Below are 227400 nucleotides of genomic sequence, written 5' to 3'. Positions count from 1 at the left end.
ATCAACCCGGTCTAGCTCCCCGTTATGCCCAGGAATCCCTCGCCCCAACCGCTAAACTCAATCAATTTCACCTGATTGCCGCTCCTCCAGGCCAAGGGGGAACCGTCACTATTTTCCAAGACACCCGCATCTTCGCAGCCAAGCTCAAATCTGGACATACCCTGACTCAAGAACTAACTGCTAGTCGTTTAGGTTGGCTTGAGGTGGCCCAGGGAGAGGTTTTGGTGAATGATCAACCCTTGCAGGAGGGAGATGGCCTAGCGGTTACGGGGCCGGGCAGCTTAACCCTAGTTACCAGCACTGAAGCTGAATTGCTCTGGTTTGATCTCCCCCCTGCTTAGAACTCTGGTGTATAGCGTTACACAGGCAGCTTAGGACAAATAGAATGCTAAATCCGTTATGCTTCAGTACTTTCCGGCTTGCTCATCACCAGACCCTTATGGGTAACGCTATAACTTGGGCCGTAATTAAGGCAGTTCCGGGGCCTGGAAGGGATTTTCGCCAACACCCAGAGTTTTCTTACTGGACTTTAAGGCGTGCCACAGGCCCTTGATTTTGCCATAGGCTTCGAGGGGAGAAAGCTTGCCATTGGTTTGGAGTGCCGTAATGTAACTCACCTGGGTGGCAAAGTCTTGCAAGTTGGCATCAAACGCAAGGTTTTCCAGCTTGACTGTCCCATAGTAGCGACTACGGGGATAAAGAAAGGCTTGTTTATCCATCTTCCCTCCCTTTTAACTTGGTTTTAACCTTATCTTAATCTAATTATCTAATTCATGTTGAGGCAGCATTAACGGCAAAGTTGACGGATTTTCTCAGCTCTGACGCTAAGGTTAGCTATAGTCATTTCTGCAAAAACTGGGACACTCAAAAGTCCAGCTCGTAACAGTTTCAAGTATTTTTGTGTTTCATTCCTAAGCGAAATGACTATATAGAGGGATTTACCAAGGGCTACTAATCATTGTGAAGGCCGCCCAGTAACGAGGATGGCGAAAATTGACCGGACTAGAGCGGGCTAGGTTGCTAGGCAAGGTAATTTCTGCTTTGGAAAGAGTCAATGTATTTTGAGTCACTTCTACCTCTCCCCTGAGCAGATGCAATTGGGCTTGGCGTAAGGCTTCTCCTTTGGTTGAAACGCGCGACATCTGCCCATAAAATTCCCCCATGAGAGCGAGGGTTCCCAAATCATCCACATACCAGAGACTCGCGAGGGCCGACTTAACCCCGGCCTGCAAGGCTACCCCCGCAAACCCCAGTTCGGCTTGACGATCTCCCACCGCAGTCCGACAGGCACTCAACACGAGGAGATCCACCATTGGATTTCGCCAAGGCATCCGATCCATGTCCTGCAAATTGAGGGACTGATCCCAAAGTTGAATAAAGGATTCATTGGGGGTTCCAGGCCGAAACTCCGCATGAGTGGCTAAATGAACAATATCAAAGGGAGTCTTGCGTAATTGCTTTTTAAGATTTTCCAACGTAAAGTCTTGATTAAGAAACTCAGCGGAACGAGGGGTATCCACCTTCTGCACAATCGTATTCAGTTCTACTGGAACGGCTGGCAAAGGGCTAAGGCTTCTAAATTCCGAAGCTCCCATTGCTAAGATGCGGGGCCGGTGTAAGGGCTTTGAGGTGAGCTTAATTAAGTTAAAAGCGGGAATCCGACTGAGGGCATAGTTCTCAATCAGGAATTCTTGACCATCAAAGAGGGCAGCTAATGGCACCGTCCGTACCCCAGAACCCAGGCAAAAAAGGAGTGATTCAATGCCCTGGGGTTGGAGATATTCAGCTTCAAAGGGGGCAATTATCCACCGATAAAGTTGCTGGGCAGCCGGAAAATTCTTCTCCCTGATGATCGGGCTGGATACCTCCCGCTGAAATTTTTCCACCACCGGCAAAAGTAGTTCTTGGCGGGCTTCTGGCAAATCCTTGACCACTGGGGCTTGATTGGGGGTAATCAATACGAGGTGGAGATCATCGGCACGGGGAATAACCCAAAGAACGGCTGTTTTTTGCCCAGTCCTGCGGCTGATTTTGGCTAGGCTCGTGGCGATGGCGGCGGGGGCTTGGGTGATGGTGGCTAAATCACGCCCGAAGTAGGAGTCAAAGTCATTTTTGAGTCGCCTCTCCATGTTTAAGACGGCTTGACTCAACTCAGGGGAGACTTGGGGGCGCGCCATTGTGGCCAAGCTCATCAAATTCCCACTAACCACAATGATGAACGTGATTAGAGCAATCACCAGGCCTGTGCGAAATTTACTCATTGATCAATCTCTATCTACCCCAACACTCTCTAGTTTATGGTCGAATTCCTATGGAGGGATTCTGAAGGCTGCATCATGTCAAAAGATTACCCCTCTTGAATGGGATGGAGGATAGCTCAAAATCCTGTTCTTAGCAGCCCATCTAAGGAGTTGCATCGGTCAAAACAGTCCATGTAGTGCGGTCATTTTTCAGATCAGCGTGAATTTAAGACTTTCAAAACTCCCAGAGTGATTTGAACTCATGGCAACAGATCCCCTTTACCGTTCATCTCGAATGAATCAATCAGACTGCTGCCCTAATTTATGTAAGGCTGCGGCTAGTGGTTGAGGCAGGATGCGGAGAATTTTACCAGTCGGACGCTGAAGCGGAACAAGTTGGAGGCTGGCCTGGAAATAGATCAGACTTAAATCTGGGGATACCACCCATTGATCAAAGCAGAGGCGCACTTTTTCCTGGCGGACAAAGCGAGTTCTCACGCAGGCAGTTTGCCCAAATTGCAAGGCCTGGAGGTAACGAGCTTCTAAACGCACCACGGGTAGATCACAGCCTAAGTTGACTAAGTCAGCAAATTCAATTCCCCCTTGTCGTAAACAATCAATCCGGGCTTCTTCTAACCAGGCCAGATAGCTGCCATGCCAAGCCACCCCTGCATAATCGGTTTGATGGGGTTGGACGCGGACAGGGTAGTTGAGCCAAGGGGTAGAAGGTAACATCAGTTGATCATCTTCCTTGTTGGTTATTGAGGTGAGTGGTCTTGGCGGTCAAGAATAGTGATCTGGGAATTGACCCGGCCAGTCGATCCCTGGCTGAGACAACCATGACGTTTTGTAGATTAACCCGCAAGGCCTGGGCTTGGCCGCCTTAAGATCTAAGCTAACAGCAGGATTGAGAGCATTACTCCGAAGTTGACAGAGGTTCTGATTGCGGCGTTGTTTCGGTCGTTCCTGTTGTGGGATGCCATTAGTGATTGAGGCTGATGAGGTAAATCATGATTCGTAATATTTTGCTAGCGGACTCCGGCACTGGCCAGGCGGAATTGATGTTGAAGTCGCTCATGGAACTGCCGGCGGTACAGGGAGCCACCGTTTCGGTTCTTCATGTCATTCCCCCCAAAGTTGTTGCTGAAGAAGTAGAAGCCCAGCGCACCGAAGGGGTCAAACTATTAGCCCAGGCCGTGGAACGACTACACCTGAATCCCCAGCAAGTCCATAGCGTGAACACCATCCTGCGGGAGGGAGACCCTAAAGATACGGTTTGTCGCGTCGCAGAAGAACTCAACACGGACTTGATCATCATGGGGTCTCGAGGCCTCAAACGCTTGCAATCCATCTTGGCTAATTCAGTCAGTCAGTATGTCTTTCAACTCTCTACCCGCCCAATGCTCCTTGTCCGAGATGACATTTACGTCCAAAAAATTAATCGGATTATGGTGGCCCTCAACCCCTCTAGTTCTAGCCAGGCCTCGTTGAAGGTGGCCCTCAATTTAATTCAGGATGTCAAAGGTGGCAAGCTGATTCTGGCCCATGTTAACCCTGACCTCAAAGGCAGTGGCCCCCTGACGAGTACTGAAGCGGAACAGGATTCAGTCATTGCCCCGGCGGTTGCTGAAGCCAAAAAACGGGGAATTGCCTATCAATGCTTTGTTAGTTCTGGCCGGCCTGGGGAAGAAGTCTGCCGGATTGCCCAGGAAACCAATGCGGACTTACTTGTGCTGGGATCCCCCGATCGCCGCCCCTCCATTGCCCGGAGCTTGCCGGATCTGGATCGCTTATTGGGAACATCCGTGTCTGACTATGTGCGAGTTTATGCCGAATGTCCGGTGCTATTCAGTCGTCAACCGGAAGCATAGAAAGGAACTCAACTGGACTGAGCCAGATGGCCCTGCCTTGAGGAGGAAATAACCACCAACCTTGGGAAGATCTGTTCTTTAGCAGGAGTCGGCCCATATCAAGTTCTGCCGCCGTAATCCAAATCTTCCCAAGATCAAGCCTTACTTTTGTGGGGGTCTTGCGGGAGTGGGGCTGGTGGGTGGGGCTGGACTGGGGGTGGGGCTACTACTGCGCTGTAGTTGAACTGCGGCTTGAATGGCATCGGGGGTTTGCACCAATTGGATCTGTCCCACTGCCGGATCGGTACTGCTCAGGAGCGTGGCCACCAACATATCCAACATCACCACCCGAATATTGGTATTTTTGGCCAGGTCAGGATTGGACTTGCGGGCCGTGTCTAGCTCCGTTTGCAATTGAGTATTGTCAAAGTAAAAAGGGACAAAGCGCATGGTCTTGGCCTGGCCGTTTTCTTGGACTTTGGCTTCAATGGCAATCGGATTACCAGATTTAATGTCGGCTACATAGAATAGCGGTGTCCCCGTCCGAAAGGGCTGCCCATCTTTGGTGACGAGCTTGCCCTCTTTTTCTTGGATGTCACCAGACTGCTTGAGCATGGCAATGGCCTTTTCCAGTTGGACGCGAGAAGGGACAATATCCACGCCCAAGGTGGGATTTTTCTGAGCATCTAAGGCGGCCTTCAATGCCCCACTTAAAGAGGCTGGCGTAACTTTGGCACTGTTCCCAATCTGCGGCTGCTGTTGCTTCAGGCTAGTAATCGTTGCTTCTGCATCCTGCTTGCTAATGAAAAAAGTAAAGACTTGGACTTGTTTGGTTTTATCGGCGGGACTGGGGACAGAATAAGTGAGTGGCTCGCCCTTGGCATTGGTGATCATGAAAATCGGGACATTGCTCAGTTGCTGTAACACCTGTTCCTGGGGTAGGGCTTGCACAACCATCTGGCGCGTCATGGCCGGGGCAATCCATATCCCACCGATTAAACTAGCTAAGACCCCGAAGCGAGCCAACCTATTCATAAATTCTCCTAAAAATTCGCAAATTACTCAAAAACTAGGGACAGAGGGGAGCCACATGATCGTTGTTGATCGTTGTTGATTGTTGTTGTTTTATCGCCTTCACTCCGGTCACTATGCATATCCCGAAAAGAAAATTAGTCCGTAGGATACTTTGACTATGGTACTGGGACAGTGACGGTTTTGATCTACGCTGAGTTTCTTGTGCCCAAGGAAAAATTAGACTCGGCCAACGCTAGAGATAAAAGTAGAGGGAGCCGTGTCATCGTCCCAAGTCGTGGAGGGCGTTGATCTGGGAGGCACAGGCCTGGGTGATGGCCTCTAATTCGTGACGATCACTACTGGCAGGCGGGGAAATTAACTGACCCATCCGGACAGTGACTGGCACAGACCGGGGCATTGGGCCACGACTGAGGATTTTTTCAGTTCCCCAAAGGCAGACTGGTAACAAAGGCACTTGGGCCTGGGCTGCGATCAAGGCGGCACCGAGCTTGGGATCATCAATGCGGCCATTGGGAGTCCGGGTTCCGGTTAAAAAAATGCCAACGCTCCAACCCTGTTTGAGGGCCTGATGGGCTGCCCGGATTGCGCTGCGATCTCTCGCTCCCCGTTGGACTGGATAGGCTCCATAAAGACGGATCAGGGTTTTAAGAATGGGAATCTTGAACAACTCGGCTTTGGCCATAAAGGCAACAGGGCGGCGGACAGCGTTAGAGAGCAGCGGTGGATCAAAATAGCTGGCATGGTTACTGACGATGATTAAGGGGCCCCGTTGAGGGACAGTTTGAGCATCAACGATTCGGCCGTGCAGGTAGGTGTGGAAGAGCGGGGCAACCACAGACCACTTAAACAGGTGATAGAGCGCAAGACTGAGTTTGGGTTCCCGTTGTAGTTGGGCCAGGCTCATGGGATTGTTTTTTTAAGTTAAAGGGCAGCTAAATCATCCAGACCCATGATATTAACCAGGCCCAGATTGGGAGTACAGCGTTTTACCAGGCCCGTGAGAACATGACCGGGGCCAATTTCTATCACCTCTGTCACTCCCAATTCAGCCAAGTTCAGACAGGTTTCTCGCCAGCGGACTGATCCGGTCATTTGGGCCATGAGGCGGGCCTTGATGACATCTGCGTCTGTGGTGGCCTGGGGTTCAACATTGGCCAGGACTGGCACTTGAGCGGGTTGGAAGGGAATAGTCGCTAAAACATCGGCAAAGGCCTGGGCGGCATTGGCCATCAAGGGAGAATGAAACGCCCCACTGACCGGTAGGGGGACGGCCCGTTTGACTTTAATTTGACTCAGGAGGGCCTGGACTGCTTCGGCATCCCCAGAAATCACAACTTGGCCGGGATGATTATCATTGGCCAATACCACTTGATCCGCCGCCTCAATGACTGAGTCTAATTGCTCGCGGTCAAAGCCAATGAGGGCCACCATTGTGCCGTTCGCGGTTTGGCTCATCAGTTCAGCCCGTTGCCTGACTAATTTCAGCCCCGTGGCAAAATCAAAGACCCCCGCAGCATAGAGGGCCACATATTCCCCCAGGCTATGGCCAGCCAAATAGTCGGGTTTAAGTCCCTTGGCCTGGGCCAAATCTGCCAAGACCGTCTCCAGCACGTATAGACAGGGTTGGGTAAATTGGGTCTGGGACAATTCTTCCAAAGGGGCTTGACATTGAGTCGCCACCGACCAACCCAAAATGGCTTCCGCTTCCCCTAAACGTTGTTCACCGAGTTCTGTTTCCCACAGTTCCAGGCCCATGCCCACCTGTTGCGACCCTTGTCCCGGAAACACCCATGCTATCGCCACGCGCTCACCTTTACTGATATTGAGAATTAAATTTTGCTCTGATCTTCAGGTTGCCATTTCTGACCACTCAAAAAGGATAGTCTATCTCTGAACCATCCTCAATCACGACTCAGTTACCTAAATTACTGGGGATCCGGGTGAGGGAGCCATATAATAAAGCGAATGAGTCACCGTTCTGGCCTTTCTGTTTTTCTTTTGGCTTTTCATGACCCTGATTGGCTTACAGTATCCCATCTTCGGCCCCGAAATTTCCTGTCCCCATTGTCGGCAGTTGATTCCCGCTCTGACTCTGACTGATACCTATCTCTGTCCACGCCATGGCCCCTTTGAGGCTGATCCTAAATCTGGCGAGTTGGTGCATCTACAATCTGGACGACATTGGCGGCTGTGGCAGGATGAATGGTATCGCCAACATACCCACCCCGATGGGATCCGCTTTGAAATTCACGAGGCTCTGGATCGGCTGTATACCCAAGGCTATCGCGCCACCCGAGTTGTGATTGCCAAGCGCTACCAGGATTTGATCAGTAGCTATTTAGAGCGGGGCACCCAATGGCGCACTGGGGAAGGACAAAAATTACGCTTGTATGGCTTGCCTGTGGAGTTTAGTCCCGATGCCAAAACGGCTCCCTGTTGGGATGTCATTAATTTTAATTTGGAAAAAGAACCCGGCGCACCCACCCGTCCCCCCTACTTTCGGATGTTTGACTAACTCAGGCTGGGCCACCAAATGCCTAGACATGATTCTGGGGGCTGCTGATCGGTCTGAGGAATATTGTGGGTGAGATTCCCTAGATTCTGGTTGCTTAGAAGAACCCAGAGGCAATATCATCGGTTTCTGACTGAAGATGCATGAGTGTGGCGGTTAGGGTTTCCCCGTTGATCATCGGCCAATCTAGAGCCTGGGAGATAATTTGCAGGCGGTTAGCAATTTCCGTTACTTCCGCGAAGAGATGCTCCCGAGGCAGGGCGGCAAATAAATTCAACGCGCCTTGATTTTTGGCCCATTTCCGTTCAGCTTCGTGAATCTCAGTGCGCATCCCATTCAGTAGAATAATTCCCAAATCTGGATAGCTGGCATGGTAGCGGCGGCAGAAGTCATAGGGATTGGTTTTTGGCATCCCCAGATCTAGCATCAATAAATTGGCTGTAATGCCTAGGCCCTCCACTTGGCCGATCACTTTCTCTAGCTCAAAGTGGGAACTGCCCCAAATGGTCGAAATACCTTGGGAGTTGAGAATTTCCCGCCACATTTCCCCTTGTACCCGTGAGGCGTGGGTCATCAAAACAAACCGATTTCCCTGCACCGAGCCATCTAATATCGGGCCTGGATTAGGGTAAATAAATTGAATTTCCGTTTCACCAATGGTGATAATGTCACGATGTTTGAGGAGGTAAGGCTTACTAATTTTTTGACTATTAACAAATGTCCCATTTAAGCTTTCTAAATCGACTAGATTAAAGTTACCTCGTTCATCCGCTTTGACAACAGCATGATGGCGGGATGACCAGCGATCGGGAAGGACGATTGTACTATCCTTGTTTCGCCCAATCACCCATTCCTGTTGATGGCCAAGGGCAATGGAACGCTGCATATAGGGGGAATAAATAACTAAGCGCGGGACTGGGGCAACAAATACAGCATCTGTATGGGGAACAAAGCCGCGGGATGGTTGAGCTAAACCAATGGGCTTCTGTTGCTCTGGCACATGGGTGGTCTTGTTCGAGGGATTTAAGGGAGTTTCCATAGGCCAATGCAACTTAAACATGGGCAAGAGTCCTGCGGGAGAATTTTTAGCTTGGTTGAGGATTATTGGGGTTAATAACAATCCCCTACGGCTATTTCCACCCTAGGCTGTGAATATCGGCCACCACCACCGTAAAACTACGGAACTGAGGGAAATCTTGAATTACAACTCATAACTAAACAATTGTCCTTGATGAACTTTTGTTGCGGGTTGCGTTGTTCTAGAAGAGTTCGACCCGGTTTTTCGTAAACCTAGAGCAATTTTACTATGTTGTTCAATTTGCTGCATGACTTGCCGGGCCCGTTGAATGACCGAGGGGGGCAGTCCTGCTAGGCGGCCTGCTTCAATCCCATAGGAACGGTCGGCTCCACCCGGTTGGACTTGATGGAGGAAGATAATTTCATCGGGAAGTTCCTTGACAACAACTTGATAATTGACAACATTACTTAACAAACTCGCCAGTTCATTAAGCTCGTGATAATGAGTGGCAAAGATCGTTCTGGCTTGAATGGTCATCGCTAAATATTCTGCTACTGACCAGGCAATGGCTAACCCATCAAATGTTGCCGTTCCCCGGCCAATTTCATCGAGTAAGACTAAGGATTTTGGGGTGGCATGGTTGAGGATGTTAGCAGTTTCATTCATCTCGACCATAAAGGTGGATTGCCCCATTGCCAAGTCATCTACTGCCCCAACTCGGGTAAAGATGCGGTCACAGATGCCTAACTTACTGGTCTGGGCCGGGACAAAGCTGCCAATCTGGGCCAAGAGTTGAATCAATCCCACTTGGCGTAGGTAGCAACTTTTGCCACTGGCATTGGGGCCGGTCAAAATCATCAAATCGGCAATGCCGCCCAGGTGGGTATCATTGGGGACGAAAAAACCAACGGGCAAAGCCTGTTCAACGACTGGATGTCGCCCACCCGTAATGAAAAGCTCTCGATTCTCGACCAGTTCTGGGCAAGTATAATCTTGATAAATTGCCACATCTGCCAGGCCCCACAGGGCATCAATGCTGGCGACTGCGGTGGCAATTTGGCGAATTAAGCTGGCCTGGGCTGCAACCGCGTTTCGTAGTTCCAGGAAAATTTCATACTCCAGGTTATACAGATCCGTCTGTAACGTCATTAACCGGGCTTCCCGTTCCTTCAGTTCGGCGGTGATATAGCGTTCTTCATTGGTCAGGGTTTGCTTGCGGATATAGTCTGGGGGCGGGGCCTGGTTTCTACTGCGAGAAATACTAATGTGATAGCCAGCCGCCTTGTTAAAGCCAACTTTGAGACTATTAATCCCAGTTCGTTCTCGCTCATGACTCTCTAAGGTGACAAACCATTGGCGATCCTGCTCTAATTGCTGACGATGCTGATCCAGATCGGAATTGGCCCCAGGCCGGATCAGGCCCCCTTCCATTAAGGCAATGGGCGGTGATTCGACCAGGGTGGCATGGAGCTTATCCCCCAGTTGTTCCAGTTCCGGCGGTAGGGTTTTTAGGGCAGTCAGGTAACTGGATTGAGCGGTGGCGAGAATTGGGGCCAGCTTGAGAAGCGTATCAAAGGAATCACGCAGGGCAACTAGGTCTCGGGCGTTGGCAGTACCTGACCCTGCGCGACCAGCTAATCGCTCTAGATCATAGATGTGCTGCAAATGTCGGTGAATTTCTTGACGCAGATGGGTTTGGCTGATCAGTTCTTGAATTGTGGCCTGGCGGTCTTGAATTGCTGGGATATTTAATAAGGGCTGTAAGAGCCAACGCCGTAAGAGCCGGCCCCCCATGGCTGTACAGGTGCGGTCAATGGCCCACAACAGGGAACCTTGAAACGTGCCATCTCGAGACGTTTGGGTTAACTCTAAGTTGCGCCGAGTTTGTTGATCGAGGATCAAATAGTTTGCCAGTTGATACGTGCTCAGGGGTTGCAGGGGAATCGGTTGCCCACGATGGGTATCCGCTAAATAGCCTAAGAGTCCTCCGGCGGCCCGAGTGGCTAAGGTTAACCGTTCACAGCCCAGGCCCTCCAGAGAGCGCACCCCAAAGGTTTCCAGTAAGCGTTGCCGGGCTTCTGGATGATGAAACTCCGCCATCGGCCGTAGGGTATAGCAAAACTGAGTGGGTAAACCCTGGGGTAATAATTCTCCCCCTTCCCCCGGCCGCAAGAGGCGATTGAGATCAGGGGCTTCACTGGCCAAGAGAATTTCCGAGGGCTGAAGACGGGTCAGTTCCTGATGAAGGTTTTCCCGCTCTTGATCTTGAGTGGTGAGAAATTCCCCGGTGGAAACATCAGCATAGGCCAGGCCCCAGTGGTTGCCCGCCAAGATGACTGCGGCTAGAAAATTATTTTTCCGAGGCTGTAACAAGCCCTCATCAAGAACAGTGCCGGGGGTAAAAATCCGGGTCACTTCCCGTTTAACGAGTCCCTGGGCCTGGGCCGGGTCTTCCACTTGGTCACAGATGGCAATGGCATAGCCTTTTTCGACTAATTGGCGACAATAGCGTTCTAAGGCATGGTGGGGGACACCGGCCATGGCAATCCGACCAATATCTTTGCCCCCTTCTTTCCCGGTTAAAACCAGTTCTAACTCGCGGGCAATGGTACAGGCATCCTGAAAAAAGGTTTCGTAAAAGTCACCCACCCGATAGAGCAACAGAGCATGGGGATATTGATCCTTCATGTCCGCGTAGTGTTGCAACATCGGGGTCAAGGTTTGCCGATCGAGGGCATCATGGCTAATTTGCAGGCCGGGGTTACGCCCAAGTCTGAGGGGTTGATCGGCAGCAGGGGATGTCATTGGGACAAAATCAATTCCATGATCGGGACGTGAAGAGTTTTCCTATTTTAACCCCGACCCCCTAGTTGTAAATCTCCAAGGGCTTGAGCATGGTGTCCATCCCCCAATAGCAGTTCATTCAACATGGTTTATGGTGTAGGGGTTAGGGCCTACCCTTCTTCGTTATCCTATTGAAACCCGTAACGATCAACTCGTTAAATTTTTATGCGTGAACCTTTAAGTCGGCTCCTGAACAACCTCAATCAGGTCATGGTGGGGAAACAGGATGCCATTCGCTTGGTGATGGTCGCTATTCTTGCCCATGGTCATGTGCTTTTGGAAGATGTGCCTGGAGTGGGTAAAACGCTCTTAGCGAAGGCTCTGGCCCGTTCCATCGCCGGTCAATTTCATCGCATCCAATGCACGCCGGATCTGTTACCCACCGACCTAACCGGAACCAATATTTGGAATCCTCAGACCGCCAGTTTTGAGTTCCGCCCCGGCCCCGTCTTTACGAATATTTTGCTAGTGGATGAAGTCAACCGAGCCACCCCCCGCACCCAGTCCGCCTTACTGGAAGTTATGGAAGAGACCCAGGCCACGATTGACGGGGTGACCTATGACTTACCCCAACCCTTTTTCGTAATTGCGACCCAAAACCCGGTGGAGTATCAAGGGACATTTCCGCTTCCAGAGGCCCAGTTGGATCGTTTTGCCCTCGCCTTAAGTTTGGGATACCCCGCCGAAACAGAAGAACTCCAGATGCTACAACGTCTGCAAACCCCGCAATCCTTTACCAGCTTGGAACCCTGTTTATCCCTAGAAGATATTCAGATGTTGCGTCTTCAGGTTCAAGAAGTCCGAATTAAGGATCCCTTGCAGAAATACATTTTGGCCTTAGTCCGGGCGACGCGAGACACAGACCATATTACTTTGGGAGTGAGTCCGCGGGGAACCGTCATTCTCTATCGGGCCGCCCAGGCCTTGGCTTTTTTGGAGGGCCGTGACTATGCCATTCCCGATGATGTTAAATATCTTGCCCCCCATGTCCTCAGTCATCGGTTAATTACTGCTGGTGGACGAAATAACCAGGCCCTAGTTCATGAACTCTTAGAGACGGTGGCGATTCCCTAGGGACAGTGGCCAAGTCCGGCATGATCAGGGGGTTGGGACAGTCCATCTTTCTGCCTTGTCGGCCGCTTGGGGAGTTTAGATGGTCTCTCTAGAAGTGGAGAACTTGATTCATCCTCCCTGATGGTTGTCAAGCGGCTGGCGAGGGCGGTGTAGATTTCTGCTGGGATCGGGGCTTTGAGGACACGACCGAGATGATTTTTTTTCCGGGCCTGGTGGAGGCAACTGGCCTGGGGACATAAATAGGCGGAACGGCCCTGGCCCTGATCTAAAACCACGGTCTGGGACTGAGCCAACCGCACAACCCGCCAAAACTCTGACTTGTGGCCAAGACAACGACAACTGAGACAACGGCGAGTATGGGGTGGCATCGTGAGACGACTATTCCTCAGCGTCCTCTGGGAGCAGCAAATCGGTTTCGGCTTCACGGTTGACCTCGACAGCCGCGTCTAATTCCAGGTCTTCTTCTTGCTCCTCTGATTCCCAGGCCGACTCGGCTTTACGATCTTCACTCTCGTAATCATAGGTGGTCGCATCCCGGACTTCGATTTTCCAGCCCGTTAATCGGGTCGCTAAACGCACATTCTGTCCTTCCCGCCCAATGGCCAAACTAATCACATCGGGAGCCACTAGGACATGGGCAATTCGCTGGGTGGGGTTGATTAAGCGGACTTCCTCAACTTTCGCCGGGCTGAGGGAGTTGGCAATATAGGTACCAGGATCCGGAGACCAGCGGATCACATCAATTTTTTCACCCCGCAGTTCATTTACCACGGCCTGGATACGCGCCCCCCTAGCACCAATACACGCTCCAACTGGATCTACGTCTCGCTCGAGGGTATCAACAGCAATTTTTGTTCGGGGGCCAATTTTCGGATTTGGTGGATTTGCTTCCCGGGCAATGGCCACGATACGGACAATTTCATCCTCAATTTCGGGAACTTCATTGGCAAACAGATAGACCACTAGGCCAGCATCGGCTCGGGAAACTTCCATTTGTGGCCCCCGCTGCGGCCCATCCTTAACCCGCTTCAGATAGACCTTAAAAGTAGCATTGGCTCGATAGTTGTCATTGGGGAGTTGTTCCCGCTTGGGGAGTTCCGCCTCGACCTCGGGTTGGAGGGCATCACTGCGCACCGCCATGATTACAGATCGCCGTTCAAATCGTAAGGCTCGGGCCAATAAAACCGTCCCTTCTAAATCCTGAAACTCTTCTTGGACAAGGCGACGTTGTTGATCCCGCAATTTTTGAGAGAGGACTTGCTTGGTTTGAATCGCTGCCATCCGCCCAAATTCCTGTTGATCGGGGGTGACATCCAGAACCACGTTATCGCCCAGTTCCGCATCTTCCACCACTTCTAGAACATCGGTCAGGGCAATTTGGTGATCGGGATTATCAACTTTTTCGACAATGGTTTTGGTGGAAAGAACCCGAAAGCCTTCATCATCGGGGTCCAGTTCGACGAGGAAATTACTAAAGTACTCTTCATCAAAGTGGCTTTGGTCTAGACGCTGACTGCGGCGAAACCGTTCATAACCTTTGAGTAAGGCCTCTTCCAGGGCTTCTTGGACAGAGGCTTTGGGTAAGTTTCGCTCCCGACTAATTTGATTGAGCATTTCCCGCAGGCCAGGCAACCGATAGGTACTCATAACAACAACTCCATAACAACTTGAATTCAATCTCAGAGAGGCTAACTCGGCCCCTCTTGTAACTGCACCAGAGACACCTGATCCCGGGGGATCGTAATTTTGCGCCCTTTTTGATTCAGGTAAACCGCAGCCTCATCCCGCCCAATCAGGGTTCCCTCCCAGGCCTGCTGACCATGGTCTGGGGAATGGACTGTGACCTGAACCGCAAACCCCCGAAACGACTTGAAATCTCGGTCAGTGGTTAAATCATTAGACAGGCCGGGGCTAGAAATTTCCAGAACATAGGCGGTTGTCACGTGATCACTCGCATCCAAAACCTCTTCTAAGCAATGGCTCATTTGGGTGCAGTCTTCCAGGGTAATATCCCGGTTGGGGTGGCGAATATCCACGCGCAGGGTCGGGGGAGAGTGATGGGTATAAAAGTAAACGGCCACCGCTTCCAGGCCCAGTTGGCTCGCCACAGGTTTAGCCAGATCATGAACAATGGGAATTAACGGGTGAGACATAAACGCAGGGACATCAATCAAAACAAGGGGAGTCGAATGAGTCATCTTGACCGATGGCATGACACAGATGGTTCTGAACCAGCGGTAAGCTTGAAAGTCGGCATTGAAGAAGCACCTGTTGATCTGGTCATGTGCAGCCTTACACGGGTAATCCTATCGAGGCTGGCGGCTCAGATTCATGGCCATAAAAAAAGCGGGCTAGACCCACTCCTCCGACACCGAAAAAGCAATAAAGTCCAGTAAACTAGACTCTTCCTTCCCATCCTAGCTTAGAGAGAGGCACTCCTAGGGAGGGATGGGGTAATCCCAGGCCTGGGCCGCGATTTTTCCAGGGGAACTGGATCAGGACTCAGGTGCGATAGGTGCGGCGTAGTTCTGTGACTTGATCCGCAAGTTCCAACAGGCCGGGAGACATGGCTGGGCCGGTTAAGATAATGTCAATCTGGCGAGGGCGGTTGGCCAACAGATCAATCACCTCTGCTTCGGGAATCAGACCTAGATGTATCGCCAAGCTCAACTCGTCCAAGACCACCAAGCTGTACTGACTCTTGCAAATGGACTCCTTGGTAAACGCCCATAACTGGGCCAGGGCTGTTGTCTCACGTTCATTCAGATCATTTTGAGTCAAACACCGCTGAACATTGCAGCGAACCCAGTCTAGGTGCTGTCCCAAGGTCATCGGCCGCGCAACTCCCAAATTAATCCCACCTTTGAGAAACTGCACGACTAAAACTGGGGTTCCTTGGCCGGCAATGGTGAGAGCTTGGGCCATCACTGCCGTAAAGAAACTCCGATGTTTGGCCGTAAAGACCTGGATAAGACCCTCAACACAGTAAGGGGGCTGACTCTTGGCCTGAGGAGCGGCATCAGCATAGGGACGTAATTCAACGAGTTGGGAAACCATAGGAGACCAGCGCAGACAAGGGGGGCAATAAATCACTCTCAACCAGGCCTGAGGTCAAAAAACCAGACCCTCACCAGATGACCCTAGGGGCTAACCGGCCACAAATATAGTGTAGAACCTTTGAGTTTGTCCTTAGTCAACACTAGATATACAGAACCGTCAAGGGGGGCAGAATGAATTATTCTGGGTAAAGGCAACCCGGCCGATTTAGATAAGGCGTGATTCAAACCCTATGACTTGGCAACGACCCGATGGCCGCGACTGGCAGCAACTCCGGCCGGTCAGTTTTCAGCGTAATTTTACTCAATTCACCCCTGGTTCCGTTTTGGCCAGTTGTGGGCAAACCAGGGTTTTATGTACAGTTTCCGTCCGACCGGGGGTGCCTAAATTTTTAGAAGGATCTGGCCAGGGTTGGTTAACGGCAGAATATCGGATGCTACCCAGCGCAACGCCACAACGCCAAGAACGAGAATTGTATAAGTTGTCGGGCCGGACTCAAGAAATTCAACGCTTGATTGGGCGAAGTTTACGGGCTGCCTTAGATTTGGGGGGCCTGGGGGAGCGAACCATCTTAGTGGATGCCGATGTTTTACAGGCCGATGCGGGAACCAGAACCACGGCAATTACGGGCGGGTATGTGGCCTTAGTGGATGCCTTGTTGCTGCTGATCAATCAAGGAGAACTGTCCCAGTTGCCGATCAAGCATCAAGTGGCGGCCGTATCCGTGGGCCTGGTGGAAAATCAACCCTGTTTGGATCTCAATTATCCCGAAGACTTAGCCGCAATGGTGGATTTTAACGTGGTCATGACTGAACATCTCGAATTATTAGAAGTCCAAGGCACGGCCGAATCCGGTAGCTTTAGCCGTCATCAACTCAATCAGATGTTGGATTTAGCTGAAATTGGCATCAAGGAATTGCTGGACTTGCAAAACCAGGCCCTGGCCACCTAAAGCAAATTATCCGATGCTGCTCTAAAAAAGTTGCTCGCCCTCACCGCCAGGCCTGGAAAAGCCAACCTAGTCACCGGATCTTGCGCGGAAAGTTTTTGCTCCTGTCCATAACCAGCCGGGCCGGGTATCGAGAATTTAGCCTCGAGTTCGGTGATCCCTCCAGGCCCTCACATCAGCACTGACCAAGTGAGAGTGCTAAAATCAGTCCTGTTAAATGGCTCGTCTAACAAGTTTTTGCGCTCACAGATTCACGGGCCCACCAGAGGAATTACGACTCCATGAGTAAAATCGTCATTTTCCACGAAGAATCCCGCCGCTCACTCGAAAAAGGGATTAATGCCCTGGCCGATGCCGTGCGGATTACCCTCGGCCCCAAAGGCAGAAATGTTGTGATTGAAAAAAGCTATGGCGCGCCCCAAATCATTAATGACGGTGTCACCATTGCCAAAGAAATTGAACTTGAAGATCCCCTCGAAAACACGGGCGCGCAGTTAATGCGGGAAGTCGCCTCCAAAACCAATGATGTGGTTGGTGATGGCACAACAACCGCGACGGTTTTAGCCCAGGCCCTGATCCAAGAAGGCCTGAAAAATGTGGCTGCCGGAGCCAACCCTGTGGCCTTACGCCGAGGAATTGATAAAGCCATTGCCGCGGTGGTGACGGGGATTGAAGCCGTTGCTAAACCAGTGACTGGCGATATGATTGCCCAGGTGGCCAGTGTTTCCGCCGGTAATGACCCGGAAGTGGGAGCCATGATTGCCAAAGCCATGAATAAAGTCGGCAAAGATGGGGTGATCACCGTAGAGGAATCCAAATCCCTCAGCACCGAACTTGAAGTCGTGGAAGGGATGCAGTTTGACCGCGGCTACATTTCCCCCTACTTTGTCACCGATGCCGAGCGGATGATCGCTGAATTTAACGATGCCTTCTTGCTGATTGTGGACAAAAAAATCAGCAGCATCCAAGACTTAATTCCTGCCCTGGAAGGGGTAGCCCGTTCTGGCCGTCCGTTAGTGATTTTGGCGGAAGACATTGAAGGCGAGGCCCTAGCTACCTTGGTGGTCAACAAACTCCGGGGAGTCCTCAACACCATTGCTATCAAGGCTCCAGCCTTTGGGGATCGCCGCAAAGCCATGTTGCAGGATATTGCCGTTCTCACGGGCGGACAGGTCATCTCGGAAGAAATTGGTCTCACCTTAGATCAAGTAGAGGTCGGAATGCTCGGCCAGGCCAGTAAGGTGACGGTGACGAAAGACACGACGACGATCCTCAGCAGTGGCGGGACAGAAGCTGCCGTGAAGGAACGGGTCGCCCAAATCCGCAAACAACTGGAAGCGAGCGATTCTGAATACGACAAGGAAAAACTCCAGGAACGGATTGCCAAATTGGCCGGCGGTGTGGCGGTGATCAAAGTTGGGGCGGCCACGGAAACCGAACTCAAGGATCGCAAACTTCGGATTGAAGATGCCCTGAATGCCACCAAAGCCGCCGTTGCCGAGGGGATTGTGCCGGGGGGTGGGACAACTCTGTTGCATTTAACTGAGAAAATCACGGCTCTCTTGCCCACGCTGTCCGGGGAAGAACAGACCGGAGCCAAAATTGTCATCAAGGCCTTGGAAGCTCCCCTGGCCCAAATTGCCAATAATGCCGGTCAAGAAGGGGCTGTGGTTGTCGAAAATGTCCGGGCGGCTGACTTCAACATCGGGTTTAATGCGGCCACTGGCGCCTATGAAGACCTGATTGCCTCCGGGATTATTGACCCAGCCAAAGTCGTGCGTTCGGGCCTGCAAAATGCCGGTTCTGTCGCTGGACTGGTCTTAACCACTGAAGCCTTGGTTGTCGAAAAGCCTGAACCCAAATCTGCAATGCCGGCCGGTGGGCCTGGTGGTATGGGCGGGATGGGTGGCATGGGAGGAATGGGCGGGATGGGCATGATGTAGGTTGATCATGGACAGAGAACAGGGCTGGGTCTGGCAATCCACAGAGGTTGGAGACTATCTCACCTGTGACTTGTTGAGTAAATTTTCCCACGGATTTTTTACTCGCCAATTTGCAGAACAATCCTTAGTTGAGTTAACGGCTCATCTCCAGGCCCCGGCCCAGCCCTTCCGCGTCAAGCAAGTCCATGGCAATCTGATTCACACCACCGCTGCTATCCAAGAAAAGGGCATTACAAGCCTTAATTATGAAGCCCAACTGCCTGGAGATGCGTTAGTCTCTTCGCTGCAAAATCAAGCGGTTTGGGTTTGTAGTGCCGACTGTGTGCCGGTCTTAATTGGAGATATAAAAACCGGAAAAGTGGCTGCGATTCACGCGGGGTGGCGAGGCACTGCCTTGGGTATTACCCCCCTGACGGTGGAAAAACTACGAGCTGGAGGTAGTCAAATTCAAGATTTACGGATTGCCCTTGGCCCTGCGATTGCGGGGAGTAATTATCAGGTTGCCCTAGACGTTGCGGTTACAGTTGGTCAAACCCTAACTTTGCCCAGACCCAATTCGGATTCAACCCCTGAGGCGGTTTTAGAGCATCTGCAAAATTTAGAACATTCCCCTTTGAGCCCAGACCCCACCCCCGGTCGAGTCCGGCTGGATGTGCGGCGAGTTAATGCTTTACAACTTGAGCATCTTGGCATCGCCCCTGAGCAAATTGCAATCGCCCCTTGCTGCACATTCCAGGATCACCAACGATTCTTTTCCTATCGGCGAGAGCGAATCAAACAGGTACAGTGGTCGGGAATTGTTGCCAACTAACCTTGTCTTGAGATTGCCCTCTGATCCGGCCATCAGTCTTCAACTGGCTCCCCCGCCATCCCCCCAGTTGCCGTGACCAAGCGGACTTTTTTAGCTAAGCCCAAGCCCTTTAAGAGGCGAATCGTCTGCCAAGTTAGGTCGAATTCCCACCATTGCAACCCATGTCGGGCGGAGTGGGGGTAGGTGTGATGGTTATTGTGCCAGCCCTCGCCAAAGGCCAAAAGGGCCACCCACCAGCAGTTGGTCGAGTAGTCATCAGTTTCAAAGGTGCGATAACCAAATTGATGGGTGGCACTGTTGACAAACCAAGTGACATGGTACACCGCCACGAGACGGACAAAAATTCCCCAGATGACCCAAGACCATCCCCCAAGGGCATACAACACCAGGCCAAAGGCGACTTGGATCAAGATAAAGTGATCATCTAAGAAGCGATAAACCGGGTCTTGATTAATATCTTTCGTCAGGCGGTCAATTTCTACCTTGGCTGGGATTTCTGAGAGCATCCAACCCATGTGGCTCCACCAAAACCCGCGCCGAGAATTATGTTGATCCTGTTCATGATCCGAGTGGAGATGATGGTTCCGATGCAGACCCACCCATTCGATCACGCCCCCTTCACAGGCCAAGGCCCCACAAAAGGCAAAGAAATATTCTAAAAATTTGGGTAATTGAAAACTCCGATGGGTCAAGAGGCGATGCCAGCCTAAGGTAATTCCCAGGCCCCCAGTCAGCCAAAATAAAACTCCGCCAACGGCTAAGCCTGACCAACTAAAGGTGCCAGGAATTAAGGCGCACAAGGCCCCCAAATGCACCAACGCCATGAAAAAAATCGTTTTCCAGGCCGGTTTTAAGTTTTGTGGTGGTAATTCTTGGGCAGCGGTCATAGAGATTTATACCTATTTAACTTGTGTTCATTATGCCCGATTGTTTCCAGGCCGGGTGGGGGCTAACCGTTCCTTAACCGTACGCACTAACACTCTCAGCCATATGCTATAAATTCCGGGCGATGCTCGTAGTCTAGGTAACGGTAGCTTTCACAAGTTATGCCTAAGCTGGGTGAGGATATGTAAAACCAATGAACGGACATTTAGGGAAATTTTTTGTGCCACTGTCAGGTCAGATTAGGCCCAAACCCATCTACAAAAATCGGGCCGTCGCGATTCTCTTAGCCGTTGCCGGATTGTTACTGCCTGGCCTGCATAAATTTTATCTGCGTCAATATCTTTGGGGTTGTCTCTACTTACTGCTAGGGGTGCTGTTGCCGGCCTGGGGCGTTGCCAGGGTTGCCAGCATGATGGAAGGAGTCTGGTATTTACTCCAGGGACAAGCAGCGTTTGATGCCCATTTCAACCCCCAGTTTATGGCCCTGCCAGTCTGTCCAGCCCAAGATGCTTGAGTCGAGGAACTTATTGGGGCAATGTGCTTTGGAGTAACCGACTTGTCCACCGACTCAGCCACCCCCGGAACTGATGCTGCCGATACCAGCGTTGAAAGGCTTGCTCGTAAGCTTCCCCCTTGGGCTGATAGACGACCCAGGCCTGGAGACTGAGGCGCAGGCTTAAACCCAGCAATACATAGAGCGACCAAGGTGTGCCCCAACCCATGAGTGCATTTAAGCCCACACAAGCACTGCCAATCAGAAGGTAACGCCCGACCCGTTGCCCCAATTGCCGTTGCCTGAGTAAATCAAATTCTGCCTGCTTGGCCTGGATGGTTTGCTTAGCTTGCCATTCCTTTTCCGCAATGACTAAGTCACCCGGAGTTAGGCCCAGTTCCCCCGCAATTTCCACCAGATCACCCCAAGAAAATTCTCCCTGGTTTTGTTGACGAGAGAGGGCAATTTTCAAAATTCCTTGTAAATCGTCCGAGGAGTAGGCGGTCTGATTTTGGGGCATAGGGCAATCCCGTGGAATAATGCAACCAACATTGTTGTTTTACTGCTTCTATTATGCATTCTGCTGCTTCTGTGCTGATGCTGCCCTCTGTGCTCTGTTTTGGGGAGGTCTTAGAAGACTGTATTACGAAAGATAATCAACGGCATTGTTATTTAGGGGGTGCGCCGGCCAATGTCGCCGCTGGCCTGGTCAAGCTGGGAACTCCGGCGGGGTTTATTGGGGCAGTCGGGAAAGATGCGATTGGAGATCGGATTGTTGAACAATTACAGGGCCTGGGGGTTAATCTGACCGGTATTCAACGGGTAAACCAGGCCCCCACCCGTCAAGTTCTAGTTCAACACCAGGCCAATGGCGACCGCGAGTTTGTCGGGTTTGCTCCGGCAGATTCCCCTTTCTTTGCCGATGAACAGCTCCAGGCTAAGGCCTTACCCAAATCCCTCATCGAGTCGGCCCAATTTTTAGTCTTAGGAACCTTAGGATTTGCCACAGCCACTACCGGACAGGCCTTGGGCCGAGTTTTGGAATTGGCTCACCTCCAGCAAATCAAGGTGTTAATAGATGTCAACTGGCGGCCGATTTTCTGGAAAGACCCTGACTTAGCAAAATCCTTAATTCTGGAACTTTTACCCCAGGCCCAGGTGATTAAACTCGCAGCGGAAGAGGCCGCTTGGCTATTTCAGACCACAGAGCCAGCCAGAATTAAAGATCAGGTGCAAGGACACATTGGCCTGGTGGTGGTGACGGATGGGGAACGGGGCTGTCAATTTTCAACAGGGATAATTTCGGGAGAATTACCGGCTTTTAGGGTCAAGGTTACGGATACCACAGGGGCGGGGGATGGCTTTGTCGCCGGACTCCTCCATTGCCTCTGTCCAGTGAAGGAGCTGCAAAATGCCTTCACCAATGCAACATTCCTCACTCAATCCCTCCAATTTGCCAGTGCAGTCGGGGCGATGGTTACCCAAGGAGCCGGCGCAACTGCTCCCCAACCCACAGCCTCAGAGGTGCAGAGGTTTTTAGACCGTCTTTAAGGAATCAGCACATTTGATCAGGACTGCGCCATAACCCCTGGACCCAAAGATTGACGGAACTCCCTAAAATTAACTATGATTGAAAATTGTCAGATTATTTTAGACTGCTCGAACCAGGTTACAAGGGACGGTTATTGACCCCACCCCACCTCTACGGCAGCATATGGAGTTTTTGCGATGACCTATGCCATTATTGCCACCAGCGGCCAACAACTGCGAGTCGAACCCGGCCGATTTTTTGATGTGAATCAGATCCCTGCTGACCCAGAAACAACCTTAACCCTGGATCAAGTCCTCCTGGTACAAACTGGGACAGAGGTTCTCGTCGGCCAACCTTTGGTGACTGGAGCGGTGGTGACGGCTGAGGTTATGCAACATCTGCGGGGGCCGAAAATCGTGATTTACAAAATGCAGCCCAAGAAAAAGACCCGTAAAAAGCAAGGGCATCGTCAAGAGCTAACCCGGATTATGGTGACAGATATTTTGGTTGACGGTCGCTCGATTGTTGGGGAAACCTCAGCCGAAGTTGTCACCGCCTAATCTTGATCTCGGTTCGTCAACCATCCAGTGTTTTTACCGAGTTAATCTGTTAATCTGCTCACAAAATTAAGGGAGAATCAACCAATGGCACATAAGAAAGGCACCGGCAGTACCCGTAACGGTCGTGACTCAAACGCGCAACGCCTGGGGGTCAAACGCTTCGGTGGGGAAGTGGTCAAAGCGGGTAATATTCTCATTCGGCAACGGGGCACAAAAGTCCATCCTGGAACCAATGTGGGCCGGGGGAGTGATGATACTTTGTTTGCCACCATTGAGGGAGTAGTGACCTTTGAACGGTTTGGTAAAAGTCGCAAACGGATTAGTGTTTATCCTTTGGAAGCATAATTGATGATTTCGGCCCTAGGCCTGGATTTTGGCCGGAAACGGATTGGCTTAGCGGCCTGCGATCAATTGGGTCTAATTGCCTTTGGCCTGGAGACTTTGATTCATCGCTCCTTTACGGAAGATGCCCAGGCCATTGGTCGCATTTGCCAGCAACGCGAGGTTCAGCAGCTAGTCGTTGGTTTGCCTTTTCGGATGAACGGCGAAATTGGGACCCAGGCCCGTCATGTCCAACGCTGGGGAGAACGGTTGGCAGAAGTCCTAAATCTCCCTGTTGTTTTTGTGGATGAGCGGCTCACCTCTTACCAGGCCGAAGAAATGTTACGGCAACGGGGCTATCGGCGGCATTCCCATCGGCAGCGATCCACCTCCCAACTGACGGTTGATAGCCAAGCGGCGGCGATCATTCTCCAACAATGGCTTGATCAGCAACGTTCAGCGGTGACAGCCAAGTGTTATGCTTCGTAGCCATAAGGGATAACTAAACAATCATCATGGGTCGAAACAACACCGGGCAGAACAATAACTCAGAGTGGTCACCCACGGATCCTCAGCAAGAGCGTGAGCAAGTGACCCTGCTCGATGAGTTTGGGCGAGCACTCGATTGTTTTATTGAATTTAGTCTGAAATTTAGTGATCAAGAATATGCGCTGTTACAGCCGATTGATTTTCCGGTGGAAATCTTTGTGGTGCTGGCTGATAGCGATGATGAAGAAACCTTAATACCCCTGGAAGATGAGGACATTGACCCGGTTTTTGATATTGCTCGGGCTATCTTGGCAGAACAAAACTTGATGTTGAAACGAACGGCCCATTTCCTAACCGTGGAAGGGGAAGTGCCATTGGCAGATGAGGTGGAAATTGTCACCTTTGAAGAAGATGAAGGCAGCGAACAGGAGGAAGAATATCAGCCCCTGGGTTCCAAGTTCTTTCATCAGGATCGAGAATATGCCATCTATATGCCCCTCAGTCCAATGCTCTTGGTGGCCCGCCTCCGGCCTGGTCATAAACCAGAAGTTCTCTCCCCCCAGGATTTTCAACACATTCAACCCTTAATTGAAGAGCATCTCGAAAAGCACCTCGTTGACTGGGTGGGTGATGAGGAAGAGGATTGGTAAGCTACCCTGGTTTTGGGATCAGATTAACTATCGTTTTTAAGTATGACTTGATCATTCGATTGATCACATTCAGGATTTAGTGATGACCCCGTTGGATTTTGCGTCCCTACTCCAGCCCAATCTTGTTCTCGGGGAAAATGTCCTGTTGCTGACACCATCGTTGTTGTTAGAGCATGATCTCAAGGGTTTGATTCTGGATGTGGATGATACCCTCGTACCAACTTGGGAGGAGGATGTCCCACCAGAAGTCCTGGCCTGGTTAACGGACATTAAAGGGCAGGTGTCCCTCTGGTTGGTTAGTAACAATCTCAATCACAGTCGGATTCGCCGGATTGCCGAAACCTTGGGAGTCCCGTTTTTGATGGGAGCGGCCAAACCCTCTCGTCGTAAACTGCGCCAGGCTCTACACGCGATGAATTTACCCAATGCCCAAGTCGCGATGGTCGGAGATCGAGTCTTCACGGATGTTTTGGCCGGCAACCGCTTAGGAATGTTTACAATTTTAGTCCGTCCTATGGCCAACAAAGCCCACCCAGCCCGCGGCATTTTCCTAATCCGCTCCTTAGAAATTTTTATTTCTCGATTACTGGGGGCCGACATTAGCAACCAGGCCTAGGGACAAAGAGCGAAATTGGGCGGAGGAATCAGCCTAAAATAAATAAACATTCATCAATTAGATACATGGATATTCAAGAATTTTTTGGCCAGAGTTCCGGTCGCTGGTTTTCTCAACGGACTAGTCATCACCTGGCCTTCAAACAAACCGAGTCGGGCCAGTCTCAGTTAAGGATTGAGTTAGTTCCAGTTACGGATTCAGCGGTTATTGCTTTGTGTGAACAATATCAAGTTGATCCGGCCTTAGCCAGTTGTGGGGCACGGGTCAGTTGGGATGGCACCATGGCCTGGGATGAAGAAAAGCATGAAGGCTCTACGGTTTTAGTCACGGTTCCCGATGCCCCGGATTCCCAAACAGGTAAACTTTTACGGGAAGTCGGTTATGCGGAAAAAACACCCGTGGCTGGACGATATGTGATGGGGGATGATGGTTCCCTCACCCTGATTACGGAATATGAAACCATGTACTCCGAAGAACGGCTTTGGTTTGCCAGTCCCAATTTGCGCCTGCGCACCAGTATTCTGAAGCGATTTGGTGGCTTTAGTATGGCTACCTTCTGCTCAGAAATTCGTTTGGGTGTCACCAACCCCCCTGAGGAAGCTGCCACCGTTGCGGCCAGTCAATAACTCCCTTTGACCATTTTTCTGCTGGAAACCCTGATTCCTATGACCTCCTATCGCATTACTCTCTTGGCTGGTGATGGCATTGGCCCGGAAATTATGGCCGTTGCTGTTGCTGTTCTTGAAGCGGTGGCCCCAAAATTTGGTCTCTCTTGGAAATTTACCCCAGCCTTGATGGGCGGTGCGGCGATTGATGCGACTGGAGACCCCTTACCCCCGGAAACATTGGCAACTTGTCGGCAGAGTGATGCGGTGTTATTAGCTGCCATTGGGGGCTACAAATGGGACAATTTACCCCGGCATTTACGCCCAGAGACGGGTTTGTTGGGACTGCGGGCTGGCCTGGGGTTGTTTGCCAATTTACGGCCCGCCCAGATTTTGCCGCAACTGATTGAGGCGTCTTCCCTGAAGCCAGAAATTGTCGCCGGTGTAGATATTATGGTGGTGCGGGAACTGACGGGAGGAATTTACTTTGGTCAGCCCAAGGGGATTTTTAGCACGGAATCCGGGGAAAAACGGGGTGTAAACACGATGGCTTATACCGAGTCGGAAATTGATCGGATTGGGCGAGTGGCCTTTGAGACAGCCCGACAGCGGGGGAAAAGACTCTGTTCGGTAGATAAGGCTAATGTCTTAGAAGTCTCCCAACTCTGGCGGGATCGGATGAGTTTGTTAGCCCAAGACTATCCTGATGTGGAACTCAGTCATCTCTATGTGGATAATGCGGCGATGCAGTTGGTACGCGCTCCTAAGCAATTTGACACGATTGTGACTGGGAACCTATTTGGGGACATTTTATCGGATGCAGCGGCGATGTTAACAGGCAGTATTGGGATGCTCCCTTCAGCCAGTTTGGGATCTACCGGGCCTGGGGTGTTTGAACCCGTTCATGGCTCTGCTCCAGATATTGCCGGTCAAAATAAAGCAAATCCTTTGGCTATGGTACTGAGTGCTGCGATGATGCTCCGTTATGGTCTTCATCAACCCGGCCCGGCCCAGGCCATTGAACAGGCAGTCTTAACCGTTTTGGATCAGGGCAAACGGACAGGGGATTTGATGGGGCCGGGGATGACCCTTTTAGGCTGCCAAGAAATGGGCCAAGCCCTCCTGGATGTTCTTGGCTAAAGGATCCGCACTGTCAACGTTAATGACTCCAAATTCTCGGATTTCCGGGGTTTAAACTGGGGAATAGGTGCTCGGCAGTGTCCAGAATGAGCTAGAACTCTGCTTGGGCGTGCCAATGAACGGCTCTCTGCCTTGCCCTAATCCAGCCCTGAAAGGGTAATACCATGCGTATAAATTTCACATCCTGGAGGCCCCATTTTGAACCTCGATGAGTTAAATCAGTCCCCTAAAAATGTTCTCGGAACTCCCCTCCAAACTTGCAGTACCAATCCCATGACAGGCTTTTATCGCACGGGTTGCTGCGAGACAGGGCCAGATGATCGGGGTGTCCATGTGGTTTGCGCCCAAGTTACGCCCGCCTTTTTGAATTACACCAAAGACCAAGGGAATGATCTGACGACACCCGCGCCCCACTTCAATTTTCCAGGCCTGAAACCGGGAGATCGCTGGTGTTTATGTGCAAGCCGCTGGCATGAAGCACTAGTGATGGGAGTAGCCCCGCCCGTTATCCTGGAATCAACCCATATCGCGGCTCTAAACCATGTTGCCTTAGAAGACCTGAAACACCACGCCCTTAAACCCTGAGCCTAAGTTCTCTTCTCATTTGAGGGGTGGGCTAAGATTAATTCCTCATCTGGCTAATGGTGACTCCTTGGTAATAGTAGGTGAGAATTTGGTCATAGGTATAACCCTGATTGGCCATGCCCAAGGCTCCCCACTGACTCATCCCCAGGCCATGGCCACTCCCACGCCCCGAAATGAGAAAACTACTCGGTGGAATGCGGGAGTTAGTTTGGCTGGCAACGAGGGGGAGTTCCGGTTGAGTCGTAAAGAGGGTTGAACGGAGGCCCAAGGCTGAACGAATCTGCGGCCCTGTCATTGTCCTTGTGCCAGCATCCCCAATCACCTGAACTTGCATAATCCGACCTTGAGGGCTAACTTGAGTCGGTTGAAACGCCAAAATGTTACCAATACCGGGAATGCGTTGCCGCAGTTGGGTTGCTGTGAGTTGAATTGTCCATTGATACACGGGGGCTGTTTGGTCAAAGTCAGGCACGCCGCGGAGGTAGGGAACCGCTCCAGACCAGACCTGCTCCGAGTTTTCGGTATGCCCACCGGATGCCGAATGAAAGACCGCTTCGATGAGTTGCCCGTTGTAGGTGAGGACTTGGCCCTGGGTTGCTTGCACTGCGGTAATAGTACTTGCTGTTTCTGTCGCCACTCCTGGATAGGCCTGGAATAAGACAGAATCACCTAAGTCAAATAGACTTGTTCCCCGTCTAAGTTCCCGGCCGCGCCGATAAAGGGCATAGGTACGGGCGGCAACGGCCTGGGCTTTGAGAGATTCTAGGGGCCAGGTGGGATACATTTCCTTGCCCACGACACTGGGAAGATAGGCTTCTAAATCAATGTGATTCACAGCCGCCAGTCCCTTACCCGTGCCAATCAATTCCAACCGCCCCCGATACCACCGTTCTCCCACTTGGACTAAGCCGCCTTGGGTGGGTTCAATCCATAAACGCGACCCCGACATCCGCCCCAAACTAACGCCACTGCCCGATAAAACTGCCGTTCCCTGTAAGACTTGTAAATTGGCAATTTGCCGCCCATTACTATCAAGAATATTGGCTGGGGTTGAACTCGCGACCTTCACCTGTGAGAGATTTTGCTGCACCGCTACCCGTAATTCCAAGGCCAGGCCTGGGGTGATTAACAGCCACCAAGTGATGAGTCCCAGGAAACTAGGCGGGGCAATTTGACGCAATAAGAGACGGCTGAGGAGGAGCATAGCATCGTGACCAGGGGGTGGGGTAGAAGGGGGACTAAATAAGGATTCGCAATTGAGAAATCAGTTTATACCAGAACGGGATAAGGGGGCATTTGTTCCGAGGTTGTGCTGATGGGGCGCGGTCATGACTTTGAGAGCGTTGTTTGCAGCCACCATACCCCTCCTAGCCCCACCAGAATAGGGGTTAACCAGTCTCCATATTGGACATAGAGGGTTTGGGTTTGTCGCAGATAGATTTTGGCCAGATAGGTTTGCCACTCTCGATAATCAGATAACCAAAGGGTGTGTCCATGGGGGTCTGTTACGCCAGAAAGCCCGGTATTGGTGGCGCGGATCCCATAACGGTCGGTTTCAATGGCTCTGAGAATGTCCTGGGCCTGGTGTTGTCGCATCATCGTGGCATCGTAGGGATCATTATTCGCTACGGTCATAATCCACTGTCCACCCCGCTGGGCTTGAGCTCGAAACACACCGGAAAATGCTGAGTCAAAGCAAATGCCAACAATAGCTGGGCCAAAGGGGGTTTGAAACTGTTGATCTAACGTGCCTGGGCGTAATTGGGATGTGGCGGTGGAAAGGCGGGAGATAAACCCTTGTAAAAATTCAGGGATATATTCACCCAAGGGGACTAACTTGACTTTATTGAACTGACTAAAAGGAGTTGTTTTCCCCGTCAGGGTAATTAAACTTTGGGTCAGGGTATTGGTTTGATTGGGGACAGGCATAAAAACCCCCAACCACAGGGGAATTTGATGTTCAGCAATCCCATGATTTAGCTCATTTAATCTTGGATCAGGCCAGACTAGGGGAATGGCCGCTTCTGGAGTTAAAACCACATCCGCCCCTTGATTAACTAAGCTCTGATAGCTTTGACTGTATCGTTCTAGGGCCTGGTTAATGCCGCGAGGCGTGAGTTTAATTCGGGTGGGGATATTGCCCTGGATCAGCCCAATTTGCAGTGGGGCCTGGTTATGGGGGGATAAGGGTGTTTGGAGCCAGAGCCAGCCAATCCCTTGGGTGATTCCCCAAACTAAGATTGGGAGTAACCAGAGTTTGAGACGTTTGGGATAGGTTAAGGATTGCTTCCAGGCCTGGGCTATCATCCCATTCACCAGCAGTAACAACCCACAAATAGTATTAGGGCCTGATACTTGTCCCCAATGGAGAATTGCTAAATTTCCCGGACTCTGAGTTAAAGCATAGGATGTCCACCAGAGGGGCGAGCGTGTCCAAAGGCCCTCTAATAAGCACCAAAGTGTCACCCCCATCAGCAATTCCAACAGCCAAGATTTTTCCTGAGTGATCAGGGCTGCCATGATTCCTCCCCAGGCCCCGACCAGCACTACCCCCCAGACTGTAACAATGAACCAGGCTCCCAATGCCACGGCAAGGCTCTGCACCGGAGATAACCCCATCCACGTCAAGGGATGTAGCCCGGTAATCCAGGCCAGGCCCCAACCATAAAACCCCAATCCCCAACACGCAGCCCAAAAAAATCCCTGCCGAAATCTAGCCCCAATTCCTTTTTTGTCAGCGTTAACTGTTGCAACGATCCACACCGGAGCTAACCCAACCCAGGCCAGACCCCAAATTCCCCACGGTGGCAAGGATAATCCGGTCAGTAACCCAAGGAAAAATAAAGTAAGCCCTCGCCCTGTTCCTGACAACCTAACCCGCTTTAGAATACTCAAGTTCGCAACTCTTTGATAAGTTATCCATCCACTGACTAGTCGGTAATATAAAAATTATCTACTTTGTTAGTAATCATAGTGAAATTATGGGGATGTACTGGAATATCTTAAATTGGCTAGTAGAATAGGGTTGGTTTGCTGGCTGAAAAAATCTCTTTTCAATTATATTCTTGTCCAAGAAATCAAGGGTACTGATACAAAACAGTTCAGTTTCTAGCTCACGGTTGCATCATCGACATGAATCCTCAAATTTCTGCTCCTCTTTCTCTTTACGATCTTGATTTCCAGGCCTGGACTCAGAAGCAAGCAGAGTATTTACGCACTCATAACATTGAACAGCTAGATTTTGAGAACTTGGCCGAGGAGATTGCAGCATTGGGTAAACAGCAACAACAGGAACTCGAAAATCGCTTGGGAATTCTGTTGGGACATTTATTGAAATGGCAATATCAACCCCAATACCGTAGTAAAAGTTGGCAGGCTACAATTCGAGAACAGCGGCGGCAAATTAAGCGACTAATCAGCAAAAACCCAAGTCTAAAGTCCTATTGGTCAGAAGCGATAGCTGAAGGCTATTTAAATGGACTAGATTTAGTTGACCGTGAAACACCCTTAAAACTATCAGAACTCCCAGAAGTTTGTTCGTTTTCAGTTGATGAAATTTTTGATGCACCGATTGAATTTGAATGCGATTAAAAAATCTGAATAAAATTGATTTACTAATCTTTAGCAAACGTTAACTGACGATAAGCCTCAAATAATCCCAAGGCGGCACTGACTGATAAATTCAAACTCCGTACCTTGGCCTGGGGCATGGGAATAAAAGCAGATACATCACAAACCGCGGCAATTTCCGGGGGAATCCCACTACTTTCGCTGCCAAACAACAACCAGTCCGTTTCTTGATACCTCACCTCCCAATAATTTGTTTTACCCCGCGCCATAAAGCCCACATACCGACCACCCCGGGCCTGGGCCATTTCGTGAAATTCCTCCCAACAACGGTGACAATTGACATCCACATAGGGCCAATAATCAATTCCTGCCCGTTTCAAATCCCGATCCGTAATCCGAAAACCGAGGGGTTCAATTAAATGTAATTCGGTTCCCGTTGCCGCGCAGGATCTCGCAATATTGCCAGTATTGGGCGGAATTTCGGGATAAATCAAAACCACACGAGGCATAGGTGAGAGCAACTAAACCGGAATTAAATCAGGCAAGGTTTGACAAAGTTTATCCTCTAAATCTGATTCCTCGGCCTGGAGTTGCAAAATTGCCTCTTGGATAATACTCGTTACCGATTGACCTTGAGTATATTGCTTCAACCATTTTTGAGCCGTGTTACCCTCTCGGAGGATTTTCTTAACTGGATTAAGGAAGCAACTAAACCCCTGTTGTTTGGCGGTCGGATAAACCTGTTCGTATAGTTCACTAATCCAATCAGAAGCGGAAATTTTTCGTCCATCCTGCCAATGTTTTAACTCAGCGGTCATGCTATGGTGGGCCACGGCAATTTCATTCTCATCGGCCAAGGCTGCCAAATCCAGGCCAGAGCGAACTAAATTACTTTGAATCAGAGGATCAAGTTCAGGATTTTCGATGACTTGGAGTAAGCGAGCTTCCAACAGAGCCGTAATCGCTAACAAAGAAATCGGATCGGTCACTAGGTCACAAATGCGCAGTTCTAAGCGATTTAAATCATAGGGGCGGCGATCACCATTGGGCCGGACTGCACTCCAGAGATGGCGGACATTTTGCATCGTTCCCAGGCCAAGTTGTTCTTTTGTCCAAGCAATAAAATGCTGATGTGAGGTAAACAGGGGGACAACGGTCGGGGTTTTCGGAAAGACGGCCCAACGGGTGGAGTGGTAGCCCGTGACTTCACCATCTAAGAAGGGGGAGGCAGCACTTAAGGCTAAAAACAGAGGGGCTTCGACTCGAATTAAGCGGCAGGCCCGGATCAAGGTTTCTAAATCTGAGATACCAACATTGATGTGAATGCTAGCCGTAACAACTTTGGTGTGATAGGTCTGCTCAATATAGTCATGATAGGGATTTTGGGGATCTGAGCGATAAAATGTTTGGCTTTCCCCCAAAGACAGGGTGCTCCCTGGAATTAAGGTATAGTCCCCCAAGCCCCGTAAATATCGCCGGAGTCGCATCCTGGGCCGCAGCAGATCACAAAGGGCTTGATCATAGAGATAAACGGGTGGCGTTGTATATTCCACATTGCGGCTATCGGGTTCACGGACAAAGCCATCTAAGGCCTGGACAATTTGATCTGATAAACCAACAATCTTGCCATTGGGCCTGCCGGTATAAATTTCAACCTCAAATCCTTTCGATAACACAGCAATGCCTCTCGCCCCAGCGTTAATCTTGATTATGCCACTGAACCGGAATCAACCCAATTGTTTGCCGTTGGAATCGTGCTCATCATCAGTAAATCAGCTTTTTTCAGCCCCGCTGCCCCCAAGCCGTAACATCAGTTGGCAAAGTATCCTAAGATTGACCATAAGATTTAAGGTTGTTTTACACCAGGAAATTACCCTTAGGAGGAATTTATGGCACTCGTCCCCATGCGGCTGCTTTTGGATCATGCGGCTGAGAATGGATACGGCATCCCCGCATTTAACGTCAATAATATGGAACAAATCCAGGCCATTATGCAGGCTGCCAACGCCACTAATAGCCCAGTGATTTTACAAGCCTCTCGGGGGGCCCGGAAATATGCCGGTGAAAATTTCTTGCGTCACTTAATCTTAGCGGCCGTGGAAACCTATCCCCATATCCCCATTGTTATGCACCAAGATCACGGGAACGAACCGGCCACTTGTTATTCGGCTATTAAAAATGGCTTTACCAGTGTGATGATGGACGGTTCCTTAGAAGCCGATGCCAAAACCCCCGCCAGCTACGACTACAATGTCGCTGTCACCAGTGAAGTCGTGAAAGTGGCCCATGCCATTGGTGCTTCTGTAGAGGGTGAACTGGGCTGCCTAGGCTCCCTGGAAACGGGTAAAGGGGAAGCAGAAGACGGACACGGGTTTGAAGGTGAACTCGACCACTCCATGCTCTTGACCGATCCCGATGAAGCTGTTGATTTTGTTGAGCGCACCCAAGTGGATGCCTTGGCCGTTGCCATTGGAACCAGTCACGGAGCCTATAAATTTACCCGCAAACCGACTGGGGAAATCCTGGCCATTAGCCGGATTGAAGAAATTCACAGCCGCTTGCCCAACACCCACTTAGTCATGCATGGGTCTTCTTCTGTGCCGGAAGATTTGATTGCTTTGATCAACGAGTTTGGCGGGGCGATCCCGGAAACCTATGGCGTGCCCGTGGAAGAAATCCAAAAAGGGATCAAGAGTGGTGTGCGGAAAGTCAACATTGATACTGACAATCGTTTAGCGATCACCGCGGCTGTGCGGGAAGCCTTGGCGGCCAATCCGAAAGAGTTTGATCCTCGCCATTTCCTCAAGCCCTCCATCAAATACATGGAAAAAGTTTGTGCGGATCGCTATGACCAGTTTGGGACAGCCGGTAATGCCAGCAAAATCAAACAAGTCAGCTTGGAAGACTACGCTGCCAAATATGCCAAGGGTGAGTTAACCCAAGTAGCTCGGAAAGTGTTAGCCGTCTAAATTTTTGGCTGAATCAACTTAAAATGCTTGACCAGGTTGCCCTTGGAGGTGGCCTGGTTTTTTAGTGGCTACTTTAACTGTCCACAAAGGGAGTTTGCCAATACTGCCAGTTTTCTTTGTTGAAGGGGGAACGCCAATGTAAAATTAGCTCTCGTTCCTGCTGTTGACGTAGTTTCCGGTCAGCCGCCGCCCCAGGCCAAAAGCCAATCCCCACGGATACCTGCAGATTAACCGTCCGTAAAGCAGTGACATAGTTTTGCAAATAGCGTTTACAGCCATGTTCCCCTCGCCAACGGGATTGATCGTCCAAGGTCTCCCCAACATAGAGCAAGATTGGCCAGTGGTAATCAATGACAAAGTAAAGAGCGGGTTGTCCAGATGTGTTGGCTTGCCATCGCCAAAATTCCGTGTTTTGTTGCTTGAGGGTAAAGGGATTAAGGCTTTGAGTAAGTGGCTGATCGTCTGTGGAATTCTTGATCGGATCAGAGGAATTAGTCTCTGGCTGACGATGCTTGGCTGAGTTGAGATCGAATAGTGAAAGCTGTGCCACTGGAGATTGCCAATCTAGGGATTGTTGATAGTCGTAAATTTTTTGCTGCCAGGCCAAGAGTTGGGATGGGGAAAGGCCCAGGCCGGGTTGAACAGTGTAGGTTGCGGCAGCTTCTCGGAGTTGTTGGCGGGAAAAAAGCTGGGCTTGCTCTCCAACTGCGTATTTTGGGGGTTCGGAATCACGAGTCATTGGCTATAAATGATCACGGCAAAGCTAAGATTAATGCCCGATACTGGGCTGCAGCTGATTCAATCCTGCCATAATCCTGTCATTGCCCGATTCTTGATCTACGGTCGCCCGAACACGTTACCTGACTAATCTCCCATAACTATGAAATCCCCCCTGTTATCCCTCTGCATGATTGTTAAAGACGAAGCGCATCAGTTGGGCCGCTGTTTGGAGAGTGTGCAGCCCTATGCCGATGAATTAATTGTGGTGGATACTGGCTCAACGGATGACACTGTTAAAATTGCGGCGGAGTTTGGGGCCAAGGTTTTTGAGTTTGCCTGGGGTAATGATTTTTCAGCCGCCCGGAATCATTCTCTCGACCAGGCCTGTGGATCATGGATATTAGTCCTTGATGCGGATGAAGTTTTACGGGTCGAAACGCCTGATTTCAAAGCCCAACTCCAGGACCGCCCGGAAATTGAAGTCTATACTCTCACCCGTCAAGAATTCGCCACCCAAAGCCAGTTTTCCCCCTTTCGGATTACTCGCCTCTTTCGGAATCAGAGTTATTTGCGCTATGCCGAGCCGTTCCATGAGCAACTGGTCTCCCTCCGACCGGAAATTCCCCAGGTTGAGCATTTACCTGGCCTGGTGATTGATCATTATGGCTATGGGCCCGATGTGATGATGAGCAAAATTAAGTCGCGGAATATCCCGATCCTGGAAGCAATTCGGGCTTCCCGTGGCCTGAGTTTAACCTTGTTGTTTGCCCTCAGCGATCTCTATGAAGCTACGGATCAAGCTGCTGCTGCCCAGGCCTGCCAGGAAGAACTTTTTGAACGTATTTTGCCCCACCTCCTGGATAATGCCCCGATCACTAACTTTCCCGCGTTGCCAGAAGCCTTATATCGCCTCGGGTGCAAATTGTTAGAGCTAGAAGATTGGGAAACGGTGCGCTTGATTGGACAACGGGGCCTGGCCTGGTATCCGCACTACCCGCCCTTGAATTATTTAGCTGGCCTGTTCCTCAATTCCCTACAGTTTCCGCTAGGGGCTAGTGCCTATTTCCAAAATTGCCTGGATTTAGGTCAAACCCAAACCTACGACCAAAGCTTCCCCTTTAACCAAGCCTACATGGGACAGTTTGCGGCCAATATGTTAAGCCAATGTCATCCAGAGTTATCCCTACAATAGCTCCCTATTGCCCAAGGGAATTTGAGTCTGGAGAATGGATCGAGTAATTTTTGATTCACTATTTGAGGCTGTGGAGTCTGATTCTGTCAGGCAATGACTCCTAGACAACACTTCTGGCTTTGGGGCTGAAACTTGGGGTAATTCTGAATTGATGGCGTGATCTGGATAGGCAGATGGGAGTCAATCTTGGGAAAGCTGGTTTTCGAGTTTGCGGAGTCGCTTTATTAATTGGGGCAATTGCTTAAGTTCAGCGACCATGCGTAACCATAACTTATGATCCATCGCCGGATAACCACTGACCCGACTTCCGGCTGGGAGAGAATTATTAATGCCCGTTTTGGCCCCAGCCATTGTCCCATCCCCAATACTTAAGTGCCCCGCCGCCCCCACCTGTCCCGCCAGAACTACATGATTACCGACTTGGGTTGAACCCGCCAGGCCAACCTGTCCACATAAGAGGGAATGCTGACCCACTGTGCAGTTATGGGCAATCTGAACCAGATTATCTACCTTTGTGCCCTTGCCTAGGCGGGTTTCCCCAAGGGTTGCCCGATCAATGGTGGTGTTGGCTTGAATTTCCACTTGATCTTCAATCACCACCGTCCCGACTTGGGGGATTTTGTGATGTTGTCCATTGGGTAAGGTGACAAACCCATAGCCATCCGCCCCAATTACGACTCCATTCTGGATAATCACCTGATTGCCCAGTTTGACCTGCTCTCGAATCACCACATGACTATGGAGGAGCGTATCGTCACCTAGGCTCGCCCCCTGATAAATCACACAATGGGGATGGACTGTCACCCGATCACCGATCACCACATTGTCTCCAATGACAACATAGGCCCCAATGGCCACATCTTGACCAAAGCGAACATTTTGCCCAATCACAGCAGTGGGATGAATTTGGGTTGGCAGCGGTGTCGGTGGATAAAACAATTCAATGGCCTGGGCAAAGGCTAAATAGGGATGCTTGACCCGTAGGAGGGGGCAGGGGGCAGGGGCCTCAAAATCTTCATTAACAAGAATTGCTCCTGCTTGGCAATCCTGGAGCTTATGGGCATATTTGGGATTGGCGAGAAACGTGATATCGCTCTCCTGGGCCTGGTCAATTGGGGCAACTCCGAGAATTTCTAGATTTGTCATTGGGTCAAGCTGGGCCTGGAGTCGCGCGGCCAATTCGACAATTTCCATAGGATAAAACGTCCAATCAAGATTACAGGCTACATATAAGTGATATGTGCCAGGCTCATCTGCATCCTACCATTTGCCTTTTGGCGACCCACGCGTGTAACTCCTTTGTCATGGCCATCTGGAGAATGACAGCGGGTTGCCCAGAACCAATAACGGTTGCCAAAGACTGCATAAGTTTTTCTAAAGAAACGATTCATGGTCTTTCCCAACTCCTAACCCTGTGCCAATCTGAAGACTGCACCACTAAATTGGCATGGTTCGCTCTGCCTGAACCCATAATCTGGATAGGTAGTTTCGGTTTTTCTTGGGGAAAGCGTTGCTCTCTCGCAACTAAAGTAGTCATCGCTACATTATTAAAAGAACCTATACAATTCAAACAAAAATTTCAATAATCTGATTAACCTACCCTCAATTTTAACGCCAGGGGTTAACTCCAGATCTGCCGAAATCCCAGGCCTGGCAATGGCTCAGGAAATTCTAAAATAAAATACGACAGAATCTTTTTGAGAAATGCTTTTATTCATATAAAATAATTTGCCTTGGCTAAAAGTGTCACAGGCTTGATCTCCCCCTAGAGATTCGGTAAAGTCACCTAGAAGTTTAGATATGTTACGTCTAGCAGTAGGATAAGCTTGCTGCAATGGGCGTACTAACTAAACGTATTGCTCTCAATCGCTCTTTTTAAGGTTAAGTATCCCTGTCAGGGCTAACTATTAGAGACGAATCACTGTATGAGGAGGTTCCATTTGATGCTTTCCACTAACCGCCTAGGGGTGACTGCCTCAACCTGCAATCGGGTCGCCCAAGCTCTTAACTGGACTAGCAAAAAATGTACTATGGTGACAGGCCTGGCAGTAGGAGTTACAGCACTCACCCTAGGGGGAGTCTCTCCAACCCAAGCGGCTACTCTTGCCTTACCCGAAACCACAGCACTCACCCCAGTGCCTGGACAAGCCTTAGCCTTTGCACCTGTACTGACTGGTATGGGATCTCCAGCAACACTCTCCCTCAGGAAGACAACCCCTGCTTCCTCTCTGATGCCTCCAAGCCCCTTTTCCGTCTTTGCTGGGGAGAATTTTACTGGTTTTAGCCCCGTCACCTCAGATTTAGCCAAGATTAGTGGCAGAAATTCTGGAGCAGCACTAATTGGCTCAACCCTACAAGCTTTGCAACTTTCGTTAGCTGGATTACCCTCCGTAACTGGCCTGGATGTAGATCAGGAGGCAGCAAACACCGCATTTAAGGTTGTTGATCTCCGTGATCACGGTGGTGCTCCTTACCAAGACCTCACCCTAGACTTAACCTCGATTCCTAAGTTTGCTATCCCTGGCTATCAGGCTGTTGGTGGTAATGTCTATGAAGAGTTAATGAACGAGACAGAAGCCGCCTCGCAATCCGCCCCGGTGACAACTCTTAACAGTAACGCTGCCTCTACACAGCCCATTGCGTTGGCCCCCCAAAACAGAGCCACTAACCCGGCTGATGCGTCTCTCCCGGCCCTAGATCAAACGGTCTTGCCCCAGGCCGCAGTCACTCGTAGCACTGCTGTTAGTATTGGCCGCAATGATCAACGCATCCGTCTGGCTCGGACTGTCACCCTCCCCCGAACACTCCCTGGTATAACCCCTCCAGTAAGTCCTACAACTCCCACAACTACGACTACATCAACTTCTGTCAATCCAAATCGGGGCAGTGCTCGGACAACCTCTAGCCTCACTGAGGTGGCCCCCATTTCTCTCATTGCCCGTCAGTCCACAGCGCCAACCTTACCCAATATCGAATTACCCCCCCTCCAACCCTCTGATCGCTACTTACCCAATTCCATTACTTTGCGGTTCATTTGGCCAGCCCAAGGGGTCTTGACCTCAGGCTTTGGGCCACGTTGGGGCCGGATGCACCGGGGAATTGATATTGCCGCCCCTGTAGGAACGCCGGTCTTAGCTTCGGCTCCGGGTGTTATTACCTACGCCCGCTGGAATGATGGTGGCTATGGCAATCTAGTCGAAATTCGGCATAATGATGGCACGTTAACTCTTTACGGACATAATCAGCGGCTTCGGGTTCGGGAAGGCCAATATGTCCAGCAGGGTGAGCTAATTGCAGATATGGGCAGCACCGGTCGCAGCACTGGCCCTCACGTTCATTTTGAAATTCGTCCCATGGGGCGCGGGGCTATCAACCCGATGCTTTTCCTCACGAGGGGCTAATGGACTGCATTTCCGCTTGTTTGTGAACTTTAAAATCCTCCAGGCCGGCAATCTCAAGGTGATTGACTGGCTTTTTGTTTGCCCAAATACCTAATTCACTCCCTATCCGATCAGTTTGGTGTCTGGAGGCGACAAGGGGCAGAGACTATAGGGTTAATCCTGATAAAGTATTGGTCAAGGTCTCCTATGGAACTTGGGTGAGATGCTAGAAACTTGTCCCCGCTGCGCGACCCGGCTGGGTGTGCCATTAAAATCTGGCCGCCAAGTTTGCCCCCATTGTGGTTGGTCAACCATTGTGGTTATTGAACCGCCACCCGAATCTATTCCGAAACAACTTCTGAAGCCACCTGCGGCCGCTGGATTTGGGGCAGTGGCGAAGCAATTTTTCCGAGTTGCGGTGCGAATTTTTGCCTATTTTTTCAATAGTGTTAAACAATGGTTCTTGCGTAAGTTTCAAACAACTGGCCCTAAAACTGGGGAAATTTTCAAGGGACTCTCGGAAAAGCTCCACGAACTGGAGGAATCTATCCCAACGGGTAATGAACCCCCAGAGGAACCTTGGCTATACCCCAGAGAAGCATTTCAGGAACTGGGTGGTATTCCGGAAGACAGTACCTCACAAGTCCGCACTCTAGATGGGAAGTTTTTGATTAATTATCCTCAGTTTCGGGTCTTGCACGATAAGGATGCCTATAAAATGCTTGGACTTGACTACAGCCCCGAACGCCAGCAGAAGGGGTTAACCTATCTCCGCCGCTTATCCAGAGGCTCTAAGTCCACCAAAAGTTAGACCGGCCAAAATTAACTAAAGGCATAGGCGGTTTTTAGCCCCCACCAAATTAAAAGGCCAATAAACCCGAGGACGAGAACCGCAGAGATTGCCACCATCGGCCGGCTATCTGCCCCTTTGAATTTCATGATGCCCCGATCAAAATCAGCAGCCATACGTTAATGCCTTCCTTCACAGCACTTCGCTTAAATTCTAAGGCCTACAATTAGGTCTGTGGGGCTGATGTGGCCTGGGTTTACGATAATTTAACCTTTTTCTCATTTTCGGGCAAATTCTGAGCAACTGTACCCAGCCCAGGTAATGGCAGGAGAGACCTGCTTGCAGGTGGTGGCAAAAAGGGAGGTTGTGGTAGAAACTCCACCAGAAAAGCCGTGGCATTGTTGGTAAGAACATTCATAACAGGGGATAACCCGGTCATGACTCCTGCGGCCACTATAATTAGATTGGGTAGAGAAATTAAAGCGGTATTTTGATAGGTGCGAGCTAGGGCCTGGTGAGCAATTGTTATCGCCCAGTGTAGTTTTCTCACCGTCGGCTCAAGAACAACAATCTCTGGTTCTTGGGGATGGATGGTGTGACTCCCCCAGAAGATTCTTAACCAATTAGGTGAATAGTCGAAGGCTTGCCCAGGCCCGGTTATGACTCCAATTCCCCTAGTCTGATCTAACTCCATGAGCCAGTCCACATCTGCTAGGCCAGTGATGGTGAAGAGTTTTAAGCCAGTATCGGTCGCAAGGCATTCTAATTCCATCATTTCCAGAGGCGTTATGTCCAGGCCCCGTTGATCCACCACTAAAACCTGAAGATGGGCCAGGCATTCTAAACGTGCAGCACTGGGAACATAGACCCCGGCCTGGGCTGCGGCAATCAGGGCAGACAAAAAGACGGTGCGTAAGGAGAGTTGAATGCCACTGCCAAAATCCAGTTGTAAGGGGGCTAAAGCCGGGGCTAAATTGCCAGTTGCCGCTAATACACATCCCGATAAGGCTAAGGTCGGTAATACGGCTTGATGGGCAAATTGGGCCTGGGCCTGGGCTAGTTGGCTATCGTAAACGGGTTCGGCTTGGCGAAGTTCTGTGACCAGGCCAATGCGAGTTTGCCAGCCGACGCGAGTTGTGGCCACTTGGATTTGCCCACTCAAAAGTTGCGAACCGGCATAAACAAATTGCTCTGGCTTTACAGAAATGGTGGTGAGTGTTTGTCCCTGATGGACGAGGCCCAACATTCCCACCCCAGCCACAATTGGCCCATCCACGGGGATAATTTGTCCAGCTTCAATCCAAAGCCGATCTCCTGGCTGAAGTTCCACGGTCGTTAAGTTAAGACGCTCTCGATCACGCTCTACGGTGATACCTTGATCGGAATTTAATAAAAAACTGGGGTAGGGGCTAAATTCGCGCCGGCGATCTCGTAAGTCTGCTCGTCCAGAGACAAGCGAGGTTTTCAAGGCTGGCGCGATGAATTCTCCATTCAAGGTATGTAACCCCAGCCAGAGGGTATCTAATAAATCCACCGAAATAGACTGTTCTTCGATCCACCTCGCTTGAGTCCGTTGTAACCAAGGCCAGGCCCCGGCCAAAACCGCAATACCCACAACTAAGGGGGGAATCTCCCAAGGAGCCGCCAATAGGGCCAACGTCAAGCTCATCAAGGGAAATCCCAAACGTTCCCAATCGGATTCTGGAGGACGTTCAGCTTCAACTTCGGCTTCCCAATCCCGAATCGCTGTGGCACTAGGGGTGGGAAAGGGTTCCGTGGGGACTAGGGGATGGGCCGTATCCGCTTGGTCTAAGCATTTGGCCACAAGAGCTTCAGCATTGCCAGGGGCCAGGCCTGGGGTGTAGTAATGAACCACTAACGATGCGGCCAACCGATTTAACCTAGCTCCTAAGACTAGGGGTAAGGCCAACACCAGATTCTCTAAGGTTTGTCCATAGGCCCGATCGTGCCGTAATCGGTGGATATGGAGGCGGAGTCGGCCGGGGCTGTGGTGAAGAACCTGATAATCCATAGGGAGTCTGGCTGAGGGGCGCAAGCAAGGGAATCGTCATTAGTATGTCCGATACTATTTCAAATCGGCGGGCTGAAACCACGATGATGATCAAAAGCCAATCTGCACCGATCCACAGGCAAATACAGAGCAATAGAGAGAGATATAGAGTCGATATTTTGCTTAGGACTAATAGGATTACATAACATTTTGCTTGAAAATACGTTTTTTACGATTGATAAACAGCGATTATCTTCTTGCTAACAGCCCCTAAACTAAGAAATTGGGAAACTGGTTGCCTAGAACACCCAGATCAATGGGTAAAGTCTGATGATTTGTTAGCTTCCGTATTAGTTCGTGATAAAAGTTCATGAGGATTCAGTAACTTTAGTTGCGTCTTTCTACGGGCTGATCCATTTCCAAAAATCACCAGCTAGGGTAACAATATAAAGAAATTCTTAAGTGAGGGTTCCTATGCCTCCAACGCTACTCCGCCAATTTTGGAATTTTGTTGAGCAAACTCAAACGGGAATCCTGCTTGGCCTGGATGATTCAGCCCTCTGTCAGTGGTTGGTTGTCCAGTTCACCAGACAGCAGCCATTGGAACCAAGCCAAGTCGCCTGTTTACGGGACTATGCCGCCGCCCGCATTAATCTGATTCGGGATATGGCTCAGGATCGTTCCCAGAATTTTCTGATTGGCTTAGCGTAGGGCGACCTCTTTGAAGCTTGACTGCGGATTGGGGCCTGATCTGCGTAGGAGATACCCCAGGCCAGTGGTTGCGGGATATTAAGAGCCTTAGAATTAAAGCTATACCTGAATTGATGTTGGAATTTCCCCAGTGACTCTTGCTGTTGCCCCGACCTTAACCCCCACACCTGAAGCCCTTGATCTGTCGCACCGCCCCGATTCCCTCGGTCGTTTTGGGCAATTTGGCGGTAAATATGTCCCCGAAACCCTTATGCCAGCCCTGACAGAATTAGAGCAAGCCTACAGTCAATACAAAACCAACCCGGAATTTCAGGCAGAACTCTCCCAATTGTTACGAGACTACGTGGGGCGGGCAACGCCTTTATACTTTGCTGAACGTTTGACCGAGTACTATGCCCAAGCCGATGGCCATGGCCCAAAAATTTATTTGAAGCGGGAAGACCTCAATCATACCGGCGCGCACAAAATTAACAACGCCCTCGGGCAAGTTCTGCTCGCAAAACGGATGGGGAAAAAGCGGATTATTGCCGAAACAGGGGCCGGCCAACATGGGGTTGCCACTGCGACAGTTTGTGCCCGCTTTGGCCTGGAATGCATCATCTATATGGGGGTGCAGGATATGGAACGCCAGGCCTTGAATGTCTTTCGGATGCGTCTGCTAGGGGCAACCGTTGAACCCGTCAGTAGTGGGACTGGAACCCTCAAAGATGCCACCTCCCAGGCCATTCGGGATTGGGTTACCAATGTGGAAACGACTCACTATATTTTGGGATCCGTGGCGGGGCCCCATCCCTATCCGATGATTGTGCGAGATTTTCATGCGGTGATTGGCCAAGAAACCCGGCAACAGGGCTTAGAAAAATGGGGTGGGCTACCGGATATCCTCCTGGCCTGTGTGGGGGGTGGCTCCAATGCGATGGGATTGTTCCATGAATTTGTCCCCGAAACCCAAGTGCGGTTAATTGGCGTGGAAGCGGCTGGCTCAGGGATTAATACGGGACATCATGCCGCCACCCTCACTCAAGGGCAAGTTGGGGTTCTCCACGGAGCCATGAGCTACCTTCTCCAGGATGATGATGGCCAAGTCCTAGAGGCTCATTCCATTAGTGCTGGCCTGGATTATCCGGGAGTTGGCCCCGAACATAGCTATTTGAAAGATTTGGGTCGAGCAGAATATTACAGTGTCACCGATGATGAAGCCTTGGAGGCACTGCAACGATTATCCCAATTGGAAGGGATTATCCCCGCCCTCGAAACGGCCCACGCCCTAGCTTATTTAGAAGTCCTCTGCCCCCAACTGAGGAATCATGAGCGGATTGTCATTAACTGTTCCGGGCGGGGGGATAAGGATGTGCAAACCGTCGCTAAGTACTTAACTGAAAAAAGTGAGTAATGCCTTTACTGGCCTGTGGCATATTACGGAGAGTCCCGATTTTTCCGTTTCAGATCTTAATCTAGAGATACAGGCCTACATTCGGATTGATGCAGACGGGCATGGAGAATTTCAGTTTATTTATGTGTATGGCTGCATTATTCCCAGAACATCTAAGCAAACAAAAGGGCGCGCAAAATCAGAATTTAATTTTGACTGGGACGGACAGGATAAATGTGATCCAGTCTCTGGCCGGGGAACCTTAACCTTATTGGCTGCCAATACGCTCAAATGTGACCTCTCTTTTCATCATGGCGATGACTACGAATTAATTGCCAAGAAAGTTAGTTCCTAGCTCTTGGGTGACAAAACCGACCAGGCCCCCCGCTAAAATCAACCAGGCCGAGTTGACTTGCCACTTAAATAAAACCACCGCACTGACAACCGCGACCCCAATCGTGACTGGATCCACCACCGCCGCCTGGGTCAAAGTCACCGTCACCCCAGCCATGAGCCCCAAAGCCGCCGCATTAACCCCGTCTAAGGCCCCCGCCACCCAGGCCGAGCGTCTTAATTGATTGACCCAGGGATTGATCAACGCAACAAGCAGAAACGAAGGCAAGAAAATTCCCACCGTGCCGGCGACCGCCCCAGAATTGCCTGCCAAGAGATAGCCAATAAACGTTGCGGTTGTAAACAATGGCCCCGGAGTCACTTGCCCAATCGCCACTGCGTCCAATAATTGTTGGGAGGTGAGCCAATGGGTTTGATCGACAAATTCCCGCTGCAAGAACGCTAATAAGACATAGCCGCCCCCGTACAAGACCAGGCCAATTTTTAGGAAAATTAAAAAAATATTGACCCAACTGGCACTTAATTCTGGAGGTGTCGTAGTCATTTGGGCCAGAAAACCAGTCGGCAGTCCCACCAGGCCAGGCGTGATCTGGTTGCCTCGTTGCCAGGCCTTGATCAGCATGACCCCTAACCCCAACACTGCGAGGGTTAAAACTTCTGACCACCCAAGGAAATAAGCCCCTACCGCCGCCCCCGCCGCCACGAGAGTTACATTGTCCTTGATCGCTTTCCGACCCAGTTTCCAAAGGGCCTGGAGGACAATAGCAATGATCACCGGCTTAATGCCATAAAGAAGCCATTCCACTTGGGGCACTTGGGCCGTTTGGACATAGAGTGCTGCCAAGCCCCAGACAATCAGCATCGCTGGCAAAATAAAACAGCATCCAGCCACAATTAGGCCGCGCCAACCGGCCCGTTCTGCCCCGATATAAATGGCCAGTTCCGTGGAGTTGGGGCCGGGAATCAGGTTCGTAATCCCGATTAAGTCTAAAAGTTTTTCGCGGGTTAACCACTGCCGCCGTCCGACCACCTCCTCATCCATCATGGCTAAGTGCGCTGCTGGCCCCCCAAAGGCAAAGGTGCCCAGTTTTAAAAAGACTAGAGCCAATTCTTGTAGGCGTTGGCGTTGCGACCGTGGAGATAGCTCTTGATAGGGGCGGGGCTGAGGCGGAATTTCCTGGGAGGGTGACATATCAAACAACTAACTCTGGCACAAACTACAAGATTCTCAGGTAATAGTAACGATAGTCATTTCTGCCTTGAGACCCGTCCCTAACTCAGGGCCGATTGGAGGGACTAGACTGAACCTGAGGCTTAATCCTACCCAAAGAACGTTAATTGGAGATTATGGTTTTTCTCGAAGTGACGGGGAGATTGGACTAGGACTGACAGGTTCTGGGGGTGAGAGTTCGCCAAAGCGGCCAATGGTGAGGGGGGTTTTGGGAAAGTCTGATTGGGTGAGGTTGCGGATCAATTTGACTGTGGAAAAATTATTATCCAATTGAGGAATGCCACTGTCATCAAGTTTGACCGGAATCACCTTGCCGCCAACAAATTGACCTGTGGCATCCAACTCTGCATCTAAAATTAAGGACTTACCCAGATTACCAGCGGTGGCAAAGGATTTGTACCCCAAAAAGTTCCCCAAAGAATAGGCAATTAAACGACCGTTATAGAGTTCTAAAGCTCGCGGGACGTGGGGTCCATGACCAAGGATTAAATCGGCTCCAGCATCCACCATCGCGCGGGAAAACTGGACAATATTGCCACGATTTTCGCCATAAAAATATTCCACCTTGTTACGGGTACGGACAGCATCGGATCCTTCTGCGCCGGCATGGAAGGAAATCACCACCACATCGGCATTTTGGCTCGCTTTTTTAACCAGGGCCTGGCCCGCCTTGATATCCTGCACCCTATTTTGCCCGTCATAGGTCGCAAATCCAATCCAGGCTGTGGTAATTTCATTGGCAGTAATATAAACGATTTGATTTTTGTCCCCAACCGCCTTCATCCCGGCCCGTTCAATGCTTTGCATCGTGTCCCGGAAGCCCTTTTCATTAAAGTCATAGCTGTGGTTGTTGGCAATATTGAGAATGTTAAAGCCCACGGCCTGGAAGATTTTGGCATACTCGGGTGGGGAACGAAAGGCAAAAACCATCCCCTTACTGGTGTTTTTGAAGGGATAGGGGTGATTCGTTAGCGTACTTTCATAGTTACCAAAGAGAATATCGGCCCCCTGTAAATAGGGCTTAATTTTGGCCAGGAGACTGTTTGGGTCTTGGGGTTTGCGCCGGACTGGATAACTTGTCCCTGGAACCATATCGCCAACGGCTTTGATCCGGATTGTTTGCCGCTCTGGAACTGTCACAGGGGCTGGAGTTGGACTGTCTGGGGTGGCGGTTGGTGCAGATTGAGGGGAGGTGATTAGGGCGGGGGCATCACTGCTAGGCCCACTCTCAAAACGGCCCCAATTGGCTAAATCGCTCCAGGCTCCAGGCGAGACGTTTTGGACATACCAAACCCAGGCCAAAATGAGGGACGTTCCCAGGCCGAGCAACAGTAATCCGGGGTGAGTGCGCTTCAGGACGGGGATGGCTGGCTCCGGCACGATGGGTAAGGCGGTTGCAGGTAATTGAATGGCTGGAGATAGGCCAATCGTTGCAGGCGTGACTGTTTTCTCGAGTCCGTTAGCGACAATCCCCGCATCCACAGGAATTTTTAAAACCGGAGTCGCTGTTGACTGAACGGGAGGGGGGGCTGAGTTGGGTAAGGTGGTTTTGAGGTCTAGAGTTTGAGTCCATTCCGGCCATTCATCTCCCAGGAGACGGCCATGCAAGCGAACATTGAGAATCCCATCGGGGTCAAGTTTTTTTAAACCCTTGAGAATATATTGTAAGCAACTGTCTGGGGGCAATGATTTGGCGGCCTCTAGCATAATTTGCAGACAACTCCCTTGGCGACGGGCAAGGACATGGATGCCTTTGGGATGCAAGCTGCGGTTAATTAAGGTGGCAATGGCTGTGGGTTCTCCTTGACGGGCCGCCTGCCAAATTTGCTCAAGGGTCGCCTGCATAAATTGAATCCTTTCGGGGTCTGGGAGGCTTCAATGGGTTCTAAATCTCTCAAAGATATGTTAACGAGATCAAATTTTCTTGTCGCGCTAGAAGTGGACAGTGCTTAAATTGGAGCAAATCGGGCTGAAGACTCTAGAATTATCAAAGACGTTTGCCGTTCGGGGTAAATTATGACATCGCTATTGAACGTTCCCAATCAAGAGCGGATCGAGGAGACCAGCACAGATCAAGCTCTGCACAAGCGTCTGCAATTGGTCGAGAATGTTCTCGCGGTGGTCTTGGCGGCAGAATCTGGGCAAGAACTGGTAGAACTATTGCGACAGTTAGGGGCATTATCCTCCTCGGAGGGGCAAGTCATTCCGGGAGTCCAGACCGAATGTTTACAGGTGATTGAATCTTTAGAACTGAACCAGGCCATCCGCGCAGCGCGGGCCTTCAACATCTATTTTCAGTTGATTAATATTGTTGAGCAGCACTACGAGCAAGAGCAAAATCGCCAGCGCACCGTCATTGAAACCTCGCCAATGCGTGCCTTAACTGCTGATCACTTGTCGGGGGTGAGTGGGGAGTCCTTTCCGGTGCAAAGTGGTTCTGCGGATGTGCGGAGTGGCCCCAGTGAGCGATTAGAGCATAGTCTTTATGAAATTGCTCCCCAAACCCAGCCCCAAGGGAAGCTTTCCTGGTTATTTCCTCGCCTAAAAGCACTCAATGTCCCGCCCCAACATATTCAACGGCTGATTGATCAACTGGATATTAAACTGGTTTTCACCGCCCACCCCACCGAAATTGTCCGGCAAACGATTCGGGATAAACAACGGCGGGTTGCCCATATCCTCGAACAACTGGATCAACTGGATATGGTTGGGCAAATTGTCACCACCGATGCTGAAGAACTCACGGCCCAACTCACAGAAGAAATTCGGCTCTGGTGGCGCACCGATGAACTCCATCAATTCAAGCCCGAAGTCTTAGATGAGGTGGAATATAGCCTCCACTATTTCAAAGAGGTCTTGTTTGATGCGATTCCTCAACTCTATCGCCGCTTTCAAAAAGCCCTGCACCAGAGTTTTCCCCAACTGAAGCCCCCCCGCTATAACTTCTGTAAATTTGGGTCTTGGGTCGGCTCGGATCGAGATGGTAATCCTTCTGTTGTTCCCGAAGTCACCTGGCAAACCGCTTGTTATCAGCGCAACTTGGTTTTAGAGAAATATGTTTCCTCGGTGGAACGCCTGATTACCCTGTTGAGTTTGTCTTTACATTGGTGCGATGTTTTACCAGAACTGTTGGAATCTCTGGAGCAGGATCAACAACAACTCCCCGATATTTATCAACAACATTCAGTTCGCTTTCGCCAAGAACCCTATCGCCTGAAATTAGCCTATGTCCTGAAACGGCTGCAAAATACCCGCCAGCGGAACCAACAGATCCAGGCCAATTGTGCTCCCTCGGCCGCGGCTGATGCCTTGAACAATGGCCAATTTTATGGAACTGGGACTGATTTTTTAGCAGAGTTAAACCTGATTCAGCGGAATTTAGCGGCCACCGGCCTGGCCTGTCGAGAATTGGATGATCTGATCTGCCAGGTGGAAATCTTTGGGTTTAACCTAGCCATTTTAGATATTCGTCAAGAAAGTACGAGTCACTCCGATACAATTGCCGAAATCACCGAATATCTCCAGATTCTTCCCTGCCCCTACAGTGAGTTATCAGAAAGTGAGCGGACGCGTTGGTTAGCCGCAGAATTGGCCACTCGCCGCCCCTTAATTCCCTCCGAGTTGCCTTTTTCCGAGCGGACTAAGGAAATTATTGAAACCTTGCGGATGGTGAAGCGGCTCCAACAGGAATTTGGCCCGGAAATCTGCACGACTTATGTTATTTCCATGAGCCACGAGGCCAGTGATTTATTGGAAGTGTTGCTGTTAGCCAAAGAAGCAGGCCTCTACGATCCAGCCACTGGCAAAAGTACGCTCCATGTCGTGCCGTTGTTTGAAACTGTCGAAGACTTAAAGCGCGCCCCCCATGTCTTAACCCAACTGTTTGAACTCCCCTTTTACAAACCCTACCTGAACAGTAATGATTGCCCAGGCCTGCAGGAGGTGATGCTCGGCTACTCCGACAGTAATAAGGATTCAGGGTTTTTAAGTAGCAACTGGGAAATCTATAAAGCCCAACAATCCCTCCAAAAAACGGCCGAAAAATATGGCTTCCAACTGCGGATTTTCCATGGGCGGGGGGGATCAGTCGGTCGTGGGGGTGGCCCGGCCTATGCGGCAATTTTGGCTCAACCCGGACAAACCATCAACGGGCGGATCAAAATTACGGAACAGGGGGAAGTCCTCGCCTCGAAATATTCCCTCCCCGATCTCGCTCTCTATAATTTGGAAACCATTACCACGGCGGTGATCCAGGCCAGCCTTTTGCGCACCAGCATTGATGAGATTGAACCCTGGCATGAAATTATGGAGGAGTTGGCCACCCGTTCCCGACAGTGCTATCGGAATTTAATCTACGAACGACCAGAATTTATTGACTTTTTCCACCAAGTCACCCCGATTGAAGAAATTAGTCAACTCCAAATTAGCTCTCGGCCCACGCGGCGCGGCGGCAAGAAAAATCTGGCCAGTTTGCGGGCAATTCCTTGGGTCTTTAGTTGGACACAATCGCGCTTTTTACTCCCGGCCTGGTATGGAGTTGGCACAGCGATTAAAGAATTTATTGATGAAAAACCGGCCGAACATCTCTCGCTCCTGCGCTATTTCTATTACAAATGGCCCTTTTTTCGGATGGTGATTTCCAAGGCCGAAATGACTCTCGCCAAAGTGGATTTGGAGATTGCCCACCATTACGTTCAAGAATTGAGTCATGAGCAAGACCGAGAAAGCTTTGAAACCCTCTTTGCTCAAATTGCTGAGGAATATCGCCGCACTTCGGAACTGATTTTGACGATTACCGGGCATCAACGCCTCTTGGATGGAGATTTGCCCCTGCAACGGTCTGTCCATTTACGCAACAGTACGATTGTGCCGCTGGGGGTTCTCCAAGTCTCCTTACTGAAGCGATTACGCCAACACAACAGTACGAGTACCTCTGGGGCGATTCTCCGGTCACGCTATAGCCGCAGTGAATTGTTACGGGGGGCGTTGTTGACGATTAACGGGATTGCGGCCGGAATGCGAAATACGGGGTGATCAACAGCCAGGCCTGGGGGTTTTAGGTCAAAATTCCATGCCACCAATGACTGAAAAAATCCTGCAGACGTTCATGCCAAGCGGGTTGACTCCAAGCCCCAGCCTGTTCCTTTTGGGTTAATTGGCGGCCTAAGGGAGTGAGTCGAAAACTATCGGTCAAGCCCTGTCCGTCAACTTCTCGCCGGAGTAAGCCCACTTGGGTTAACCACATCAAAGAGTTTTCGATGACCAGTTCAGGTAAAGCTTGTGTGGTATAGCCATTTTTCACCCCTAAGGAGCCGGAAATATCTCCCAAGGCTACCCGCTGTTTTTGTAAGTCCAAGAACAACTGGGGCAAAAATGGGCTACAACGCACGGCCCGCATAGCTCTGGCAAGGGTTTCAGGGGAGTAATTCATGGCTCAGTCAAGGATTAATCAGAGGAATCTCAGCCCCCAGTTTGCCGGGGTTTATTTTTATCTATAGCACTATCACGCGGGGTTAGTTATCGAGATGGAGTTTATTTCGGACAGGCCATAGAAAACTTTATCGGTGTAAGGTGACAAGTTAGTTCCATAAATTGTTAACTTTTTTATAGCTTGCCCATCCCTGAGTTAGTCCAAATTTTTTTATAAACCCTGAGATAGTTAATCCCTATGACGATTTCCGCCGAACAAGTTGCTCGTATTGTTTCCAATCACCATGATGATCCGTTCCAAGTTTTAGGCTGTCATCGTTATGAAGAAAATGGGCGGCAGGCCTGGATTGTCCGGGCCTATTTACCCAATGCTGAGCAAGTCACGGTGTTGTGTCCAGAAGAACGAAAAGAATATCCGATGCAGCCTCAGCATCATCCCAACTTTTTTGAATGTGTGATTGAGACCCCAGAACTCACCAACTACCAACTCAAGGTTAAAGAAAACGGCCATGAGCGGGTCATTTACGATCCCTATGCCTTTCATTCCTCGTTGTTGACAGACTTTGACATTCACCTGTTTTGCGAGGGCAATCACCACCGGATTTATGAAAAACTTGGCGCACATCTGTTAACAGTAGATGGTGTGGCCGGGGTTTATTTTGCCGTGTGGGCCCCCAATGCCCGCAATGTTTCAATTTTGGGGGATTTCAACTCTTGGGATGGGCGGCAACATCAGATGGCCCGGCGCGATGGTGGCATTTGGGAGTTATTTATCCCAGGCCTAGAGGACGGTGAGCATTACAAGTACGAAATTAAAAATCAAGCCGGGCATATCTACGAAAAATCCGATCCCTACGGTTTTCAACAGGAACCGCGCCCCAAAACGGCCTCGATTGTCACCAACCTCAATAATTACCAGTGGTCAGACCAGGCCTGGTTGGAACAACGGCGCAATAGTGAACCCTTAACTCAACCCGTTTCGATCTATGAAGTCCACTTAGGCTCTTGGCTTCATGGCTCAATGGACACCCCAGCCCTGCTCCCCAATGGCGAACCTGAACCGGCAATTCCTGTCGCCGATCTCAAACCCTGGGCCCGCTTTTTGACCTATCGAGAACTGGCCGCCAAATTAATTCCCTACGTTAAAGACCTCGGCTATACCCACATTGAACTTTTGCCGATTGCCGAACATCCCTTTGATGGCTCTTGGGGCTATCAGGTCACGGGATATTTTGCTCCCACCTCCCGCTATGGCACCCCGGACGACTTTATGTACTTTGTCGATCAATGCCACCAGGCCGGGATTGGCGTGATTGTGGATTGGGTACCGGGGCATTTTCCGAAAGATGGGCATGGCCTGGCCTTTTTTGATGGCACACACCTCTACGAACATTCCGACCCCCGCAAAGGCGAACACAAGGAATGGGGCACTCTGGTCTTTAACTACGGCCGCCATGAAGTCCGCAATTTCCTCGTCGCCAATGCCCTGTTCTGGTTTGACAAATACCACATTGACGGGATTCGGGTGGATGCGGTAGCCTCTATGCTCTACCTAGACTATCAACGAGAAGGTGGAGAATGGGTGGCCAATGAATACGGCGGGCGAGAAAACCTAGAGGCGGCAAATTTCCTCCGGCAAGTGAATCACGTGCTCTTTAGTTATTTCCCTGGGGTGCTCTCAATCGCCGAAGAATCGACCTCTTGGCCGATGGTGTCTTGGCCGACCTATGCCGGGGGCCTGGGCTTTAACCTGAAGTGGAACATGGGTTGGATGCACGACACCTTGGATTACTTCAGCATGGATCCCTGGTTCCGCCAATTCCATCAAAACAACTTAACCTTCAGCATTTGGTATCATCACAGCGAAAACTTTATGCTGGCTCTCTCCCATGATGAAGTGGTACATGGCAAGAGTCATATTATCGGCAAAGTTCCCGGTGATCGCTGGCAGAAGTTCGCCAATGTCCGAGCCCTGTTTAGCTATATGTTTACTCATCCCGGCAAGAAAACCATGTTTATGGGGATGGAGTTTGGGCAATGGAATGAGTGGAATGTCTGGGGCGATCTCGAATGGCACTTACTCCAATACGAACCCCATCAACAGTTGAAGCAATGTATCACTGATCTGAACCGCCTCTACCGTCAGGAACCCGCCCTGTACAGTCAAGACTTTGGGGAAGCGGGGTTTGAATGGATTGACTGTAATGATAATCGCCATAGTGTTGTTGCTTTTGTGCGTTGGGCTAAGGATTATTCGGATTTTGTGGTTGTTATCTGTAACTTTACACCGCAACCCCATAGCCATTACCGCATTGGTGTCCCGGAACATGGGTTTTACAATGAAATCTTTAACAGTGATGCTCGCGAATATGGGGGCAGCAATATGGGTAATTTAGGGGGCAAATGGGCTGATGAATGGGTGTTCCACAATCGCCGTTATTCCCTCGATATTTGCTTACCCCCCTTGGCGGTTTTGGTGTTCAAGATTGATCGCGCTCATGAGTAATTAACGTTTTACTTCAGTGTGTTTTGCCTAACGCTGCTCTCTATCCAGGCCAGAATTTCTTGATTAACAAGTTCCGGTTGCTCATCTTGGGGACAATGACCGGCCTGGGGGAGCATTTTAAGGCTAATTTGGGGGTTGCAGGCGGCAAATTGGCTCGCAAATTGGGGCGGGATCATCCGGTCTTGTTCACCCCAAAGAATCAGGGTCGGGATGTCCAATTGGGCGAGGCTAGGTTTAACCTTGGGGCCAAAGTTAGGACTGGTCATGGACTTAATGATCTGGACAAAGGCTGCTGCGGCTCCCCGATCAAAGGCTGGATTTAAGAGGATTTCAACTAATTCTTGATCCACCGCTGATTTGTCTCCATAGGCAATTCCGGCCCAAGCTTGGATAATTCCCGGTCGCCGCACCCAATAAAAAATTGTTTTTAAGAGCCAAGGAGCCGCCACCAGGCCCTCGACCCAATTCACCACAGGCGCGCACCAGGCCGGGATCATCTCTTGCCGAACAGCCGGATCTGGAACACTGATTAATACCAGGCCCGCCGCAACCTCGGGATAGGTCAACGCCGTAGTCAGGGCAATTAAAGAGCCAATGGAATTTCCCACTAGAATGGCGGGTTTCTGAACAATAGTTTGCCAAAAATCGTGGACTTGGCGGGCCCAAAAATAGGCATCATAGGGGGCCTGGGGTTTTTCTGTTGCCCCAAAACCTACCAAATCCAAGGCATAAACCGGATGGAACTGCCCCAACACAAATAAGTTATGCCGCCAATGACCCAAGGAAGCCCCAAAGCCATGCAGCAAAATAATCGGGATGGGATGGGAGCGAGGGTTTTCCGGTTGCACATAGGTATAACGAGTTTGCCAGCCGCGCCAGGCCAAGTCCCGCTGTTCACCATATTGGCCGGGAAATTTAGGGGTCAAGGAAATTTTAGAAGTCGCCATTGTTCTACGGTAGCAATAGTTTTGGCCTGGGAGTTGAGGGCATCGGTTAAGGGGAGATTGGGACTGACCCAGGCGTAGCCAGAAGGGGGAGAGTTTAGTGGCCAAGGTAAGCGTTCTCCCAGATTTGGAGTATAGAAACTGAGTAATACCCACGTTTGATGTTCCGGCCCCGTCAGTGGTTCCTGGACAAGGAAGTGAATGGGTTCGGTTTGGAGAATGGACGCTATCCGGACTTGGGTGAGTTCCGTCTTCAGGCCTGGGGAATAATTGCCAATCAACCCTAAAAATCCCGCCGTAGTCAGGCCCAGCCAAGAGGTTAATAACCAAGTCCAAACCCAGGCCCGCCGCCAGTTTTTCACAGAAGTTATTCCCAAAACCAACCAGCCCGCCCCAACAATCACCCCCAGAGGAATATAGGCTCGCACCGGATCATCCGCCAGAATCAGCCCCGTTCTCAAACCAATGGCCACCCCCCACAATCCCAGGCCTAAAAGTGCCAAGCCCCCACTGATGCCCCGAATCCACAGCCAACGCCTTTGCCATTGCCGAGAGAGTTCACACAAACCAACCCCCGCCCACAAGGCCAGCCAGGGATAAAGCTGCAAACTGTAGTAGGAAATCCGAGTTGAAAAAAGAGTAAGCAAGCAAAATAAAATCAGCGGATAAAGACCCAGCAACAAGCCCATCGGCGTTTTGAGACCAAAGGGTTGGATCCGCCGTCCATGGAGCCACCACCAGAGCCAGCCCCCCACTGCAAAAAATACCCAGGGAAAACCATTAGCCGGAATATTCCAGAAATAGTAAAAAATATTTCCATCCCCGTGATAAGACTTTTCCCCCAACATCACCAACTTGCCAAACATCTCCTCTAATACCCGCCCCCCATAGACCTGTACCGATTGCAGCAACCAGCCCACAGGCAAAATGAATCCGAGGATCAGGCCCAGATACAGGCCTGGATTTCGGAAAAAATGCTTATGGTTCCAAAAAAAAGGGATCAGGGCAATGACTGGTAGAAAAATCATCACACTCTTGATCAAAAATCCCAGGCCCACACAAGCCCCGGCCACCAGGCCCCACCCCCAAAATAGCCATTGCTGGTCTCGATACCGATCCGCGCAAACCAAGGCCAAAACCAGCAGGACTTCCACAAACACCAAGGGCATATCCTGGGTTGCCATCCGTCCATGGGACAAAAACAAGGGGCAAAGCGGCAGAATTAACGCCCCCAGGCCGGCCACTGTTCTCGGCAACAGCAAGCATCCCAGGCGAAAGGTTAACAAGACTGTGCCAATTCCCAAAACTAGACTCGGTAACCGGGCCACCCCATCACTCACCCCAAAGAGTTTATAAGCCCCGGCAATCAGCCAATGCGCCCCCACCATCCGATCAAAAATCGGTACATCCCACCACCACTGGGTCAACCCATCTCCCTTGAGGATCATCCAGCGGGCCTGCATCGCGTACCAGCCTTCATCGTGGGCCATTAAACTTTGCTCACCGGAACTCGCCAGAAACAAAATTCCACTCCAAACCATCAAAAGCAAGTAAGGGAACAGGGGATGTTTGAACCAACCCGGCCTGGGGGAATCAGTCATATAAGATTACGCCAAAAATCTGAACAATTAAGACTATTAAACCTATTGTCTATCAATGATTTTTCAACTTGTGATTGTCTATTTCTATAGTGATAAGAAGTGATAAGACCAAATGACTAAAGACCCAACAAAAGGCCTCCACAGATTTTTCCCGTTAGTTTGGGAGAGTCACCCAATAAAAAAGTGAACAAGCTCTCAGATTCACGCTACCAGGAGGCAAGATTGGGTTGGCCTTGGGCAGCAGGACAGAACGCCACCTTTGAACATCCCCCCATCTTATGCCGTTAGTCTAAAACCATCATGGTCGAACTTCTGGCGATTTTGTCTGTATCAGCCGCAGGGGGACTCAGGCTAGCTTTACCGCTTTTGGTGATTGGCCTGGTTCAAGGGGAATCCCTATGGTCGAAAGTCCCAATTTTGGCGCGCTTTGACCCGGCCTGGGTGGTGGGAGTCTTAGCAGCCTGGTCAGGTCTGGAGTTGTTTATGCTTACCCATCCCTGGGGACAGCGATTTTTGATGCTTATCCAACTGATCTTTAGTCCAGCAGTCGGGGCAATTTTAGGGATGACCTTAGCTGGTTTAACCGATACCCCAGCCTGGCTCATTGGCGTGATTGGCGGTTTATTAGCCTTATTGTTGCAACTGGTTCAAGTCGGCTGGTTTTTTCGCTTGGGTAAGCTACCCCATTGGTTTATTATTGGACAAGATTTATTGTGTATTTTGCTGGTGCTCTTTGCCGTTCATGCCCCAAAACAAGGAGGACTGATTGCCCTACTCCTACTCTGGTTAGCAATTCGGAGTGCCAAAGACTGGCGACAACAGGCCTATAGGCGGCGGGTACAGAGATAAATTCCTAAAGGGCCGGGGTATAGACCTGCTCCTCAGCTTGATCTCGCCCTAAGAGAAATTCCCGAATAAAGCGAGTTAAGACCCGTTGCACCAGGCCTGTCGCGATCCGTTGTCCCAGTTGTTGGGTTTCCGGCTTAAAGAGAACTCGCGAGACAATGGGGAGGAGTTTTGCCGCATCAAAGCCAGGGGTATCCTGTAAAATTCCCGCAATCCGGCGAATATGCTCCAGGCCCTGTTGATCCGGGGTAACAGCGGGAACGGCGGTAATGGGGCTAGGGGTACGCCAAGGGTTAGGGAACTGATGCCAGGCCTGTTGTCCCCACTGATCCAAACTTTTCACCAGTTCATCGGCTAATTTATTGCGAATAAACTCCCCCCGCTCTGAAAATAAAAACTCAATGGCCTGGTTTAAAGCCATATCAAAATCATAATCCCGACTATCCCGCGCATTTCGCAGCAGATTTTCGAGACGATTCCAACGAAAACTTCCATCTTTGAACAGCAGATTTTTCAGGCTTGTCCGTAATTCTGGGGCCGGGTCTGTGAGCAGGCGTTTTGCAATGTAAGGATAGGCAGCATTCAGTACCTTGAAATTTGTATCCACCCCCATTGCAATGCCTTCCATCGTCAACAAAGAACGGACAATCAGGGCATAATAAGCCGGGACGCGGAACGGATATTCATACATCACCTCAGAGAGTTGATCAAAAATCCGTTGAATATTTAATTCCGCAACACTGGCTCCCAAGGCATTGTTAAAGACAATTCCCAAGGCCGGAATAATGGGGCGCAAATCCGTATCCGGGGTCAAAAAGCCCAAATGCACATAATCCTCAGCCAGGCTCTCAAACTCCCGATTGACAATATGGACGATGGCGTTGATTAACCCATAACGCTGGGCCGGTTCGATTTCACTCATCATCCCAAAGTCGAGATAGGCCAGTTTTCCATTGGGCATTGCTAACAAATTACCGGGGTGGGGATCCGCATGAAAGAAACCATGTTCCAATAATTGCCGCAACGAACACTGGACACCGACATTCACCAAATAGCGTGGGTCAATCCCTTGGGCCTGAATCAAGTTGGGCTGATTGAGTTTTGTCCCGTTCACCCATTCCATCGTCAGGACACGGCGATTGGTGTATTGCCAAAAAATCCGGGGGACAAAAATATCCGGTAGATAGCCATACAGGCGGGCAAACCGTTCCGCATTGCGGCCTTCTTGGGTATAGTCCATCTCCTCAAAGAGGCGGCCAGAAAATTCATCCAAAATTGCGACTAAGTCACTGCGAAGTTTACGAGTTTTTTGGATAAACTCCGCCAGGCCCCGGACAATGTAGATGTCTAAGGTAATCTGCTCTGCCAGGCCAGGGCGTTGGACTTTAACAGCCACCTCTTCCCCAGTTTTTAATCGCCCCCGATAGACCTGTCCCAAGGAAGCCGCCGCAATCGGGTTTGGACTCAGTTCCGCATACAGTTCCTCAGGCCTGGCCCCCAGTTCTTCCTCAATAAATTGGAAAGCAATGTCATTGGAAAAGGCTGGCAGTTGATCCTGTAGTTTGGTCAATTCTTCTAAATAAATGGCCGGAACTAGATCTGGCCGGGTAGAAAGAGCTTGCCCAACCTTGATATAGGCCGGCCCCAGTTTCGTCAGAGTCTCCCGAAGTTGAACAGCCCGCTGGCGTAAATTCTTTTTGGTTTGCCCAGTTACCCCATCCCACCAGCGATTCAAGAAAATACTAATCACCGGAACCAGGATTTGAATCCACCGCCAGAAAACCCGCAGGGGCTGTTGCCGATAGCGAGCATTAATTTCTTCGGGATTATAAACTTCAGCCAAGGGAGTATCGGGTAAACTCACAGCGTCCACCGCAATTTCAGTTGAATCAGCGGGAAAGTCACGAAAAGTTGAGCCGGAATGAGCAGGCGGTAAGGCAGTCTTCATCGCAATTCCCCGCTGAGGCAGTGATGTTAAGTATTGTAACTGAATTAACTAGGTTGGCTGCTGGGCTAGTCCTTAATAATCATCCCCTAAACAAATGCCCATTCCCCGCGCCGTTTTGATCAGAGTGCCATGCAAGTCCACATTCCGATAGGTCTTGATCGCCTCAGCAATGGGGACACTCACCACCTCACGGTTGATCCAGGCCACCATGTGATCGTATTTCTCCTCGGCAATTAAATTTACCGCTGCCACCCCAAACACAGTCCCCAAGAGCCGATCCGCGGGTGAAGGAATTCCCCCCCGTTGAATATGCCCCAAGACCGTCACCCGTGATTCTGCCCCCGTGCGGGCCGCAATTTGCTCAGCAATATATTTCCCAATCCCCCCGTAACGGTCTTCTCCCATCTGGCTAATTTGGGTCACTTGCTCCCCTAACTCAGTCCGAACCGCCTCGGAAACCATGACTAGACAAAACTTCTTACCCTGGGCCTGGCGTTGACGAATTTTCTCCGCGACATTATCCAAGTTGTAAGGAATTTCAGGAATCAAAATAATATCAGCCCCACCCGCAATTCCCGCCGACAACGCAATATGGCCGGCATCGCGCCCCATCACTTCCAAGACCATGACCCGACTGTGACTAGCGGCCGTAAAGTGCAACCGATCTAGGGCCTCAGTGGCAATATTGGTGGCCGTATCAAATCCAATGGAAAGCTCAGTCGCCCCAACATCGTTATCAATTGTTTTGGGAATGGCGACAAGATTTAGGTTTCCCTGGTTTGCAATCCGCCGCAAAATGGCCAAACTGCCATCCCCACCAATCCCCACCAACGCGTCTAACTTTAATTCGTGGTACCCAGCAATAATCTCGGCACTGCGATCCTGAAAGGTCCCACCAGCCATTGGAAACGCAAAGGGATTTCCCTTATTGGTCGTCCCCAGAATTGTTCCCCCTTGGAGGAGTAATTGATCAATCCCCTCAAGATTCAAATGGGTAGATTTGGGGGGGCGGTGCATCAGTCCGTGGGTGGCTTCCTGGATGCCGATGACTTCCCAGCCATAGGTTCCAATAGCATGATGAACAACTGCCCGAATGGCCGCATTTAAGCCAGCACAATCTCCACCACTGGTTAAAATTCCAATCCGTTTCTGAGCAGCCATGGGTAATGAGTCCTTAAAAATGGGATACCTGATTAAAAATTTAAAAGAGAAAACTTGGAAATCCTTTTTAGATTACCCTAAATTCCACAGTAATTTTGTTAAGCTAAATTAAAAATCTCAGCCTAATGATCTGTTATTAAGGATCATGAATATTCATGTTTCAATGATTGAGCTTAAGCCGAGTCATCTAGGATATTTGTGTGGAAATAATCTTAGATATTAAGGATTCCCATGGTTTTAACTGTTTCAATGAACTAACTAAGGCTTGGGAATTGGCGGGAAGTATATTGCTGAAGACACCAATGCTGTGCTGAGGGTGGGCTAATTTTAAGTGAAATTTAACAATGGCTTAGAAAGCACAGGAAACTTTTCTGAAGCAGCCATTAAAGATTTAACGATAGTAACGATAGAAGGACATTCACATGACTCATCAAAACTTTGCTCTCCTAAAAGCATCTGACATTAATACAATGGCTCCCTTGGAATTTCACCATCCCCTTAACCCCAATTCAGAAGTTTACCTCCGGTTTCTCGGACGATCTGTCGGTCTAAAACGTATTGGGGTCACCATTGCGCGTGTCCCGTCAGGTAAAGAGTCTTTTATTTATCATGCGCATCAGAATGAAGAAGAATGGGTTTATATCTTGTCGGGTCGCGGGATTGCCGAAATTGGAGATCAGGAATATGAAGTTGAATCAGGAGACTTTATGGGATTTGGGCTACCTCAAGAACCCCATCATCTTCGTAATCCATTCGATGCAGACCTTGTTTACCTGATAGGTGGAGAAGCAGGGCGCTTAGATATTGGCCTTTTTCCTCGGCTTGGTAAACGAGTGATTCGGGATAGTGAGTCAGCCTATATCGTTGATGAGTCAGCCTTAGAGCTTTTTTGGAGCCGTTCACAATCTCTGGAATAACCTTAAAAATATTTATGACTAGTGCTACATTTTCGGCGATTATTCCAAATACCCTAGAGCCAATTACATCCCTCGTTGAAATGTTCTCAGCAATTCAGGGGGAGGGGATGAATGTGGGGACGCGGCAGTTGTTTATCCGGTTTGCCAGCTGTGATTTACGCTGTACCTATTGCGATAGTGCCCATACATGGCATCCCCAGGCCCAGGGGCGAATTGAACAAACTCCAGGCCAGCGCGATTTTATCACGGTCAAGAATCCCGTCTCTTTAGGGCAAGTATTGGCCTGGGCTGAGCAATTAAATATCACGCATCTCCATGACAGCATTAGCTTGACTGGCGGGGAACCCCTCTTAGCCGTAGATTTCTTGCAGCAGCTTTTACCCAGTCTGAAAGTGCGCACCCAACTCCCCATCTATCTTGAATCAGGCGGACACCACCCCGAGGCCCTCGCGCAACTCCTCCCCCAGTTAGATAGTATCGGCATGGACATTAAGTTACCCAGTGTCGCCGGTGAATCCCATTGGCCAGCCCATCGCGCTTTTCTCCAGGCCTGTCATGCCGCAAACAAAGATGTATTTTGTAAAGTGATTATTTCTGCCCACACGACAACCCAAGACCTAAACCAGGCCAGGGCCTTAGTCGCCGAAATTAACCCCGATATTCCGCTCATCTTGCAACCCATTACCCCCATTGGGACTGGCCGTTTAACCCACCCACCCACCCCAACCCAAGTCCTGGCCTGGCAAGGCTTACTGAAACAACATTTATCTCAAGTTCGAGTCATTCCCCAAACTCATAAGTTTTTGCATCAGCTTTAATCTATCCGTGAATTTCCACATCGGCATAGGAACTATTAGGCCTAGGGATGTCCCAGCCTTCGAGCTTAAGTCCTTTTTTAGGCCTGCCTGTTTGAGAATACGATTCATTCTGTCAACTACCAGGCCATCACCGGGCTTACCCGCTATAGTCACTCGTCCAACCTTGATGGGGTGCTTAAACTAACAATTACTTGCTTTTTGATTTTGTGATTCCAAAATTAGAAATGAACTGTTTCCAATCTTATTTATTGGGTTGCCCAGATGAGACAGAATGAGAAAACAAGACTAGGATAGCTGTGGATAGTCCTGTTGAAATGATTAGGAACATTGCCGCTGTGAAGTTCGGGGTTGGAGATGGCGATATTCGGCCAAATACTGTTCCAAATTGGCAAAGGCTGGTATGTTCAACCGATAGTAAATCCAGCGTCCAGACTGACGGGTTAAAACCAGGCCAGCATTCTTGAGAGTCCGTAAATGGAATGATAGTTTAGACTGGCTGACTTGGAGGCGGGTACAAAGGTCACAAACACATAACTCTTCTTGCTGCAATAGGGTTAAAACATCCAAGCGAATTGGATCGGAAAGGGCATGAAACCCGAGTAAAACCGTTTGATCTGGAGAGGTAATTTGAGCAATCATCCTCAAATCCTAACAAATTCTCCAGGTTGGGGATGCAAACAGGTTCCCTGCATCAGTGATCTAAGGTTTCTACCTTGAAGGGCCGCTCTAGGAGTTGGCTCAGGGCTTGCTGGGGAGTCACCTCATCCCGCAATACGGTAGTTACGGCCTGGGTAATGGGGACATCTAGATCATGGGCCTGGGCATAGTCGCTTAAAACCAAAGCCGTGTTTACTCCTTCGGCTGTCCCGATCACCCGTTCTAAAGCATCTTTGAGGGCGGTTCCCTGAGCTAAATGCCAACCCACTTGATAATTGCGACTTAAGGGACTCGTACAGGTAGCCAATAAATCACCCAGGCCAGATAACCCATAAAAAGTCTGAACATCACCGCCCCAGTGGGTTCCCACCCGGACCATTTCCAACAGCCCCCGCGTAATTAAAGCCGAGCGCGCATTCACCCCCAGGCCCAGACCATCATTGACTCCACAGGCAATCGCCATGACATTTTTTAAAACCCCCCCCAACTCCACCCCCCGCCGATCTGGATTGGTATAAACCCGAAATGTCGGCATGGCAAATAAATTCTGGGCCTGGGCCGCAATCTCTAAATCTCCCCCAATCACCGCGGCGGCCGGTAAACCCTGATTGATTTCAGCGGCTAAGTTAGGGCCAGAGAGAACCACAATCGGGCACTGGGGTAAAAGATCCGCCCAAATTTGAGTTGCGGTGGCCGCTGTTTGAGGTTCCAGTCCCTTCGTCGCGCTAATCAAAACCAGGCCGGGGGGAGGATTTAAGGCTTGGACTTGTTGGGCAATCCCCCGCACCCCTTGAATGGGCAAGGTGGAGATAATAATTTGGGTTGGCTCAAGCTGGCCTGGGGTTAAGGGGCCTTGGTGACGCTGCCAGATGCGGACAGAAAACCCTTGCCGATCCAACAAACTTAAGATGGTCTTGCCCCAAGCCCCCAAGCCCAACAGCAGGATATTGTCTTGGACTGAATGAACCGGCCAATCCGCCGCTACCATAAATCCCTACATGAACAACCCTATGTCCAAGTTAAACCGATTAGGGTGCCGGAGTGATTGCCGGTTGGGTCTGGTTCTGGAGTTGTTGTTGGCGAAGTCGGAACTGGGCCGCTTCCGAGTTAAGGTTTTCCATTTGATCTTGGGCAACTTCGCTATAACTTCGGGCATCTAGGTTCCGAATCTGATTCAGCAAGCTGGGTAAGGAAAGGCTCCCACCCTGACCACCGCCATTGAGTAAGCCGCCAATATCATTGGATTTTTGTCCTTCTTGCCAGCCTTGGAGAGGGTTTTGAGTTGTTGTTTGCTGGGCTAGGGCGGCTGGGGCCAAAGAGAGAGTGGTGAGACTTAGGGCTAGAGAGAGTGTATGGCGAAAGTTCATCGGTTTTCCTCGCGCGCAATAATATTGAAATAAAACTAAACCGAAAATTACCTCTATCCTAGCTTGGTATCTGGCTCCGGATCTAATCTGGGGCAATTTTGATTCCGATCCATGACTAAATCTCTCACTTATGATCAGAAGATAATCGGGGCAACCGGACTAGAGTGAGGCCGATATGAATATTTTGGGGTGGTGGGATAATCTGCTACGGGGCCTGGAAATGGAATTACAGGTGGGTTTAGCCCATGGCCTGGCAGTTCTGAACACCACCATCGAGCAAACCCTATTACCCATGCTTAAAGTTCCTCAGCCAGCCGCGCCTTGGCAACGCCTTTATGTTTACCAGGCCGGTGTGGATACGCCCCAATGTGGACAAACTTGGCCCCTCGATGCGGGTGCTTGGCAACTGAGAGCCTATTGGCCCCAAAGTATTCCCCTCCTAGAACTGCCTGAGCATTATCTCTGGTTAGAAATTCCTTCCATGCGCCAAGGGGATCAATTGCTCCTCTGTCGGGCCTGGGCTAAAGCAGAGTACCAAGGTTTGCCGCCAAAATTGTCTCTTGGTCGTCACCAGGCCTGGGGTTGGACTTGGACACATGGGGTGACGCTACCGGCCGATGGGGAGTGGCATTTGCTGGAGGTTTGCGTGCATTTACCCACCCCGGAAACGGAGCCAGGTTTAATTAAACTCGCCCTAGAATTTATGGCCCCTGGCCAGGCCTGGTTACGGGATTTTGAACTGTTACAGGCCCCCGCTAAACTCCGTCCCCTCAGTGACCTATTTCCCAAGAGCGGGACAAATGCCTAGATTTTTAGTTTTCTCATTTTTTGAATAATGTGGTGATGCCTGATCAGGGTTAACTGGCGGTGGTCTGGGCCATTTTGGCAATCAAAGCTGTCCAAAGTAATTTCGTTACCGGGCCTGGACATTCTGGGAAAGGATAATCATCCACTTGGGCAATGGGCATCAATAGCCGCACTGAAGAACTTAGAAATGCCTCATCGGCGGTGACTAAATCTACCGGAAATAGCTCTCGCTCCTGATGGGGAATGTCTTTTTCGCAAAGAATATCTAATAAAAACTGCCGCGTAATCCCGTGCAGAATTCCCGATTCCTTGGTTGGTGTTTCCACCATTCCTTTGCGAACAATCCATAAATTACTCGTTGTCGCTTCCGTAATCGCGCCCTCTGGGTTAAGCAAAATGGCATCATCGGCCCCGTTGGCCTGGGCTTCTAGGAGGGCCAAAATATTATTCAGGTAATTACCCGTTTTTGCAGCTGGATCTAGGGCCTTAAGCGAAACCCGTTGGCGAGGCGGAACCGTCACCCTCAGACCCGTTGAAGACAATTGGGGTTCCGGGGCAATAGGTTGTAGGGCAATGAGTAATCTGGGTTTAGTTTCTGCTTGGGGCAGTAGGCCAATGCGAGGATCCGCGCCACGGGTGACGACAATCCGAATGTAGTATTCCCCAGGCCCCGCTGCTGCCAAAGTCCGATTAACTTCTTGAATAATATATTCATCCAACCAAGGTAAGCTGAGGTACAAATAAGCCGCCGACTGTTTTAAGCGGGCTAAATGTTCAACCAGGCCAAAAGGTTTCCCTTGAAACGTCCGGACAACCTCATACACACTATCCCCATACAAAAAACCTCGGTCTAAGACTGAAATAGTGGCATTAGTCGAAATTTCACCATCCAGATTGATCAACATACCCATGCAGTTTACGGCTTCTGCTCTAACTCACGTTTCATGCGCTCTAGTGTAGTATGCATTTGGTCAAACATTTGCTGGGGTGTAACGCCAAACTGGTTCAGTTGGGTTTTCAGTTGCTCGACCGTCATTTGGGCCGCAAAGTCTTCCGAGAGTTCAAACCGCTTCATGAAAATCCGAAAACGATCCATCATCTCTTCCATTTTTTCGATGTAGAGTTTTTTCCCTTCCCGATCAAACTTGCCGTAATCCCCACCCAACTGGACTAAACTTTGGTAGTCAACAAATAAGTCTTGGGCTTCCCGTTGGACAATTTCAGAATCAAAGAATCCCATAGGTTTGGTCTCATGACTAACGTATCTTGACTCATCGTACCCTTGATCCCGCCTGGGGCCTGGGGGCAAAACAGAGGGAAAACCGAATCTGAGGAGATGGCCTGGGTGACTTGGAATCTATTTCAGGCGGAGAGTGGAAAGAGGGCAGAGGTGGATAGTTTAATCAGTTTAGCAGCACAAAAATCTATGTCTCTGGGTAACTAATCTGATCTGAACTGTAGTTCTGCGGCTCCATATGAATCATGACCCGGGCTGGGGGAAAAACCTCTTGTAAACGGGCTTCAATAATTTCAGTAATTTCGTGAGCGTCCTCTAGGCTATTGGTCTCGACAATCAGGTGCATTTCAATAAACACTTGCCGCCCCACCAGGCCCCGCGAGGCAATATCATGACAGTTAACAACACCCGGTACGCCCATCACCACCTGATGAATCGCCTCTGGGGCAATGGCCATCTCATCCACAAGCCAAGGAATATTTCCCCGTAACACCCGCCAGCCGCTATAGAAAACTAGGCCGGCCACCGGAAACGCCAAGGCAATATCCAACCATTGCCAGTTAAAGGCCCAAATCCCCACCAAGCCCGTTAAAACCGCAATCGTCACCCAAATATCACTGAGGGTATGGTAAGCATCCGCAAGGAGAATCCGACTCCCTAAACGCAATCCTTCCCGCCGTTCATAGACCGTTACAAAAATGTTCACCCCCAACACAAGGAGGAGTAACCACAATTCGGCCGCAGAGAGCTTCACCTGACTCGATTGCTGGGTGATCCGTTCCACCGCACTTTGGAGAATCTCAAAACAGGCCATGCCCAGAAATGCGGCAATTCCCAACGCGCCCAAGGCTTCAAATTTTTGATGGCCATAGGGGTGATCTCGATCTGGATGGGGGTTAGCCAAACGCATGGTGAACAGACCCAAAACATTACTCGCCCCGTCCGTTAAGCTGTGGAGGGCATCGGCCTGGAGACTGAGGGAGTTGGTAACGATGCCAACCGCGGCTTTCAGCACCATGACAAAAATATTCAGCCACAACGTCAGCCAAAGGACGCGTTGTACCGGCTTGCGATTGTCAACAAGGTTCATGAAGGACTTACCAGCGTGGCCTGAGTAGGGTCAGTTTGATTTTATCTTGATTAGTTCTTGGCCTGGATTAGCCGCTACAACACCCCTGCTAGTTCTGGCGTTTTCTTGGGCCAGCGAGCGACAGCATTACCAATCACGGCTAAATCGGCCATCAACTGGTCAAATTGATCTGGCGTAAGGGATTGGGGGCCATCGGAAAGGGCTTTGGCGGGATTGGGATGGACTTCAATCATCAAGCTATCTGCATCAGCCGCCAGTGCCGCTTTGGCCATCGTGGGTACATAGGCCGCCCAACCCGTCCCATGACTCGGATCAATCATGATAGGTAAATGGGTCAGTTGACGTAGCACGGGGATACAACTTAAATCCAACGTATTGCGGGTATATTGCCGATCAAAGGTACGGATGCCCCGCTCACAAAGAATCACCTGGGAGTTGCCTGCTGCCAAAATATATTCTGCTGCCATTAACCAGTCTTCAATGGTTGCCGCCATCCCCCGTTTTAAGAGGACTGGTTTATCCTGCTGTCCGACTTGTTTAAGCAGGGAAAAATTTTGCATATTCCGCGCCCCCACCTGAATCACATCGGCCACCTGGACAATTTTCTCCAGATCCGCACCATCCATCACTTCTGTAATAATCCCCAGGCCTGTGGCGGCTCGCGCGGCGGCTAAGAGTTCTAAGGCACTTTCCCCATGACCTTGGAAGGCATAAGGCGAGGTTCTGGGTTTATAGGCCCCGCCCCGTAAAAATTTTGCCCCCGCTGCTTTGACCCGTTGGGCCGTGGCAATAATCATCGCTTCATTTTCAACTGAGCAAGGCCCCGCCACCACCACCACTGGATGATGTTCGCCGATATAAATCCGCCCATTGGGGGTTTCAACCACAACTTCACTGGCTTCTCCGTGGCGGTAGTCGCGACTGGCCCGCTTAAAGGGTTGCTCCACCCGTAACACCTGCTCAATCCAGGAATTACTTTCTTGAATTTGCAAGGGATCTAAATCAACCGTATCTCCCACCAGGCCAATGACCACCTTATGTTTACCGACAATCTTCTCCGGTGAAAACCCCCAGGCCACCATTGTTTCGCACACCTGCTCAATTTCTGGGTCGGGAGTCCCGCTTTTCATCACAATAATCATGGGTCAACCTCAAATTCTGGTTGCGATGGTCTGGTTACTTCAAATTGTGCCACCAATCAGGATCGAGCTTGGGTCGTTTGAGATTTAACCATTGCGTTTAGAATCGGATCGGGATGTCCTACCTTGGCTGGGACTGACTGCTACTTATTGCGATTGGGTTAGATGTGCTATGCCGGTCACTCGTCGTCGTTCTACACCTTGGTTACATCGTTGGTCACGGGTTTTAATTGGGATCATTGCTGGCCTGGGCATGATCGTGACTGGATATTTAACGATTCATGCGTTTGGTGATCAATCGGTTGCTTGCCCCACGGCTGACTGTGATCTGGTTCTGAGTAGTCCTTGGGCAAAAGTCTTTGGCTTACCCCTAGCCTTATTCGGCTTCATGGCCTACAGCGGGATGTTTAGCTTCTCTCTGGCTCCCTTTGCGCTCCGTCGTCCTGAGCAAAAAGACACCCGGCAAAAACTTGAAAACATTACCTGGTTCTTCCTCTTTCTTGGGGCCGTGGCCATGACGGTCTTTAGCGGCTACCTAATGTATGTGCTGGCAACCGCAATTAAAGCGGCCTGTTTGTATTGCATTGCCTCGGCAACCTTTAGCTTGGCCTTTTTGGGACTCACCTTGGCCGGGCGTGATTGGCCTGATCGGGGTCAGCTATTTTTCACTGGCTTAATTATGATTGTGATAACCCTGATTGGGACTTTAGGCGTTTATAACTTTCGGGCGGCAGATGTAGCCACAGGGCCGGGGATTCCGGTGGTTAATACCTCAGGCCCGGCAGAAATGAGTTTGGCTAAGCATTTAACCCAGGCCGGGGCGGTGATGTATGGAGCCTATTGGTGTTCCCATTGCCATGATCAAAAAGAATTGTTCGGCAAGACCGCCTTTAAGCAAATTACCTACGTGGAATGTGATCCGGGGGGGCAAAATCCCCAACCTGATCTCTGTCGGGCTAAGGATGTGAAAAGTTATCCGACCTGGGAAATTGCCCAAAAAAACTACAGCGGCACTCGCCCTCTCCCCGAACTGGCGAATTTATCCGGCTACCAAGGGGATATGAACTTTAAGAACTAACTGTGGGTGATTGCACTAGGGTCTAGTGTTGCCCTCGCCCTGGCCTGGTGTCATCCGCTAAAACCTGTTCTATACTAATGTCCAAGGTTTGACTGACCAGGATTATCCTCAATGTCAGAACTGAGTCAATACGCTTAACTCCAAAATTCTAGGACTACCCCAGCCATGAGTATTAACGTTGTCACCCTAGTTGGCCGAGTTGGTGGCGAGCCGGATGTCAAATATTTTGAGTCGGGTTCTGTCAAATGTCGCTTAACCCTGGCTGTGAACCGGATGCGAAAAGACGATCCACCGGATTGGTTTAACCTAGAAATCTGGGGGAAAACAGCGGAAGTTGCGGCTAACTATGTCCACAAAGGTAGCTTAATTGGCGTGACTGGCTCCCTAAAATTTGACCATTGGCAGGATCGGGCGACTGGTGCAAATCGCTCCTCTCCCACAATCAAAGTAGATAAGTTGGATCTGCTAGGGAGTAAACGGGATAACGAGGCTGCGGCTGGTTCTCCACCCTCGGATGAATGGTAGGTTTGAGCCTGAATTAGATTCTTTAAGTGTGAGCTAAGATTACTTCTTCAAGGGCAATCTGATCGGCACGGGGATCGACACGGCTAACCCGTAAATTGAGGGTTTCTCCAAGTCCCACGACCCGATGGAACCGCACGGCTAATTCAACGCCCAAGTCCTCTAGTAGCACCAGGGCAAGCAAATCATCTTCCCGCAGCCACCGCAACATCAAGGCTTGCCACACCTGATCTGAATGCCGCCGGAGAAATTCCAAACACCAGTAGCGCGTTGTTTGCCGCTCCACCAAAATTGTTTCCTGCACTGCCGCAACCACCCCCAATAACAGTTCCCCTAAGTCAGGGGCCGCAAACGGGACATTATCGCCTCTCAGGTGCGCCTTAATCTGCATATGGGCAATGAGATCAGAGTAGCGGCGAATTGGGGAAGTCACTTGGCAATAGGCATTTAAGCCGAGACTGGCATGACGATTCGGGGTTGGACTCATTTCACTCTTGGGCATGCAGCGGCGGATGGCACATTGGCGAACAGGGCCGGGGGGGAGTTGTTGTAATTCTTCTTCAGGAGGCAGTTCGGGCTGGGTTTGAGAGCGAAAGGGTAAGGGAATATTCTGAGCTTCACCAAAGCGAGCGGCGACTTCCCCAGTCAGGATCATCATTTCGGCGACCAATTGACGGGCCACAGAATCCGCTAAGGGGTGAATATCGACTTCATCATCAACGACTTTAATCTCGGGTTCTGGCATATTGATCTGAATCGCCCCTTGTTGTTGTCGCCAGGCCAGGCGTTTCTGCATCCAGGCCCCGATGCCTAACAACTCTGGCTCATTTTGGACAGCCAATTCCAGCATCATGTCCACATCCTCATAGGTGAGGCGATAGGTGGGTTTAATCAAGCTGGGACAAATTTGATAGTCCGCAATACTACCATCTGGCTGCAAAATGATGCCAAAACTCAAGGCGCAACAGGTTTTACCCGCCACTAAGCTCATTGGCCCAGTCGCAAGTTCGGGGGGAAACATGGGAATCATGCCTGTGGGTAAATACACGGTGGTAGCGCGGCGGCGGGCTTCCTGCTCCAGGCCATCGCCTAACAGTAACCAGCGACTCGGATCAGCAATATGAATCCACAGCCGCTCTTGGCCATTAGGGAGGGTTTCTAAACTAATGCCATCATCAATTTCTTGGGTGCTTTCGTCATCAATCGTATAAACCTTGAGATGGGTCAGATCTTGCCGAATGGGGGCATCCAGATCTGGGGGCGGATTACTAATACAGTGTCGGGCCATGTCCACCACCTCCGGCTTAAATGCTGTCGGAATCTGACTCCGATGGAGAGCTAAATTCTCATGGTGCTTCCATAGTGACAAATCTACCAAGAGTTGAAAAGCAGCTAGGGCCGTCGTTGGGCGTTTAAGTTGAGTTAAGAGTTCAGAAGCAGCATTAATTTGGCTCTGAGTGGCCAGGTCTCCCAAGGCGGCAAATCGTTCCAGAGGTTCAAATTTATTCCGCTCTGCTGGCTCCCAACTGATAGTTTCCTGGGCCAGGGCCTGGTTAAGTTTAGCTAAGAATTGGGCCTTGGTCTGTTGACGCTGTCGTTCTTTTTCCAGTTGATGTTTAATTTCGGCAACTTGGCTGGTGGGGCGGGCTTCGTAGAGTTCAGCCTTTTGTTTGAAATAGATCTTGTCTTCAGAAAGTAGATAATGGGCGGCGTAACATTGGAGTGGGGTTTGTCCAGAGAATAAGAGCAGGGCCAGACTTTCAGGACTAACGGCCCGATTTTCTTCTAAGAGAATTTCCCAGGCCACCTCAAGGCTCTCCGGATCCAGGAATGGTTCAACTGCTTTTTGGAATTGGGGAATTTCCTGGGTCTGGTAACGCTCACCCGTGACGGTATAGGTAATTTGCCGGGGATGAAGCGTGTGGGCCTGGTGATTGCTATCAATGACGATCCAGTGCTTTTTCCCTTCGGGTCGCTCAACCACTCCCAGCCGCCGCTGATTATTGACCCGAAATTCAACTAAAGTGCCCTTTTCCACGAGCGAATCCAACTTGGCTGATAGTCCTTTCCTAGCTTAAATGAACTTGTCCCAGGCCAACCCTAATCTTGAAAGGAGCTGTGAGCAGGGACAAAGACTAAATATAGATAGCTGGAAGATAGGCCAGAAACCATCTTGGTTGGCGGACTCTGTGAGCGATATTCGGATGTTACGGATTGAGGAACTTAACGATCCTGGCCCTACTGTTCAATCCCAATAGAGCCATTTGTCCTCAACCTGAGAGAAACCGAAAGACCATCCCCGTGATAGTTAACCTTCAGGGTTCAGGAATGGTAACAAGGCCATGACACGGGCCCGTTTAATCGCAATGGTGAGATGACGTTGTTGTTTAGCGGTTAAACCTGTGACGCGCCGGGGCAGAATTTTGCCACGTTCGGTAATAAACCGCCGCAGTAAATCCACATCTTTATAATCAATGGGTTCACCAGGTTGGAGGGGAGAAACACGCCGCCGAAAGAATGCCATAGGTCAAGTTTGGGTAATAAGGTCAGGTAAAGGTTAAAAAGCTGGAGTAAGTCGGACGAGGAAAAACAACTACTACTTAATTTCTTTATGAATCGTGTGTTTGTTGCAGTGGGGACAGAATTTTTTCAGCTCTAGCCGAGCGGTGGTGTTCCGACGATTTTTCATGGTGGTGTAACGGGATACGCCTGGCGACCGCTTATCGGTATTGGTGCGACATTCTGTGCATTCCAGGGTGATAATGAGCCTGGCTCCTTTTGCCTTTGCCATGGTGACTGCCTAGTGTTTCCCTAAAGTGATAATCAGTGGGCCGGTCTCTAATTATGCCATAAGTATCAGAGTTAAGGAAACCCTTAATTTATCAATTTATCGAGATGGGGATTCAACCCGTTGCCGACTGCGACTGGTCATAGGCATGGCCTGGGGATTCCCCGCTAAGGCCTTCAGGTTTTGACTCCGTACCAGTTCGGCAAACTCCAGAGTTGGACGACCTTCTAACGCAGCCGTTTCGGTTATGGCCTGGAGGAGATAATCAGCAGCCTCATCCTCGGCATAGCCGCGCCGCTGGGCCAAGCGAATCCCTTCTTTATCAGCAGCGATCTCCACGGCCAATCCCCGCGTATTCCGCCAGGCCTGGAGTCCACTAAATGCAGCTAACCCCCCGGAGACAACAATACCTACGGGATCCAGTTGGACAAATTCGACAACGGCTGCCACCCCCCCTGCCACCGCCAGGCCTTGATAGAGATCGAGCTTGATTAGTTGCCCTAAGTTAAACCAGGCCACCGCTCGCAACAGCAGCAAATCTCGGCAAGGGCGCGGTAACTGACTCCAGAGATTAAAGTTAATTTCAATCACCCGATCTGACCAAGGCAAGGCTGGATTGTAGTGAATCACTTGGGATTGGAGCTGGCGGGAGACAATTTTGCAATGCATCCGGCCCGAGGCAGGCATTAAATCCAAGAGGTGGCGAATTTCCGGTTCGGGATTCATGGAGTTGAGGTTATGCTGCATTACCCCCTCAGTGTGCCATACTTATTAGCCGCAACCTAGTCCATGGGGTGTCCCTCATCTGTGCCTTTCAATACCCCGGCACAGTTCGCTCCAGCAGCCGACCAGAATTAAAGACTAGAATTGCGAAAGTGCCTCTCCTCATCCCTTGGCCTGGTTAAGCCATTTCTATGCCCAAAGCTCGTCGTAATTTTTCCGGTGGTGATCGCCCTTCCCGTCCTGCCGCCCCCCGTTTACGGTCATCCCAACCCCGGCCGGGTCATTCAGAGTTTCGAGATCGGCAGCGGGATAATGGGGAATTTAACAACAGAGATCGGCCAAACCGAGCGGATGCTCAACGGGATTTCACGCGCCCCCGCCGGCCGGCCGATGGAGATGCCAGCTATGGTTCCAGACGACCTAGCCCCAGGCCTGGGGGTAACTTTAACCGAGATCGAGGAGATCGAGAGCGTAGTTCTGGTTATGAACCCAGGGAAAAACCTCGGTATCAGGATCGTCACTCTGATGGAGACACTCGGTATTCTAGCGAACGGTATCAAGACCGCCCCCGCCCTGAGCGCAGTTATGGCCGTTCCGAGTCTCAAGACCGTCCAAGTCATCGTCCAGACAATCGACATGAAAGAGGTGATCGGTATGAAGATCGCCCCCGTTACCGACAAGATGGCCCGCGTCCCGCCCACTTTCGGGATCATCCCCCCCGTTCTGCCCCAACCCCACCCCGCCTGAAGCAGGCTTATCCCTCCAGAGAGGATGAGTCTTTCCAGTTAAACGGGGCCTGGGGTCGTGAAAGTGCTGATCTTGAACCTAAGGTTATGGGCTCTGCTACGCCTTCGGGACTCGTACCGGCACTACCCCATGATCTGGCAGCAGATGAAACCCCTGGCAACCCAGCTTTTGGAACCGATGCTGAAACTGATCTTATTTATGGTCGTCATGCGGTGTTAACGGCCTTGGCCGGAGAACGGCGGTTTAACCGGATTTGGATTACAGCCCCACTCCGTCACGATCCCCGCTTTTTAACACTGTTGGAAAAAGCCAAAACTAATGGAGCGGTGATTGATGTTGTCTTGCCCCCTCGTTTGGACTACCTGACGGATCAGGGGCGACATCAAGGGGTCGCAGCACAGGTGGCGGCCTATAGCTATTTGGAATTGGCGGATTTGATTGCCCAGGCCCAGGCCAAGACCCATCAGCCCGTCTTAATTGCCGCCGAGGGTCTGAATGATCCCCAGAATTTAGGGGCGATTATTCGCAGTGCCGAGGCCTTTGGGGCCCAAGGGATGATCATCCCCCAGCGCCGGGCCGTTGGGATTACCCCAGCCGTGGCCAAAGTTGCTGCCGGAGCCTTAGATCATTTTGCTGTAGCTCGGGTTGTGAACATGAATCAAGCCCTAGAAACCCTGAAAGAGGCTGGTTTCTGGCTCTATGGCCTGGCGGTAAATGGGTCTCAGCCCCTTGTGGAAACAAAATTGACCGGCCCCGTAGTCTTAGTCATTGGTGCAGAGGAAAATGGTCTCAGTCTCCAGGCCCAAAAGCATTGTGATCAGTTGGTCTCAATCCCTTTATTGGGTGAGACAGAAAGCCTGAATGCCTCTGTGGCGGCTGGAGTTGCCCTCTATGAAGTGTTTCGCCAACGCCCGAAAACCCGCACGGTGATCGACCTGGGAATACCCCCCACGCCTTGATTTAGCCTGATACCGGAAAGAGATGTTACTTATTACAACAAAATGTTAAGGTATGTAACAATTCGCAATTTGGAACTTCGAGTCCACACATCTGCAGGGGGATCAGTTATACACAATGCAGAGACGTAACGAGTTGGTGGTGGTTTAGGAGGTTGTGCCGGTGAAGGATTATGAAACAGCGCAATCAGGATTCAGTCAGTGGTTGGCGGGACTCGTCAATGATCTGGGCCTGGCCTGGTGGATTGAGATTAAGACAGAATCCCCCCGCTGCACCTATTACTTTGGCCCATTTTTGAGTCCAGCAGAAGCAGAGTCCGAAAAAGTGGGTTACATTGAGGACTTGCAACAAGAAAATGCCATAGGGATTGTCTGTGAGGTCAAGCGCTGTAAGCCCAAGGAACTCACGATTTACGATGAGAGTCCATTCGTGGAGCGTTCTCTCAGTGGTCAACTCCGTTAAACCTGAAGTGGTGGGGTTTTAGAAGCTCAAAATTATCACCTCGCAGTTTTAAGGCAATCCAAGGCGAGCTTTTTCTAACTATGATTTTTAGGATATTTAATCAGTTAACGCCGTCTGTGTAGCCTTACCGAAGAAAACTACCTAAGCAAGAAATACTAACTCTAAAATTTAAGTCATTAAAATTCATCTGGGTTTAGCGCAGTGGCAGCTTTTGTAACGTTTTGCTGAAGTAGTGTTGAAGTTTATTGTCCCTAAACCTGCCCATCTCAAAGATTATGCTTAAAATGAGACTAGGTCTAAAGACTTCGAGGATGTTAGCCCCACAATAGCGGCAACTCTCCAAAATCATGGTTTTGAGGTCTATTAGACAATCCATCCTGTCATCAATACATTTAAATTTAAAGACTTAAATTTTTTGTACATATCCTAATTTCTATTTAATCCTATGCCCCACCCTGCCCCGGATGAGCAACTCGCCAAGTCTCTACTCAAGCAATTGACAACATCCTTTAATCAAGCTCGCGAAGCCTTGGCCGGGCATGACTTTCTGGGTTTAGCTGGATATGCTCGGACGTTACAAGTCTTGGCGAACACTGGGAACCAGACATTGATCGGTGTTCAAGCCCGGTTGTTAGAGCAGGCAGCAGAACGGGGGCAACTTCAGCAGGCCACGAAGAGCCTCGTTAAATTAAAAGACGCAATCATTGCTCTGCGCCAATCTGAGAGTGAACTATCTTCAGTTCCCCGCCATAAGCCAACCCTGCCACCTCGGCTCACAACCCCACCCCAATCTGTGACTCGCCCTTTTATGCCTCGGCCTGGGGATGAAAGTTTTACGAAGCGGCTCGGTAATTATTTAGTTGACGCGGAACTAGTCACGCCGGCCCAAATTGAAGTGGCATTAGCAGATCAACGAGCAACAGGTTCGCGCCTTGGGGATATTTTGGTGGCCCGCGGTTGGCTTAAGCCTGGCACTATTGAATTCATCATGGAAAAAGTTGTAGTGCCCGAGCGGACTTCTCGCCATCCCAAAGCAGGTTCTGACGGTACAGCCGTTAAATCAACAACTTCTCCCAATAACATGAACTTAGATCGAGCCACGTTCATTGATCAAAATCGCTCTACGTTCCTCGATATGGATGAGTTGGGTGGGCGCCGTTAACTGCAGGCCTGGTCAAAATCTAAAACTTAACTCTAGGAGACTCTGAAGATCGGGGTCTGACTCTAATCCGTGCCAATTACGCCAACGTTAGAACAGGAATCACGGCTCTGGCAGCAGGGACTCTCGCGGGTTGCTGGTGTTGATGAAGTAGGGCGAGGGTGTTGGGCCGGGCCGGTAGTGGCGGCGGCGGTGGTGCTCCCTCCAGGTCTGGCTCAGGCAGATCAAATTCCCCTTGTCCGGGATTCCAAAACCCTCAATGCCCGGCAGCGTCAAGCTCTTGCGCCCCAAATTATGAGCCAATGTCTGCGCTGGGGCCTGGGGCTGGCAACGGTGACAGAAATTGATTGGCTCAATATCCAACAAGCAACCTATTTAGCCATGCAGCGAGCATTAGAGCAGGTAACCCCCTGGGATTACGCCTTAGTAGATGGGACGTTATCGGCAAAAACTAATTTGGGTGGGGCCTGGCAAGCCATCGTTCGAGGAGATACCCAGTGTTACAGTATCGCCTGTGCCGCTATCCTGGCCAAAGTCTCTCGAGATCAGTGGTTATCCCATTTGGGGCATCGCTATCCAGAATATGGTTGGGAAAGGAACAAAGGCTATGGCACTCGCGAACATCAGCAGGCCCTCCAGCGGTTAGGAGTGACCCCTTGGCATCGGCAGAGTTTCGGGCCAATTCGAGCCATAGGATTTGGTAGAGGCAAGGGGGAACCTGATCGGTGCTGATTTTCGTCTGGAGGTTAAAGAGCAGCCAGTCCGCTAGTCTTGCCCTAGCCGACAAGCTGGCTAACTTTTGCATCCCAGGCCGGGTTCGAGCGCAGTTTAATCCTAGGGTATGTGCCAGTTTACGAAATAGCCCAGACTGGAGTAAGCTACCCAAGCTTGTCTTTGGGCATCGGCCTGGCCACGAGGATGGCACTGAGGCCCAAGAACATGACTGATTCATCCGGTTGGAGCAGCAGCATGGTACATCGGTGGCAATCTCAGCTTCCTAAAAGTTGGCTCCTAGGGATATTAGGAGTTCTCTTGCTAGGATTACCTGCCCAAGCCGGCCGATTACAATCTTGGCGGTTTAATTCCGGTACTAATCAACTGGAAATTCGCACTGATGCGCCTGTCCAACCCCAGGCCCAATTGGTTTTTGACCCCACGCGTCTGGTGATAGATTTGCCAGGGGTAGTTCTCGGCCGCCCTCAAATTAATCAATCAGGGGCTGGCGCGATTCGGCAGGTGCGAGTGGCCCAATTTGACCCCCAAACCACACGCATTGTCGTTGAATTAGCTCCCGGCTACACCCTAAATCCCAATGATGTCAAGTTTCGCGGTCTAACGGCCCAAAACTGGCTAGTGCAGATTCCGGAGCCGACCCTAATGTCAGCCACAAATCCTGCCCCTGGTTTACCCACACCCCCCAACCCTGCCCCGAACCAACCTGTAGCCACCCGAGAGCAACCTACGGAAATTACGGCGATTCAAAGCACAAGTACAGGATTTTTTGTTGCGACAAACGGGAAGCTTCCCACCGTTACAAAGATTGAGCGCAGTCGCGACCGCCGCCGGATTGATATTGACCTGACTAATATTCGCTTTGGTAATGGCTTTAATAACCGGGAAGTCCGGTTTGAGCGATTTGGAATTGGGCGGGTACGGGCACGCTTTGGCCAGCAGCAGCGTAATCCTCCCTCAGTCCGGCTGACGCTCCAAGTGGAACCTAATAGTCCCGATTGGCAAATTGGCTCCAGTGCTACCGGCGGGTTTTTAGTTGTTCCTAGTAACATTGCTACCAATCCACTCCCCGCACCTGCCCCAGAAAATCCCCCGCCCACGTCCGGTGGAAGCATTGCCATCAACGCCATTCCCCCTGCCAATGCCCAAACCATTCCCCGCCCTGCGCCCCCTGGTCGTCCTCTAACCACCATCCAACGAGTAGATTTAGGTGGGCAGGAACTCTTTATTCAGGGTGATCGGACGTTATTTTATACGGTTGGCTGGGAAGGTAGTGCCTATCGAATTCGCTTTCGGGATGCTCGTTTGGGGGATATTCGCCCACCTCGGACTGGTGAGGGTAGTCCTGCTAATTTACAAATTCGCCAAGATAATGAGAGCACAATTTCCGTATTACTGACCCCCTCTGCCGATGTCAAGGTTTTAGGAGTAACCCGAACCACCGGGGATTCCATTGTGATCCAACTGCAACGTCCAGGCCAGGCCCCGCCCACTGCCACATCCCCATCCCAAGTTAGCGTTCCTGCCCCGCGCCCTTTTGATCCAGATCAGCCCTTGCCCACGCCTCGAGGTGCAAATGTTGTGGTGATTGATCCAGGCCATGGGGGGATTGATCCAGGCGCGATTGGGATTGGGGGGATTCGGGAAAAAGATATTGTTTTGGACATTGGTTTGCAGGTAGCTGCCATTCTCCAGCAACAAGGGGTACAAGTGATTTTGACTCGTAAAAGTGACTTGCCTCCCAACGTTGAACTAGACTTACCTCCCCGTGTGGCCATGGCTGAGCGGGCCAGAGCGGCTGTTTTTGTCAGTATCCATGCCAATGCCATCAGCATGAGTCGCCCCGATGTCAATGGCCTGGAAACCTATTACGCTCCGGGTAGATCCAGTCGGTTGGCCGCTGCGATTCACAATAGTATTTTGTCGAGTGTTAATATTCGTGACCGCAGTGTTCGAGCCGCCCGTTTTTATGTGATTCGGAATACCTCCATGCCCGCTGCCTTGGTCGAAACTGGTTTTGTCACCGGGGCAGAGGATGCCGCTAATTTTAATAGCCCGGCCTGGCGATCCCAAATGGCCCAGGCCATTGCCCGCGGTATTTTGCAATTTTTGCGTTATGGCGGTTAAGGATGTTTTCTGTAGCACAATCTCACCACCACAGCCTCATAAAATAAAGAATATGGGTTGATCCCTGGAGGTGGCCAATGTTAGTCATGCTCACCCAAAGTCAAGTCCTAATGCCTCAGCAAGTTTGCCCATCCTGCCTCCTGGCCAATCGATCGGGACAGCCCCGCTGGGAAAAGGGACAACTCGGTTGTGGGGAATCGGTGGCCTGTGGTCTGGATAGTGGTTGTCCAAAATTTCGCTGCCAGATGGGATTTTACTTGGCCCAAATTAATAATCTCCCCGTTAGGCTAGAAACAGAATCCGAGGGGTTGGCCTGAGGATTTCAGGTTTTAATGTTGTCGTAATGGGGACAAGCTTGTGAGTTGGCGTGCAGTAGCAACGGTCTGGGATCGGATATTTGGGGCTTTAGCTTATTTACTTCCTCTTTTCTATGGGATGCAATTTGGTGGCTCGCTGATGCAAATGTTTCCAGTCTTGCAGTTATTATTGATTCCAATTTTACCCATTGCCCTTATTTATTCGATTCCCCTGGCTGGGATTATTGTTTTCATGGGACTGTATCTCTTGGTTGTCCGTAACAGCCGGATTAGTTACTTTATCCGTTACAACACCATGCAAGCGTTATTGATGGGAATTGTGATTTTCCTATTGCAATTGATCATGATGGTTTTGAATCTGCTCGGCTCCTTTGATTTTGTGACTAAGGTATTTTCAAACTTTGTGTTTATTGGGGTCTTGGCAGGGGTGATCTTTGCCATTGTGCAGTCCTTCCGGGGAATTTATGCCGAACTGCCAACGATTTCAGAAGCGACTAAAAGCCAGGTTTTTTAAGGCTGATGAGCTGGTTATTTTGGGAAATTCAAAGTTGAACAATCTGTTGTGTCTGTAAAACTCATAATCTCTAAGAGGGGATATTTTCTGATGCTAAGGCCTAATTAAACATTTTCGAGGAGAGTTGGTAATGACTGACCAATTAACAGTGTCTGATGCGGCTTTGATTTTACGCGGACTGGAGCGATTAACCACTGTCCTGGAGACCGTGCAAACCAATCAAGAGGCCATGCAGTCGGAAATCAAGGGCATGCGCCAAGATATTCAGGACTTAAAAATTGAAGTTAAGGTCAACCAGGCCAAGACCGATGAGCGATTTAATACCGTAGATCAGCAATTCAAGTCTGTAGATCAGCAATTTATCACCGTCCGTACTGAAATCAAAGCCGTCAATGACAAAGTAGATGATCTGAAAGCGGAAGTTCCAGATTTAGGCAAACAACAACAGGCCACAGACAATAAACTCCTGGGATTTGTGTTTACCGGATTTGCCACAGCCTTGGGATTATTAGCAAAAGTAATCTTCTTTGCGGATAAGGCCTAATTCATCACTCAGATAGATTTTCCAGTTCACTAACCTCACAAGAGATAACACCATGGCAAGGGATTTACGCGGATTTATTCAACTATTAGAAAAACGGGGACAACTGCGCCGAATTAAAGCCCTCGTTGATCCAGATTTGGAAATTGCCGAAATTGCCCAACGCTTACTTCAATGTGGTGGCCCAGGCCTGTTGTTTGAAAATGTTAAAGGCTCCCCCTATCCGGTGGCAGTGAATTTATTGGGAACCATTGAGCGGGCCTGTTGGGCGATGAATATGGAACAGCCCCAAGAGTTGGAAGCATTAGGTCAGAAGCTGGCCCTTTTACAGCAACCCAAACCCCCAAAGAAAATTAGCCAGGCCATAGATTTTGGCAAAGTCTTATTTGATGTCGTGAAAGCCAAACCGAATCGTGATTTATTTCCACCCTGTCAGCAAGTGGTGATTCAAGGCGAGGGCCTGGACTTAAACAAAATCCCAATGATTCGCCCCTATCCCGGTGATGCTGGCAAAATTATTACCCTTGGCCTGGTGATTACGAAAGATTGTGAAACAGGAACCCCCAACGTTGGTGTCTATCGGCTGCAATTACAATCCCCAACGACCATGACCGTGCATTGGCTATCGGTGCGGGGAGGAGCCAGACATTTACGCAAAGCCGCTGAGCAGGGGCAGAAATTAGAAGTCGCCATTGCCTTGGGTGTAGATCCTTTAATCATTTTGGCAGCGGCAACTCCGATTCCCGTGGATTTGTCTGAGTGGTTGTTTGCCGGGTTATATGGCGGCGGTGGAATTAATTTAGCCAAATGTAAAACCGTTGATCTAGAAGTTCCGGCGGATTCTGAGTTTGTTTTAGAAGGCACTATTACCCCTGGGGAAATGCAACCCGATGGCCCCTTTGGTGATCACATGGGCTATTACGGCGGCGTGGAAGATTCACCCCTAATTCGCTTTCATTGCCTGACTCACCGGAAAAATCCCATTTACCTAACCACCTTTAGCGGCCGCCCCCCGAAAGAAGAAGCGATGATGGCCATGGTTCTCAATCGGATTTATACGCCAATTTTGCGACAACAGGTTGCGGAAATTGTCGATTTCTTTTTACCGATGGAAGCCCTCAGTTATAAAGCGGCCATTATCTCCATTGATAAGGCCTACCCAGGCCAGGCCCGGCGGGCTGCTTTAGCCTTTTGGAGTGCCTTACCCCAGTTCACCTATACCAAGTTTGTGATTGTCGTGGACAAAAGTATCAATATCCGAGATCCGCGCCAGGTGGTCTGGGCCATTAGCTCGAAAGTCGATCCGGTGCGGGATGTGTTTATTTTGCCGGAAACCCCCTTTGATACCCTGGATTTTGCCAGTGAAAAGGTGGGCCTGGGGGGCCGGATGGGGATTGATGCCACGACTAAAATTCCGCCGGAAACCGATCATGCTTGGGGGGATGTGCTGGAGTCGGATCCCGATGTAGCTGCGATGGTGGGGCGGCGTTGGGCCGAGTATGGCCTGGGTGATATTGACTTGGGAATGGTGGATAGTAACTGCTTTGGTTATGAAATTCCCTAATTTTCAGGCGGGATAGACAGCAAGTCTGTGACTCTGTTGTTCACGGCGTTCCGATACCTCAAGCCAGTTTGTGATAAGACTACTGAAGTAATGTCTTTGCCGAGCCAGGAATCGTGGGAGATCAGTGCTGCCAGGCCAAGGTTTGCGAGTTATCAAAACTCAGAAAAGAACAAGCCAAGGTGTTGTGGATCGTTCTTCTGATTAATGCTGTGATGTTCGTGGTTGAACTTGGGGCTGGTATTCAAGCAAACTCCCTATCCTTGACGGGAGATTCTTTGGATATGCTGGGTGATGCTCTCGCCTATGGCAGTAGTTTGTATGTCATTAACAAGCCTGTGAGAGCGCAAGCCGGGGCGGCCTTCTTTAAGGGACTGATGATGTTTGGCTCGGCAATTGCGGCTTTTTCCCAGGCCAGTTATCAACTCTTTACAGGTTCCAGGCCGGCAGCGACCCTGATGGGGATGGTTGGAGTCATTGCGTTACTGGCAAATTTACTGTGTCTGTTTCTCTTAACTCGTCATCGCAACGATAACCTGAATATGTCCTCGGTCTGGTTATGCTCTCGTAACGATATTATTGCCAATACGTCTGTCCTGGGCGCAGCGGCACTTGTTTTCCTAATTCATTCCAGCCTGCCCGATTTAGCAGTTGGTTTATTGTTAACCGTTGTTTTTGCAAAGTCGGCGGGTCAAGTGCTTTCCCAATCCTGGCGGGCGATGCGGCCAGTCGGATAAGACATTGCAGCACCCAATATAAACTTTCAACTATCAGCATCATCGAGCCATAGACTTTGGCTGGTTTGATGACTTTGGCGGCGTTGGGCTTTGCGAGAGAGTTGGCTGAGGCGTTGGGTGTGTTTTGCAGCTAAATGGGGCGTAGTTGCCGCCGCGTCTTGATCCGCGGTTAACTCTTGATGGAAAACTTGATAGTGGGGATACCGCTCCCAGGCCCCGCGCACAACACAATCCGGCTCGGTGAGATGCTGACAGTTATGAAATTGACAGGCCTGGATTTGCAAGCGCGTCCGAATTTCCGGGAAACAGGCCGCTAAATCAGAAGGGGAGAACTCCAGATGGGGTTGATTAAATCCGGGGGTATCCGCTAACAGTCCACCAGTGGGTAAGGGAAACAATTCAATATGCCGAGTGGTATGTTTGCCTTTATGCCAATGTTCCGATACCGTCCCAATCCGAATCTCTTGTTCAGGAATTAACTGTTTAATCAAACTACTTTTGCCCACCCCAGACGGGCCGCAGATGACCGTGATTTTATGGTTGAGCAGTGATTGGACGGCCAGTAAGCCCAGGCCAGTCAAGATACTCAGCAAAATAACTTCTTGATAGCCCCATCGGTTTAAGCGCTGAATCCAGGCCTGGTGTATTGCCCCATCAACCAGATCTGCCTTACTCAAAACAACGGTAATCTCTAAACCACTGGCTTCCGCTGTGACTAAAAACCGACTCACTTGCCAAGGGTCTGGCTCCGGGTCGTGTAGGGCAAACACCAATAAAATCTGGTTGACATTGGCAATGGCCGGGCGGGTTAAGGCACAATCACGGGGCAACACTTGATCAATCATCCCGCGCTGAGACTGCCAATCCGGTTCGCTGATAACCACCTGGTCGCCCACTAGTACCTGTTGTCCTTGTTTTTTTAACTTGCCCCGTCGTAAGCACAATAACTGACCAGGCGGGGCTGTGGGGGCATTGAGTTGGACGCGGTAATAATTGGCCTGGGCTGCCATCACCGTCCCGATCAACTCCGACACCGGATTGATGACAGTGATCCCGGTCATGCCAAGTTATCGGGACGAGACACGGACAAGCAATAAAAATCATCCTGGGCCTGGAGATCATGAATCACATAGCCCCCCATCCGTAAGCTATCTGGGACTTGCTCAATCGGCTCCCCCGCATCTAACCAAACGTCCAACACCTGGTCAGGTGGGAGTTGCTGCAAGCGAAGTTTCGTGCGGACAAAATTCAACGGACAAGGCGTTCCCCGCAGATCTAAGGTTTCGATTGATTTGTTCATCCCCCAAATAACCCACCTAAAAAGTTCTCCAGGCCCCCTTTGCCGATCCGATCACCGCGAATCTTCGCTAGTTTTTCCAGCAGTTCCCGTTCTTCAGCGTTGGTTTTGGTCGGAATCTCGATCTCCACCGTAATGAGATGATCCCCCCGCGCCACGGGATTGCCTAAGCGGGGGACACCCTTATCTTCCAGAGTCAAGACTGTGTTGGGTTGTGTGCCAGGGGGAATCGTTAGTTCCTCTTCGCCATCCACCGTATTTATCGGAATCCGACAACCCAAAATGGCCTGGAGGTAGCTAATTTTTAAGATTGTCAGAATGTTATTGCCATCTCGCTGGAACTCCGGATCCGGCTGGACAAATAAATAAACATACAAATCTCCCGGCGGCCCATTCCGTTGCCCCGCGTCTCCTTCATTGGAAACCCGTAAGCGTGTTCCCGTATCGACCCCCGCCGGAATCGTAATCTTCAGCTTTTTATTAACTTGGGTTTGCCCCTGACCGCCACAGGTTTCGCAGCGTTCCTCAATCATCTGCCCCGTGCCATTACAAGTGGGACAAACAGACAACTGGGTAAAACTGCCAAAGGGAGTCCGGGTCGATCGCCGCACTTGCCCAACTCCATTACAGGTTGAACAGGTGACTGGACGTGTGCCTGGCTTGGCTCCAGTTCCATTACAGGTGCCACAGGTTTCGGAATGGGTCAGGCGAATTTCTTTCTCCCCACCGAAAACAGCTTCCCGGAACTCCAGTTTCAAGTCGTAGCGCAGATCTTCACCCCGAGTCGGGCCGGGGCGGCGGGCTGTGCGTTGACCACCCCCAACTCCCCCAAAACCACCGCCAAAAAAGGTTTCAAAAATATCGGCAAAGCCGCCCATATCGCCAAAGTCAGAAAACCCCGGCCCACCGGCGGCCCCACTCACGCCAGCTTCTCCAAACCGATCATAATTGGCCCGGGTTTGAGCATCGGATAAGACTTCATAAGCGCGATTAATTTCCTTGAACTGGTCTTCAGCCCCCGGCTCCTTATTTACATCAGGGTGGTATTTGCGGGCTAATCGGCGATAGGCTCGTTTCAGTTCATCTTGATCCGCACTGCGAGAAACACCCAATACCTCGTAATAGTCACGGGCCATAAAACCTTAATCCTAATTTAATCAACCGCTTCATAGTCTGTTACGACCGTGCCTTCATTATCACTGATCACCGTGGCATCATCGCTAAGGACTTGGGTCGATTGGTCATGGCCGAGGGGAAAAGACCCAGAGGATGTTGTGCTAGTACTCTGCTGATAGACCATGGAGCCAATATTGAGCAAGGCCTGTTGGAGGGCCTCTAGTTGCCGCTTCATTTGCTCTGGGGTTACGTCGGGATTAACTATCGCGGCCTGGACACCGGCAATCACGCGCTCAATATTTTTCTTAACCTCAGGAGTAAAGAGGGCCGCATTATTTTGGAGGGTGGACTCATAACTATAAAGCAGACTGTCGGCTTGATTCCGGAGTTCTGCTACCTCTTTTTTTCGTTGGTCAGACTGGGCGTAAATTTGGGCTTCTTGGCGCATCCGTTCAATTTCCATGCTGCTCAAGCCACCCCGATTGGTAATCGTAATCGCTTGTTGTCGCCCAGTCCCCCGATCCACTGCGGAGACGCTGACAATGCCATTGGCATCAATATCGAAGGTGACATCAATTTGAGGGACACCGCGGGGGGCTGGCGGAATCCCAGAAAGCTCAAAGCGGGCTAGTTCTTTATTGTCAGCCACTAAGGGCCGCTCCCCCTGATAGACAGAAACCTCAACTACAGTTTGCCCATCAGCGGCGGTGGAAAAGCTCTGGGTTTTACTGGTGGGGAGGGTGGTGTTGCGATCAATAATTTTACTGAAGACACCCCCCAGGGTTTCAATGCCCAAGGACAGCGGGGTGACATCCAAAAGTAACAAGTCTTTAACGGTGGTTTCTTTACCTAAAATTCCCCCTTGAATAGCAGCACCGAGGGCAACTGCTTCATCCGGGTTAATGGCTCGGTCGGGAGATTTGCCTGCAAAGGTCTTAACTGCTTCTTGAATAGCAGGCATCCGGGTTGAGCCACCGACTAATAAAATCCGGTCAATTTCCTCCACACTTAGGCCACAATCGGCCAAAGCCTGGTTCATGGGTTCGACCGTGGCCTGGACAAGGTGAGCGACTAATTCTTCAAAGTAGAGCCATTTTATCTTGTGAAAGATCAATACCCTCACTGGCCTGGAAGTTTTCGAGGAGCCAATCTAAAATACATTCATCAAAATTATCTCCCCCCAAATGGTTATTCCCGGATGTAGATTTGACCTCAAAGACACCATCTCCTAATTGGAGAATGGAGACATCAAATGTGCCGCCCCCGAGGTCAAACACCAGAATCACCTGATCTTGATCTTGCTTGTCAATTCCATAGGCTAAGGCGGCGGCGGTAGGCTCGTTAATAATCCGCATCACATCCAGGCCAGCAATCGCACCTGCATCTTTCGTTGATTGACGTTGGGCATCGCTGAAGTAGGCTGGAACGGTAATCACGGCCTGGGTTACGGTTTCTCCCAGATAGGCTTCGGCATCCTGTTTTAACTTTTGCAGGATCATCCCCGATATTTCTTGGCAGGTATATTCTTTGTCGCGAATCTTGACATTAACGGTGTTATCCTTGCCCTGGACACAACCATAGGAAATTCGGGCCCGCTCATCAAGGGTTTCATCCCAACGCCGACCAATAAACCGCTTAATACTGAATACGGTATTTTCGGCATTCGTCACTGCTTGGCGTTTAGCTAACTGCCCGACAAGGCGCTCACTGGATTTACCAAAAGCCACAATACTCGGAGTCGTTCGTCCTCCCTCCGCATTGGGGATCACCATTGGATTTCCCCCCTCTAAGACAGCCACACAACTGTTGGTAGTACCCAAATCAATGCCGATGACTTTGCCCATGACTATAAATTGTGGTGTTAGGACGATTATGTGGTGAACTATTGGTGCTATGAAAAGCTGGCTTTTATCCTTTGTCGAAAGGACACTTAAACCCAATCGGGTTATTTTGAATTAACCATGCTCTTAATGGAGAATACCCCATTAATGAGGTCATCTTAACATTGGCACTCTCAAAAATTTATGAAGCCGTAGCCAGACCTAAGACTGTCCCAGGCCTGGGGAATCGCAAACAAAACGATTACAAAAAGCAATAATTTTGCCACTAATTAGAACTGGCTTCTGCGTTTTCCGGATCAACAGGAGGATGACTTTCCCCAGGGATGGACACCTTGACCATGGCATGGCGCAGAACCCGTTCTCCCAAAATATAACCCCGGACTAACTGCTCCAACACCGTCCCCTCTGGATATTCACTGGAAACTTCCCGCATGACCGCCTCATGGAGATTGGGATCAAAGGGTTTGCCCTCAGGGCGCATTGCGGCCACACCAACCCGTTTCAGGCAATCGACTAATTGTTTATAAACCCCTTGGTAGCTGCGGTGAATGGTCTCTTCGGCCTCGGTTTGTGGGGCAATATGGGCGCGGGCCCGCTCAAAGCTATCCACCACAGGTAACAATTCGGTGATGGTAGAACATTTGATCTGTTCCGTTAACTCGTCTTTTTCCCGCTGAGTCCGTTTGCGAAAATTATCAAAGTCTGCCGCGAGGCGTTTGTATTGAATATCCCGATCTTCTAATTGTTGCCGAAAAGAATCAGCCTCTGTGGACAGCCGGGTAATGGCCTCTTGGAGAGCAACGATGACTTCTGGAGTGGGATCGTCTGAGTTATCTGAAGATCTGCTTTCGACTGCATCAGCCGTAGCTTCTGGGGTGAGGGATTCTGAATCAGGATTCACCACTGGGGGGGTGTTGTCAGAGATGTCGAGATGATGGGGATTGACCATTTCAGGAGATTCGGGTTCAGGTTGGGCTGGGGTAACTTCTGCTGCCATAGTTAAACTTGAAGACCTTGAACTCATCAAGATTGGATGCTTTGGGTTCACTAATTGGGAGGATTGAAGCAAGCACTGCTTAATTTCCCTGAACTCACTTGACTTTTAGCTTAACCCACCGCCGCCCCAGGAATCCGAAAACCATTAAGAATCCAGCCGAGTATCCCATAGAACGGCACTTTCTCAGAGAGTTTTGTTTAATATAGAGGCAAGTTCGATCCCACTGCTCCCATTTCCCGGTTTTCCCTATGGTCAATACCCCTCCCCAACGACGTGCTTTAACCGTGCGGCGGCATGATACCCCGACCCAAAAAGCTTTGGTTGAGTCCGGTTATGCCAGTTCTGAACAAGTCAGGGAGGCGATGGCCGAAAGTCGGAAATCGGGACGATCCCTGGTACAGGTACTCCAAGATGTCACTGGGCGAGCGATGCCCCCAGATATTTTACGTCAATATAAAAAGCAGCAATTATTTGAACTAAAAGTCATTTACGGTATTGACTGTCTTGATCCGGACTTGAATCGCTTTCCCACAGATCAAATTGGGCAGCTAATTGGGACGGTGTTGGCTATCGATATTTGTCGCACCTACCAGGCCATCCCAATTTCTATGAACCGGGAAAGTGATCCCCCCTATCTGCTAGTGGCGATGGTGGATCCGGATAATTTGGAAGCGGTGGATAACTTAGGGAAGGCGTTACGGGGGCAGGGCCTGACGCTCCGGCGGATGGTCATCACTCTTGAAGACTATCAACACCTGATCACCCCATTTCTTGAAAAGCAACTCCAAGAGGAATCCGTTAAAACTGGCCCGGCGGCCTTGGGGGCTATTGATCTTGAGGAAGACTTGGATGCCATTGGGGGCCTGGATGATGCTGATGGGGAGCAGGAAGTTGACCTTGTTGATGCCCTCAAAGGTGCTGAAGATGCCCCAATTATTGCCTTGGTCAACAAAGTCTTAGCCAAAGCCTTACAGGATGGAGTTTCGGATATTCATATTGAACCCCAAGAAGAGTTTTTACGGATTCGCTTTCGCAAGGATGGGGTTCTTCAACAGGCCTTTGATCCCCTACCTAAGAAAATTATCCCAGCCGTAGTTTCTCGCTTTAAAATTCTGGCAGATTTAGATATTGCAGAACGGCGGGCCCCCCAAGATGGCCGGATCCGCAAGATATTCCAGGGGCGGCGGATTGATTTCCGGGTCAACACTCTACCCAGTCGTTGGGGCGAAAAGGTTGTCCTTCGGATTTTGGATAACTCCTCTACCCAACTGGGCCTGGATAAATTGATTTCCGATCCTGAGAGCTTAGCCATTGTCCGGGATATGACCAAGCGACCCTTCGGATTAATTCTGGTCACGGGGCCAACGGGTTCGGGAAAAACGACCACGCTCTATTCGGCCTTGGCCGAGTGTAACAGCCCCGGTGTCAACATCAGTACGGCGGAAGACCCGATTGAATATACCCTACCTGGCCTGACCCAGGTGCAGGTGATTCGGGAAAAAAATATGAACTTTTCCGAAATTCTCCGAGCCTTCTTGCGGCAAGACCCGGATGTGATCCTGGTGGGGGAAACTCGGGACAAAGAAACCGCTAAAACCGCCATTGAAGCTGCTTTGACTGGGCACTTAGTTTTAACCACGCTCCATACCAATGATGCAGCCAGTGCCGTTGCTCGACTCTCAGAAATGGAAGTGGAGCCCTTTATGGTTTCAGCCTCCTTAATTGGGGTGGTGGCCCAGCGGTTAATGCGGCGGGTCTGTTCCGAATGTCGGATTCCCTATCAACCCACTCGGGAAGAACTGGCTCGGTTTGGCTTATCCAGTTCCCAGAGCTTACAAGCTACCTTTTATAAAGCCAACCGTCTCACGGCAGAAGAGATTCAGGTAGCAAAGGCATCTGGTGCACCACTGTGTAGCAAATGTGGGGGGATTGGCTATAAAGGGCGGATCGGGGTCTATGAAATTCTCCGGGTGACAGAACGACTGCAATCTCTGATTACTGAAGCAGCCCCTACAGAGCAAATTAAGGAAGCTGCCGTTGAAGAGGGGATGAAAACCTTGCTGGCTTATAGTTTGCAACTGGTTCAAGAAGGTCATACCACCTTTGAAGAAGTGGAGCGGGTGACCTTTACTGATACCGGCCTGGAGTCGGAACTCAAGGCTAAACGCAAAAGTGCCCTGACATGTCGCGTCTGTAGCGCCGGACTACAGCAGGAGTGGTTAGACTGTCCCTTCTGTATGACTCCTCGTTTTGAGAGTTAAGTCATGGAGCATGGGTATAAAGTTAGCCTCGTCATGAGCTATTTGGTTAGATTGTAAGACATTTAGGAAAACTATATTCAGGGATAAAAGCTATGGAATTAATGATCGAAGACTTAATGGAGCAGGTGGTGGCCAGCGGTGGTTCTGATTTACACCTCTCGGCTGGGTTGCCCCCCTACATTCGGATTAGCGGCAAATTAACACCGACTGAGTATGAGCCGATGACTCCGGAACAATGCCAGCGGTTAATTTTCAGTATGCTCAACAATACGCAACGGAAGCATCTTGAGCAGAACTGGGAATTGGACTGCTCCTATGGGGTGCGGGGCCTGGCCCGGTTTCGGGTCAATGTCTATAAGGATCGAGGCACTTATGCGGCTTGCTTGCGGGCCCTCAGTTCTAAAATTCCCACCTTTGAGCAACTGGGCTTACCTAATATTGTTCGGGAAATGACTGAGCGACCGAGGGGGCTGATCTTGGTGACGGGCCCAACGGGATCGGGAAAAACCACAACCCTAGCGGCCATGATCGATCTGATCAACAAAACCCGAGCCGAACATATTTTGACTGTGGAAGACCCGATTGAATTTGTCTATGAACCAATTAAAAGCTTAATTCACCAACGCCAAGTGGGAGAGGATACTAAGAATTTTGCCAATGCCTTACGGGCGGCGTTACGGCAAGACCCCGATATTATTTTGGTAGGAGAGATGCGGGATTTGGAAACGATTCAGTTGGCGATTTCCGCTGCAGAAACGGGGCACTTAGTCTTTGGAACGTTACACACGAGTTCGGCTCCCCAAACCGTGGATCGGATGGTGGATGTTTTTCCCCCGGCCCAGCAAACTCAGATTCGGGTGCAGTTATCCAACTCCTTGGTGGCCGTCTTCAGCCAAACCTTGGTTCCTAAGAAAAATCCTAAACCAGGGGAGTTCGGCCGGGTCATGGCTCAGGAAATTATGATCACGACTCCAGCTATTTCTAACCTGATTCGGGAAGGGAAAACTTCTCAGATTTACTCCGCGATTCAAACCGGGGGCAAATTGGGGATGCAAACCCTGGAGAAAGTCTTGGCGGATTATTATAAATCGGGGATGATTAGCTACGAAGCGGCTATTTCCAAGTCGTCTCGGGCAGATGAGTTGCAGCGGTTAATTGGCAGTGGAGTTGCAGCGGCCGGCATGCATTAAGTCAAGGTTGAAACTGTAGTTACGGGTGTTTAAGTCGGGTTCATCACTGGGGTAAAAAGGGAATTTAGCCATGGCGACCTATGAATTACGGGTTAAAGATGCTCAGGGTAAGTTTAAGACCGTTAAGCAGACCGCCGATTCGATTCGTGATGCCCGGATTACCATCCAGAGTCAGGGCTTACAGGTTTTAGAGGTTAAGGAAGCTCAGAAACTGACCCTTAAATCTGACCTTGACCTGAGTTTTTTAAGCAAGATTACGGTGAAGGATAAGGCAATTTTCTCACGACAGTTCGCCTCTCTGGTGAATGCGGGGGTGGCACTGGTGCGGGGCCTGGGGGTGATGGCTGATCAATGTACGAATCCCAAGCTGAAAAAAGTCCTGATGGCGGTCAATAACGATATTCAACAGGGGGGGACTCTGGCTGACGCGATGCGGGCTCATCCGGAGGCCTTTGATAATCTCTACGTCGCGATGATCCAGGCCGGGGAAACTGGGGGGGTACTGGATGAGGTTTTGAACCGCATTTCTAAGCTCTTGGAAGACCAAGCCCGGCTTGATAACCAGATTAAATCAGCCTTAGCTTATCCAGTCGTGGTTGGGCTGTTGGCAGTGGGGATTTTCCTAGGGATGGTGATTTTTTTAATTCCGGTTTTTGATGGCATCTTTAAACAACTCGGTGGAGATCTGCCGCCCTTTACTCAGTTCATGGTGAACTTGAGTGAGTTTTTACGGACTCCCCAGTACATGGCCTTGCTGATTATTTCCATTGTTGGCCTGGTGATTGGCATTCGTGCTTATTATAAAACTCCCCCTGGACGGCTAATGTTTGACCAATTGTTATTGAAATTGCCCTTGTTTGGGGAGTTGGTGGAAAAAACTGCAGTAGCCCGGTTTTGTCGAACCTTTGGATCATTATCCCGCTCTGGAGTCCCTATTTTACGTTCCTTGGATATTGTGAGCCAGACTGCGGGAAATCAAGTGATTGCCAATGCCATTGACTCGGCCAAAGCAGAGGTACAAACGGGGGGAATGCTGAGTATTGCGATTCAACGAGCGCGGGTGTTTCCTGTCCTTGCCACCCAGATGATCAATGTTGGTGAAGAAACAGGGGAATTGGATAAGATGCTGATGAAGGTGGCTGACTTTTATGAGGATGAGGTGGAGCAGTCGGTCAAAGCCTTAACGAGTGTGATGGAGCCATTGATGATTGCGGTCTTGGGGGGCATGGTGGGTTCGATTCTGGTGGCGATGTATTTGCCGATGTTCAAGATCTTCGATCTGATTAAATAGGGGGAGGTTAGCTGACCCGGCTTGGTTTACCCATGACAGATTGAGTTCACTCGCCTATGATGTTGAGAAAATATCAACTCAAGCTGGCCGATCCGATTTAACCTGATTCTATTCACACTGCCTGCATTCCTCTGTCCATTGCGATATGTCTCAGTCCTCTACCCGTAAGCTGACTTATTATGATGTTCTGGGAATTCAGCCCTCAGCATCTCTGGTGCAAGTACGGCAGGCCTATCGGGAAAAAAGTAAGCTCTATCATCCAGATACGACCCAGTTGCCGTTATCCTTAGCGCGGGAGAAGTTTGAGGCTCTGAACCAAGCCTATGCCGTCTTAAACAGTCCAATCCTCCGGCAGCAATACGACCTGCGCCAAGAAAGTTTGGGGGGAAACGCTGAAACTACGGCCTCTGGGACTAAAGCTCAAGATAAAAAGGACTCATGGCGAGTTGGCTTGGGGGTGCAAGGGGTAGAGCGGCCCTTATCGGCTGGGGAAATCTTTGCCTTGTTTATCTTGGGCTTGGCGTTTTTGGGGTGCTTAGTTTTGGCGATTGTCGTTGGCATTAGTCGGGGAGAATTGATGCTCCAGGCCTGGAGTTAGTTGCTTGAACTGAGATAATCTTGCTAGGTTACAGAGAGCTTTGTCTTGGCTTTTGTCTGAGTAAATTCCTGATGAACCTACCTGCCCCGGATACACCCCTCTACAATCATCCTCTGCCCCTGATCGAGGCCTGGTTACGGGAGCATGGCTGTGTCCAACATCGGGAACAATTACACTGTTGGCAGCTTAAAACACCCCAATGGCAGGCCTGGATTAGCTTGGATATTGAGGAACTCACTGTTCTCTATGAAGCACCGGGACATCAGATGAAACGTGCTTTTAAGTATTCCCTCAGTCGCGAAGATGTCGAGTCGGCGGTTTTTGCTGGCCCCTGATCATTACTAGATCGGTTCACAGGTAAGCAAGTTTGGATAAGATATTCCAGGTTGTTGGTTTGTTGAAATCATGAATCAAAGTAGTTGTTTAGTTGGCCTGAGTGTAGTTGGTTTAGGATTGTTACCTCTTCCAAGTCTGGGGATGCCTGTCGCGGGGGGAAACCATCATGAAATGCATAGTCATGGCATCATCGAAGTCCGAGCGGGTCAGCTTGCACCAACAATTGCTTTGGAAGTCACTCCTGATCAAAAACGGGGTTATAACCTCAGGATTAAAACAACAAATTTCCAGTTTACGCCAGGGGCGATTAATACCCCCAGTAATGTGAATACAGGTCATGGCCATTTGTATATCAATGGCAAGATGGTCACCCGTGTCTATTGTCCAGACTTTTTTCTACCCCCGTTGGCTCCAGGCCGGAATGAGATTAAAGTTAGCCTGAATGGGAATAATCATGATCAGATTGTTTATCAGGGTAAACCTGTTGCGGCTACTGTTGTTGTTGAAGTGCCCGGAAAATAGCCATTCTGGAACAGTGATGATTTAGCTCGCCGGCTATCTTAGGTCTAATTGGATCGTGAGAATTTGAGGCCAATGTTCCCATGCACCTAGTTAAGGATATTGGCGAGTCTGGGCTACTGGCAATTGTCCAAACGTTCTGTCCAGGCCAGGTGGTGGGGGATGACGCAGCCTTAGTGTCAATCTCACCCGGCCAACAGGTGGTGGTGACAACGGATTTGTTGGTAGATGGGGTGCATTTTAGCTTAGGGCTGGCCCGGCCGGGGATTGTGACGATGACCCCTGAGGATGTGGGGTGGCGGGCGGCCGCGGCAAATTTATCCGACTTGGCAGCAATGGGGGCCAGGCCTTTGGGGATTACAGTCGGATTGAGTTTACGGCCGGATGTACCCTTGGTCTGGGTTGAGGAAATTTATCAGGGGTTAGCAGCTTGCTTGACAGAGTTTGGGGGGGGGGCAATTTTAGGCGGTGATGTTTGTCGGTCAGATGTGTTAAGCCTAGCCATTACGGCCTTGGGAGAAGTAGATCCGCAAGCGGCAATCTATCGGCATAGGGCCCGGGCGGGGGATGTGATTTTAGCAACGGGGATCCACGGGGCGGCGCGAGCGGGCCTGGAGCTATTGTTAAAACCAGCTTGGGGAGAGTTTTTGACCACCCATCAACGCCAAGCCCTGATTCAGACCCACCAACGGCCCCGACCCCGATTAGATGTGATTGAGATCATTCAACACTACTTACCAACAGCTAGGATTGCCGGGATGGATAGCAGTGATGGCTTGGCGGATGCTGTGATCCAAATTTGTCAGCAAAGTCAGACGGGAGCCATCCTTTGGGTAGAACAACTTCCCCTAGTTAAGGAGTTGCCAAGGGAATTAGGCCAGGCCTGGGGCCTATATGGTGGGGAAGATTTTGAGTTGGTCTTAACCCTAGCCCCGGAAGCCGCTAAAGTCTTAATGCCTCACCTTGGGGCCGATGCCGCAGTAATTGGGGAAATTACACTTGGGCCGGGGATCACCTTAATGACTGCTACTGAAACCATGACCCTTGATCCCGACCAACGCTGGCAGCATTTTTAGGCTTGATTGGGGAGAATCTTCTCCTAATCTCTAAGTTTCAAGCAATGTCTGGAAAGCTTGAGCAGGATCGGTGGCCTGGGTGATGGGCCGGCCAATCACGAGGTAGTTCGCTCCGGCCTGGAAAGCGGCTTGGGGAGTCATTGTCCGCTGTTGATCATCTTTCTTTTGTTGACTGGGTAAACGAATCCCCGGACAAACTAATAAAAATTCCTCTCCACAGGCCTGGCGAATCATGGTTGCTTCTTGAGGAGAACAAATAACCCCATTTAAGTCCGACTCCTGAGCTAAAAGGGCCATTTGTAAAATATAGTCAGGTAACTCGAGGGGGATTTTCAAATCAAAGGCTAGTTCACGACTAGAAAAACTGGTTAAAAGGGTCACTCCCAACAATTTTACAGGCGAAATTCCCAACTGTTGAGATGATTCTTTGAGAGCAGCTTGAGCCGCTTTTAAGCCAGTTCGTCCAGTCGTTGTATGAATAGTTAACAAGTCCACCCCATAGTTCGCGAGGATTCGACAGGCAGCCGCAACGGTATTGGGAATGTCATGAAGTTTGAGGTCTAGAAAAATGTGCTTTTGGCGAGCCTTCAGTTCTGGAATGACCTCGTGTCCAGCCCTAAGAAACAACTCTAAACCCACCTTCCAGAAGCTGGCCTGGGGAATTTGGTCAACTAATCTAAATGCAGCCTCGGTTGTTGGGACATCAAGGGCAATAATGATTCTTTCAGCAATTGTTTGAGGAATTATTTTTGACATGAATATAAGATATATCAAACAGAGATGATTTTTGACACTAGTAGAGCATACAAACGTCACACCATAAGGATACTCCTCTCATAATATGGATTCATTTTACGATAGCGCAATCGGAGTGACAGTGAATTCTCTTGTTTTGACTAAAATACTCCATAGAGAAACATAGAGAGCTTGTCCGCATCCAGTTGGATTTGCCCCATCGCTTATCCCTCAGCTAAGTCTTTTATCAATCGCAGGAAATAAATTGATGCTGGTGATCAACAAAATATATCCATGCGAGACGTGCATTAACTGCCCCTGGCGGAGAGGCGCTGGGCGTGGTTAACGAATAGAGATCATTAACTCCCTTGACATACCAAACACTCCAGCCCGAACTCCACTTAATTTTATAGGCAATAATTTCACGCTTGTAAACAATTCGATCAAGATTTCGATTGAGTCCCCCATTACCCCAATCTGTATTTGGATTTGGTGGCAGCGGGGCCGAATCGCTCCCTGATTGAGTACACATCTGTTGAGTTGCCGTATTGCCAATATCCGCACTTGCAAGCTGGGAAGATAGTAGGATAGCTCCCATGGTTAAAACAAAGCAGTTTAAAAGTTTCATAAATACCCCTTGTCTCGTATTTTTAATAGCGAATCACTCTTTAACAAGGGATGTTTGCAAGCTGATAACCTTTTTGATTAAGGCTATTCCGCAAGCATTGCAAGTATCTCTTATTCAGCTAGTATCTCCTACCTTAAGATGACATGAGAAATAGTAATGAATTTTGCATTATAACTTAATATATTAATGTGAACTATCCCTACAATAAGAGACTGGTTTGAATTTAAATTAGTGATTGAATTAGAGTTGATTTTGATTGAATTAGGGTTGATTTTGATTGACTCGCAGTAGCAACCACAACGCGGAAATAATTCCTGTCAATTGAGCAGCAATAATATTAATCTTTGACTGTACGACAAAAATATCAATGGGTTCAACTAATAGCCCTGTGGCATAAACTGCGGCTCCTTGGGGCAGGGAGAGAACTCTTAGCAGCAGCATCCCCACATTCCACTCCGCTGCGATGACGGTGAACACCATTCCCAAGACATTGACCCAGAGACCCAGCTTGAGATACTTGAGAACTTCTGCTTTAGGGGGACGTTTTTCCGGGTTATCCATTTGACGACCCAGTTGCGGATAGCGAAAGTTGCAATAAATGCCAATAGAGAGAAAAATTAAACCAATACAGGCTAAAATCAGGCCAAAATTGGAACGATTGGGAGCTTGAATTTGGCTGGCATTAAAATTGCGGCCAAAAAATACTGTCAAGATGATAATTAATGACAAAAAAGCAAAAACGACCTGAATCCAAAACCCAATCCAGCCAATTCGCTGTAGATCTTGACCCAAGCGATGGATCGGTTCTGTGACCTTGCCTTTGGGTTTCCTTTGGCCTGGCAGACGATTCATGCTAACAACTGCCTCAAAAAATCATTGTAAAACTCTTGCCCCGATCATAGCCGCACCCTATGGCTGAAGTAAAACATCAGGCAGTGTGGATTTCCTGGGCTTGGTTTTACCCCCTGTCAAAGGCCCTAGCATGAAAGGTAGAGTTTCCGAGGCTGGAGGCAGAAGTCATGCAGAGCTATCAGTTTTATGTGACAGATATGGTCTGTGAGGGTTGCGGTGATCTGATTCGCCAGGCCATCCAGGCCCTTGATGCCGATGCCGAAATTACCGCCGACTTGGAGACAAAAGTAGTCAGAGTCATCTCCCAGGCCCAGGAGGCTGCTATTCGGGCTGCAATTATCCAGGCCGGGTATGCCGTCCAATGATCACCCTCCAACTCACTGGGGTACGCTGCGGGGCCTGTGTCCAAACCATTACTAACGCGATCCAAGCCTTACCAGGGGTACGAGAATGTCACGTCAATTTTGCTACCACCCAAGCCAGCGTAGAACTTGACCCTACCCTAACAACGATTGCGGATTTAGAACAGGCCGTCCAAGCCGTCGGGTATGGCGCGACCTACATCGAAGACCCCCTCGCCCTGCTCATGGATTCAACTACCGAAAACCAGGCCTGGCGACAATCCCAACGTCAACTCCGGCAGCAAGTGTATTGGGGCAGTGGCTTAAGTATTTTGATCGTCTTGGGGGCATTACCCATGATGCTGGGCTGGGATCCAGGCATTCCCCAGTTCTTACAATCCGCGTGGGTACAGGCTCTTCTGGCGACACCGATCCAGTTTTGGGTGGGGGGGGCATTCTATCGCCAGGCCTGGATAGCCGCCCAACATCGAACCGCCACAATGGACACCTTAGTCAGCTTGGGAACCAGTGCGGCCTATGGCTACTCCTTGGTGTTAACTTTTTTCCCGGCCTGGGCCGCCCAATTGGGTCTAGACCACCATGTTTACTTTGAAGTGGCCGCCATTGTCATTACCTTGGTGCTTCTGGGGCGGTACTTAGAACAACGGGCTAAACGGCAAACGTCCCAGTCCATTCGACAACTCATTGGCTTACAACCGCAAACAGCCCGAGTCGTCCGTCCTGAGGGAGACCTTGAAATTGCGACTACGGCGATACAGGTGGGGGATGTGGTGTTGATCCGGCCGGGTGAAAAAATTCCCTTAGATGGAATTGTTCTAGGGGGGCAGTCCAATGTTGATGAAGCCCTGGTTACTGGGGAAAGCCAACCTGTTTTTAAGCAGCCAGGGGACGCGGTGATTGGGGCGACTCTCAATCAGTCGGGTAGCTTACAGGTACAAGTGACAAAAGTTGGCCGGGAGACGTTTTTAGCCCAGATGGTTCAACTGGTGCAGCAGGCCCAAAATAGTCGCGCCCCCATTCAACGCCGTGCCGATCAAGTCATGGCCTGGTTTGTCCCAGTCGTGATTGGCATTGCCCTTGTGACCTTCCTAGCCTGGTGGCTGCTGACGGGAAACCTGACCTTAGCCCTATTCACCCTCATCCAAGTCCTGATCATTGCTTGCCCCTGCGCCCTTGGCCTGGCCACTCCGACTTCGATCATGGTGGGGACAGGCAAAGGAGCCGAATATGGAATTTTAATTAAAGGGGCGGATAGCTTAGAACTGGCCGCCAAGATTCAAACCATTGTTCTTGATAAAACGGGAACGCTGACCCAGGGCAAACCAACCGTAACCCACTGGCTAACCCGACCGGACCTGACCACCCCAGAAACCCAAACCCTGATCGCTCAAACTGCGGCGGTGGAACGGCTATCTGAGCATCCCCTCGCCCAGGCCATTGTCAACTATGCCCAATCCCAAGCAGTTCCCATTCCCGATGCCGAGATGTTCCAGGCCTGGCCGGGTGAAGGAGTGCAAGGGAACGTCAATCAGAATTTTGTCCAGGTGGGCAGCTTGACTTGGTTAGAATCCCTGCACATTCCGGCATCGTTCTTACCCCCAGCGTTAGCCCAAGATCACAGTTGGATTGGGATTGCGATTAACGGTGAAATGCAGGGCCTGGTGGGAATTACCGATAGCCTGAAACCCTCATCCTCATCAGTTGTGCAAACCCTCCAACGGATGGGCTTAAAAGTAGTCATGTTGACAGGAGATCGTTGGGATACGGCCCAGGCCATTGCCGCAGAAGTGGGTATTAAGGAGGTGTTGGCCGAAGTCAAACCTGCTGCCAAAGCGGCCATGATCGAAAAACTCCAGGCCCAGGGACAGATTGTGGCCATGGTCGGGGATGGGATTAACGATGCACCCGCCTTAGCCCAGGCCAACGTAGGGATTGCCATTGGTACAGGGACTGATGTGGCCATTGCCGCCAGTGACATTACCCTAATTTCCGGGGATCTCCAAGCTATTGTCACCGCCATTCAATTATCCAGAGCTACTCTCCGGAATATCCACCAAAACCTCTTTTTTGCCCTCATCTATAACGGCATTGGCATTCCAGTTGCGGCGGGGCTGTTTTATCCGATCTGGGGGTGGCTCTTAAATCCCATTCTCGCGGGGGGAGCCATGGCCTTCAGTTCTATCTCGGTTGTAACGAATGCTCTGCGCTTACAAGGGTTCCAGCCCGACCAATATCCATCAAGATAAGAAAATTCTTTGACCTGAAAAGGCGGCACCCAGATTCGAACTGGGGGATAAAGGTTTTGCAGACCTCTGCCTTACCACTTGGCTATGCCGCCAGGCCGGAGTTCATGACCCAGATTCTTTAATATAACAGTTCTATAGCCCAGGCAAAGTAGTCACCGCAGCTAGGATAAACTATGCGATTGAGTCCCGCTTACAGATCAATCTGCACAGGGGGCTGCAACCTTGGGACACTTGAAACCTAATCCCGACCTCCTGATGCCATTGGCCTGGAATCTCAATCTGAATCTTTAGTGTTACGCAGATCGTTCTGAGAGAGTAGAAATCTTAAAAACACTGTCCATAAAGCATTACCTGACTTGTCCCAATAAGAGTCCTAAATGAGTAACACTATAGTTACAAAAGTATATACTCCGCTTCAAACTTAAAGAAAAGCTATAGATTTTCACGATTTTTCTGATCCCCAGGGAAACCCTCTCTACTATGGGGAGTGTATTTCGAGACGAGTCTCACTGCCTAACCGCCTATGCTGGAACGACTGACCCTAACTCCCTCGGGTTCTCCTAAACCCCCAAACCTAGATGCTGCCAAAACCATTGCCCAGGCCTGGCTCTATCGCCTTGTGGTGTTAATGACTGTCATGACCCTCTTTCTGATGGGGGTTGGTAGTGCCACACGGGTGATGGAAGCGGGTTTAGCTTGTCCCGATTGGCCCCTCTGCTATGGCGAGCTAATTCCGAAGCAGCAGATGAACTTGCAAGTCTTTTTGGAGTGGTTTCATCGCCTGATTGCCACCAGTATGGGGGTGTTTGCCATTGGACTCACTGGGTTGGCCTGGTACTGGCGGGCCCATGTTCCCAAGGGTTGGGCTGTCTTAGCGAGCTTTAGTTTACTCCTGGTGATTGTTCAAGGCATATTAGGCGGACTAACAGTGACAGAACTACTCCGCTTTGAAATTGTCACGGCCCATTTGGGAACCGGCCTGTTGTTCTTTTGCACCTTGGTTGTCCTCACGGCCTGGTTAACACCCTATCAAGGAGTCGGTACAGCGGGCTGGTTGAAAGGCTGGGGCCTGGGGGCGGCAGTCCTTGTTTATTGCCAAAGTATTTTAGGTGGGCTAGCGTCTTCCCAATGGGCTTTACACCAGTGTCTTTATGGTGATCGGCTTTGTGGGGTCATGAATAGTCATCTAGTGGGGGTTGTTCCAGCAAGTTTAGCCTCCTTGGTGGTGGGGATACTGGCCTGGCGACAAGCGGCCCTACATCCCCTGTTGCGTCAACTGGGGCAACTCATCTTTCTCTGTTTGCTGTTGCAGATTTTCTTGGGCAGTACGACTTATAACCTCAAATTGGCCATCCCGGCCCTAACCGTGGCCCATCAAATGGTTGGGGCTGCCTTATTAGGGACTTTAGTGGCCTTTACAACCTTTGTCGCCCGAGACTTCACCACGACTTCCCTGGAAAAATCGGCTCCTTTTTCCCCCTCATGACTCTGGTTCACTGATTTAGCTTTACGGATATTCCCTATGCAAGATACGACTTGGACAACACCAGGCCAGCGTCACCTATTTGCCATTTTGGGCGACTATTACCAACTGACGAAGCCCCGCTTAATTTTGCTATTTTTAATTACCACGGCCGCAGCGATGGAAGTGGCCAGTCAGGGGGCTGTTAATCCGCTGCTCCTGCTGGTGACCTTGGTGAGTGGGGCTTTGGCGGCGGCGGCGGCTAATACTATTAATTGCTTCTATGACCGGGACATTGACCAGATCATGGAACGAACCAGTTCTCGGCCCCTACCCGCCGGGCGGATCCAACCTTGGGAGTCCTTAGTATTTGCTGGGGCCTTAGCCGTGACCTCATTTGCCCTCCTCTCCATTTTTGCCAATCTCCTCAGTGCTGGTTTAGCGATGGCTGGGATAGTTGTCTATGTAGCTGTCTATACCCATTGGCTGAAGCGATCCTCTCCCCAAAATATTGTCATTGGGGGTGCGGCTGGGGCCATTCCGCCCTTAGTGGGTTGGGCCGCTGTGACTGGAGAACTGAGTTGGCCGGCCTGGGTCTTATTTGCCATCATCTTTGTCTGGACTCCGCCCCACTTTTGGCCCTTGGCGATGCTGATCCAAGAAGACTATGCCAAGGTGAATGTCCCCATGTTGCCCGTGGTGAATGGGGATGGGCCGACAGCTAAGCAAATTTTTATCTACACTCTCGTCCTTCTGCCAACAAGTCTATTGCTAGTCTATCCCTGTCATGTGGCGGGGTGGCTCTATGGTTTAGTGGCCGTTGGGTTAGGAGTGGGTTTCATCTACCGGGCCTGGGATTTAATGCAAGCTCCTGGGGATAAAGATCGGGCCCGCTCATTGTTTAAGTTTTCAATTCTCTACATGATGGTTCTGTGTGTGGGCCTGGTGGTGGATAGTTTACCCGTCACCCAAACTTTCATTGCCAATCTTACATCTCAGGTGAAAACCCTTGTGGCTCTCTGTTTATAGTTTCTGGGCTGTTTTTTCATTTTATGGGATCTCAACGGATTATCACTCCTACAATCATCACGAAGCAGTTCAAAATATCCTAGTGTTATGCGGACTTAAAATGTTCTTCATAAATTTCAGAAAGCATATCATGGAAGCCCCAACCAATCCCTCTTGTCTCAGTGACTAGTTCTTGACACCTCTCTTGAAATAGAGATTGTAGTTCGTGCCTAACAATAAACTTAGCTGCGTTGAGATACATACTCTCCATGCTGTTATAAAAAGGTTCTTCAATATCCCCGTAGGCGTTGGTGAATTTCACACCCATTTCGACATAATAGATCATCAAATCAGCTTGCAAAACGCTTGTGCCAGCCACCTTCTTAAATTCTAGAACCGCCTTGCGAGCGACGGAGAGTCTTGCTTTACCATACCCGCGCTCTGGGAAAAACTCATGTTTGATGATGGCTTTATAGTCGTTACTCAGTTCAACATCCCCCAGGGGAGAAAGCCGGGCCTGGTAATAGCTTTTAACAACCGAGAACTAATTGAACAACTCAACTACTTCGGCCATTAAATCGGCTTTGGATAAATCATTAAGGTGACGTTTTAAGGTAGAAACTTTAGTCGAGGTGTTGGTCATATCAATCGCTATTGCAGCTTGGCTTGAATCTCCGCAAATTGGGCTGGGGTCAAGATAGTTTTCAGTTCGGCGATTGCTCCTTCCATAACATTCTTAACTCGGACTTTTTGGCGAATGTTAAGATCAGCGGATTTTAGGGCATCACGGGTGGTTGCGCCTTGGGACAAGCTGGCCTGGAACTTTTGTAGTTGCGGTGGAGTTAGAATCCCCTCAATATTGCTGTGAATCTGTTTTTGGAGTTGAACAATGCCCTTGATTTGGGGCGGAGTCAGGCCAAGTTTGTTCGCATCCTCTGCACCAATTAAAGACAGATCGGGTGGGGGTGCAGATTGGGATAAAGCTAGAGAAGCCGAACCCATCCAGACAAAACCCGATAAAACCAAGGCCGAGAACAGCTTATTCATCAATCAATGACCCCTCAATATTCCAAACTAGATGACGATTCAAGTTTACCGTGATCCTCGGTTAGAACTTTTCTAGAATTTCACCCATATCGAGGGCATCCATCAACTGAGCTAAGGCTTCCATATCCTGACTATCATAATCTCGTTTCCAGAGTAATTGACTAATTTGGTTTGTTAGGGATGATGTCAACACTTTTGTGCTTTGCACTCGGTCAATCAATCGCTGAATCATCATGGAATTCTAGCCCCCCAAAATCTCTAATGAACAATACAGCTAAACCACAACCGACTCTGCCTCAACGCTCTCCTAATCCCTTAACAGTTCTCTAAGATGGCCTTTATATTCTATTAGATATAAGTCGAATGAATAAAATGTGTATCAAAGAATTAAGAAAAGTTGAAATTCCCAAGAGTGACCGGATATACTTGAAGTCGAATTTTGTATAGCTCACAACAAACTCGCATGGCATAAGGAGGTAAAGCAACTTGGCCAGAAGGCGTAAGCGGAAAAGTCGTCGTCGTCTTGAGGGACGGAGAATCTTGGAGTGTGTACCTCAATTTAGCATTGAAAGTGGTGAGGACAAACCTGTAACGGCGGCCCGCAAGTTTATTCAATCAAAGGAAATCCCTCCTCCTGCACTACTCCTTGTCAAACGCAACGAACACACCACGGATCGCTATTTTTGGGCGGAGAAAGGGTTGTTTGGGGCTCAGTATGTTGAAGAGAATCATTTTCTCTTTCCCAGTCTTCGAGAGCTAGCAGAAGAAAAGGTAGCAGCGGGCTAATTTCTACGGATTAATGTCTCTGTTCACTCCACTCTCCAGCACTCTTTAAGTTGATAACATTTTAATAAAATTGGTTGAGTCCGGTTGCGGAGTTTTTTGAGGTTTCAAGAAATTTCCTGGCCTGGCTCAATATTTTCCTGTGGAGATTTGTACCTACCCACAGATATTACCCCAGAGAAAATTATTATTCATACCTGATTATTCTGGGTGGCCTGTAGGCTAAAGGTATAGTCACGGTTGCGCGTTATGTTTTTCAGTGTTGTCATTCCGACCTACAATCGTCTGCCAATTTTAGAAAAGTGTTTGCGGGGCCTGGAAGCCCAGTCCTACGGGGCCAATCTGGGAATTGATGGCTATGAGGTGGTAGTGGTTGATGATGGCTCGACGGATAGCACCGTTCCGTGGCTCCAGGCCAACCCGACAGAATTCCCCCATGTCCGACTATTTCGGCAAGATCATCAAGGGCCAGCTGCAGCCCGCAATTTAGGGGTTCTCCAGGCCCAAGGGGACACGATTATTTTTATTGATAGTGATTTGGTTGTCACGGAAACGTTTCTCCAAGCCCATGCCATTGCCCTGGGTCAAGGACAAAAAGAACTGGGGCATGATCGCTGTTTTACCTACGGTCGGGTGATTAATACCTCTAATTTTGAGGAACCCACCGCCGAACCCTACAAAATTACCGACTTTTCGGCTGCCTTTTTTGCCACCGGAAATGTTGCCATTGCCCGTCATTGGTTAATCGAAGCCGGCCTCTTTGATCGCAGCTTTACCCTCTACGGTTGGGAGGATTTGGAACTGGGGGTACGCCTGAAAAACATGGGTCTGAAACTCATCAAAGCTCCCACTGCGGTTGGCTATCATTGGCATCCTCCCTTTAGCTTGCAACAAATTCCCCACCTGATTGACCAGGAAATTCAACGGGGGCGGATGGGAGTGATTTTTTATCAGAAGCATCCCACCTTTGATGTCCGCCTCATGATTCAAATGACCTGGCTCCATCGGATTTTATGGGGACTTTTATCCTTGGGCGGGCAACTCAATGAACGGACGTTAGCCCCAGTCTTGCAATGGTTAATTGACCGCGGTAAACCCCAGCTAGCCCTAGAGGTAGCCCGGATTTTCCTGAATTGGTATAACGTCCAAGGGGTTTATGGGGCCTATCGGGAATGGCAACTAGCTCAATCTTCCTCTACTTGAGCTTCATCATGGGGATGGGCGACGGAATTTGCCGAAACTACAGCCCCTTTATCCAGTTTTTCTCGCACTAGGTTCTCCACTTTCCGAGCAAACTCGGGATTATCTTCGAGGTATTTGATCGTATTGTCCCGGCCTTGGGCAATATTATCTCCCTCATAGCTGTACCAGGCCCCGCGCCTTGTGATGACATTGGTTTCTTCGGCCATATCAACAATGCAGCCGAGGCTGGAAATGCCCTTCCCAAAGATGACATCGAACTCAGCAACGCGGAAGGGGGGAGCGACCTTGTTTTTAGCCACTTTGACCTTGGCTCGAATTCCAAATTCTTCTGTGCCTTTTTTAAGGGTCTGGACTCGGCGAATATCTAAGCGTACCGAAGCATAGAACTTGAGGGCGTTACCCCCCGTCGTGGTTTCGGGATTCCCATAGGTGACGCCAATTTTCTGCCGGAGTTGGTTTAAGAAAATCACGGTGCAGCCAGTTTTACCGATATTCCCCGTAATTTTTCGCAGGGCCTGGCTCATCAATCGGGCCTGGAGGCCAACGTGGGTATCCCCCATTTCGCCTTCAATTTCTGCCCGTGGAACTAGGGCTGCCACCGAGTCCACCACCACCACATCCACAGCCGTTGAGCGCACCAGTTGATCGACAATTTCCAGGCCCGCTTCCCCCGTATCGGGTTGGGCCACCAGGAGGTTTTCAATATCTACTCCCAGAGCCGCAGCATAGGTTGGATCCAAGGCGTGTTCTGCATCTACAAAGGCGGCCACTCCCCCGGCTTTTTGAATTTCGGCCACGGCGTGCAGGGCGAGGGTTGTTTTCCCGGAACTTTCTGGCCCATAGATTTCGATGACACGCCCGCGGGGAATCCCACCGCCCAAGGCCAAATCTAAGGTTAAAGCCCCGGTGGGAGTGGTTTCCACCCTCATGCGAGTGGCATCTCCCAGCCGCATAATGCTGCCTTTACCAAAACTTTTTTCGATTTGGTTGACAACTAAGTTGAGGGCTTTTTGCTTCTCAGGACTGCTTGCCACATCTGCCATAGGGGCCTCGTTCAATTGCTAGATTGCTGGTCAATTCACCTATCTTAAGGTATAGCATCAGGCTAACTGACTCCCTGAATTGGGTGGGCGATGCCCTCTGACGGACTCAGGAATTAGCCTCAGAAGTCAAGCTGGCCTGCTATTCTACGGTGATCCCAAATCGGGACTTGCTTGGGTGGTCATTGCCCCCTATACTAGAAAGACTTACCCGGTATTGGGATTTTTCACACAACCCAGGCCTGGTTTTAAGCAATTCCCAGGGTTATTATCGCCCTCGGCATCGCTCAACTTTTGCTTAGTAGGATACCCACAGTAAGGAACGTTACATGGCTCGATATCGTGGCCCCCGCCTGAGAATTGTCCGCCGCCTTGGTGAATTAGCTGGACTGACCCGTAAATCTCCGAAACGGTCTTATCCCCCCGGACAGCACGGTCAGGCCCGCAAGAAAAAATCAGAATATGCAACTCGGCTTGAAGAAAAACAAAAGCTGCGGTTTAACTATGGCGTGTCGGAGCGGCAACTGGTTCGCTATGTCCGTAAAGCTCGGCGGGTCAGTGGTTCAACCGGAACAGCCCTACTCCAACTGTTGGAAATGCGTTTGGATAATACGGTTTTTCGGATGGGCATGGCCCCGACAATTCCAGCCGCTCGCCAACTCGTCAACCATGGCCATATCACTGTGAATGGGCGGGCCGTTTCAATTCCTAGCTATCAAGTCCGTCCGGGTGAAATCATTGGGGTGCGCCAACGGGATAACTCACGGCAACTCGTGGAGGCTAACTTACAAAGCCCAGGCCTGGCTAATCTCCCGACCCATTTAGAGTTTGATAAAAATACCTTCACGGGCAAAGTCAATGGCGTTGTCGAGCGGGAATGGGTGGCCTTGCAAGTCAATGAACTGCTGGTGGTAGAATACTACTCCCGTAAGGTTTAATCCCTGCTCAACTCCGGTGGTCATCATGGCAGAAGCCTATTTGCTGGATAAACTCCGGTCAGTCGAACAAACCTTTGAGGAACTCACCAAGCGAATGGCCGACCCAGATGTGGCTGTGAACCCTGATGAGTTTCAAAAGGTGGCAAGGCATCGGGCGGCTCTAGAGGAAACTGTTGATACTTACGGGGCCTGGAAAAAAGCCACCCAAGAACTCAGCGAAGCCAAGCAACTGCTGCGGGAGTCTGCATCCGATGTAGAGTTGCGGCAACTCGTGGAGGAGGAAGTCACGGAACTGAGCCAAACGGTCGAGAGCCTGGAAAGCCAACTCAAAGTCCTCCTCTTGCCCCGGGATCCCAATGATGACAAAAACATCATGTTAGAAATTCGGGCTGGAGCCGGTGGGGATGAAGCTGGAATTTGGGTCGGGGATTTGGTTCGACTCTATTCCAAATACGCCAAAACCCAGGCCTGGCAGGTGAGCTTAGTCAGTGAATCCTTGGCGGAAATGGGGGGCTTCAAAGAGGCCATCTTGGAAATCAAAGGGGAACGGGTCTATAGCAAGTTGAAATATGAGGCGGGGGTGCATCGGGTGCAGCGGGTGCCAGCGACTGAAGCTGGGGGGCGGGTTCATACCTCCACTGCGACTGTTGCGATTATGCCGGAAGTGGATGAAGTGGAAGTTCAAATTGACCCGAAAGATATTGAAATGAGTACGGCTCGCTCCGGTGGGGCAGGGGGGCAAAACGTTAACAAGGTTGAAACAGCCGTTGATTTATTCCACAAACCTACGGGGATTCGGATTTTTTGTACGGAAGAACGCTCGCAACTGAAAAACAAAGAACGGGCCATGCAAATTCTCCGGGCCAAGTTGTACGACATCAAACTCCGGGAACAGCAGGGGGCCATCACAGATCTACGCCGGTCACAGGTGGGCACAGGGGATCGGTCTGAGAAAATTCGCACCTATAACTATAAGGACGATCGTGTCACAGATCACCGTTTGGGCGAAAACTTCAGTTTAGGGTCTGCCTTGGAAGGTGAGATTGACTCAATCATCCAGGCCTGTATCAGCAAAGATCAACAAGCCCAACTCGCCCAACTGGCTGCCGAACAAAACTAAATCTGAGTAAACTTATCCTGTGATCGATGGGGCTATGTTGCTTCCCAGCGAGTTATGCAGAAATAAAGCCCCTCTACTGGATAACCTACAATGTTTGAGGGAAAGCAGCCTTAGCTTAAAGAAAAGATGGGTATGACAAGTGAATCTTTTGAAGAAATGCTTACAGGAGGGCATCCAAACTCTCTTGGTAGAACAATTGAGGTGGTTAATATAGTATTGACTGATTCCACAAGACTTTTGGATTTATACAATTGTTATTTCAGTGCTGATGAAGTTGTTCGACTTCGCACATCTAATGCCATTAAGAGAATATCTTTAGAAAATCCTGAATGGCTTATTCCGTATATTGATAAACTTATTTCTGAAATATCAAATATTAAGCAACCCTCAGCGCAGTGGACTTTGGCAAATTTATTTCAGACTCTTTCGGTCTTTATGTCAGAGACGCAGAAAAACAATGCGAAGAAGATTCTTCAAAAAAATCTTGAAACTTACACAGATTGGATCGTCTTAAATAATACGATGGATACCCTAAGTAAATGGGCAAAAAAGGACTCGATATTGAAAGAGTGGTTATTGCCACATTTAGAGAGATTGGCTCACGATCCTAGGAAATCTGTTGCGGGGCGAGCCAAGAAAATCAAGACAGAGTTGAGGTGAGCCTAAATCAGGGACTTTTAATCAAATCTTATGACAATCTGCATAACGGTGTATTGGCTTTGTTCTACAATGCTTGGCAGTCTAGGAGTCATTGTTTGAGGGAGTGCCCGTATGGATGCAAATTGAAAATTGGATATTGAATTCCTGTCAAATTCATTAGTGTTTTTATACTCTACCTATTTGCATTTGCATTGTCTTCAAATGACGTTTCAAAGGAGATTCGGGATCAATATCTCCTCCGAATACTGACCCGCAGGGCAAACAGGCCAACAAAAAACGTTACCAGGCCCAGGCCCATGAACCAGGCCCCAGGTAAGGCCAGAACATTAAACCCACGTAGAAGGTAAAGGACTAGGCTCAATCCGGCCAGTCCCCAAAAAAGGCGTGCGGCTCCTGATAATGGCATCGGCGTGGGCTGAGATTTCTAAACTAAGGGCTGGCGGGGGTTTCCAGTTGTCCGCGCAGATTCGCTAAGGTTTGGGTCAAGGCAATCAACTCGGCCTGGAGTTGTTGGGTGGTGCTAGAGGCCGGTTTGGCGGTTGTCGGGACAGAACGATTATCGAGGATTGTGTCCACAAATTTGCGGGCCTGCTGCTCCGTCACCTGACCTTTTTCGGCCAAAGTTTTAGCAACAGCATGAATCTTATCGCTGGAGGGATTGGTAATCAGTTGTTGGACTTGGGCCAGGGTGGCATCCCGTTTTTGGCTATCTTGGACAGATTCCACCACGGAAGAGACTGCCCCAATGGCTGCATAATAGCTTTTTTGGACAAGTTCCACTGGATTTGGATTGCTCATGGGATAATTCCTGAACTGGCTAAAATAATTTAAGGGTGCTGAGGGGTTGGGACTCAGTTGGGGTCTCTAATCGCACTATACCGATAAATTGCTTAATTTTGCTTCACTCTATACACTCCCTTGGATGTGATCTTGTGTCTCAAGCCTTAACCAATGCTGCTTTATCCTCCCCAGCGACCGATCTATGGGTGAGTTGGGATGATTATCATCGGTTGATTGAGGCGTTGGCCGTCAAAATTTATCAATCGGGATGGGAGTTTAATCAGATTCTCTGCTTGGCTAAAGGGGGCTTACGGGTTGGGGATTTGCTGAGTCGCTTATTTAATCAACCGATGGCGATTTTGGCTGTATCTTCCTATGGGGGAGAGGGAAATCGGGTGCGCGGATCCGTTACCTTTAGTCGTGACTTAACAATGACTACGCCAAATCTGGGGAGCCGGGTTTTAATTGTGGATGACTTGGTGGATTCGGGGATCACGATGCAAAAAAGCTTGGCCTGGCTAGACCGGAGTTATGGCTTTTATGTGGAAGAAGTCAAAACGGCGGTACTGTGGCAAAAGGCTTGCTCTGTCTTTACCCCCAATTATGTTGTCCAATATCTACCTCATAATCCCTGGATTCACCAACCCTTTGAACGCTATGAAGTCTTGACTGCCCAGGAACTCGCCGCTGAACTAGGCTTGACTCCGGTCTCAAATCAATAACCTATGAGCTTACCGACCAGTTGGCATCGCCGCCATATTCTTTCTCTGTCTGACTTTGGCCTGGAGGAACTCAATACCGTCCTTAAGACTGCCCAGAGTTTCCAAGAAGTCCTCAGCCGTCGCACTAAAAAAGTCCCGACACTCCAGGCCAGGGTGGTTGCCAATCTTTTTTTTGAAGCCTCGACCCGCACCCGCAACAGTTTTGAGCTGGCCGCCAAACGCCTCTCCGCCGATATTCTCAACTTTGCCCCTGGGACTTCCGCGCTGAGTAAAGGGGAAACCATTCTCGATACGGCCAAAACCTTCTGGGCGATGGGAACTGAATTTATGGTCATCCGCCATCAACAATCGGGGGTTCCGGCAACTATTGCGGCTGAGATGGATCGTCTAGGCGGTCAAGTAGGTGTGCTGAATGCGGGAGACGGTTGCCATGAACATCCTTCCCAGGCCCTGTTGGATTTATTCACACTCTCGACCCTCCTCAACCCAGAAAACCCCCAGGCCGGGAGTCTCGCAGGAAAAAAAGTTGCCATTGTCGGGGATGTGCTCCATTCACGGGTAGCGCGCTCCAATCTCTATAGCCTCAAAACCGCCGGAGCTGAAATCCATCTAGCCGGGCCACCCACGCTCCTCCCGAAAAGCTTTGCCAACTATGGAGCCAAAATTCACTGGCAGTTGGAACCCGCCCTCGAAAATGCTGATTTTGTCATGACCCTGCGCCTCCAAAAAGAGCGGATGGAGCAGCAACTCATCCCGAGTTTGCGCGAATACCACCAGACCTATGGCATCACCCACCAACGTCTGAAACTCTGCCACCCGGATGTGAAAGTGCTGCACCCAGGCCCTGTGAATCGTGGTGTTGAAATTAGCTCAGCGTTGATGGATGACCCCGGATTTAGCCTGATTCAAAACCAAGTTACCAGTGGCGTGGCCGTGCGGATGGCCTTGTTATACCTGATGGGCAGTCATGGGCAATAGCTGAATCGCTGTTAATAGAGCTTGCGTCGCAGCCACTGACCATTCACCCTCCACCCGCCGCCCCGAAATCAGCATCAGCCTCAAACTGTAGGCCTGGGGATTACCCGACACTTCTAACCACACCCGCTCGGTTTCCGCTTCACAGGCCAGGGCTTCTTCCGGCATTAGATGGGCTTGCATCTCAGTCATTTGGCTAGCCAGTTGTTGCAAAAGGGTCGAGAAATCCTGCATTTCTGCAGCCGTTAATTCCACCGCCCAGTTATCCGTTCCTAAAAGCCCCTGAAATTCTTGCTCAGACTGATCCCACCCCAATCGCCAACCCTGCCCCTGATGAATTTGTTTGGTCATAGTGGTTCAGAACAACAGAGTGTCTTAAAACGCTGGGCATTAGAGACCTTGAAAGAAATCTGCAATCGGAATTGTTAAGCCCGAAATCACCGCTTCACCGCTGAGAACATCAGCAGACTTCAATAAATACTCAGGTTCTTGGGCACTGTGATAGACCAGATTGAGGTAGGGCCATGAATTCGGCATCTGTCCAATTTTTCTTTTGTATTTTGACTTTAGATGTGGCAGTCACTGCTGATTCTCCCCATAATATCTGGTTAAGGTAAAAGGAAACGAGCATCTCCGGTGGGCCTGGGGCGGGGTTGGGGGGGTGGGGCTAATAAATCAGCTTCTCCAGGCCTGGGGGCGGGCCCTAATTGGGGGGTAGGGGGTGCCACAGCGGGGATCGGCGAGGCAGTTTGAGCCGGCGGGCTGAGAACTATTTCCCGATCCCCATACAAGGTGGCCAGGATTTTCAAGAGGGATTGGCGTTGGGCATAGGTCAGGGTTTGAATGGCCGCAATATCCTGGGCCATCGGGTTCGTGCTTAAAAAGTTTCGGCCGGGGTAGGCGGCTGGCTCTAAATAATCGTTCAAGCCTAAGTAATCAGCAAAGGTTAACTGCCAATCGAAGCGATAAAAGGGAGAGCGTCCCTTAACACTAGTGTGGTACTGGATAAACCGTTCAACTAAGGTGCTATCTGTGGCAACGGCCCCGCTATCCTGCCGGAGATAGGTATTTTCCAGGGGCAAGTCCGGGAGAGCTTGATAGATTTGGCTCGCCGCTTGTTTGGGGCCAAGATAGGTTTGGGCCTGGCTGCTAGGAATCAACTCTTGGCTGTGGAAACCCATCAGGGCAACTGCCACCAAGACAACGGTTAACCAAAACCACCTGGGCCCCATACACCATGCTCCTTAATCAGCAAGAATCTCCGGCTGGGTCAGTTCATCCGACATCTCCAGAATGGCGCGAGTAATGGGTTTAATGGTGACTTCATCAAATTCTTCATTATCCAAGGCTCGGCGCTGTTTAGCTCGCTGGGCAACTTGGACGGTAATTCGATAGCGGTTGGAGGACGCTGCGACCAATTGTTCGGCCCGGCGCATAACCTCTGTATTGTTTTCCGTGAGACGCTTTTGCATGGAGATTCTAGACTCAAGGGGTATCCCTCCACCTTAGTTGATCAACTTGGGCCTTGCCAAGACAGCGTCCTGAGGGTGACTGATTTAGGGCTAGATGGGTAATTTAGAACGCATTTCTGTAGCAACGTTTCTAGGATTTGAGGCGATGATTCGCGATCTGCCAGGATATAAATTTGCGCACCGAGAAGCGTCTCAGGGACATTTATATCCCAAGCCAACGCCCAGGAGAGTCTAGAATGTAGCGAATGTAACAGATGCCGACCCTAGTCCTCTCCATACTGGCCTAGATTAGAGGGCCAAAGACAAGCTATCCCCGGCCTGGTTGTTGCCTCTCTACCCTGCTGCCCCTGCCACAGACTTAGCCAAATCCAATTTGCTTTCCAGGGCTTTTTATTATTTTCCCGTATTTATATGGACTAACTCATGAAACGGCGTTCACTTTTAGTTTCCATTGGCCTGTTTTGCCTCAGTCTTTTGTTAATTGTCAGTTGTACAACTGGCCCCCAAACCTCACCAGATGCCACGTCCTCCAGTCCCAAAGTGAGCTTAGGTTTTAGTGCCTGGCCGGGCTGGTTCCCCTGGCAAATCACGGCTGACAAGGGAATTTTTGTAGATAACAACGTTAAGGTGGATCTCAAATGGTTTGATGGGTATTTGGAATCCATTAATGCTCTCAATGCCAAGCAATTGGATGCCAACAGCCAAACCTTGGGAGATACAGTCAGTTCCTTAGCAGGTGGAGCGGATTTAGTCATTGTTTTGGTGAACGATCACTCAACCGGAAATGACAAAATCATTGTTCGGGAGGGAATTAATTCGATTCAAGATCTCAAGGGCAAGAAAGTGGCTGCTGAAGAAGGCACTGTCGATCATTTTCTCCTCCTCCAAGGCCTGAAGAAAGCGGGCATGACACCAGACGATATTGAATTTGTGCCATTGGAGACAGGACAGGCTGCTACGGCATTTGTCGGTGGACAGGTGGATGCAGTGGGGGTGTTCCCGCCCTTTACAACCCAGGCCCTCAAACGCTCCGGCAGTAAGACCCTCTTTACCTCCAAGGACTTTCCTGGCTCAATTTCTGATCATTTAGTTGTAACTCGGGACATGGTGGAGCAACGCCCAGAACAAGTTCAAGCCTTAGTGGATTCTTGGTTTGCCACCCTGGATTTTATGGCTAAAAACCCTGATGTTTCGACTGAGATCATGGCGAAGCGAGCAGGGGTGACTATTCCTGAATATAAAGAGTATGCGGATGGGACAAAAATCTTCACCCTGGCAGAGAATATTGCCGCCTTCCAACCTGGAGACACCATGAATAATCTTCCCTTTGCGGCTGAGCAGTTTAGTGACTTTCTGATGAGTGTGGGACTGATTCAGGAGAAGCCAGACTTAAGCAAACTCTTTGATGATCAGTTTGTGAAAGCGGCGGCTGCCAAAGCCCAACCATCCTGAGGACTAGGGAGCCAGAGTCTTAAGTTAATTACCCTTCGCTGAGAGTTTCATGACCGCCTCCAGTCCCCACCCGATTCAAAGGTATCTCAGACAGCAATCTCTCCGTCCTACAGTCTTTTGGCGGCTTGCGGAAGATATTCCCCGGCCCCTGAGCACAACCCTGGTGATTATTTCTGTCTTGCTGCCCTTACTTTTCTGGTGGGTGGCGACAGCGGCTTTCCCGATAGATCCCAAGTTCTTGCCCTCACCGGGTCGCGTCCTGCAGGCCTTTGGGCATCTCTGGTCAACGGGTGAACTGCAAAAAGATACCCTCGCTAGTTTGGGCCGGGTTGGCCTGGGGTTTTTCTTGGCGGTGATCTTCTCTGTACCGATTGGCATCCTCATGGGCAGTTTTGCCAGTGTGCGCTCATCCCTGGAGCCGCTGTTTGGCCTGATTCGCTATATGCCTGCCCCGGCGTTTATTCCCCTATTAATTTTGTATTTGGGAATTGGGGAGGAACCCAAAATTGCCCTGATTTTTATTGGCTCTTTTTTCTTTAATACCTTAATGGCGATGGATACCGTCAAGTTTGTCCCCAAAGATCTGATTGAAGCCACCTATATGTTGGGGGGAAATCGGCGCGAAGTTTTAACCCAGGTGATTGTCCCCCATGTGTTACCGGGTGTCATTGATGCTTGCCGGATTAACTTGGCAGCGGCCTGGCAGTTGGTCATTGTTTCGGAACTGATTGCCGCTACGGAAGGTTTAGGACGGCGGATTAGTGTGGCGGGGCGATTTCTGAAAACCGATGAGATTTTTGTGGGTTTGATTGTGATTGGGATTATTGGCTTAAGTTTTGATTTGTTTTTTCAGTATCTATTACGCCTGAGTTGTCGCTGGGCTAGCCAACGCCGTTAAGTTTCTTCACTGCAAGGATAACCCTATGTTTTTAGAAGTTGATCGCCTCAATAAAGAATTTGCCACCCGTTTAGGCCCCTTGGTTGTCCTCAAAGATATTAATTTAGGAGTAGCACAAGGGGAATTTGTCTGCGCAGTCGGAGCATCGGGGTCTGGAAAATCTACCCTCTTACGGCAAATCGCTGGCCTGGATCAGCCCACTAGTGGGGAAGTTCGGATTGGCGGAAAAATCGTCACTGGGCCGGGGCCAGATCGGGGAATGGTGTTTCAGCATTACACGCTCTATCCCTGGATGAATGTCCAACAAAATACAGAGTTTGGCCTGAAGTTACAGGGCGTTCCAAAACAGATTCGCCGCGAACAGGCCAGTTACTATCTCAATGTGGTCGGTTTGACCCAATTTGCCAAATCTCTGCCCAAGGAACTGTCTGGTGGGATGAAACAACGGGTCGCGATTGCCCGAGCCCTGGCCGCAGAGCCACAAATGTTGCTGATGGATGAACCGTTTGGGGCCCTGGATGTACATACCAAAGAATCAATGCATGAGTTTATGTTAGACCTCTGGCAACGGACAGGCATCACTATTTTCATGATCACCCATGATGTGGAGGAGGCTGTTTTTCTCTCCAATCGCATCTTTGCCTTGGGCGCACGACCGGGGACTGTACGTAAAATTATGAATATTAATCTACCTAACCGCGGTCATACCATTAAACGGAACTCGATTTTCCATGACTACCGGGATGAGTTGATGGATTTATTACGACAACATGGTCAAGAAGCCTTAGCCGTTGCTTAACCAAACTATAGCGTTACTCATTTAAGGCTCTTATTAGGGCAAGTCAGGCCATGCTTTATGGGCAGTCTTTCTAAGATTTCTATTCTCTCAGAACAGTCTGCGTAACGCTATCCTTCCAGATTGTTCTAAAACTGCTCTTGGGGCATTGTCATTGAAAAAGAGCTAGGGGGATTCCCGACTTTGGGTTGCCGATCTTGAAAGCCACCACATAACCACAAAAATGGCATTAAAATTATCACGAGAAGAATAACAGAGGTACTAACTGTCAGGGCTAGGGATAATGACTTATCGGCAAACATAGCAATTACAACCCTATATTTTTCTCAGTTCCTAATGCTCCTATTCTCAGATGAGCGACTCAAGGAGGCACTGTAATAAGTCACCAGAATGTTGTGATTTACCCCACAGTCGGCTAATGTTTACCAGGCCCCTAGGGGTATTCCCATCAGTTTTGGGTTAGGGACGAGAGACCGCCGAATGGTGACGCTCATACCACCGCCAGGGAATATCTTGTCCTTGGGTCAGGCCAATCCGGGTTGTTTGCACCAGATCCCCCTGCCAGTTCCGTGACCGAGGTTCTAGCCAGAGACCTGTTTGAGGAGCTAGCCACTGTCCCGAAAGATGTCGCTCAATCTCGAAGACCCGGCAGAGTTTTCCAGGCCCGGCGGCCCACCGTTCTGGTTGCTGGGAAGGAGAGACTTGAGGAGAATCGGCTAACTGTTGGATTGTTTCTGGAGCCAAGCTAACCGCCCGGATTAAGACAGCACTGGGCAGGCCTTCAGCTTCCGTCACCAAATTCAGACAATGATAGATGCCATAGATGAGATACACATAAACCAGGCCTGGGGGGCCAAACATGGGTTGATTACGGGGAGTTTGTTTGCGATAGCCATGACAGGCTGGGTCTCCAGGCCCGTAGGCTTCGGTTTCCACAATCATGCCCCGCCAAATTTGCCCCATCACTGTGCGCCGAACTAACCAGCAGCCAACTAAATCGGGAGCCACTTCTTGAGCCGGACGGGCTAACCAGCAAGAAGGGACTGGCTGAGAAGTTTGAAGATTAGTGTCAATATCCTGAGAGCAAGACTGAGCCATTGGCACGAATTAAAAGCAAAGTGTTATGGTTTCTTTGGGTTGTTCCAACGCTTGGGAGCATCCCTTGATTGTAGGTGAAGCCCCAGGAGTGATTGCTGTGGAAGCTGTAATTAATGTCAAAACTGTTTTGCTAGCGATAACGCCGATTTTTATTGTCATGTGCTTATTTTTTGGGACACGCAATGGGTTTTATGACACCGACAAATATCACGGCAATGGCTCAGCCCACTAAACTCCCTGAACTCTGACATTACTGTAGTGGTTGTCCTTGACTGTTTAGCCCATGGAATTGGCAGTGGCCCGGAAGGGGTTTGCCTGCGCCTGCGATTGGGCCCCTATCGGATTTTGCTGGACTGTGGTCTGAAGTCTTTAGAACGATTGCCCCCCCCGCCGATTTAGTCCTCTGTAGTCATGCCCACGCCGATCATGCCCAGGGGTTACTACAACTCCATCAACTGTTTCCCCAATTGCCCATCTATGCCAGTGAAGTCACGACCGATCTGCTCCCCTTGAATTGGCTGGAGGCGGATGCGGTTCCCAGCTTTTGTCGGGCCTTACCTTGGCGATCCCCTGTGGAATTTGGGGAGGGCTTAACGGCAGAGTTATTTCCAGCCGGACATTTACCAGGAGCGGCGGCATTTTTGCTCACCTACACCCCTGATGATCCAGCCCAGGCCCCCTGTAGTGTGTTTTATAGTGGTGACTTTTTTCTTTCCCATGCCCGTTTTGTGAATGGGTTACCCCTTGAGGCTGTCCGGGGGTTGGCTCCAGATGTGTTGATTCTGGAAGGAAGTTTAGGCACAGCGCGCTATCCCCATCGCCGTCAACAGGAAAACCAATTAGCGGAAATGATTTACCAGGCCCTCAAGGGTGGCCAAAACGTCATCTTGCCCTTACCGCCGTTGGGAATGGCCCAGGAATTGTTGCTCTTGCTGCGGAGCCATTATTTATTTACAGGTAAAGCAATTAATATTTGGGTGGATCGGGAAATTGCCCAGGCCTGTGATGCTTATTTGGCGATTTTGCCCCATCTGCCCACCTCGGTTCAGAACTTTGCCCAACATCAATCCTTATTTTGGGATGAACGGATTCGCCCCCATGTCCATCATCTCGATACTGCCCCGATTGGAGTGCTCAACACGCTGCCCAGTATTGTTTTAGGAGATTGGCAAGGGGATTTTACAGAGTTAATTGCAACTCCCGGCCGACCTTGGTTGATGCTTCTGCCCCCAGCAACACCCGTGGATCCGGATCCGATTGGAGCCGCCCAGGCCCAATATGCCCCCCTGATTGCGCGCAACCAACTGGAATTAGCCGAATTTAGCCTCAGTTTTCATGCCGACGGCCCCGCGACAACCCAGTTAATCCACAATCTCCGCCCCCAGCACGTTGTCTTGATCCATGGTCGCCCGGAAGAATTAGCTGATTTAGCCGGCCTGGAAGAGTTAAGTAATCGCTACCACATCCATACACCCCAAATTGGCAGTCAGACGGATTTTCCCCTCGGAGAACTCCCCCTCCAGGCCAGCCAAGCCCTGACCAATCCAATCTATGAAGGAGAGGTGACGGAATGGGGGGACCGGGTGGTGATGAGTTTGCCCTGGGAATTAACTACTGATAAGCGTTGGCAAGGGTTTGCCGATACTGGCCTGGTCAGTGCCACTTGGCAAGGGGATAGTCTAGTGTTGCGGGGGTTAAGCCAGCGGGAATTATTGCGTCCTCTCCCCAATTCCGTCAGCCAAGCGCAAGAAGCTTGTAATAACTGTGAAGCCTATCGGCAACAACGGTGTTGGAATACTAGTTCGCCCCTGTATTCATTTAAGGTGGCTCCAGAAGGCTATTGCCCAGAATTTATCAGACGTGAACCTTAAGTCGGGCGCGATTGTAACCAGGTTTGCCAAACGATGCCAAATTCTCTTTCCCAGGCCGGTAAGGTGATCCCAAAGGTTTGTTGGAGTTTTTGACAGTTAAGCCGCGAAAAAGCTGGACGTTGGGCCGCAGTTGGATAGTCACGGGTAGAAATGGGAATTAATTCCGCCAGGGGATGAGAGCTAGATTCTGCCAGGTGAGCCACGATGTTTTCAGCAAAGCCATACCAACTGGTGAATCCTTGGGCAGTGAGATGATAAAGTCCGGTTAAAGTTTGCCAATCAGGAGTAGCCAAAAGTTGCGCTAAGATTTGGTACGTTATTCTGGCAATCAAAGGGGCAGAGGTTGGCGACCCGATTTGATCATTGACGACTGAGATCTGTGGCCGAGTTTGGGCTAATTTGGCCATGGTTAAGAGAAAGTTTTTACCTCTGACATCATAAACCCAACTGGTTCGTAAAATTAAATGATTTTGGGCCTTGGCCTGGATGGCTTGTTCCCCGATCAGTTTGGATTGACCATAGGCATTGATTGGAGTTGTTGAATCCGTTTCTAAATAGGGAGTTGAGCTTGTTCCATCAAAGACATAATCTGTGGAATAGTGAATCAATAATCCGCCAATTTTTTCAACCGCCACAGCTAAAACACCTGGGACTGTTCCATTAATTTCCAGTGCTAATTCTGGTTCCGATTCGGCTCGATCTACAGCGGTATAAGCAGCAGCATTGATGACAATATGGGGTTGATGGGTACGGATTACAGTTTGAATTGCTGAAGAATCAGTTAAATCTAAGGTCAGTTGTGTTCCCTGTCGGGCAATGGGAATTATTTCTAAGGGAAATGTGTCGATGCGCTTGAGTGCTAATCCCTGTTGCTGTAGCTGCCAACCAACTTGACCATTGGCTCCAAGAATCATCACCCTTAGGGAAGAGGCTGCTGATAGGTTAAGCATTAGGGATAGTAGGGAATTTGGTTAAAGAACTTCCCGGCCTGGTCTTTCTCAGAAAGGATCAGTTGGGCTGGATCAGTAATCGGCCAATGGATATTTAAGGTTGGATCACTCCAGAGCAGGGTATGTTCATCATCCTTGTGATAATAGTCTGTGGTTTTGTAAAGAACTTCTGCCACATCGGATAGTACTAAAAAGCCGTGGGCAAAGCCAGGCGGGATCCAAAGTTGATAAAAGTTTGTCGCACTCAAAGAAACTCCCAGCCACTGCTTAAAAGTCGAGGAAGATTGGCGTAAGTCAACCACAACATCATAAATTTCACCCCTGATCACTCGAATCAACTTACCTTGGGGATAATGAAGTTGGTAATGTAAGCCCCTCAAGACTCCCCGCTGTGACTTTGAGTGATTATCCTGGACAAAATTGACCCCAGACTGAGTGGCAGATTTAAAGTTCTTCAGGTTAAAACTTTCCAAGAAAAAGCCCCGTTCATCCCCAAAAACTTGCGGCTCAATTAACAGCACATCAGAAATCTGCGTCGGTGTTACCTTCATCGTCCCAGGCCCCGCGGCAATGAACCTTGTGATTCTTCCCACAACTGCATTAAATAGGCTCCATAGCTACTTTTAACTAACTTGGTGGCCAGGCCATAGAGTTCCTCTGCGCTGATGTATCCCTGGACATAGGCAATTTCTTCGGGACAGGCAATTTTAACCCCCTGGCGGGTTTCTAAGGTGCGAATAAACGTGCTGGCCTGTTGTAAGGAGTCATGGGTCCCCGTATCCAACCAGGCAAAGCCCCGCCCAAGTCGTTCAACGTTGAGTTGCCCTTTTTCTAAATACAGCCGATTCAAATCCGTAATTTCTAATTCTCCCCGGGCTGAAGGGTTTAACTGGGCGGCTAGTGTTGATACTTGAGAATCATAAAAATAGATCCCAGGGACAGCATAGGCTGATTTGGGTTGCATCGGTTTTTCTTCAATGCCAATGACCCGGCCCTGGGGATCAAATTCAATCACCCCATACTGTTCCGGTTGGGCAACCTTATAGCCAAAAATCAAAGCCCCAGTCTCTAACTCTGTGGCCTGCTGGAGGACTTCCGCTAAGCCTTGCCCATAAAAGAGGTTATCCCCCAAAATTAAGCAGACGGGTTGACTGGCAATGAACGATTCCGCAATCAGAAAGGCCTGGGCTAATCCTTGCGGTTTTGGTTGGACAGCATAGCTAAACTGTAAGCCCCATTGTTGTCCTGAGCCTAAGAGAGCTTCAAACAGATGGAGGTGTTCTGGGGTGGAAATAATCAAGATGTCTCGAATGCCCGCTAACATTAACACCGAGAGGGGATAGTAAATCATCGGCTTGTCATAAATGGGCATCAACTGTTTACTAATCACCTGGGTGAGGGGATAAAGTCTTGTGCCAGAGCCGCCTGCTAAGATAATTCCTCTCATGGTCTAATTCCGTAATGTTGGGCCAGCCAGTTTTGATGGGCGGGAGTGTTGACAGCATTGACCCAGGCCTGGTGCTGTAGATACCATTGCACTGTTTTTCTTAAACCCGAATTAAAGGTTTCCTGGGGCTGCCAACCTAACTCCTGCTTAATCTTTTCACAGTTAATCGCATATCGTCGATCGTGGCCGGGTCGGTCTTTGACAAAGGTAACTAGGGATTGATAATCAAATCCAGATTTTGGCACTAATTCATTGAGTAAATTACAAATCACTTTGACAACTTCGATATTGGTTTTCTCACTATTACCGCCAATATTATAGGTTTCGCCAATTTTGCCTTGTTCTAAAACGGTATAAATTGCCCGACAATGATCTGCAACATAAAGCCAATCACGAATATTTAAGCCATCGCCATAAATCGGTAAGGGTTGCTGGTTCAAGGCCTGGCTAATAATCAAGGGGATCAGCTTTTCGGGAAATTGATAGGGGCCATAGTTATTGGAGCAGTTGGTGGTGATCGTGGGTAGCCCATAGGTATGAAAATAAGCCCGCACTAGATGATCGGCACTAGCTTTGGAGGCGGCATAGGGACTGTTAGGGGCGTAGGGTGTCGTTTCTAAAAATGCTGGATCATCCGCGCCTAAACTCCCGTAAACCTCATCCGTAGAAATGTGAATAAAGCGAAATGCTGATTTCTGGGGTTCATTTAGACCTTGCCAATAGAACCGAGTTTCCTCTAAAAGATTGGCTGTACCGACGACATTGGTTTGAATAAAATCATTGGGATTGGCAATGGAGCGATCCACATGACTTTCAGCGGCAAAATTGATGATCGCATCGGGTTGATAGTCATTGAGTAATTGCTTGATTAGGATACGATCCCCAATATCTCCACGAACAAATTGATAATTGGGTAATTGACTCAGGGCCTGGAGCGTCTGGGGATGACTAGCATAGGTGAGTTTATCAAGATTAATGATTTTGGTGTTGGAGCCGGACTGAGCTAGAACGATAAAATTACTGCCAATGAACCCCCCGCCACCGGTCACTAATAATTTTTCCATCTGATGATCATTAATATCCTACTGCCCCAATCTAACTCATCTAGCCTCAGATAATCGGATAAAATCAATCAAGTTTACGGTCTGAATAGCCATTATCCAGTTCTTTCAGGTAAACCCTCAGGGGGACTCACAAAGGCTGGAACATCCTCATAAATATCTGCAATTGCACAGGTAAAATTAAGGCTAGGAAGTATCAGCTGATCCGAGGCTCCCAGGGGGGTGAGCAGCCATTGATTGATCCCTTGTCGCTGGTAAACATCTAGGTGCATTTCGGTTTGGCTAACGAGCAGGTAATATTCAAGGGAGGGAATGGTTTGATAGGCCTGGAATTTACGCCCCCGATCAAACGTTTCTGTGGTTGGTGAGAGAACTTCCAGCACCAGGCGCGGATGGTTAAGAATATCATCTGTGGTTCGGCTATCTCGCGGATCGCAGCTAACAACTAAGTCGGGATAAAAATAAGCCCCTGCTGCTGGAACATTCACCTTTAAGTCATTACTGTAGGGTAAACAAGGCTGTCCGCGCAGTTGCTGACGAAAAAGAGTGACTAAATTAACGGTAATTAACACATGAATACGGCTTGCTCCTGCCATTGCATAAATTTCGCCTTGACAATATTCATGCTTAGTCTCACTGGCGGCTTCAAAAGCGAGATATTCTTCTGGACTATATGGAGAAGGCAGAGGATTGGCAATCATGACTTGGCCTGGAGTCTGTTCTGCTTCAATCTTGACATTTCTTAGACAGAAAGGATGGGATTTCAAGAATATTCAAGTTCCAAAAGTTAATATGACTACGCGCTACGCTTTGCTACTCAGCCAAATAGCTGATCATTCTAGAGACGTAATGAGTCAAGATAATTAAGTAAAAATTATCTGGCCTGAAATGAGCAATGCAAAATACAATTATCTTACTCACCGCCTCTGACTGCATTAATTACTAAAATTCTTAACACAGGTCTTAGGATGCACTGCCGATGACTGGCCAACCCCACTTAAGCATTTGTATTCCGGCCTACAATCGTCCCGACTGGCTCCGGCGTAATCTTGACTCTATCATCTCGAAAAATCAGGACTATTCCAATCAACTAGAAATCATTATTACTGATGATTCTACGACCTTGGCCTGTCAAGACATTGTTGATTCAGTCTTAGATTGCTGGCCAGGCCGGTGGCGATATATTAAAAATCCAGTCCGATTCGGCATGGTTAAAAATTGGAATTATAGTCTTGAATTAGCCACAGGTGATTATGTTTTAATTCTTCATGATGATGATTATTTACTAGATTATGGGTTACTAAAAATTCTCAAAACTATTCAAACTCACCCCGAATATGCCCTGATTTTGTTTGGTGTTCATCTGGTTACGGATCAAGAAAAACTAATTCGAGTCCAAGCCCCGCGTCGTTACCACTACTTATGCCCTCAACAGGCCATATATCAACTCCTGAATCAATCCTCATTTGTGCGGTTCCCCGGCCTGGTCATTAAACGAGAACTTTTTCAGGACTACGGCTACTTTTCCCAGGAATTTGGTGCAGCAACGGATATTGAAATGTGGTTACGGCTGATGAGTCAGACCGGGGTGTATTGTGTCCCTAAAACAACGGCAGCCTATCGAATCCATACCCAGGCCCTGACGATGGGAATGTTTAATCTGCAAACCCTGAGCCAACTCCGCAACATTTTTAAGCTGGCCCAAACTACAAACTTATTAACAGCGTCAGAATTGCACCAGGCCGAAGCTAATTTTCTCCATCAATTTATTTTGGCCGGAACCGTGCGTTTTCTTAGACAGAATCAATGGCCCACAGCCCAAGCCGTGTTTAACCTCTTTGAGTCGGATGCGATGGCCGGGGTTGGCAATTCACCCAAATGGCGGGGATTGCGCTGGGGGCTAAGGGGGGTTTGGCACATGGGGCAACTTTGGGGGTTACTCAGGAGAACCTATAATTAGCTCAACTTAAACCAATCTGGAAATGACATAACATGGTGCGGCGTTTGGGATTTTTGGCCCTTTGGCTAGGATTTGTGATTTATGCCTTTGGTTTTGCCCCACCGGATCAACCGGATACCTTGGCCCTAATTCAACGCTTAGTCGGTGGCCCCTGGGCTGGCATTAACCCCCTGATCATTGCCCTGTTCAACATCATGGGAGTTTGGCCGTTTATTTATCTCTGTGTGCTGCTGGTGGATGGGCGCGGGCAAAAAATTCCGGCTTGGCCCTTTGTCGGCGGCAGTTTTGCGCTGGGAGCCTTTGCCTTGTTGCCGTATTTTGTCCTGAGAAACCCTAACCCAGCCTTTAGAGGGGAAATGGACAAAGGCCTAAAACTAACCGAGTCGCGGGGCCTGGCAGTGAGTTTATTAGTTGGGGGTCTGGCTCTGTTTGGCTATGGTCTAACCCAGGGAAATTGGCCGGATTTTGTTCACCAATGGCACACCAGTCGCTTTATCCATGTGATGAGTCTCGACTTTTGCCTATTAACATTACTGTTTCCAGCGGTTTTGGGGGATGATCTCCAGCGGCGGGGCTTAGGGTGGGGCAGTCTGGCCTGGGTGGCTCTGATTCCCTTTTTCGGCCCCTTAATTTATCTCTGTTGCCGCCCTCCCCTCCAACGCACCGGTAAAGTGTATCCAGAAATACAAAATCCTCCCCTAAAATCCGTTTAAGTATGATGCCAAGGTTGTTTTTCGGGTCTGTGAGTCATGAAACCCGACAATCTCTGGCCTGCCTATTCAAAATGTTGGTAGAATATTATATGTCCCTACCTCAGACCTTGTCCGTTTCAGCCTCCCGACCATCTCTAAGAATTGCCAATTTCTCTCGCAGTTGGGGCCATGGGTCAGGCTCGTTAGTTAGGAGTCTATGTTAGCAACCAAAGATCAGCCCCTAGCAGCAGTGTTTCGGCAAATGAGCAGTGGTGTGTTTCCAGCCACAACTGAAACTTACGAACGGGGTAAAACAATCTTTTTTCCAGGAGATCCGGCAGAGCGAGTCTATTTCTTGCTCAAGGGAGCCGTCAAACTCTCACGGGTTTATGAAGCGGGGGAAGAAATCACGGTTGCCTTGCTCCGAGAAAATAGTGTCTTTGGTGTGCTGTCTTTGATTACGGGTAATCGTTCCGACCGGTTTTATCATGCGGTGGCTTTTACCCCCCTAGAGTTGCTCTCTGTCCCAATTGAACAAGTTGAAAAAGCAATGCGGGAAGACCCAGACCTGCCGATGGTGATGATTCAAGGCTTGTCGTCGCGGATTCTCCAAACAGAGATGATGATTGAAACCTTAGCTCATCGGGATATGGGGTCACGTTTGGTCAGTTTTCTGCTGATCCTCTGCCGCGACTTTGGCGTTCCGACCACAACCGGGGTGATGGTTGATCTGAAGTTATCCCACCAGGCCATTGCTGAGGCGATTGGTTCAACGCGGGTGACGGTGACTCGTTTATTGGGGGAACTCCGGGATCAGGGCATGATCTCCATTCAGAAGAAAAAAATCACGGTTCATAATCCCCTCACCCTCAGCCAGCAATTCACATAACTTTGCGACATTCCGTCAGCTTGAGAAAAGCAAGTATCAAAATCTACTGATATGGCGTGACGCAGACCGTTTTGAGAGAGTAGAAATCTTAAAAAGGCCGCCCATACAGCATTTTCTAATGTGTCCCAATCAGAGCCCTAACTGAGTCAGGCGACAGTTCTGGATAAATCTCAAAAGCAAGATAAAGATTTTAAGGAAGTGGGCCTTTTTATTAATTTTTTGCGCTTGTAACAAAGACTACACTTATTTATTGTTTGCCTGTGATTTGATTGGCATCAGACGCAGGGCTAGTCACCCATTGATGAACTAAAGACGCTTGGAGATCTTCGGCTCCAGGCCCTGTGTATTTTTGATTTGCCTCAAGTTGTTCCTATGCAGGATGTGTCGGGGGATTAAGATGAGCTTGACTTCAACCCAAATTTATTATCTGCGGCGGTGGCTCCAACAACAGACTAATTCGTTACTGATCGAAGAAATTAATCTCCTGATTACTCACGACCTGCTGCTCTTAAATCGGATCAAAGCCCTGCTTCCCTCTCAACAGCAACAACTGGCTACCTTAGTTAATATTCATCAAGACCTCCAGAAAAATCGCCAGGCAATCACCTCTTTGCAGAATTTAGAATCACAAATCCTTGGCCTGCTGCAAATCCAGAAGAAGTCGGCCATCAAAGAACTGCTCCCAACTCAAGCAGATTTAGAAACGTGGCTCGGGACTTTCAACGAAGCAACGCTTGTGGCTCAACGCTACCTTGGCAAAGTCATTGTTCGGAATTATTGGCGTGGTGCAAAACCTATCTCGGCCTGGTTGGCGGATTTTGAAGTTGGGGATTCAGGGTATATTACCTACAAACCAAGTTTTGCTCCAGGCCAGCATAGTCATTTACACCCTGATCAAGAAAGTTACCTGAAGCAGTGGCTAGCCAACTTTATCAACCAATGTCATCGGGTTTTACCAAAATTTCCCCAAATGCTCATGGACGCAATGGCCACCGATTAACCCTGCCCCTCCAGATTCAGTGCCGGCAACTTCGAGGGGTACAATTGGGGTTGGCTTGGTTCTTTGTTCATTGGCCGGGAATCCCCTATGCTCGATTTGACTGGAAAATTTGCCTTAGTGACTGGGATTGCAAACAATCGTTCTATCGCCTGGGCCATTGCCCAACAACTCCACCAGGCCGGGGCTGAACTGGCCATTACGTTTTTACCCGATGAGCGGGGCCGCAGTGAACAAAAAGTCCGAGAACTGGTTGAACCCTTGCATCCCAGTTTGATTCTGCCCCTAGATGTCCAACAACCGGAGTTAGTGTCTGATCTTTTTCAAACTGTTCAAACCAAATGGGGTCGCCTTGATACCCTGATTCATTGTCTTGCCTTTGCCAATAAGGATGATTTGGGGGGCGATTTTAGTGCTGTCTCCCAGGATGGTTTTAACCTTGCCCTAGATGTGAGTGCTTATTCCCTGATTAGTCTGGCCCAAGCTGCAAAGCCCCTCATGACCCATGGTGGCTCCATCACAACCTTGACCTATTTGGGGGGGGTTCGGGTCATTCCCAATTACAATATCATGGGCATTGCCAAAGCCGCTTTAGAAATGAACGTCCGTTACTTAGCCGCCGAGTTTGGCCCCCAGCAAGTTAGGGTTAATGCCATTTCCGCCGGCCCCATTCGGACACTAGCCTCTTCTGCCGTGGGCGGGATATTAGACATGATCCATCACGTTGAAGCCACAGCCCCTCTCCGCCGCACGGTTACCCAAACTGAAGTCGGTCAAACCGCAGCCTTTTTAAGTAGCGATCTATCCACTGGCATTACTGGGCAGGTGATCTATGTAGATGCAGGTTATTCAATCATGGGTATGTAGCAGGCTGAAGAGTTCATAGACTCCATAACTACCCTAAATTGAGTAGGAAGGTTAACCAGGCCGGCCCAAGCAGCCCTTTATAATTAGTCACGAGTCAGCAGGATCGGAAAAATGCGAATTTTAGTCACGGGCGGTACAGGGTTTATTGGGTCCCATCTAGTTGATCGGCTGATGGAAGCGGGCCATGAAGTGATTTGTCTCGATAATTACTTTACGGGAGATAAGTCTAATATTAGCCACTGGCTGGGAAACCCCAATTTTGAACTGATTCGCCATGATGTAACTGAGCCGATCCGCTTGGAAGTTGAGCAAATTTATCACCTGGCCTGTCCTGCTTCTCCGGTGCATTATCAATACAATCCCGTGAAAACCATCAAAACCAATGTGATGGGAACCCTAAATATGCTGGGCTTGGCAAAACGGATTAAGGCTCGTTTTCTCTTGGCCTCAACCTCTGAAGTCTATGGGGATCCGAAAATTCATCCACAAACTGAAGACTATTGGGGCAATGTCAATCCCATCGGTATTCGCAGTTGCTATGACGAAGGTAAACGGGTTGCGGAAACTCTGACTTTTGATTACCAACGTCAAAATAATGTGGATATTCGCGTTATTCGGATTTTCAACACCTATGGCCCCCGGATGCAGGTGAATGATGGGCGAGTTGTCAGTAATTTTATTGTCCAGGCCCTCCAGGGAATTCCCTTAACGGTCTATGGAGATGGCTCCCAAACGCGAAGTTTTTGTTATGTCTCTGATTTAGTCGAAGGGATGATTTGGCTGATGAATGGAGATCATCCTGGGCCAATTAATATTGGTAATCCTGGGGAATATACCGTCTTGGAATTGGCCCAAAAGATTCAAGCCATTATTGATCCGACTGTGGCGATTCAATTTAATCCCTTGCCCTCTGATGATCCCCAACGTCGGCAACCGGATATTACCAAAGCCCGCACCCTCCTTGGTTGGGAGCCCCAAGTCCCCCTAGAAACTGGCTTAAATTTGACAATCCCTGATTTTCGGTCGCGGCTGATTAAGTTAGGCAAAATTCCTGGCTAGAAGACTTCTTTCTTGGCTCCTCCCTGCTCTTTTCTCTCTTCTGAACCCGTGTCTGAAATTATTTCCTTAGCCCCCCCAGAAATTGATGCCCTCGACTTAAGGGCTGTGAACAACTGCCTCCAGGCCTGGTTAGCCACTCCAGATATAACTGTTCATGAGCAGAAACTTGGCTTTAACGTTACCTATCCCCGCCCCCCGGAAGAACCAGACCTGGAACTGTCAGAATTAGCCCCGGTGCGACTGTGGTTTATTGCCCTCGATACTCGCTATCCTTGGTTGCCGTTTTTCCTTGATTGGCGCAATGGTGAATTGGTGCGTTACGCAGCCATGCTGATTCCCCATCAATTTAGCCGTCAACAGGGCATTCAGTTCAACCCCCAAGGCCTGGATATTTTTGTGATGCACAAAGCCCTAACCCTTTGGGACTGGTTAGAACGCCATAAACTACCTGGAGAAGGGCGGATTCGCTCGCTGGCGGAAATGTTTGGCTATGAACTCGATCACGATTTTTTTCAGGTGTTACGGGATCGTGGGCCAGTTGAGAGAGTTTCTAAGGAATAATTTGGGACAGGAATTGCTGGGTGCGCGCCATCTGGGGCTGATAAAAAAACTTTTGGGGTGGAGCCATCTCAATAATTTGTCCCTGATCCATAAAGACCACCTGATCCGCCACCTCTCGGGCAAACCCGACCTCATGGGTAACAATCACCATCGTCATGCCACTGGCAACCAGGCCCCGCATTGCATCCAACACTTCTCGCACCATTTCCGGGTCTAGGGCTGAAGTTGGTTCATCAAAGAGCATAATTTTCGGCTGCATCGCCAAGGCTCGGGCAATGGCCACCCGTTGTTGCTGCCCCCCAGAAAGTTGGCCAGGAAACTTATGGGCCTGTTCTAAGATGCCAACCCGCTCTAACAGTTGCAAGGCAATCTCATCCCGTTTTGTTTTTGACCAACCTCTCACCCAGCGCGGTGCCAAGGTAATATTCTGCAAGACCGTTAAATGGGGAAATAAATTAAACTGCTGAAACACCATCCCCACTTCCCGGCGAATCTGCTCAATATTCTCTACATTTTCCACATTCCCAGCCAAGACCATCCCGTCAATGACAATCTCCCCAGACTGAAACTCCTCTAGAGCATTAAATGTCCGAATAAAGGTGGATTTTCCCGAACCAGAGGGGCCCATAATCACCACCACTTGCCCCAGTTCGACCCTTAAACTCACGCCTTTAAGCGCATGAAAATTGCCGTACCACTTGTGGACATCTGTGGCAACAATGATTGGGCCTGGAGCAGGAATTTCAGGAGAATCGGGCATGGGTTGGGGTTAGGTTTCCACCACATCCAGGTTAAATAATTCGTGGAGCGTTTGAATGGCCCGTTGGCGGCTGGCTAAGTCTTGGTGGGCCTGGAGTTGCACCGTTGGCTCATGGAGAATTTTGTTAATCATGGTGCGGGTCATCGCTTCAATCACCCCTTGGTGCTTCTCGGCAAATTCTGTTCCTAACCGTGAAAGGGCTTTTTCCAACTCTTGGGTGCGAATGGTTTCAATTTTGTTCCGCAAACAGCGAATGGTTGGAACCGCTGCCAGGGAATGCCACCAGGCATTAAAGTTAGCCAGTTCTTCCTCTAGCATCGCTTCAGCTTCGAGGGCCATCAGGCGGCGGGCTTCCTGGTTTTGGGCGACTACGGATTCTAGGTCATCCACATTAAACAATTGTACTTGGGCAAGTTCCGTCACATTGGCATGAACATTCCGAGGCACAGCAATATCAATAATGGACAAGAGCCGCCCGTTATTCATCACGTGAGCTAAGGAATCCCGCTCTAAAATTGGCTCTGTGGCTGCTGTTCCGGTAAACACTAAATCGGCATTGGCAACAACGGGCAATAAATCCGCCATGACATGGAGATCAAACTCTGCTTCCGGAAACTGTTGCGCTAACTCTTGGGCCCGTTCTAAGGTGCGATTAACAATCACCATGTGCTGGACGTTCCGAGCCAGTAAATGTTGGACAACTAAGCGCGACATTTTCCCTGCCCCAATCACAACAATCCGACAATTGGGTAAATTATTAATCCGCAAATCTGCGAGTTCTACAGCCGCCGAACTAATCGAGACGGCCCCTGTGCCAATATTGGTATCAGTTCGCACCCGCTTGCCCGCAGCGATGGCATCTTTGAAGAGGCGATTCAGGATTGGCCCGACTCCTTTATACTGCTGCCCCAGTTGGTGGGCCCGTTTAACTTGGGAGAGAATTTGCCCCTCTCCGAGTACTAAACTGTCCAGGCCCGCCGCAACCCGCATCAGGTGCATGATCGCATCTTGGTGGAGGAGGATAAATAGATAGGGGCGTAATTGCCGGAGGGGACAATGACTCCACTCACTCAGAAACTGATTTACTTCCCGAACACCGTTGTCAGTATCCGAAGTAACAATATAAATTTCCAGACGATTACAGGTACTCAGGATGGTTGCTTCTTGGATGTGGGGATAGCTGCACAAATGGCTCGTGGCTCTTTCCCGAACTTCCTCTGGAACACTCAGTTTTTCACGCACTTCCACCGGAGCCGTTTTATGGGTCAAGCCAATCACAGCAATATTCATCGGTATTTATCTCGGAGTATAATTCTTGAGAGTTTAAAAAACTTTTGAAGCGTGGCCTAATTTTATCCTATAGCGTTAGCCAGCACATTAAGGACAGAAGGCTATGGGGTGAGACCGTCCTGGATGACCGGGCCTAATCCCCTCCTGAGGCAAATCATAGTCAGGCCATTCATGTTAGGTATAGTATTACTCATTTAGGGCTGGACAAAAACAAGTCAGAAAATACTTTATGGGAAGTTTTTCAAGATTTCTACTCTCTCAAAACAGTCTGCGTAACACTATATGTTCCGAGCCAACAGCCGATAGCTAGATTATGCCCCCTCCGATTTAGCTTTGACTTTGAGGGGAATCTCAAGATACTGGCTGAGGGCATTGGCTAACCATTCGATTTCTGGATCACTGAGTAAGCCTTTACCTCCCAAGTTATACTGGCGTGTCCCGGCCCAAATGATCAGATCTGGTTGGACGGTGACGCGATCCCCATCGCTATCTTTGGTGTAGTGGCGGACTTGGTGTTCAATTTGGGTAATGGAACTGCGAGAACTGGAGGGTGTGACTTGTTTGCGAAAACCAAAGAGTTCAAAGGTTTGACTAATTGTCTCACTGGTAATCTTGAGGCGGACTTTGCCAAACAGGCCAAAAAAGACCAGGCCAGCCATGCCAATGCCGGCAACCCAAAAAGGAATTGAGAATAGGCCAAAGGCAAGATTAATGGGAAAGGGTGCAAGTAGAGAAAACCCAGTCCAGAAAAAAATAAAAGAGTTCCAGGCCAAGGCAAAAGCCCCTAAAAATATTAGCCCACCAAGCCCCACCCCTCCTTGTGTCCGAGCCGGAGGAATAATAATTTCTAGTTCATCGGTTTTTTGTAGCCAGAGGACTTTACTGTGTTCCGGTTGACTCAGTTGGCTTTGGGTTCTGGCCCAGTCGTGACTGTTGTTGAGTTTCCTAAGGGCGGCCTGGGCAGAATTGAGGCGTTTATCCAGGCCAGGTTCAAGGAGTTGTTGGAGCCAATGGACAAAGCCGGGAGAGAGATTAACGAGATTGCTAAATTGTAAGCGTTGATTTTCTTGGGGAATATCAGCAGGATTCTGGCCACTGGCTAAGTGAATCAGGGTCGCCCCTAAGGCATACAGGTCAGAGGCAGGGACAGATCGGCCGCCAAACTGTTCCGGGGGCATATAGCCATAGGTACCAACAACCGTACGCGTGGCTCCAGAAATCACCGTCTGGACGGCCCCAAAATCAACTAAGTAGGCTTGCTGGCGGAGTTCATCCCAGAGAATGTTGCTGGGTTTAATATCCCGATGGATAACAGGTGGGGAATGGCTGTGGAGATAAATCAAAATATCCAGTAATTGTTTGGCTAGGGTTTTGAGTTGGGATTCTGTCCAAAGGCGGCCGGCGGTGAGAGACTGGGCGAGAGATGGGGCGGGAATATAATCTTGCACAAGGGCAAACCCCTGTCCCGAAGATAAACTGATCTCAAAACCATCCCGATACTTAGGAATTGCTGGGTGATAGAGGGCCTGGAGGACTTGGGTTTCTCGCTCAAACAGTTGCACATCTTCCCAGGCCATGTCCTCGCCAAAACTCAGCCGCTTGAGGATACATTCATCCGATGTTTGTAAATCCTTGACCCGATAGGTACGCTTTCCCGGCTTTCGTCCCAACTCAGTAATGACTTCATACCGCCCGCCAATTACCTCTGCCATTGTTGCGCCTCTTTTGGTCTTAATGTCCGAGATAGTTCAATATTGCCTCAAGTCGGCTTGACTCACCCGTCATACCCATGGCCTGGTGACGTTTCTGAAAATGATTCATGATGCGGATGGCAGAAATTGCTCACATCTGCATGACTTTAGCCACTCAATAAGGCCTCAACAAACTCATAACTGGAAAAGGGACGTAAATCCTTAATCCCTTCCCCCGCCCCAATAAAGCGAATTGGTAAGCCTAGTTCTTGGACAACGGCGAGGGCAACTCCCCCTTTGGCTGTGCCATCTAGTTTGGTAATCACCACCCCCGTTAATTGAGCTGCTTCAGCAAACACCTGGGCCTGGCGCAGTCCATTTTGTCCAAGGCTGGCATCTAAAACCAAGAGGGATTCAATGTGGGCATCAGGAGCTTTTTTATCTACAATCCGGCGAATTTTCCTCAGTTCTTCCATCAGGTTTTGTTTGTTCTGCAACCGGCCGGCGGTATCAATCAACAGGAGTTCACAGTGGCGAGATTGGGCTGCGCTAATGCCATCAAAGACCACAGCCGCCGGATCTGTATTTTTTCCAGGGTTGGCAATCACCTCTACGCCACTACGGGCCGCCCAAATTTTTACCTGTTCTACTGCCGCGGCTCGAAACGTATCTGCCGCTGCCACCAAACAGAGATACCCCGATGTACTGGCCACATGGGCAATTTTGCCAATCGTTGTTGTTTTGCCAACCCCGTTCACCCCCGTCATCAGCCAAATATTCAGTCGTTGTTTTTGGGGGGCAAAGTTGGGATCGTACCCCTTTTGGAAGGGTTCTTCGAGGACATCCCGGAGAATTTGTTTTAGGTAATCAATGGCCTGGTCGGCGGGGAGGGCATCTTGACGGATTTTGGTTTGCAGGGCCTGGATGATTTTATCGGTGGCTGCCACCCCAACGTCGGCCTGGAGCAAGAGGGATTCAATCTCTTCAACCGCATCAGCCCCCAATGGCCCACGTCCCACTACGGCTTTGAGTTGATTCACCAGGCCCCGGCGAGTTTTCCCTAAACCCTGCCGCAGTTTTTGCAACCAAGTAATTTCTTCAATATCCACATCTTCGGGACGGCGACCCTGGCTGGCCAAGACTTCCGCTGACCATAAGAATCCTTCATCCAAAGCCAGAGGAATCGGGGCAGGTTCTGGTAGGGTGGGACTGAGCTCTGGTCTAAAACTCTCTGATTCTGGAGTCTCGGTAATGGGGACAGGCGTAGAGGCTTGAATTGTGATGGTTGGCGGTGATTCTGGTGGTGGAGATTCCGACAGTTCGGCCGTCATAACAGGGGAGTCGGATGATTCAGTGAATTCAGTTGTCGGGGTTGCTGGGGAAATAGCCGGATAACTAACCTCGCTGGGGGGTGATGATGGGGCAATGTTTGGAGATTGCCGGGCCTGGATGTTGTTAAATGCGGCTTTGGCCCAGGCCAGGTAATCAACCTTAGTTTCAGGTTCAGGTGTGGGTGTGGCTTCTGGTTCAGGCGGCGCAATCGGAGCGTCAGGGGCAAGGTTTGTGGTTGTTTCTGGGTGAGTTGTTTCTGGAACCTCTGTCACAGAAGATGCCGGTTGGTTCTCGACAGTCGCATTGTCCTCAGTTTTACCCAATGCACGGCGAAACCAGTTAAACACGAGCAACCTCAACTCAAGTGGATGAACAGCTTTGTTTCCTTAGCTTACAAGAATTACCTTATCCCTGATTTCCCCCTGCCTCCAGATAAGCCCTAACCCAGGCTCCGGCCTCTGTTTTGGTTGTTAATTCCCCGCGGGCCTGAACCTCTAAGACCTCCTGGAGAATTTCACCGATCAGGGGGCCAGGCCGCAAACCAAAGTCCCGAATTAAATCAGCCCCCGTGATTAAACAAGGTGGATGGGCAATCGGGTTTTCCAAATCTAACCAGGCCTGGTGCAGAGACTCTAAAGCCTTTGGTTCAATTCCCATCGCCACCGCTAATCCGACCAAGCCCGGCCAAGCAGACCCAACCTGACGAAAGAGAAAAAATTGTTCCCGGCGAGCCTTCAAAGCTATGGACTGGGGCAGTTGCGGCAAGGTTTTGAGCAGGGTTTGGATGAGTTTTATTTCCCGGTTGCTGTAGGTGAGGCGGCTTAAGGTGTGTTGAATGAATTCTGGTTCCGGTTGAGCATTGAATAAACAGGCCAGTTTACTCAGAGTGCCGAGGGTGCGTTTGCGGGGTTCACCGGGGCCAGGATTAGTCAGCAAGGGTTGAGCTAAAAAATGATCTAAGCTCTGCCAGCAAGGATCTACTGCTCTGTGCCATGCTTCTAAGCAAGCTAAATGTTCCAGGCCGGTTTCATCAATTTGGGGCAACCAATGGGCAAACCCACCATCCTCCCAGACCCAGCGGAGGTAGCGATGACTTGCGGGACTGGCTAACAAATAACTGAGTTCGGTGCGAATTCGCTCTGGGGCCACCAGAATGAGTTGGGGAGCCGTTGTTTTGAGGGCATCGCGGGTATCGGACGTAATCATGAATCCTAATTGACTGGCCTGGCGGTAGGCGCGCAATACTCGTAACGGATCATCACGCAAATTTGCCAGAGAAATCATCCGAATTTGTTTCTGGACAATATCCACTTGCCCATGCAGCGGATCAACCATCACCTTCCCGCGTGGGTCGTAGGCAATAGCATTGATCGTAAAGTCGCGCCGATGTAAATCTGCTTCTAGGGAGTCCCCCACCTGTTGGGCAAAATCAAGGGTGGCCTGGGGAAAGACAACTCGGGCAATTTGTCGGGCGGCATCTAACAGGACAAAACTGGCCTGGTACTTTTGAGCTAACTGTTGCGCCAAGGGAATGGCTGGGGCTGGGGTGACAAAATCTAAATCTAAATCCCCTGGAAAAACTCCCCGTAATCCATCCCGCACCGCCCCACCAACCAAATAGGTATCGGCCGGCAAATCACGAATGGCAATTGGCCAATCAGTGGGGTCGAGGGGATTCACCATAGGGTTTTAAGGGGAATTTTCCTGACGTAGTTCTTGGCGCAATTGCATTAATAGCCGTCCTAAATGGTTCGAGCCGTTGCCATTGGCCCCACAGCCCCAAAAACTATCCACGGGGGAATTCTCAACTAAGTCTTCTTCACCAGTCCCTAATAAGATGCCTCGAATATCAGAATGGGTCTGAAACTTGGCTTGAATAGCAGCATACATGACCTCTAACTTGACCTTTTCCCAATCGGGGCGCAGGGGATGGCGAGGATCTCGGCCAATTTGGGCTGCTTCACCGGGGGTTGGGGCTAATTGAATTCTTTGGGAAAGATAGGCATGGCCAGTGTTAATAAATTTCTGGGCCTGGTAATAGTGCTCTGCGGTCGGCCAATAGCAACCAGCGAGGTGAAAGCCATGTCGAGAGAAATTGGAGAAACAGCCATAGGGATGATCAATGTGATAGAAATAAATCGTCATTAGAGCAAAGAGCAATTTTGGCTGAACCTTCTCACCCTCATATCCTAGATTGCTTTTTACCCTGATCTCCACTCCCCCCCTCATTCACGAACAACCTAATAGGGCCTGGGGACAAAATTTTTAGGGTCTGGATTGGGTAGTTTTAAGGTAATTAAGCCCGCCACTAAAACGAAAAATAATGACACCCATAAACAACCTCCCAGGCCTGCCGTCTGATAAACCCAACCCGATAGGACAGTGCCCAGTAATCTCCCTCCAGAATTGGCCATGTAATAAAAGCCAACATTAAGGGCCACTTTGTCATCGTCAGTAAAGGCTAATACGAGATAGGAATGCACCGCTGAATTAAAAGCAAAAATCACGCCAAAGACTAACAGCCCAACAATAACTACAAAATTGGGGTTCAGAGCCGTTCCTAAGGCCATGGCAATCAATCCGGGGATGGCGGTCAAGGCAAATGTCCAAAAGCGAATCGTGGCAGCTTGGGGGGCCTGGTTAAACCGATTGAGTAGGGTGGGAGCCGCGGACTGCACCAGGCCATAGCCAATCACCCAAATCGCTAAAAAACCCCCGACTTGATAGAATGACCAGCCCAAAATACTCCGTAGAAACACGGGCAGACCCACCACAAACCAGACATCCCGGGCCCCAAACAGAAAAAACCGCGCGGCCGAGAGAATGTTAATTTCTTTACTTTTAGAAAATAGCTGTTGAACCTTAACTTTGGTTTTGACTTTACCCATCCCTGCCGGAAGAAGCAGGCCGGTCACGAGAACCATCAGTAATCCCACTGCCATAATCCAGAGGGAATTTTGAAACCCAACCCAGCCCAGCAACAAGGCCCCCACAAAGAACCCCACCCCCTTGAGGGCATTTTTGGAGCCAGTCAGAATCGCCACCCACTTGAATAATTGACTCTGGGCCGTTTGGGGAACGACTAAGCGAATCGCACTTTTAGAACTCATTTTGGTGAGATCCTTGGCAATTCCCGACAGGGCCTGGGCCACCATCACATAGGGGACTGCAAAGGCAATCGGCCAACTGGGTTCTAAGGGGGACAACATCACCAAGGAGGCAATCTGGAGGGCAATGCCGCTGTAGAGGGTGAGTTTCAAGCCAAATTGGGAGCCAATCCAGCCCCCGAAAAAGTTAGTGACGATGCCAAAGATTTCATAAAACAAAAATAATAGGGCAATATCCAGGGGAGAATAGCCAATTTGGTTGAAATAGAGGAGCACCAGCATCCGCAAGGCCCCATCGGTAATCGTGAAGCCCCAATAGGCCACCGTCACCAGCGCGTAATTACGCAGATTTGCCACACCCACTTTAACGGCCCCCATCACCTTGCTCCAGACTCAGGACTAGAAAAGATTGCACGCCAAATTCATTCCCAACCCAGCCCAGGCATCATTGTCATCCGGCACTATGGTTGCGTGGATGATGCTCGATCAGGCTAGGGGAATACAGGCAACACAAGATAAATCAAATTTTCCTGATATATTCTAGCCTGAAAATTCTCAAATCAGGAGATGGGGTGAACATGCACTGATTTGAGGCTTTATTGGGGGTAGGAGGTTCAGCTAGGGATAATGTTGCGCTTAAGAGGGAGACCCTTAGCTTGCCGAGCCTAAAATAAACGGCTTCTGACGAACTTGGGCAATCAGCCAGCGCAAACTGTGATTACTCAAGACGGAGATTGGCCCCATGAGCATCAAGGATTTCACTTCAGCCCGACTAATTTTCACCGAACCACCCGACTCCAGCATGGCCGTTGTTTCGGTAATATCTCGCAAGGTGGCATAGGCAAATAACAAGGGCAGAACACAAAATAGGCGAATTGGCACCGCTGCTTTGGGGACAGAGAGCAGATATTCCTGGGCTTCATCCAAATCATGCCAGGCCAGGGCGACTAATTCTTTAATGGCGGCATGGTTATTGGCTTTCAGTTCTGGCTTGAGGAGGAGTTGATGGCCGCTACCTTGGGCCACAAGAGACTGTTCCGGAATATAAATCGAGTTTTCGTGTTCCGCATCCCAAGCAATATCTTTGAGAATATTCACGGTCTGGAGGGCTTCTCCAAAGGCCCCGCAACGTTTGAGCAGAACTTGGTATTCGTCTTGCCCAATCGAAAAAGAATGTTCATGCCACAAATCGGTGAGGAGGTAGCCCACGGTTCCGGCCACGTAATAGCAATATTCTTTATATTCATCCAGGGTTTTAATCCGAATCCCCGTGGGATAGAGATTGACAAATTTTTTCATCCCATGCACCATCTCACTCACCCAGCGTTGGACGTGCTGTTGGGAGGTTAATGGCAATGTCCGAAACAGGGTAAAGACCAGGCCGGTGTTAGCCACCAAGCGGATGTGGGCTGCTTCCCCTTCTAAGTTTTGGGCAATCCGACCGTAATCATCGGCTAGGCGGGAGCTATCAAAGCACTCTAATAAGTCGTCTAGGAGGAGGGTTTTCGTCGCAATGCTGGCAACAGGATCATCTTCGACCGTATCGGCAATTCGACAGATTAAATAGGCAATTAAAACCGCCCGCCCTAATGTCCCCGGTAAGAAGCGAATACTCAAGGCAAAGGTACGAGAGACTTCCGGCAAAATCTCCTGACAGAACCGCTCGGCTGCCCGCACATTAACTGGAGATTCCAATGCCATCTGAACCATAAGGTTTAACTCCTACACACAAATTTATATAGCCTTGGGGACAACTATATTAAGTAAAATTAACAGATACCATAAACCTTGCCGCTAATCTAGTAAAGTCCCGGTTGGAGAGTGGAAATTAAGCCCCTCTACAGATTCTCTACTGCCCGACTGGGCCGAGTTTAAGGGTTGTTTTACCCCCATAATGGCGATAACTTGGTTCACACCACTTTACCGAACTTTTTTCTGTGACAAATTTAGACTCGGCCAGTTTTTCAAGCGGCAACCTATCTCCCTCCCAACAGTTTGCGATTCTTGTTCCCCAGGGGCAAGAATACCAGGCCATGGTCAAGGGTCTTAAGCAAGGGCCATCGAACTTGATCCAGCTTATCCCGATTCCTTTGGGTGTATTGGCGGTGCAAGCATTCCTAGAGCAATGGCAACCCGGCCCGGAGATGCACGGCATTTTGGTGATCGGCTTGGCAGGGGCATTATCGAACACCTTCAGCCTGGGGCAAGTGGTGGTGTATGAATCTTGTCGCTATGGAAATGCTGTGCTCAACACCAACCGGGCCTGGAGTCAACACCTCAGTCAATCCCTAGCTGCCCCCTTAGTTCCGGCCTACACCAGTCAAGAGTTAGTGAGTACCGCCCAGGCCAAGGCCGCATTACACCAGAAAACTGGGGCTGATGTGGTGGATATGGAAGGGGGGCCAATTCTGGACTATGGCGCAAGCTTAAATCTGCCCGTGGCGATGGTGCGGGTAATTTCTGATACGGCGACCCAGGATTTACCAAATTTATCCCAGGCCATTGGGGGCGATGGCTCTCTTAATCCCCTATTACTCACCTGGGCCTTTCTCCAAAACCCCATTGCGGCTGGACATCTAATTACTGGCTCATTGCGGGGCCTGGGAAGATTAGAAAAAGTTGGGCAAGCCCTTGCTAGGGAGCGATCGGGGTTCCTGGTTCGGCCTACAGTCTGACTCACTTAAGGGCACTTGACGTAAATCTAGGCTGTAGCTCATGACGGTCGTGGAAGACTAGCAACAACAGCTGAGTTTATCGCTTTTGTCTTACCATTGTCTCAGTATTTACTGGAATGACTATAGTTCCCGATTTCAGTTGAGTTACAGACCTACTCTTGAATCAACCTTTGAACAGTAAATGATGACATAAGCCTGGCAACATGAAAGGAGCAATTAATTGATGATGCAGCCATTACCACATCTCCTCAATCGCTACTCACTGTAGTTAATATGGCGTTACTCATTGGGGGATATTATGGGAACCAGTCAGGAAATGCTCTATGGACAGTCTTTTTAAGATTTCTACTCTCTCAGAACAGTCTGTGTAGCACTATAGCAACACGTTCAAGGCTTTCTGAATCAGGCTGTTAACGTTGCATAGGAACGTAGCTCCTAGACATTAATCAACCAGGCCGGTGATGATCATGGACTGACTCCATTACCAACCATCAATATCTTTCTCGGGTATGATTTCTAGATTGAGATCATTTAAATAGCTGAGGGCGTTGTCAATTTGGGTTGCTTTTCCGGTCAATTCTAAATCAAACCAGCCATCTTCCCGAGAGTTGGGAGCCAGCAATGCCCCTTTGATATTGATCGTGAGTTGGAACTTGACAATTAACTCGCAAATCACCGGGTCAGATACATAGTTTTTATCAATCCTAACCCGAATGTGTTTTTGGGTTAATCGCTCTTCGCCTAAGGGTAAATCTTCAGCTTCCAGGGGAAATGTAGTCATAAAATTTCTTCCTTCTGCTTATGATGAATGAACTTAAAACTATCAAGATTACTCAACCTCCTTAATTCTAGTCCGTCGCTCTAGAAGTTCTTGTACCACCAAGGTAAACACAGCCAATAGTCCCAAAATTACCGCCGCCCCATAGGCACTTTCAGTCTGGTAGTTTTTGTAAGCTTCTTCAACAAAGAGCGGTAAACTTTGGGTTTTCCCCGCAATATTTCCGGAGACAACGGCCACCGCCCCAAATTCTCCCATTGCCCGGGCATTGGTTAACAGCACCCCATAGAGCAAGCCCCAGCGAATATTCGGGAGAGTGACTCGCCAAAAGGTTTGCCATTCATTAGCTCCGAGAATTTTTGCGGCTTCCTCCTGCTCAGGCCCCACTTCTTCTAAGACCGGGATGACTTCTCGGGCCACGAATGGCAGGCTAACAAAGATTGTGGCTAAGACCATGCCTGGAAAAGCAAACACCACTTGGATATTGTGATCCAGTAACCAGGGACCAAGCCACCCGACCCGACCATAAACCAACACAATCATTAACCCCGCAACAACTGGGGAGATCGAAAAGGGAAGATCAATAATACTAAGAATGAGTGTCCGGCCGGGAAAGCGTTTCCGAGCTAAGGCCCAAGCTGCACAGAGGCCAAAAAAGGTATTCACGGGCACGGCAATCAGAGCTAAACCAACTGTGAGGCCAACGGCCACTTGGAAATCATGGAGCTTCAATGTGTCCAGAAAGGGGCCAAAGCCTTTGCTAAAGGCCTGGTAAAAAACATTAGCCGCTGGAATCAATAGGACTAAAGCCACATAGCCCACGGCAATCAGAATTAAGACAATCGGCACCCAGGATTTGCGTTGGGAGTTGGGTGAACTAACGGGCTTATTTGATGACATAGCGTTGCCCCCAGGCCTGGATAAAGTTAATCACAAACAATAAAAGTAAGGACAATAGCAACATGACGGTACCAATAATGGTTGCCCCCGTATAGTCATAGGCTTCTAGATTTTGAAAGACCAAAACTGGTGCAATCAGATCCTTAAAGGGAATGTTGGAGGAAATAATCACCGTTGAGCCATATTCCCCCACGGCCCGCGAAAAACCTAGGGCAATCCCCGTTAAAATCGCTGGTAAAATCGGCGGCAATAACACTCGCCAAAAGGTCTGCCACTGACTTGCCCCTAAACACCAAGCTGCCTCCTCTAATTCCTTTTCGATTTCCCCTAAAACAGGCTGCACGGTGCGGACAACAAAGGGCAAAGAAATAAACACCATCGCGATCCCCACCCCCAAGCGGGTAAAGGAAATCTCGATGCTAAAGGGAGCAAACATTGACCCAATCCAGCCATTGTTGCTATAGACTGTTGCCAAGGTTAAACCCGCAACTGCAGTGGGCAAGGCAAAGGGCAAGTCAATCACCCCTTCCAAAAATCGCTTACCTGGAAATGTATACCGGATCAAAACCCAAGCAATGAGTGTTCCAAACAGGCCATTGATCACCGCTGCAATAAAAGCCGTGACAAAGGTGACATCGTAGGTTGAAAGCGCAATTGGACTGGTCGCCACTTCCCAAAACTTGCCTGGCCCTTCCTGAATTGCTTTCAAGAGCATCAAAACGGTCGGAATCAGGAGCATTACCGCGAGATAGCCCCAGGTGACTCGCCAAGTCCAATGTAGATGCCAGAGCTTAGACAGCCAGTTTTGGGATTTTGGCCGACTGCCTGGGATGGGTTGAGTTGGGGGAATCGGGGCCGTTGTAGTCGTCATAATTCTGTTTCAGGATTCTAAATGGGCGGCACAGTCAATCGCATTTAAGTCTCTCGTAAAAATTCAGTCAACGTTGGTTCAAACTGATCAGCGAAGCCAGAATTCGGAGCAGACAGGGGTAATGCAGGGGATGCAAAATTCTTATCTACTCCGTTGCACAACCTATGTCCTACTTGGTATAGATTTGGTCAAAAATTGCCCCATCAGCAAAGAATTCCTTATTGACTTTTTCCCAACCCCCTAAATCTTGGACAGTAAAGAGGGTTTTAATTGGCGGGAATTGGGTCGCAAATTCTTTCTCAACGCCTGGATCAACAGAGCGGAACCCCACTTTAGCAAATTCCTTTTGGGCTTCGGGTGTATAGAGAAATTCGACAAAGGCCTGGGCGACTTCCTGAGTTCCGTGTTTTTCTGCATTTTTGTCAACCACCGCGATCGGATTATCAATCGAGATATTGACATCAGGGACAATGTAGGTAAGGTTTTCGTTGTTTAAGTTCGCCAAAATCACCTCATTTTCATAGTTCACCAGGGCATCCCCTTGACCTTGTTTGGCAAAAACATCTGTAGATTCCCGGGCATCCTTGGCCAGAATTGGGACATTCTTATAGGCAGCCGCCACAAATTCCTTGGCCTGTTCCGGTGTACTGCCAGTTTGAGCTTTAGCCCCCCAAAGAACCAGAAAATTCCAACGCGCCCCACCGGATGTTTTTGGGTTAGCGGTAATAAAGGTATTTCCCGGTTTAGCTAAGTCATCCCAGGTTTTAATATTTTTGGGGTTGCCATCTCGGGTGATAATTGCTGCTACAGATTTCGAGACAATGCCATTATTCGGGGCTTTTGTGGCCCATTCAGGACTGGTTAAACCCGCCTCGGCAATTTTATCCACATCGGTTGCCAGAGCTAAGTGCACCACGTCAGCTTCTAAACCATCAATCACGGCTCGGGTTTGACTGCCAGAACCGCCATAGCTCTGCTTGAAGATCACGTTTTGATTGTGTTCTTGCTGCCATTTCTCTTTGAACAGGGGAATGATTGCATCGTGGGCAGCTTTGGTCACCGCAAAAGAAACCAGAGTAATTTCAGCATCGGGTTTAGCTTCAGTGGATGTTCCGCCTCCTTGGGGAGAATCACTCGGGCCACAAGCTGCCACCAGGCCCGCCAAGCTCGCCCCCACAATAAATAGGGCTACCCACTGCTTCAGCTTTCGTCCAAAACCGAACATTTGCACCTCCCAACAACACTAATCATCTTGAGGTATTTCCAGCCGCTAAAACTCCTTTTGACTCCTTCAATCAGTAATCTACGGTAAGTCGGCCGGAAATACGAACGTTAATCATCCTACCCAAAGATGGTTCATTTGCCTAGCCCAGGCCGGGACTGTTTCTTGCTGAGAAACCATTAAGAGTTTAAAGGACAGGATCATGAGGTCTCCATCGTCCTAACTATCAAAGAAACAACGGTGATGAAATTGGCCTGGATAACAAGTGGGTGAGAAGTATTGGCCGACCCCAGTTTTGAGGTCTATCGTGGCTGAGATTGCTGCTGGAGGACGAAAGGGCATGAATAAACCTCTTTGATTGTCCCAAAGTAATGACAGCGCAGTAATGTAATGATAGAACCATAGATGTTTGTCGTGATGTGTTGCCTATGCCTGCCTGTCCAATTTGTACCACCTCACAAACCGTCAAAAACGGTCGCATCCATAACGGTAAGCAACGATTTAAGTGTCAAGACTGCGGCCGCCAATTTGTTGAGCGACCCACCAAAAAAGTGATTGACTTGGCAACACGGGAACTCATTGACCGCCTACTCTTAGAGAATATTTCTTTGGCTGGGATCGCACGCGCTGTCCAGGTTTCTCCCCAATGGCTCCAGAATTATGTCAACGAAAAATACACCCAGATGCCCGATCAATGGCAGGGCAGAAGCCGCAAAAAACGGACGCAAGATCCAGAGTCAAGGACTTAGCCCAATGTCACGTTCACTCTCGCCTTCCCAAGGGGTAAACCTGAAAGCGGTTAATCAAAGACCCTGGAGGGGATGAAGTAGTTTAACTGTGCGGCAAAATCTCCGTCGCGTTTTGGGTTTGCTGGCGGACAGGGCTTGGCCGGGTCGGAATAAAGCTACTCTTCAGATAAATTTTCATCCGCTTTTTCCGAAAACCTATCATTACTTATGTAATACTGATGTATGTCCAAATTGAAAATCCTTTCATAGTTGGTAGTAAATATGATGACTAAGCCTTTGTTAGGCCCCCCCTACCCGGCCCAGCCCAGCCGAAAATTTTTTAAAATAGTCACTACGGTTGGCATGATGTCCATGATTGCTGGGTGTCAGGGAGAGCCGCCAACAGCAAATGCCCCGGCAGAGTCCAAAATTAAGGTGATTACGACCTTCTTGCCCATGACCCAGTTTACAAAGGCTGTTGCTGGAGACCGGGCAGAAGTGATCCAACTATTACCCACTAATGTTGGCCCCCACGATTACCAGGCCCGCCCAGGGGATGTCCAACGCTTAACCCAGGCCAATGTCTTAGTCAAAAATGGCCTGGAGATGGAAAGCTTTTTAGACAACATCATCGCCAATGCCGAAAATCCGAACCTGAAGGTGATTAATACGAGCCAAGGGGTTAAGACGATTACCAGTGCATCCATCAGGGGTGAGGCCGATGATCACGATCAGGTTCATGACCACAACCACAGTGAAGCGGGCACAACGAAATCTGCTGAGGGACATCATCATGGCGAGTTTAATCCCCACATTTGGCTGGATCCCAAGCGTGCCATTGTCCAGGTTGAAAATATTCGCAATGGTTTAATTGCTGCCGATCCAGGGGGAGAAGCAATCTATCAAGCCAACGCCGCCGCCTTTATCGCCCAGTTACAGAGCCTTGATCAGGACATTGCGACTCAACTTCAGCCATTCCAAGGTAAAACCTTTGTTGTTTTCCATGACTTTGCTTCCTACTTTGCCCAGAGCTATAACCTAAAGGCAACCTATCTGGTGGATATTCCCGAAGATAACCCTTCCCCGGCCGATGTTAGTCGGATTACCAAAGCTGTTGATGCGGCAAACTTGCGGGCTATTTTGACTGAACCCCAGGCCAATGAAAATACCTTTGCGGCCCTCGCTCAGGACTTAAAGGTCAAAATCAGCATCTTCGACCCGATGGAAACTGGCCCAGAAACAGCGGCAGAACCTAGCTATTATCTGAATACGATGCGTAAAAATGCTCAGGATTTAACCACCGCGTTTGGGGGCAATGTTAAATCCCAGCAGATCAATTGGCTGCGGGGCCATCTGGCTATTCTTCCAGCTCAGGTTAGGCAGTCTCAGATGGTCAAGGTTGGATTTTAGGAGTTGGGCTTGGTCGAACCTCTTCTTGCTGTTGAAGGCTTAACCGTTGTCCGCGGTCAAAACACCGTGGTTGAAAATGTCTCATTTAAGATTTGTGCTGGGACAGATACGGCAATTGTCGGGCCAAATGGGGCCGGCAAAAGCACCTTAGTCCAGGCCATTTTAGGAATTCTGCCCCATCAGTCTGGGCAAGTCCAAGTCTTAGGAACGCCCCTCATGGCTGGGGGTTGGTTGCCCACTCGTTGCCGCCAACATATTGCTTATCTGCCCCAAAACTTTTTAGTGGATCGGCGGATTCCCGTTACGGTTGGAGAATTAGTTGGCCTGGGTTGGGGGGCGATGGAGTGGGAAATCCCCTGGTTAAAATTGCCACAACGGCGACGGGCGGTTCACCAGGCCTTGGCTCGTGTCAATGCTAGTCATCTCTACCACCAGTCCATTGGGCATTTATCCGGCGGGGAACTCAAGCGGGTTTTATTAGCCTATTGTTTGGTGTTTCCGCGGCGGTTACTCATTTTGGATGAAGCCCCAGCGGGCCTGGACGTGCGGGGAGAAGCAGATTTTTACGACCTCCTCTATCAACTCAAACGAGAAGAAGACTGGGCGATCCTGCAAATTTCCCATGATCTGGACATGGTGCGCCGTCACTGTGATCAAGTCCTCTGTTTAAATCGGCTCTTGCTCTGTCAGGGAACGCCGGATGTGGCCCTCGCCCCAGAAACCCTCGCCCTTGCCTATGGGACAGAGTTTGTCCAATATCGCCATCATCATTAACCCCATCCCGATCCCTACCATGACTGTTTGGTATTGCCATGTCCTTCAATGCTGAATTCACCCGAATTATTGACCTGTTCCAACTCCCCTTCATGCAACGGGCCGTCCTGAGTGGGATATTAACCGGCCTGATGGGGGGGATTTTGGGGAGTTTCACGATTCTGCGCCAATTATCATTTTTTAGTGATGCCTTGGGACATTCTGCCCTATTGGGAATTAGTCTCGGCTTGTTCTTAGGTATCAATCCCACCTTGATGCTATTACCCTTTGCGGTGATTTTTGCCCTCGGAGTCACGTACCTGCTAGAGAAAACCCAGTTAAGCTCCGATGCTCTGCTCAATATTATTTATTCGTCCTCCTTATCGGCCGCTATTATTCTCCTGAGTTTCATGGGAACCTATCGCGGCGGGCTGAATAATTTGTTATTTGGCGATATTTTGGCGGTGCGGAACATTGAGTTAGCGACCAGTAGTGTTTTACTCATCCTTTGCGTAGTTTTTATTGCCTTAACGTTACGGACTCAATTATTGATTACCCTCCATGAACCGTTAGCTCAAGCCCAAGGCATTAATGTTTATTGGCAACGAAATCTCTTTATTGTCCTTTTGGCCTTGGTGGTTGCAGTTTCAATTCGGGCTGTTGGGGTGTTGTTAATTAGTGCCTTTATTGTCATCCCGGCCTGTGCCGCCCGCTTGCTCAGTCAAAAGTTTAGTACCTATGTGATTCTTTCGGCTTTTCTGGGGGCCAGTAGTGCCGTGATCGGGATGTTAGTTTCCGCGGCCTTCAATTTGCCCTCTGGCCCGAGTATTGTCTGTATGCAAATGCTCATTTTTATCAGTGCGGCGATTCATCGGTCTCTCAAATCATTAGCCCATTGAATAGTCTTAGGGGCTTCATTGGCTTTGAGATAGATATTCCAGATCAGTGAGGATGCTAAAACTTAGGTTCTGACTGGGGTCGGCAGGGATTAGAAAGGGTCTTACTGCCCAAATGTCGAAGATTGTGATGAGTCAGAACGGCCGGCGTAACGCTATAGCCTATGATATACAAAGCATTTTTATTGGCGAGCCGAAGGCCTGGTCAGGGCTGTAAGTGGTGACACGATTCGGGTTCTTGCACAATCATTGCCATTAACAAAAAACGTATGAACCAAGGTAAATGAATGTGGTCAATCCCAAAAGTTATTTCTACCTCGGCGTGGCCTGCGTGGCTTTCATTGCTGTCACGGGTTGCATTTTTGAACTGAGTTCTGGTGATGCCCAATTAGGGTTGATACCGACAATCATTATTTTGAGCTTAAGTGTCCCCCTGGGCCTGGGAACCTTTATTGCCGCAGTTAAAGCCGGACGCTCTGAGAGTGGTGAATAAAAGTCCCAAATCTAGCCCCTAGGGGTTTGAATTCCTGCTTGGGGATGTCTGGGACTTATGGACTGTTTTAATCGTTAGCTATATCGGGTGTGCTGACTAGGGGTATTTATTGCCCCAGCTTAGCCCACTCATCGGGCAGAACTTTAGCTAAAATTTCAAAGCCGCCATTACCACTGGGTTTCAGGATATAAGCAACGCCCTGTGGTTCTGGATAAATTCCTGTTGCCGCCTCAAATACATCATCATGGCCAACAATAATTGTGTTGGTTTTTGGGGCTGGGGCGGCTGTCAGTAATGGCATAATCCCGCGGCGCATATCTTCGATTTGGGCCTCTGTATATTCCTCTGCGGGGGCAAAGTTTAGGCCTGATCGCTTTTCGTATCTCCCAAATGCCAGATCCGCTGTTTGCCAGGCCCGACAATATTCACTAGCATATACTTCACCAACAGGAATTTTTAGGGACTGAAAGGCCTTGCCAATCGTCCGAGCTTGTTGCCAACCTCTTTCACTGAGCATCCGCTGAGTGTTGCAATACCCCATTTTGGCGGTGATCTGGTCAGCATAATCAATCTCAGTTTGTCCGTGACGGAAAAAGATTACCGTTCCGCCCTGACGTAGGGTCGCCAAGAGAGCAGGGCCGCTTAACTTATTTTGAAAAGCTGGGGCCGCACCTTCGCCCCCCTCGCCTCCTTCACCCCCCTGAGCCATCATCCAGCCATTGATCAGCTGGGGTTCTAAACCAGTTGGTGTAGAAATCTGTTCGGCAACTTTAGAGACAGGAGCAGCCGTGGCACCTTGGGTGATGCTAGAGCTAGTGAGTAGTGACACGCCAATTGCAACCCAAATTTTTGTCTTCATAGGTTCTTATCAAGATAGAGATAGGAAAAATTCTCAATAGCTAATGTACCATAAACGTCTGGATTAACGACCTATTCCGTTACAGGGGTCGGCTCACCTATCTCCTAGCTCAGGTTGGGAATCGTAATATCAATCTCTCCAATTGGCTGTGGAAATTGAGGCAGTTCTCGGGTGAGGGCTGGCTGGTTCCCCACAATCAAGGTTGTTAGGTGTTCCGGCTGGAGATGGGCCTGGGCAACTCGCTGAACATCGGCAATGGTTGTGGCTTTCACACCCCGCTGATATTGAAAAATAAAGTCACTGTCATAGCCGAAATATTCATAGCGCATCAGCCGATAGAGGGTCTGGGCCGGACTGCGAAAATTAAAGATAAAGGAGTTCAAAATCGCATCCTGGGCATAGGCTAATTCCGCCGGTTGGATCGGTTCGGTTTGAAGACGTTGAAACTCATGCTGGAGGGATTTCAAAAAGGCCAAGGTGGCCACAGTTTGGGTTTGCCCAGTCCCAAAAAAGACCCCCGGATAGTCATATTCAGGATTCCAGGCCGCGTAGACCGAGTAAGCCAGGCCTTGTTGGGAACGAATCTGATTAAAGAGTCGGCCGCCAAAGCCATTCAAAACTCCATTCATGACGTAGAGAGAAAAAACATCGGCATCCCGGAGTGTATCTCCCAGATGGCCGGTGTAAATGTAACTCTGACTGAGTTGGGGTTGATTGATGATGAATGTGCCCGGTGGCGAGGGTTGCTCCACGGTGGGAATGGGCGGAAGAGGCTGAGGAGTAGGTTCCCATGGGCCGAAGTGGGTTTGAATCAGGGTTCGCATTTCCTTGGGTTCAAAATCCCCAACAATGCCCAAAATCATCTGACTCGGCTGTACATAGGTGTGGGCAAATTTAACTAGGGCCTGGCGATCAATTCGGGCTAGGGTGGCATATTCAGGGCGGCGGCTATAGGGGCTGTCTAGGCCATAGATCAACCGATAAAACTCCCGACTGGCAATGGATTCTGGGGTATCGTTACGGCGCGCAATTTGCCCCCGCCGCCGTTGTTGAGCCACCGCAATTCGTTCCGGGTCAAAGGCCGGTTCTTGGAGCACTTCCGAAAACCAACTAAACACATAGCTGACATGCTCTCGCAAGGCCGTAAAGCTGACCTGTCCTGCCGTGACCCCAAACCCAGCTTCAATGGTGGCAGCCCGATCCGCTAAGAGCGCATCCAGTTCCTCAATGGGATGGGAGCGAGTTCCACCGTTGCGCATTAAGTCCCCCGTCAAATCCGCCAGACCCGCCTGATTGGCTGGTTCCCAGCGACTACCGACCCGAATTAGGGCTGTGCCGCGCACAATTGGCCAATCATGATCTGGGAGCAAATAGACGGTTAATCCGTTAGCCAGTTGGTAGCGTTCATACTTTGGTAAGGAAATTTCAGGCAAAGGCGGCAAGGTTAAATCCCGATAGTGTTTAGGACTGGCAGCAAGGGTCAAAGTCGGGCCTCCCCAAAAGAAGAAAAATGTCAGGAACAGAAGAAAAAGAGTTGCATAGCGAAAAGTCTGGCGATTGCTGATCATAGCGGGGGTAAATGGAAGGAGTGAGTTAAACCGTCTGTTTGGTTGGGGTCAGGTTTGCCTCAAACCAATCGCGGGCCTGGTAACAATCTTGGCTGATTTGTTGGCGTAACTCTGTTAGGGAGGCAAATTTGAGTTCGGGACGTAGGAAATGGTAGCAGTCAGCCCTTAAAATTTGTCCATATAAATCACCCTGCCAATCCAGCAAATGGACTTCCCCTGTCAGATAATCTCCAGACAAGGTGGGGCGAGTGCCTAGATTCAAGACCCCCGGCCAAGGGCGATCCCAACCATCTCCCTGGACAGTCACCACATATACTCCTTGCCGTGGCAAAAATTTTTCGGGATCCAAGGCTAAATTAGCTGTGGGAAACCCTAATGACCGCCCTAATTGCTGCCCCCGGATCACAGTCCCCTCAAGACGATAGGGCCGGCCCAGGAGTTTTTGGGCTAGGAAAATATGCCCCTCCCCCAAGGCCTGGCGAATTGCCGAACTACTAATCCGATCCGGGCCAAAGCGTTGGGGTTCAACAATCACCACCGGAATCCCAAAATCCGTGGCCAGGTTTTGCAGATCTGCCGCTGTCCCGGCCCGTTTCGCCCCAAAGCCAAAGTTAAACCCCACCGCAATAAACTGGGTCTGGAGTTGAGCGACTAAAATATCTTTGACAAAGCCCTCAGGACTGAGTTGAGCCAGGGACTGGGTAAAGGGAATCCGAATCAATTGTTCAATGCCCAGGCCCGCTAAGATTGGCACCTTTTCGGCTAGGGGGGTGAGTAAGGGGCGGGTGATGCCCTGAAAAAAGGCCTGGGGATGGGGGGTAAAGGTGACGAGGGCTCGCTGGAGATGAGACGGGGCCTGGGCCAATGCGCCAATCACCGCTTGATGCCCCAGATGTAACCCATCAAAGTTGCCTAGGGCAATGGCTGTTTTGCGATCAACATCTTGCAGATCAGAGGTGACCAACATTGGCCCCATAGTCTTAGCAATCCTTAACACTTTAGTTTGAGCTTAACCTGACAACCTCCCTCGCGTCCTCCCATATCGTCACAAAATCCATTGAAAAATAATGCTACCGTTATACCGTAGGGACAAACCTGAACTAAAGGAGCCTGGTATGAGTACCCTGATTGTGGTGGACTTTGATAACCCATACAAAGCCAATGAAGTCTTGCTGGAGCTTCTAAAACTCCAACGGGAACACCTCCTAGACCTAGAAGATGCAGCGGTGGTTGTGCGCACCCAAGAGGGGAAAATTAAGATTAATCAAACCCAAGATTTGACCTTGACCGGGGCCTTAAGCGGTGGCTTTTGGGGACTTTTACTCGGCTTAATTTTCTTTAACCCCCTCTTGGGCTGGGCGGCCGGCCTGGTGGCTGGGGCGATTTCTGGCAAATTTACGGATATTGGTATTGATGACAACTTTATCAAAGAACTGGGGGAAACCCTGACTCCGGGCCACTCCGCCATTTTTACCTTGGTGCGCCAGGCCACCCCTGATAAGGTTTTGGAAGAGATTAGTGGCTATGGTGGCAAAGTTCTGCGGACATCTCTCTCTAAAGAAGATGAAGCTAAACTCCAAGAAGCCCTCAACAAGGGTAACTCAGGGGAAGCCTAAACCTTACAGTCCCAAGCCTGGTGGGGGTATCTAAAACCAAGCTGTTGAGAAGGTGACAAATTTGGCCCTTAACCTGCCTGACCAGGCCCGCTGGGAACTGGATCAACAATGGCGACAAACCACAGAAACCTTAGCCTACTGGTGGACTCAATTTCTGAGTGCCCCCCAATCCGACTCTCAAACTGATCTGAACTGGCTTGAACCCTTGGCAAAATTGCTGGCGGTGCTGTTAGTGGGGTTAGTGTTGGGGGTCGGTGTTTTTCGTCTGGGGCAGTGGTTGTGGCGAAAATGGCAAAAGCAGCAGGCGACTCTCACCAACGGAGACTTAGTTGCAACTCCCGCCTCCCAGTCCGTTCAAGCATGGTTACGCCAGGCCCAGGCAGCCCAAGCCCAAGGAGATTATGGGGGAGCCTGTCGTGCCTATTACATGGCCTTAATTTTCCGCTTGCGGGCAGTCAATTGGCTGAATCGGGGCGAAGCATTTACCAACGGCGAATATTGGCAGGAACTAGAGGTGGCCTGGGCCTTGGGACACCATCCCCCCCGCCTACGACAGCCAATCCAGCAATTATTCCAGACCCACTCCCGGCTTTATTATGGGGCTCAAGACATTTCCCAAGAAACCATGGCCCAATGCCGAGAGGCCTATTTTCAAGTCGAACCAGACCTAATTAAGCCCCCAGCACCGGAGAAGAGAACCGAAACTAATCCAAGCCATTTATGAGCCGCGCTGATCCCAGGCCTGGGCCGCATCGGCGAGGGCTTGATCCACAGTTTTTTGCTTTAACATCGCCGCCTGGATATTTTCATAGAGGGCTTTTTGGAGTTGCTTCACATCTTTAACGGCTGGAATTAAGATGGTGGCTTGGTTCATCTGTTTGGCACTGACCGCTCTAGCTCTTTGAATTGGGGTAGCATCCGGGGGTAAATTCGTGAAATAGGGATCCCCCAGGGCCGCCACAGTCGAGGGTAAAACATTGGCAGCTTTGGCAAATTCCAGTTGATTTTGATCACTGGTGACAAACAGAGCAAACTTAAGGGCTAATTCGGGCTGTTTCGTGTCTTTGGGAATAACCAGATTCATGGCAGCAACACTTTTTTTGCCCGTCTCACCCGTAATTTGGGGGCTGCTTCGGGAAACTTTGGCAATGCTTGGGGCATTAATTTCCACTGTGTTTAAAAACTCTGGACTGGAGAGTAGGATCGCCGTTTGCCCGGCCTGGTACAGTTCAATCCCTTGGCGATGGCCCTCCGTGAGAATCTGAGGGGGTAATAAATCCTGTTGATATAAATCGACCCAAAACTGGACTGCGGCTTTGCCCACCGGACTATTGAAGGCAGCTTTGCCCCCGGCATCCACCAGCTCCACCCCCATCTGCACTAAAGACTCCATCAATTCAGCCGAATCTTCTGGAACAACAGTGATGAAAAAGGCATATTTCCCCGTTTTGGCTTTGATTTGGCGCGCGGCCTGGGCCAGTTCGGCAAAGGTTTGGGGCGGTTGGCTAATCCCGGCCTGGGTTAGAAGCTCTTGGTTATAGATTGTAATTCGGGAGGTGAGATACCAAGGCAGTCCAAAACTTTGACTATTAAGCGTTAATGCATCCCAAATTTTTGGCAGATATGCCGCTTGTTCCGAGGCCGTGACGCGTCCATTTAGGTCTAACCAGGCCTTGCGCGCCGCCAACTGGGAAGCAAAATCTGGATTGAGATTCACCACATCGGGGGCCGTTCGGGCCGAAACCGCCGTCAGAATTTTACTTTGCATCGCCGTCCAAGGCACATCCACCCAGCGCACCTTCACCCCAGGATGCTCCTGTTCAAAGGTAGCAATGAGTCGATTGAAGTAGTCCGTAAACTTCGGCTTCAGTTGCATGGTCCAAAATTCAATCTGTGGCCCGGTGGTCGGCGGTGGCCCAAAGCAACTGGGGAGAAGGGTCAAGCTCATGCCCAGCAGAACAAAACAGAACCAACGACAGAAGCGATTTCGGAACAAGGGGGCCATGGAGAATCTCACCAAGAAACGGTTTGGGGGACTGGCTTGAGCGGCAAATGCTTAACAAATCGCAGCATAATGATCACGATTCTACAGGAGTCAGATCAGGCCTAGGTTAAGTATCCTTGTAATGGGTTTTTAGGATGAATTCATTTATACTCCCGGAGTTTCGAGAATAGCCTTTTTATATTTACGAGTGAATTGCTATGACCATTCCCCAACAAGGATTAGTTGTTAACCCAGGCCAAGGGCGAGCCTATTATTTTGGCTTAGATCTCTATATCTTCAAGGCTATTGGTGAAGAAACCGGCCAGGCCTATGCCCTTTGTGAAGCCATTATTCCGCCCCAAGGAGGTTCCCCGCCCCATCGCCACCACCGCGAAGACGAAGCATTTTACATTCAAGAGGGTGAAGTTGAATTTCTTTTAGATGATGCCACTGTGATTGCGACGCCGGGGACATTTCTTCATTCCCCCAAAGGACAAAAACATTGCTTCACCAACAAGACAACGACCACAGCCAAGATGCTGATTTGGGTGACTCCGGCGGGTTTTGAGCGGTTTATGGCGGAGGTGGGGCGGCCAGCAGATAGCGTAATCACTCCTGGGGGTGAATTAAGTCCGGCTGATTTGGAGAAACTTTTGGCGACGGCTCCCCAATATGGCATTGAAATTATTCCACCAGGTATTTAACTCAAGGTTTCCGAGAATTTTTTGGGGTTTGAGGGTCGCTTCGGGCGAGGCAGCTATCCGCTTGGCATTACTTTCTCAGCTAGGCAGATTATGCTAGAGTCGAGAAAATTTTGCTGCGGCTGTCTCCTATGACTGTGCAAGTTCCCGCTTTTTTGCGAACTACGGTTGCCCCGGATACCCCGGCCTGGGTGAAAATTGCCAATTGGATTTTCTTTGGTGTCATTGGCCTGGGGATTATTGCTTTTGCCACCTATTTATTTACTTTTCGGCAAACCATCAGCCTCTATGGGCCGTTTCTTTTGCGGGCAACAATTACCACCGTTTTGATTGCGATTTGTAGCATCATCTTGGCCGTACTTTTGGGCGCAATTGGGGCCTGGGGTAAGCTATCCGGCGGAAAAATCCCCCAATCCATTGCCACGGTTTATGTGGAATTTATTCGCGGCACACCCACTCTAGTCCAGATGTTGATTTGGGGCTTTGGTGTCGGTGGGCTACTCTCCCAAGTGGGTTTTGATCCCCGCCAAATTGCCTTTAATGTCATGACGGTCTTGCAAAGTAATAGTCTCGTTTCGCCGCTGTTTAACTTTATTTTTTACGGGATCATTGGCCTGGGATTCAACTATGGGGCTTACCTGACAGAAGTGTTCCGCTCCGGGATTACCACCATTGATAAAGGACAAACAGAAGCTGGCTTAAGTTTGGGGATGACGGGCCGACAAACCATGCGCAGAATTATTATTCCCCAAGGTTTAGCTTTGATCATTCCTCCATTTACGAATAATTTTATTACCCTGATCCAAGATTGCGCCTTACTTTCAGTAATCGGTGTGCCAGAATTGCAAAACATGACAAATTCCTTTGCTAACCCGATTACAGATGGTGATACAAAGCTGTTTGTCTATGTCTTAGGGGCCTTGTTCTACCTCAGCCTTTGCTATCCCCTTTCCCTACTGGCCCGTTACCTAGAGCGGCGGATGTCCCAGGGCCTGGCCTAGAAGATCATTTGAATCCCTAGGCTTGATCCCGCTCAAACTTGCTATACAAAGTCATAACGACTATGATTAAGGGGAGCGTAATAGAATCTTGTCGTCAGGTTGCGTTCTTTGCCCCAGGCCAGGCCCCAATGAACTATTGCGCTACTCCCATAGAATTAGGTGAGGACAGATTTAACGGGCATTGTTACTGAAGATTTGAACTTTAAGGAGAACTGCTATGGTCGCTACCCTGACTAAACCTGCCAACGCTGTGGTTGCCACCCTCAACCGCCAACAAGCTAATGCCTTGGTTGCTTACCTCAACTACAAAAAATATCATTGGCTCACCTTTGGCCCTCTCTTTCGGGATTTACATTTGTTATTTGAAGAACAGGGGGGTGAAGTCTTTGCCAGCTTGGATGAATTGGCCGAGCGCAGCTTGATGTTGGATGGTCAGCCGATTGCGGATCCGGCCGACTACATCCCTGCCGCCACCGTCAGCCCTTCCCAAGGGGAGTTGAACCCTAAAGCCATGCTCAGTGAGGCGATTGCTACCCATGAACTGATCATTGGGGAAATGCACGAGGATGCAGAAGTTGCCACTGCGGCCGGCGATATTGGCACAGCAGATCTCTATACTCGGCTTGTCCAAGTCCATCAAAAACACCGCTGGTTCCTGAAGGAATTTTTGGCCAAAGGGGATGGCCTGGTGAGCTAAGGTTGAGAGTGCGGGGCCTGGGACTTGACCAGATTAAATCATCTCTGGCTTCCAGGCCAGGCCGTTTTATTTTTGCTACCCTAACTTCTGATGAGCCAAACTGGCAATCTCTCCCGCCGTAAAAATGCCTCTCGCCAGATCTTGATTTGGTTGTTTGGCCTGGGAGTTTTGTTAGGGGTGGCCTTGATGATTATGGCGTTGGCTCCATCAGGAAAAGCGGGTTCAAGTCTGGATCGCTCACCTTGGGGAACGAGTGAGTTTTATCAGTATCTTCAGCAACAGGGAAATCAACCCACCGCAATTCAACGCTGGCAACGGGCTTATAAAAACCTATCCGGTCGCAATCAAGTTCTCTTGCAAATTACCGATCAGCCGCGATGGCAAGATCCCTGGAGTTTAGATCCGGATATTGAAAAATGGCTGGCCCAAGGAAATACCCTGATCCGCCTGAATTGGGGGGGCGTAGTTAAAAGTCCAGATGCCCAAACACGCTTGGCAACCCCCCAAGGCCATGTGAGGGTAGATACACGGCGGCGGGTAGATTTCCAGAACAATTTAGAGGCTTTCGACCTTGGCCAAGCAGTAATGGTTCTTGGGGATGATGCTGGAGCCGTGGCCTGGTCGATCCAAACAAAAGCAGGCGGAAAAATCTTTGGGGTTTATCCTTGGCTTGTGGCTAATGCCTATAGTGGTTCAAATTCGGCTAACTTTGCTTATTTTGCCGCACTAGCCCAGGCCAAGGGTGAGAAAATTTGGTTTGATGAATGGTTACATGGTTATCGGGTTAAAGATTCTCAGGAAGCGTCTGAAGGCAGTTATGGCACTATCTGGGATTATTTACGCCGCACCCCTTGGCTGTTAGTCCTAATCCAGGCCATTGTGCTGGGAGTTATCATAATCTGGGGTAAAAATCACCGCCTGGGTTCCTTGACTCAAGCCCACGAAACCACCCAGGCCAATAGTGAGCAGTATATTCAAGCACTGGCGGGAGTACTCCATCAAGCCCAGCATCATGATTTTGTCCAGGCCCAACTGAGTCAACGCTTCCGAGAAGAACTAGCCGAGAAATTAGGCTTACGGGGGGCCTGGTCAGGACATCAACAGATTTTCAGTGATCAGGAATTAGCCCAGGCCTGGAGTTTACAAACCGGGCAGGATCCAGGGAAGTTGTTATTGGTGCTTGGCCCGGTTCCCGAAAAATTGAGTGAACAGGAACTATTAATTTGGCTCAATCAGGTGGGGAGGATAGTCCAAGGCCTGGGTTAATTGAGGAGAGAAACTGAAGCCTTCTTGCGCCAATAAACCCAGGAGACTGAACGGGGACTAAATTTGTCTTGTCCCAATCAGGAGAAAATATTGTGATCTTGAATCATGTCTGGTAAGTTCATCAACAACCTTAAAGCCTGAACAAGGCAGTTGGGATATGCGTTTTGATCAAGATTACTGACTAACGGCACGACGAAAGTATTTTAGTAAATCCTGTTGCGGCACAACCCAGCATAATTCTTGACGTTGCAGCGACTTAACGAGAACAACCTCTTGGCGTAGGGCCGCAATTACAAAGGGTTCCGAGCGAAAATACAGGGTTTCACCGACTTCAAAGCTAGGTTGGATTCGGGGCATAAGGCTCGCTAACATACAATCTATTTTCTGAAAGGACTTAGGAAGTCAATGGTAAAGCAGTCTTTAGCCTACCACTGTCTATACTTTGCCCCATTACAGGGGTGAGAGTCTTCCCCCGTCTAGGTGAACTTAGCTCCTCTGTTTGGGGTAAGCTGGATTGCTTTGTCTTTAATTTTTGATAGATGGATGGGGCCTGTGCGCTGGAGCTACGATTTAGTGATTATTGGCAACTCTCTGGCGGCGATTCAGGGGGCTATTTGGGCTGCCACAGTTTGTCGGGTTGGCTTAGTGATTGGGGCTAGTGGGCAATTAGACGTTGATGGTTTCATTCTCGCCCTCGAAACATTGCCCGCATCCCTAGAACTAAGCCAAAAACACCTCTGGATTAAAGGACATTTAAGTCGCTGTCAGGAGCGATATTCCCTCGGAACCTTAGCCCAGGCCGGGGTGGATGTAATTCAGGGCAATGGGTCTTTTGAAAAAATTTCCGGCTCTGGCCCACTGAACTATGTGGTTGGGAACGATTATCTCCAGGCCCCCGCCTTTATCTTGGTGGATCGACCCCTTTCGTTGGTAATCAACCAATGCCCCACATCTCCAGACCGTCTCCTGCAATTTCTCGCCGAGTCGCCCCCGCCTTTGATTCATGTTCCTGGTCAACAGCTTGCCGACTTAGGGTTGGTCAGGCTTTGCCGGCAGTTGGAGATCCCGGTGGCCTGGGGAGGAGATTTACGTCAGCTTTTGCCCCATGAGGATCCCCTGGTGATTGCTTGGTTAGCGGTGGACTTGGAGAAGGGCAACTCCCAGGCCCAGAACTGCCCAGAAACACCCCTTAAGCTGGCTACTACCCTAGAACCAGTGCATCAAGGCTTGACTCGTCTCAACCTCTCAGACCTGGCAACAATGGCTGGGCCGATTAACGTTAATCCCAATCTCCAAACAGCACAGCCGCAGATCTATGCCTGTGGCTCTTGGTTAGGGGGCTATGACCTCCCGATGATCACGCGGGCAGAAGTCAAGTATTTAATCCAAGGGTTGATCCCACGGTCACAGCAACAGCCCCTCAACTACAAAACTCTGCCTTGGTGGTTCCCATCCCCAATGCCCATTGCCCGGATCGGTTGGCATTCCCAAAAGGCACAAAGAGCATTTTCACAGGAGATTTATACCTATCCGGTTCAAGCAGAACATTTTGGCTTGGGTTATGGACAAATTGTCGTGAACGCCAATCAGCGCCTGCTGGGGGCCACACTCTGGGGAGAGGGGGCAATTGCTGCGGTTAGAACCCTTGGTCTGGGAATCGAAACGACCTCGGCTCAGGACTGTTTAGCCGCCGCCGGTTGGGAAGTTGCGATCCATCCCCGCCAACACCAGGCTATTTGAACAACTGACTAATCGGCTTTTAGTAACTCCAGCCCCCGCCCCCAGTCCTGAGGCACAATCCCGCCATCCCCTGCGGCAATTTCCAAGGTTTTTTGAACCGCGGCGGGCCATTTCAAGGCCTGGACACAGAGTTGAGCCACATCCTGGCGACTGACTTTTCCGGCTAAGGTATCCCCTTGGGACATGATCAGCGGTTGTTGCCCGGTTGCTTCAGTTAAGGCCGTGGGGCGAATGATGGTATAGGGAATCCCACTCTGGCGAATCAATTCTTCTCCCCGGAATTTCCAGGTCAAAATGCCTCCCAGTTGCTCACTTAGGCGAACAATCGGGCGGGGATCGGTGGCTGCTTCTGGGGTGCCTGGTCGGGTGGCTCCGGCAGAACTCACCATAATCCAGCGGGGGAGGGGGTGATGATCTAGATAAGCGCTGATGGTTTCAAGTTCTAGGGCAAAGGGGCCGGGCTGGAAGTGAGGATTGAGCCCACCATCATATTCAAACTTACTGAGCATTAACTGAAGAGAATAAACCGTTGTTGGCTCAAAAGGAGGCGCAGCAGGATTGCGCTTGGCTCGGAACACTGGAGTTAACTGCTCAAAGGGAATTTTGAGAGTTTGCCACTGATCCGCCACCGTATCAAAGGAAAAGGCATAACCAACTCCATCCCAGGCCGGGGAACTCCTGATAAAAAATTTATAGCGTTGCCCATCTCCCTTGAGGCGTAACTGGATGCCCTCAAAGCGACTTAAATCTAGGGGAGGTTGGAAGTTCTTAGTTCTGATGGACACAAAGCCACCAGAATTGGCAGTCGAAACCACTCCCGTAAACAGGGCAGAGGTGGTTAATATCCGTAAGCCACTTTGACTCACGCCGCCCATGACCACATCATCTAAGGCTCCCCAGAGTTGGGCATTGGCTTCATTGGGCGGACAAAAATCAAAAATAATCCGCTGGCCAGAAGTTGCCTGAAAATGGGGTTGGGCTAGGTTTAAGAGATTTTGAATGCCTTGATATTCCACTTGTTCCGGGGTGGCTTCGATTAGGGCTGGCTCATAATAAGTCGTGCCTTCGGTGTACTTGGCTTCACGGTTTTCAGGATTAGCGGGACGAACAATCGCACCCAAACAGGAAATGACGGCATCCACATCGGTCAATAAATCAGCAGGTAAACTCTCGGCCTGGGTTACATCGCCCACCATTAGGGTTAACTGGGCCTGCTGGGCTGGGGACAGAGTTGAAGTTCCTAAGATGTCATTGGCCCGGGCCGGGTTGCGCACTAGGGCTTTGACTCGATACTGCTGCGCTAATAATAATGCCACGACCCGCCGCCCAAGATTGCCCGTAGCTCCGAGGACTAAGACGGTTGATTGGGGCGTATTCGATATGGGCTGTAATTCTGGGGGTAAAAAGGGAGTCAACCAGGCCGGCCACTGACTAAGACTGCCTACCAATGGGAGGGTTTCTATGAACGACCTAGGGTCGATAAAAAAAGCCAAGGTTTGGGTAAAGCGGCCCAAGTCCCAGGCCTGGGGAGATGGGGGATTGTCTTGCTCTGTGGGGGATGCCATAAAGTTTACCGATGAGTGGGAAAAATTCACAATTGGAACACGGCTGCGGCTTGAATTTCGGGAGGGGCTGAGGCATCTAAGGTAACAAGTTTGCTCCCAGGAGGCTAACCCCGCATCACCTCATAACAAAACCAGTTCTTTGCGAGCCGCCTGCACTTCTAAGTACAACAAGAGGGCATTAATATCGGCTGGGTTAACGCCACCAATCCGACTGGCCTGGCCAATGGTGAGGGGCCGCACCTGCATTAATTTTTCCCGTGACTCTTTGGCTAGGGTTTCAATCTGGTTATAGTCCAAATCTGGGGGAAGTTTGCGGTTTTCTTGGCGGGCCACATGATCAATTTGCCGTTGTTGGCGCTCAATATATCCGGCATATTTAATCGCAATTTCCACCCCTTCTTTCACCGCCCGATCCAACGTGACATCTCCCAGGCCATACCGTTCTAAATCCTGATAGTGAAATCCCGACCGCCGGAGTAATTCTGCTAGGGTCATTGAACCTTTAATGGCGGAACCCGTGGCCTGGGTAATGGCTTGTCCCGCGGGGCTTTGCTCTTTAATCCGGGTTTGTTCGAGGCGTTGGGTTTCGGCCCGCATTTGGGTTTGTTTGGCTTGGTAAATGTCCCAGCGACGATCATCAATTAAACCAATCTCCCGGCCGAGGGGCGTTAACCGTTGATCAGCATTATCCGAGCGCAAAATCAAGCGATATTCCGAGCGGCTGGTCAACATCCGATAGGGTTCTCGCAAGTCTTTCGTACAGAGATCATCAATTAACGTGCCAAGATAGCTTTGTTCACGGGAAAAAATCACCGAGTCTTGTCCTTTAGCCAATCTCGCGGCATTAATTCCTGCCACTAATCCCTGGGCCGCTGCTTCTTCATAGCCCGTGGTGCCGTTAATTTGTCCCGCACAAAACAGGCCGTTAATTTTTTTCGTCATTAAGGTTGGGTAGCACTGGGTTGCGGGTAAATAGTCGTATTCCACAGCATAGGCCGGGCGCAACATGATGCAATGTTCCAGGCCTGGAAGTGTCCTTAAAAGCTCTAACTGCAAATTTTCAGGAAGTCCGGTGGAAAAGCCTTGAATATACAGTTCTGGGGTATCCCGCCCTTCTGGTTCAATGAAAATTTGATGACTGGCTTTATCGGCAAAACGGACAATTTTATCTTCAATACTCGGGCAATAGCGCGGGCCTTTGGCATCGACCCAACCCCCATACACTGGCGTTAAGTGCAAGTTATCCCGAATCAGTTGGTGGGTGGCTGCCGTGGTGTGGGTCAGATAGCAGTTGAGTTGTTCCCGCTCGATCCAGGCCTGGGGGTCAAAACTAAACCAGCGCACCTGATCATCTGGGGGTTGTGCTTCCATCTGGTCATAGTCAACGGAGCGTTTATCCACCCGCGCTGGAGTTCCGGTTTTCAATCGCCCAATTTCAAAGCCCAGGTTTTTTAGGGTATCCGTCAGTCCCTCTGCCGCAAATTCCCCGGCCCGGCCCGCTGCCATGGATTTATTCCCGACCCAGATGCGCCCACCGAGAAAGGTTCCGGTTGTTAAAACCACGGCCTGGCAACCAAAGGCGACCCCAAAATAGGTTTGCACCCCTTGAATCTCATCATTGGGGCCAAGGACTAGATCCGTCACCATCCCCTCGCGGACTAAGAGGTTGGGTTCATTTTCGACAATTTGCTTCATCAGAGCCGCATATTCCCGTTTATCGGTTTGTGCCCGTAATGCCCAGACCGCTGGCCCGCGAGAATTATTCAAAAGGCGCTTTTGCAGATAGGTACGATCTGTCATCCGCCCAATTTCGCCCCCCAAGGCATCCACTTCATGCACCAGTTGGGACTTGGCTGGCCCTCCCACGGCTGGATTACAAGGTTGCCAAGCAACTTTATCGAGGTTGAGGGTTAAGAGAAGGGTTTTACAGCCCAAACGCGCTGTTGCCAGAGCCGCTTCACAGCCAGCATGGCCAGCCCCAACCACAATCACATCAAAGGAATCTTGCCAGGCCGGTTGAGACATTTTAAGCACTCGCATTTCACTGAGAAAAAAATTTGCTAGCTTGAGCCAGTCTATCTGATGATTGATGATCGACCATCAATATTTGCATAAACTCTTGAGTCATCTGATTCACCTTGACCGCATAAGCTTTCTGAAATAGCTCATCTTTTTGGCAAGCTTCCTGGTCAATCGGCTGGATCATTTCGGCATACAAATTATCATCACCAGAAATGAAAACCCAGAAATCCCGCCCTGCATATTCATAATAATTCTTTTCTGAATCAGAGCTAGTTCAGACTGTATCCACACCACTTTTGACTCAATCACCGGCTATAGTGCTACTTCTTTAGGACTCCTATGGGGACAAGTCAGACAATGCTTTACGGACAGTCTTTTGAAGATTTCGAATCTCTCAGAACAGGCTGCGTAACGCTATAAATCAAAGGTTTTGGCCTTAAACAGATAGGGATGCTTTCTCTTCCATAGACATCTGCAAGAATCCGATAAACGTTGCTGGGCAAGAGGATGATCCCCGTTCTGCCAGATCAAGAGTCGTCCGTAACGGGAACTCCGGGAATCAATCGCCCGATCCATGGCCCGATCAATGGCCTGGAAGAGGGAGGGTAAATCTACCATCAAGGGTCACTCATAGGCTCTGACCGGACGCGGACTGAATCGAGTCACGAGAACCTTAAAAACCTGGGTCAAAGTTCCCTAATAGGCCGGTAGCCACTCTTCCCCACGGGTCAAGCGAATTTGGGCAATGGTAAAAATTGTCGGAATAATCCGCCCATAGTTGGTTGCAATGGCCCGCCACCCGAGATCCGCAATGAACCAAATCCAAAGGGCAGTACTAAAACACACCAGGGCACTGCGGGCAACGGCAAAGCGAGTTATTCCTAAAGTGGCCCCCTGAGCAGAAAAGAGTCCCCGGGTAAATTGCTGGCCGGTGAGTTGGAGGGCAAATTGGCGTGTGACCTGTTGGACAATTAACCGCCGCATCAGCGAACTCATGGCAATGGCTGCACTGCCTTCCAGTAAGAGGCGAATATTTTGGAGGGTAAAGTCTGGGTGCTGGGCCAGTTGGGGCAAGGACTTTTGGACTTCCTTACTCATCACTTGACGGTCTTGGTCTGGAAGTTTGGCCCACATCCGTTGCAAGAGGGCGAGAAAAATTTCCGATTCCAATTCTGAGGTTGTCCAACTGGGGCGAAAGGGAATCTTGAGATACCGACAGACGCGCATTAAGGTTTGCCGATAACTGATCGTTTGGCTTTGACCTTTGAGAACCGTCATACCATCGGCGGCCAGAAAGCGGAATCGTTGCTCAATGGCATCTAACCAGCAGTCGCGATCTTGGGCTTGGACAGTAATCGGGTCGGGGGTATGAAAGTAATCCCAGGGATTTAGTTTGCGTTGGAATAGAATTTCGGTCAACTCTTGGAGTTCCTGCTCCGTGGCTAACTCGAGGGCTGCCCTGAGTTCATCCATGTTTTTCTCCCGCAGATACTCCTAAGTCACCTCGTATCATGACGATTATAAGGGATTGTTGCAAATCTGCCCCTTGACAGTTGCCACAGGAATGAACTGTTCTAGGAACGGAGATTGTGGGTCGTGGCATAGTTGACGATGTTGCGAATCGCATTTTGTAGCGCGGATAGGCCGACTTGATTGCGATCCATAATGGCTAGGGTATAAATTTCCCCCTTAACTTTGAAGGCCAAGACCGTCCCCAAGACCAAGGAATTTTGTCCTGTTTTTTCCCCGATCCACTCGGCCTGGGTACTTTTCAAGGCCTTAAAGCCAATCTCTCGGTCAGTTTGCTGGGCTAGGACTGTTTGGAGGAACGGGGCATGGGGCAGTTGGTTTTGGTAGATTTTGCCCATCAACTGGCTGAGTTCCTGCATACTGCTACCGTTGGATTGTCGTCCTAGGTTCGCAGGCTGCCGACTTTGGCCAACCAATTTTGAATAAATTTTAATGGTCTTAAATCCATACCCCTGCATGACTCGGTTGATATAGTCCCAACCCAAAGTATCCATGAGTTGATTGGGGGCAATATTACTACTGCGGCTAATCATTTGACCAATCACGGTTTTCAGAGGATAACGTTGCCCAACCCGGATGATGGAGGCATCTTCGGTATTATTCTGGGGCTGAATGGCGAAGGGATGCTCTAGAGAATACTGATGTTCTTGGGCCCAATGTAAAGTAACAACTGCTAAGGGAAGTTTAATCAGACTGGCGGCACTATCTGGAACAATATCCCCCCGGAGTGAGTAGCATTGGCCATTGGGGCTGCATAAACTAACGGCGGCATTGTTGCTGAGACCAGCACTTTTGGCGAGGGGAATTAAAAATCTTGATTGCTGTTGTGCAAATTGATGCTGAACCCGTTGCAACTGCTGTTGAGAATCTTCTGTTTTGGCCTGGGCCTGGGAAAACATAAGAGACTGATGGGGAACAGTCTTGAGGGTTGCAATAGTCTGTTGCCAACTATCCTTAGCCTGCTTCAGTTGTCCCCTTTGCACCGCGTTCATGGCTGCCTGGCTAAAGTTAAGAGCTTGATCCCAAGATTGCTGTGCTTGTTGCTCCATACTGAGGCGTTGACTCACCCAACGGACTGCTTGCTGAGTAGTTTGGTATTTAGCAGCCAAGGTTTCCCGTTCATCAATAGCAATTGGAGAGGCATTAACAAGGGATTGATATAAAGTGGCTTGCTCTTGACTCAGTTGACTATGGGCAGCAATTACCTGGGTGATGGAGTGTAAGCCAAGCCAGGCTGGGGGTGGGGGAGTGGGGTCAAGACTCTCCTGTTTTAGATGCAGAAGTTGGGGAATCGTCACAAACTCATAACCCTGTTTTTTAAGGACGGTTAGAATCCCTGGCAGGGCCTGGATCATCGCCTGTCTGGGGCCACCGCCATCATGAAGCAAGACAATCCCCCCCGGCCGGGTTTGCTGGAGGACAGCGGCTTTGATTTGGGCAGGAGAACGGCCGGGTTGCCAATCCCGCGAATCCACCGACCACATTAAGATTGGGAGTTGCTGGGTTTTGGCATAGTCCACCAGGCCATTGTTGAGGCGGCCCCCTGGCGGACGAAACCAGTAATTCTTAACTCCTGTCACCGCTTGGATGATCTGATCAGTACGCGTAAATTCTGTGGCGGCGGCTTGGGGTGAAAATTGCTGATACCGATGAGACCAACTGTGGTTAGCAATGGTATGTCCTTCCTCAACAATTTTGGCGGCAATGTTGGGGTACTTCTGAACGCTGCGGCCAATCACAAAAAATGTGGCCTTAGCCTTGTGTGCCTTGAGGATGTTTAGAACTTGTAAGGTTTGGGGTTGATCTGGGCCATCATCAAAGGTGAGGGCAACAACTTTATGCTCCGGTGGCAAGCTAACTTGATTGATAGTTTTCCCTCGAAATGGGGGCGGCGGGACTAGATCAACCTGAGGGGATGGGAGTGGATAACGGCGGTTAACATCGGATGCAATGGTGGTGATTAGATCACGGATTTGAGTCGAATTGGCCGGAGGTGCCGACTGAATCCAGGTCGTTGGGGATAACCACCACAGGCCAGTGGCGAGAGCAAATAACAGGCCCAAGCTGGAAACAAATAGGCCAACCCCAGGATCTTGCTCAACCTTGGCCTGGGGAACTGCGGTGAGAGGATTCACTAAACAGACTGGCTCTGGTGCGGGGGCGGCTTTGCCCACTGGACTTAAAGAAACAGGGGTGGCTATTTTGGGCTGAATGCGGACTCCCCAGGCCGGTGCTTCTTCCCCCGCTTCTCGTCCATACACTTCAAGGCCTGGAGGTAGGGCAACGGTTTGAAAAAATTTTTGTAATGTTTGCAAGGACTGGCGGCGATCGGGAGGCTCCGGCGCTTCTAATAAAATCCGCCACCGATCCGGTTGGTAGGCAATGCGGGCCGTTATGGCTTGGGGGGCAAAGATTTGGCTCAAGACTTGGGCTAATTCTTGGGGATTATTTATCCCGATAGAGTCAGTCGCGATGGTCATTGCCCGCCCCTTGTCCCGTTCACACCATGACACTTAGAAAATTATGTGGTTAGAACGTAGCATGGTTTTTCAGACCAGACTGGGGCAGACTATTCCAGTTTTTGGGCTGGCTGGGGGGCTGGCTGGCCTTGGATATCCCCTGTCGTGGGGGTGTGGATACAATAGGTGTTACGTCCTTGGGCCTTAGCTTGATAGAGGGCTTGATCCGCCGCCGTCAGTAAGAGGTCGAGGGCCTGGGTGGGTTGGGGAATCAGGGTTGCGATGCCAAAACTGAGGGTGAGGTGGGGGGCGATTGAACTAGCGGCGTGGGGAATGGCCAGGGTTGCAATGGCTTCTTGGATTTGTTCAACCACTTGGATAGCCCCGGCCTCTGGAGTATCTGGCAAGATCAGGGCAAATTCCTCGCCGCCATAACGCGTGGCCAAGTCCCCCGGCCGTTGTAACCCTGCCGCCAATTGTTGGGCAATCCGATAGAGGATGACATCTCCCTGTTGGTGGCCGTAGTGGTCGTTATAAAGTTTGAAATAGTCAATATCCACTAAAACTAGGCTGATGGGGGTTTGCTCTCGGGCCGCCCGTCGCCATTCTGCTAAGGAAATATCCGTAAACTGTCGCCGATTCCCAATTTGGGTTAAGCCATCTACATAGACGAGTTGCTGGAGTTCTTGATTGGCTTGGGCCAGTTGTTGATAAAGCTCGGCCTGATTGACCGCAATGGCTAAGGCTTCACCAATCCGTTGTAATAACAGAATCTCATCGGTGAGCCAAAGCCGGGGACTGTGACATTGATGGGCAATGAGTAACCCCCAAATTCGTTCATTTTGGTGGATGGAGACGACTAAATTCGCCCGGACATTTAGGTTTAGTAAAAGTTCCCGATGGCAGGGATGCAGCTTGGCCTGGTGGCTATCACTGATGGTGGCGGTATAACCCGATGTAAGTTTGCGACTGAGGTTGTCTAAAAAGCAGGGATCCTGAATAAACCGGCCGAGAATTGACTGCTCAGGATGGGCCAGGGATTCAACTTCGACAACCCCCAGGCCATTGGGCAAAAGACGAAAAACTAATACCCGGTCGGTTTGGAGAATTTGGCGGACATCATCGGCTGCACTTTGCATCACCTGGGTTAAATCCAGAGAGCGGCGAATATTTTGACTGATGGTGCTGATGAGTAACTCCCGTTGCAAATAGCGTTGGAGTAATTCTTCTTGGCGGCGTTGGGCGGTGACATCCAGGAGAATTCCACTCAGGATTGGTTGATCGGGTTCCCGCTGGCCCCGGTCTTGAATCCAAATTAGGGTTCCATTGCGATGGCGGCAGCGATATTCAACGACATAGGGTTGCTTTTGGAGGATTGCGCTTTGAATTTGGAGTTTGGCCCGCTCATAGTCCTCTGGCAGAATCAGGGAGGCCATTTCTCCAATCATGCCTGGCCGATAACCGCTGAGAGTTTCCCAATAGTCACTGGTATAGATCAACCTCCAGTCTGGCTCCAAACCGCGTTGATAGATAACCGCAGGGAGTTGACCCAGGAGCGTGTTGTACTGGAGTTCCCGTTGGGTAATGGCGGCGGTTAAGGCCTGGTGTTGGCTGAGGGAAGCGCGCAGTTCGCTGGTGGCCTGCTGGAGTTCGATTTGGAGCAGGTGAATGATCCAGCCCGCTTCTTGGCTATCAATGGCCCAGAGAATACTACTTTGGGTGACCAGGCCGGCCAGCTTTCCCTGTTCATTGACAATCACAATCCGCCGGACTTGATGCTGAGCCATGAGGGTATGAATCTGCCAAATGGAGTCCTGGGTTTGGGCGGTAATCACCGACGCATTCATACAGGCCTGGATCGGGAGAGTCGCAGAATTGGGAGTTTGTTGATAGTAGTTGAGAATATCTTGATCCGTGAGGATACCCAGGGGATAATCTGGTTCTGCTTCCCTGACCACCACCAAGCAGCTAATCTCTTCAGCCCCCAAGATGGCCGCCGCCTCTGCTAAAGATTGGGTTGGGCTAATCACCCGCACGTCCGACACCATAACTTCCTCGGCCCGCTTCAACTTCAGGAGATCTGTGGGTTCTAAGGTATTCCGAAAGTCTTGACGATTGAGAATGCCCTGCAACCGTCCTTGAGGATCGACAACGGGGAGAGCATTGCACTGAAACTGACGAAAAGCGTGCAAGACCTGCATCGGCTGATCAAGGGTTGCCAAGTTGAGATGGGTCTGGGCATCCCGCATGACATCAGCTACAGTTAATTCTGCTAAGGGTAGGGGGTGAGCAATCGCTTTGACCAGTTCCCGCTCGGTCACCAGGCCCCGATACATCCCATTCATGGGGTCAATTACGGGTAAGCAGTTGCCTTGGTCACGCCGAATGTGTTGCAAGGCCTGGTGCATGGTGGCTTGGGGGGTGATCGTTTGAACAGCCGTTTTCACCACCTGGAGAAGATTTGAGCCAGATGCAAGGGGCGGCGATAATGGGCTGATCATATTGTGTTACCCATTTGGGGCTGGACAGGAGTCAATCAAGGGGGAATAGCTCGGCAATCATTGCTTCGGTGCTGATGAAATTAGGCCAGTGAGTGTCATGCTATGGCGATCAAGGTACGTCCCCCGCAGCCAGAGAAGATTGAATCAACTGGAGTCCTGCTTCCCCCAGGCCCATCTTAGGAAATTTTGGCAGAATCCTCCGTGGCTTCGCTCAAGATTACAAAACATTACTCAGGCCCGAGAACCGATTGAGGGATTTGGAACCCCACGGAAAAAAGCAAATAATCAACAGAAATTAGTCACACCCAGGCAAGTGGTTGATCAGGAAAAACAGACCCGGCTAATCGGCATCCTCTCCACATTGGCCAAGGGGAATTAGCCGCTTTTCAGGGGTTTTGGCTTCAATCCGGTGTCCCGTGCTATAGCATAATCTCCAATGGGCGGCCTGTATTCTCAACTGTGGGCCTGGTGAGGTGTTGAATTTTTGATCTCTGTCGCTCCTACTGTGGCTTCTCCAGGCGATTCGGCTTACCCAATTGCTTTGGTGGATCCGGATCCAATTTTTCGCTTGGGGCTACGGGCAGGGCTAACCCAGACTCCCGGACTGGAGATTGTGGCAGAAGCAGGGGATAGTCAACTGGCCCTGGCCCAACTGGCGGGACTTTTACCGCAGCAAGAAAACCTAGTGGGGGTCAGGAGTCATGTCAAGTTAGTCATCCTTGAGGCTCAACTCACCCTCAACGATCCGGCTACTCCTTGGCTCTGGCAACGTTTGAAACAGCAATATCCCCAACTTGCGCTCCTCTTGCTGGGGGGGCCGGCCGCCGTCAGTCTTGTGGACACAGCCCAGGCCATGGGAGTTGAAGGCTTTATTGCCAAAGGCAGTGACATCAGTGAAATTGTCGCCGCGGTGAATACGTTGCGTTTGGGTGAAAAAATCTATACCCTCCAGGCCCCACAACCCAGCTTAAGCTCCCAATATCCCAATCTCCTGACCCGTTGGCAGTACCACCTGATTCAATCGGGGTTAACGGAAATGGATACTCTGCTGGCGATGCTTCAAACCCACCTGGGACAACCGCAACTGTCTGGTCTGGAACGTTTGGTCTGTCAAGGTCGCCAGCGGGAAATGCGTGTCGCGCGGGCCCTTGTGGCCAACTGGTTACCCCAACCCCGCCGAGTCATCCCCAGCCCACCACCGCCCGCCCCACCACCGCCCCCGCCGCCCTTACCCGCCCAACTTCTGGATCAATTTGTCTCCCGCTGCCAAGCCGGCCTGGTCAATCAAACGGGGGAACCGTTGGAGTTAGATATCCTCAAAACCGAAAAAAGATTGGAATTACTCCTGGTGATCCTCAAACAGTGGGAAGACATCCTCACGGCGTTGCAATCTTCTGGCCTGACAATCGCCCAACTCCAGGAAAAACGCCCCCAAATTTTGTTAGACCTTTGGCAGCAAAGTATCCGGCAGTTTTTTGGCCCCTATGCCACCTTGCCTAACCAACAGGAGGTTACGGCGACCCTGCTCCAGGCCCAGGCCAGCATCGAAAGCGAATTTCTCCAAAAAATTCCCCTAGTCGATCAACTGATGGCCCATTTACTGTGGCAGCAGCCCTTGATGATTGAGAACAGTCTCCAGGCCTGGGGAACACCCACCGCCCTCGCACACCTAAGTCAAATCTTGGATAATCTCATCCTGCAAATGGCCAATGCGGTGATCCACCCCCTTCTCAATCGCTTTGCCCATGAGGATGCCATCAAGGGGCTTTTTTACGATCGGCGCGTCTTGTCCTTCCGAGATATGGAACGGTTTCGCAATGCCCTCTCCTGGAAATATCGCTGGCAGACCCTCGTGATTGAACCCCAAGAGATTTTTGAAAGCCGAGTCAGTTTGCTGGTTCTTTCCGCCACGGGTATTAGTAAAACCTCCCTCTATTTACCTCGGATTCCCGAACTGGAGCAACTGGAGGGTCTTCGCTATGGAGTCACCCTGGCCTTAGAAGCCCGAGATGCGGTTTCCCCACCGTTGCGAGCAGCCATTGCCTTGATTGGTCAGGGAGTTGTCTATGTCTTGACCCAAGTGATTGGGCGGGGGATTGGACTAATTGGGCGGGGGATTCTCCAGGGCCTGGGGCAGACGTTTGCGCTGGATGTTAAACGGGCTAGACCAAAGCCTTAAAGTCCGGTTGACTCAGCATTTTCAGCCAAGCGCGCCCATGTCCTAGGGAGGCTCTATTGACGGCTGTATTCCCAGGGCCGTAAAGTCACAAAGCAATCGGTCGTCCTGCTACACGTGGGTATTCATCCAACCGCCATCATCGAATCGGGGGCAAAGCTCGGGGCTGGGGTAGAAATTGGCCCCTTCTGCTATGTTGCCGCCACCGTTGAAATTGGGCCTGGAACCATACTAGGGCCCCATGTCACCCTCCTGGGGCATACAACCATTGGCCAAAATTGTCAAATCCACAGTGGGGCCGTGATTGGTGATTTGCCTCAAGATTTTGCCTACCAAGGGGGCCGCAGCTATGTCCAGATTGGCGATCAGTGTCAGATTCGGGAAGGGGTGACCATCCATCGGGGCACAGGGGCAGACAGCCAAACCTTAGTGGGAAATCATTGCCTACTGATGGCCAACAGTCACTTAGCCCACAATGTCTGTATCGGCAATCAAGTCACCCTCGCGAATAATGCCCTCTTAGCGGGGTATGTCCAGGTGGGGGATCGGGCTTTCATCAGTGGGAACTGCTTAGTCCATCAATTTACCCGCATTGGCCGTTTGGCGATGCTCTCCGGGGGAACGGCCACCCAAAAAGATGTCCCCCCCTTCTGTATGACCCGCAGCCTCAGCACCAATACCGTCATGGGTCTGAATACCGTCGGTCTGAAGCGGGCAGGCTTTACCCTGGCAGAGCGGCAAATTCTCAAAGAGGCTCTTCATGAGCTTTACAACCCAAAACTAAACATTACCCAGGCCCTCGCCGTTCTCCAGGCCAAGTTTGCCGACCCCCTCGTCCAAGAACTATCTGAGTTTATTGCCCAATCCCAGCGCGGTATTTGTCGGTTCATTACACCTACGGTAGGCTTACGCCCACCCCAGACCGGGCCTGAGGACTATTAATTTTCTCGAAAACATTGAACTAAATCATCAGTTGGGTCGAGTCGAGGGGCATGCCCAGGTGATGAAGGGGCAGAACATAGCCACCCGTTACGAGGTAAACTTCATCGGCGATGATCCCAATCTTGCGCGTCAGTGTCCCCAGGCGTTGACGAAATAAGCGGCCCAGTGGATAGGCAGGAATGACCCCCCAGCCTGTTTCTTCCGCCACCAAGATTTTAATCGCAGGCAACTCTTTTAAGGTGGCCAGTAACTCTTGAACCAATTTCTCCCAGGCCGGGTCGGAGATTGTTAACTGATTGGCAACCCAAGTGCCGAGAGAATCAATGAGCACACAACTATCTGCCGGGGCATCAGCCAGGCCTGGGGCAAGATCCTGAGGAATTTCCCACAGTTGCCAATGGGGGGGACGGCGTTGTTGATGGGCCTTAATTTTGGCTTCCCATTCCGGGTCGGTGGCCATGCGTTGGGCGGTGGCAATATAAATAACTCGGCGGCGACTTTGATCCGCAAGGGATTCTGCCCATTCACTTTTGCCAGAACTGGCGGGGCCAGTCACTAAAACTAGGGGCGAAGTCGGCATAGGTAGAGTCAGGTTCCAGAAATGACGGATAGGGGTTGATCTTAATTTTTTGACGCTCTCGCTAACAATCTTTTAGGCTTTGTATTGTCATCCATTAAGAGCCTGATCCATTGTCTATCCCTAGCTCCCCTCCCACACAACCACGCTTGGTTATTGCCAGTCAAAACCCAGGCAAATTGCGAGAATTTCAGACTTATTTAGCAGACTTGGCCTGGGACGTTTGCTTGATGCCTGCGGACTTAGATATTCCTGAAACTGAACCGACTTTTTTAGGAAATGCCTGTTTGAAAGCCGCTACTGTTGCCCAGGCCACGGGAGATTGGGCCATTGCTGATGATTCTGGCCTGGAGGTGGCGGCTTTGGCTGGTGCGCCCGGAATTTACTCAGCCCGCTATGGCCAAACAGATCCAGAACGGATTCAGCGGTTGCTAAACGAACTAGGAGGAGAGTTAAATCGCCAGGCCTGGTTTACTTGTGCCTTAGCCTTAGCCCGTCCTAATGGTCAAATTGCCTTAACCGAAGTTGGCCGCTGTGCAGGAGAAATTTTGTCGGGCCCCAGAGGTGAAAACGGCTTTGGTTATGACCCAATTTTTTATGTCCCCAGCCAGGCCCGCACCTTTGCCGAAATGAGTGCCGAAACAAAACGCCACATCAGTCATCGAGGGGTTGCCTTGGCCGGAATATTACCCAAGTTAAAACAGATTCTTTCATCAGCAGAATTATTCTAGAGATCAATCATCTTGTGTTTGAGATTCTATAATTTTTATCAAATCTTCATGAGGAATCAGTTCTTTGTCACGTTGTTCAATATCTTGGATTACTCCTTTTACAAACTCAAAACTCAGTTGGATGGAACCCTCAAGTTCTTCTGTATCTCTAGGTTCATAGAGTTTTCCCTGATACTTATGAAATCGCTCAAATAGGCTTGCAATAATTCTAGGATTACTTGTTTTAATGCCAATTTCTAATTCTGAACTGCTTACACCGGACGAGAGAAAGTTATGACTGCCAATACAACAATAACATTCATCACTGATCCAATACTTTTCATGGGTTCCGATCATTTTGGAAATAAATTGCTCTGGATACGCTTTTTGCAACTCATCTAATAAGAGTAAACCATCATATTTCCAGGCATTATGGCGTTTCATGAAAGTGGCTAAATTAAGATTATCAATATTGTTTCTTGCATCTCCCAAGTTGCCCCAGCAAAGTTCGATCTTTACATCTCTATCTAAAAGAACTTTCATTTTATCAAAGACCTCTCCTTCAATTGCGGACTTTCTGAGCCAAGGACAAACAATCCTTAAATGCTTTTGGGTTTTATCAAGGGCTTGTAAAAATGCTTGACGACTCCCATTTCTATCTTTAATTATTTTATATCTTCCAATAAATTCAACATTTCTAAATTCCGTATAAATTAATGCTTTAATATCGTTTGATTTTTGATTAATTTTTCTATTTAAATTGTCTAAACGCCTATGAATGGAATCAATCTGGATCTTTAGAGAATTTAGAATCACTTCAGAATCTGTATTGAAGTTTTTCAAGTTGTTAAACTGTGATTCAAGATTGTCTAAATTATCTATCAATAATTGCAAAATATATCCTGAATTTCCATTTAGCTCTTCTTCTAAACTATTTAATTTCATCTTATGGTGATTTTCTAATTCTAATATATTTCGAGATAATTCAAGATTTAAATCTAATTCATAGCTAAAGTTCTTAATTTGAGATTTTAAGATTTCTATTTCTGCTTTAAGAGATTTTGAAATACTTTCCGAGTTTTTTGATAGTTTCTTTTCTGTTTCAGTGAGTTGATACTTATAATCCTCTTTTAGATTATGAACTACAAGTTTCAGAAGTTGCATATTGCGATTATTGAGTTGTTGATAAAGTCTCTCAAATTCCGGTGAAGGCTGGCTTGAGATTTGAATTTCAGTATTTATTAGTTCTTTTAGTTCGATTTCTCTTTTAGCCTCTTGTCTTTGAAAATCTCTAAATTCACTAATTAAGACTTGTAAGTTATCCCGATCACTTTCTGAACTTGCCGCTAGTCGTCTTTGATGAAATAGCCCATAGGAAAGCGTTAATGTTATTGGTGCTGCTAAATAAATCATTTGATTGGTCATAACTGAAGCAAAACATCCAGCTACAGAAAAGACACTTAAAAATGTATTAGCTATTGAGTCGCTACTGATTTTCATAATTGTCTGCACTATTACAAATGAAAGAAAACACGCATCTAAGAAAGACTTGAAATCAATCACCGATCAAGAAAATTGCTATTGAAACATAAGTTAAGATAACTAATTTGGGATTGCCAAATTCCGAAATAAAATTTTACACATAAACATGGCAATAATGAAAACACATAACAATATTTGGTTTCTGAATCACTAATGTAAAAAATAAGATTTATCGAAAGTATTTTTATAATGGTAGTGGCTATTTATTCTTCAAAGTATTGAACCTAATCAGTCTCTTATTTTTCTGTTATATAATATTTTCAAAGTTAGGCGGTATTTGTCAATCCATGACCCATTCAACCTCTCCAACCTTGTTGCGCACGCCCTTGTTTGACCTCCACAAGAAATCCCAGGCCCGGATTGTGGAATTTTCAGGATGGGAAATGCCCGTGCAGTATCAAGGAATTGTGGCCGAACACCAGGCCGTGCGTCAGGGGGTGGGGATGTTTGATATTTCCCACATGGGTAAATTTGATCTCAAAGGCGAAAATCCCCTAACAGCCCTTCAACCCCTCGTCCCCACTGATTTAAGCCAGCTTCAACCCGGCCAGGCCAAGTACACCGTTTTCCTCAACCATCAGGGGGGAATTGTTGACGATTTGATTGTCTATTGTCACAGTCGTTACTTGGTTTCCTTAATCGTCAATGCCGCCACAACCGCTAAAGACTGGGCCTGGCTACAAGCACACTTGAATACAACCGAACTGGCTTTAGAAAATCAGACGGACACCCTCGTCCTAATTGCCCTCCAAGGCCCAAAAGCAGTCCAAGCCTTACAACCCCTTGTTGATATTCCCCTAGACGGTCTTAAAAACTATCACCACCAGCCCGCGACGATCCATTTACCCCCAGATTCCCCCTTTCCCCAAGTTCCCGGTTGGATTGCGCGGACGGGTTATACCGGCGAAGATGGATTTGAGATCATGGTGCCAAAGACTGTGGGCCAAGACCTCTGGCAAGCCTTGCAAAAGTCTGGAGTGACCCCCTGTGGCCTGGGAGCAAGGGATACACTGCGTCTAGAGGCTGCTATGGCCTTGTACGGACAGGATATTGACCAAACGACAACCCCCTTAGAAGCGGGCCTGGGCTGGCTAGTTAATTGGGAAAAAGGGGATTTTATTGGTCGCTCTGCCCTAGAACAACAAAAAGAAACTGGAGTCTCTCGGCAATTGGTTGGTTTTCTCATGGAGGAGCGACAAATTCCTCGGCCCCATTATTTGATCGTTGTGGAGGGTCAGACCGTGGGCAGTGTCACCAGTGGGAGTTTACCGCCAACGATTGCTCAACCCCTGGGCCTGGGCTATGTCCGTACTGGCCTGGCCAACATCGGGCAAGACATTGGGGTTGAAATCCGCGGGAAAGTCCATTCAGCCAAAATTGTCCCCCGTCCGTTTTATCGCCGCCCAAAATCCTGAAAAAATTAGGTAAGCTAACCAAGGCATCCATTTATCCATTCCATCAATTAAATTCTGTGAGCCTCCTATGAGCTTGGAATATCCCGAAGATCTGAAGTACCTCGATAGTCATGAATATGTGCGTCTTGAAGGAGAAATTGCCACCATTGGAATCAGTGCCTTTGCTGTGGATCAATTAGGGGATATTGTCTTTGTTGAACTCCCCCAAGAAGGAGATAGCATCGAGCAAGGAGAGCGACTCGGCACCATTGAATCCGTGAAAGCCGTGGAAGAACTTTATGCTCCGGTTTCCGGCACGGTGATTGAAACGAACCAGGCCATTGTGGACTCCCCCGAAGATATTGCAACAGACCCCTATGGGGAAGGCTGGCTCATGAAGGTGCGGATTAATGATGATGATATTGCCGATGCCATGAGTGCCGCCGAATACCAGGCCCTTGTTGAAGGTGAAGTTTAAACCTGTTAAGGCTGAAATTGAGTTTGATGGGTGTTTTGTTCCCGTTAGTTCTCCTCCGTTGAGCTAGAGATTCATAGGAAAGAAAGATAAAATCCTAGAGACCTTAAAAAATAGTCCAAACAACATCACCTTTGCAGAGGTTCGTCAACGTTTGGAATTAGAGGGCTTTATTTTAGAGAGAGTTTCCGGTAGTCATCATATTTTTAAAAAGAGTAAAATTACCCTATATCAAGCGAGTTATCAAGTTACATTGCAGGAGAGACACCATTACCCGACTGTAATTTATCCCTCCCCAGAAGGAGGATTTGTGGCTGAAGTCCCGGCCTTGAGCGGATGTTTAGCCCAAGGAGAAACCTTAGAGGAAATGAAGCCTCCCCACAACTGTCGCTTAACTTGAGGGCATTGCTTAAAAATTTCCCGAGCTGTCAAACTCTTGAGCATCGTTACTAATTTCGTCACAATACGTTGGCACTGACTGCACTAAAAAATGAACATGGTCTTTATCTACACCAATCTCAACAAATTTAATCTCATAGCGTTTTTCTATGTCTAAACAGACTTCTCTCAATACCTCATCCACTCGTTCATCGATTACAGCTCGTCGATATTTAGCCGGAAATACTAGGTGATATAGGAAAGCTGTGACGTTATGACTCTTATGGATGTACTCACTCATTGCTCAAGATTACGCCCCTTTCTTGAATGCCCGAAGGGCTATAGGGGCGGGGAATTTACCCAAAGTGATTAAAAACTGGAGAGTTATCCTGAGCTTCCCCGGATCAGTAGGTGTGTTTGTATTGAGTCATGGTGGATGTGGAGTTGATTTTAACAACTAGGGAGCACTACACCCACCCGGCCCGGTACCAGAACCCAAACCATCATCACCACCGCCACACTCAACTTGCGTCAGAGTATCCACTTTCCCAAGCACAACTAACTTTGGTGAAGTATAGGGGAGCCGCTTGGGCTGTTTTTGCATATCTTCCATAGAGTTGCCCTTTGCTTTGGGGATATAAAAGTTAACAATGCTGCCAACACACTACAACAATATTCGATTTTAGACAACGACAATATCTGTATTGGTCAAACTCGGGCGATTACTGAGAGTGGCAAAGTGGATTTGAGAAGCACTGCCTGACCCGTCCACATCAAAGAATAAAAATCCATTGGGTTGGTTATAGATAAACCGCTGGGTTGTTGTTGTAGCCGCAGTCCCTAAATGGAACTGATTAGCCAGTAAAACCCCTATCGTCAAGCCACCCCCAAACCCAGTCGCCAACACCTGGAGCTGGTCAAAGTTCCCCGACACTTTAGTAAAGTCAGTGAGGGTATCCAATCCTTGATTTGGCGCATTAAATCGAAACGCATCATTGCCAGGCCCCCCAGTCAAAACATCCAGTCCGAAGCCCCCCACTAAGGTATCGTTCCCCACTCGCCCATTGAGACTATCATCTCCATTTAAACCGGATAAAATATTATTTCCAGAGTTTCCCAGAATGGTATTGGTCAGAGCATTACCCGTTCCATCTATAGTGCTGCTGCCGGCCTGGGTCATGTTCTCGACATTGGCACTAAGGCTATAGGTCACGGTTGTAAAGACGATATCCAGCCCTTCTCCCACCCCTTCAACCACCACATCACCGACATTGTCCACCAGATAGCTATCATCGCCTAACCCGCCAATCATCCGGTCAGCCCCCGTCAAGCCATTGAGGGTATTATTTCCAGAATTTCCGGTAAGGGTGTTGTTGAGGTCATTGCCCGTGCCATTCAGGTTATCGATTCCGGTTAGAGTGAGGTTCTCAACATTAGCGGTCAAGCTGTAGCTAATCGAAGAAAATACTCGGTCAACCCCCGCTGATGAGTTTTCAACTACGACATCTCCAACGTTATCTACCACATAAGTATCATTACCCAGGCCCCCAGCCATAAAGTCGGCTCCTGTCCAGCCATTGAGGGAGTTATTCCCGGTATTCCCCCAAAGTGTATTAGCGAGGCTATTTCCGGTTCCGTTGAGACTGCTACCCCCCGTCAACGTTAAGTTCTCCACATGAGCCGTCAAACTATAGCTGATGGAAGCGAGAACTAAGTCAATCCCTTCATTGGGCAACTCGCTAACCACATCCCCAACGTTATCCACGACATAGGTATCATCGCCAATCCCCCCCTCCATCAGGTCTGTACCGGAGCCACCGTCTAGATAATCATTCCCAATGGCACCCAGTAAGGTATCGTTGCCCCCTCGTCCACTCAGGTTATCATCGCCATCTAAACCCGAGAGAATATTATTCCCGGTATTCCCCAGAATCGTATTATTAAGGTCGTTCCCGGTACCATCAATATTGCTGCTGCCAGCCTGGGTCATGTTCTCTACATTGGCACTAAGGCTATAGGTAACGGTTGTAAAGACGATATCCAGCCCTTCTCCCACCCCTTCAACCACCACATCCCCAACGTTATCCACCAGATAGCCATCATCCCCTAACCCGCCAATCATCCGGTCAGCCCCAGTGGAGCCATTAAGGGTATTATTCCCTGAATTTCCCAGAATCGTGTTTTCTAACTCATTCCCCGTGCCGTTGAGGTTAGCGGTTCCCGTTAAGGTTAAATTCTCAACATTGTTCGTCAAACTATAGGTAATGGATGAGAGGACTAAATCAATCCCTTCACTAGAGTTTTCCGTAACGTTATCGCCCGAATTATCCACAACATAGGTATCATTACCAATGCCACCCACCATCGTATCGGCATCAACACCACCATTTAGATAATCATTGCCGTCTAGCCCTAGCAACGTATCACTACCGCCATTCCCAACTAGGCTGTTGGTATCAGCAGTCCCACCGAAGGAATCATCAAACGCCGAACCTAAGAGATTTTCAATATCGTAGAGGTCATCATACCCAGACCCACCCTGAGCTGTTCCCGCCTCTAAATCTGCAATTACCCCAGATAAAACCGTGGTGTAGTCAACTGTATCAATGCCAGCCCCACCGTCTAAAACATCATCCCCCGCCACAATAGTCGCACTGGGAACAATGGAGCCAGAATAATATTCACCGGCCAGGGTATCGTTCCCGCCGCCACCATAAAGCCCATCATCCCCAGCCGTCACCTCACCGCCTAAAATGTCCCCGTAGTAGTCGCCATAGAGAACATCATCTCCGCCAAGAATGGTCGAATTAGTGACAACCCCACAGCCACACTGTTCTTCATCACCGGAAATATAGTTTCCACCTCCAGTAACTATGCCGCCCGAAATCGTGCCGTAATAGGCCCCGTAGATCGTGTCATTGCCTTGTTGGATGGATGAATCGGTAATGTCACCCAAATAGTCTTCGCCGTAGATGAAATTAAACCCATTGGCAACTTCACCACCCGTAATGTCTCCGTAGTAAGCCCCATAGATAACATCATCTCCGGCCTGGATTGTGGCATTAGTGATGGCATAGTCAAAACCTTCACCCAATAAATCATTAGACGTAGTGACAACTGTCCCACCGGAAATCGTGCCGTAGTAAGCTCCATAGAGAGTGTCGTTACCGCCATAAATTTCGGATGCGATAATCTCCTCGAAATAAAACTCACCAAACAGGCCCAGGCCACCATTAACGAAGAATCCATTGCCGGATACGTTGCCAACGTATTGACCGTAAAGAACATCGTCTCCCCCCTGAACCGTGGCATTGGTAATAATGCCTTCGTAATCTTCCCCAAACAGGCCATTACTACCACTAACTATCTCCCCACCCTGTATCGTTCCAAAGTACTGACCATAGAGCGTATCGTTGCCGCCTTGAATACTGGCTGTTGTAATGTCCCCTTCGTAATATTCCCCGGCAATGTAGTTGTCCCCGCCGGTAAATGTGCCGTCTGTAATAGTTTCAACATATTCCCCGAAGGCTAGATCATTGCCACCGATTACAACTCCACCCGTAATGTCAGCTTCATAGTATTCGCCAAAAATGTCATCACAACCCGCAATAACATCGCTGTTGATAATCCCACCATGGGACTCGCCGTAAAGCAGGTCTTGCCCACCCTGAACCGTACCCCCGCTAATCTCCCCTTGGTAGTATTCGCCATAGAGAGTGTTATTCCCTAACTCAATACTGCTGTTGGTAACGGAGTTGGTAAGAGCCTGGCCGACTAAAGTATCGTTGCCGCCACTAATTTCTCCATCAACAATATTACCAGCATAGCTCTCTCCGACCGCATAGTTGGACCCACCGACTACAGTGGCATTGGTGACGGGGCCATTGATCAGGTTGCCGACTAGGAAATCATCGCCCCCGGTAATGATTCCTCCAGAGAGTAGGTTTAAGTAAGACTCACCCAGGAGATCATTATTGCCCCCATAGACTATTGCATTGGAAATGGGGCCGGCGTAAAACTCACCAAAAATTGTGTTGTCCCCACCCGTAATCGTGCCACCAGAAATGACTGCAAAATGGGCTTCGCCTTGGAGAACATCATCGCCCCCTGTGACCTCACCGCCGGTAATACTACTGTTAAAGTATTCACCATAAAGGGTATCGTTCCCGCCCTGAATTGTGCCGCCGGAAATCCCGCTCAGATAGCGACTGCCGTAGAGGGTGTCATCGCCGCCGGTGACGGTTGCTCCAGAAATGTTTTTATCAAAATACTCGCCGTAAAGCTGGTCACTCCCGGCAATAATCTCACCGGCTAAAATCAAGGCAGCAAAGGCTTCACCGTAAATTTCATCATCACCCCCAGTGACAACCGCGCCGGAAATGCTGCCATTGAAGTATTCACCATAAATAATGTCGTTGCCAGCAACAATAGTCCCTAGGGCAATTGCACTGATGTATTCTTCGCCATAGAGGGTGTCATTCCCGCCGGTAATCGTGCCAGTGCTGATGTTGCTGTTGTAGTATTCGCCGTAAATTGTATCGTTCCCGGCCTGGACAGAACTGTCACCAATTGCGCCATTGTAGTATTCGCCATGAATCTGGTCAGAACCACTGCTGACGAAAGCTGCACTATTAATGGGGCCGATATAGTATTCGCCATAGAGGTTGTCATCTCCCCCCGTCACAACCCCGCTCGTGATTGCGCCATATTGCTCCCCAGCTAGGGTATCACTCCCCCCGATAACTGAGCCACCGCTAATGGTGCTGTAATACTCCCCATATATAAAATCATTGCCGCCTGTAACTGAGCCACCTGAGATGTCCAGATAAGATTCGCCATAAGCGGTATCGTTGCCAGCCGTGACTGTCCCATCGGTGATATCGCCTGTATAAAAGTCTCCGATTAGAGCATCATCGCCACCAGTGATTGTGCCGCCCGTAATACTGTTGTAGGACTCCCCGAAGAGTTGATCATCCCCCCCTGTGACCGTGCCACCCGTAATCCTGTTGTTGTAATACTCCCCTAGAAGAACATCATCGCCACCTATAACAATGCCCCCGGTAATACTGTCGAGGTAATGCTCCCCATAGACAGCATCATCACCGCCTGTGACCATACCCCCGGTAATACTGTCGTCGTAAAATTCTCCCGAGAGTTGATCATTACCACCCGTAATCGTACCGCCCGTAATAGGGCTGTTGTAATACTCACCGTGGAGAGTGTCATTGCCACCCGTGACAGTGCCGCCACTAATGCTGTTGCCGTATAATTCCCCATACAGAGCATCATTGCCGCCCGTGACTGAGCCGCCTGTAATACTGTCCGTGTAATATTCCCCGTAGAGAATATCGCTCCAGGCCGTGCCACTGACTGAACCGGCAAAGGAGTCGCCATAGAGGTCATCCGATCCCGCCATACCACTAACACTGCCAACAAAACTCTCACCAAATAGTTGATCGGCTCCATCCAGGCCATTGATGATATCGTTTGCGTTATCGCCAATAATGGTGTCGGGGCCGGCGGTGGGGGCATTGGTGGGGTTGGTAAAGATGATGGCCATTATTCTATATTTCTCTGGGATGCCTTTAATTTTAGCTCGACATTGCAGTTTTACGATGCGTTAAGACGGCACAAGTCTTTAAGAGATTACTAATCAAATTCTCGCCACTTCCTCCCAAATTATTGTAGGTGTAGAGAAGTTTTTTAGGAGTTTAACCAGGCCTGGAGGTCTTCAATGGCCTGGAAATCTAAGAGAGCATCGGCCAGTTCTTCCAGTTGATTTGATGGCAACCCTCTAATCTGAGCGACCACCGCTGGAGATAAGTCCCCCAACCGCCGCTGTAGTTGCCGGATTACAACCGTAGTTTCTCCTTAGTTGTAGCCCTAGTTGCATCCCTTGCTGTATTCCCTGCTTCAGGCCCCGCTCCACACCCTTCTGCAAAATATCTTGATACGTGACTGACTCCTGCATGACTTCCTCCCGAAAAATACGTTTGATCAACTCCTTCTCAAATCTTAGCCCCGCCAACACATCACAACAGGCCCACAGTTGCGCTCGTCCCAGTTCAGGCGGAATTTGATTGATTTGGGCCGCAATCATTTCTAACAGTTCTTGACCATTATTGGTTTGACAGAGGGTAGCAGGCCAGCATTGTCCAGAAATGGTTCTGGGTCTTGTTCCCACATCCGAATGACTTGAAATTGATGGCTGAGTTGGGCATCTTCATAGGCCGTGATTTGACATCTTGGGTCGTTGGTCGGTTTGAGGAAAATTAAGACTTGGTGAATCTGACTCTGGGGATACAGGCGTTTGAGGCGGACGTAATAATCCACCATCCGAAAGGGTAAATCCGGTTGGGATTGGGGCAGGGTTTGAAATTCCAACTGCAATAGCTTGTCAGATTTTTGGAGGATAATAACACTATCAGCCCGGATGGGTTCAACCGCTAGTTCGGTTTTGAGGGGTTCCCAAAGTGATCCAGAAAAGTCAACCTCATTCAGCAACCAAAAGATAAAATCATTCGGATAGGTATCAGCTAGGAATTTGCAGATATTATCAGAAGCTATAAATTGAGGATAGCGTTACCGTTTACATACTTTCTGATAATGGAGTTAAGGAGACCAAAGTATGAAAAATAAAGGTGTAATTTAGCATTCTCTAAGACTGAATTTCATTGGCATAACCAACTGACCGTTCTAAAAGTGCAAAAGCCCGGTTGTAGTTGAGGATGGCAGTTAATAAGTTGCCTTGGGCCTGGGTGAGGGTGGTTTCGGCATTGGTGACTTCCTGTTGAGTACCCACCCCGGCCTGGAATCTAAGCCGTGCTAGTCGGAGTCCCTCTGTCGCGCTGGTCAGGGCAGTTCGGGCTGTGCCAATGTTTTCTTTACTAGCAACAAGCGTGTTATACCCCCGCTCAATTTGAAACCGAATTTCATCACGGGTACTGGCAAACTGCTGGGCAGCACTGGCGGCTAAACTTTCTTGCCGGCCAGCACTAGCTTTGGCGCTACCCCCATCAAAAAGAGCCATGCTGAACTGCAACCCAACTGCATAGCCATATTGAGGAGAAACACTGTCCGTTAGCTGATCAAAAACATTGAAGTTGGCAAAGGTACTGACTTGGGGTTGGATAGCGGCGAGGGCGACACGGCGATTTTGGAGGGCAATATTGCGTTGGGCAATCCGTTGTTGGAGTTCAACCCGATTTTTGAAGGCCAGGGTGATGGTGTCCTCTAGAGATAAGGGCCATTCGGGGCCAACTCGGACTGGATCGGCAAGAGTCAGATTCGCATTTTCAGCAATATTCAAGCGTTGGGCTAGTTGCCGCCGACTGGTAACTTGGAGGTTTTGGGCCTGGTTGAGATTTTGCCGGGCATTGGCAACATTAACTTGAGCTTGGAGAACATCTAGCATTGTTCCTAGCCCTGCTCGTTCAAAAGCCACCGCATCCCGCAAACTAATTTCGGCATTGGTTACCGCGGCCTGGCCAATTTGTTGTTGAACATTGGCCTGTTGAGCGTTGAGGTAATCATTAACCACATCTAAGGTGAGTTGATCCAGTTGACGCCGGACTTCTAGCTCAGCCAAACGTACCTGTTCGCGGGCCGCTTGAATGGAACCATCCCGACTCCCAGAAGTCCAGAGACTATAGCTTAGAGAGGCCGTACTATTAAAGGTGTTACCAACAATTGTTCCGCCGGATGAGTTAGGCGTAGTAAAGCTAGCAAAGCCAGGAATTGAGTTGAAACTGCGAGCATTAAGGATGAGCGGAGACAGGGTCGTGGGTTGAAAAACAGGAGGAGTTGCGGCAAGGGTAGCACTACTTTGTAATTGCTGAATTAACTGCTGCAACTCTAGGTTTTGTTGATCGTTAAAGGTGGTGATTTGTGGCCCCTGAAACCGCTGCTGGAGTCGATTCAACTGGTTTTGAAGAATTTGGCTAGCAGTCTGCTGTTGTCCGACAAGTTGCTGCTGGGCCTGTTGGAGTTGTTGTTGCTGGAGTTGTTGCTGTTGCTGGGTATTGAGGGGAAAACTAATCAACTGGCCGGTGGGAGAAACGCCGCGTCCCATGGTGGTTTGCCAGCCAAGACTGGGATATAAACTCGCTTCAGCTTCCTTGAGTGCGGCCCGAGCTTGGCGCAGTTGGAGTTCAGCGGTTTTCAAGGCTAAGTTATTGCGAGTTGCAACTTCAATGGCCTGGGCCATTGTGATTGGTTTGGTTAAATCGAGGGTGACTTGGCTGGCCTTAGTTGGCAAATCTAGGGGATCAGGATTTGGATTCAGGGGAATCAAGGCGGGAGTGGAAATTGACGGTTCAGCGGTTGTTAGGGGTAACTCAGTTGGGGTTGGGGGGGTCTGGGCAATGGGGGTATCTTCACCTGTGGAAATAGGGGAGTCGGTGGGGATGAAGGCTGACCCGGTGGCGGTTGCTGGTTCAGTCGAGATAATTTCAGAGGATTCAGAGAATAACCTGTCTCCAGGCACTGGATTTGCGGCGACAATTTCTGTCGGGGGCACCAGCGAGATCAGCGGGCTAAACCCAATCGCCATCCCAGCCAGGAAACACTTATTTCTGGTTGATACGGTTTTATAACGCATCCTTTTTGTTCACCCTCACCCTGAGAACCATGATAGCCAGGCCTGGCAAGTCACTGAAAAAAGCTTCAGTCCCAGGGCCAGCCCTACTACCATCCACAGACTACTCCTGCCAAACTTTATCATGTCCACTTCGGGTTCGGGGATGAGCGGAGGTAGTTGGACAAATAATTAGATGCCATCCTGACTCATTTAGAACTTTAAAACTATGAGACTAAGAGCAAAGAGCCTAACAATGATCAATGATCTAGCATTTGTTCAAGATAAAATGTGTAAACTTGAGTTCTTTGAGTCCAGAGGTTGTGGCCAATCCCAGGCCTGGGAGAGAAAAAATGTTCACGAAAGTGTTAAAATAGATACCTGATGAGTTCGTTAAAACTGGCGTGCAAAGCTTACCAATTGCCCCAAAAACTAGCGGATTCTAAGGTTTTCATCGTGCATTTAATTCGGTTTGCCCTATGACATTTACCTCGGGTGCGACTCCAGAACGGATTATTCCGACAGAGCTACGGGAAGAAATTTCTCGCTCCTATCTCGAATACGCCATGAGTGTGATTGTCGGCCGGGCTTTACCGGATGCGCGGGATGGCCTGAAGCCCGTCCATCGCCGGATTTTGTATGCCATGCACGAATTGGGCTTAAGTGCCGATCGGCCGTTTCGGAAATGCGCTCGGGTGGTTGGGGAAGTGCTTGGTAAATATCACCCCCACGGCGATACGGCAGTTTACGATGCCTTGGTGCGGATGGCCCAAGATTTTTCGATGCGGCATCCCTTAATTAACGGTCACGGTAACTTTGGTTCGATTGACAATGACCCACCCGCCGCAATGCGATATACCGAATGTCGGTTGCAAGCCCTGACCAGTGATGCGCTCCTGCAAGACATCGAACAAGAAACCGTTGACTTTGGCGATAACTTTGACGGCTCCCAACAAGAACCCCTGGTCATGCCGGCCCGGATTCCCCAGTTATTGCTGAATGGCTCCTCTGGGATTGCGGTGGGGATGGCCACGAATATTCCGCCCCATAACCTCGGAGAAATCATTGATGGAGTGACCGCCTTAATTGCCAATCCTGAGATTACAGACCAGGAGTTGATGCAATACATCCCAGGCCCCGATTTTCCCACCGGCGCGCAAATTTTAGGACGAGCTGGGATTCGCGATGCCTATCTGACTGGGCGTGGCTCTGTGACAATGCGGGCGGTGGCCAATATTGAAACCCTGGAAAACCCGGGCCGGCCAGCTCGAGAAGCAATTATTATTACCGAATTGCCCTATCAGACCAACAAAGCGGCCTTGATGGAGAAAATTGCCGAACTAGTCAATGACAAAAAACTGGAAGGCATTTCCGATATTCGCGACGAAAGCGACCGCGATGGCCTGCGGATGGTGATCGAACTCAAACGCGATGCCTATCCCCGCGTAGTGCTGAATAACCTGTTTAAGCAAACACCGCTGCAAATGAACTTTGGGGCCAATATGCTGGCTCTAGTCAACGGTAACCCCCAACTCCTAACACTGAAACGGTTTTTAGAAGTCTTTTTAGAGTTTCGTGAAGAAGCCATTGCCCGCCGCACCCGCCACAACCTCCGCAAAGCGGAAGAACGGGATCATTTACTTCAAGGGTTATTGATTGCCCTGGAAAACCTGGATGCAGTAATTCACCTGATTCGGGGGTCTGGGGATACAGGCCTGGCCCGACAAGAACTGATGCAAGTCTATGGACTCAGTGAACCCCAGGCCGATGCGATTTTACAGATGCAACTGCGGCGTTTAACAGCCCTGGAAGCCGAAAAAATCGAACGGGAACATGAAGACCTCCAGGCCCAAATTGCTGATTTACAGGACATTTTGCAACGGCGGGAACGCGTCCTCGACATCATTGCCACAGAAATTGCCCAAATCAAAACCAAATATGCCTCGCCCCGCCGCTCGATCATTATTCAAGACGATGGCGAACTCCTGACCAAAGACTTGATTGCCAATGAAAAATCGGTGATTTTAGTCACCCAGCAAGGCTATATCAAGCGGATGCCCGTGGATACCTTTGAGAGCCAAAGCCGGGATGGCCGCGGACGCAAAGGGGCCCAAATTAAAGAAGATGACGGGGTCGAGCATTTCTTTGGCTGTAATGACCATGACCAGATTTTGTTCTTCAGTGATCGGGGAGTGGTCTATGGCCTGCCGGCCTATCAAATCCCGATTGGCTCCCGAAATGCCCGTGGCACACCCTTGGTGCAAATGTTACCCATTCCCCGGGAAGAAAAAATTACCTCGGTAATTGCCGTCCAAGAATTTACTGAAGATGAATACCTGGTAATGCTGACCACCAAGGGCTACATCAAAAAAACGGCCCTGGCTGCCTTTAGTAACATTCGCTCCAATGGCCTCATTGCAATCTCCCTGGAAGAAGGGGATCAGTTGCGTTGGGTACGGCGGGCCAAGGTCTCAGACAGCATTATCATCGGCTCTCGGGCTGGGATGGCGATTCATTTCCGGGCCAGTCATGAACAACTTAGGCCGCTTGGTCGTGCTACCCGTGGCGTGAAATCCATGGCTTTGCGGGCTGGCGATGAACTGGTGGGGATGGACATTATTCCCGCGGAAATTGTCAACACTTTTGCGGATCAGGCCGAGGGGGAATCCCCAGAAACCGAAGATACCGAGGCCGTCACCAGCTATCCCGGCCCTTGGGTTTTGGTTGTGACCACGAATGGCTTTGGCAAACGGGTTCCAGTCAATCAGTTTCGCTTGCAAAATCGGGCGGGCCTGGGGTTGATGGCCACCAAGTTCAAATCCAAAACCACAGCGGATCAGCTGGCAGCGTTGCGGGTAGTAAATTTGGACGATGAATTGATGATTGTCACCAGTCGCGGGATTATTATTCGCCAGGCCGTGAATGTTATTTCTTCTCAATCACGCTTAGCCACCGGAGTTCGCCTGCAACGATTAGATGAGGATGATGTGATTGTCACCGCGGCCATTGTTCCTCCCGGGAGTATCGAAGCCGAAGGAACAGGAGAAGGGAGTTAGCAAGAGAGAAACTGCCATTTTTGAAGTCTCCCAAAGGCTTTTGATTCCGATTGAGCAAGAGAACTTTACTCCCACCCCTGTGTCAGCCATGAACGGGGATCAACGGACTGTCCAGCCACATATAGTCCCCAATGCAGATGCGGCCCCGTTGAGGCTCCCGTATTCCCGACCGTACCAATCGGCTGTCCGGCTGTCACTAAGTCCCCCACCTTGACACGAATTTGGCTGAGATGCAGGTAAATAGTCAAAACTCCCTGACCATGATCCAGGCCAATAACATTCCCGTGAATTAGAAACCCATCCTTTTCCCGGCCGACCAAGGCCACTCGTCCGCGGGCAGCAGCTACCACTGGAGAGCCTGTTGGGCCTGCATAATCCAAACCACGATGAAAATAATCCTGGGCAAACACTCCGTTGTAGTATCGCCGTACCCCATAGCCTGTGGTGATTGGGCCAGCATTGGGACGCACAAACCGACCCTGCCAGAACTTTTCAGGGGTGACGAGGGCTTTGAACGCATCCACCTGATCAAATTCTAAAGCTGTCCCCTCGTTATCTTTCCCCGGAGGTAGCCAAATGCGTTGGACTGGAAAACTGCGATTCTCGACCCAAACGAGAAGATTACGAGTTGTTTCCCCATCAGAAATCGTCAAGGGTTTCCGGCCAGGGCTATCCAAAGGAGTTGTTGGAATCAAGGCTCGCCAGCGACTATCAGCCAAGGGAAAAGCCGGATAAGTTTTGTGCCCGAATTGGAGCATTGGAGCCTGCCCCGCTGGACTTGCCGCTGTAATAGTGACCGACAGGGTATCTCCTAAAACCGCTTGACTGGGACTCACCTGCGCCTCTAAGCCCCAGGCCCTGACCGGTGCAAACATCACAGCAGTAAACACCAGGCCAGAAATAACCGTGTAACTAGACCAGCATGGCAATTGGTTCATCAGTGGTACATCCAGGTGGTTAGGAGAGCGTCATTCAGGTTTAGGGTAAGGCTTCGTCTTGGCTCCTGTCTAATCCCTAGCTCTATGTCCAATCATCCTTCTTTGTACTCCGAGGCTTATATAGCCCCCCCTGTTGATGGAGTTGACGGGTACGGGCAAAGAGTTCTGGTTCAGAGAGTTGCCAGCAGGCCAGAGCTTGATCCAAATCAGCTTTGATATCCGTTGCACCTGGAAATCCTTGATAGCGAATTCGCAGCCGGGCCAGTTCCACCAAATTCAAATCCGTTGGCTCTTCCGTTAACAGCCGTTGGCTGATGGCCCGATCTTGGCTGGCCTGGGGGTGTTGTTGGATTTTCTGGGACGTTACGGACATAAGGAATAGAGAAACAAAAACTTCAGGGGCAAGATTTGCGGGACTCCAACCGTAGCCAGGCCCATGCTCTTAAATTCTAGGGGCTAAACCCCACCCCCAGGTAAGTCTGGCCTCAGTCTGTGCATAAACATCCCCGATTCCAGCGTTAACTTCTCAGAAAAAACCAGAGATCGCCGTGATGAGACGCTTGGGACTAGCCAAACTGGGGTTCATGGGTATCCTCTTCGGAATCAATTGGCTCTCAATGGGCCAGGCCTGGGGACAATCCATACCCAGGATCAAAACCGGAGTCATGTATCCCCAAGTCCGGCAAGAATTACTGAGCCGGGGCTGGATCTTGTTGCCCAATGCCAGTCTTTTAGAATCCCCCAGGCTCAAACCCCTAGAACGCTATCTTCTCAATCAACAGGGCTACTCAGAACTCTATGGCTGTGAACTGTCTGGGGTGGATCTCTGTGCATTTCGCTTTCAAAGTCGCAAAGGTGACGTTCTAGAAATTAGCACCGTTCACCTGTCTGTGACCCCTGACGGCACGATTCTCAGTTGGACAAGACGCCGGCCAGCCAAGTAGCCCCCTAACGCAAGACCGAGTAATCCAGTTATGATAGGCAAGCAGATATTAGCCATTGGGAAATTTTTGCATGGTTGCGACTCCCGTAAAACTCCAATACGACGTAAAAGACATTGGCCTAGCTCCCCTCGGTCAGCAACGCATTGAATGGGCCGGCCGGGAAATGCCAGTCCTCCGACAAGTCCGGGATCGCTTCAGCCAAGAAAAACCCCTCGCCGGAATTCGCCTTGTCGCCTGCTGCCATGTCACCACTGAAACTGCCCACCTAGCCATTGCCCTCAAAAGTGCTGGAGCCGATGCCGTTTTGATTGCCAGTAATCCCCTGTCCACCCAAGATGATGTCGCCGCCAGTCTCGTTGTGGATTATGGAATCCCTGTCTTTGCTTTTAAGGGTGAAGATACCGCCACCTATTCTCGTCACGTTCAGATTGCCTTAGATCATCGTCCCCAGATCATTATTGATGATGGTTGTGATGTAGTTGCCACCCTGATTCAAGAACGTCAAGACCAAATTGCGGACCTAATTGGCACCACCGAAGAAACCACCACCGGGATTGTCCGGCTCCAGGCCATGTATAGGGATGGGGTTCTCACCTTCCCGGCCATGAATGTCAATGATGCCGATACCAAACATTTCTTTGATAATCGCTATGGCACGGGGCAATCTACCCTTGATGGGATTATCCGGGCGACTAACATTCTGTTGGCCGGTAAAACCATTGTGGTGGCTGGCTATGGCTGGTGCGGCAAAGGAACAGCGATGCGGGCCCGGGGTATGGGCGCAAACGTGGTGGTGACGGAAATTGATCCCGTGCGGGCCATTGAAGCGGCCATGGATGGTTTCCGGGTACTGCCGATGGCTGAAGCTGCGACCGTGGGGGATATTTTCATTACGGTGACAGGCAACAAGCACGTGATCCGGGCCGAACATTTTGCGGTGATGAAGGATGGCGCGATCGTCTGTAATTCTGGTCACTTTGACATTGAAATTGATCTTAAAGCCCTAAAATCCGTTACCCATGAAGTGAAGGTTGTGCGGAATTTTACTGAAGAATACCGTCTCGCCAGTGGTAAATCCATTATTGTGATTGGGGAAGGTCGGTTGGTTAATCTCGCGGCTGCGGAAGGCCATCCCAGTGCGGTGATGGATATGAGCTTTGCCAACCAGGCCCTAGCCGCTGAATATTTGGTTAAAAATCAAGGGCAACTCCAACCGGGGATTCACGCCATTCCCAAGGAAGTGGATCAAGAAATTGCTCGCCTTAAGCTCCAGGCCATGGGAATTGCCATTGATACCCTGACCCCGGCCCAAATTGAGTACATCAACTCCTGGACATCGGGAACCTAAATTCTCCAGAATTTTTCCCATTGCGCTAAAGTTCAAGTATTCTGAAAGGCAAGCTGGGCTGATGTTGTCTGATCCACACGGTTGTGGCCCGCCTCAGTTTGTGCTTCAGACAAGGAGGCATCAGTTGTGGGGGAATGGCCAGGGGATGAGGGTTTTACCTGTTTAGCCCCCCCGTCTCTGTAAGACAATGCTTAGCGATGTCTGAGGGTGAACCTAGTGGTGAATGGGACTGGTTTTCGGCGTGGCATATCACATTCTGGTTATTGATGATGATCCGACAACCCGCTTGATCCTGGCTAAGAATCTGCGCAACCAGGGGTATGAAGTCACCACTACAAATCATGGGGAAGCCGGGATCAGCACGGCTAGGGAGATTCAGCCCGCCCTAATTATCTGTGACTGGATGATGCCAGGCCTGGATGGATTAGAGGTATGTCGGCGGATTAAAGCAGATCCAGACTTGGCTTCAATCTTTTTTGTCTTACTAACAGCCAAAGACGATATTGCCGACCGGATTCGGGGCCTGGATGCAGGGGCTGATGAATTTTTATCAAAACCGATTGAGCGGGATGAACTGCGGGCCAGGGTACAAGCAGGCTTGCGGCTCTATCAGGCCAACCAAGAACTAAAAGAACAAAAGCACCTCCTCGAAACAGAACTCAACGAGGCGGCGATTTATGTCCGGTCGCTCTTGCCCAAACCGGTGGCAGCCCCGCTGAACATTGATCTGCGCTTTATTCCCTCTAGTCAACTGGGTGGCGATTGCTGCGACTTTTTTTGGTTGGATGAAACCCATCTCGTCCTATTTTTATTAGATGTCTCTGGCCATGGCCTGGGGGCTGCCTTACCCTCGGTTTCTCTCCTGAATCTGCTGCGTTCCCAAAAAGAGTCTGTGCCGCAAGATTTTTATCACCCAGCCCGGATTCTCTCCTTCCTCAATGATGGGTTTCAAATGAGCGATCAGAACGACAAATATTTCACCATCTGGTACGGAGTCTATAACCGGTCATCTCAATATCTCACCTACGCCAGTGCTGGCCATCCCCCTGCCCTCTTAATTCACCCTGATTTGGAGCAGAATATCCAAGTTACCCCCCTCAAGACCCCTAGCCTGCCAATTGGAATGTTTGATGATGTTACGTACCAGACCGCAACCCATCCAGTCGCCCCTGGAAGTATGCTCTATGTCTTTAGTGATGGCATCTATGAATTTAATACGGTTAGTGGCCAGGCCTGGACGTTAGAGGAATTTGGCAGTCTCCTCGCGCGCCATTATCCCGAAAAGTCCAACTTGGATATCATTCTTGCGGAAATCCAGGGGATCAGTGCACCAGGTGCCATGGGGGTAGATGATATCTCCCTCGTCCAAGTGCAGTTTTAGCCCAGCCTTACTTGAAGATGGCTTGCATCTATGAAGTCGAGGATAATTTTTTGGTGGACAGTGCCCAAGGGTTTTTCGGCATTGGGTTTGGGGGAGTAGAAATAACCTTGACGAATCGCTGCTTCTGGGAGCAAGGCCAAATCCCACCCTTCCCTTAAATCAAGTTCCTCCAGGCCCACCGTCAAATGGCCCCAAAAGACATGACGACTAATCCGTTCATCGTTGTACATCCGAAAAAATTGCACCTGGGGAGGACAATAGCTGATTTCCTCTAACAGTTCCCGCCGCAGGCCAGCTTCCGGGGATTCACCAGCTTCTAAATGCCCTCCAAACAGCCCCCAATGACCGGGATAGAGAATACCTGGCAGATCATCCCGTAATTGCATCAAAAATTGACCACCTTGGTGCAGGATCGCAATTGCCACAGGCGTTAAAGATGGCATGGCAAGTTAAAGCGGTAAACGATGAGAATCATGAAAGACAGTATCAAAATTGTCAATCGGTGACTTTTATGACGATATCTAGAAACCATAATGCCCTAAGGTACAATAGAAATCATCTTTGAGAAGACGGAACTTTAGTTTTTTTGCGCCCGTCTTGCCAAAAACCTGCTTCCTTAGGCAGTGACAGTTTTAAATCTTTTTTAACTAGCTGAATCACTAATTATATTTTTATTAACCAATACACTATGAATCTATTTTTCTTGATCCCCAGCTTGAAAGCCTGAAATTGACTCTAATCAGTATATCGGGCTACTAAAGAACCTGAAAATTCTTAATTTTGTTTTAATATTTGCTATGATTCAGTACAGTAGAAATACTCAGGAGCGCTATTGTGTTCACTCGACTTGCTGACCAACATCGGCGTTTTATCCGGGAGTTGGTGCTTGATCTCCAGGCCTTGGCTATCGCCCTTGAACAGCGCGGCCTTTTGGCTTCTTGTTACACCTGTGGAGGAGAGTTAAACAGTGCCTCTTTCATGGTTAGTTTGGCGGACGGACATTTGATTCGGTTTTTAGTTTCCGATTACGGGATCACCTGGACAGAAATGCGGGATGACCGGGAATTGATGAAACTTGAAGGGGCGGAAGCCATCAGTCAACTCCAAGAACTGGCCAATCTGCTCAAGCAACCCCAGGCCCCATCTCCTCAAGTCTCCTTGATCCACTGAGTTAAGGGAGCAATCGATCTGTCCCATTAAGCTGCTAATCTTAGTCAGTCTCAAAGTTAACTATTTAGTTGACCGACTGCCTCATTAAAATCGAGAATATATTCAGGGAGAAATGATTAGACGTAATAACGATGAATTATTCAGTCGCACTGTCAATTCCCCATGCTTAAACTTGCCACATCCTCTACAGTTTTCTTCACCTTAAGCTTTGTCCTTATAGCGGAGGCGGCCAACTGTCCCTTAGTAGATGTTGCTGGATCCTATAGCTTTACTCTTCAAACTGAGAAAGCTTCAACATGGTATAGCGTGGACAACAACCGCTTTGGCTGTCGCAAAACTGGAGGAACAGAGTGGAAGGGGATCAAGATCAATCCTGATGGCACAATGGTCTCAGGAGATTTTGTCTGGTCTGGCGGTGGTCGAAAGAGTGGGATTTTTTCGGGGCGGGTAGAACCAAGTGCAGAGCCAATGCAATGGGTAGGGACTGCTGGAGATATTTCTATGAAGGGAGTGTTACGACGGGGGCAATTATCAGGACAGTTTGTGCAACATTTCATTGAAGGCGGAAAAGAAGTTGAATGTCATGGGACAGTCAGTGGATTTAAGGTAGGGAAGTAGGGTGAGCTTCAAGAAACTCCAACATCATCACATTTTCTTGGGCTTTTCTTTTATTTGCCTAGCTCTCATATATGCTGAACCTGCAATTTCTGTTCCTACAGTAAAAGATTATGAACAATTTCGGGGTGGGGTTAACTATCCCGACTGCGATCGTTACTTTAATATTCCAAGATATATCGCAGTCCAGAAGACAGGAGGCTTAACTGGAGGAATTGGTCGAGCCATTTTTGACGGCGAAGAAGCAAAGTATCTTGTGTTAGAAATTGATAGCGGATGCACCTATTACCGAACCCAAAGCGGCAAAATTCACAAAGTTGCTACATTTAAATCGGGAAGGGCTTTTTATGATGGCAAACCAATCAAAAGACTCAATTCTCCAACTCTAATGGATCTTGTTTTTTTAGATAGCACAGGTGTGAAACATACCATCGTGCATTTGTATCCAGATCATTCGCAATCAACTTCCCAAATACCTAGTGGTCGGTACTTTGGCAACAGCGAGTTTATTGAAATCAAAAACAAGCAATACTGCGGCGCAAACTTTGCAACGGAAAAAATAGAATGCTATCCAATTTCAGACTTAAAATATATAAAATCAGGTGTTGTACAACTATGGAATGAATATTTTTGCTCTGAAAAGTTCTTCAAAATCAATTCATCCGGCAAATGCACTGCCAAGGGTTGGGTAAAAAGATAGCTTACTTGCTCGCTTTTTATCGTTATTCATAATATTCTGCTCTTTTGAGAGGCCACCACTCGAACACTATTGGTAGTAAGTGTTACCCTGGATACAGGAATTAGAGCGAGCTTTTGTCTAATCGCTCGGATCATTATGGTGACATTAGATACCCAGGCCTGGCAGCATCAGTACATTAACGTTAATCAAACTAATCAAGTTCGCTTACACTATGTCACCCAAGGCCAAGGAGATTTAGTGATTCTCCTGCACGGGTTTCCTGAGTTCTGGTATTCCTGGCGCTTCCAGTTACCAGCCCTTGCCCGTCACTTTAAGGTGGTCGTCCCAGATTTACGGGGCTATAACGATTCTGAAAAAACCAAGCAGGGCTATGATCTCAAGACCGTCAGCCAAGATATTTTAAGCTTAATTACTTCCCTCGGCTATGAACGGGCCCATATTGTCGGCCATGATTGCGGCGGTGTGATTGCCTGGTATTTAGCCCAAAACTTTCCCCAGGCCCTTGGTAAGCTGGTTGTCCTCAATGCCCCGCCTCCCGATGGCTTATTTCGGGAACTTTGGGGCCAGTTGGATCACCTGTGGCGGCGCTGGCCCCTCCTGGCTTGTCAAGTTCCCGGCCTGGCGGAATATTGGCTAGGTAGCAATTTACGGGGGTTTATTCAGGATTGGTTTCAACGCTACTCGATTCGTAAAGCCGCCTTTTCCAATGACACCCTGCAAATCTATCAGTCTGCCTTAGAGAAAGCTGGGGCCATTTCTGGGGCCCTTCAAAGTTATCGGCATCTCCTTCTGCCCCAGGCCTGGTGGCCCCAATTTCGCAACCAAGTCCAGCAGATTAACATCCCCACACTTGTCCTTTGGGGGGCGGATGATCCCGTGGTAAGTCGTTCGTTGACCGAAAGTTTAGAACACCTGTTAACCGGCCCTTGGCGATTACGCCTGCTCAATGATTGTGGTCATTGGGCCATGCAAGAAGTCCCGGACTTGGTCAATCGTGAACTGATTAACTTCCTCCGGGGAGATGCCCTGCCCTTAACAAACAGTTAGGCACAACCTAAGGTCGGGTTGGTCCCCCAGCAATGGCAGCGTTAATTTGCGCTTGGGTGAGTTCCCGAATCATGTAGAGAGAGAAGGGATTAGTCGCCAGGCCCCCCGCAAATTTTTGCCCCAAAAACCCCTGAAATTCTGGATTGGGGGTGATGTAGGTTTGGAAAAAGGCCGAGGTAATCCCTTTAACCATGGGTTTTGCCTTCGTGGGATCGGGGCCAATTAAATCATTGGGGACTGGGAAAACCCCCGTTTCACCAGGTTGCAACACAGAAAAATGGGTGCCCAAATTCATAACCGCCAGATACTTATCCGGTGTTGTGAGCCAGGTAAAGGGGATAAATTGCTCATCTAAGGGGGGCGCAAAAATATCCTCACTGCCCGCAACAATGAGTGTGGGAATTTTTATTTGAGAGATGCCGGCCTGGCCAAAGATGATGCTGCCAATGGGATTAATGGCCACCACCGCCTTGACCCGTTCATCCCGTAACTGTTCGGACACACTGGGTACACCGAGTATCCGGCATTGGAGAAGGGCAGAAATGTTGAAGGAATTGAGATCATCCCGGATGCGGTTACATTCTTTTTGAATAGAAGTCCGATCAATCCCCGCCCCAGCCACCGCTAATGCCGTATAACCGCCCATGGAATGCCCTAAAACACCGACTTGATTCAGGTTAATTTGCCAATCCGGTGTGGCAGTTTTGGACAGGGTATCTAAAAAGTATTTGATATCCAGAGGCCGATTAACGAGGTCAGATGGAATGATTCGATAGTCAATTTCAGTCCCCGATAGAAAGAACTTAAACCGCTGGGAGTCGGAGCCAGGATGGGTAATAGCCGCCACTGGAAAACCTTGGGAGGCAAAGTGTTCCGCCAAGTAGGTAAAGGTAAACCGGTCGGAAGCCAGGCCATGGGAGATGACAATCAAAGGGGTGGGGTGGGTCAGCCCCTTCGGTAAATAGAGTTCGGCGGGAATTGGCTTGTTATCGCGGTTGGGATTCAGAAAGGTCAGGCTTTTCTTCTCCCAGGTGTAGGAGCCGTTTTCAGCGGGGTTAGGGAGGTTAGCGGGGATGGCTGGAGAGCGGCTAGCGCTGGCTGATTTTGCCAGGGCCGCCACAACTCGATTTTGATTTTCAGTCACCCGGACAAAGCCTTGCAGAGTTTTAAACCCCAATTGCCCCTCAACTTGGATAGTCGGACTCGGAAAAGCCCGAATCACATTCAGGATACTGATTCCGGCCGGATTCTTAGCCGCAGTGACAAAGGCTTGTTTGAGGGCCACGGAGCCGTTTTGGTTATCAGCGGTGCGTAAAACTTGCCCAATCCGATTAAAAAGGGCAATCCCCAAAGGAGAATTAACAGCTTCTTCAACCGTTTTTGGGGATAGCTGCATGCTCTCTTGGAGGGCTTCCCGGAGTTGTTCCTGGTTTTCCTTGGGGACTAGGCGGACAAAACGTTCGAGGGCGGGGCTAGGGGAGCCTTCTTTAGCAAAGGTTTCGATGTCCTTCACGGTTAAGACGAAGTTACCCAGGGGTGGAAAAGCAATGGTGATGGATTCAGCGGCCAGGCCTGGGGCCATCAGCACACTCGCCAACATTCCCAGTGCCGATAGACCTCTGCTAGTCCAACGTCCCAAAACTTGCCCCACTGACCGCCCCATAATTAGATCCTCAACCCAAAGCAAAACTCAGCCATAGCATAACATCCAGGCCTGGGCTAACTCTCGATCAATCCCCTAGTCTGGCCCCCAGTCTGGTAAGTCTCGGCTTCTAACTGGCAACAAACTTCAAGGCTAAGCCATTCATACAATATCGTGATCCCGAAGCTGAGCGATTATCCAAAAAAACATGGCCTAAATGCCCACCACAGCGGCGACAATGGACTTCGGTGCGGGTCATAAAAAAGGAGTTATCCACAGAGGTCGCAATCGCCCCCGAAATTGGTTTGGTAAAACTGGGCCAGCCGGTGCCACTGTCATATTTGGCTTTCGAGCTAAACAAGGGTAATTGACAGCCTGCACACAAAAAAGTTCCAGCCCGATATTCCTTGTCTAAGGGGCTACTATTGGGTAGTTCAGTGCCTTTCATCCGCAACACATAATACTGGCCTGGGCTAAGGATTTTTCGCCATTCTGATTCTGACTTGGTGACTTCAAAGGTGCTGTTGGCCAGAGCATCCCCCGGAAATAATTTGATCCCTAAAAGTTCGGCGATGCCAACCAGGCCCAGTGAACCGATCCCCAACTTGAGAAATGTCCGTTTGTTCATCGGATTTACCCTTGCGCGCCTAAAATTCTCAGCTACAACCACTATCTTCTCAAGGTAACCCCCCTGCCTGAGAAATGCCTGAGAACTTGCCCCAAACCCCGGAGGTTCATCTGCTTGGCGGCCTCTGCCAATATGTCATCCTAGCTAAAGGAGGAACCAAGGTTATCTCGATATCAATTTTATCAACGGATCAATCGCTGAGTTGAGGTATGACTGACAGGCCATGACGGAAAATACCACCCTGCCCAAATTGCCCCTGTGGGAGATGTTTCGCCTTGGCCTATTCCAGATGGGCCTGGGGATGATGTCCATTTTGACCTTGGGGGTGCTGAATCGGGTCATGATCCAAGAATTAACCCTTCCAGCCACCTTGGTGGTTTTAACCATTGCCATGCATCAGTTTGTGGCCCCAGTCCGGGTTTGGTTTGGGCAGTTGTCCGATGCCTACCCGATTAAAGGGTTTCACCGCACTGGCTATGTCTGGTTGGGGGCAGTGGCCTTTAGCCTGGTGGCTTTCTTGACGGTACAGGTGATTTGGCAAGTCGCCGGGGCCTGGGATGGGACAAATTGGACTGGCACAACAACACTCTGGATGGTGTGTTTAGGATTTCTCTTTGCCTGTTATGGAGCCTTTGTCAGTGCCAGTTCTACCCCCTTTGCGGCTCTGTTGGTGGATGTCTCTGATGAGGAAAACCGGAGTCAACTGGTCGGGGTGGTTTGGTCAATGCTGACCGTGGGGATCGTGATTGGGGCGATTCTCAGTGCTGGGTTACTCAAACAAATTGAACTCAATACGCCCTTGGCTGACTTACAAGCAGCGATTAACCGCCTATTCCTGATTGTCTTGCTGCTCGTTGTCGGCTTAGCCGTGGCTGGAACTTGGGGGATTGAAGCTAAGTTTTCCCGTTATGGTCAGCGCACCCAGGCCCGGACAAGCTCAGAAAATATTACCTTGGGGCGGGCCTTGCGAATTCTTTTGGCTAATCGGCAAACGGGCATTTTCTTCGGCTTTTTGCTTTTGATGACGGTCAGTTTATTTATCCAGGAGCCGGTCTTAGAACCCTTTGGCGGTGAAGTTTTTGGGATGACCATTAGTGAAACGACGCGGCTGAATGCCTATTGGGGGATGGGAACACTATTGGGTCTGAGCTTAACCGGCTTTTTAATTGTGCCGCGCCTCGGAAAAATGATGACAACGCGTTTGGGCTGTGGAGCCGTGGCTGTGAGTTTTGTGTTGCTCCTCTTGGCCGGGTTCACGGGAAATTCAACCCTGCTGTTGGGAGAACTGGTCTTATTTGGGATTGCAGCCGGAATTACGACCACTGGGGCCTTGAGCTTAATGTTAGATTTAACCGCGGCCGAAACAGCCGGAACCTTTATCGGGGCCTGGGGCCTGGCCCAAGCGATTGCGCGGGGATCAGCGACGGTGTTGGGCGGGACAGCGTTGGATGTGGGCCGGCGGCTTTTTGGTGAACCCTTACTCGCTTATGCCACGGTCTTTTGTTTACCGATTCTGGGGATGGGCCTGGCGATTTGGCTCTTGGGACAGGTGGATGTCAAGCAGTTCCAGCAGCAGTCAGCGGCCGCCATTACCAAAATCTTGGCCCAGGAGTTGGATTAGACCGAAATAGGCCGGCAAGAGTCTTGATTGACCAGGGATTGGAACAGGGTTAAACCATCCAGGCCCCTTAAAAGAGGATCTGCAGCCCGCTCCGGGTGAGGCATCATGCCTAAAGCATTCCTGGCCTGGTTACAAATTCCAGCGATATTATGCAGCGAACCATTGGGATTTTGCCCTTCGACCCAAGCCCCGTCCGGTTGACAGTAGCGAAAGAGAATTTGCTGATTAGCTTCCAATTCCTTGAGGGTTTCTGCGGTCGCATAGTAGGAGCCTTCGCCGTGGGCAATGGGTAATTGAATGACTTGACCGGGGGTATAGGCATTTGTCCAAGGGGTTTGGCTATTTTCAACCCGCAACTGGGCCTGGTCACAAATAAAATGCAAGTCCCGATTCCGCACTAGGGCCCCTGGCAGTAAGCCCACCTCTGTCAAAATTTGAAAGCCGTTACAAATCCCTAAAACCAGTTTTCCATCGGCAGCATGGTTTTTGATCGCAGGCATAATAGGCGAAAACCGGGCAATGGCCCCACAGCGCAGATAATCCCCATAGCTAAACCCGCCGGGCAAAACGACTAAATCCACATCCCCCAGGTTGGTATCCTGATGCCAAATCATCCGAGTCGGCCAACCGAGGATTTCCCCCGTGACGTAGGCCACATCCCGATCACAGTTAGAGCCAGGAAAAACGACAATGCCAACCTTCATGAACCAAGCCTCCCAGCCCCAAAACGCGCTATCGTTTATCAAGTTTTATCTTCGCTGATTCTTGGGTAAGATACACCGTCATAGTTTGTTCCACGCCTCGCACTGAGAGTAATTTAATTTAGAGAGCCGGGAACCATCTGGGATGGGCTATTCTGGAGGAAGTTTTGGGGTTGAGGATGATGGATTGGAAAGAGGTCAGTGCCGTTTGTGGATTGGTCTGGTTAGGGATGGTAGTCCCTGGGGAAACATCTGCCCGACCTTCACAGGGGTTTATCGCCCAAAATAGTCCGGCTCCAGTCATTCAAGATGGCCAACCCTTGACAAATCAACCCCAACCGCTGCCCTTACCCCAACCGGAACCCAACTTAACGGGGGCCGACCAAATTATTCAGCAAGGTGTCCCCAATAGTCAACGCCAAGCCGCTTCAGAACTGATTCGCCAAACTCAAGATGCGGGCCTGGTCAATGACGATTATGTGGGCAGTCCAGATTATTTCAACTGGGTGGATGGAGAGCAATTGGGTGTACCCACAGATGATGCCATTGGGACGTGGGGCGATGGGTTCTATCCCTACACAATGGGGTATTAGTACGCTTGACCTATGACTTCTCTCCCTCGGCTTGATGCGGCTAGTCGCCAAGAAGGCAAGTTAATCGGCTTACTTTTGGGGGGGGGCTATGTTCTTTTTACCCTGCTCCCGGATAGCCATAGTTTGATGGTCGCTTGGCCCTGGGTTTTTCTCTGGCAATTTACGGTGATCCTGCCATTGCTGTGGTTGGTGTGGTTGCTGCTGTATCAACGGCGTTGGCCTGCTTTGGGGAATGGCTTGGATTGGGGCCTGGGTATTTTAGGGTTAGGAATCATTATTTCGACCTTGCTGGCGGAGTTTCGATCCCAAAGTCTTTGGTATGCCATTGCGGCTTTTGGGGGAATTGCGGCGGTCTATGCCTTGACGGCCTGGTTACGCACCCCCGAGCGACGACAACAGCTTTTAGTCTTTCAGGGCTATTTGGGGATGGTCTTTAGTATCTGGAGTTTATTTCTCTGGTTCACCGAAACGATTTTACCGGAATATGCCCGCCTGGCAGGCCTGGGGGAATTGGGCATCAGACTGAATTTGGATTTAACCGCCTTAGAACTGCGCAACTGGGCCCCCTTTGGCCATCAAAACTATGTGGCTGGATATTTATTACTCTTGCTGCCACTGTTAGGGGTGTTGGCCTGGCAGGAGGTGGGGCGGCGGCGCTGGCTATGGGTAACAGGTCTTGGAATTGGTTTAATTGACTTTTACTTTACAAATTCCCGCGGGGGTTGGCTAGGACTATTGGCCTGGGCAGTGATGTTGGCAGTCTTTTTACTTCGCACAGCGATGAAACTGCAACGCCGACAACGGTTGGGCTTGGGGCTGGGCTTGGGGAGTTTGCTGGTGGTCTTGACCATTGGTTGGAGTACTTCCCGGTTACGGCAATCGGCCTGGGGTTTGCTGCAAGGCAATGAAACGTCGGAGTTAGCCTATCGCTGGATTACGGCCAATATTGGCTGGTCAATGGGCTGGTCAAAACCGGGGGCTGGGACAGGGTTGGGATCAGTGCCGTTGCTTTACCAAAAGTTTCGGCCGGCCTGGGCTGGGAAAGAAGCAGAAATGGCCTATCAACTCCACAGTACACCGGTGCAAGTTTGGGCCGAGTTGGGGGTTTGGGGAGTTCTCAGTGGCCTGGTTTTGGTGGGGGTGTTGCTTTATTGGGCCATCCGCTGGCGGGCCTGGTTACCGAATCTGATTGAGTCGGATCAAGGGTTAGCCGTGGGAGTTGGTCTGGCCTTGGGCAGCTATGGGATTATGAGTCTCACCGATTATCAAGTTGATAACATTGCGATTGCGGGGCTATTGGCATTGCATTTGGCCGGTTTAGCTGCACTAATTCGCCAAGGGTTAAGTCACTCGCCACCCCCTCGATCAAAATGGGTGCATGGTTTGGGATGGTTTGGGTTAGTGGGAATAATTGGAATTTGGATTTGGGTTTGGCCCATTCACCAGGCCTGGAATCTATCCAGTCAAGGCTTTAATGCCCTCCTCAGCAAACCGCCAAAGTGGCCGGAATTTGTGACTAAGCTGGAACAGGCGCAGGCCCTCGCCCCTTGGGAACCCTATTATCCCTTGCAGTTGGGCTGGAATCTGGGGCGGCACAGTTTAGAGATGCCTGAACCACAGAAGAATCAACAAAAACTTTTAAATCAGGCCATTGCTGCTTTTCAGCGGGGGAACCAATTAGCCCCAAATTTAGAGTTTGGTCAAAATAGCCTAGGTTGGTTGCTGTTACGGCAAGATCCAAGCGCGGCTAGATTTTCCTTTACCCGTGCGATTCAGCTAATGCCGGCCCGGCCGGGAAATTTTTATGGCCTGGGTTTAAGTTTATTAGCGGCCCAGCAGCCTCAACTTGCCGAACAGAGCTTCTATCTCGAAGTCCTGCGCCAGCCCATTACTATCACCAGCACCATTTGGCGCGAACCCTTCATGGCTCCCTTTTATCAGCCTGTACTTGAAAAGGCTTTGGATTTTTATGGGCAACTGCGGACAGCGACCCAGCCCAATGAACCCATGGGTCAATACGCCCGCCAGGCCTATGCCGCGTTAATTTGGTGGCAAGGTATTCCTGAGGCCCTGACTCAACTGGTCAAAGAGTCCTCCAATTCGCTCCATCCAGATCTCCTTACGCTCGTAACCTTTCAGCACGGCCAACCCCCAGCAGTCGGACTAGAAGCCATGAATCCCACCCAGGCCTTGATTGCAGCTTGGCTTGATCCGGTTAATCGGAAAACCCTTTTAGCCCAGGCCTGGTTGCGGGCGACCCAAACGGTAATCCCAGAAGTGCTACTAAGCCAACTCATGACCTCCATAGAACAATCTCCAGATTTTGATACCTGGTTGCGGCAAACAAGTCCTAGCCAAGGAGTGCAATATATCCGCGCTGGTTTTGGGGTTCTGAGCAGGCACATTGACGGGCCTCAACCAAGTGATTTTTATTTGGATGCCCAGAATGCAGTGACCAGTAATATCCTCGGTGCCATTTGGCCAACAGCCTATTACCTGCCCCCTTTAGATGAGAGCCTAGAACCCCTCCGCCAGGCCCTAGTGGCTCAGATCAAGAGCTAGAGTGTTGCAGCAGCCAGAGTCCTGTATAGGTTACACCCGATTCGTCCGGTTGAATCATCAGGAAATGTAACCCTTGGGCAGCGGCTCGCCGAGTCATAAATCCCTGGGCTGACTGCTTGACTTGGGGATCATCAAAAGTGACCAAAACCCAGCGTTCCCACAATCCTGCCGACATAATTAGACCATCGGGTTGTCCGGCAATAAACTCCACCTCAGCCGGATTTTGTTCTTGACACCAACGGGCTAAGGCCATGGAACGGCGGCCACCGTAGATGATGATTCCGGGAATGACGACACTAGCTGCCAGGCCCAGTTGGCTGGGGAGAAGATCCATCCTGAGCGACAAAATTGGGATAGGTTGGGTAATTAAATGTGTTTCTAGTTCCTCAGCCATCAGTCCAGTAAATTGCCAACCTTCTCCCCAGAGATAATCTGGCAACGGCACCGGGGGTAAAGAGGTAATGTGTAAGGGCTGATAGGGTTCCCCTGTATAATTCGCAGCGGTGGGGTAATGTTCGGCCTGGGCAGCGAGAAGACGTTTTAAAGCGGGGGTATGACGAGTTGGCTCTACCATTAGATTTAACTCATTGGCCGCCACCTCAAATAGGCTTAAGCATTGGGGGCGGAATAGCTGGATTCGCTCTGGACATGACCCGGTTCTTTGGATACAGATTTCCAATTGCCGGATGAGCCAATCAAGGCGGGCCTGGGCTTGGGAACATTGGGCCTGGTGAAGGATTTGGCCAAGGGGATCAACAATCAACAACTCCCAGAGAGTTTGACCTTGGGGATTCGTCAGGGGTCGCGCCGAAAAATCTACTTGCCAAAGAGTCATTGACTATCCGAGGATTTGAATGGGCGGGAAAACATGACCAGAATCTCTTGGAAAAATTCCTTACACACCTGACTATTCTAGTAACTCTTAATAACAAGACAAGGGTGATATTACGGAGATTATTGTTATATCTTTTGGAATCTTAGTTTTATTCTCTTGCTTTGACCTGTCAAGATTCCGTCATCAGCCGGTTTATTTGAGAGGGAGCCTAGCCGGGAAGATTGATCTCGATTCTGGCCGGATCAAGCCTGACGGATTGTTATCTATACCCTGGTGAGCTTACTATGACATTTTTCCAGGCCGATGCGGCTTTAGCGGTATTAGGTGAACAGGTCTTAAACGCGGCCTGGTCGCAATTTAATTGGTTAGGAAAAGATGATCTAGCCCTGGCCTGGTTAGTTTATACACCGCCTGTGATGGTAAACACTGGGGGAGCCTTAAGTCCAGCAGAATTTTGGCAGTCTCCAGTCCGGGGCTATAGCTATCGAGGGGATGTGCAGATCTATCCCGCCAGCGTTGTTAAACTGTTCTACCTGGTTGCCGCCCAAGAATGGCAAGAATCGGAGATGTTGCCACCCAGTCAAGAATTGGATCGGGCCTTACAGGACATGATTGTCGATTCCAGTAATGATGCCACCGGCTTGGTGATGGATTTACTCTCTGGAACCACCAGTGGCCCCGAACTTCCCCCCGGCCCCTTTGCAACGTGGCAATATCAACGGAACATCGTCAATCGCTATTTTCAATCCTTGGCCTGGCCAGAACTGACGGAGATTAATGTTAATCAAAAAACCTGGTGCGATGGTCCCTATGGTCGGGAAAATGTCTTCGTTGGGGTGAATAGGGAAAACCGGAATCGTCTTTCGGTCAATGCCACAATGCGTCTGCTCCACAGTATTGTCGGAGGCGTTGCCGTCAGTCCTGAACGTTCCCAGGCCATGCTGACTCTCATGCACCGTAGCCTCGATCCCCAAGATTTAGCCGCGCATCCCGAAAATCAAGTCACTGGGTTTTTAGGCGGCGGATTACCCTTAGGGGCAAAACTTTGGTCAAAGGCTGGGTTAACCAGTTGGGTTAGACATGATGCCGCCTATATTGAATTGCCTGGAAAATGCCCCTTTAGTCTAGTCGTCTTTTTAGATAGCAAACCTGCCAGCACCAATGAAGCGGTCTTGCCCTTTATTGCTCAACAAATCTGTGCCCGAGTTCCAGCCTTGGACGAATCTCACTGATAGCTTAAAATTACTTGAGGGTGATTTCCCAGGCCCCGACTGAGGAGCATCTTGAGGTGATTTCCCCGCCCAGGCCTGGAACAGTGCGCGAGATATTAACTAGAGGACACCAGAATTTTGTAAACCACTGACAACCCCCGCGGCCAAAATATGCCCGAGGCTAGTGGTTCCCAGCAGTTCCGGCAGGCCAAACCCTTCAAAGAAAGCAGGTAATGCCACCGGCAAATTTGGCCCCTGTCCGCGATTTTTAATCACATAACGACCAATGGCAATCGTAAACAAATTGCAAATGATCACGACTAACCCCACGCTGGGAGTCCAACTGGTATCAGGGATTGTTGCCAAGAGTAAATGCGTCATCGGCTAGGTTCTCCTTAATCAAATTTGACAAATATTTACTAAAAGTCATAAAACTACGTTCCCGTAGAATATCCAAGATTGTAAAGAGCCACATTTCCCGTTAATCGGTCTGAAATGATCTGCAACAATTATGGAAACGTCCAGCTTCAATTCCAGGCCAGGGGGATCACCTCCAGCAAGTTGGGTCAGTCACCCCTCAACGCACCTGTTCTCACGCAATGCCCTTTTTCCGACAGAGATGATATTTAGTCTCATGACAAGCTATTTCGGAGCCTCTGTGATACCATCATCCAAACACCGTCTGCTTAATTTTAGGTCTGAGTTGAGTATTCCCGTCTAGAACCTAAAGACGCGATAAAAACGGCACAGGACTAAAAGCGGGGGAACCAATGTATCGGGGCGAATCCAGGCCTGCTTGGAGTGGACATCTCTCAGTCCTAGCCCGTCAGCTAACCCCGTCAGCAATGAGAAAAGGCGATAACAACTAGCCCCAACTACCTCAGTTTAGTTCCGGGTTTCAGAGTTGATCCGCAATAGTAATTCAAGACAGTGTTCTTCTGAATGTCTAAAACACCGTCCGAGGCGCGTTATGGCAGATTGGCAGGGCATCGTTGCAGCGTTGATTTTTGTGGCCGTTATTGTTTCGATTGTGGCCGAGTGGGTTGATCTAACCGTTGCGGCATTTTTAGGGGCATTACTGCTCATTGGCCTAAATATCCTGACTCTCCCCGAAGCAATCAACTACATTGCCCGCAGTCATGGCACATTGGGACTATTTTTCGGCGTTATGGTCTTGGTCCGATCCTTTCAGCCGACCCAGATCTTTGAATACTTAGGCACACAGATTGTATTTTTCGCCAAGGGGAAAGGAAAACGTCTCCTCCTAGCTATAGTTGGCATTACAACCATCATTTGCTCCGTGTTACCCAATGCCACCACGGTCATGTTACTGGCCCCTCTCCTGCCCCCTATCGCCGCTGAGCTAGGGATTGATTTTGTTCCCCTGTTGATCCTGATGGTGTTTGTCGCCAATAGTGCCGGATTATTGACCCTCGTGGGGGATCCAGCCACCTTTATTGTCGGTGAAGGGATCAACATGACGTTTACCGAATACCTGATGCGGCTGAGCTTAGGCGGGGCCATTGCTGTTGGCGTGATTGTTGTCATGTTACCCTGGCTGTTTCGGAAAACCTGGCAAAAAGAACTTGCAGACCTATCCCACCTCCCCGATCCCCAAATTAACCACCCGCGGGTGTTGGCAATTGGCGGGGTAATCATTGCTTTTGTCCTAACCTTTTTTGTGATTGGGGATTCATTGCCGGTCAAACTTTCACCCGCGGCAGTCGCGTTGTTTGGGGCCGGATTAGCCTTATTGTTAGCCCACAAAAGCAAGATTGATACAGTGCCTCACATTCTGCGAGATGTGGACTGGAGTACTTTAATCTTTTTCATGAGTGTCTTTGTCCTCATTGGGGGCCTGGAAAAGACAGGGGTTATTGCAAACATTTCAACCTTACTAGCGGCCGTCTTAGGCAAAAACATCTTTTTCGGTTCACTGATGCTTTTAATCGTCGTTGCGGCCATTTCCAGCGTCATTCCCAATATTCCTTTGGTTGTGGCCATGATGCCATTACTCAAGAAATACCTAATTCAAGTTGGCTTGCTGGGCAGCGAGGTTTTATCTCCAGACTTTACTGGCCCCTATCCACCGGAGGTTCTCCCCCTGTTCTATGCCATGATGTTTGGCGCGACATTGGGGGGTAATGGCACACTGGTTGGGGCTTCAGCCAATATTGTTGCGGCTGGGGTTGCCGAGTTAAACGGCCGTAAAATCACCTTTCATCGCTTTTTGCGGTATGGCCTTCCTGTTGCCTCTGCCCAAGTCTTGGCCCTGGGAATCTTCATAACTCTCCGGTTTTTAATTTGGACTTAGGGAACTTACCTCAAAGTAACTATATCCACGTTGTTGCGGATGAGCCTGACCTTGGTGGGCTGGTATAGATGCGCATCATACAAATTATGAAGATTAATCTAGATTTATCAAGCTCATCTCCTCCCCAAGGTAATTTCTAAGGTGGTTTCTAAGGTAGAATGAATCATTTCTAATCGGGGGATTAGTAGTGATTGGTGTTCTCCTGCACCAGGCCGGGTTACTCCATCCGGGCCAAATTCAGGTAGTCGTCATGGAGCAGTCAGTCTATGAGGGCCTGAAGTTTGGTGAGATTATTGCCCTTCACGGCTGGCTAAAACAAGAAACCATTGATTTTTTTGTCAAAGAATGGCACTCCCTATTAATTAACCAGCCCAACGAACCCATCGGCTATTTCTTTGTCAAGGCCCATCTCCTCACGGAAGACCAAGTCAACCAAATTTTGCAGGAGCAATGGCAAACTGGCTATCGATTTGGGGCTGTGGCTGTGCTCAACGGTTGGCTCAAGCAGGAAACCGTAGATTTCTTTCTGAATCATTTAGCCCCCCAAGTCGCCAAGCAATCGGTTCGGATTGAGAAACGCACCATTACCCCCGGCAAAACATCCCAACCTGGCGTTAAGACAACCTTAGAACAAAAGCATCAAGCCACCTATGTCCAAGGGGGAACGGTGATGCAAATGGACACTCACATTCAAAACTATGATCCGGAAGATTTAGCGGATATGGATAAAGTCGAAGTTGACTGGCTCGGTTAAGTAGTTATATTCAAGCCTCAAACCCCTAATTCAAACAGTTTAATATTCTCTAGACTCTCCTATGAAAGTGATTCAGACCACTGCCACCATTAATTCCAACGGTGAAATTCACATTGCCGAACCGGAAAAACTGCCCCCTGCTGGCCACTACAAAATTGTTCTAGTCCTGGATGCAGCGACTAACGGTATTCCTGAGACCACCAATAAATTTGCCGGAAAATCTTTTATAGACGTTGCTGGTCAATGGGTCGGATGCTCTCACGAAAACCCGCCTGATTTATCAACAAACCCTGAGCACATGGAAGGTTATGGGCAATAAGGTATGCGTCAAAACATCATTGTTGATACCGGGATCATCATTACTGCCCTCGATAGCCGTGATCAATATCATCAATGGGTGCAAGAAGAATTATTAAGGATTGAACCACCCCTACTTACCTGTGAGGCTGTTTTGAGTGAGGTCTGCTTTTTAGTTCGGCGCAACGCTATTAATTTAGATTCATTTTTTTCGATGCTTGCGTCAGGCTCGATTGTGATAGATTTTGCGTTCCAGGCCCAGGCAGAACAAATCCAACGACTAATAACTCGCTATCGTTCTGTGCCGATGTCCTTTGCGGATGCTTGTTTGGTGCGAATGTCAGAACTCATGGCCCAGGGGACGATTTTTACCCTAGATCGTGATTTCAGAATTTACCGTAAATCCCGTGACCAAGTGATTCCTGTACTCATGCCCAGCGAAAAGGACACCCTATAATTTATGGAGTCAGAGATAGGTTTCCCATGTCCACATCCCCGCAACAACCTTGGAGTCAACGGTTTGAATCCGCCCTCCATCCCGCCATTGCCCAGTTCAATGCCAGTATTGGCTTTGATATTGCCCTGATTGAATATGATTTGACGGGTTCCCAGGCCCATGCCCAAATGCTCGGCAAAACTGGAATTATCACGCCAGAGGACGCGACCGAAATTGTCCAAGGCCTGGAGCAAATCCGCCAAGAATACCGCCAGGGCGAGTTTAACCCAGGGATTGAAGCTGAAGATGTCCATTTTGCTGTTGAACGCCGTCTGACGGAACTGATTGGGGATCTCGGCAAAAAACTCCACACCGCTCGCTCCCGCAATGACCAAGTGGGAACTGATACTCGGCTTTATCTACGGCAACAAATTCGCGACATCCAGGCCCAATTGCGGCAATGGCAAACCGTGTTGTTGGATTTAGCTGAAGCCCATGTGGAAACCCTCATTCCTGGCTATACCCATCTCCAGCGAGCCCAGCCCCTCAGTTTAGCCCATCATCTCCTCGCTTATGTTTCGATGGCCGAGCGGGATTGGCAACGTTTGGCTGAAGTTTACGACCGAGTTAATATTTCCCCCTTAGGGAGTGGAGCCTTAGCTGGGACAACATTTCCGATTGATCGTCATTACAGCGCAGAATTACTAGGTTTTGGGGGAGTTTACAGCAATAGTTTGGATGGCGTGAGTGACCGGGACTTTGCCATTGAATTTCTCTGTGCCGCTAGTTTAATCATGGTGCATTTGTCGCGCATCTCGGAAGAAGTGATTCTTTGGGCCTCGGAAGAATTTGGCTTTGTCACCCTCACCGACAGTTGCGCCACAGGGTCTAGTATCATGCCCCAGAAAAAAAACCCTGATGTACCGGAGTTGGTGCGGGGAAAAGCGGGGCGGGTCTTTGGGCATTTGCAGGGAATGCTGGTGTTGATGAAGGGCTTACCGTTGGCTTACAACAAAGACTTGCAAGAAGATAAAGAAGCTCTGTTTGATGCGGTCGCGACGGTCAAGGCCTGTTTGGCAGCCACCACAATCCTATTTCAAGAGGGCCTGGTCTTTCGGACAGAACGCTTGGCGGCGGCGGTGGAATCGGATTTTGCCAATGCAACCGATGTGGCGGATTACTTGACGGCTAAAGGTGTCCCCTTCCGAGAAGCCTATAACCTAGTCGGAAAAGTGGTCAAAACCTGTGTCAGTCAGGGGAAATTACTCAAAGACTTAACCTTAGGGGAATGGCAAGTCCTCCATGAGCGATTTGAAGGTGATATTTACGCAGCCATCGCCCCTCGACAGGTGGTGGCAGCCCGAAATAGCTACGGGGGAACCGGATTTGACCAAGTCCGTCAGGCTCTAAATAATGCCCGTATTCGTCTGGAATCTTGATTCACTATGGCTCTCAGGGAATGTAAAATGCCGATTTTAACCCTCAGTAATGAACAGGTCATTGAACTCGTCAAGCAATTACCTATCGAGCAGCAAAACATCGTGTTTCAATTTTTACTGAGTCAACAATGGCCGAGTTGGGATGGGTTATCCAAGTATGGGGCAAACCAAGCGCGAACCGTTGCCAATCTTGACGGGCTGGACTGGGATCGGATGACTGAAATAGAACGGGAGGCCTGGATTAATCAGTTAGTCCATGAGGTTTAATGTCATTTATCGTTGTCTTGGATACCAATATCCTCATTTCAGGCCTCCTGACAGTCAACGGCAATCCCTTTCGTTGTCTAGCTTTAGCTAAAATCGGTGTCATTGAATCTGTAACTTGTCCAGAAATTTTGGCAGAGTTTAGGGATAAATTACTGCATAAGTTTAAGTTTTCCCCCATGATGGCCCAACAAGCTATTAACGAAGTGAGGCAATTTTCTAGACTAGTTGAGATTACTGGAACAGTTCAAGGAGTGGTGGCCGATGCCAAAGATGACATGGTTGTAGAATGCGCCCTAATAGGACAGGCCACACATATTATTACCGGTGATAAGCGTCTTCTAGAAATAAAAACGTATCAAAATATTACCCTTTTGACCGCTGCGGAATTTATCACGCAGTTGTGATCGCTAGCGCGATTTAAGAAAAAGATTTAAGAAAAAGATCGAGTAAGCGAGAGAGACAATGAGTGATTCAGTCGTCAACCGTCCTAACCCCAAATCGCAGCTACAGCTAGAAGAAGTTTATACTTGTCCGGTTTGTCAGCATGGGCAAATTAGCCAGATGGTTTTGATGGAGGCTTTTTCCTGTAATTTTTGTCGGCATATTCTATCGGTGAATTTAGAGCGGCAAACTGTCCGTCTGGAAGATAGTAGCCAGGCCTTTCAGTGGCAATGGGATGGGCAGAAGTGGCAGTCGTTAAGTCAGCAGAATATTCCCTTCACCTATACCTTGGCAGTGGTTGCTGTAGCCTTAATTCTTTTACCCCCCGGCCTGGTCTGGTTGGGCTATTACACCTTTCCCCCCTTACCGGATTCCAGTTGGACGTGGTTTCCTTTGGCCTGGGCTGGTTTAACCCTGGTGACTCATTTGGGCCTGGTCTTAGGAATCCTCTTGAATGCCTATCCCAGCTTTGCCTTTTGGCGGTGGCGATTGTCCAGGCCCAGCCGGTAAGTTTCAAGAACTCAACAAATATTAAGAACTTTATCCAATTGTCAAGGAAATAAAAGGAAGTTGCTAAGATGACCAAACTTGTGTGATTGTTCTGGACTGTTTTATGCCCTATACCACCGATGATGATGGCCGGCTTAATAATTTTGCCATTGAACCCAAAATCTATGAAGCCCAGCCTCCCACGCCTGGACAAAAGCGGCTCTATCTCGTTTTGGGTATTGGTGGGGTTGTTTTAGTCCTAGGTTTGATTGGAGTAGCTGCGGCAGTATCCTAGGTTTAATTGGGATTAGTGGGAGTTATATTGGCTCAATTGCGGCCCAAGTGGGTCAGTGGTCTGAATGGTATGTAAGCAGGCCTGTTCGGCGAGACTAAAGGGTTCAAAGACAGCCATTTGGGCCGCTAAAATTTTGGTTGTGGCATCAGCAATATCCCCTTGACGTTGATTGAGTCGGTCATGAAGGACTTCTACAGGTGCGGTGCAGTAAATAAATTTTAGGGGTATTTCTTTGGCCCTGGCCTGGGAGATTAGCGTTTGCCGCAGGGCTTGGTGGTCATATTTGGCATCAAGAATCACCGTTGCTCCCTGGTCAGCGAGGAAAATTCCCAGATCCAAGAGACAGTCATAGGTTTTATGGGTCATTTCTGGCGTGTAAATGCCTGTTCCAAATCCCCCTGCCTGATCCCCCCGTTGATCCAAGGCCAGGCCTGCCAAATGTTTTCTGACGGCATCGGAGCGAATATGAATCCCATTAGTTTGCTGGGCTAATTGACGGGCCACCGTAGATTTACCAGAACCCGAAACGCCGACCATGACATAGAGCGCGCCTGTTTGTGGTTGAGTATAGCCCCAGGCCTGGTGGTAGTAAGCGGCAGCAGTCTGAGCAATCGTCACCTTATCAGTGTCGGGAATGGCAGGATCATTCAAAGCTAAGGAATTCACATTGCCGCGGATATAGGCCCGCATACTCAAATACAAGGGTAATAACACCGCACCCCGATAATCATTACTCCATTCCAAATACGCATTCAAAAAAGCATTGGCTAAGTCCGGCCGTCCCCGGAACTGCAAATCCATGACCAAAAACGCCGCATCATAAATCACATCAATGTTGCGAAATTCCTGATTAAACTCAATGCAATCAAAAATCTGAATCAAGTCGTGATACAGACAAATATTATTCAGGTGAATATCCCCGTGACATTCGCGAATCTTCCCCTGGGCCTGGCGTTCAAGAAGCCAATCACTATGATGCAGGAAAAACTGATCCGTAAATGCCTTAGTTTCTCGATATTGCGCGTCTGTTTGGGAACGCCCGATGAACCCTTGGCCCAGGCCATAGGAATTTTCGACAATCTCTTGAACAGCGGCCGGACTGCCAAAGTTGGTAATATCGGGACTAGTCGCGGCCTGGCCATGAAACTGGGCTAGTTGTTTTCCTAATTGCACCATTAATTCTGGGGTGAGGGCATTCTCGGCAAAGAGGTGGCTAAATAACTGGGCCTGGTCAAACTGGCACATTTGAATGGCATAGTCGCAAATTGTCCCCTCGCCCCGTGACCAGCCATACGCCCCTGCTGACTGGGTTGACATTTTAGGATCTTGCTCAATTCCCAGGACTTGGAGATACAAATCCGGGCAGAGGCGTTGATTCAGGCGTAGTTCTTCCTGACAAAAAAAATGTCGCCGCTCTAGGGTCGAAAAATTCAAAAAGCCAAAGTCCGCTGGTTTCTTCACCTTATAGGCATAGTCCCCTGTTAGCAGCACATAGGAAATGTGGGTTTGCAACAACCGAATTGGAGTCTGCACCGGATGGGGATAAAACTGCGGCTGAAGCATAGCTTGAATCAGGGGGGGCAAACTGGCAGTCATAGGGATAAAACACTGGACTGGGCAATGTGGCTATTTTGCTCACGAAACCTTATTAAAAGCAAGCTCAAGAGCCTTGAATCGTCACTGTCAAGGATTCCAGGCCAAACTTTTGGTGCTCCAGAGATCCCAAAAACTGAAAACCCAGACCCAGCAAAGGGATTAGGGCTGACCGCTCTAATTATAAAGTTTTGTAAAAAATCATTCATAATCACTAAACCGTATCTTATGATACAGAATGTAGATGAGTAATCGTTCATCTCTTCCCAAGCTCTCCCGCTGTAAGTGCTTCATTCACAATCCAAACGGGTTAACGGGTGACATTTAAGAAGCGGTCGATATTTGACGGTAGAGACGGAAGTAGGGAATCCCCCGAAGGAACGCGCTGACCGTAGAGCCAATTCCGCTCTAAGAATCATCGAGTCCCCCATGATCCATTCAAGGAGCCTACTATGAATACCCTCAATTACCGTGGTGTCAGCTACACAGTTGATTCAACTTCCGCAGAAATCCTAGCCCGGACACAGGTTATTGAACGTCCCGATCCCACGCCTAACTTTGAAACGAATGCTGGCCTGCCTGTGCCACAACCCGTACAAATGCTCACCTATCGGGGTGTCAAATACCAGCAATCTCCTGCGGCTCGTTCGATGAAAGATGCCATTTTGTTAAATGAGCATATTGCCGAAGCTGCGATCACCTCTGATGTCAATGCCGTTTTGCCCTCTGTGGCCGGTTTCCAATCTGACTATGCCTTTCATGTCACCGATGCCCAAGATGTGGAGCCGGAAAATCGCCAGACTGCGTTCGCTTACTTGCAAAATCGCTTGAAAAAAGCCAAAGCAGCTGGTAACGATGTCCAAGCGGATATGATTCGGGCTGAAATGCAACTCCTCTACTAGAGGTTTAGTTCCTTGGGACGCTCTTGTCATTCTGCCTTTGTTTCTTGTCTCACCTCTTTCTTGACTTAGATTAAGGAAAACTTGATTGCTTGAATTAGGGTTATCCTGCTTTTGGGATGGCCCTTTTTTCGGGGTCTATGTGGTTAATTCTCTAAATTGCGGAAAGGATCAAGAACATGGCAGGGCGATCACGCTCATGGATTGTTAAGGTTGCAGTGGTCAAGAAGGGAATTTTTGCTCTCTTGCTTCTGTTGACCTCTTTTGTGACCGGGGTGACATGGCGGTTTAATGATACCGTAGCCCTCTGGGTTCAGTCCCATATTCTCCAGGCAGAATTTCGAGCAGTCCAGTCCACCTTGAGCTTTCTGAGCCAGGCTCCGGTGAATGAACTGAAACTAATTTCTCGCGGCACAGGGGTCTATGGCCTGATGATTGCGGTGGCGGCCTGGGCGGTATGGGAAGGCAAGATTTGGGGCTATTATCTCTTTGCTGGCCTGGTGGGGATATTATTGCCAGTGGAAATTTGGGAATTGCAGCATGATCCCAAGTGGGAAACCGGACTCCTTTTTGGGCTGAACTTAGTGATTTTTGCTTACTTTGCCTGGGAAGCGTGGCATCTTAGCCATCAGAAAAAAACAAACCCCTAAGGAGATTACACAACCCGAAACGTGAAGCAAAATGTCGCCCAGGCCTGGAGATCAAGGGTGTATGCACTGGTAGTAGCTGGCTTGAGGGGTGACTCTGGATTATTTTGATGGAGATCCCGAAGAATGGCCTGGACTAAAGCCAAAGCTTCCTTGGAGGGAACGAGACGAGGGGGGTCTCCACTGGTGGGCAGCTGAGCCAAATAATCAAGGGCCTGGGTGAAAGGGGTGCGGCTGAGGAGGAGATAGCTATTGACACAAGGGCTGGTATAACGCAGTTCTCGCACGGGTAAGGTGGTTGTTAATTGGGGGGCGAGGGTTAGCTGCCAGGTGAGTTGGGGAGAGTCCATCAATGTGGGTAAAACCAAGAGGCCCGCAGCACTATCCCAAGCCAACCAAAGGGCATAAACGGGGGCCGGACTATAGTTTGTCAGCCGATAACAAAATTGCTGCCCCACTTGGAAGGTGACACCCCGCTCCCAGGCTTGGGCTGAAAAATTCCCGATGGCTGTTTCTGGGGCGGCCCACAAGGCCCGTTCTGTTTGGACTCGCAGCAATAACTCTGGTTGAGGGAGTAATTTTTCCCAGGCCACGGTCACACCCAGGCCGGAGGTTTCGCCATTTAAAGTTAAACCCAACCATTTATTAGCGAGCAACACTGGAAACATAGTCCCCAGCCGCCGGATCGCCCCTTTAATTGCTTCTCCCGGAGTGCCCAGGGTTTGAGGGAAGACAGTCCCACCGGGCCAAGCCAATCCATAGAGGCAATGTTCAGCGTCCGACTGGGCCATGACACGATAATCCCCTGTCCCCTCCGTTGTGGAACTGACCCAATCCGTCAACCCATCTAAGCCACTCACAGCATCAATGCGCGTGACCTTATCCAAGGTTTCGGCTAGGCCAATGGTCAAGGTTAAATGATGGGGTAATAGCCGCAATCGCTCTCGCAATAATGTCCCTGTGGTGAGAGTGCTTAGGTCTGTCATTGGGGCTATGGCCGTTAGTCCGACTGGATTTTGCACCAAAATGGCTGGGTTTGTTTTGGGTAACTCTGGCCCAACTGGTTCAAAATAGCTTTGCCAACCGGCCTGGGTCAGTAGGGGACTGGCCATTCCGCCTAGCCAAATTTGGGCCGTCTGACTGTCCTGAGCAGAGGTGATGATCGCCGCATCGGCCCCTGGCCCTGACAAGGTTAGCCCCCCATTCAGGTTTAGGGTTCCGGGAATGCGCGCCCCCGCCTCGGCCTGCCAGTGGAGATGGGTTAGTTCGCCGGTTTGCCGTTCTAAGTCCTGGGCCGCCCAATATCCGCTGAGGGAGCTGGTTGAGGCATTACTCCAAAGCTGTTTTGTGATGCTCTGGGTCAAGGCCCCGGCCTGGGTTCCCAGCAGTTGAATTTCTCTGGCAATGGTCGGTTGCAGCCAAATCATACCGGGAGAGGGTCTGAGGGAGAGGTTCAGGGATGTTCCGATGGGCGGACGGACGCGTTGGGCAAGGCCTGGATTAGGTTGAAACCCCGCATCAAAACAACACCAAAATGTTACCCCAGCGGGTAGATGCTTCTGACTAAACCAACTCAAGGGAAGATCACCACTCCCATCGGCCTGGACATCGTAGGGTATTAAGGTTTCCCCCAGGCCCGACACCTGCCGTCCATAGCCACTGAAATGGAGAAACAACCGATCCCCGCTGGTGGCCCCGGCCAGTAAAAACTCCTCAATAGCGGCCTGAATTGCAGTGCGAGTCGCGCCTTGATTGGTTAAAACCTGAATATCCCCAGCCGCCCAGGCCAGGCGATAGCGCAATAACTGCTTTTGTAGCTCCACATCGGTGAGGCATCCCTGCAAGGACGGTAAAACCTCCCCAGTCCCATAGTGATTAATGCCAATGAGTAAAGCCCGCTTGCGGGGAGGCGTTGTTGCGGCCAGGCCGGGAGAATTTACCAATTGGAGAATGAATTCACTGCTGCTTACCCCTACCAACCAGACCCCAGCCGCCTGTAGAAAATCCCGCCGCTTTAATTCCATAACCTATGTTTGTCGGGCCGTCTTGCTTGACCTTCCAGATTATATCCCCTGGCCGATAATGGCTTCGTTCAAACTATTCCAATCCCACTGGAGTCAAGAATTATAGGAGGCTGTAACCCCAGTAAAAAAACGCTCTATTTCCCAAAACAATTAGGGTTGCCCTAGCATAGTTCTATGGATTTATTGTGCTGCTCAGAACAAGTCAGGACGTGCTTCAGGGGCAATGTTTATGAGATTTTTCTGACGTGAGAACAGTCCCTGTAATTTGGGGGTGACAAGCCCTAGCGTTGGCCATCAAAAAAAATTACTTTAGTTAACAGTCCCACAGCGGTAATAAAAGCGGTAAATAGAAAGGTGAGAATCCGATTGTCGGTGCTCCGTTGTTGAATGCGGAGATCAGCAACTTCCTTTTGGATACCGATAGATTTTTCCTCTAGAGCCTGAAATCTAAGATCAATTCTTTCTTCCATGGCTTGAAATCTGAGATCAATCTTTTCCTCCATGCTTTTGAATCGTTCATCGGTTTTGGCCTGGTTGACCTTGACTTCAAGAGTGAGGGCTTGGAGATCGGTTTGAACGGTGTTGAGGGTCGTTTGCATGGCCTGGAGAAGGGTTAAGACCTGACTTAATTCCGTTTGAGTAGCGACCTCAGACATGACTGATTTCCAGAATGGGGGAGAGGAATACTTTACAGAATACCCAAAACAATTGATGTCTTTTCCGGGGTGGGAGCTATTGGGGGAGGAGCGATCAGGAGTTTGCCCGGAGAGGTTTGCCAAGTTGGTTAGAATTGACCAGAATTAGACCTTGTGCCCTGTGGATGCTGCATTTGATGTTTAGATTTGGTACTTGCGATGTCTTTGCGAATCACAATTTCAACCCTTTTTGCCGGATTTTGTCTAGCTATGATGCCCAGTTTGGCGATTGCCCAGGGTAATGCTCAACAACTTTCTGATCTACTCCGGCAAGGGCGGGAATTAGTCACTGCGGGTAATTTTGACCAAGCCTTGCAACTCTATCAACAAGCCGCCCAGTTGGATGCCCGCAACCCGCGCATATTTTCGGCCATTGGGTTTATCTACGCACAACAAAAGCAATATGGCCCAGCCGCTCAAGCCTATCAACAGGCGATTGCCCTAGATGGCACCAACCCAGATTTTTACTATGCTCTCGGTTTCAATTTAGGCATGACAAGCGAGAATCATGGGGCTGCCGCTGCCTACCGCCAAGCCATTCGCCTAAATCCCCGTTATGTCCAGGCCTATCAAGGGTTAGCGGTGATCCTGGCTCGATTGGGGGATACCCAAACTGCGATTCAAACCTATCGGCAAATTATTGTCATGGAGCCGCGCAACTGGGAAGCATTTCAATCCTTGGGGATTTTGTATCTCAACCAAGGGGATGCGAACCAGGCTCTCACCGCCCTCCGCCAGGCCAGCCAATTTGTCCCGAATAACCCCAATGTCCAACTCAATTTAGGGCAGGCACTCCTCCAAAGCGGGGATAAAACGCAAGGACTCGCAGCCCTCGAACAAGCGGCCTCTCTAGGGCAAGGGGATGGAAATATCCAATTAACAGTGGGCAAAGTTTTCCTGCTTCAGAATAACTATCAAGGGGCAATTCGGGCGTTTCAACGGGCCACCCAACTCTTACCTAATTCAATCCTTGCCTATGTTGGCCTGGGAGAAACATGGATGATGCTCAAACAACCCCATGAAGCCGTTCTCCCCTATCAAACGGTCACCCGCTTAACCCCCAATAACCCAGAGGCCTTCTACAACTTGGGCGTGGCTCTGAAGGCCAGTGGACGCAAACGGGAATCTCGGGAGGCCTTAAAGGTTTCTGAATCCCTTTATAAGGCCCAAGGGAATAAAGAGGGTATCCAAAAGGTCAAAAATGCCATGAAGAATTAAGCCCGGTGGATAGGGTGTGACCCCTTTAGAATTAGAGCGGGGGCCGTTAAAAAACCTCTTTCTCGTTGGGATGAATCGGTTAAGACCTATCCTTTTGGGGATTGATTTTTGAGGCTCGGTTCCGGACATTTGCAGATCCCAGTTTTAGGGGGCGGGGAGTTGGTAGGCTTTTAGGTGATATCTTGCGCGTCCCTTGTTTTGTCCCATGCCTCTCTGGTTTGCTGCGGGTTTAATCGGTGTCTTTTGGAGTCTCACCTGGTTAGGGTCACATCCGGCCTGGGGGATTGGTTTTAGTCTGTTGGCAGCGGCGGGGGCCTGGTGGTGGCGAGGACTTTTCCCCAGTTCTGTAAGTAACCTACCAACCAGCCAGCCTCAGGTAATTACCCCAGGCCAGATTACGACCCAACTGGAGGCTACCCAGGCCCTGATCACCACCCTCAACCAGTACACCCCCGATCACGACCTGCAAAACCAACTGGCCGCAATCCGACAGAGCTTACAACGACAAGACCTAAGCCTTTCATTGTGGGGGAATGTCGGCAATTGTCTGGCTAGTTTAGGCGCGGAATTAGCTGGTGTCGGGCTTTCAAACTGGCAAATTCAGGTCTCTGAAGACTTGAGGGCGATCCCCAACAGTGACTTAATTTTATTTGTGATTTCTGGGGACTTAACCAGGAGTGAGTACCAGGCCTTACAAACTCTTCAAGATCAACAGCAACGATTCTTAGTCCTTTGGCAGGAACCCCCCCGGGCCTATATCGGGGAATTAGGAATTCTTGAAAAGGAGTTAACCCGTAAATTAGCTGAGTTTGTGCCCCCTCAAGATTGGATCAGAATAAGCGCAAACCCCCCAGGCCTGGAATCTTTACAATTGCGACTGACAGAAATTCTTGCAACCGAAAAACAAGTACTGATCTGGCAACAAACATGGCAAGCTGCGATCTGCCTCCATCAAAAAACCCAAGATCATCTCAACCAAGTTCGTAAAGAGCTAGCCTTGCCGATTATTAACCGCTATCAATGGTTAGGAGCCGGAGCGGCCGCCGTCAACCCGCTGCCCATTTTAGATCTAGTCGTCACCGGGGGGCTGTTGGTGCAGTTAACCCTGGAGATTGGCAAAGTCTATCAACGCAATTTCGACCTGACCCAGGCCCGGCCCCTGGCTGAAACTCTCTTACGCTTGCTGGTGCAATTCGGCGCGGTGGAAGTGACAACCCAAACCCTCAGCCACTGGCTAAAAGGAAATAGCCTGACTTACTTGGCCGGAAGCTGCTTGCAGGGAGCCAGTGTGGCCTATCTCTTGCGAGTGGGAGGACTGAGTTTAATTGACTATTGGCAAACCGTTGCGGCGCAACCAGAATCTAAGCTGAATTTAGGCTCACAACTCCAGGCCAGCCTGCAAAAAACCATCGCTCAACTCCCCCGATCCGCCTTTTTCCGTAGTTTCCAGCCTCAGGTCTAGGGAAAGGGGATCGTGACAGAGCCACTGGATTGTTCAGCTAGAGTGCAGGCTTGTTTACAACATCTAATCGCCTGGCATCAACATCATCATCCGGCCCAGGAAATAATTTGGAGTGAGTTGGTGGCCCTGGAAGAAAAGCTGGCCTATCCAGTCTGGCAAATTGCTGTTTTGGGTCAGGTCAGTCGGGGTAAATCTGCGCTGATTAATGCCCTGCTGGGTCAACCCCAATTTCCCACTGGCCCCACCCACGGCATCACCCTCTGGCCCCACTCGGTTCGCTGGCAAGTGGAATTAGCAGGCCAGACCTATGCCATAGACTTAACCGATACCCCTGGCCTGGATGAATTCGCGGGTGAACAACGGGCGGCTATGGCTTGGGAGGTGGCCCAACAGGCCGATTTAGTTCTATTTGTCACGGCCGGGCCGTTGAATCCAGTCGAAATTAACGCCCTAAAAAAACTCCAGGAGTTACAAGTTTCACTCTTGTTCGTAGCCAATAAACAGGATTTGTACTTGGCCTGGTCAAAAGTGGATATAGATCTACAACTCCAACAGGCCGGCCTGGCTCAATTTATTACCCTAGACCAAGTTTTATTAGTTAGTGCAGCCCCTGTGGCAGAAACTGGGCGGGAACTCTTAACACCCAATATTCAACCCCTATCCCTGGCCTTAACAACCTGGCTGACCGAAACTGCCCCTAAATCACGGGCTCAACAGGTTCTCCAACAAACCCTGAGCATTGAGCAACACCTAGGTACCACTCTCTTAGATCAACCCCAGCCCACTCTGAGAACAGTTTGGTTCATTCCGCTGGCGGGTTTGGGAATGGTTCTCCTGCCCTGGGGCCTGGGGGATATGGTCTTGGGCCTAGGGAGCAGTTTTGGCCTGGCTCGATGGCTCTGTCGATTTTATGGCATCCCCTTAACCCCACCTGCTAGCGGCCAGGCCTGGCAAATTATTTTAATCTCCACCTTGGGGATTGGTTTATTGGGGCAAAGTGGCTGGGCCTGGATGTTGGGGGAGTTGAGTTGGGGTGTCAGTGTTTGGGTAGGGGGGATCGCCAGTCAAGTGGGGGTCTGGGCCTGGGGTTTATCACGGCTTCAGCAGATTATCCGCACCCATGTTCAACAGGGCTATCACGGGGGCAGTCAGGGGCCTGGGGTACTGCTAAAAGAATTAGAAGCAATCCAGAACTAATGGGGAGTTATGACCCAATGCTCTGCCGGAGAGACCAGCAAAAACTTTAGAATCCAGCTATCTATGCCCCCAGGCCTGTGAACTCATTTTTGAAGGTCTGACCTATGACAACGACTCTTTCTTCAATGACCACCACTGCTGAACCGGATATTTTTTACCCCAGTGAGGATGGCAAACCCTTAGCAGAAACCTGAGTGCATTTTGATGCCATTACCGATATTGTCACAACGTTGCGGCTCTACCTGGGAGAAGCTGGGATTGTCCTGAGTAATCAGTTTCTCTATTATTCCCAAGGCTATCCGAAAGTGCGCATTGCCCCCGATGTAATGGTGATTTTTGATGTTCCACCCGGCCCACGGGATAATTACAAACTTTGGGTTGAAGGACAAATTCCCCAGGCTGTCTTTGAAATTACCTCTCCCAGCACCCAAGAACAAGACTTGATCTTTAAAAAAACCTCTACGAACAACTGGGAGTAACAGAATATTGGTTGTTTGATCCCAAAGGTGAATGGATTCCCAACCAACTTCAGGGTTATCAACTTCTGGGAGACTTTTATCAGCCAATTACCAATGCCCACAGTGCCGTGTTGCAGTTGCGTCTAGAAGTCCAGGCCCAGACATTAGTTTTTTATCGGGATGATACAGGGGCAAAGCTCTTAAATAGTGAAGAACTCGACCAGGCCAGGCAAAAAGCCGAAAATCGCGCCCACCAGGCCGAACAGGAACTTGCAAAGCTAAAAGCCCAGTTACAGGCCCAGGGCATTACTTTAGAGAACAGCTAAGTTATCCTGACAGAGCAGGCCTGAGTCCTTTGTCACCTTGCTATGTTAATTGGCTTACGGATTGAAAACTTTGCCCTGATTGACCAGTTGGATGTGAATTTTGGCCCAGGTCTGAATGTCCTCACTGGAGAAACTGGGGCCGGCAAGTCCATTATCTTGGATGCCATTGATGGGGTGCTGGGGGGGAAAATGTCGAGCCGAGTGATTCGGGCCGTTCCAGAAACTCAGTCCAACCAGATTCCGCCGCGTACCTTAATCGAAGCCACCTTTTCCCTCACACCCGCCCTCCAGACTTGGCTCACAGAAGCAGAGATTGACCCGCTGGATGAAACGATCATTTGCAGTCGGGAACTGTCTTTAGTAGGGGGGGCATTCCGCAGTCGTTCACGAATCAATGGAGTCTTGGTCAATCGTCAACAACTCCAGGCCCTACGAGAGTTATTAGTCGCCATTACGGCCCAAGGACAAGCGAACCAACTCCTCCAGGCCGGCCAGCAACGGGATTGGCTGGATAGCTTTGGGGGAAGTGAACTGCTGGCAGTCCGTAAACAAGTGGCCATGGCCTATACGGCCTATCAACAACTCCGCCAGGCCCAAGAATCCTATTTGCAAGGAGAACAGCAACGCCTCCAACAGCTTGATCTGTATAAGTTTCAACTCCAGGAACTGCGACTGGCTAATTTAGAAGATGCCGATGAACTACAACATTTAGAAGACGAATTTCGCCGTCTCAACCATATCGAGCAACTCCAAGCCCAGGGATTTCGCGCCTATCAATGCCTTTGTGAACAAGAGAGGGGCCAGGCCAGTGTGGACTTAATGGGGGAAGCCGTCAGCTTACTTCAGGAGATGCAGACCTTTGATCCAGGGGTAGCCCCCATTCAAGAACTCGTGGAATCCGCGCTCCTCCAGATCGAAACCGCTAGCCGCCAACTCCGAAATTACACCGATGCCCTGGAAGGGGAACCGCAACGTTTAGCAGACATCACGGATCGCATGGGCCATCTAAAGCAAATTACCCGCAAATATGGGCCGACCCTCCAAGATGCTATCCACTACCAGGCCAAAGTTGAGCAGGAATGGCAAATCCTCCAGGCCACCAGCATGAGCCAAGATCAACTCACGGCCCAACTCCAAGCCGCCGAAGCCCAACTGTACCAGGCCTGTCAGCAACTCCAACAACTCCGGGAGCAGGCCGCCAACCATCTCAGTCAACAACTCATTAGCCAACTCCAGCCCCTCGCGATGGAACGGGTGCGGTTTGAAGTTCAATTCCGGCCAATTCCCCCCAGTAGCCACGGTGCAGATCAGATCACGTTTATGTTTAGCCCCAACCCTGGCCAACCCTTGCAACCTCTGAGGGAAACCGCATCGGGTGGGGAAATGAGTCGGTTTTTATTAGCCTTGCGGGCCTGTTTTGCAGCAGTGGAAACGGTTAATACGCTGATTTTTGATGAAATTGATGTGGGGGTTTCTGGACGAGTAGCCCAGGCCATTGGCGAAAAACTTTATCATTTGGCCCAACATCAACAGGTTCTCTGTGTTACTCATCAACCGATTATTGCCGCCTTGGCCGATACCCATTTCCGGGTGCAAAAACAAGTTCTCGAACCGGAACAGCAAACCATTGTCCAACTCTCTGTTCTCGCCCCCGAGCAACGCGCCGCCGAACTGGCCAAAATTGCCGGAGGAGCCAATGAACGATCCGCGTTAGATTTTGCCACTGCTCTCGTGAACCAGGCCCAAGAGTTGCGCCAAACCCTGAGTGCTGCCCCAGTCTCGGCCAAGCCCAAACGAACCCGCAAACCAACACCGGCCTGATAGTTAGATCTAAACATTTGAAGATTAGGACTTGTGGAGCAATACCTCAAGGGCGAGT

Annotated in this window: 226 protein-coding genes, 1 tRNA gene, 5 pseudogenes and 2 riboswitches (2 of these 234 only partly in view); of the genes and pseudogenes, 121 read left to right on the top strand and 111 right to left on the bottom strand. The window is 49.8% G+C overall.

Features of this window, described 5'->3' with window-relative positions:
• Window positions 1–341: the 3' end of a pirin family protein gene (locus SYN6312_RS03100; RefSeq protein WP_015123406.1), read on the top strand. It extends 385 nt beyond the left edge of the window; 341 of the gene's 726 nt are visible here — the last part of the coding sequence; the start codon falls outside the window, past its left edge; the stop codon is at window positions 339–341.
• Between the two features lie 126 nt (window positions 342–467).
• Here SYN6312_RS03100 and SYN6312_RS03095 read toward each other — a convergent pair whose 3' ends face one another.
• From SYN6312_RS03095 to SYN6312_RS03085, 3 genes are all read right to left on the bottom strand, one after another.
• Window positions 468–719: a hypothetical protein gene (locus SYN6312_RS03095; RefSeq protein WP_015123405.1), complete on the bottom strand. Its 252-nt coding sequence runs from the start codon at window positions 717–719 to the stop codon at window positions 468–470.
• A 219-nt stretch (window positions 720–938) separates the two neighbouring features.
• Window positions 939–2261, bottom strand: coding sequence for a CHAT domain-containing protein (locus SYN6312_RS03090; protein ID WP_015123404.1), 1323 nt, complete (start codon window positions 2259–2261; stop codon window positions 939–941).
• Between the two features lie 279 nt (window positions 2262–2540).
• Window positions 2541–2975, bottom strand: coding sequence for a thioesterase family protein (locus SYN6312_RS03085; protein ID WP_015123403.1), 435 nt, complete (start codon window positions 2973–2975; stop codon window positions 2541–2543).
• Between the two features lie 275 nt (window positions 2976–3250).
• On the opposite strand from SYN6312_RS03085, the gene SYN6312_RS03080 reads away from it, so the two are divergent.
• Window positions 3251–4111, top strand: a complete 861-nt coding sequence (locus SYN6312_RS03080; RefSeq protein WP_015123402.1) for a universal stress protein — start codon at window positions 3251–3253, stop codon at window positions 4109–4111.
• A gap of 141 nt (window positions 4112–4252) precedes the next feature.
• On the opposite strand, the gene SYN6312_RS03075 is transcribed toward SYN6312_RS03080, so the two are convergent.
• The 3 genes from SYN6312_RS03075 to fabD all read right to left on the bottom strand — a co-directional run bounded on the left by SYN6312_RS03075 (window position 4253) and on the right by fabD (window position 6928).
• Entirely contained in the window at window positions 4253–5125 is an 873-nt protein-coding gene (locus tag SYN6312_RS03075; RefSeq protein ID WP_015123401.1) for a Tic22 family protein, read from the bottom strand.
• 259 nt (window positions 5126–5384) lie between these two features.
• Window positions 5385–6029, bottom strand: a complete 645-nt coding sequence (locus SYN6312_RS03070) for a 1-acyl-sn-glycerol-3-phosphate acyltransferase (RefSeq protein WP_015123400.1) — start codon at window positions 6027–6029, stop codon at window positions 5385–5387.
• A gap of 17 nt (window positions 6030–6046) precedes the next feature.
• Entirely contained in the window at window positions 6047–6928 is an 882-nt protein-coding gene (fabD, locus tag SYN6312_RS03065) for an ACP S-malonyltransferase (protein WP_015123399.1), read from the bottom strand.
• A 205-nt stretch (window positions 6929–7133) separates the two neighbouring features.
• On the opposite strand from fabD, the gene SYN6312_RS03060 reads away from it, so the two are divergent.
• Window positions 7134–7640, top strand: a complete 507-nt coding sequence (locus SYN6312_RS03060) for a TIGR02652 family protein (protein WP_015123398.1) — start codon at window positions 7134–7136, stop codon at window positions 7638–7640.
• A 94-nt stretch (window positions 7641–7734) separates the two neighbouring features.
• On the opposite strand, the gene SYN6312_RS03055 is transcribed toward SYN6312_RS03060, so the two are convergent.
• Together SYN6312_RS03055 and mutS are read right to left on the bottom strand one after the other, a co-directional pair.
• Window positions 7735–8676 (bottom strand): FHA domain-containing protein, encoded by a 942-nt coding sequence (locus tag SYN6312_RS03055; protein ID WP_172636033.1) that lies wholly within the window; start codon window positions 8674–8676, stop codon window positions 7735–7737.
• Window positions 8677–8838: 162 nt separating this feature from the next.
• Entirely contained in the window at window positions 8839–11460 is a 2622-nt protein-coding gene (mutS, locus tag SYN6312_RS03050; protein ID WP_015123396.1) for a DNA mismatch repair protein MutS, read from the bottom strand.
• A gap of 204 nt (window positions 11461–11664) precedes the next feature.
• On the opposite strand from mutS, the gene SYN6312_RS03045 reads away from it, so the two are divergent.
• The gene (locus tag SYN6312_RS03045) at window positions 11665–12573 is read left to right on the top strand and encodes a MoxR family ATPase (protein WP_015123395.1); all 909 of its coding nucleotides are present in this window, start codon (window positions 11665–11667) and stop codon (window positions 12571–12573) included.
• Here the strand turns inward: SYN6312_RS03045 and SYN6312_RS03040 are convergent.
• The 4 genes from SYN6312_RS03040 to SYN6312_RS03020 all read right to left on the bottom strand — a co-directional run bounded on the left by SYN6312_RS03040 (window position 12570) and on the right by SYN6312_RS03020 (window position 15630).
• Window positions 12570–12941, bottom strand: a complete 372-nt coding sequence (locus tag SYN6312_RS03040) for a YlxR family protein (RefSeq protein ID WP_015123394.1) — start codon at window positions 12939–12941, stop codon at window positions 12570–12572. The two genes, SYN6312_RS03045 and SYN6312_RS03040, sit on opposite strands and share 4 nt — an antisense overlap.
• A 10-nt stretch (window positions 12942–12951) precedes the next feature.
• Window positions 12952–14220 carry a transcription termination factor NusA gene (nusA, locus tag SYN6312_RS03035; RefSeq protein ID WP_015123393.1) on the bottom strand — a complete coding sequence of 423 codons (1269 nt, stop codon included), beginning with the start codon at window positions 14218–14220 and terminating at the stop codon, window positions 12952–12954.
• 41 nt (window positions 14221–14261) lie between these two features.
• Window positions 14262–14726 carry a ribosome maturation factor RimP gene (gene rimP / locus SYN6312_RS03030; protein WP_041430546.1) on the bottom strand — a complete coding sequence of 155 codons (465 nt, stop codon included), beginning with the start codon at window positions 14724–14726 and terminating at the stop codon, window positions 14262–14264.
• A gap of 349 nt (window positions 14727–15075) precedes the next feature.
• Complete coding sequence (locus SYN6312_RS03020; protein WP_015123391.1) at window positions 15076–15630, bottom strand: P-loop NTPase family protein; 555 nt, start codon at window positions 15628–15630, stop codon at window positions 15076–15078.
• 232 nt (window positions 15631–15862) lie between these two features.
• On the opposite strand from SYN6312_RS03020, the gene rph reads away from it, so the two are divergent.
• The 3 genes from rph (at window position 15863) to pgeF (ending at window position 19333) form a co-directional block, all read left to right on the top strand.
• Window positions 15863–16582: a ribonuclease PH gene (gene rph / locus SYN6312_RS03015; protein WP_015123390.1), complete on the top strand. Its 720-nt coding sequence runs from the start codon at window positions 15863–15865 to the stop codon at window positions 16580–16582.
• A gap of 278 nt (window positions 16583–16860) precedes the next feature.
• Window positions 16861–18522, top strand: a complete 1662-nt coding sequence (groL, locus tag SYN6312_RS03010) for a chaperonin GroEL (RefSeq protein WP_015123389.1) — start codon at window positions 16861–16863, stop codon at window positions 18520–18522.
• Between the two features lie 7 nt (window positions 18523–18529).
• Window positions 18530–19333, top strand: coding sequence for a peptidoglycan editing factor PgeF (gene pgeF, locus SYN6312_RS03005; RefSeq protein WP_015123388.1), 804 nt, complete (start codon window positions 18530–18532; stop codon window positions 19331–19333).
• A 32-nt stretch (window positions 19334–19365) separates the two neighbouring features.
• Here the strand turns inward: pgeF and SYN6312_RS03000 are convergent, their stop codons facing one another.
• Window positions 19366–20220 carry a fatty acid desaturase gene (locus SYN6312_RS03000; RefSeq protein WP_015123387.1) on the bottom strand — a complete coding sequence of 285 codons (855 nt, stop codon included), beginning with the start codon at window positions 20218–20220 and terminating at the stop codon, window positions 19366–19368.
• A 191-nt stretch (window positions 20221–20411) separates the two neighbouring features.
• Between SYN6312_RS03000 and SYN6312_RS02995 the strand changes: the two genes are divergently transcribed.
• Window positions 20412–20732 (top strand): TM2 domain-containing protein, encoded by a 321-nt coding sequence (locus SYN6312_RS02995; RefSeq protein ID WP_015123386.1) that lies wholly within the window; start codon window positions 20412–20414, stop codon window positions 20730–20732.
• Between the two features lie 10 nt (window positions 20733–20742).
• Here the strand turns inward: SYN6312_RS02995 and SYN6312_RS02990 are convergent, their stop codons facing one another.
• Window positions 20743–21231, bottom strand: a complete 489-nt coding sequence (locus SYN6312_RS02990; protein ID WP_015123385.1) for a 2TM domain-containing protein — start codon at window positions 21229–21231, stop codon at window positions 20743–20745.
• Between the two features lie 77 nt (window positions 21232–21308).
• Here SYN6312_RS02990 and SYN6312_RS02985 point away from each other — a divergent pair, with 77 nt between their 5' ends.
• The 9 genes from SYN6312_RS02985 (at window position 21309) to SYN6312_RS02945 (ending at window position 27208) form a co-directional block, all read left to right on the top strand.
• Complete coding sequence (locus SYN6312_RS02985) at window positions 21309–22262, top strand: carbohydrate kinase (RefSeq protein WP_083853550.1); 954 nt, start codon at window positions 21309–21311, stop codon at window positions 22260–22262.
• 177 nt (window positions 22263–22439) lie between these two features.
• Window positions 22440–22802: a 50S ribosomal protein L21 gene (gene rplU, locus SYN6312_RS02980; protein ID WP_015123383.1), complete on the top strand. Its 363-nt coding sequence runs from the start codon at window positions 22440–22442 to the stop codon at window positions 22800–22802.
• A gap of 84 nt (window positions 22803–22886) precedes the next feature.
• The gene (rpmA, locus tag SYN6312_RS02975) at window positions 22887–23147 is read left to right on the top strand and encodes a 50S ribosomal protein L27 (protein ID WP_015123382.1); all 261 of its coding nucleotides are present in this window, start codon (window positions 22887–22889) and stop codon (window positions 23145–23147) included.
• 3 nt (window positions 23148–23150) lie between these two features.
• Window positions 23151–23612, top strand: coding sequence for a Holliday junction resolvase RuvX (ruvX, locus tag SYN6312_RS02970; protein ID WP_015123381.1), 462 nt, complete (start codon window positions 23151–23153; stop codon window positions 23610–23612).
• Between the two features lie 26 nt (window positions 23613–23638).
• The gene (locus tag SYN6312_RS02965; protein WP_015123380.1) at window positions 23639–24262 is read left to right on the top strand and encodes a DUF3727 domain-containing protein; all 624 of its coding nucleotides are present in this window, start codon (window positions 23639–23641) and stop codon (window positions 24260–24262) included.
• A gap of 82 nt (window positions 24263–24344) precedes the next feature.
• Window positions 24345–24878: a YqeG family HAD IIIA-type phosphatase gene (locus SYN6312_RS02960; protein WP_015123379.1), complete on the top strand. Its 534-nt coding sequence runs from the start codon at window positions 24345–24347 to the stop codon at window positions 24876–24878.
• Between the two features lie 65 nt (window positions 24879–24943).
• Entirely contained in the window at window positions 24944–25504 is a 561-nt protein-coding gene (locus SYN6312_RS02955) for a phycobiliprotein lyase (protein WP_015123378.1), read from the top strand.
• Window positions 25505–25543: 39 nt separating this feature from the next.
• Window positions 25544–26623, top strand: coding sequence for a 3-isopropylmalate dehydrogenase (gene leuB / locus SYN6312_RS02950; RefSeq protein ID WP_015123377.1), 1080 nt, complete (start codon window positions 25544–25546; stop codon window positions 26621–26623).
• A gap of 198 nt (window positions 26624–26821) precedes the next feature.
• Complete coding sequence (locus tag SYN6312_RS02945) at window positions 26822–27208, top strand: DUF2237 family protein (protein ID WP_015123376.1); 387 nt, start codon at window positions 26822–26824, stop codon at window positions 27206–27208.
• Between the two features lie 37 nt (window positions 27209–27245).
• On the opposite strand, the gene SYN6312_RS02940 is transcribed toward SYN6312_RS02945, so the two are convergent.
• Entirely contained in the window at window positions 27246–28412 is a 1167-nt protein-coding gene (locus tag SYN6312_RS02940; protein ID WP_015123375.1) for a SpoIID/LytB domain-containing protein, read from the bottom strand.
• A 122-nt stretch (window positions 28413–28534) separates the two neighbouring features.
• Window positions 28535–30103 carry an apolipoprotein N-acyltransferase gene (gene lnt / locus SYN6312_RS02935; RefSeq protein WP_172636032.1) on the bottom strand — a complete coding sequence of 523 codons (1569 nt, stop codon included), beginning with the start codon at window positions 30101–30103 and terminating at the stop codon, window positions 28535–28537.
• 237 nt (window positions 30104–30340) lie between these two features.
• Here lnt and SYN6312_RS02930 point away from each other — a divergent pair, with 237 nt between their 5' ends.
• Window positions 30341–30799 (top strand): DUF29 domain-containing protein, encoded by a 459-nt coding sequence (locus tag SYN6312_RS02930; RefSeq protein ID WP_015123373.1) that lies wholly within the window; start codon window positions 30341–30343, stop codon window positions 30797–30799.
• Between the two features lie 23 nt (window positions 30800–30822).
• Here SYN6312_RS02930 and SYN6312_RS02925 read toward each other — a convergent pair whose 3' ends face one another.
• The gene (locus tag SYN6312_RS02925) at window positions 30823–31287 is read right to left on the bottom strand and encodes a tRNA (cytidine(34)-2'-O)-methyltransferase (protein WP_015123372.1); all 465 of its coding nucleotides are present in this window, start codon (window positions 31285–31287) and stop codon (window positions 30823–30825) included.
• Window positions 31288–31299: 12 nt separating this feature from the next.
• Window positions 31300–32454: a glutamate--cysteine ligase gene (gene gshA / locus SYN6312_RS02920; RefSeq protein WP_015123371.1), complete on the bottom strand. Its 1155-nt coding sequence runs from the start codon at window positions 32452–32454 to the stop codon at window positions 31300–31302.
• Between the two features lie 213 nt (window positions 32455–32667).
• On the opposite strand from gshA, the gene fba reads away from it, so the two are divergent.
• Window positions 32668–33747 carry a class II fructose-bisphosphate aldolase gene (gene fba / locus SYN6312_RS02915; RefSeq protein ID WP_015123370.1) on the top strand — a complete coding sequence of 360 codons (1080 nt, stop codon included), beginning with the start codon at window positions 32668–32670 and terminating at the stop codon, window positions 33745–33747.
• A 73-nt stretch (window positions 33748–33820) separates the two neighbouring features.
• Here fba and SYN6312_RS02910 read toward each other — a convergent pair whose 3' ends face one another.
• A complete protein-coding gene (locus SYN6312_RS02910; RefSeq protein ID WP_015123369.1) occupies window positions 33821–34486 on the bottom strand; it encodes a hypothetical protein in 666 nt (221 codons plus the stop codon).
• 141 nt (window positions 34487–34627) lie between these two features.
• On the opposite strand from SYN6312_RS02910, the gene SYN6312_RS18130 reads away from it, so the two are divergent.
• Complete coding sequence (locus SYN6312_RS18130; RefSeq protein WP_015123368.1) at window positions 34628–35659, top strand: glycosyltransferase family 2 protein; 1032 nt, start codon at window positions 34628–34630, stop codon at window positions 35657–35659.
• Window positions 35660–35839: 180 nt separating this feature from the next.
• On the opposite strand, the gene lpxD is transcribed toward SYN6312_RS18130, so the two are convergent.
• Window positions 35840–36853 (bottom strand): UDP-3-O-(3-hydroxymyristoyl)glucosamine N-acyltransferase, encoded by a 1014-nt coding sequence (lpxD, locus tag SYN6312_RS02900; RefSeq protein ID WP_015123367.1) that lies wholly within the window; start codon window positions 36851–36853, stop codon window positions 35840–35842.
• A 749-nt stretch (window positions 36854–37602) separates the two neighbouring features.
• Between lpxD and SYN6312_RS20905 the strand changes: the two genes are divergently transcribed.
• The gene (locus tag SYN6312_RS20905) at window positions 37603–39060 is read left to right on the top strand and encodes a M23 family metallopeptidase (protein ID WP_015123366.1); all 1458 of its coding nucleotides are present in this window, start codon (window positions 37603–37605) and stop codon (window positions 39058–39060) included.
• A gap of 202 nt (window positions 39061–39262) precedes the next feature.
• Complete coding sequence (locus tag SYN6312_RS02885; protein ID WP_015123365.1) at window positions 39263–39850, top strand: hypothetical protein; 588 nt, start codon at window positions 39263–39265, stop codon at window positions 39848–39850.
• A gap of 11 nt (window positions 39851–39861) precedes the next feature.
• On the opposite strand, the gene SYN6312_RS20055 is transcribed toward SYN6312_RS02885, so the two are convergent.
• Together SYN6312_RS20055 and SYN6312_RS02875 are read right to left on the bottom strand one after the other, a co-directional pair.
• Window positions 39862–40005 carry a hypothetical protein gene (locus SYN6312_RS20055; protein WP_015123364.1) on the bottom strand — a complete coding sequence of 48 codons (144 nt, stop codon included), beginning with the start codon at window positions 40003–40005 and terminating at the stop codon, window positions 39862–39864.
• Window positions 40006–40085: 80 nt separating this feature from the next.
• On the bottom strand, window positions 40086–41861 hold the full coding sequence (locus SYN6312_RS02875) for a cation transport ATPase (protein ID WP_015123363.1): 1776 nt from the start codon (window positions 41859–41861) through the stop codon (window positions 40086–40088).
• Window positions 41862–42314: 453 nt separating this feature from the next.
• On the opposite strand from SYN6312_RS02875, the gene SYN6312_RS02870 reads away from it, so the two are divergent.
• The 3 genes from SYN6312_RS02870 (at window position 42315) to SYN6312_RS02860 (ending at window position 44278) form a co-directional block, all read left to right on the top strand.
• Window positions 42315–42551 (top strand): hypothetical protein, encoded by a 237-nt coding sequence (locus tag SYN6312_RS02870; RefSeq protein ID WP_015123362.1) that lies wholly within the window; start codon window positions 42315–42317, stop codon window positions 42549–42551.
• Window positions 42552–42681: 130 nt separating this feature from the next.
• Entirely contained in the window at window positions 42682–43944 is a 1263-nt protein-coding gene (gene trpB / locus SYN6312_RS02865; RefSeq protein WP_015123361.1) for a tryptophan synthase subunit beta, read from the top strand.
• Entirely contained in the window at window positions 43937–44278 is a 342-nt protein-coding gene (locus SYN6312_RS02860; protein ID WP_015123360.1) for a hypothetical protein, read from the top strand. Before trpB ends, SYN6312_RS02860 begins: the two co-directional genes overlap by 8 nt.
• Here the strand turns inward: SYN6312_RS02860 and SYN6312_RS02855 are convergent.
• The gene (locus SYN6312_RS02855; protein WP_015123359.1) at window positions 44252–45469 is read right to left on the bottom strand and encodes a chromate transporter; all 1218 of its coding nucleotides are present in this window, start codon (window positions 45467–45469) and stop codon (window positions 44252–44254) included. The genes SYN6312_RS02860 and SYN6312_RS02855 overlap by 27 nt on opposite strands.
• Before the next feature lie 153 nt (window positions 45470–45622).
• Window positions 45623–47353 carry a CapA family protein gene (locus SYN6312_RS02850; protein WP_015123358.1) on the bottom strand — a complete coding sequence of 577 codons (1731 nt, stop codon included), beginning with the start codon at window positions 47351–47353 and terminating at the stop codon, window positions 45623–45625.
• 171 nt (window positions 47354–47524) lie between these two features.
• Between SYN6312_RS02850 and ppc the strand changes: the two genes are divergently transcribed.
• Window positions 47525–50542, top strand: a complete 3018-nt coding sequence (gene ppc, locus SYN6312_RS02845; protein ID WP_015123357.1) for a phosphoenolpyruvate carboxylase — start codon at window positions 47525–47527, stop codon at window positions 50540–50542.
• A gap of 22 nt (window positions 50543–50564) precedes the next feature.
• On the opposite strand, the gene SYN6312_RS02840 is transcribed toward ppc, so the two are convergent.
• Window positions 50565–50939, bottom strand: coding sequence for an Npun_F0494 family protein (locus SYN6312_RS02840; RefSeq protein WP_015123356.1), 375 nt, complete (start codon window positions 50937–50939; stop codon window positions 50565–50567).
• Window positions 50940–51176: 237 nt separating this feature from the next.
• On the opposite strand from SYN6312_RS02840, the gene glgB reads away from it, so the two are divergent.
• Window positions 51177–53444: a 1,4-alpha-glucan branching enzyme gene (gene glgB, locus SYN6312_RS02835; protein WP_015123355.1), complete on the top strand. Its 2268-nt coding sequence runs from the start codon at window positions 51177–51179 to the stop codon at window positions 53442–53444.
• Window positions 53445–53452: 8 nt separating this feature from the next.
• Here the strand turns inward: glgB and SYN6312_RS02830 are convergent, their stop codons facing one another.
• Window positions 53453–54391, bottom strand: coding sequence for an alpha/beta fold hydrolase (locus SYN6312_RS02830; RefSeq protein ID WP_015123354.1), 939 nt, complete (start codon window positions 54389–54391; stop codon window positions 53453–53455).
• Window positions 54367–55989, bottom strand: coding sequence for a glycosyltransferase family 39 protein (locus SYN6312_RS02825; protein WP_015123353.1), 1623 nt, complete (start codon window positions 55987–55989; stop codon window positions 54367–54369). Before SYN6312_RS02825 ends, SYN6312_RS02830 begins: the two co-directional genes overlap by 25 nt.
• Window positions 55990–56289: 300 nt before the next feature.
• Between SYN6312_RS02825 and SYN6312_RS02820 the strand changes: the two genes are divergently transcribed.
• On the top strand, window positions 56290–56838 hold the full coding sequence (locus SYN6312_RS02820; protein ID WP_015123352.1) for a DUF4126 domain-containing protein: 549 nt from the start codon (window positions 56290–56292) through the stop codon (window positions 56836–56838).
• Window positions 56839–56842: 4 nt separating this feature from the next.
• Here SYN6312_RS02820 and SYN6312_RS02815 read toward each other — a convergent pair whose 3' ends face one another.
• Both SYN6312_RS02815 and SYN6312_RS02810 read right to left on the bottom strand, forming a co-directional pair.
• Entirely contained in the window at window positions 56843–58783 is a 1941-nt protein-coding gene (locus tag SYN6312_RS02815) for an AarF/ABC1/UbiB kinase family protein (RefSeq protein WP_015123351.1), read from the bottom strand.
• A 72-nt stretch (window positions 58784–58855) separates the two neighbouring features.
• Window positions 58856–59944 carry an ATP-dependent 6-phosphofructokinase gene (locus SYN6312_RS02810; RefSeq protein WP_015123350.1) on the bottom strand — a complete coding sequence of 363 codons (1089 nt, stop codon included), beginning with the start codon at window positions 59942–59944 and terminating at the stop codon, window positions 58856–58858.
• Between the two features lie 422 nt (window positions 59945–60366).
• Here SYN6312_RS02810 and SYN6312_RS02805 point away from each other — a divergent pair, with 422 nt between their 5' ends.
• Window positions 60367–60861 carry a cupin domain-containing protein gene (locus tag SYN6312_RS02805; protein ID WP_015123349.1) on the top strand — a complete coding sequence of 165 codons (495 nt, stop codon included), beginning with the start codon at window positions 60367–60369 and terminating at the stop codon, window positions 60859–60861.
• A 14-nt stretch (window positions 60862–60875) separates the two neighbouring features.
• Window positions 60876–61679, top strand: a complete 804-nt coding sequence (locus SYN6312_RS02800) for a 7-carboxy-7-deazaguanine synthase QueE (RefSeq protein ID WP_015123348.1) — start codon at window positions 60876–60878, stop codon at window positions 61677–61679.
• 318 nt (window positions 61680–61997) lie between these two features.
• On the opposite strand, the gene SYN6312_RS02795 is transcribed toward SYN6312_RS02800, so the two are convergent.
• Genes SYN6312_RS02795 through SYN6312_RS02785 form a run of 3 tightly spaced genes read right to left on the bottom strand, consistent with a single transcriptional unit; the run spans window position 61998 to window position 63703 of the window.
• Window positions 61998–62318 (bottom strand): helix-turn-helix transcriptional regulator, encoded by a 321-nt coding sequence (locus tag SYN6312_RS02795; protein ID WP_015123347.1) that lies wholly within the window; start codon window positions 62316–62318, stop codon window positions 61998–62000.
• Between the two features lie 52 nt (window positions 62319–62370).
• On the bottom strand, window positions 62371–63324 hold the full coding sequence (locus SYN6312_RS02790; protein ID WP_015123346.1) for an NAD(P)H-dependent glycerol-3-phosphate dehydrogenase: 954 nt from the start codon (window positions 63322–63324) through the stop codon (window positions 62371–62373).
• Between the two features lie 40 nt (window positions 63325–63364).
• Window positions 63365–63703: a hypothetical protein gene (locus tag SYN6312_RS02785; protein WP_015123345.1), complete on the bottom strand. Its 339-nt coding sequence runs from the start codon at window positions 63701–63703 to the stop codon at window positions 63365–63367.
• A gap of 175 nt (window positions 63704–63878) precedes the next feature.
• On the opposite strand from SYN6312_RS02785, the gene SYN6312_RS02780 reads away from it, so the two are divergent.
• The gene (locus SYN6312_RS02780; protein WP_015123344.1) at window positions 63879–64511 is read left to right on the top strand and encodes a hypothetical protein; all 633 of its coding nucleotides are present in this window, start codon (window positions 63879–63881) and stop codon (window positions 64509–64511) included.
• 49 nt (window positions 64512–64560) lie between these two features.
• Here SYN6312_RS02780 and SYN6312_RS02775 read toward each other — a convergent pair whose 3' ends face one another.
• The 4 genes from SYN6312_RS02775 to aroF all read right to left on the bottom strand — a co-directional run bounded on the left by SYN6312_RS02775 (window position 64561) and on the right by aroF (window position 67979).
• Entirely contained in the window at window positions 64561–65421 is an 861-nt protein-coding gene (locus SYN6312_RS02775) for an aminotransferase class IV (protein ID WP_015123343.1), read from the bottom strand.
• A gap of 5 nt (window positions 65422–65426) precedes the next feature.
• Window positions 65427–65750, bottom strand: coding sequence for a DUF1825 family protein (locus SYN6312_RS02770; protein WP_015123342.1), 324 nt, complete (start codon window positions 65748–65750; stop codon window positions 65427–65429).
• Window positions 65751–65934: 184 nt separating this feature from the next.
• Window positions 65935–66837: a cation diffusion facilitator family transporter gene (locus SYN6312_RS02765; protein ID WP_015123341.1), complete on the bottom strand. Its 903-nt coding sequence runs from the start codon at window positions 66835–66837 to the stop codon at window positions 65935–65937.
• A gap of 74 nt (window positions 66838–66911) precedes the next feature.
• Window positions 66912–67979, bottom strand: coding sequence for a 3-deoxy-7-phosphoheptulonate synthase (aroF, locus tag SYN6312_RS02760; protein ID WP_015123340.1), 1068 nt, complete (start codon window positions 67977–67979; stop codon window positions 66912–66914).
• A gap of 169 nt (window positions 67980–68148) precedes the next feature.
• Between aroF and SYN6312_RS02755 the strand changes: the two genes are divergently transcribed.
• A complete protein-coding gene (locus SYN6312_RS02755) occupies window positions 68149–69054 on the top strand; it encodes a vitamin K epoxide reductase family protein (RefSeq protein WP_015123339.1) in 906 nt (301 codons plus the stop codon).
• A gap of 165 nt (window positions 69055–69219) precedes the next feature.
• Window positions 69220–69579, top strand: coding sequence for a single-stranded DNA-binding protein (locus SYN6312_RS02750; protein ID WP_015123338.1), 360 nt, complete (start codon window positions 69220–69222; stop codon window positions 69577–69579).
• A 22-nt stretch (window positions 69580–69601) separates the two neighbouring features.
• Here SYN6312_RS02750 and SYN6312_RS02745 read toward each other — a convergent pair whose 3' ends face one another.
• The 4 genes from SYN6312_RS02745 to SYN6312_RS02735 form a co-directional block, all read right to left on the bottom strand.
• The gene (locus SYN6312_RS02745; protein ID WP_015123337.1) at window positions 69602–71614 is read right to left on the bottom strand and encodes a ribonuclease catalytic domain-containing protein; all 2013 of its coding nucleotides are present in this window, start codon (window positions 71612–71614) and stop codon (window positions 69602–69604) included.
• A gap of 270 nt (window positions 71615–71884) precedes the next feature.
• On the bottom strand, window positions 71885–72100 hold the full coding sequence (gene rpsR / locus SYN6312_RS02740; RefSeq protein WP_015123336.1) for a 30S ribosomal protein S18: 216 nt from the start codon (window positions 72098–72100) through the stop codon (window positions 71885–71887).
• A 72-nt stretch (window positions 72101–72172) separates the two neighbouring features.
• On the bottom strand, window positions 72173–72367 hold the full coding sequence (gene rpmG, locus SYN6312_RS18670) for a 50S ribosomal protein L33 (protein ID WP_015123335.1): 195 nt from the start codon (window positions 72365–72367) through the stop codon (window positions 72173–72175).
• 96 nt (window positions 72368–72463) lie between these two features.
• Window positions 72464–73111, bottom strand: coding sequence for a DUF3318 domain-containing protein (locus SYN6312_RS02735; RefSeq protein ID WP_015123334.1), 648 nt, complete (start codon window positions 73109–73111; stop codon window positions 72464–72466).
• A gap of 167 nt (window positions 73112–73278) precedes the next feature.
• Here SYN6312_RS02735 and rlmB point away from each other — a divergent pair, with 167 nt between their 5' ends.
• From rlmB to SYN6312_RS02680, 10 genes are all read left to right on the top strand, one after another.
• Window positions 73279–74793, top strand: a complete 1515-nt coding sequence (gene rlmB, locus SYN6312_RS20515) for a 23S rRNA (guanosine(2251)-2'-O)-methyltransferase RlmB (protein ID WP_015123333.1) — start codon at window positions 73279–73281, stop codon at window positions 74791–74793.
• Window positions 74794–74953: 160 nt separating this feature from the next.
• Window positions 74954–75253: a DUF1816 domain-containing protein gene (locus SYN6312_RS02720; RefSeq protein WP_015123332.1), complete on the top strand. Its 300-nt coding sequence runs from the start codon at window positions 74954–74956 to the stop codon at window positions 75251–75253.
• A gap of 445 nt (window positions 75254–75698) precedes the next feature.
• Entirely contained in the window at window positions 75699–76415 is a 717-nt protein-coding gene (locus SYN6312_RS19655; RefSeq protein WP_015123331.1) for a hypothetical protein, read from the top strand.
• Between the two features lie 69 nt (window positions 76416–76484).
• Entirely contained in the window at window positions 76485–77144 is a 660-nt protein-coding gene (locus SYN6312_RS02710) for a ribonuclease HII (RefSeq protein WP_015123330.1), read from the top strand.
• A gap of 207 nt (window positions 77145–77351) precedes the next feature.
• A complete protein-coding gene (locus SYN6312_RS02705; protein ID WP_216594170.1) occupies window positions 77352–79271 on the top strand; it encodes an N-acetylmuramoyl-L-alanine amidase in 1920 nt (639 codons plus the stop codon).
• A gap of 77 nt (window positions 79272–79348) precedes the next feature.
• Entirely contained in the window at window positions 79349–79588 is a 240-nt protein-coding gene (locus SYN6312_RS02700; RefSeq protein WP_015123328.1) for a hypothetical protein, read from the top strand.
• A 40-nt stretch (window positions 79589–79628) separates the two neighbouring features.
• Entirely contained in the window at window positions 79629–80102 is a 474-nt protein-coding gene (locus tag SYN6312_RS02695) for a Tic20 family protein (protein ID WP_015123327.1), read from the top strand.
• Window positions 80103–80232: 130 nt separating this feature from the next.
• Window positions 80233–80646 carry a DNA-binding protein gene (locus tag SYN6312_RS02690; RefSeq protein WP_015123326.1) on the top strand — a complete coding sequence of 138 codons (414 nt, stop codon included), beginning with the start codon at window positions 80233–80235 and terminating at the stop codon, window positions 80644–80646.
• Window positions 80647–80698: 52 nt separating this feature from the next.
• Complete coding sequence (locus tag SYN6312_RS02685) at window positions 80699–82207, top strand: UbiD family decarboxylase (RefSeq protein ID WP_015123325.1); 1509 nt, start codon at window positions 80699–80701, stop codon at window positions 82205–82207.
• A 113-nt stretch (window positions 82208–82320) separates the two neighbouring features.
• Entirely contained in the window at window positions 82321–82941 is a 621-nt protein-coding gene (locus SYN6312_RS02680) for a cation transporter (RefSeq protein ID WP_015123324.1), read from the top strand.
• 26 nt (window positions 82942–82967) lie between these two features.
• On the opposite strand, the gene rsgA is transcribed toward SYN6312_RS02680, so the two are convergent.
• The 5 genes and pseudogenes from rsgA to grpE all read right to left on the bottom strand — a co-directional run bounded on the left by rsgA (window position 82968) and on the right by grpE (window position 88192).
• Window positions 82968–84002 (bottom strand): ribosome small subunit-dependent GTPase A, encoded by a 1035-nt coding sequence (gene rsgA, locus SYN6312_RS02675; protein WP_015123323.1) that lies wholly within the window; start codon window positions 84000–84002, stop codon window positions 82968–82970.
• On the bottom strand, window positions 83999–84241 hold the full coding sequence (locus SYN6312_RS02670) for a sulfurtransferase TusA family protein (RefSeq protein ID WP_015123322.1): 243 nt from the start codon (window positions 84239–84241) through the stop codon (window positions 83999–84001). Before SYN6312_RS02670 ends, rsgA begins: the two co-directional genes overlap by 4 nt.
• Window positions 84238–85374 carry a molecular chaperone DnaJ gene (gene dnaJ, locus SYN6312_RS02665; protein WP_015123321.1) on the bottom strand — a complete coding sequence of 379 codons (1137 nt, stop codon included), beginning with the start codon at window positions 85372–85374 and terminating at the stop codon, window positions 84238–84240. Before dnaJ ends, SYN6312_RS02670 begins: the two co-directional genes overlap by 4 nt.
• A 17-nt stretch (window positions 85375–85391) precedes the next feature.
• Window positions 85392–87198, bottom strand: a pseudogene (locus SYN6312_RS02660) (Hsp70 family protein).
• Between the two features lie 262 nt (window positions 87199–87460).
• Complete coding sequence (gene grpE / locus SYN6312_RS02655) at window positions 87461–88192, bottom strand: nucleotide exchange factor GrpE (protein WP_015123320.1); 732 nt, start codon at window positions 88190–88192, stop codon at window positions 87461–87463.
• 248 nt (window positions 88193–88440) lie between these two features.
• Here grpE and SYN6312_RS02650 point away from each other — a divergent pair, with 248 nt between their 5' ends.
• The 7 genes from SYN6312_RS02650 to thiL all read left to right on the top strand — a co-directional run bounded on the left by SYN6312_RS02650 (window position 88441) and on the right by thiL (window position 95463).
• Window positions 88441–90453, top strand: a complete 2013-nt coding sequence (locus SYN6312_RS02650) for a GspE/PulE family protein (protein WP_015123319.1) — start codon at window positions 88441–88443, stop codon at window positions 90451–90453.
• 92 nt (window positions 90454–90545) lie between these two features.
• Window positions 90546–91643: a type IV pilus twitching motility protein PilT gene (locus SYN6312_RS02645; RefSeq protein ID WP_015123318.1), complete on the top strand. Its 1098-nt coding sequence runs from the start codon at window positions 90546–90548 to the stop codon at window positions 91641–91643.
• Window positions 91644–91713: 70 nt separating this feature from the next.
• Window positions 91714–92934 carry a type II secretion system F family protein gene (locus SYN6312_RS02640; RefSeq protein WP_015123317.1) on the top strand — a complete coding sequence of 407 codons (1221 nt, stop codon included), beginning with the start codon at window positions 91714–91716 and terminating at the stop codon, window positions 92932–92934.
• 145 nt (window positions 92935–93079) lie between these two features.
• A complete protein-coding gene (locus tag SYN6312_RS02635) occupies window positions 93080–93532 on the top strand; it encodes a J domain-containing protein (RefSeq protein ID WP_015123316.1) in 453 nt (150 codons plus the stop codon).
• Between the two features lie 71 nt (window positions 93533–93603).
• Window positions 93604–93867: a DUF3143 domain-containing protein gene (locus SYN6312_RS02630; protein WP_015123315.1), complete on the top strand. Its 264-nt coding sequence runs from the start codon at window positions 93604–93606 to the stop codon at window positions 93865–93867.
• Between the two features lie 70 nt (window positions 93868–93937).
• Entirely contained in the window at window positions 93938–94390 is a 453-nt protein-coding gene (locus SYN6312_RS02625) for a hypothetical protein (protein WP_015123314.1), read from the top strand.
• Between the two features lie 80 nt (window positions 94391–94470).
• The gene (gene thiL, locus SYN6312_RS02620) at window positions 94471–95463 is read left to right on the top strand and encodes a thiamine-phosphate kinase (protein ID WP_015123313.1); all 993 of its coding nucleotides are present in this window, start codon (window positions 94471–94473) and stop codon (window positions 95461–95463) included.
• 30 nt (window positions 95464–95493) lie between these two features.
• On the opposite strand, the gene pyrF is transcribed toward thiL, so the two are convergent.
• The 3 genes from pyrF to SYN6312_RS02605 form a co-directional block, all read right to left on the bottom strand.
• A complete protein-coding gene (pyrF, locus tag SYN6312_RS02615) occupies window positions 95494–96219 on the bottom strand; it encodes an orotidine-5'-phosphate decarboxylase (RefSeq protein WP_015123312.1) in 726 nt (241 codons plus the stop codon).
• A 226-nt stretch (window positions 96220–96445) separates the two neighbouring features.
• On the bottom strand, window positions 96446–96826 hold the full coding sequence (locus tag SYN6312_RS02610) for a hypothetical protein (RefSeq protein ID WP_015123311.1): 381 nt from the start codon (window positions 96824–96826) through the stop codon (window positions 96446–96448).
• Window positions 96827–97087: 261 nt separating this feature from the next.
• Window positions 97088–97678: a DUF3611 family protein gene (locus SYN6312_RS02605; RefSeq protein WP_015123310.1), complete on the bottom strand. Its 591-nt coding sequence runs from the start codon at window positions 97676–97678 to the stop codon at window positions 97088–97090.
• A gap of 167 nt (window positions 97679–97845) precedes the next feature.
• Here SYN6312_RS02605 and SYN6312_RS02600 point away from each other — a divergent pair, with 167 nt between their 5' ends.
• Both SYN6312_RS02600 and SYN6312_RS02595 read left to right on the top strand, forming a co-directional pair.
• A complete protein-coding gene (locus SYN6312_RS02600) occupies window positions 97846–98043 on the top strand; it encodes a heavy-metal-associated domain-containing protein (protein ID WP_015123309.1) in 198 nt (65 codons plus the stop codon).
• Window positions 98040–100286: a heavy metal translocating P-type ATPase gene (locus tag SYN6312_RS02595; RefSeq protein ID WP_015123308.1), complete on the top strand. Its 2247-nt coding sequence runs from the start codon at window positions 98040–98042 to the stop codon at window positions 100284–100286. The genes SYN6312_RS02600 and SYN6312_RS02595 overlap by 4 nt, the downstream gene beginning before the upstream one ends.
• 20 nt (window positions 100287–100306) lie before the next feature.
• On the opposite strand, the gene SYN6312_RS02590 is transcribed toward SYN6312_RS02595, so the two are convergent.
• A tRNA-Cys gene (locus tag SYN6312_RS02590) sits at window positions 100307–100378 on the bottom strand.
• 431 nt (window positions 100379–100809) lie between these two features.
• Between SYN6312_RS02590 and SYN6312_RS02585 the strand changes: the two genes are divergently transcribed.
• A complete protein-coding gene (locus SYN6312_RS02585) occupies window positions 100810–101772 on the top strand; it encodes a heme A synthase (protein WP_015123307.1) in 963 nt (320 codons plus the stop codon).
• 36 nt (window positions 101773–101808) lie between these two features.
• Complete coding sequence (locus tag SYN6312_RS02580; protein ID WP_015123306.1) at window positions 101809–102777, top strand: heme o synthase; 969 nt, start codon at window positions 101809–101811, stop codon at window positions 102775–102777.
• An 85-nt stretch (window positions 102778–102862) separates the two neighbouring features.
• Here the strand turns inward: SYN6312_RS02580 and SYN6312_RS20265 are convergent.
• The 3 genes and pseudogenes from SYN6312_RS20265 to SYN6312_RS20050 form a co-directional block, all read right to left on the bottom strand.
• Window positions 102863–103288, bottom strand: a pseudogene (locus tag SYN6312_RS20265) (DUF6155 family protein); the annotation flags it as partial.
• Window positions 103289–103407: 119 nt separating this feature from the next.
• A complete protein-coding gene (locus SYN6312_RS02570; protein WP_015123305.1) occupies window positions 103408–103803 on the bottom strand; it encodes a hypothetical protein in 396 nt (131 codons plus the stop codon).
• A gap of 61 nt (window positions 103804–103864) precedes the next feature.
• On the bottom strand, window positions 103865–104038 hold the full coding sequence (locus SYN6312_RS20050) for a hypothetical protein (protein ID WP_015123304.1): 174 nt from the start codon (window positions 104036–104038) through the stop codon (window positions 103865–103867).
• 251 nt (window positions 104039–104289) lie between these two features.
• On the opposite strand from SYN6312_RS20050, the gene SYN6312_RS02565 reads away from it, so the two are divergent.
• Both SYN6312_RS02565 and SYN6312_RS02560 read left to right on the top strand, forming a co-directional pair.
• A complete protein-coding gene (locus SYN6312_RS02565) occupies window positions 104290–104589 on the top strand; it encodes a DUF3155 domain-containing protein (RefSeq protein WP_015123303.1) in 300 nt (99 codons plus the stop codon).
• Between the two features lie 246 nt (window positions 104590–104835).
• Window positions 104836–105789, top strand: a complete 954-nt coding sequence (locus tag SYN6312_RS02560; RefSeq protein ID WP_015123302.1) for a glycosyltransferase family 2 protein — start codon at window positions 104836–104838, stop codon at window positions 105787–105789.
• Here SYN6312_RS02560 and recA read toward each other — a convergent pair.
• Window positions 105771–106832 (bottom strand): recombinase RecA, encoded by a 1062-nt coding sequence (gene recA, locus SYN6312_RS02555; RefSeq protein ID WP_015123301.1) that lies wholly within the window; start codon window positions 106830–106832, stop codon window positions 105771–105773. The genes SYN6312_RS02560 and recA overlap by 19 nt on opposite strands.
• Before the next feature lie 326 nt (window positions 106833–107158).
• On the opposite strand from recA, the gene rpsD reads away from it, so the two are divergent.
• The 3 genes from rpsD (at window position 107159) to SYN6312_RS02540 (ending at window position 109547) form a co-directional block, all read left to right on the top strand.
• Window positions 107159–107767, top strand: a complete 609-nt coding sequence (gene rpsD / locus SYN6312_RS02550) for a 30S ribosomal protein S4 (RefSeq protein ID WP_015123300.1) — start codon at window positions 107159–107161, stop codon at window positions 107765–107767.
• 25 nt (window positions 107768–107792) lie between these two features.
• Window positions 107793–108887, top strand: coding sequence for a peptide chain release factor 1 (gene prfA / locus SYN6312_RS02545; protein ID WP_015123299.1), 1095 nt, complete (start codon window positions 107793–107795; stop codon window positions 108885–108887).
• 132 nt (window positions 108888–109019) lie between these two features.
• On the top strand, window positions 109020–109547 hold the full coding sequence (locus SYN6312_RS02540) for a hypothetical protein (RefSeq protein WP_156804729.1): 528 nt from the start codon (window positions 109020–109022) through the stop codon (window positions 109545–109547).
• A 226-nt stretch (window positions 109548–109773) separates the two neighbouring features.
• Here the strand turns inward: SYN6312_RS02540 and SYN6312_RS20695 are convergent, their stop codons facing one another.
• Window positions 109774–109908 (bottom strand): hypothetical protein, encoded by a 135-nt coding sequence (locus SYN6312_RS20695; protein ID WP_256377485.1) that lies wholly within the window; start codon window positions 109906–109908, stop codon window positions 109774–109776.
• Window positions 109909–109976: 68 nt separating this feature from the next.
• A complete protein-coding gene (locus SYN6312_RS02530; protein WP_015123298.1) occupies window positions 109977–110345 on the bottom strand; it encodes a hypothetical protein in 369 nt (122 codons plus the stop codon).
• 134 nt (window positions 110346–110479) lie between these two features.
• Here SYN6312_RS02530 and SYN6312_RS02525 point away from each other — a divergent pair, with 134 nt between their 5' ends.
• A complete protein-coding gene (locus tag SYN6312_RS02525; RefSeq protein WP_015123297.1) occupies window positions 110480–111049 on the top strand; it encodes a phosphoribosyltransferase in 570 nt (189 codons plus the stop codon).
• A 3-nt stretch (window positions 111050–111052) separates the two neighbouring features.
• Window positions 111053–112027, top strand: coding sequence for an aspartate carbamoyltransferase catalytic subunit (locus SYN6312_RS02520; RefSeq protein WP_015123296.1), 975 nt, complete (start codon window positions 111053–111055; stop codon window positions 112025–112027).
• Here the strand turns inward: SYN6312_RS02520 and SYN6312_RS02515 are convergent.
• The 4 genes from SYN6312_RS02515 to SYN6312_RS02505 all read right to left on the bottom strand — a co-directional run bounded on the left by SYN6312_RS02515 (window position 111998) and on the right by SYN6312_RS02505 (window position 113496).
• Window positions 111998–112375 (bottom strand): DUF1818 family protein, encoded by a 378-nt coding sequence (locus SYN6312_RS02515; RefSeq protein ID WP_015123295.1) that lies wholly within the window; start codon window positions 112373–112375, stop codon window positions 111998–112000. The genes SYN6312_RS02520 and SYN6312_RS02515 overlap by 30 nt on opposite strands.
• A 39-nt stretch (window positions 112376–112414) precedes the next feature.
• Window positions 112415–112561, bottom strand: coding sequence for a hypothetical protein (locus tag SYN6312_RS19650; RefSeq protein ID WP_156804728.1), 147 nt, complete (start codon window positions 112559–112561; stop codon window positions 112415–112417).
• 71 nt (window positions 112562–112632) lie between these two features.
• Window positions 112633–113256, bottom strand: coding sequence for a hypothetical protein (locus SYN6312_RS02510; RefSeq protein ID WP_015123294.1), 624 nt, complete (start codon window positions 113254–113256; stop codon window positions 112633–112635).
• A 12-nt stretch (window positions 113257–113268) separates the two neighbouring features.
• Window positions 113269–113496 carry a DNA-directed RNA polymerase subunit omega gene (locus tag SYN6312_RS02505; RefSeq protein WP_015123293.1) on the bottom strand — a complete coding sequence of 76 codons (228 nt, stop codon included), beginning with the start codon at window positions 113494–113496 and terminating at the stop codon, window positions 113269–113271.
• A gap of 423 nt (window positions 113497–113919) precedes the next feature.
• Between SYN6312_RS02505 and SYN6312_RS02500 the strand changes: the two genes are divergently transcribed.
• Genes SYN6312_RS02500 through SYN6312_RS02490 form a run of 3 tightly spaced genes read left to right on the top strand, consistent with a single transcriptional unit; the run spans window position 113920 to window position 116645 of the window.
• On the top strand, window positions 113920–114948 hold the full coding sequence (locus SYN6312_RS02500) for an ABC transporter substrate-binding protein (protein WP_015123292.1): 1029 nt from the start codon (window positions 113920–113922) through the stop codon (window positions 114946–114948).
• Window positions 114949–114997: 49 nt separating this feature from the next.
• The gene (locus SYN6312_RS02495) at window positions 114998–115846 is read left to right on the top strand and encodes an ABC transporter permease (RefSeq protein WP_015123291.1); all 849 of its coding nucleotides are present in this window, start codon (window positions 114998–115000) and stop codon (window positions 115844–115846) included.
• Between the two features lie 25 nt (window positions 115847–115871).
• Window positions 115872–116645 carry an ABC transporter ATP-binding protein gene (locus SYN6312_RS02490; protein ID WP_015123290.1) on the top strand — a complete coding sequence of 258 codons (774 nt, stop codon included), beginning with the start codon at window positions 115872–115874 and terminating at the stop codon, window positions 116643–116645.
• 125 nt (window positions 116646–116770) lie between these two features.
• On the opposite strand, the gene SYN6312_RS19645 is transcribed toward SYN6312_RS02490, so the two are convergent.
• Both SYN6312_RS19645 and SYN6312_RS02485 read right to left on the bottom strand, forming a co-directional pair.
• Entirely contained in the window at window positions 116771–116944 is a 174-nt protein-coding gene (locus tag SYN6312_RS19645) for a hypothetical protein (protein WP_015123289.1), read from the bottom strand.
• A gap of 157 nt (window positions 116945–117101) precedes the next feature.
• The gene (locus SYN6312_RS02485; protein WP_015123288.1) at window positions 117102–117740 is read right to left on the bottom strand and encodes a DNA-3-methyladenine glycosylase; all 639 of its coding nucleotides are present in this window, start codon (window positions 117738–117740) and stop codon (window positions 117102–117104) included.
• 25 nt (window positions 117741–117765) lie between these two features.
• Between SYN6312_RS02485 and SYN6312_RS18125 the strand changes: the two genes are divergently transcribed.
• On the top strand, window positions 117766–117972 hold the full coding sequence (locus SYN6312_RS18125; RefSeq protein WP_051020951.1) for a hypothetical protein: 207 nt from the start codon (window positions 117766–117768) through the stop codon (window positions 117970–117972).
• Window positions 117973–118051: 79 nt separating this feature from the next.
• Window positions 118052–119611, top strand: coding sequence for an MBL fold metallo-hydrolase (locus SYN6312_RS02475; RefSeq protein WP_015123286.1), 1560 nt, complete (start codon window positions 118052–118054; stop codon window positions 119609–119611).
• On the opposite strand, the gene rfbD is transcribed toward SYN6312_RS02475, so the two are convergent.
• The 5 genes from rfbD to SYN6312_RS02450 form a co-directional block, all read right to left on the bottom strand.
• Entirely contained in the window at window positions 119608–120525 is a 918-nt protein-coding gene (rfbD, locus tag SYN6312_RS02470) for a dTDP-4-dehydrorhamnose reductase (protein ID WP_253276449.1), read from the bottom strand. The two genes, SYN6312_RS02475 and rfbD, sit on opposite strands and share 4 nt — an antisense overlap.
• Before the next feature lie 35 nt (window positions 120526–120560).
• Entirely contained in the window at window positions 120561–121112 is a 552-nt protein-coding gene (rfbC, locus tag SYN6312_RS02465) for a dTDP-4-dehydrorhamnose 3,5-epimerase (RefSeq protein ID WP_015123284.1), read from the bottom strand.
• Window positions 121109–122008: a glucose-1-phosphate thymidylyltransferase RfbA gene (rfbA, locus tag SYN6312_RS02460; RefSeq protein ID WP_015123283.1), complete on the bottom strand. Its 900-nt coding sequence runs from the start codon at window positions 122006–122008 to the stop codon at window positions 121109–121111. The genes rfbC and rfbA overlap by 4 nt, the downstream gene beginning before the upstream one ends.
• Entirely contained in the window at window positions 122005–123072 is a 1068-nt protein-coding gene (gene rfbB, locus SYN6312_RS02455; RefSeq protein ID WP_015123282.1) for a dTDP-glucose 4,6-dehydratase, read from the bottom strand. The genes rfbA and rfbB overlap by 4 nt, the downstream gene beginning before the upstream one ends.
• Window positions 123073–123164: 92 nt before the next feature.
• The gene (locus SYN6312_RS02450; RefSeq protein WP_253276409.1) at window positions 123165–123836 is read right to left on the bottom strand and encodes a Uma2 family endonuclease; all 672 of its coding nucleotides are present in this window, start codon (window positions 123834–123836) and stop codon (window positions 123165–123167) included.
• 212 nt (window positions 123837–124048) lie between these two features.
• On the opposite strand from SYN6312_RS02450, the gene SYN6312_RS02445 reads away from it, so the two are divergent.
• From SYN6312_RS02445 to SYN6312_RS02415, 7 genes are all read left to right on the top strand, one after another.
• On the top strand, window positions 124049–125029 hold the full coding sequence (locus SYN6312_RS02445) for a glycosyltransferase (RefSeq protein WP_015123280.1): 981 nt from the start codon (window positions 124049–124051) through the stop codon (window positions 125027–125029).
• A 32-nt stretch (window positions 125030–125061) separates the two neighbouring features.
• Window positions 125062–125742 (top strand): hypothetical protein, encoded by a 681-nt coding sequence (locus tag SYN6312_RS02440; protein WP_015123279.1) that lies wholly within the window; start codon window positions 125062–125064, stop codon window positions 125740–125742.
• Between the two features lie 196 nt (window positions 125743–125938).
• Complete coding sequence (ntcA, locus tag SYN6312_RS02435; RefSeq protein ID WP_015123278.1) at window positions 125939–126610, top strand: global nitrogen regulator NtcA; 672 nt, start codon at window positions 125939–125941, stop codon at window positions 126608–126610.
• Window positions 126611–127007: 397 nt separating this feature from the next.
• Window positions 127008–127610: a hypothetical protein gene (locus SYN6312_RS02430; protein WP_015123277.1), complete on the top strand. Its 603-nt coding sequence runs from the start codon at window positions 127008–127010 to the stop codon at window positions 127608–127610.
• Between the two features lie 87 nt (window positions 127611–127697).
• Window positions 127698–128474 (top strand): enoyl-ACP reductase FabI, encoded by a 777-nt coding sequence (gene fabI / locus SYN6312_RS02425; protein ID WP_015123276.1) that lies wholly within the window; start codon window positions 127698–127700, stop codon window positions 128472–128474.
• A gap of 111 nt (window positions 128475–128585) precedes the next feature.
• The gene (locus SYN6312_RS02420) at window positions 128586–129533 is read left to right on the top strand and encodes a UDP-glucuronic acid decarboxylase family protein (RefSeq protein WP_015123275.1); all 948 of its coding nucleotides are present in this window, start codon (window positions 128586–128588) and stop codon (window positions 129531–129533) included.
• Between the two features lie 12 nt (window positions 129534–129545).
• On the top strand, window positions 129546–130094 hold the full coding sequence (locus SYN6312_RS02415; RefSeq protein WP_253276408.1) for a CRR6 family NdhI maturation factor: 549 nt from the start codon (window positions 129546–129548) through the stop codon (window positions 130092–130094).
• Here the strand turns inward: SYN6312_RS02415 and SYN6312_RS02410 are convergent.
• The 8 genes from SYN6312_RS02410 to SYN6312_RS02375 form a co-directional block, all read right to left on the bottom strand.
• On the bottom strand, window positions 130084–130854 hold the full coding sequence (locus SYN6312_RS02410) for an amino acid ABC transporter ATP-binding protein (protein WP_015123273.1): 771 nt from the start codon (window positions 130852–130854) through the stop codon (window positions 130084–130086). The genes SYN6312_RS02415 and SYN6312_RS02410 overlap by 11 nt on opposite strands.
• 9 nt (window positions 130855–130863) lie before the next feature.
• The gene (locus tag SYN6312_RS02405) at window positions 130864–132144 is read right to left on the bottom strand and encodes a glutamyl-tRNA reductase (RefSeq protein WP_015123272.1); all 1281 of its coding nucleotides are present in this window, start codon (window positions 132142–132144) and stop codon (window positions 130864–130866) included.
• Window positions 132145–132455: 311 nt separating this feature from the next.
• Window positions 132456–133856 carry a serine/threonine-protein kinase gene (locus tag SYN6312_RS02400; RefSeq protein WP_015123271.1) on the bottom strand — a complete coding sequence of 467 codons (1401 nt, stop codon included), beginning with the start codon at window positions 133854–133856 and terminating at the stop codon, window positions 132456–132458.
• Between the two features lie 146 nt (window positions 133857–134002).
• On the bottom strand, window positions 134003–135514 hold the full coding sequence (ftsY, locus tag SYN6312_RS02395; protein WP_015123270.1) for a signal recognition particle-docking protein FtsY: 1512 nt from the start codon (window positions 135512–135514) through the stop codon (window positions 134003–134005).
• A gap of 58 nt (window positions 135515–135572) precedes the next feature.
• Window positions 135573–136850 carry a CCA tRNA nucleotidyltransferase gene (locus SYN6312_RS02390; RefSeq protein ID WP_015123269.1) on the bottom strand — a complete coding sequence of 426 codons (1278 nt, stop codon included), beginning with the start codon at window positions 136848–136850 and terminating at the stop codon, window positions 135573–135575.
• Between the two features lie 6 nt (window positions 136851–136856).
• Complete coding sequence (locus SYN6312_RS02385) at window positions 136857–137312, bottom strand: NADAR family protein (RefSeq protein WP_015123268.1); 456 nt, start codon at window positions 137310–137312, stop codon at window positions 136857–136859.
• 95 nt (window positions 137313–137407) lie between these two features.
• Window positions 137408–138652, bottom strand: coding sequence for an organoarsenical effux MFS transporter ArsJ (gene arsJ, locus SYN6312_RS02380; protein WP_015123267.1), 1245 nt, complete (start codon window positions 138650–138652; stop codon window positions 137408–137410).
• 273 nt (window positions 138653–138925) lie between these two features.
• On the bottom strand, window positions 138926–139984 hold the full coding sequence (locus SYN6312_RS02375) for a phytoene/squalene synthase family protein (RefSeq protein ID WP_015123266.1): 1059 nt from the start codon (window positions 139982–139984) through the stop codon (window positions 138926–138928).
• 227 nt (window positions 139985–140211) lie between these two features.
• Between SYN6312_RS02375 and SYN6312_RS02370 the strand changes: the two genes are divergently transcribed.
• Window positions 140212–140949 (top strand): Phosphorylase superfamily, encoded by a 738-nt coding sequence (locus SYN6312_RS02370; RefSeq protein ID WP_015123265.1) that lies wholly within the window; start codon window positions 140212–140214, stop codon window positions 140947–140949.
• A 481-nt stretch (window positions 140950–141430) separates the two neighbouring features.
• On the opposite strand, the gene SYN6312_RS02365 is transcribed toward SYN6312_RS02370, so the two are convergent.
• From SYN6312_RS02365 to SYN6312_RS02350, 4 genes are all read right to left on the bottom strand, one after another.
• Window positions 141431–141730 carry an NIL domain-containing protein gene (locus SYN6312_RS02365; RefSeq protein ID WP_015123264.1) on the bottom strand — a complete coding sequence of 100 codons (300 nt, stop codon included), beginning with the start codon at window positions 141728–141730 and terminating at the stop codon, window positions 141431–141433.
• A 48-nt stretch (window positions 141731–141778) separates the two neighbouring features.
• Window positions 141779–142627 carry a sulfate ABC transporter permease subunit CysW gene (gene cysW / locus SYN6312_RS02360; RefSeq protein ID WP_015123263.1) on the bottom strand — a complete coding sequence of 283 codons (849 nt, stop codon included), beginning with the start codon at window positions 142625–142627 and terminating at the stop codon, window positions 141779–141781.
• Window positions 142614–143498, bottom strand: a complete 885-nt coding sequence (gene cysT / locus SYN6312_RS02355; RefSeq protein ID WP_015123262.1) for a sulfate ABC transporter permease subunit CysT — start codon at window positions 143496–143498, stop codon at window positions 142614–142616. The genes cysW and cysT overlap by 14 nt, the downstream gene beginning before the upstream one ends.
• 169 nt (window positions 143499–143667) lie before the next feature.
• A complete protein-coding gene (locus tag SYN6312_RS02350; protein WP_015123261.1) occupies window positions 143668–144723 on the bottom strand; it encodes a sulfate ABC transporter substrate-binding protein in 1056 nt (351 codons plus the stop codon).
• Window positions 144724–145148: 425 nt separating this feature from the next.
• Here SYN6312_RS02350 and SYN6312_RS02345 point away from each other — a divergent pair, with 425 nt between their 5' ends.
• The 5 genes from SYN6312_RS02345 (at window position 145149) to SYN6312_RS02325 (ending at window position 149000) form a co-directional block, all read left to right on the top strand.
• Window positions 145149–145469, top strand: a complete 321-nt coding sequence (locus tag SYN6312_RS02345) for an IS1 family transposase (RefSeq protein WP_015123260.1) — start codon at window positions 145149–145151, stop codon at window positions 145467–145469.
• 261 nt (window positions 145470–145730) lie between these two features.
• The gene (locus SYN6312_RS02340) at window positions 145731–146858 is read left to right on the top strand and encodes a metal ABC transporter solute-binding protein, Zn/Mn family (protein WP_156804727.1); all 1128 of its coding nucleotides are present in this window, start codon (window positions 145731–145733) and stop codon (window positions 146856–146858) included.
• Between the two features lie 9 nt (window positions 146859–146867).
• Entirely contained in the window at window positions 146868–147632 is a 765-nt protein-coding gene (locus SYN6312_RS02335; RefSeq protein WP_015123258.1) for a metal ABC transporter ATP-binding protein, read from the top strand.
• 38 nt (window positions 147633–147670) lie between these two features.
• Window positions 147671–148510, top strand: coding sequence for a metal ABC transporter permease (locus SYN6312_RS02330; protein WP_015123257.1), 840 nt, complete (start codon window positions 147671–147673; stop codon window positions 148508–148510).
• Window positions 148511–148790: 280 nt separating this feature from the next.
• On the top strand, window positions 148791–149000 hold the full coding sequence (locus SYN6312_RS02325; RefSeq protein WP_015123256.1) for a hypothetical protein: 210 nt from the start codon (window positions 148791–148793) through the stop codon (window positions 148998–149000).
• Between the two features lie 106 nt (window positions 149001–149106).
• Here SYN6312_RS02325 and SYN6312_RS02320 read toward each other — a convergent pair whose 3' ends face one another.
• The 3 genes from SYN6312_RS02320 to SYN6312_RS02310 all read right to left on the bottom strand — a co-directional run bounded on the left by SYN6312_RS02320 (window position 149107) and on the right by SYN6312_RS02310 (window position 152394).
• Window positions 149107–149859, bottom strand: coding sequence for a histidine phosphatase family protein (locus SYN6312_RS02320; protein WP_015123255.1), 753 nt, complete (start codon window positions 149857–149859; stop codon window positions 149107–149109).
• Between the two features lie 104 nt (window positions 149860–149963).
• Window positions 149964–151343 (bottom strand): pitrilysin family protein, encoded by a 1380-nt coding sequence (locus SYN6312_RS02315; RefSeq protein WP_216594167.1) that lies wholly within the window; start codon window positions 151341–151343, stop codon window positions 149964–149966.
• Between the two features lie 109 nt (window positions 151344–151452).
• Window positions 151453–152394 (bottom strand): bifunctional riboflavin kinase/FAD synthetase, encoded by a 942-nt coding sequence (locus SYN6312_RS02310; protein ID WP_041431016.1) that lies wholly within the window; start codon window positions 152392–152394, stop codon window positions 151453–151455.
• A gap of 148 nt (window positions 152395–152542) precedes the next feature.
• Between SYN6312_RS02310 and SYN6312_RS02305 the strand changes: the two genes are divergently transcribed.
• A complete protein-coding gene (locus SYN6312_RS02305) occupies window positions 152543–153043 on the top strand; it encodes a DUF1269 domain-containing protein (protein WP_015123252.1) in 501 nt (166 codons plus the stop codon).
• Window positions 153044–153095: 52 nt separating this feature from the next.
• Window positions 153096–153767, top strand: coding sequence for a DUF4129 domain-containing protein (locus SYN6312_RS02300; RefSeq protein WP_015123251.1), 672 nt, complete (start codon window positions 153096–153098; stop codon window positions 153765–153767).
• Here the strand turns inward: SYN6312_RS02300 and SYN6312_RS02295 are convergent.
• Entirely contained in the window at window positions 153762–155048 is a 1287-nt protein-coding gene (locus SYN6312_RS02295) for a sugar ABC transporter substrate-binding protein (protein WP_015123250.1), read from the bottom strand. The two genes, SYN6312_RS02300 and SYN6312_RS02295, sit on opposite strands and share 6 nt — an antisense overlap.
• 197 nt (window positions 155049–155245) lie before the next feature.
• On the opposite strand from SYN6312_RS02295, the gene SYN6312_RS02290 reads away from it, so the two are divergent.
• From SYN6312_RS02290 to SYN6312_RS02275, 4 genes are all read left to right on the top strand, one after another.
• Entirely contained in the window at window positions 155246–155731 is a 486-nt protein-coding gene (locus tag SYN6312_RS02290) for a cupin domain-containing protein (protein ID WP_015123249.1), read from the top strand.
• A gap of 128 nt (window positions 155732–155859) precedes the next feature.
• On the top strand, window positions 155860–156729 hold the full coding sequence (locus SYN6312_RS02285) for an amino acid ABC transporter permease (RefSeq protein ID WP_156804726.1): 870 nt from the start codon (window positions 155860–155862) through the stop codon (window positions 156727–156729).
• A gap of 217 nt (window positions 156730–156946) precedes the next feature.
• Window positions 156947–157426, top strand: a complete 480-nt coding sequence (locus tag SYN6312_RS02280; protein WP_015123247.1) for a Dps family protein — start codon at window positions 156947–156949, stop codon at window positions 157424–157426.
• 90 nt (window positions 157427–157516) lie between these two features.
• Window positions 157517–158692 carry a DUF4350 domain-containing protein gene (locus tag SYN6312_RS02275; protein ID WP_015123246.1) on the top strand — a complete coding sequence of 392 codons (1176 nt, stop codon included), beginning with the start codon at window positions 157517–157519 and terminating at the stop codon, window positions 158690–158692.
• Between the two features lie 174 nt (window positions 158693–158866).
• Here SYN6312_RS02275 and SYN6312_RS02270 read toward each other — a convergent pair whose 3' ends face one another.
• Complete coding sequence (locus SYN6312_RS02270; protein WP_156804725.1) at window positions 158867–159049, bottom strand: hypothetical protein; 183 nt, start codon at window positions 159047–159049, stop codon at window positions 158867–158869.
• Between the two features lie 186 nt (window positions 159050–159235).
• On the opposite strand from SYN6312_RS02270, the gene SYN6312_RS02265 reads away from it, so the two are divergent.
• Complete coding sequence (locus SYN6312_RS02265; RefSeq protein WP_015123244.1) at window positions 159236–160432, top strand: hypothetical protein; 1197 nt, start codon at window positions 159236–159238, stop codon at window positions 160430–160432.
• An 8-nt stretch (window positions 160433–160440) separates the two neighbouring features.
• Here SYN6312_RS02265 and SYN6312_RS02260 read toward each other — a convergent pair whose 3' ends face one another.
• From SYN6312_RS02260 to SYN6312_RS18115, 7 genes and pseudogenes are all read right to left on the bottom strand, one after another.
• Window positions 160441–161997 carry a CIA30 family protein gene (locus SYN6312_RS02260; RefSeq protein ID WP_015123243.1) on the bottom strand — a complete coding sequence of 519 codons (1557 nt, stop codon included), beginning with the start codon at window positions 161995–161997 and terminating at the stop codon, window positions 160441–160443.
• Between the two features lie 120 nt (window positions 161998–162117).
• Window positions 162118–164022, bottom strand: a complete 1905-nt coding sequence (gene mnmG / locus SYN6312_RS02255; RefSeq protein ID WP_015123242.1) for a tRNA uridine-5-carboxymethylaminomethyl(34) synthesis enzyme MnmG — start codon at window positions 164020–164022, stop codon at window positions 162118–162120.
• A gap of 16 nt (window positions 164023–164038) precedes the next feature.
• Window positions 164039–164269 (bottom strand): annotated as a pseudogene (locus SYN6312_RS19265) (PmeII family type II restriction endonuclease); the annotation flags it as partial.
• Between the two features lie 164 nt (window positions 164270–164433).
• Window positions 164434–164637: a hypothetical protein gene (locus SYN6312_RS02250; RefSeq protein ID WP_015123241.1), complete on the bottom strand. Its 204-nt coding sequence runs from the start codon at window positions 164635–164637 to the stop codon at window positions 164434–164436.
• 78 nt (window positions 164638–164715) lie between these two features.
• Window positions 164716–165492, bottom strand: coding sequence for a YaaW family protein (locus tag SYN6312_RS02245; protein WP_015123240.1), 777 nt, complete (start codon window positions 165490–165492; stop codon window positions 164716–164718).
• A 101-nt stretch (window positions 165493–165593) separates the two neighbouring features.
• Window positions 165594–168029, bottom strand: a complete 2436-nt coding sequence (locus tag SYN6312_RS18120; RefSeq protein WP_015123239.1) for a polysaccharide deacetylase family protein — start codon at window positions 168027–168029, stop codon at window positions 165594–165596.
• An 89-nt stretch (window positions 168030–168118) separates the two neighbouring features.
• Complete coding sequence (locus tag SYN6312_RS18115; RefSeq protein WP_015123238.1) at window positions 168119–170509, bottom strand: diguanylate cyclase domain-containing protein; 2391 nt, start codon at window positions 170507–170509, stop codon at window positions 168119–168121.
• 484 nt (window positions 170510–170993) lie between these two features.
• Between SYN6312_RS18115 and SYN6312_RS02225 the strand changes: the two genes are divergently transcribed.
• Together SYN6312_RS02225 and lpxA are read left to right on the top strand one after the other, a co-directional pair.
• Entirely contained in the window at window positions 170994–172688 is a 1695-nt protein-coding gene (locus SYN6312_RS02225) for a DUF3685 domain-containing protein (protein ID WP_015123237.1), read from the top strand.
• Window positions 172689–172802: 114 nt separating this feature from the next.
• Window positions 172803–173627, top strand: coding sequence for an acyl-ACP--UDP-N-acetylglucosamine O-acyltransferase (gene lpxA, locus SYN6312_RS02220; RefSeq protein ID WP_015123236.1), 825 nt, complete (start codon window positions 172803–172805; stop codon window positions 173625–173627).
• A gap of 19 nt (window positions 173628–173646) precedes the next feature.
• Here the strand turns inward: lpxA and cobU are convergent, their stop codons facing one another.
• Window positions 173647–174207 carry a bifunctional adenosylcobinamide kinase/adenosylcobinamide-phosphate guanylyltransferase gene (gene cobU / locus SYN6312_RS02215; RefSeq protein WP_015123235.1) on the bottom strand — a complete coding sequence of 187 codons (561 nt, stop codon included), beginning with the start codon at window positions 174205–174207 and terminating at the stop codon, window positions 173647–173649.
• A gap of 110 nt (window positions 174208–174317) precedes the next feature.
• Between cobU and rdgB the strand changes: the two genes are divergently transcribed.
• On the top strand, window positions 174318–174935 hold the full coding sequence (rdgB, locus tag SYN6312_RS02210) for an RdgB/HAM1 family non-canonical purine NTP pyrophosphatase (protein WP_015123234.1): 618 nt from the start codon (window positions 174318–174320) through the stop codon (window positions 174933–174935).
• Window positions 174936–174938: 3 nt separating this feature from the next.
• Here rdgB and SYN6312_RS02205 read toward each other — a convergent pair whose 3' ends face one another.
• Window positions 174939–176414: a phospholipase D-like domain-containing protein gene (locus tag SYN6312_RS02205; protein ID WP_015123233.1), complete on the bottom strand. Its 1476-nt coding sequence runs from the start codon at window positions 176412–176414 to the stop codon at window positions 174939–174941.
• A gap of 329 nt (window positions 176415–176743) precedes the next feature.
• On the opposite strand from SYN6312_RS02205, the gene gcvT reads away from it, so the two are divergent.
• From gcvT to SYN6312_RS20045, 3 genes and pseudogenes are all read left to right on the top strand, one after another.
• Window positions 176744–177871 (top strand): glycine cleavage system aminomethyltransferase GcvT, encoded by a 1128-nt coding sequence (gene gcvT / locus SYN6312_RS02200; protein ID WP_015123232.1) that lies wholly within the window; start codon window positions 176744–176746, stop codon window positions 177869–177871.
• Between the two features lie 67 nt (window positions 177872–177938).
• Complete coding sequence (gene gcvH, locus SYN6312_RS02195; RefSeq protein ID WP_015123231.1) at window positions 177939–178328, top strand: glycine cleavage system protein GcvH; 390 nt, start codon at window positions 177939–177941, stop codon at window positions 178326–178328.
• 250 nt (window positions 178329–178578) lie between these two features.
• Window positions 178579–178692, top strand: a pseudogene (locus SYN6312_RS20045) (type II toxin-antitoxin system HicB family antitoxin); the annotation flags it as partial.
• Window positions 178693–178697: 5 nt separating this feature from the next.
• Here the strand turns inward: SYN6312_RS20045 and tnpA are convergent.
• The 7 genes and pseudogenes from tnpA to SYN6312_RS02170 all read right to left on the bottom strand — a co-directional run.
• Window positions 178698–179004: pseudogene (gene tnpA, locus SYN6312_RS02185) on the bottom strand (IS200/IS605 family transposase); the annotation flags it as partial.
• A 156-nt stretch (window positions 179005–179160) separates the two neighbouring features.
• Window positions 179161–179316 (bottom strand): hypothetical protein, encoded by a 156-nt coding sequence (locus tag SYN6312_RS19640; protein WP_015123228.1) that lies wholly within the window; start codon window positions 179314–179316, stop codon window positions 179161–179163.
• A 69-nt stretch (window positions 179317–179385) separates the two neighbouring features.
• Window positions 179386–184263 (bottom strand): calcium-binding protein, encoded by a 4878-nt coding sequence (locus SYN6312_RS02180; RefSeq protein WP_015123227.1) that lies wholly within the window; start codon window positions 184261–184263, stop codon window positions 179386–179388.
• Window positions 184264–184406: 143 nt separating this feature from the next.
• Window positions 184407–184514, bottom strand: coding sequence for a DUF4351 domain-containing protein (locus SYN6312_RS20510; protein WP_253276405.1), 108 nt, complete (start codon window positions 184512–184514; stop codon window positions 184407–184409).
• Window positions 184498–184803 (bottom strand): hypothetical protein, encoded by a 306-nt coding sequence (locus tag SYN6312_RS20505; RefSeq protein ID WP_253276404.1) that lies wholly within the window; start codon window positions 184801–184803, stop codon window positions 184498–184500. The genes SYN6312_RS20510 and SYN6312_RS20505 overlap by 17 nt, the downstream gene beginning before the upstream one ends.
• Window positions 184804–184805: 2 nt before the next feature.
• Window positions 184806–185207, bottom strand: coding sequence for a hypothetical protein (locus tag SYN6312_RS20500; protein ID WP_253276403.1), 402 nt, complete (start codon window positions 185205–185207; stop codon window positions 184806–184808).
• A gap of 154 nt (window positions 185208–185361) precedes the next feature.
• Window positions 185362–187221, bottom strand: coding sequence for a TolC family protein (locus SYN6312_RS02170; RefSeq protein ID WP_253276402.1), 1860 nt, complete (start codon window positions 187219–187221; stop codon window positions 185362–185364).
• A gap of 536 nt (window positions 187222–187757) precedes the next feature.
• On the opposite strand from SYN6312_RS02170, the gene gyrA reads away from it, so the two are divergent.
• Window positions 187758–190334, top strand: a complete 2577-nt coding sequence (gene gyrA / locus SYN6312_RS02165) for a DNA gyrase subunit A (RefSeq protein ID WP_015123224.1) — start codon at window positions 187758–187760, stop codon at window positions 190332–190334.
• A 65-nt stretch (window positions 190335–190399) separates the two neighbouring features.
• Here gyrA and SYN6312_RS02160 read toward each other — a convergent pair whose 3' ends face one another.
• Both SYN6312_RS02160 and SYN6312_RS02155 read right to left on the bottom strand, forming a co-directional pair.
• A complete protein-coding gene (locus SYN6312_RS02160; protein ID WP_015123223.1) occupies window positions 190400–191272 on the bottom strand; it encodes a M23 family metallopeptidase in 873 nt (290 codons plus the stop codon).
• A gap of 82 nt (window positions 191273–191354) precedes the next feature.
• The gene (locus SYN6312_RS02155) at window positions 191355–191645 is read right to left on the bottom strand and encodes a DUF3288 family protein (RefSeq protein ID WP_015123222.1); all 291 of its coding nucleotides are present in this window, start codon (window positions 191643–191645) and stop codon (window positions 191355–191357) included.
• A gap of 211 nt (window positions 191646–191856) precedes the next feature.
• Here SYN6312_RS02155 and SYN6312_RS02150 point away from each other — a divergent pair, with 211 nt between their 5' ends.
• From SYN6312_RS02150 to SYN6312_RS02140, 3 genes are all read left to right on the top strand, one after another.
• Window positions 191857–192216 (top strand): hypothetical protein, encoded by a 360-nt coding sequence (locus SYN6312_RS02150; protein WP_156804724.1) that lies wholly within the window; start codon window positions 191857–191859, stop codon window positions 192214–192216.
• A 70-nt stretch (window positions 192217–192286) separates the two neighbouring features.
• A complete protein-coding gene (gene ahcY, locus SYN6312_RS02145; protein WP_015123220.1) occupies window positions 192287–193564 on the top strand; it encodes an adenosylhomocysteinase in 1278 nt (425 codons plus the stop codon).
• Window positions 193565–193805: 241 nt separating this feature from the next.
• On the top strand, window positions 193806–194945 hold the full coding sequence (locus SYN6312_RS02140; RefSeq protein WP_253276401.1) for a PP2C family protein-serine/threonine phosphatase: 1140 nt from the start codon (window positions 193806–193808) through the stop codon (window positions 194943–194945).
• Here the strand turns inward: SYN6312_RS02140 and SYN6312_RS02135 are convergent.
• Window positions 194942–195388: an NUDIX hydrolase gene (locus SYN6312_RS02135; RefSeq protein ID WP_015123218.1), complete on the bottom strand. Its 447-nt coding sequence runs from the start codon at window positions 195386–195388 to the stop codon at window positions 194942–194944. The genes SYN6312_RS02140 and SYN6312_RS02135 overlap by 4 nt on opposite strands.
• Before the next feature lie 391 nt (window positions 195389–195779).
• On the opposite strand from SYN6312_RS02135, the gene SYN6312_RS02130 reads away from it, so the two are divergent.
• The 4 genes from SYN6312_RS02130 to SYN6312_RS02115 all read left to right on the top strand — a co-directional run bounded on the left by SYN6312_RS02130 (window position 195780) and on the right by SYN6312_RS02115 (window position 198477).
• A complete protein-coding gene (locus SYN6312_RS02130; RefSeq protein WP_015123217.1) occupies window positions 195780–196115 on the top strand; it encodes a DUF1815 family protein in 336 nt (111 codons plus the stop codon).
• A 162-nt stretch (window positions 196116–196277) separates the two neighbouring features.
• Window positions 196278–196733 carry a hypothetical protein gene (locus SYN6312_RS02125; protein WP_015123216.1) on the top strand — a complete coding sequence of 152 codons (456 nt, stop codon included), beginning with the start codon at window positions 196278–196280 and terminating at the stop codon, window positions 196731–196733.
• 1 nt (window position 196734) lies between these two features.
• Entirely contained in the window at window positions 196735–197430 is a 696-nt protein-coding gene (locus SYN6312_RS02120) for a hypothetical protein (RefSeq protein ID WP_015123215.1), read from the top strand.
• 135 nt (window positions 197431–197565) lie between these two features.
• Window positions 197566–198477, top strand: coding sequence for an alpha/beta fold hydrolase (locus SYN6312_RS02115; protein ID WP_015123214.1), 912 nt, complete (start codon window positions 197566–197568; stop codon window positions 198475–198477).
• A 7-nt stretch (window positions 198478–198484) separates the two neighbouring features.
• Here the strand turns inward: SYN6312_RS02115 and SYN6312_RS02110 are convergent, their stop codons facing one another.
• Together SYN6312_RS02110 and msrB are read right to left on the bottom strand one after the other, a co-directional pair.
• A complete protein-coding gene (locus SYN6312_RS02110) occupies window positions 198485–200140 on the bottom strand; it encodes an alpha/beta hydrolase (RefSeq protein WP_015123213.1) in 1656 nt (551 codons plus the stop codon).
• A 109-nt stretch (window positions 200141–200249) separates the two neighbouring features.
• Window positions 200250–200747: a peptide-methionine (R)-S-oxide reductase MsrB gene (gene msrB / locus SYN6312_RS02105; RefSeq protein ID WP_015123212.1), complete on the bottom strand. Its 498-nt coding sequence runs from the start codon at window positions 200745–200747 to the stop codon at window positions 200250–200252.
• 223 nt (window positions 200748–200970) lie between these two features.
• On the opposite strand from msrB, the gene SYN6312_RS02100 reads away from it, so the two are divergent.
• Window positions 200971–202368 (top strand): BCD family MFS transporter, encoded by a 1398-nt coding sequence (locus tag SYN6312_RS02100; protein ID WP_015123211.1) that lies wholly within the window; start codon window positions 200971–200973, stop codon window positions 202366–202368.
• Here SYN6312_RS02100 and purQ read toward each other — a convergent pair.
• Window positions 202365–203072 carry a phosphoribosylformylglycinamidine synthase subunit PurQ gene (gene purQ, locus SYN6312_RS02095; RefSeq protein WP_015123210.1) on the bottom strand — a complete coding sequence of 236 codons (708 nt, stop codon included), beginning with the start codon at window positions 203070–203072 and terminating at the stop codon, window positions 202365–202367. The genes SYN6312_RS02100 and purQ overlap by 4 nt on opposite strands.
• A 176-nt stretch (window positions 203073–203248) precedes the next feature.
• Here purQ and SYN6312_RS02090 point away from each other — a divergent pair, with 176 nt between their 5' ends.
• Both SYN6312_RS02090 and SYN6312_RS02085 read left to right on the top strand, forming a co-directional pair.
• Entirely contained in the window at window positions 203249–203662 is a 414-nt protein-coding gene (locus SYN6312_RS02090) for a hypothetical protein (protein ID WP_041430517.1), read from the top strand.
• 12 nt (window positions 203663–203674) lie between these two features.
• On the top strand, window positions 203675–206224 hold the full coding sequence (locus SYN6312_RS02085) for an O-antigen ligase family protein (protein WP_015123208.1): 2550 nt from the start codon (window positions 203675–203677) through the stop codon (window positions 206222–206224).
• On the opposite strand, the gene SYN6312_RS02080 is transcribed toward SYN6312_RS02085, so the two are convergent.
• Window positions 206214–207059, bottom strand: a complete 846-nt coding sequence (locus SYN6312_RS02080) for a Tab2/Atab2 family RNA-binding protein (RefSeq protein ID WP_015123207.1) — start codon at window positions 207057–207059, stop codon at window positions 206214–206216. The genes SYN6312_RS02085 and SYN6312_RS02080 overlap by 11 nt on opposite strands.
• A gap of 284 nt (window positions 207060–207343) precedes the next feature.
• Between SYN6312_RS02080 and SYN6312_RS02075 the strand changes: the two genes are divergently transcribed.
• Window positions 207344–208291: a serine hydrolase gene (locus SYN6312_RS02075; protein ID WP_015123206.1), complete on the top strand. Its 948-nt coding sequence runs from the start codon at window positions 207344–207346 to the stop codon at window positions 208289–208291.
• A 99-nt stretch (window positions 208292–208390) separates the two neighbouring features.
• On the opposite strand, the gene psaK is transcribed toward SYN6312_RS02075, so the two are convergent.
• Entirely contained in the window at window positions 208391–208651 is a 261-nt protein-coding gene (gene psaK, locus SYN6312_RS02070) for a photosystem I reaction center subunit PsaK (protein ID WP_015123205.1), read from the bottom strand.
• Window positions 208652–209003: 352 nt separating this feature from the next.
• A riboswitch (cyclic di-AMP (ydaO/yuaA leader) is annotated at window positions 209004–209130 on the top strand.
• Window positions 209131–209240: 110 nt separating this feature from the next.
• Here psaK and SYN6312_RS02065 point away from each other — a divergent pair.
• The 9 genes from SYN6312_RS02065 to psb34 all read left to right on the top strand — a co-directional run bounded on the left by SYN6312_RS02065 (window position 209241) and on the right by psb34 (window position 215002).
• A complete protein-coding gene (locus SYN6312_RS02065; protein WP_015123204.1) occupies window positions 209241–210584 on the top strand; it encodes an SLC13 family permease in 1344 nt (447 codons plus the stop codon).
• A gap of 187 nt (window positions 210585–210771) precedes the next feature.
• A complete protein-coding gene (locus tag SYN6312_RS02060; RefSeq protein ID WP_015123203.1) occupies window positions 210772–211338 on the top strand; it encodes a hypothetical protein in 567 nt (188 codons plus the stop codon).
• Between the two features lie 61 nt (window positions 211339–211399).
• Window positions 211400–211657, top strand: a complete 258-nt coding sequence (locus SYN6312_RS02055; RefSeq protein ID WP_015123202.1) for a hypothetical protein — start codon at window positions 211400–211402, stop codon at window positions 211655–211657.
• Between the two features lie 3 nt (window positions 211658–211660).
• Complete coding sequence (locus SYN6312_RS02050) at window positions 211661–212092, top strand: type II toxin-antitoxin system VapC family toxin (protein WP_015123201.1); 432 nt, start codon at window positions 211661–211663, stop codon at window positions 212090–212092.
• A 26-nt stretch (window positions 212093–212118) separates the two neighbouring features.
• Window positions 212119–213510, top strand: a complete 1392-nt coding sequence (gene argH / locus SYN6312_RS02045; RefSeq protein WP_015123200.1) for an argininosuccinate lyase — start codon at window positions 212119–212121, stop codon at window positions 213508–213510.
• 27 nt (window positions 213511–213537) lie between these two features.
• A complete protein-coding gene (locus SYN6312_RS02040) occupies window positions 213538–213777 on the top strand; it encodes a hypothetical protein (RefSeq protein ID WP_015123199.1) in 240 nt (79 codons plus the stop codon).
• Window positions 213777–214181: a putative toxin-antitoxin system toxin component, PIN family gene (locus SYN6312_RS02035; protein WP_015123198.1), complete on the top strand. Its 405-nt coding sequence runs from the start codon at window positions 213777–213779 to the stop codon at window positions 214179–214181. Before SYN6312_RS02040 ends, SYN6312_RS02035 begins: the two co-directional genes overlap by 1 nt.
• Window positions 214182–214239: 58 nt before the next feature.
• Complete coding sequence (locus SYN6312_RS02030) at window positions 214240–214728, top strand: hypothetical protein (RefSeq protein WP_015123197.1); 489 nt, start codon at window positions 214240–214242, stop codon at window positions 214726–214728.
• A gap of 103 nt (window positions 214729–214831) precedes the next feature.
• On the top strand, window positions 214832–215002 hold the full coding sequence (gene psb34, locus SYN6312_RS19635) for a photosystem II assembly protein Psb34 (RefSeq protein WP_015123196.1): 171 nt from the start codon (window positions 214832–214834) through the stop codon (window positions 215000–215002).
• Between the two features lie 12 nt (window positions 215003–215014).
• On the opposite strand, the gene SYN6312_RS02025 is transcribed toward psb34, so the two are convergent.
• A complete protein-coding gene (locus tag SYN6312_RS02025; RefSeq protein ID WP_015123195.1) occupies window positions 215015–216598 on the bottom strand; it encodes a bifunctional aminoglycoside phosphotransferase/ATP-binding protein in 1584 nt (527 codons plus the stop codon).
• A gap of 248 nt (window positions 216599–216846) precedes the next feature.
• Window positions 216847–216982, top strand: a riboswitch (Glutamine riboswitch).
• A 65-nt stretch (window positions 216983–217047) separates the two neighbouring features.
• Between SYN6312_RS02025 and SYN6312_RS02015 the strand changes: the two genes are divergently transcribed.
• Together SYN6312_RS02015 and SYN6312_RS02010 are read left to right on the top strand one after the other, a co-directional pair.
• The gene (locus tag SYN6312_RS02015; protein ID WP_015123194.1) at window positions 217048–217497 is read left to right on the top strand and encodes a DUF4278 domain-containing protein; all 450 of its coding nucleotides are present in this window, start codon (window positions 217048–217050) and stop codon (window positions 217495–217497) included.
• A gap of 176 nt (window positions 217498–217673) precedes the next feature.
• Window positions 217674–218144, top strand: coding sequence for a DUF2127 domain-containing protein (locus SYN6312_RS02010; RefSeq protein ID WP_015123193.1), 471 nt, complete (start codon window positions 217674–217676; stop codon window positions 218142–218144).
• 5 nt (window positions 218145–218149) lie between these two features.
• Here the strand turns inward: SYN6312_RS02010 and SYN6312_RS02005 are convergent, their stop codons facing one another.
• On the bottom strand, window positions 218150–220165 hold the full coding sequence (locus tag SYN6312_RS02005; RefSeq protein ID WP_015123192.1) for a caspase family protein: 2016 nt from the start codon (window positions 220163–220165) through the stop codon (window positions 218150–218152).
• A 281-nt stretch (window positions 220166–220446) separates the two neighbouring features.
• Complete coding sequence (locus SYN6312_RS02000) at window positions 220447–220821, bottom strand: hypothetical protein (RefSeq protein WP_015123191.1); 375 nt, start codon at window positions 220819–220821, stop codon at window positions 220447–220449.
• Window positions 220822–221019: 198 nt separating this feature from the next.
• Here SYN6312_RS02000 and SYN6312_RS01995 point away from each other — a divergent pair, with 198 nt between their 5' ends.
• The 6 genes from SYN6312_RS01995 to recN all read left to right on the top strand — a co-directional run bounded on the left by SYN6312_RS01995 (window position 221020) and on the right by recN (window position 227342).
• A complete protein-coding gene (locus SYN6312_RS01995) occupies window positions 221020–222078 on the top strand; it encodes a lipopolysaccharide assembly protein LapB (RefSeq protein ID WP_041430511.1) in 1059 nt (352 codons plus the stop codon).
• A gap of 205 nt (window positions 222079–222283) precedes the next feature.
• On the top strand, window positions 222284–223540 hold the full coding sequence (locus tag SYN6312_RS01990; protein WP_015123189.1) for a DUF697 domain-containing protein: 1257 nt from the start codon (window positions 222284–222286) through the stop codon (window positions 223538–223540).
• 12 nt (window positions 223541–223552) lie between these two features.
• Entirely contained in the window at window positions 223553–224737 is a 1185-nt protein-coding gene (locus tag SYN6312_RS01985) for an Era-like GTP-binding protein (RefSeq protein ID WP_015123188.1), read from the top strand.
• A 194-nt stretch (window positions 224738–224931) separates the two neighbouring features.
• Window positions 224932–225216, top strand: coding sequence for a Uma2 family endonuclease (locus SYN6312_RS20900; RefSeq protein ID WP_253276400.1), 285 nt, complete (start codon window positions 224932–224934; stop codon window positions 225214–225216).
• 11 nt (window positions 225217–225227) lie between these two features.
• A complete protein-coding gene (locus SYN6312_RS20895) occupies window positions 225228–225521 on the top strand; it encodes a hypothetical protein (protein ID WP_253276399.1) in 294 nt (97 codons plus the stop codon).
• A 42-nt stretch (window positions 225522–225563) separates the two neighbouring features.
• Window positions 225564–227342 (top strand): DNA repair protein RecN, encoded by a 1779-nt coding sequence (gene recN / locus SYN6312_RS01975; protein ID WP_015123186.1) that lies wholly within the window; start codon window positions 225564–225566, stop codon window positions 227340–227342.
• Between the two features lie 24 nt (window positions 227343–227366).
• Here recN and SYN6312_RS01970 read toward each other — a convergent pair whose 3' ends face one another.
• Window positions 227367–227400 carry the end of an o-succinylbenzoate synthase gene (locus SYN6312_RS01970; protein ID WP_015123185.1) on the bottom strand. It continues 986 nt past the right edge of the window, so the window shows 34 of its 1020 coding nt (coding positions 987–1020); its start codon lies off the right edge, out of view; its stop codon occupies window positions 227367–227369.

Origin of the sequence: Synechococcus sp. PCC 6312 (genome assembly GCF_000316685.1) — a bacterium.
In the GTDB taxonomy this organism is placed as follows: Bacteria; Cyanobacteriota; Cyanobacteriia; order Thermosynechococcales; family Thermosynechococcaceae; genus Pseudocalidococcus.
The sequence above is the reverse complement of the archived record's forward strand: the minus strand, read 5'-3'. Positions and strand labels throughout refer to the sequence as shown.

What these genes read in the sequence shown, in the direction of transcription:
- SYN6312_RS02280 (WP_015123247.1), top strand. Translation starts at nt 156,947, where the DNA reads ATGGTCGCTACCCTGACTAAACCTGCCAACGCTGTGGTTGCCACCCTC.
- rlmB (WP_015123333.1), top strand. Translation starts at nt 73,279, where the DNA reads ATGCCCAAAGCTCGTCGTAATTTTTCCGGTGGTGATCGCCCTTCCCGT.
- SYN6312_RS02690 (WP_015123326.1), top strand. Translation starts at nt 80,233, where the DNA reads ATGACTGACCAATTAACAGTGTCTGATGCGGCTTTGATTTTACGCGGA.
- gcvH (WP_015123231.1), top strand. Translation starts at nt 177,939, where the DNA reads ATGAGCTTGGAATATCCCGAAGATCTGAAGTACCTCGATAGTCATGAA.
- SYN6312_RS02245 (WP_015123240.1), bottom strand. Translation starts at nt 165,492, where the DNA reads ATGGATGAACTCAGGGCAGCCCTCGAGTTAGCCACGGAGCAGGAACTC.
- SYN6312_RS02810 (WP_015123350.1), bottom strand. Translation starts at nt 59,944, where the DNA reads ATGGCTGCTCAGAAACGGATTGGAATTTTAACCAGTGGTGGAGATTGT.
- purQ (WP_015123210.1), bottom strand. Translation starts at nt 203,072, where the DNA reads ATGAAGGTTGGCATTGTCGTTTTTCCTGGCTCTAACTGTGATCGGGAT.
- pgeF (WP_015123388.1), top strand. Translation starts at nt 18,530, where the DNA reads ATGGACAGAGAACAGGGCTGGGTCTGGCAATCCACAGAGGTTGGAGAC.
- SYN6312_RS02400 (WP_015123271.1), bottom strand. Translation starts at nt 133,856, where the DNA reads ATGGCAGAGGTAATTGGCGGGCGGTATGAAGTCATTACTGAGTTGGGA.
- SYN6312_RS20505 (WP_253276404.1), bottom strand. Translation starts at nt 184,803, where the DNA reads ATGATTGCGGCCCAAATCAATCAAATTCCGCCTGAACTGGGACGAGCG.
- SYN6312_RS02955 (WP_015123378.1), top strand. Translation starts at nt 24,944, where the DNA reads ATGGATATTCAAGAATTTTTTGGCCAGAGTTCCGGTCGCTGGTTTTCT.
- SYN6312_RS02570 (WP_015123305.1), bottom strand. Translation starts at nt 103,803, where the DNA reads ATGAATAAGCTGTTCTCGGCCTTGGTTTTATCGGGTTTTGTCTGGATG.
- psaK (WP_015123205.1), bottom strand. Translation starts at nt 208,651, where the DNA reads ATGACGCATTTACTCTTGGCAACAATCCCTGATACCAGTTGGACTCCC.
- SYN6312_RS02035 (WP_015123198.1), top strand. Translation starts at nt 213,777, where the DNA reads ATGTCATTTATCGTTGTCTTGGATACCAATATCCTCATTTCAGGCCTC.
- ruvX (WP_015123381.1), top strand. Translation starts at nt 23,151, where the DNA reads ATGATTTCGGCCCTAGGCCTGGATTTTGGCCGGAAACGGATTGGCTTA.
- SYN6312_RS02010 (WP_015123193.1), top strand. Translation starts at nt 217,674, where the DNA reads ATGGCAGGGCGATCACGCTCATGGATTGTTAAGGTTGCAGTGGTCAAG.
- SYN6312_RS02410 (WP_015123273.1), bottom strand. Translation starts at nt 130,854, where the DNA reads ATGCCCGATTCTCCTGAAATTCCTGCTCCAGGCCCAATCATTGTTGCC.
- SYN6312_RS02345 (WP_015123260.1), top strand. Translation starts at nt 145,149, where the DNA reads ATGCCTGCCTGTCCAATTTGTACCACCTCACAAACCGTCAAAAACGGT.
- SYN6312_RS02110 (WP_015123213.1), bottom strand. Translation starts at nt 200,140, where the DNA reads ATGGGGCGGTCAGTGGGGCAAGTTTTGGGACGTTGGACTAGCAGAGGT.
- rplU (WP_015123383.1), top strand. Translation starts at nt 22,440, where the DNA reads ATGACCTATGCCATTATTGCCACCAGCGGCCAACAACTGCGAGTCGAA.
- SYN6312_RS02055 (WP_015123202.1), top strand. Translation starts at nt 211,400, where the DNA reads ATGAAAGTGATTCAGACCACTGCCACCATTAATTCCAACGGTGAAATT.
- SYN6312_RS02025 (WP_015123195.1), bottom strand. Translation starts at nt 216,598, where the DNA reads ATGACTGCCAGTTTGCCCCCCCTGATTCAAGCTATGCTTCAGCCGCAG.
- SYN6312_RS02350 (WP_015123261.1), bottom strand. Translation starts at nt 144,723, where the DNA reads ATGTTCGGTTTTGGACGAAAGCTGAAGCAGTGGGTAGCCCTATTTATT.
- SYN6312_RS02925 (WP_015123372.1), bottom strand. Translation starts at nt 31,287, where the DNA reads ATGCCTCGTGTGGTTTTGATTTATCCCGAAATTCCGCCCAATACTGGC.
- SYN6312_RS03045 (WP_015123395.1), top strand. Translation starts at nt 11,665, where the DNA reads ATGCGTGAACCTTTAAGTCGGCTCCTGAACAACCTCAATCAGGTCATG.
- SYN6312_RS02385 (WP_015123268.1), bottom strand. Translation starts at nt 137,312, where the DNA reads ATGACGATTTATTTCTATCACATTGATCATCCCTATGGCTGTTTCTCC.
- SYN6312_RS03040 (WP_015123394.1), bottom strand. Translation starts at nt 12,941, where the DNA reads ATGCCACCCCATACTCGCCGTTGTCTCAGTTGTCGTTGTCTTGGCCAC.
- SYN6312_RS02515 (WP_015123295.1), bottom strand. Translation starts at nt 112,375, where the DNA reads ATGACCAAACAAATTCATCAGGGGCAGGGTTGGCGATTGGGGTGGGAT.
- SYN6312_RS02580 (WP_015123306.1), top strand. Translation starts at nt 101,809, where the DNA reads ATGCAAGATACGACTTGGACAACACCAGGCCAGCGTCACCTATTTGCC.
- SYN6312_RS18125 (WP_051020951.1), top strand. Translation starts at nt 117,766, where the DNA reads ATGGTTTCTTTGGGTTGTTCCAACGCTTGGGAGCATCCCTTGATTGTA.
- SYN6312_RS02310 (WP_041431016.1), bottom strand. Translation starts at nt 152,394, where the DNA reads ATGTTGGTCACCTCTGATCTGCAAGATGTTGATCGCAAAACAGCCATT.
- SYN6312_RS02375 (WP_015123266.1), bottom strand. Translation starts at nt 139,984, where the DNA reads ATGGTTCAGATGGCATTGGAATCTCCAGTTAATGTGCGGGCAGCCGAG.
- SYN6312_RS02430 (WP_015123277.1), top strand. Translation starts at nt 127,008, where the DNA reads ATGAGCTTGACTTCAACCCAAATTTATTATCTGCGGCGGTGGCTCCAA.
- SYN6312_RS02180 (WP_015123227.1), bottom strand. Translation starts at nt 184,263, where the DNA reads ATGGCCATCATCTTTACCAACCCCACCAATGCCCCCACCGCCGGCCCC.
- SYN6312_RS02795 (WP_015123347.1), bottom strand. Translation starts at nt 62,318, where the DNA reads ATGATTGCTCAAATTACCTCTCCAGATCAAACGGTTTTACTCGGGTTT.
- grpE (WP_015123320.1), bottom strand. Translation starts at nt 88,192, where the DNA reads ATGGCAGCAGAAGTTACCCCAGCCCAACCTGAACCCGAATCTCCTGAA.
- SYN6312_RS02705 (WP_216594170.1), top strand. Translation starts at nt 77,352, where the DNA reads ATGACTGATTCATCCGGTTGGAGCAGCAGCATGGTACATCGGTGGCAA.
- SYN6312_RS02700 (WP_015123328.1), top strand. Translation starts at nt 79,349, where the DNA reads ATGTTAGTCATGCTCACCCAAAGTCAAGTCCTAATGCCTCAGCAAGTT.
- SYN6312_RS02485 (WP_015123288.1), bottom strand. Translation starts at nt 117,740, where the DNA reads ATGGCTCAGTCTTGCTCTCAGGATATTGACACTAATCTTCAAACTTCT.
- SYN6312_RS18120 (WP_015123239.1), bottom strand. Translation starts at nt 168,029, where the DNA reads ATGACCATCGCGACTGACTCTATCGGGATAAATAATCCCCAAGAATTA.
- SYN6312_RS02100 (WP_015123211.1), top strand. Translation starts at nt 200,971, where the DNA reads ATGACGGAAAATACCACCCTGCCCAAATTGCCCCTGTGGGAGATGTTT.
- SYN6312_RS02805 (WP_015123349.1), top strand. Translation starts at nt 60,367, where the DNA reads ATGACTCATCAAAACTTTGCTCTCCTAAAAGCATCTGACATTAATACA.
- SYN6312_RS02825 (WP_015123353.1), bottom strand. Translation starts at nt 55,989, where the DNA reads ATGACTGATTCCCCCAGGCCGGGTTGGTTCAAACATCCCCTGTTCCCT.
- SYN6312_RS02735 (WP_015123334.1), bottom strand. Translation starts at nt 73,111, where the DNA reads ATGCAGCATAACCTCAACTCCATGAATCCCGAACCGGAAATTCGCCAC.
- SYN6312_RS02275 (WP_015123246.1), top strand. Translation starts at nt 157,517, where the DNA reads ATGAGCCAAACTGGCAATCTCTCCCGCCGTAAAAATGCCTCTCGCCAG.
- SYN6312_RS02670 (WP_015123322.1), bottom strand. Translation starts at nt 84,241, where the DNA reads ATGAACAAATCAATCGAAACCTTAGATCTGCGGGGAACGCCTTGTCCG.
- SYN6312_RS02770 (WP_015123342.1), bottom strand. Translation starts at nt 65,750, where the DNA reads ATGGGATTCTTTGATTCTGAAATTGTCCAACGGGAAGCCCAAGACTTA.
- pyrF (WP_015123312.1), bottom strand. Translation starts at nt 96,219, where the DNA reads ATGTCAAAAATAATTCCTCAAACAATTGCTGAAAGAATCATTATTGCC.
- SYN6312_RS02270 (WP_156804725.1), bottom strand. Translation starts at nt 159,049, where the DNA reads ATGCCCCGAATCCAACCTAGCTTTGAAGTCGGTGAAACCCTGTATTTT.
- SYN6312_RS03095 (WP_015123405.1), bottom strand. Translation starts at nt 719, where the DNA reads ATGGATAAACAAGCCTTTCTTTATCCCCGTAGTCGCTACTATGGGACA.
- msrB (WP_015123212.1), bottom strand. Translation starts at nt 200,747, where the DNA reads ATGAACAAACGGACATTTCTCAAGTTGGGGATCGGTTCACTGGGCCTG.
- gcvT (WP_015123232.1), top strand. Translation starts at nt 176,744, where the DNA reads ATGACCCATTCAACCTCTCCAACCTTGTTGCGCACGCCCTTGTTTGAC.
- SYN6312_RS02005 (WP_015123192.1), bottom strand. Translation starts at nt 220,165, where the DNA reads ATGGAATTAAAGCGGCGGGATTTTCTACAGGCGGCTGGGGTCTGGTTG.
- SYN6312_RS02000 (WP_015123191.1), bottom strand. Translation starts at nt 220,821, where the DNA reads ATGTCTGAGGTCGCTACTCAAACGGAATTAAGTCAGGTCTTAACCCTT.
- SYN6312_RS02405 (WP_015123272.1), bottom strand. Translation starts at nt 132,144, where the DNA reads ATGAATATTGCTGTGATTGGCTTGACCCATAAAACGGCTCCGGTGGAA.
- SYN6312_RS02625 (WP_015123314.1), top strand. Translation starts at nt 93,938, where the DNA reads ATGAATCAAAGTAGTTGTTTAGTTGGCCTGAGTGTAGTTGGTTTAGGA.
- SYN6312_RS02510 (WP_015123294.1), bottom strand. Translation starts at nt 113,256, where the DNA reads ATGGGGCCCAGGTGGTTTTGGTTAACCGTTGTCTTGGTGGCAGTTGCC.
- SYN6312_RS02815 (WP_015123351.1), bottom strand. Translation starts at nt 58,783, where the DNA reads ATGAAGACTGCCTTACCGCCTGCTCATTCCGGCTCAACTTTTCGTGAC.
- SYN6312_RS02990 (WP_015123385.1), bottom strand. Translation starts at nt 21,231, where the DNA reads ATGCCCCAAAATCAGACCGCCTACTCCTCGGACGATTTACAAGGAATT.
- SYN6312_RS02755 (WP_015123339.1), top strand. Translation starts at nt 68,149, where the DNA reads ATGCCGGTCACTCGTCGTCGTTCTACACCTTGGTTACATCGTTGGTCA.
- SYN6312_RS02785 (WP_015123345.1), bottom strand. Translation starts at nt 63,703, where the DNA reads ATGAACTTTCGCCATACACTCTCTCTAGCCCTAAGTCTCACCACTCTC.
- SYN6312_RS02540 (WP_156804729.1), top strand. Translation starts at nt 109,020, where the DNA reads ATGACAAGTGAATCTTTTGAAGAAATGCTTACAGGAGGGCATCCAAAC.
- SYN6312_RS03080 (WP_015123402.1), top strand. Translation starts at nt 3,251, where the DNA reads ATGATTCGTAATATTTTGCTAGCGGACTCCGGCACTGGCCAGGCGGAA.
- mutS (WP_015123396.1), bottom strand. Translation starts at nt 11,460, where the DNA reads ATGACATCCCCTGCTGCCGATCAACCCCTCAGACTTGGGCGTAACCCC.
- SYN6312_RS19645 (WP_015123289.1), bottom strand. Translation starts at nt 116,944, where the DNA reads ATGTTTGCCGATAAGTCATTATCCCTAGCCCTGACAGTTAGTACCTCT.
- rfbA (WP_015123283.1), bottom strand. Translation starts at nt 122,008, where the DNA reads ATGAGAGGAATTATCTTAGCAGGCGGCTCTGGCACAAGACTTTATCCC.
- cobU (WP_015123235.1), bottom strand. Translation starts at nt 174,207, where the DNA reads ATGCCGACTTCGCCCCTAGTTTTAGTGACTGGCCCCGCCAGTTCTGGC.
- SYN6312_RS02040 (WP_015123199.1), top strand. Translation starts at nt 213,538, where the DNA reads ATGCCGATTTTAACCCTCAGTAATGAACAGGTCATTGAACTCGTCAAG.
- SYN6312_RS20055 (WP_015123364.1), bottom strand. Translation starts at nt 40,005, where the DNA reads ATGGCTGCTGATTTTGATCGGGGCATCATGAAATTCAAAGGGGCAGAT.
- SYN6312_RS03000 (WP_015123387.1), bottom strand. Translation starts at nt 20,220, where the DNA reads ATGACCGCTGCCCAAGAATTACCACCACAAAACTTAAAACCGGCCTGG.
- SYN6312_RS02780 (WP_015123344.1), top strand. Translation starts at nt 63,879, where the DNA reads ATGAATATTTTGGGGTGGTGGGATAATCTGCTACGGGGCCTGGAAATG.
- SYN6312_RS02820 (WP_015123352.1), top strand. Translation starts at nt 56,290, where the DNA reads ATGGTCGAACTTCTGGCGATTTTGTCTGTATCAGCCGCAGGGGGACTC.
- SYN6312_RS02295 (WP_015123250.1), bottom strand. Translation starts at nt 155,048, where the DNA reads ATGGCCCCCTTGTTCCGAAATCGCTTCTGTCGTTGGTTCTGTTTTGTT.
- SYN6312_RS02505 (WP_015123293.1), bottom strand. Translation starts at nt 113,496, where the DNA reads ATGCAAAAGCGTCTCACGGAAAACAATACAGAGGTTATGCGCCGGGCC.
- SYN6312_RS02850 (WP_015123358.1), bottom strand. Translation starts at nt 47,353, where the DNA reads ATGCAGGCGACCCTTGAGCAAATTTGGCAGGCGGCCCGTCAAGGAGAA.
- SYN6312_RS02640 (WP_015123317.1), top strand. Translation starts at nt 91,714, where the DNA reads ATGGCGACCTATGAATTACGGGTTAAAGATGCTCAGGGTAAGTTTAAG.
- SYN6312_RS02285 (WP_156804726.1), top strand. Translation starts at nt 155,860, where the DNA reads ATGACTGTGCAAGTTCCCGCTTTTTTGCGAACTACGGTTGCCCCGGAT.
- rfbB (WP_015123282.1), bottom strand. Translation starts at nt 123,072, where the DNA reads ATGGAAAAATTATTAGTGACCGGTGGCGGGGGGTTCATTGGCAGTAAT.
- rpsD (WP_015123300.1), top strand. Translation starts at nt 107,159, where the DNA reads ATGGCTCGATATCGTGGCCCCCGCCTGAGAATTGTCCGCCGCCTTGGT.
- SYN6312_RS02440 (WP_015123279.1), top strand. Translation starts at nt 125,062, where the DNA reads ATGGTGCGGCGTTTGGGATTTTTGGCCCTTTGGCTAGGATTTGTGATT.
- rpmA (WP_015123382.1), top strand. Translation starts at nt 22,887, where the DNA reads ATGGCACATAAGAAAGGCACCGGCAGTACCCGTAACGGTCGTGACTCA.
- SYN6312_RS02030 (WP_015123197.1), top strand. Translation starts at nt 214,240, where the DNA reads ATGAGTGATTCAGTCGTCAACCGTCCTAACCCCAAATCGCAGCTACAG.
- SYN6312_RS02790 (WP_015123346.1), bottom strand. Translation starts at nt 63,324, where the DNA reads ATGGTAGCGGCGGATTGGCCGGTTCATTCAGTCCAAGACAATATCCTG.
- SYN6312_RS02205 (WP_015123233.1), bottom strand. Translation starts at nt 176,414, where the DNA reads ATGAAAATCAGTAGCGACTCAATAGCTAATACATTTTTAAGTGTCTTT.
- mnmG (WP_015123242.1), bottom strand. Translation starts at nt 164,022, where the DNA reads ATGTCTCAACCGGCCTGGCAAGATTCCTTTGATGTGATTGTGGTTGGG.
- fba (WP_015123370.1), top strand. Translation starts at nt 32,668, where the DNA reads ATGGCACTCGTCCCCATGCGGCTGCTTTTGGATCATGCGGCTGAGAAT.
- groL (WP_015123389.1), top strand. Translation starts at nt 16,861, where the DNA reads ATGAGTAAAATCGTCATTTTCCACGAAGAATCCCGCCGCTCACTCGAA.
- SYN6312_RS02560 (WP_015123302.1), top strand. Translation starts at nt 104,836, where the DNA reads ATGTTTTTCAGTGTTGTCATTCCGACCTACAATCGTCTGCCAATTTTA.
- SYN6312_RS03090 (WP_015123404.1), bottom strand. Translation starts at nt 2,261, where the DNA reads ATGAGTAAATTTCGCACAGGCCTGGTGATTGCTCTAATCACGTTCATC.
- SYN6312_RS02290 (WP_015123249.1), top strand. Translation starts at nt 155,246, where the DNA reads ATGACCATTCCCCAACAAGGATTAGTTGTTAACCCAGGCCAAGGGCGA.
- SYN6312_RS02330 (WP_015123257.1), top strand. Translation starts at nt 147,671, where the DNA reads ATGTCCTTCAATGCTGAATTCACCCGAATTATTGACCTGTTCCAACTC.
- SYN6312_RS02800 (WP_015123348.1), top strand. Translation starts at nt 60,876, where the DNA reads ATGACTAGTGCTACATTTTCGGCGATTATTCCAAATACCCTAGAGCCA.
- SYN6312_RS02985 (WP_083853550.1), top strand. Translation starts at nt 21,309, where the DNA reads ATGCTGCCCTCTGTGCTCTGTTTTGGGGAGGTCTTAGAAGACTGTATT.
- SYN6312_RS02050 (WP_015123201.1), top strand. Translation starts at nt 211,661, where the DNA reads ATGCGTCAAAACATCATTGTTGATACCGGGATCATCATTACTGCCCTC.
- rimP (WP_041430546.1), bottom strand. Translation starts at nt 14,726, where the DNA reads ATGTCTCACCCGTTAATTCCCATTGTTCATGATCTGGCTAAACCTGTG.
- rph (WP_015123390.1), top strand. Translation starts at nt 15,863, where the DNA reads ATGACTTGGCAACGACCCGATGGCCGCGACTGGCAGCAACTCCGGCCG.
- SYN6312_RS02650 (WP_015123319.1), top strand. Translation starts at nt 88,441, where the DNA reads ATGGTCAATACCCCTCCCCAACGACGTGCTTTAACCGTGCGGCGGCAT.
- SYN6312_RS02150 (WP_156804724.1), top strand. Translation starts at nt 191,857, where the DNA reads ATGGGTATCCTCTTCGGAATCAATTGGCTCTCAATGGGCCAGGCCTGG.
- recN (WP_015123186.1), top strand. Translation starts at nt 225,564, where the DNA reads ATGTTAATTGGCTTACGGATTGAAAACTTTGCCCTGATTGACCAGTTG.
- rfbD (WP_253276449.1), bottom strand. Translation starts at nt 120,525, where the DNA reads ATGATTCTTGGAGCCAATGGTCAAGTTGGTTGGCAGCTACAGCAACAG.
- SYN6312_RS01995 (WP_041430511.1), top strand. Translation starts at nt 221,020, where the DNA reads ATGTCTTTGCGAATCACAATTTCAACCCTTTTTGCCGGATTTTGTCTA.
- prfA (WP_015123299.1), top strand. Translation starts at nt 107,793, where the DNA reads ATGGCAGAAGCCTATTTGCTGGATAAACTCCGGTCAGTCGAACAAACC.
- SYN6312_RS02155 (WP_015123222.1), bottom strand. Translation starts at nt 191,645, where the DNA reads ATGTCCGTAACGTCCCAGAAAATCCAACAACACCCCCAGGCCAGCCAA.
- SYN6312_RS02685 (WP_015123325.1), top strand. Translation starts at nt 80,699, where the DNA reads ATGGCAAGGGATTTACGCGGATTTATTCAACTATTAGAAAAACGGGGA.
- SYN6312_RS02995 (WP_015123386.1), top strand. Translation starts at nt 20,412, where the DNA reads ATGAACGGACATTTAGGGAAATTTTTTGTGCCACTGTCAGGTCAGATT.
- SYN6312_RS18115 (WP_015123238.1), bottom strand. Translation starts at nt 170,509, where the DNA reads ATGATCAGCCCATTATCGCCGCCCCTTGCATCTGGCTCAAATCTTCTC.
- SYN6312_RS02765 (WP_015123341.1), bottom strand. Translation starts at nt 66,837, where the DNA reads ATGAACCTTGTTGACAATCGCAAGCCGGTACAACGCGTCCTTTGGCTG.
- rpmG (WP_015123335.1), bottom strand. Translation starts at nt 72,367, where the DNA reads ATGGCAAAGGCAAAAGGAGCCAGGCTCATTATCACCCTGGAATGCACA.
- SYN6312_RS02305 (WP_015123252.1), top strand. Translation starts at nt 152,543, where the DNA reads ATGAGTACCCTGATTGTGGTGGACTTTGATAACCCATACAAAGCCAAT.
- SYN6312_RS02125 (WP_015123216.1), top strand. Translation starts at nt 196,278, where the DNA reads ATGCTTAAACTTGCCACATCCTCTACAGTTTTCTTCACCTTAAGCTTT.
- SYN6312_RS02775 (WP_015123343.1), bottom strand. Translation starts at nt 65,421, where the DNA reads ATGGGTATGTTGATCAATCTGGATGGTGAAATTTCGACTAATGCCACT.
- SYN6312_RS18130 (WP_015123368.1), top strand. Translation starts at nt 34,628, where the DNA reads ATGAAATCCCCCCTGTTATCCCTCTGCATGATTGTTAAAGACGAAGCG.
- SYN6312_RS02840 (WP_015123356.1), bottom strand. Translation starts at nt 50,939, where the DNA reads ATGAATTACTCCCCTGAAACCCTTGCCAGAGCTATGCGGGCCGTGCGT.
- gyrA (WP_015123224.1), top strand. Translation starts at nt 187,758, where the DNA reads ATGACATTTACCTCGGGTGCGACTCCAGAACGGATTATTCCGACAGAG.
- SYN6312_RS03020 (WP_015123391.1), bottom strand. Translation starts at nt 15,630, where the DNA reads ATGGTTTCCCAACTCGTTGAATTACGTCCCTATGCTGATGCCGCTCCT.
- SYN6312_RS02115 (WP_015123214.1), top strand. Translation starts at nt 197,566, where the DNA reads ATGGTGACATTAGATACCCAGGCCTGGCAGCATCAGTACATTAACGTT.
- SYN6312_RS03075 (WP_015123401.1), bottom strand. Translation starts at nt 5,125, where the DNA reads ATGAATAGGTTGGCTCGCTTCGGGGTCTTAGCTAGTTTAATCGGTGGG.
- aroF (WP_015123340.1), bottom strand. Translation starts at nt 67,979, where the DNA reads ATGATTATTGTGATGAAAAGCGGGACTCCCGACCCAGAAATTGAGCAG.
- SYN6312_RS02160 (WP_015123223.1), bottom strand. Translation starts at nt 191,272, where the DNA reads ATGAACCAATTGCCATGCTGGTCTAGTTACACGGTTATTTCTGGCCTG.
- SYN6312_RS02490 (WP_015123290.1), top strand. Translation starts at nt 115,872, where the DNA reads ATGTTTTTAGAAGTTGATCGCCTCAATAAAGAATTTGCCACCCGTTTA.
- SYN6312_RS02365 (WP_015123264.1), bottom strand. Translation starts at nt 141,730, where the DNA reads ATGACTACATTTCCCCTGGAAGCTGAAGATTTACCCTTAGGCGAAGAG.
- glgB (WP_015123355.1), top strand. Translation starts at nt 51,177, where the DNA reads ATGACGATTTCCGCCGAACAAGTTGCTCGTATTGTTTCCAATCACCAT.
- SYN6312_RS02320 (WP_015123255.1), bottom strand. Translation starts at nt 149,859, where the DNA reads ATGAAGACAAAAATTTGGGTTGCAATTGGCGTGTCACTACTCACTAGC.
- SYN6312_RS02015 (WP_015123194.1), top strand. Translation starts at nt 217,048, where the DNA reads ATGAATACCCTCAATTACCGTGGTGTCAGCTACACAGTTGATTCAACT.
- ppc (WP_015123357.1), top strand. Translation starts at nt 47,525, where the DNA reads ATGACATCGCTATTGAACGTTCCCAATCAAGAGCGGATCGAGGAGACC.
- SYN6312_RS20905 (WP_015123366.1), top strand. Translation starts at nt 37,603, where the DNA reads ATGCTTTCCACTAACCGCCTAGGGGTGACTGCCTCAACCTGCAATCGG.
- rpsR (WP_015123336.1), bottom strand. Translation starts at nt 72,100, where the DNA reads ATGGCATTCTTTCGGCGGCGTGTTTCTCCCCTCCAACCTGGTGAACCC.
- nusA (WP_015123393.1), bottom strand. Translation starts at nt 14,220, where the DNA reads ATGAGTACCTATCGGTTGCCTGGCCTGCGGGAAATGCTCAATCAAATT.
- SYN6312_RS02265 (WP_015123244.1), top strand. Translation starts at nt 159,236, where the DNA reads ATGGGGCCTGTGCGCTGGAGCTACGATTTAGTGATTATTGGCAACTCT.
- SYN6312_RS02585 (WP_015123307.1), top strand. Translation starts at nt 100,810, where the DNA reads ATGCTGGAACGACTGACCCTAACTCCCTCGGGTTCTCCTAAACCCCCA.
- dnaJ (WP_015123321.1), bottom strand. Translation starts at nt 85,374, where the DNA reads ATGGCCCGTGACTATTACGAGGTATTGGGTGTTTCTCGCAGTGCGGAT.
- arsJ (WP_015123267.1), bottom strand. Translation starts at nt 138,652, where the DNA reads ATGGGGGCCGTTAAAGTGGGTGTGGCAAATCTGCGTAATTACGCGCTG.
- rfbC (WP_015123284.1), bottom strand. Translation starts at nt 121,112, where the DNA reads ATGAAGGTAACACCGACGCAGATTTCTGATGTGCTGTTAATTGAGCCG.
- SYN6312_RS20050 (WP_015123304.1), bottom strand. Translation starts at nt 104,038, where the DNA reads ATGATGATTCAGCGATTGATTGACCGAGTGCAAAGCACAAAAGTGTTG.
- SYN6312_RS02965 (WP_015123380.1), top strand. Translation starts at nt 23,639, where the DNA reads ATGGGTCGAAACAACACCGGGCAGAACAATAACTCAGAGTGGTCACCC.
- SYN6312_RS02080 (WP_015123207.1), bottom strand. Translation starts at nt 207,059, where the DNA reads ATGACTCTTTGGCAAGTAGATTTTTCGGCGCGACCCCTGACGAATCCC.
- SYN6312_RS02495 (WP_015123291.1), top strand. Translation starts at nt 114,998, where the DNA reads ATGACCGCCTCCAGTCCCCACCCGATTCAAAGGTATCTCAGACAGCAA.
- SYN6312_RS02420 (WP_015123275.1), top strand. Translation starts at nt 128,586, where the DNA reads ATGCGAATTTTAGTCACGGGCGGTACAGGGTTTATTGGGTCCCATCTA.
- cysT (WP_015123262.1), bottom strand. Translation starts at nt 143,498, where the DNA reads ATGACGACTACAACGGCCCCGATTCCCCCAACTCAACCCATCCCAGGC.
- SYN6312_RS19655 (WP_015123331.1), top strand. Translation starts at nt 75,699, where the DNA reads ATGCCCCACCCTGCCCCGGATGAGCAACTCGCCAAGTCTCTACTCAAG.
- fabI (WP_015123276.1), top strand. Translation starts at nt 127,698, where the DNA reads ATGCTCGATTTGACTGGAAAATTTGCCTTAGTGACTGGGATTGCAAAC.
- SYN6312_RS19650 (WP_156804728.1), bottom strand. Translation starts at nt 112,561, where the DNA reads ATGCCGAATTCATGGCCCTACCTCAATCTGGTCTATCACAGTGCCCAA.
- SYN6312_RS01990 (WP_015123189.1), top strand. Translation starts at nt 222,284, where the DNA reads ATGCCTCTCTGGTTTGCTGCGGGTTTAATCGGTGTCTTTTGGAGTCTC.
- psb34 (WP_015123196.1), top strand. Translation starts at nt 214,832, where the DNA reads ATGCCCTATACCACCGATGATGATGGCCGGCTTAATAATTTTGCCATT.
- SYN6312_RS02610 (WP_015123311.1), bottom strand. Translation starts at nt 96,826, where the DNA reads ATGAAACTTTTAAACTGCTTTGTTTTAACCATGGGAGCTATCCTACTA.
- recA (WP_015123301.1), bottom strand. Translation starts at nt 106,832, where the DNA reads ATGGCAGATGTGGCAAGCAGTCCTGAGAAGCAAAAAGCCCTCAACTTA.
- SYN6312_RS02325 (WP_015123256.1), top strand. Translation starts at nt 148,791, where the DNA reads ATGAATGTGGTCAATCCCAAAAGTTATTTCTACCTCGGCGTGGCCTGC.
- SYN6312_RS02445 (WP_015123280.1), top strand. Translation starts at nt 124,049, where the DNA reads ATGACTGGCCAACCCCACTTAAGCATTTGTATTCCGGCCTACAATCGT.
- SYN6312_RS02855 (WP_015123359.1), bottom strand. Translation starts at nt 45,469, where the DNA reads ATGTCACCCTCCCAGGAAATTCCGCCTCAGCCCCGCCCCTATCAAGAG.
- SYN6312_RS02090 (WP_041430517.1), top strand. Translation starts at nt 203,249, where the DNA reads ATGATGGATTGGAAAGAGGTCAGTGCCGTTTGTGGATTGGTCTGGTTA.
- SYN6312_RS02530 (WP_015123298.1), bottom strand. Translation starts at nt 110,345, where the DNA reads ATGAGCAATCCAAATCCAGTGGAACTTGTCCAAAAAAGCTATTATGCA.
- cysW (WP_015123263.1), bottom strand. Translation starts at nt 142,627, where the DNA reads ATGTCATCAAATAAGCCCGTTAGTTCACCCAACTCCCAACGCAAATCC.
- argH (WP_015123200.1), top strand. Translation starts at nt 212,119, where the DNA reads ATGTCCACATCCCCGCAACAACCTTGGAGTCAACGGTTTGAATCCGCC.
- SYN6312_RS02340 (WP_156804727.1), top strand. Translation starts at nt 145,731, where the DNA reads ATGATGACTAAGCCTTTGTTAGGCCCCCCCTACCCGGCCCAGCCCAGC.
- rsgA (WP_015123323.1), bottom strand. Translation starts at nt 84,002, where the DNA reads ATGACCGGGATCACTGTCATCAATCCGGTGTCGGAGTTGATCGGGACG.
- SYN6312_RS02830 (WP_015123354.1), bottom strand. Translation starts at nt 54,391, where the DNA reads ATGGCGACTTCTAAAATTTCCTTGACCCCTAAATTTCCCGGCCAATAT.
- SYN6312_RS03055 (WP_172636033.1), bottom strand. Translation starts at nt 8,676, where the DNA reads ATGGAAACTCCCTTAAATCCCTCGAACAAGACCACCCATGTGCCAGAG.
- SYN6312_RS02500 (WP_015123292.1), top strand. Translation starts at nt 113,920, where the DNA reads ATGAAACGGCGTTCACTTTTAGTTTCCATTGGCCTGTTTTGCCTCAGT.
- SYN6312_RS02600 (WP_015123309.1), top strand. Translation starts at nt 97,846, where the DNA reads ATGCAGAGCTATCAGTTTTATGTGACAGATATGGTCTGTGAGGGTTGC.
- SYN6312_RS03070 (WP_015123400.1), bottom strand. Translation starts at nt 6,029, where the DNA reads ATGAGCCTGGCCCAACTACAACGGGAACCCAAACTCAGTCTTGCGCTC.
- SYN6312_RS02250 (WP_015123241.1), bottom strand. Translation starts at nt 164,637, where the DNA reads ATGGTAGATTTACCCTCCCTCTTCCAGGCCATTGATCGGGCCATGGAT.
- SYN6312_RS02885 (WP_015123365.1), top strand. Translation starts at nt 39,263, where the DNA reads ATGCTAGAAACTTGTCCCCGCTGCGCGACCCGGCTGGGTGTGCCATTA.
- ntcA (WP_015123278.1), top strand. Translation starts at nt 125,939, where the DNA reads ATGTTAGCAACCAAAGATCAGCCCCTAGCAGCAGTGTTTCGGCAAATG.
- SYN6312_RS02065 (WP_015123204.1), top strand. Translation starts at nt 209,241, where the DNA reads ATGGCAGATTGGCAGGGCATCGTTGCAGCGTTGATTTTTGTGGCCGTT.
- SYN6312_RS03060 (WP_015123398.1), top strand. Translation starts at nt 7,134, where the DNA reads ATGACCCTGATTGGCTTACAGTATCCCATCTTCGGCCCCGAAATTTCC.
- leuB (WP_015123377.1), top strand. Translation starts at nt 25,544, where the DNA reads ATGACCTCCTATCGCATTACTCTCTTGGCTGGTGATGGCATTGGCCCG.
- SYN6312_RS02750 (WP_015123338.1), top strand. Translation starts at nt 69,220, where the DNA reads ATGAGTATTAACGTTGTCACCCTAGTTGGCCGAGTTGGTGGCGAGCCG.
- lpxD (WP_015123367.1), bottom strand. Translation starts at nt 36,853, where the DNA reads ATGGAAATTGTCGAATTGGCCGCGCGACTCCAGGCCCAGCTTGACCCA.
- SYN6312_RS02260 (WP_015123243.1), bottom strand. Translation starts at nt 161,997, where the DNA reads ATGGCATCCCCCACAGAGCAAGACAATCCCCCATCTCCCCAGGCCTGG.
- SYN6312_RS02930 (WP_015123373.1), top strand. Translation starts at nt 30,341, where the DNA reads ATGAATCCTCAAATTTCTGCTCCTCTTTCTCTTTACGATCTTGATTTC.
- SYN6312_RS02870 (WP_015123362.1), top strand. Translation starts at nt 42,315, where the DNA reads ATGCCTCCAACGCTACTCCGCCAATTTTGGAATTTTGTTGAGCAAACT.
- SYN6312_RS02390 (WP_015123269.1), bottom strand. Translation starts at nt 136,850, where the DNA reads ATGGTGAATCCCCTCGACCCCACTGATTGGCCAATTGCCATTCGTGAT.
- SYN6312_RS02630 (WP_015123315.1), top strand. Translation starts at nt 93,604, where the DNA reads ATGAACCTACCTGCCCCGGATACACCCCTCTACAATCATCCTCTGCCC.
- SYN6312_RS19640 (WP_015123228.1), bottom strand. Translation starts at nt 179,316, where the DNA reads ATGGAAGATATGCAAAAACAGCCCAAGCGGCTCCCCTATACTTCACCA.
- SYN6312_RS02075 (WP_015123206.1), top strand. Translation starts at nt 207,344, where the DNA reads ATGACATTTTTCCAGGCCGATGCGGCTTTAGCGGTATTAGGTGAACAG.
- SYN6312_RS02085 (WP_015123208.1), top strand. Translation starts at nt 203,675, where the DNA reads ATGACTTCTCTCCCTCGGCTTGATGCGGCTAGTCGCCAAGAAGGCAAG.
- SYN6312_RS02875 (WP_015123363.1), bottom strand. Translation starts at nt 41,861, where the DNA reads ATGGATTATCAGGTTCTTCACCACAGCCCCGGCCGACTCCGCCTCCAT.
- SYN6312_RS02910 (WP_015123369.1), bottom strand. Translation starts at nt 34,486, where the DNA reads ATGACTCGTGATTCCGAACCCCCAAAATACGCAGTTGGAGAGCAAGCC.
- SYN6312_RS02635 (WP_015123316.1), top strand. Translation starts at nt 93,080, where the DNA reads ATGTCTCAGTCCTCTACCCGTAAGCTGACTTATTATGATGTTCTGGGA.
- SYN6312_RS02960 (WP_015123379.1), top strand. Translation starts at nt 24,345, where the DNA reads ATGACCCCGTTGGATTTTGCGTCCCTACTCCAGCCCAATCTTGTTCTC.
- SYN6312_RS02135 (WP_015123218.1), bottom strand. Translation starts at nt 195,388, where the DNA reads ATGCCATCTTTAACGCCTGTGGCAATTGCGATCCTGCACCAAGGTGGT.
- SYN6312_RS02940 (WP_015123375.1), bottom strand. Translation starts at nt 28,412, where the DNA reads ATGCTCCTCCTCAGCCGTCTCTTATTGCGTCAAATTGCCCCGCCTAGT.
- SYN6312_RS02595 (WP_015123308.1), top strand. Translation starts at nt 98,040, where the DNA reads ATGATCACCCTCCAACTCACTGGGGTACGCTGCGGGGCCTGTGTCCAA.
- thiL (WP_015123313.1), top strand. Translation starts at nt 94,471, where the DNA reads ATGCACCTAGTTAAGGATATTGGCGAGTCTGGGCTACTGGCAATTGTC.
- ahcY (WP_015123220.1), top strand. Translation starts at nt 192,287, where the DNA reads ATGGTTGCGACTCCCGTAAAACTCCAATACGACGTAAAAGACATTGGC.
- SYN6312_RS02645 (WP_015123318.1), top strand. Translation starts at nt 90,546, where the DNA reads ATGGAATTAATGATCGAAGACTTAATGGAGCAGGTGGTGGCCAGCGGT.
- SYN6312_RS02520 (WP_015123296.1), top strand. Translation starts at nt 111,053, where the DNA reads ATGAGCTTACCGACCAGTTGGCATCGCCGCCATATTCTTTCTCTGTCT.
- SYN6312_RS02605 (WP_015123310.1), bottom strand. Translation starts at nt 97,678, where the DNA reads ATGAATCGTCTGCCAGGCCAAAGGAAACCCAAAGGCAAGGTCACAGAA.
- SYN6312_RS03085 (WP_015123403.1), bottom strand. Translation starts at nt 2,975, where the DNA reads ATGTTACCTTCTACCCCTTGGCTCAACTACCCTGTCCGCGTCCAACCC.